The sequence below is a fragment of the Rhizobium sp. TH2 genome (assembly GCF_024707525.1).
Lineage (GTDB): Bacteria > Pseudomonadota > Alphaproteobacteria > Rhizobiales > Rhizobiaceae > Rhizobium_E.
This window is the reverse complement of sequence record NZ_CP062231.1, coordinates 4,832,837-5,055,500: the sequence shown is the minus strand read 5'-3', so window position 1 is coordinate 5,055,500 and position 222,664 is coordinate 4,832,837. Positions and strand designations below refer to the sequence as shown.

230 protein-coding genes, 1 tRNA gene, 1 pseudogene and 1 other annotated feature (2 of these 233 cut by a window edge) are annotated in these 222,664 nt (G+C 60.3%); of the genes and pseudogenes, 114 read left to right on the top strand and 118 right to left on the bottom strand.

Annotated features, from left to right (window positions below):
* Nucleotides 1-107, bottom strand: the start of a protein-coding gene (locus IHQ71_RS24720) for a helix-turn-helix domain-containing protein (RefSeq protein WP_258159053.1). 262 nt of this gene lie to the left of the window's left edge; 107 of the gene's 369 nt are visible here — the first part of the coding sequence; the start codon lies at nt 105-107; the stop codon falls past the left edge of the window.
* A gap of 127 nt (nt 108-234) precedes the next feature.
* Between IHQ71_RS24720 and IHQ71_RS24715 the strand changes: the two genes are divergently transcribed.
* Together IHQ71_RS24715 and IHQ71_RS24710 are read left to right on the top strand one after the other, a co-directional pair.
* Complete coding sequence (locus IHQ71_RS24715; protein WP_374989914.1) at nt 235-1,119, top strand: NAD(P)-dependent oxidoreductase; 885 nt, start codon at nt 235-237, stop codon at nt 1,117-1,119.
* Between the two features lie 76 nt (nt 1,120-1,195).
* Nucleotides 1,196-1,579 carry a hypothetical protein gene (locus IHQ71_RS24710; protein WP_258159051.1) on the top strand — a complete coding sequence of 128 codons (384 nt, stop codon included), beginning with the start codon at nt 1,196-1,198 and terminating at the stop codon, nt 1,577-1,579.
* 411 nt (nt 1,580-1,990) lie between these two features.
* Here the strand turns inward: IHQ71_RS24710 and IHQ71_RS24705 are convergent, their stop codons facing one another.
* The 3 genes from IHQ71_RS24705 to IHQ71_RS24695 all read right to left on the bottom strand — a co-directional run bounded on the left by IHQ71_RS24705 (nt 1,991) and on the right by IHQ71_RS24695 (nt 4,633).
* On the bottom strand, nt 1,991-2,425 hold the full coding sequence (locus IHQ71_RS24705) for a potassium channel family protein (protein ID WP_258159050.1): 435 nt from the start codon (nt 2,423-2,425) through the stop codon (nt 1,991-1,993).
* The gene (locus IHQ71_RS24700; protein ID WP_258159049.1) at nt 2,422-3,522 is read right to left on the bottom strand and encodes an AI-2E family transporter; all 1,101 of its coding nucleotides are present in this window, start codon (nt 3,520-3,522) and stop codon (nt 2,422-2,424) included. Before IHQ71_RS24700 ends, IHQ71_RS24705 begins: the two co-directional genes overlap by 4 nt.
* A 427-nt stretch (nt 3,523-3,949) precedes the next feature.
* The gene (locus IHQ71_RS24695; protein WP_258159048.1) at nt 3,950-4,633 is read right to left on the bottom strand and encodes an alpha/beta fold hydrolase; all 684 of its coding nucleotides are present in this window, start codon (nt 4,631-4,633) and stop codon (nt 3,950-3,952) included.
* Between the two features lie 201 nt (nt 4,634-4,834).
* Here IHQ71_RS24695 and IHQ71_RS24690 point away from each other — a divergent pair, with 201 nt between their 5' ends.
* Nucleotides 4,835-6,499: an acyl-CoA synthetase gene (locus tag IHQ71_RS24690; RefSeq protein ID WP_258162945.1), complete on the top strand. Its 1,665-nt coding sequence runs from the start codon at nt 4,835-4,837 to the stop codon at nt 6,497-6,499.
* On the opposite strand, the gene IHQ71_RS24685 is transcribed toward IHQ71_RS24690, so the two are convergent.
* Nucleotides 6,500-7,498 carry a DUF2125 domain-containing protein gene (locus IHQ71_RS24685; protein ID WP_258159047.1) on the bottom strand — a complete coding sequence of 333 codons (999 nt, stop codon included), beginning with the start codon at nt 7,496-7,498 and terminating at the stop codon, nt 6,500-6,502.
* Nucleotides 7,499-7,533: 35 nt separating this feature from the next.
* Here IHQ71_RS24685 and IHQ71_RS24680 point away from each other — a divergent pair, with 35 nt between their 5' ends.
* Complete coding sequence (locus IHQ71_RS24680; protein WP_258159046.1) at nt 7,534-8,079, top strand: gamma-glutamylcyclotransferase; 546 nt, start codon at nt 7,534-7,536, stop codon at nt 8,077-8,079.
* Here the strand turns inward: IHQ71_RS24680 and IHQ71_RS24675 are convergent.
* From IHQ71_RS24675 to ftsE, 4 genes are all read right to left on the bottom strand, one after another.
* The gene (locus tag IHQ71_RS24675; RefSeq protein WP_258159045.1) at nt 8,067-8,858 is read right to left on the bottom strand and encodes a 1-acyl-sn-glycerol-3-phosphate acyltransferase; all 792 of its coding nucleotides are present in this window, start codon (nt 8,856-8,858) and stop codon (nt 8,067-8,069) included. The two genes, IHQ71_RS24680 and IHQ71_RS24675, sit on opposite strands and share 13 nt — an antisense overlap.
* A 73-nt stretch (nt 8,859-8,931) precedes the next feature.
* Nucleotides 8,932-9,597, bottom strand: a complete 666-nt coding sequence (locus IHQ71_RS24670) for a YdcF family protein (protein ID WP_258159044.1) — start codon at nt 9,595-9,597, stop codon at nt 8,932-8,934.
* Between the two features lie 95 nt (nt 9,598-9,692).
* Nucleotides 9,693-10,694, bottom strand: a complete 1,002-nt coding sequence (locus tag IHQ71_RS24665; RefSeq protein ID WP_258159043.1) for an ABC transporter permease — start codon at nt 10,692-10,694, stop codon at nt 9,693-9,695.
* Nucleotides 10,687-11,346: a cell division ATP-binding protein FtsE gene (gene ftsE, locus IHQ71_RS24660; RefSeq protein ID WP_025556892.1), complete on the bottom strand. Its 660-nt coding sequence runs from the start codon at nt 11,344-11,346 to the stop codon at nt 10,687-10,689. Before ftsE ends, IHQ71_RS24665 begins: the two co-directional genes overlap by 8 nt.
* Before the next feature lie 161 nt (nt 11,347-11,507).
* Here ftsE and IHQ71_RS24655 point away from each other — a divergent pair, with 161 nt between their 5' ends.
* The 3 genes from IHQ71_RS24655 (at nt 11,508) to IHQ71_RS24645 (ending at nt 13,225) form a co-directional block, all read left to right on the top strand.
* Nucleotides 11,508-12,152: a hypothetical protein gene (locus IHQ71_RS24655; protein WP_258159042.1), complete on the top strand. Its 645-nt coding sequence runs from the start codon at nt 11,508-11,510 to the stop codon at nt 12,150-12,152.
* Nucleotides 12,153-12,214: 62 nt separating this feature from the next.
* Nucleotides 12,215-12,757, top strand: coding sequence for a hypoxanthine phosphoribosyltransferase (gene hpt / locus IHQ71_RS24650; protein WP_258159041.1), 543 nt, complete (start codon nt 12,215-12,217; stop codon nt 12,755-12,757).
* Nucleotides 12,758-12,868: 111 nt separating this feature from the next.
* Entirely contained in the window at nt 12,869-13,225 is a 357-nt protein-coding gene (locus IHQ71_RS24645; RefSeq protein WP_258159040.1) for a response regulator, read from the top strand.
* Between the two features lie 247 nt (nt 13,226-13,472).
* On the opposite strand, the gene IHQ71_RS24640 is transcribed toward IHQ71_RS24645, so the two are convergent.
* The 4 genes from IHQ71_RS24640 to argH all read right to left on the bottom strand — a co-directional run bounded on the left by IHQ71_RS24640 (nt 13,473) and on the right by argH (nt 19,387).
* Nucleotides 13,473-16,103, bottom strand: a complete 2,631-nt coding sequence (locus IHQ71_RS24640; RefSeq protein WP_258159039.1) for a TIGR02302 family protein — start codon at nt 16,101-16,103, stop codon at nt 13,473-13,475.
* 118 nt (nt 16,104-16,221) lie between these two features.
* Nucleotides 16,222-17,490: a diaminopimelate decarboxylase gene (lysA, locus tag IHQ71_RS24635; protein ID WP_258159038.1), complete on the bottom strand. Its 1,269-nt coding sequence runs from the start codon at nt 17,488-17,490 to the stop codon at nt 16,222-16,224.
* Between the two features lie 21 nt (nt 17,491-17,511).
* On the bottom strand, nt 17,512-17,691 hold the full coding sequence (locus tag IHQ71_RS24630; RefSeq protein WP_258159037.1) for a lipoprotein: 180 nt from the start codon (nt 17,689-17,691) through the stop codon (nt 17,512-17,514).
* Between the two features lie 295 nt (nt 17,692-17,986).
* On the bottom strand, nt 17,987-19,387 hold the full coding sequence (gene argH, locus IHQ71_RS24625) for an argininosuccinate lyase (RefSeq protein ID WP_258159036.1): 1,401 nt from the start codon (nt 19,385-19,387) through the stop codon (nt 17,987-17,989).
* 28 nt (nt 19,388-19,415) lie between these two features.
* Here argH and IHQ71_RS24620 point away from each other — a divergent pair, with 28 nt between their 5' ends.
* The 9 genes from IHQ71_RS24620 to IHQ71_RS24580 all read left to right on the top strand — a co-directional run bounded on the left by IHQ71_RS24620 (nt 19,416) and on the right by IHQ71_RS24580 (nt 28,244).
* Nucleotides 19,416-20,081 (top strand): TlpA disulfide reductase family protein, encoded by a 666-nt coding sequence (locus IHQ71_RS24620; protein WP_258162944.1) that lies wholly within the window; start codon nt 19,416-19,418, stop codon nt 20,079-20,081.
* 54 nt (nt 20,082-20,135) lie between these two features.
* A complete protein-coding gene (locus IHQ71_RS24615) occupies nt 20,136-20,414 on the top strand; it encodes a type II toxin-antitoxin system ParD family antitoxin (protein WP_258159035.1) in 279 nt (92 codons plus the stop codon).
* Nucleotides 20,415-20,588: 174 nt separating this feature from the next.
* The gene (locus IHQ71_RS24610) at nt 20,589-21,011 is read left to right on the top strand and encodes a hypothetical protein (protein WP_258159034.1); all 423 of its coding nucleotides are present in this window, start codon (nt 20,589-20,591) and stop codon (nt 21,009-21,011) included.
* Nucleotides 21,012-21,020: 9 nt separating this feature from the next.
* A complete protein-coding gene (locus tag IHQ71_RS24605) occupies nt 21,021-21,323 on the top strand; it encodes a hypothetical protein (protein ID WP_258159033.1) in 303 nt (100 codons plus the stop codon).
* 153 nt (nt 21,324-21,476) lie between these two features.
* Entirely contained in the window at nt 21,477-22,751 is a 1,275-nt protein-coding gene (locus tag IHQ71_RS24600; protein ID WP_258159032.1) for an aspartate kinase, read from the top strand.
* Between the two features lie 95 nt (nt 22,752-22,846).
* The gene (gene ptsP / locus IHQ71_RS24595; RefSeq protein ID WP_258162943.1) at nt 22,847-25,114 is read left to right on the top strand and encodes a phosphoenolpyruvate--protein phosphotransferase; all 2,268 of its coding nucleotides are present in this window, start codon (nt 22,847-22,849) and stop codon (nt 25,112-25,114) included.
* A 12-nt stretch (nt 25,115-25,126) separates the two neighbouring features.
* Nucleotides 25,127-26,209: a peptide chain release factor 1 gene (gene prfA / locus IHQ71_RS24590; RefSeq protein WP_258159031.1), complete on the top strand. Its 1,083-nt coding sequence runs from the start codon at nt 25,127-25,129 to the stop codon at nt 26,207-26,209.
* Nucleotides 26,206-27,060: a peptide chain release factor N(5)-glutamine methyltransferase gene (prmC, locus tag IHQ71_RS24585; RefSeq protein ID WP_258159030.1), complete on the top strand. Its 855-nt coding sequence runs from the start codon at nt 26,206-26,208 to the stop codon at nt 27,058-27,060. The genes prfA and prmC overlap by 4 nt, the downstream gene beginning before the upstream one ends.
* A gap of 326 nt (nt 27,061-27,386) precedes the next feature.
* Nucleotides 27,387-28,244, top strand: a complete 858-nt coding sequence (locus tag IHQ71_RS24580; protein ID WP_258159029.1) for a DUF4167 domain-containing protein — start codon at nt 27,387-27,389, stop codon at nt 28,242-28,244.
* Nucleotides 28,245-28,363: 119 nt separating this feature from the next.
* Here the strand turns inward: IHQ71_RS24580 and IHQ71_RS24575 are convergent, their stop codons facing one another.
* Both IHQ71_RS24575 and IHQ71_RS24570 read right to left on the bottom strand, forming a co-directional pair.
* Nucleotides 28,364-28,837: a chemotaxis protein CheW gene (locus IHQ71_RS24575; protein WP_258159028.1), complete on the bottom strand. Its 474-nt coding sequence runs from the start codon at nt 28,835-28,837 to the stop codon at nt 28,364-28,366.
* Between the two features lie 171 nt (nt 28,838-29,008).
* Nucleotides 29,009-29,314 carry a complement resistance protein TraT gene (locus IHQ71_RS24570; protein WP_258159027.1) on the bottom strand — a complete coding sequence of 102 codons (306 nt, stop codon included), beginning with the start codon at nt 29,312-29,314 and terminating at the stop codon, nt 29,009-29,011.
* 313 nt (nt 29,315-29,627) lie between these two features.
* Here IHQ71_RS24570 and IHQ71_RS24565 point away from each other — a divergent pair, with 313 nt between their 5' ends.
* From IHQ71_RS24565 to hemA, 4 genes are all read left to right on the top strand, one after another.
* On the top strand, nt 29,628-30,113 hold the full coding sequence (locus IHQ71_RS24565; protein ID WP_258159026.1) for a (2Fe-2S)-binding protein: 486 nt from the start codon (nt 29,628-29,630) through the stop codon (nt 30,111-30,113).
* A gap of 26 nt (nt 30,114-30,139) precedes the next feature.
* Entirely contained in the window at nt 30,140-32,479 is a 2,340-nt protein-coding gene (locus tag IHQ71_RS24560) for a xanthine dehydrogenase family protein molybdopterin-binding subunit (RefSeq protein ID WP_258159025.1), read from the top strand.
* Nucleotides 32,480-32,489: 10 nt separating this feature from the next.
* The gene (locus IHQ71_RS24555; protein ID WP_258159024.1) at nt 32,490-33,290 is read left to right on the top strand and encodes a xanthine dehydrogenase family protein subunit M; all 801 of its coding nucleotides are present in this window, start codon (nt 32,490-32,492) and stop codon (nt 33,288-33,290) included.
* 196 nt (nt 33,291-33,486) lie between these two features.
* Complete coding sequence (gene hemA, locus IHQ71_RS24550; RefSeq protein ID WP_258162942.1) at nt 33,487-34,701, top strand: 5-aminolevulinate synthase; 1,215 nt, start codon at nt 33,487-33,489, stop codon at nt 34,699-34,701.
* Nucleotides 34,702-34,747: 46 nt separating this feature from the next.
* On the opposite strand, the gene dxr is transcribed toward hemA, so the two are convergent.
* Together dxr and aguB are read right to left on the bottom strand one after the other, a co-directional pair.
* Nucleotides 34,748-35,914 (bottom strand): 1-deoxy-D-xylulose-5-phosphate reductoisomerase, encoded by a 1,167-nt coding sequence (gene dxr / locus IHQ71_RS24545; protein WP_258159023.1) that lies wholly within the window; start codon nt 35,912-35,914, stop codon nt 34,748-34,750.
* Between the two features lie 72 nt (nt 35,915-35,986).
* Nucleotides 35,987-36,856, bottom strand: coding sequence for an N-carbamoylputrescine amidase (aguB, locus tag IHQ71_RS24540; protein ID WP_258159022.1), 870 nt, complete (start codon nt 36,854-36,856; stop codon nt 35,987-35,989).
* A gap of 137 nt (nt 36,857-36,993) precedes the next feature.
* Here aguB and IHQ71_RS24535 point away from each other — a divergent pair, with 137 nt between their 5' ends.
* Complete coding sequence (locus IHQ71_RS24535) at nt 36,994-37,833, top strand: sulfotransferase (RefSeq protein ID WP_258159021.1); 840 nt, start codon at nt 36,994-36,996, stop codon at nt 37,831-37,833.
* A 267-nt stretch (nt 37,834-38,100) separates the two neighbouring features.
* Here the strand turns inward: IHQ71_RS24535 and IHQ71_RS24530 are convergent, their stop codons facing one another.
* From IHQ71_RS24530 to IHQ71_RS24515, 4 genes are all read right to left on the bottom strand, one after another.
* Complete coding sequence (locus IHQ71_RS24530) at nt 38,101-38,430, bottom strand: hypothetical protein (protein WP_258159020.1); 330 nt, start codon at nt 38,428-38,430, stop codon at nt 38,101-38,103.
* Between the two features lie 62 nt (nt 38,431-38,492).
* Nucleotides 38,493-39,374 (bottom strand): lytic transglycosylase domain-containing protein, encoded by an 882-nt coding sequence (locus IHQ71_RS24525; protein ID WP_374990053.1) that lies wholly within the window; start codon nt 39,372-39,374, stop codon nt 38,493-38,495.
* 301 nt (nt 39,375-39,675) lie between these two features.
* Nucleotides 39,676-40,911, bottom strand: coding sequence for a site-specific integrase (locus tag IHQ71_RS24520; RefSeq protein ID WP_258159018.1), 1,236 nt, complete (start codon nt 40,909-40,911; stop codon nt 39,676-39,678).
* Nucleotides 40,908-41,261: an Arc family DNA-binding protein gene (locus tag IHQ71_RS24515; RefSeq protein WP_258159017.1), complete on the bottom strand. Its 354-nt coding sequence runs from the start codon at nt 41,259-41,261 to the stop codon at nt 40,908-40,910. The genes IHQ71_RS24520 and IHQ71_RS24515 overlap by 4 nt, the downstream gene beginning before the upstream one ends.
* Before the next feature lie 109 nt (nt 41,262-41,370).
* Here IHQ71_RS24515 and IHQ71_RS24510 point away from each other — a divergent pair, with 109 nt between their 5' ends.
* The 4 genes from IHQ71_RS24510 to IHQ71_RS24495 all read left to right on the top strand — a co-directional run bounded on the left by IHQ71_RS24510 (nt 41,371) and on the right by IHQ71_RS24495 (nt 43,218).
* Nucleotides 41,371-41,559: a DNA-binding protein gene (locus tag IHQ71_RS24510; protein ID WP_258159016.1), complete on the top strand. Its 189-nt coding sequence runs from the start codon at nt 41,371-41,373 to the stop codon at nt 41,557-41,559.
* Nucleotides 41,556-41,912 carry a hypothetical protein gene (locus IHQ71_RS24505; protein WP_258159015.1) on the top strand — a complete coding sequence of 119 codons (357 nt, stop codon included), beginning with the start codon at nt 41,556-41,558 and terminating at the stop codon, nt 41,910-41,912. The genes IHQ71_RS24510 and IHQ71_RS24505 overlap by 4 nt, the downstream gene beginning before the upstream one ends.
* Nucleotides 41,909-42,091 (top strand): hypothetical protein, encoded by a 183-nt coding sequence (locus IHQ71_RS24500; protein ID WP_258159014.1) that lies wholly within the window; start codon nt 41,909-41,911, stop codon nt 42,089-42,091. Before IHQ71_RS24505 ends, IHQ71_RS24500 begins: the two co-directional genes overlap by 4 nt.
* 95 nt (nt 42,092-42,186) lie before the next feature.
* Nucleotides 42,187-43,218 carry a hypothetical protein gene (locus IHQ71_RS24495; protein ID WP_258159013.1) on the top strand — a complete coding sequence of 344 codons (1,032 nt, stop codon included), beginning with the start codon at nt 42,187-42,189 and terminating at the stop codon, nt 43,216-43,218.
* A gap of 514 nt (nt 43,219-43,732) precedes the next feature.
* On the opposite strand, the gene IHQ71_RS24490 is transcribed toward IHQ71_RS24495, so the two are convergent.
* Nucleotides 43,733-44,074 (bottom strand): hypothetical protein, encoded by a 342-nt coding sequence (locus IHQ71_RS24490; RefSeq protein WP_258159012.1) that lies wholly within the window; start codon nt 44,072-44,074, stop codon nt 43,733-43,735.
* Nucleotides 44,075-44,163: 89 nt separating this feature from the next.
* A complete protein-coding gene (locus tag IHQ71_RS24485; RefSeq protein WP_258159011.1) occupies nt 44,164-45,111 on the bottom strand; it encodes a DUF4238 domain-containing protein in 948 nt (315 codons plus the stop codon).
* A 139-nt stretch (nt 45,112-45,250) separates the two neighbouring features.
* Between IHQ71_RS24485 and IHQ71_RS24480 the strand changes: the two genes are divergently transcribed.
* Entirely contained in the window at nt 45,251-45,727 is a 477-nt protein-coding gene (locus IHQ71_RS24480) for a hypothetical protein (RefSeq protein WP_258159010.1), read from the top strand.
* A gap of 45 nt (nt 45,728-45,772) precedes the next feature.
* Here the strand turns inward: IHQ71_RS24480 and IHQ71_RS24475 are convergent, their stop codons facing one another.
* Both IHQ71_RS24475 and IHQ71_RS24470 read right to left on the bottom strand, forming a co-directional pair.
* On the bottom strand, nt 45,773-46,297 hold the full coding sequence (locus IHQ71_RS24475) for a recombinase family protein (RefSeq protein WP_258162941.1): 525 nt from the start codon (nt 46,295-46,297) through the stop codon (nt 45,773-45,775).
* 154 nt (nt 46,298-46,451) lie between these two features.
* On the bottom strand, nt 46,452-46,913 hold the full coding sequence (locus IHQ71_RS24470; protein WP_258159009.1) for a nuclear transport factor 2 family protein: 462 nt from the start codon (nt 46,911-46,913) through the stop codon (nt 46,452-46,454).
* Between the two features lie 133 nt (nt 46,914-47,046).
* On the opposite strand from IHQ71_RS24470, the pseudogene IHQ71_RS24465 reads away from it, so the two are divergent.
* Nucleotides 47,047-47,216: pseudogene (locus tag IHQ71_RS24465) on the top strand (integrase); the annotation flags it as partial.
* Nucleotides 47,217-47,500: 284 nt separating this feature from the next.
* Nucleotides 47,501-47,725, top strand: coding sequence for a hypothetical protein (locus IHQ71_RS24460; RefSeq protein ID WP_258159008.1), 225 nt, complete (start codon nt 47,501-47,503; stop codon nt 47,723-47,725).
* A 350-nt stretch (nt 47,726-48,075) separates the two neighbouring features.
* On the opposite strand, the gene IHQ71_RS24455 is transcribed toward IHQ71_RS24460, so the two are convergent.
* Together IHQ71_RS24455 and IHQ71_RS24450 are read right to left on the bottom strand one after the other, a co-directional pair.
* The gene (locus tag IHQ71_RS24455; RefSeq protein ID WP_258159007.1) at nt 48,076-48,873 is read right to left on the bottom strand and encodes a DUF4118 domain-containing protein; all 798 of its coding nucleotides are present in this window, start codon (nt 48,871-48,873) and stop codon (nt 48,076-48,078) included.
* A 156-nt stretch (nt 48,874-49,029) separates the two neighbouring features.
* Nucleotides 49,030-50,094, bottom strand: coding sequence for an HAD family hydrolase (locus tag IHQ71_RS24450; RefSeq protein WP_258159006.1), 1,065 nt, complete (start codon nt 50,092-50,094; stop codon nt 49,030-49,032).
* Nucleotides 50,095-50,858: 764 nt separating this feature from the next.
* Here IHQ71_RS24450 and nhaA point away from each other — a divergent pair.
* Both nhaA and IHQ71_RS24440 read left to right on the top strand, forming a co-directional pair.
* Nucleotides 50,859-52,055, top strand: coding sequence for a Na+/H+ antiporter NhaA (gene nhaA, locus IHQ71_RS24445; RefSeq protein WP_258159005.1), 1,197 nt, complete (start codon nt 50,859-50,861; stop codon nt 52,053-52,055).
* Nucleotides 52,056-52,350: 295 nt separating this feature from the next.
* Nucleotides 52,351-52,406 (top strand) — a sequence feature (sul1 is cis-regulatory element that is thought to sense ions involved in sulfur or methionine metabolism; They are found in Alphaproteobacteria).
* 93 nt (nt 52,407-52,499) lie between these two features.
* Nucleotides 52,500-53,969 carry a SulP family inorganic anion transporter gene (locus tag IHQ71_RS24440; protein WP_258162940.1) on the top strand — a complete coding sequence of 490 codons (1,470 nt, stop codon included), beginning with the start codon at nt 52,500-52,502 and terminating at the stop codon, nt 53,967-53,969.
* Between the two features lie 263 nt (nt 53,970-54,232).
* Here the strand turns inward: IHQ71_RS24440 and IHQ71_RS24435 are convergent, their stop codons facing one another.
* From IHQ71_RS24435 to IHQ71_RS24415, 5 genes are all read right to left on the bottom strand, one after another.
* Nucleotides 54,233-55,498, bottom strand: coding sequence for an adenylate/guanylate cyclase domain-containing protein (locus tag IHQ71_RS24435; protein WP_258159004.1), 1,266 nt, complete (start codon nt 55,496-55,498; stop codon nt 54,233-54,235).
* Between the two features lie 389 nt (nt 55,499-55,887).
* Nucleotides 55,888-57,714, bottom strand: coding sequence for a heavy metal translocating P-type ATPase (locus tag IHQ71_RS24430; RefSeq protein WP_258159003.1), 1,827 nt, complete (start codon nt 57,712-57,714; stop codon nt 55,888-55,890).
* Between the two features lie 310 nt (nt 57,715-58,024).
* Nucleotides 58,025-58,312, bottom strand: a complete 288-nt coding sequence (locus tag IHQ71_RS24425; protein WP_258159002.1) for a chaperone modulator CbpM — start codon at nt 58,310-58,312, stop codon at nt 58,025-58,027.
* A 75-nt stretch (nt 58,313-58,387) separates the two neighbouring features.
* Nucleotides 58,388-59,206: a J domain-containing protein gene (locus tag IHQ71_RS24420; RefSeq protein WP_258159001.1), complete on the bottom strand. Its 819-nt coding sequence runs from the start codon at nt 59,204-59,206 to the stop codon at nt 58,388-58,390.
* Nucleotides 59,207-59,449: 243 nt separating this feature from the next.
* On the bottom strand, nt 59,450-62,248 hold the full coding sequence (locus IHQ71_RS24415) for a cation-translocating P-type ATPase (RefSeq protein ID WP_258159000.1): 2,799 nt from the start codon (nt 62,246-62,248) through the stop codon (nt 59,450-59,452).
* A gap of 255 nt (nt 62,249-62,503) precedes the next feature.
* On the opposite strand from IHQ71_RS24415, the gene IHQ71_RS24410 reads away from it, so the two are divergent.
* Together IHQ71_RS24410 and IHQ71_RS24405 are read left to right on the top strand one after the other, a co-directional pair.
* On the top strand, nt 62,504-64,300 hold the full coding sequence (locus tag IHQ71_RS24410) for an acetate/propionate family kinase (protein WP_258158999.1): 1,797 nt from the start codon (nt 62,504-62,506) through the stop codon (nt 64,298-64,300).
* A gap of 240 nt (nt 64,301-64,540) precedes the next feature.
* Nucleotides 64,541-66,940: a phosphoketolase gene (locus IHQ71_RS24405; protein ID WP_258158998.1), complete on the top strand. Its 2,400-nt coding sequence runs from the start codon at nt 64,541-64,543 to the stop codon at nt 66,938-66,940.
* Nucleotides 66,941-67,326: 386 nt separating this feature from the next.
* Here the strand turns inward: IHQ71_RS24405 and IHQ71_RS24400 are convergent, their stop codons facing one another.
* From IHQ71_RS24400 to IHQ71_RS24325, 15 genes are all read right to left on the bottom strand, one after another.
* Complete coding sequence (locus IHQ71_RS24400; protein ID WP_258158997.1) at nt 67,327-67,845, bottom strand: calcium-binding protein; 519 nt, start codon at nt 67,843-67,845, stop codon at nt 67,327-67,329.
* A 597-nt stretch (nt 67,846-68,442) separates the two neighbouring features.
* On the bottom strand, nt 68,443-68,664 hold the full coding sequence (locus IHQ71_RS24395; RefSeq protein WP_258158996.1) for a hypothetical protein: 222 nt from the start codon (nt 68,662-68,664) through the stop codon (nt 68,443-68,445).
* A 715-nt stretch (nt 68,665-69,379) separates the two neighbouring features.
* A complete protein-coding gene (locus IHQ71_RS24390) occupies nt 69,380-70,273 on the bottom strand; it encodes a carbohydrate ABC transporter permease (protein ID WP_258158995.1) in 894 nt (297 codons plus the stop codon).
* A gap of 14 nt (nt 70,274-70,287) precedes the next feature.
* The gene (locus IHQ71_RS24385; RefSeq protein WP_258158994.1) at nt 70,288-71,220 is read right to left on the bottom strand and encodes a carbohydrate ABC transporter permease; all 933 of its coding nucleotides are present in this window, start codon (nt 71,218-71,220) and stop codon (nt 70,288-70,290) included.
* 86 nt (nt 71,221-71,306) lie between these two features.
* Nucleotides 71,307-72,614 carry an ABC transporter substrate-binding protein gene (locus IHQ71_RS24380; protein ID WP_258158993.1) on the bottom strand — a complete coding sequence of 436 codons (1,308 nt, stop codon included), beginning with the start codon at nt 72,612-72,614 and terminating at the stop codon, nt 71,307-71,309.
* Nucleotides 72,615-72,770: 156 nt separating this feature from the next.
* Nucleotides 72,771-73,838: an ABC transporter ATP-binding protein gene (locus tag IHQ71_RS24375; RefSeq protein WP_258158992.1), complete on the bottom strand. Its 1,068-nt coding sequence runs from the start codon at nt 73,836-73,838 to the stop codon at nt 72,771-72,773.
* 196 nt (nt 73,839-74,034) lie between these two features.
* A complete protein-coding gene (locus IHQ71_RS24370) occupies nt 74,035-75,087 on the bottom strand; it encodes a sn-glycerol-3-phosphate import ATP-binding protein UgpC (protein ID WP_258158991.1) in 1,053 nt (350 codons plus the stop codon).
* Nucleotides 75,087-75,935, bottom strand: coding sequence for a sn-glycerol-3-phosphate ABC transporter permease UgpE (gene ugpE, locus IHQ71_RS24365; protein WP_258158990.1), 849 nt, complete (start codon nt 75,933-75,935; stop codon nt 75,087-75,089). The genes IHQ71_RS24370 and ugpE overlap by 1 nt, the downstream gene beginning before the upstream one ends.
* Before the next feature lie 9 nt (nt 75,936-75,944).
* Nucleotides 75,945-76,826: a sn-glycerol-3-phosphate ABC transporter permease UgpA gene (gene ugpA / locus IHQ71_RS24360; RefSeq protein WP_258158989.1), complete on the bottom strand. Its 882-nt coding sequence runs from the start codon at nt 76,824-76,826 to the stop codon at nt 75,945-75,947.
* Between the two features lie 76 nt (nt 76,827-76,902).
* Complete coding sequence (gene ugpB, locus IHQ71_RS24355; RefSeq protein ID WP_258158988.1) at nt 76,903-78,204, bottom strand: sn-glycerol-3-phosphate ABC transporter substrate-binding protein UgpB; 1,302 nt, start codon at nt 78,202-78,204, stop codon at nt 76,903-76,905.
* A 2,035-nt stretch (nt 78,205-80,239) separates the two neighbouring features.
* The gene (locus IHQ71_RS24350; RefSeq protein WP_258158987.1) at nt 80,240-80,503 is read right to left on the bottom strand and encodes a hypothetical protein; all 264 of its coding nucleotides are present in this window, start codon (nt 80,501-80,503) and stop codon (nt 80,240-80,242) included.
* 173 nt (nt 80,504-80,676) lie between these two features.
* Entirely contained in the window at nt 80,677-80,976 is a 300-nt protein-coding gene (locus IHQ71_RS24345) for a hypothetical protein (protein ID WP_258158986.1), read from the bottom strand.
* Nucleotides 80,976-81,221: a hypothetical protein gene (locus IHQ71_RS24340; RefSeq protein WP_258158985.1), complete on the bottom strand. Its 246-nt coding sequence runs from the start codon at nt 81,219-81,221 to the stop codon at nt 80,976-80,978. The genes IHQ71_RS24345 and IHQ71_RS24340 overlap by 1 nt, the downstream gene beginning before the upstream one ends.
* 175 nt (nt 81,222-81,396) lie before the next feature.
* Nucleotides 81,397-81,780 carry a KTSC domain-containing protein gene (locus IHQ71_RS24335; RefSeq protein ID WP_258158984.1) on the bottom strand — a complete coding sequence of 128 codons (384 nt, stop codon included), beginning with the start codon at nt 81,778-81,780 and terminating at the stop codon, nt 81,397-81,399.
* Nucleotides 81,781-82,462: 682 nt separating this feature from the next.
* Nucleotides 82,463-82,678, bottom strand: coding sequence for a hypothetical protein (locus tag IHQ71_RS24325; protein ID WP_258158982.1), 216 nt, complete (start codon nt 82,676-82,678; stop codon nt 82,463-82,465).
* A 237-nt stretch (nt 82,679-82,915) separates the two neighbouring features.
* Here IHQ71_RS24325 and IHQ71_RS24320 point away from each other — a divergent pair, with 237 nt between their 5' ends.
* Complete coding sequence (locus IHQ71_RS24320; RefSeq protein ID WP_258158981.1) at nt 82,916-83,587, top strand: hypothetical protein; 672 nt, start codon at nt 82,916-82,918, stop codon at nt 83,585-83,587.
* Nucleotides 83,588-83,659: 72 nt separating this feature from the next.
* On the opposite strand, the gene IHQ71_RS24315 is transcribed toward IHQ71_RS24320, so the two are convergent.
* The gene (locus tag IHQ71_RS24315) at nt 83,660-83,842 is read right to left on the bottom strand and encodes a hypothetical protein (protein ID WP_258158980.1); all 183 of its coding nucleotides are present in this window, start codon (nt 83,840-83,842) and stop codon (nt 83,660-83,662) included.
* 226 nt (nt 83,843-84,068) lie between these two features.
* Here IHQ71_RS24315 and IHQ71_RS24310 point away from each other — a divergent pair, with 226 nt between their 5' ends.
* From IHQ71_RS24310 to IHQ71_RS24295, 4 genes are all read left to right on the top strand, one after another.
* Nucleotides 84,069-84,398, top strand: a complete 330-nt coding sequence (locus IHQ71_RS24310; protein WP_258158979.1) for a hypothetical protein — start codon at nt 84,069-84,071, stop codon at nt 84,396-84,398.
* Nucleotides 84,399-84,527: 129 nt separating this feature from the next.
* Nucleotides 84,528-85,301 carry a calcium-binding protein gene (locus tag IHQ71_RS24305; protein WP_258158978.1) on the top strand — a complete coding sequence of 258 codons (774 nt, stop codon included), beginning with the start codon at nt 84,528-84,530 and terminating at the stop codon, nt 85,299-85,301.
* 183 nt (nt 85,302-85,484) lie between these two features.
* Nucleotides 85,485-85,838 carry a hypothetical protein gene (locus tag IHQ71_RS24300; protein WP_258158977.1) on the top strand — a complete coding sequence of 118 codons (354 nt, stop codon included), beginning with the start codon at nt 85,485-85,487 and terminating at the stop codon, nt 85,836-85,838.
* A complete protein-coding gene (locus IHQ71_RS24295; RefSeq protein WP_258158976.1) occupies nt 85,835-85,996 on the top strand; it encodes a hypothetical protein in 162 nt (53 codons plus the stop codon). The genes IHQ71_RS24300 and IHQ71_RS24295 overlap by 4 nt, the downstream gene beginning before the upstream one ends.
* 10 nt (nt 85,997-86,006) lie before the next feature.
* On the opposite strand, the gene IHQ71_RS24290 is transcribed toward IHQ71_RS24295, so the two are convergent.
* Together IHQ71_RS24290 and IHQ71_RS24285 are read right to left on the bottom strand one after the other, a co-directional pair.
* Nucleotides 86,007-88,094: an EAL domain-containing protein gene (locus IHQ71_RS24290; RefSeq protein ID WP_258158975.1), complete on the bottom strand. Its 2,088-nt coding sequence runs from the start codon at nt 88,092-88,094 to the stop codon at nt 86,007-86,009.
* 1,482 nt (nt 88,095-89,576) lie between these two features.
* Nucleotides 89,577-89,653 (bottom strand) — tRNA-Arg (locus tag IHQ71_RS24285).
* On the opposite strand from IHQ71_RS24285, the gene IHQ71_RS24280 reads away from it, so the two are divergent.
* Nucleotides 89,626-89,847, top strand: a complete 222-nt coding sequence (locus tag IHQ71_RS24280; RefSeq protein WP_258158974.1) for a hypothetical protein — start codon at nt 89,626-89,628, stop codon at nt 89,845-89,847. The genes IHQ71_RS24285 and IHQ71_RS24280 overlap by 28 nt on opposite strands.
* A gap of 42 nt (nt 89,848-89,889) precedes the next feature.
* Nucleotides 89,890-90,126: a hypothetical protein gene (locus IHQ71_RS24275; RefSeq protein WP_258157604.1), complete on the top strand. Its 237-nt coding sequence runs from the start codon at nt 89,890-89,892 to the stop codon at nt 90,124-90,126.
* Nucleotides 90,127-90,324: 198 nt separating this feature from the next.
* Here the strand turns inward: IHQ71_RS24275 and IHQ71_RS24270 are convergent, their stop codons facing one another.
* From IHQ71_RS24270 to IHQ71_RS24250, 4 genes are all read right to left on the bottom strand, one after another.
* A complete protein-coding gene (locus IHQ71_RS24270; protein WP_258158973.1) occupies nt 90,325-92,145 on the bottom strand; it encodes an ABC-F family ATP-binding cassette domain-containing protein in 1,821 nt (606 codons plus the stop codon).
* Between the two features lie 2 nt (nt 92,146-92,147).
* Entirely contained in the window at nt 92,148-92,792 is a 645-nt protein-coding gene (locus IHQ71_RS24265) for a thiamine diphosphokinase (protein WP_258158972.1), read from the bottom strand.
* Nucleotides 92,793-92,851: 59 nt separating this feature from the next.
* Nucleotides 92,852-93,238, bottom strand: a complete 387-nt coding sequence (locus IHQ71_RS24260) for a DUF2794 domain-containing protein (RefSeq protein ID WP_258158971.1) — start codon at nt 93,236-93,238, stop codon at nt 92,852-92,854.
* A 400-nt stretch (nt 93,239-93,638) separates the two neighbouring features.
* A complete protein-coding gene (locus IHQ71_RS24250) occupies nt 93,639-94,391 on the bottom strand; it encodes a thioredoxin family protein (RefSeq protein ID WP_258158970.1) in 753 nt (250 codons plus the stop codon).
* Nucleotides 94,392-94,700: 309 nt separating this feature from the next.
* Here IHQ71_RS24250 and IHQ71_RS24245 point away from each other — a divergent pair, with 309 nt between their 5' ends.
* Both IHQ71_RS24245 and IHQ71_RS24240 read left to right on the top strand, forming a co-directional pair.
* Nucleotides 94,701-95,156 (top strand): Lrp/AsnC family transcriptional regulator, encoded by a 456-nt coding sequence (locus IHQ71_RS24245; protein WP_258158969.1) that lies wholly within the window; start codon nt 94,701-94,703, stop codon nt 95,154-95,156.
* Between the two features lie 172 nt (nt 95,157-95,328).
* Nucleotides 95,329-96,300: a calcium-binding protein gene (locus IHQ71_RS24240; protein ID WP_258158968.1), complete on the top strand. Its 972-nt coding sequence runs from the start codon at nt 95,329-95,331 to the stop codon at nt 96,298-96,300.
* Here IHQ71_RS24240 and IHQ71_RS24235 read toward each other — a convergent pair whose 3' ends face one another.
* Nucleotides 96,301-97,296 carry an MDR family oxidoreductase gene (locus IHQ71_RS24235; protein WP_258158967.1) on the bottom strand — a complete coding sequence of 332 codons (996 nt, stop codon included), beginning with the start codon at nt 97,294-97,296 and terminating at the stop codon, nt 96,301-96,303.
* Nucleotides 97,297-97,497: 201 nt separating this feature from the next.
* Between IHQ71_RS24235 and ispG the strand changes: the two genes are divergently transcribed.
* Nucleotides 97,498-98,751 (top strand): flavodoxin-dependent (E)-4-hydroxy-3-methylbut-2-enyl-diphosphate synthase, encoded by a 1,254-nt coding sequence (ispG, locus tag IHQ71_RS24230; protein ID WP_258158966.1) that lies wholly within the window; start codon nt 97,498-97,500, stop codon nt 98,749-98,751.
* 38 nt (nt 98,752-98,789) lie between these two features.
* Here ispG and IHQ71_RS24225 read toward each other — a convergent pair whose 3' ends face one another.
* The 3 genes from IHQ71_RS24225 to acnA form a co-directional block, all read right to left on the bottom strand.
* Nucleotides 98,790-99,056, bottom strand: a complete 267-nt coding sequence (locus IHQ71_RS24225) for a hypothetical protein (RefSeq protein ID WP_258158965.1) — start codon at nt 99,054-99,056, stop codon at nt 98,790-98,792.
* 40 nt (nt 99,057-99,096) lie between these two features.
* Nucleotides 99,097-99,735, bottom strand: a complete 639-nt coding sequence (locus tag IHQ71_RS24220; RefSeq protein ID WP_258158964.1) for a LysE family translocator — start codon at nt 99,733-99,735, stop codon at nt 99,097-99,099.
* 316 nt (nt 99,736-100,051) lie between these two features.
* The gene (gene acnA / locus IHQ71_RS24215) at nt 100,052-102,742 is read right to left on the bottom strand and encodes an aconitate hydratase AcnA (protein WP_258158963.1); all 2,691 of its coding nucleotides are present in this window, start codon (nt 102,740-102,742) and stop codon (nt 100,052-100,054) included.
* 269 nt (nt 102,743-103,011) lie between these two features.
* Here acnA and ccmA point away from each other — a divergent pair, with 269 nt between their 5' ends.
* The 8 genes from ccmA to IHQ71_RS24175 all read left to right on the top strand — a co-directional run bounded on the left by ccmA (nt 103,012) and on the right by IHQ71_RS24175 (nt 107,051).
* Nucleotides 103,012-103,656, top strand: coding sequence for a heme ABC exporter ATP-binding protein CcmA (gene ccmA / locus IHQ71_RS24210; protein WP_374989913.1), 645 nt, complete (start codon nt 103,012-103,014; stop codon nt 103,654-103,656).
* Nucleotides 103,653-104,075, top strand: a complete 423-nt coding sequence (locus IHQ71_RS24205; RefSeq protein WP_258158962.1) for a hypothetical protein — start codon at nt 103,653-103,655, stop codon at nt 104,073-104,075. Before ccmA ends, IHQ71_RS24205 begins: the two co-directional genes overlap by 4 nt.
* 24 nt (nt 104,076-104,099) lie before the next feature.
* Nucleotides 104,100-104,759, top strand: a complete 660-nt coding sequence (ccmB, locus tag IHQ71_RS24200) for a heme exporter protein CcmB (protein ID WP_258158961.1) — start codon at nt 104,100-104,102, stop codon at nt 104,757-104,759.
* A 70-nt stretch (nt 104,760-104,829) separates the two neighbouring features.
* Entirely contained in the window at nt 104,830-105,591 is a 762-nt protein-coding gene (locus IHQ71_RS24195; RefSeq protein ID WP_258158960.1) for a heme ABC transporter permease, read from the top strand.
* Nucleotides 105,588-105,767, top strand: a complete 180-nt coding sequence (gene ccmD, locus IHQ71_RS24190; RefSeq protein ID WP_374989912.1) for a heme exporter protein CcmD — start codon at nt 105,588-105,590, stop codon at nt 105,765-105,767. Before IHQ71_RS24195 ends, ccmD begins: the two co-directional genes overlap by 4 nt.
* Nucleotides 105,764-106,366, top strand: a complete 603-nt coding sequence (locus tag IHQ71_RS24185) for a DsbE family thiol:disulfide interchange protein (protein ID WP_258158959.1) — start codon at nt 105,764-105,766, stop codon at nt 106,364-106,366. The genes ccmD and IHQ71_RS24185 overlap by 4 nt, the downstream gene beginning before the upstream one ends.
* Before the next feature lie 73 nt (nt 106,367-106,439).
* Nucleotides 106,440-106,724: a type II toxin-antitoxin system RelE/ParE family toxin gene (locus IHQ71_RS24180; protein ID WP_258158958.1), complete on the top strand. Its 285-nt coding sequence runs from the start codon at nt 106,440-106,442 to the stop codon at nt 106,722-106,724.
* Nucleotides 106,725-106,739: 15 nt separating this feature from the next.
* Entirely contained in the window at nt 106,740-107,051 is a 312-nt protein-coding gene (locus IHQ71_RS24175; protein ID WP_374989911.1) for a HigA family addiction module antitoxin, read from the top strand.
* On the opposite strand, the gene IHQ71_RS24170 is transcribed toward IHQ71_RS24175, so the two are convergent.
* The 7 genes from IHQ71_RS24170 to IHQ71_RS24140 all read right to left on the bottom strand — a co-directional run bounded on the left by IHQ71_RS24170 (nt 107,048) and on the right by IHQ71_RS24140 (nt 113,784).
* Nucleotides 107,048-107,584: a DUF2585 domain-containing protein gene (locus IHQ71_RS24170; RefSeq protein WP_374990052.1), complete on the bottom strand. Its 537-nt coding sequence runs from the start codon at nt 107,582-107,584 to the stop codon at nt 107,048-107,050. The two genes, IHQ71_RS24175 and IHQ71_RS24170, sit on opposite strands and share 4 nt — an antisense overlap.
* A 53-nt stretch (nt 107,585-107,637) precedes the next feature.
* The gene (locus IHQ71_RS24165; protein WP_258158955.1) at nt 107,638-108,300 is read right to left on the bottom strand and encodes a septation protein A; all 663 of its coding nucleotides are present in this window, start codon (nt 108,298-108,300) and stop codon (nt 107,638-107,640) included.
* A gap of 60 nt (nt 108,301-108,360) precedes the next feature.
* Nucleotides 108,361-109,875: a signal recognition particle-docking protein FtsY gene (gene ftsY / locus IHQ71_RS24160; RefSeq protein WP_258158954.1), complete on the bottom strand. Its 1,515-nt coding sequence runs from the start codon at nt 109,873-109,875 to the stop codon at nt 108,361-108,363.
* Nucleotides 109,876-110,011: 136 nt separating this feature from the next.
* Complete coding sequence (gene mtaB / locus IHQ71_RS24155; protein WP_258158953.1) at nt 110,012-111,283, bottom strand: tRNA (N(6)-L-threonylcarbamoyladenosine(37)-C(2))-methylthiotransferase MtaB; 1,272 nt, start codon at nt 111,281-111,283, stop codon at nt 110,012-110,014.
* Entirely contained in the window at nt 111,280-112,170 is an 891-nt protein-coding gene (gene dapF, locus IHQ71_RS24150; RefSeq protein ID WP_258158952.1) for a diaminopimelate epimerase, read from the bottom strand. The genes mtaB and dapF overlap by 4 nt, the downstream gene beginning before the upstream one ends.
* Before the next feature lie 126 nt (nt 112,171-112,296).
* A complete protein-coding gene (locus IHQ71_RS24145) occupies nt 112,297-112,674 on the bottom strand; it encodes a hypothetical protein (RefSeq protein ID WP_258158951.1) in 378 nt (125 codons plus the stop codon).
* A gap of 99 nt (nt 112,675-112,773) precedes the next feature.
* A complete protein-coding gene (locus IHQ71_RS24140; RefSeq protein WP_258158950.1) occupies nt 112,774-113,784 on the bottom strand; it encodes an MBL fold metallo-hydrolase in 1,011 nt (336 codons plus the stop codon).
* A 135-nt stretch (nt 113,785-113,919) separates the two neighbouring features.
* Between IHQ71_RS24140 and IHQ71_RS24135 the strand changes: the two genes are divergently transcribed.
* The 3 genes from IHQ71_RS24135 to IHQ71_RS24125 all read left to right on the top strand — a co-directional run bounded on the left by IHQ71_RS24135 (nt 113,920) and on the right by IHQ71_RS24125 (nt 116,524).
* Nucleotides 113,920-114,690 carry a hypothetical protein gene (locus IHQ71_RS24135; protein ID WP_258158949.1) on the top strand — a complete coding sequence of 257 codons (771 nt, stop codon included), beginning with the start codon at nt 113,920-113,922 and terminating at the stop codon, nt 114,688-114,690.
* Between the two features lie 75 nt (nt 114,691-114,765).
* On the top strand, nt 114,766-115,539 hold the full coding sequence (locus tag IHQ71_RS24130) for a sulfotransferase family 2 domain-containing protein (RefSeq protein ID WP_258158948.1): 774 nt from the start codon (nt 114,766-114,768) through the stop codon (nt 115,537-115,539).
* Nucleotides 115,540-115,822: 283 nt separating this feature from the next.
* Nucleotides 115,823-116,524, top strand: coding sequence for a Crp/Fnr family transcriptional regulator (locus IHQ71_RS24125; protein ID WP_258158947.1), 702 nt, complete (start codon nt 115,823-115,825; stop codon nt 116,522-116,524).
* Between the two features lie 36 nt (nt 116,525-116,560).
* Here the strand turns inward: IHQ71_RS24125 and IHQ71_RS24120 are convergent, their stop codons facing one another.
* Nucleotides 116,561-116,959: a type II toxin-antitoxin system VapC family toxin gene (locus tag IHQ71_RS24120; RefSeq protein WP_258158946.1), complete on the bottom strand. Its 399-nt coding sequence runs from the start codon at nt 116,957-116,959 to the stop codon at nt 116,561-116,563.
* Nucleotides 116,959-117,198, bottom strand: a complete 240-nt coding sequence (locus IHQ71_RS24115) for a type II toxin-antitoxin system VapB family antitoxin (RefSeq protein ID WP_258158945.1) — start codon at nt 117,196-117,198, stop codon at nt 116,959-116,961. The genes IHQ71_RS24120 and IHQ71_RS24115 overlap by 1 nt, the downstream gene beginning before the upstream one ends.
* A 293-nt stretch (nt 117,199-117,491) precedes the next feature.
* Between IHQ71_RS24115 and ffh the strand changes: the two genes are divergently transcribed.
* The 5 genes from ffh to trmD all read left to right on the top strand — a co-directional run bounded on the left by ffh (nt 117,492) and on the right by trmD (nt 121,465).
* Nucleotides 117,492-119,063 carry a signal recognition particle protein gene (gene ffh, locus IHQ71_RS24110; RefSeq protein WP_258158944.1) on the top strand — a complete coding sequence of 524 codons (1,572 nt, stop codon included), beginning with the start codon at nt 117,492-117,494 and terminating at the stop codon, nt 119,061-119,063.
* 14 nt (nt 119,064-119,077) lie between these two features.
* Nucleotides 119,078-119,401 carry a chorismate mutase gene (locus IHQ71_RS24105; protein ID WP_258158943.1) on the top strand — a complete coding sequence of 108 codons (324 nt, stop codon included), beginning with the start codon at nt 119,078-119,080 and terminating at the stop codon, nt 119,399-119,401.
* 63 nt (nt 119,402-119,464) lie between these two features.
* Complete coding sequence (rpsP, locus tag IHQ71_RS24100; RefSeq protein WP_258158942.1) at nt 119,465-119,824, top strand: 30S ribosomal protein S16; 360 nt, start codon at nt 119,465-119,467, stop codon at nt 119,822-119,824.
* Nucleotides 119,825-120,206: 382 nt separating this feature from the next.
* Nucleotides 120,207-120,779, top strand: coding sequence for a ribosome maturation factor RimM (gene rimM / locus IHQ71_RS24095; protein WP_258158941.1), 573 nt, complete (start codon nt 120,207-120,209; stop codon nt 120,777-120,779).
* On the top strand, nt 120,779-121,465 hold the full coding sequence (trmD, locus tag IHQ71_RS24090; protein WP_258158940.1) for a tRNA (guanosine(37)-N1)-methyltransferase TrmD: 687 nt from the start codon (nt 120,779-120,781) through the stop codon (nt 121,463-121,465). Before rimM ends, trmD begins: the two co-directional genes overlap by 1 nt.
* A gap of 21 nt (nt 121,466-121,486) precedes the next feature.
* Here the strand turns inward: trmD and IHQ71_RS24085 are convergent, their stop codons facing one another.
* The 3 genes from IHQ71_RS24085 to IHQ71_RS24075 form a co-directional block, all read right to left on the bottom strand.
* Nucleotides 121,487-121,789, bottom strand: a complete 303-nt coding sequence (locus IHQ71_RS24085; protein ID WP_258158939.1) for a hypothetical protein — start codon at nt 121,787-121,789, stop codon at nt 121,487-121,489.
* A 35-nt stretch (nt 121,790-121,824) separates the two neighbouring features.
* Complete coding sequence (locus tag IHQ71_RS24080; protein ID WP_258158938.1) at nt 121,825-122,571, bottom strand: sulfite exporter TauE/SafE family protein; 747 nt, start codon at nt 122,569-122,571, stop codon at nt 121,825-121,827.
* Between the two features lie 77 nt (nt 122,572-122,648).
* Entirely contained in the window at nt 122,649-124,100 is a 1,452-nt protein-coding gene (locus IHQ71_RS24075) for an NCS1 family nucleobase:cation symporter-1 (protein WP_258158937.1), read from the bottom strand.
* Between the two features lie 328 nt (nt 124,101-124,428).
* Here IHQ71_RS24075 and rplS point away from each other — a divergent pair, with 328 nt between their 5' ends.
* The gene (gene rplS, locus IHQ71_RS24070) at nt 124,429-125,019 is read left to right on the top strand and encodes a 50S ribosomal protein L19 (RefSeq protein WP_258158936.1); all 591 of its coding nucleotides are present in this window, start codon (nt 124,429-124,431) and stop codon (nt 125,017-125,019) included.
* An 81-nt stretch (nt 125,020-125,100) separates the two neighbouring features.
* Nucleotides 125,101-125,796, top strand: a complete 696-nt coding sequence (locus IHQ71_RS24065) for a pentapeptide repeat-containing protein (protein WP_258158935.1) — start codon at nt 125,101-125,103, stop codon at nt 125,794-125,796.
* Between the two features lie 14 nt (nt 125,797-125,810).
* Here the strand turns inward: IHQ71_RS24065 and IHQ71_RS24060 are convergent, their stop codons facing one another.
* Nucleotides 125,811-126,662 carry a GIY-YIG nuclease family protein gene (locus IHQ71_RS24060; protein ID WP_258158934.1) on the bottom strand — a complete coding sequence of 284 codons (852 nt, stop codon included), beginning with the start codon at nt 126,660-126,662 and terminating at the stop codon, nt 125,811-125,813.
* 143 nt (nt 126,663-126,805) lie between these two features.
* The gene (locus IHQ71_RS24055) at nt 126,806-128,584 is read right to left on the bottom strand and encodes an adenylate/guanylate cyclase domain-containing protein (RefSeq protein WP_258158933.1); all 1,779 of its coding nucleotides are present in this window, start codon (nt 128,582-128,584) and stop codon (nt 126,806-126,808) included.
* A 226-nt stretch (nt 128,585-128,810) separates the two neighbouring features.
* On the opposite strand from IHQ71_RS24055, the gene IHQ71_RS24050 reads away from it, so the two are divergent.
* Both IHQ71_RS24050 and IHQ71_RS24045 read left to right on the top strand, forming a co-directional pair.
* The gene (locus IHQ71_RS24050) at nt 128,811-129,524 is read left to right on the top strand and encodes a gamma-glutamylcyclotransferase (protein ID WP_258158932.1); all 714 of its coding nucleotides are present in this window, start codon (nt 128,811-128,813) and stop codon (nt 129,522-129,524) included.
* A gap of 150 nt (nt 129,525-129,674) precedes the next feature.
* On the top strand, nt 129,675-130,721 hold the full coding sequence (locus IHQ71_RS24045) for an NAD(P)-dependent alcohol dehydrogenase (RefSeq protein WP_258158931.1): 1,047 nt from the start codon (nt 129,675-129,677) through the stop codon (nt 130,719-130,721).
* On the opposite strand, the gene IHQ71_RS24040 is transcribed toward IHQ71_RS24045, so the two are convergent.
* Both IHQ71_RS24040 and IHQ71_RS24035 read right to left on the bottom strand, forming a co-directional pair.
* Nucleotides 130,709-131,626, bottom strand: coding sequence for a LysR family transcriptional regulator (locus tag IHQ71_RS24040; RefSeq protein WP_258158930.1), 918 nt, complete (start codon nt 131,624-131,626; stop codon nt 130,709-130,711). The genes IHQ71_RS24045 and IHQ71_RS24040 overlap by 13 nt on opposite strands.
* A 64-nt stretch (nt 131,627-131,690) precedes the next feature.
* Complete coding sequence (locus IHQ71_RS24035; RefSeq protein WP_258158929.1) at nt 131,691-132,152, bottom strand: Lrp/AsnC family transcriptional regulator; 462 nt, start codon at nt 132,150-132,152, stop codon at nt 131,691-131,693.
* A 122-nt stretch (nt 132,153-132,274) separates the two neighbouring features.
* Here IHQ71_RS24035 and IHQ71_RS24030 point away from each other — a divergent pair, with 122 nt between their 5' ends.
* Entirely contained in the window at nt 132,275-133,066 is a 792-nt protein-coding gene (locus IHQ71_RS24030) for a phenylalanine 4-monooxygenase (protein ID WP_258158928.1), read from the top strand.
* A gap of 166 nt (nt 133,067-133,232) precedes the next feature.
* Here IHQ71_RS24030 and IHQ71_RS24025 read toward each other — a convergent pair whose 3' ends face one another.
* Entirely contained in the window at nt 133,233-133,622 is a 390-nt protein-coding gene (locus IHQ71_RS24025; protein WP_258158927.1) for a nuclear transport factor 2 family protein, read from the bottom strand.
* Between IHQ71_RS24025 and IHQ71_RS24020 the strand changes: the two genes are divergently transcribed.
* The gene (locus IHQ71_RS24020; protein ID WP_258158926.1) at nt 133,621-133,929 is read left to right on the top strand and encodes a hypothetical protein; all 309 of its coding nucleotides are present in this window, start codon (nt 133,621-133,623) and stop codon (nt 133,927-133,929) included. The two genes, IHQ71_RS24025 and IHQ71_RS24020, sit on opposite strands and share 2 nt — an antisense overlap.
* 10 nt (nt 133,930-133,939) lie before the next feature.
* On the opposite strand, the gene IHQ71_RS24015 is transcribed toward IHQ71_RS24020, so the two are convergent.
* Complete coding sequence (locus IHQ71_RS24015; RefSeq protein WP_258158925.1) at nt 133,940-134,170, bottom strand: hypothetical protein; 231 nt, start codon at nt 134,168-134,170, stop codon at nt 133,940-133,942.
* Here IHQ71_RS24015 and IHQ71_RS24010 point away from each other — a divergent pair.
* Entirely contained in the window at nt 134,169-134,822 is a 654-nt protein-coding gene (locus tag IHQ71_RS24010; RefSeq protein ID WP_258158924.1) for a hypothetical protein, read from the top strand. The genes IHQ71_RS24015 and IHQ71_RS24010 overlap by 2 nt on opposite strands.
* An 857-nt stretch (nt 134,823-135,679) precedes the next feature.
* On the opposite strand, the gene rpmE is transcribed toward IHQ71_RS24010, so the two are convergent.
* Complete coding sequence (gene rpmE / locus IHQ71_RS24005; protein WP_258158923.1) at nt 135,680-135,901, bottom strand: 50S ribosomal protein L31; 222 nt, start codon at nt 135,899-135,901, stop codon at nt 135,680-135,682.
* Nucleotides 135,902-136,098: 197 nt separating this feature from the next.
* Here rpmE and IHQ71_RS24000 point away from each other — a divergent pair, with 197 nt between their 5' ends.
* On the top strand, nt 136,099-137,895 hold the full coding sequence (locus IHQ71_RS24000; RefSeq protein ID WP_258158922.1) for an ABC transporter transmembrane domain-containing protein: 1,797 nt from the start codon (nt 136,099-136,101) through the stop codon (nt 137,893-137,895).
* Between the two features lie 6 nt (nt 137,896-137,901).
* Here the strand turns inward: IHQ71_RS24000 and IHQ71_RS23995 are convergent, their stop codons facing one another.
* A complete protein-coding gene (locus IHQ71_RS23995) occupies nt 137,902-138,189 on the bottom strand; it encodes a DUF6894 family protein (RefSeq protein WP_258158921.1) in 288 nt (95 codons plus the stop codon).
* Nucleotides 138,190-138,370: 181 nt separating this feature from the next.
* Here IHQ71_RS23995 and IHQ71_RS23990 point away from each other — a divergent pair, with 181 nt between their 5' ends.
* From IHQ71_RS23990 to IHQ71_RS23980, 3 genes are all read left to right on the top strand, one after another.
* On the top strand, nt 138,371-138,640 hold the full coding sequence (locus tag IHQ71_RS23990) for a hypothetical protein (RefSeq protein WP_258158920.1): 270 nt from the start codon (nt 138,371-138,373) through the stop codon (nt 138,638-138,640).
* Nucleotides 138,637-139,089, top strand: coding sequence for a type II toxin-antitoxin system VapC family toxin (locus tag IHQ71_RS23985; protein ID WP_258158919.1), 453 nt, complete (start codon nt 138,637-138,639; stop codon nt 139,087-139,089). Before IHQ71_RS23990 ends, IHQ71_RS23985 begins: the two co-directional genes overlap by 4 nt.
* A 75-nt stretch (nt 139,090-139,164) precedes the next feature.
* Entirely contained in the window at nt 139,165-139,377 is a 213-nt protein-coding gene (locus IHQ71_RS23980) for a hypothetical protein (RefSeq protein ID WP_258158918.1), read from the top strand.
* A gap of 38 nt (nt 139,378-139,415) precedes the next feature.
* Here IHQ71_RS23980 and IHQ71_RS23975 read toward each other — a convergent pair whose 3' ends face one another.
* The 3 genes from IHQ71_RS23975 to IHQ71_RS23965 form a co-directional block, all read right to left on the bottom strand.
* A complete protein-coding gene (locus IHQ71_RS23975; RefSeq protein ID WP_258158917.1) occupies nt 139,416-140,216 on the bottom strand; it encodes an inositol monophosphatase family protein in 801 nt (266 codons plus the stop codon).
* A 118-nt stretch (nt 140,217-140,334) separates the two neighbouring features.
* Nucleotides 140,335-141,480 (bottom strand): tetratricopeptide repeat protein, encoded by a 1,146-nt coding sequence (locus IHQ71_RS23970; protein WP_258158916.1) that lies wholly within the window; start codon nt 141,478-141,480, stop codon nt 140,335-140,337.
* 8 nt (nt 141,481-141,488) lie between these two features.
* Nucleotides 141,489-142,142: a thiamine phosphate synthase gene (locus tag IHQ71_RS23965; RefSeq protein ID WP_258158915.1), complete on the bottom strand. Its 654-nt coding sequence runs from the start codon at nt 142,140-142,142 to the stop codon at nt 141,489-141,491.
* A 116-nt stretch (nt 142,143-142,258) separates the two neighbouring features.
* On the opposite strand from IHQ71_RS23965, the gene IHQ71_RS23960 reads away from it, so the two are divergent.
* Together IHQ71_RS23960 and IHQ71_RS23955 are read left to right on the top strand one after the other, a co-directional pair.
* Nucleotides 142,259-143,032 carry a sulfite exporter TauE/SafE family protein gene (locus IHQ71_RS23960; protein ID WP_258158914.1) on the top strand — a complete coding sequence of 258 codons (774 nt, stop codon included), beginning with the start codon at nt 142,259-142,261 and terminating at the stop codon, nt 143,030-143,032.
* A gap of 85 nt (nt 143,033-143,117) precedes the next feature.
* Nucleotides 143,118-143,375 (top strand): helix-turn-helix transcriptional regulator, encoded by a 258-nt coding sequence (locus IHQ71_RS23955; RefSeq protein WP_258158913.1) that lies wholly within the window; start codon nt 143,118-143,120, stop codon nt 143,373-143,375.
* Nucleotides 143,376-143,501: 126 nt separating this feature from the next.
* On the opposite strand, the gene IHQ71_RS23950 is transcribed toward IHQ71_RS23955, so the two are convergent.
* A complete protein-coding gene (locus IHQ71_RS23950) occupies nt 143,502-143,678 on the bottom strand; it encodes a YdcH family protein (RefSeq protein WP_258158912.1) in 177 nt (58 codons plus the stop codon).
* A 218-nt stretch (nt 143,679-143,896) separates the two neighbouring features.
* Between IHQ71_RS23950 and IHQ71_RS23945 the strand changes: the two genes are divergently transcribed.
* From IHQ71_RS23945 to IHQ71_RS23925, 5 genes are all read left to right on the top strand, one after another.
* Nucleotides 143,897-144,100, top strand: a complete 204-nt coding sequence (locus tag IHQ71_RS23945) for a YdcH family protein (protein WP_258158911.1) — start codon at nt 143,897-143,899, stop codon at nt 144,098-144,100.
* Nucleotides 144,101-144,117: 17 nt separating this feature from the next.
* On the top strand, nt 144,118-144,612 hold the full coding sequence (gene purE / locus IHQ71_RS23940; RefSeq protein WP_258158910.1) for a 5-(carboxyamino)imidazole ribonucleotide mutase: 495 nt from the start codon (nt 144,118-144,120) through the stop codon (nt 144,610-144,612).
* Nucleotides 144,613-144,622: 10 nt separating this feature from the next.
* On the top strand, nt 144,623-145,684 hold the full coding sequence (locus IHQ71_RS23935; RefSeq protein ID WP_258158909.1) for a 5-(carboxyamino)imidazole ribonucleotide synthase: 1,062 nt from the start codon (nt 144,623-144,625) through the stop codon (nt 145,682-145,684).
* A 90-nt stretch (nt 145,685-145,774) separates the two neighbouring features.
* Complete coding sequence (locus IHQ71_RS23930) at nt 145,775-146,572, top strand: transporter substrate-binding domain-containing protein (protein WP_258158908.1); 798 nt, start codon at nt 145,775-145,777, stop codon at nt 146,570-146,572.
* Between the two features lie 16 nt (nt 146,573-146,588).
* A complete protein-coding gene (locus IHQ71_RS23925) occupies nt 146,589-147,413 on the top strand; it encodes an amino acid ABC transporter permease (protein WP_258158907.1) in 825 nt (274 codons plus the stop codon).
* A gap of 188 nt (nt 147,414-147,601) precedes the next feature.
* On the opposite strand, the gene IHQ71_RS23920 is transcribed toward IHQ71_RS23925, so the two are convergent.
* Both IHQ71_RS23920 and fsa read right to left on the bottom strand, forming a co-directional pair.
* A complete protein-coding gene (locus IHQ71_RS23920) occupies nt 147,602-147,838 on the bottom strand; it encodes a hypothetical protein (protein WP_258158906.1) in 237 nt (78 codons plus the stop codon).
* Between the two features lie 209 nt (nt 147,839-148,047).
* The gene (gene fsa, locus IHQ71_RS23915) at nt 148,048-148,701 is read right to left on the bottom strand and encodes a fructose-6-phosphate aldolase (RefSeq protein WP_258158905.1); all 654 of its coding nucleotides are present in this window, start codon (nt 148,699-148,701) and stop codon (nt 148,048-148,050) included.
* A gap of 87 nt (nt 148,702-148,788) precedes the next feature.
* Here fsa and IHQ71_RS23910 point away from each other — a divergent pair, with 87 nt between their 5' ends.
* Nucleotides 148,789-150,996, top strand: a complete 2,208-nt coding sequence (locus tag IHQ71_RS23910) for a primosomal protein N' (protein ID WP_258158904.1) — start codon at nt 148,789-148,791, stop codon at nt 150,994-150,996.
* An 8-nt stretch (nt 150,997-151,004) separates the two neighbouring features.
* On the opposite strand, the gene IHQ71_RS23905 is transcribed toward IHQ71_RS23910, so the two are convergent.
* Nucleotides 151,005-152,309, bottom strand: coding sequence for a sensor domain-containing diguanylate cyclase (locus tag IHQ71_RS23905; RefSeq protein WP_258158903.1), 1,305 nt, complete (start codon nt 152,307-152,309; stop codon nt 151,005-151,007).
* A gap of 183 nt (nt 152,310-152,492) precedes the next feature.
* Between IHQ71_RS23905 and IHQ71_RS23900 the strand changes: the two genes are divergently transcribed.
* The 8 genes from IHQ71_RS23900 (at nt 152,493) to IHQ71_RS23865 (ending at nt 161,450) form a co-directional block, all read left to right on the top strand.
* Nucleotides 152,493-153,305 carry a hypothetical protein gene (locus IHQ71_RS23900; protein ID WP_258158902.1) on the top strand — a complete coding sequence of 271 codons (813 nt, stop codon included), beginning with the start codon at nt 152,493-152,495 and terminating at the stop codon, nt 153,303-153,305.
* A 269-nt stretch (nt 153,306-153,574) separates the two neighbouring features.
* A complete protein-coding gene (locus IHQ71_RS23895; RefSeq protein ID WP_258158901.1) occupies nt 153,575-154,135 on the top strand; it encodes a F0F1 ATP synthase subunit delta in 561 nt (186 codons plus the stop codon).
* Nucleotides 154,135-155,664: a F0F1 ATP synthase subunit alpha gene (gene atpA, locus IHQ71_RS23890; protein WP_258158900.1), complete on the top strand. Its 1,530-nt coding sequence runs from the start codon at nt 154,135-154,137 to the stop codon at nt 155,662-155,664. Before IHQ71_RS23895 ends, atpA begins: the two co-directional genes overlap by 1 nt.
* A 25-nt stretch (nt 155,665-155,689) precedes the next feature.
* The gene (locus tag IHQ71_RS23885; RefSeq protein WP_258158899.1) at nt 155,690-156,571 is read left to right on the top strand and encodes a F0F1 ATP synthase subunit gamma; all 882 of its coding nucleotides are present in this window, start codon (nt 155,690-155,692) and stop codon (nt 156,569-156,571) included.
* Between the two features lie 22 nt (nt 156,572-156,593).
* Nucleotides 156,594-158,063 (top strand): F0F1 ATP synthase subunit beta, encoded by a 1,470-nt coding sequence (gene atpD / locus IHQ71_RS23880; protein WP_258158898.1) that lies wholly within the window; start codon nt 156,594-156,596, stop codon nt 158,061-158,063.
* A 164-nt stretch (nt 158,064-158,227) separates the two neighbouring features.
* Entirely contained in the window at nt 158,228-158,629 is a 402-nt protein-coding gene (locus tag IHQ71_RS23875) for a F0F1 ATP synthase subunit epsilon (protein ID WP_258158897.1), read from the top strand.
* 174 nt (nt 158,630-158,803) lie between these two features.
* Nucleotides 158,804-159,949, top strand: coding sequence for an iron-containing alcohol dehydrogenase (locus IHQ71_RS23870; protein WP_258158896.1), 1,146 nt, complete (start codon nt 158,804-158,806; stop codon nt 159,947-159,949).
* Between the two features lies 1 nt (nt 159,950).
* On the top strand, nt 159,951-161,450 hold the full coding sequence (locus tag IHQ71_RS23865; RefSeq protein WP_258158895.1) for an aldehyde dehydrogenase family protein: 1,500 nt from the start codon (nt 159,951-159,953) through the stop codon (nt 161,448-161,450).
* A gap of 92 nt (nt 161,451-161,542) precedes the next feature.
* Here IHQ71_RS23865 and IHQ71_RS23860 read toward each other — a convergent pair whose 3' ends face one another.
* On the bottom strand, nt 161,543-162,004 hold the full coding sequence (locus IHQ71_RS23860) for a hemolysin-type calcium-binding protein (protein WP_258158894.1): 462 nt from the start codon (nt 162,002-162,004) through the stop codon (nt 161,543-161,545).
* A 361-nt stretch (nt 162,005-162,365) separates the two neighbouring features.
* Here IHQ71_RS23860 and IHQ71_RS23855 point away from each other — a divergent pair, with 361 nt between their 5' ends.
* The 4 genes from IHQ71_RS23855 to IHQ71_RS23840 are packed head-to-tail and all read left to right on the top strand — an operon-like array spanning nt 162,366 to nt 168,793.
* Nucleotides 162,366-164,093: a type I secretion system permease/ATPase gene (locus tag IHQ71_RS23855; protein ID WP_258158893.1), complete on the top strand. Its 1,728-nt coding sequence runs from the start codon at nt 162,366-162,368 to the stop codon at nt 164,091-164,093.
* On the top strand, nt 164,094-165,482 hold the full coding sequence (locus tag IHQ71_RS23850) for an HlyD family type I secretion periplasmic adaptor subunit (RefSeq protein ID WP_258158892.1): 1,389 nt from the start codon (nt 164,094-164,096) through the stop codon (nt 165,480-165,482).
* Nucleotides 165,472-167,559 (top strand): glycosyltransferase family 2 protein, encoded by a 2,088-nt coding sequence (locus IHQ71_RS23845; RefSeq protein ID WP_258158891.1) that lies wholly within the window; start codon nt 165,472-165,474, stop codon nt 167,557-167,559. Before IHQ71_RS23850 ends, IHQ71_RS23845 begins: the two co-directional genes overlap by 11 nt.
* A complete protein-coding gene (locus IHQ71_RS23840; protein WP_258158890.1) occupies nt 167,549-168,793 on the top strand; it encodes a glycosyltransferase in 1,245 nt (414 codons plus the stop codon). The genes IHQ71_RS23845 and IHQ71_RS23840 overlap by 11 nt, the downstream gene beginning before the upstream one ends.
* Here IHQ71_RS23840 and IHQ71_RS23835 read toward each other — a convergent pair.
* The 11 genes from IHQ71_RS23835 to IHQ71_RS23785 form a co-directional block, all read right to left on the bottom strand.
* Nucleotides 168,781-170,010, bottom strand: coding sequence for a glycosyltransferase (locus tag IHQ71_RS23835; protein WP_258158889.1), 1,230 nt, complete (start codon nt 170,008-170,010; stop codon nt 168,781-168,783). The genes IHQ71_RS23840 and IHQ71_RS23835 overlap by 13 nt on opposite strands.
* A complete protein-coding gene (locus tag IHQ71_RS23830) occupies nt 170,010-170,588 on the bottom strand; it encodes a hypothetical protein (protein ID WP_258158888.1) in 579 nt (192 codons plus the stop codon). Before IHQ71_RS23830 ends, IHQ71_RS23835 begins: the two co-directional genes overlap by 1 nt.
* A gap of 15 nt (nt 170,589-170,603) precedes the next feature.
* Nucleotides 170,604-171,407, bottom strand: a complete 804-nt coding sequence (gene xth, locus IHQ71_RS23825; protein WP_258158887.1) for an exodeoxyribonuclease III — start codon at nt 171,405-171,407, stop codon at nt 170,604-170,606.
* Between the two features lie 70 nt (nt 171,408-171,477).
* Complete coding sequence (locus IHQ71_RS23820; RefSeq protein WP_258158886.1) at nt 171,478-172,143, bottom strand: outer membrane lipoprotein carrier protein LolA; 666 nt, start codon at nt 172,141-172,143, stop codon at nt 171,478-171,480.
* A gap of 108 nt (nt 172,144-172,251) precedes the next feature.
* The gene (locus IHQ71_RS23815; protein ID WP_258158885.1) at nt 172,252-174,963 is read right to left on the bottom strand and encodes a DNA translocase FtsK; all 2,712 of its coding nucleotides are present in this window, start codon (nt 174,961-174,963) and stop codon (nt 172,252-172,254) included.
* Nucleotides 174,964-175,104: 141 nt separating this feature from the next.
* Nucleotides 175,105-176,484, bottom strand: a complete 1,380-nt coding sequence (locus tag IHQ71_RS23810; RefSeq protein ID WP_258158884.1) for an FGGY-family carbohydrate kinase — start codon at nt 176,482-176,484, stop codon at nt 175,105-175,107.
* 17 nt (nt 176,485-176,501) lie between these two features.
* Nucleotides 176,502-177,515 (bottom strand): ABC transporter permease, encoded by a 1,014-nt coding sequence (locus IHQ71_RS23805; RefSeq protein WP_258158883.1) that lies wholly within the window; start codon nt 177,513-177,515, stop codon nt 176,502-176,504.
* Nucleotides 177,512-178,492, bottom strand: a complete 981-nt coding sequence (locus IHQ71_RS23800) for an ABC transporter permease (RefSeq protein WP_258158882.1) — start codon at nt 178,490-178,492, stop codon at nt 177,512-177,514. The genes IHQ71_RS23805 and IHQ71_RS23800 overlap by 4 nt, the downstream gene beginning before the upstream one ends.
* Entirely contained in the window at nt 178,489-180,006 is a 1,518-nt protein-coding gene (locus tag IHQ71_RS23795; RefSeq protein ID WP_258158881.1) for a sugar ABC transporter ATP-binding protein, read from the bottom strand. Before IHQ71_RS23795 ends, IHQ71_RS23800 begins: the two co-directional genes overlap by 4 nt.
* Nucleotides 180,007-180,257: 251 nt before the next feature.
* Nucleotides 180,258-181,247 (bottom strand): rhamnose ABC transporter substrate-binding protein, encoded by a 990-nt coding sequence (gene rhaS / locus IHQ71_RS23790; RefSeq protein WP_258158880.1) that lies wholly within the window; start codon nt 181,245-181,247, stop codon nt 180,258-180,260.
* Nucleotides 181,248-181,288: 41 nt separating this feature from the next.
* Nucleotides 181,289-182,098, bottom strand: a complete 810-nt coding sequence (locus tag IHQ71_RS23785) for a DeoR/GlpR family DNA-binding transcription regulator (RefSeq protein WP_258158879.1) — start codon at nt 182,096-182,098, stop codon at nt 181,289-181,291.
* 196 nt (nt 182,099-182,294) lie between these two features.
* On the opposite strand from IHQ71_RS23785, the gene IHQ71_RS23780 reads away from it, so the two are divergent.
* Both IHQ71_RS23780 and rhaI read left to right on the top strand, forming a co-directional pair.
* The gene (locus IHQ71_RS23780) at nt 182,295-184,394 is read left to right on the top strand and encodes a bifunctional rhamnulose-1-phosphate aldolase/short-chain dehydrogenase (RefSeq protein WP_258158878.1); all 2,100 of its coding nucleotides are present in this window, start codon (nt 182,295-182,297) and stop codon (nt 184,392-184,394) included.
* A gap of 216 nt (nt 184,395-184,610) precedes the next feature.
* A complete protein-coding gene (rhaI, locus tag IHQ71_RS23775) occupies nt 184,611-185,900 on the top strand; it encodes an L-rhamnose catabolism isomerase (protein WP_258158877.1) in 1,290 nt (429 codons plus the stop codon).
* Here the strand turns inward: rhaI and IHQ71_RS23770 are convergent.
* A complete protein-coding gene (locus IHQ71_RS23770; RefSeq protein WP_258158876.1) occupies nt 185,880-187,556 on the bottom strand; it encodes a sensor histidine kinase in 1,677 nt (558 codons plus the stop codon). The two genes, rhaI and IHQ71_RS23770, sit on opposite strands and share 21 nt — an antisense overlap.
* Before the next feature lie 243 nt (nt 187,557-187,799).
* Between IHQ71_RS23770 and IHQ71_RS23765 the strand changes: the two genes are divergently transcribed.
* On the top strand, nt 187,800-190,139 hold the full coding sequence (locus tag IHQ71_RS23765) for a glucose/quinate/shikimate family membrane-bound PQQ-dependent dehydrogenase (RefSeq protein WP_374989910.1): 2,340 nt from the start codon (nt 187,800-187,802) through the stop codon (nt 190,137-190,139).
* A gap of 63 nt (nt 190,140-190,202) precedes the next feature.
* Here IHQ71_RS23765 and IHQ71_RS23760 read toward each other — a convergent pair whose 3' ends face one another.
* The 8 genes from IHQ71_RS23760 to IHQ71_RS23725 form a co-directional block, all read right to left on the bottom strand.
* Nucleotides 190,203-191,183 (bottom strand): SDR family oxidoreductase, encoded by a 981-nt coding sequence (locus tag IHQ71_RS23760; RefSeq protein ID WP_258158875.1) that lies wholly within the window; start codon nt 191,181-191,183, stop codon nt 190,203-190,205.
* Nucleotides 191,184-191,259: 76 nt separating this feature from the next.
* Entirely contained in the window at nt 191,260-191,508 is a 249-nt protein-coding gene (locus IHQ71_RS23755) for a hypothetical protein (RefSeq protein WP_258158874.1), read from the bottom strand.
* 67 nt (nt 191,509-191,575) lie between these two features.
* A complete protein-coding gene (locus tag IHQ71_RS23750; RefSeq protein ID WP_258158873.1) occupies nt 191,576-191,818 on the bottom strand; it encodes a DUF982 domain-containing protein in 243 nt (80 codons plus the stop codon).
* Between the two features lie 62 nt (nt 191,819-191,880).
* Nucleotides 191,881-192,144: a hypothetical protein gene (locus tag IHQ71_RS23745; protein WP_258158872.1), complete on the bottom strand. Its 264-nt coding sequence runs from the start codon at nt 192,142-192,144 to the stop codon at nt 191,881-191,883.
* Between the two features lie 122 nt (nt 192,145-192,266).
* Entirely contained in the window at nt 192,267-193,100 is an 834-nt protein-coding gene (locus IHQ71_RS23740) for a transglutaminase family protein (RefSeq protein WP_258158871.1), read from the bottom strand.
* 48 nt (nt 193,101-193,148) lie between these two features.
* Nucleotides 193,149-194,084, bottom strand: a complete 936-nt coding sequence (locus IHQ71_RS23735) for a transglutaminase family protein (RefSeq protein ID WP_258158870.1) — start codon at nt 194,082-194,084, stop codon at nt 193,149-193,151.
* 451 nt (nt 194,085-194,535) lie between these two features.
* Nucleotides 194,536-194,730 (bottom strand): hypothetical protein, encoded by a 195-nt coding sequence (locus IHQ71_RS23730; RefSeq protein WP_258158869.1) that lies wholly within the window; start codon nt 194,728-194,730, stop codon nt 194,536-194,538.
* A 2-nt stretch (nt 194,731-194,732) separates the two neighbouring features.
* Nucleotides 194,733-194,972, bottom strand: coding sequence for a hypothetical protein (locus tag IHQ71_RS23725; RefSeq protein ID WP_258158868.1), 240 nt, complete (start codon nt 194,970-194,972; stop codon nt 194,733-194,735).
* 109 nt (nt 194,973-195,081) lie between these two features.
* Here IHQ71_RS23725 and IHQ71_RS23720 point away from each other — a divergent pair, with 109 nt between their 5' ends.
* On the top strand, nt 195,082-195,873 hold the full coding sequence (locus IHQ71_RS23720) for a Ku protein (RefSeq protein WP_258158867.1): 792 nt from the start codon (nt 195,082-195,084) through the stop codon (nt 195,871-195,873).
* Here IHQ71_RS23720 and ligD read toward each other — a convergent pair whose 3' ends face one another.
* The 3 genes from ligD to IHQ71_RS23705 all read right to left on the bottom strand — a co-directional run bounded on the left by ligD (nt 195,874) and on the right by IHQ71_RS23705 (nt 200,101).
* Entirely contained in the window at nt 195,874-198,408 is a 2,535-nt protein-coding gene (ligD, locus tag IHQ71_RS23715) for a DNA ligase D (protein WP_258158866.1), read from the bottom strand. It abuts the gene before it with no gap.
* A gap of 3 nt (nt 198,409-198,411) precedes the next feature.
* Nucleotides 198,412-199,257 (bottom strand): Ku protein, encoded by an 846-nt coding sequence (locus IHQ71_RS23710; RefSeq protein ID WP_258158865.1) that lies wholly within the window; start codon nt 199,255-199,257, stop codon nt 198,412-198,414.
* A 70-nt stretch (nt 199,258-199,327) separates the two neighbouring features.
* Complete coding sequence (locus IHQ71_RS23705) at nt 199,328-200,101, bottom strand: IclR family transcriptional regulator C-terminal domain-containing protein (protein WP_258158864.1); 774 nt, start codon at nt 200,099-200,101, stop codon at nt 199,328-199,330.
* A 110-nt stretch (nt 200,102-200,211) separates the two neighbouring features.
* Here IHQ71_RS23705 and IHQ71_RS23700 point away from each other — a divergent pair, with 110 nt between their 5' ends.
* From IHQ71_RS23700 to IHQ71_RS23685, 4 genes are all read left to right on the top strand, one after another.
* Nucleotides 200,212-201,072, top strand: coding sequence for a CoA transferase subunit A (locus tag IHQ71_RS23700; protein WP_258158863.1), 861 nt, complete (start codon nt 200,212-200,214; stop codon nt 201,070-201,072).
* Nucleotides 201,069-201,857 (top strand): CoA-transferase subunit beta, encoded by a 789-nt coding sequence (locus IHQ71_RS23695; protein ID WP_258158862.1) that lies wholly within the window; start codon nt 201,069-201,071, stop codon nt 201,855-201,857. The genes IHQ71_RS23700 and IHQ71_RS23695 overlap by 4 nt, the downstream gene beginning before the upstream one ends.
* Nucleotides 201,858-201,952: 95 nt before the next feature.
* Nucleotides 201,953-202,390, top strand: a complete 438-nt coding sequence (locus tag IHQ71_RS23690) for a low affinity iron permease family protein (RefSeq protein ID WP_258158861.1) — start codon at nt 201,953-201,955, stop codon at nt 202,388-202,390.
* Between the two features lies 1 nt (nt 202,391).
* Nucleotides 202,392-203,444 carry a DNA topoisomerase IB gene (locus tag IHQ71_RS23685; RefSeq protein ID WP_258158860.1) on the top strand — a complete coding sequence of 351 codons (1,053 nt, stop codon included), beginning with the start codon at nt 202,392-202,394 and terminating at the stop codon, nt 203,442-203,444.
* Between the two features lie 201 nt (nt 203,445-203,645).
* Here IHQ71_RS23685 and IHQ71_RS23680 read toward each other — a convergent pair whose 3' ends face one another.
* Nucleotides 203,646-204,059 carry a hypothetical protein gene (locus tag IHQ71_RS23680; RefSeq protein ID WP_258158859.1) on the bottom strand — a complete coding sequence of 138 codons (414 nt, stop codon included), beginning with the start codon at nt 204,057-204,059 and terminating at the stop codon, nt 203,646-203,648.
* A gap of 153 nt (nt 204,060-204,212) precedes the next feature.
* Here IHQ71_RS23680 and IHQ71_RS23675 point away from each other — a divergent pair, with 153 nt between their 5' ends.
* Complete coding sequence (locus IHQ71_RS23675; protein ID WP_258158858.1) at nt 204,213-204,494, top strand: BON domain-containing protein; 282 nt, start codon at nt 204,213-204,215, stop codon at nt 204,492-204,494.
* A gap of 76 nt (nt 204,495-204,570) precedes the next feature.
* On the opposite strand, the gene IHQ71_RS23670 is transcribed toward IHQ71_RS23675, so the two are convergent.
* Nucleotides 204,571-205,485 carry a hypothetical protein gene (locus IHQ71_RS23670; RefSeq protein ID WP_258158857.1) on the bottom strand — a complete coding sequence of 305 codons (915 nt, stop codon included), beginning with the start codon at nt 205,483-205,485 and terminating at the stop codon, nt 204,571-204,573.
* Between the two features lie 381 nt (nt 205,486-205,866).
* Between IHQ71_RS23670 and IHQ71_RS23665 the strand changes: the two genes are divergently transcribed.
* A complete protein-coding gene (locus tag IHQ71_RS23665; RefSeq protein WP_258162935.1) occupies nt 205,867-206,268 on the top strand; it encodes a metal-dependent phosphohydrolase in 402 nt (133 codons plus the stop codon).
* Nucleotides 206,269-206,274: 6 nt separating this feature from the next.
* Here the strand turns inward: IHQ71_RS23665 and IHQ71_RS23660 are convergent, their stop codons facing one another.
* From IHQ71_RS23660 to IHQ71_RS23645, 4 genes are all read right to left on the bottom strand, one after another.
* Nucleotides 206,275-206,991: a hypothetical protein gene (locus tag IHQ71_RS23660; RefSeq protein ID WP_258158856.1), complete on the bottom strand. Its 717-nt coding sequence runs from the start codon at nt 206,989-206,991 to the stop codon at nt 206,275-206,277.
* 51 nt (nt 206,992-207,042) lie between these two features.
* Entirely contained in the window at nt 207,043-207,330 is a 288-nt protein-coding gene (locus tag IHQ71_RS23655) for a hypothetical protein (RefSeq protein WP_258158855.1), read from the bottom strand.
* A gap of 134 nt (nt 207,331-207,464) precedes the next feature.
* Nucleotides 207,465-207,968: a ferritin-like domain-containing protein gene (locus IHQ71_RS23650; RefSeq protein ID WP_258158854.1), complete on the bottom strand. Its 504-nt coding sequence runs from the start codon at nt 207,966-207,968 to the stop codon at nt 207,465-207,467.
* A 157-nt stretch (nt 207,969-208,125) separates the two neighbouring features.
* Nucleotides 208,126-209,223: a PRC-barrel domain-containing protein gene (locus IHQ71_RS23645; protein WP_258158853.1), complete on the bottom strand. Its 1,098-nt coding sequence runs from the start codon at nt 209,221-209,223 to the stop codon at nt 208,126-208,128.
* Nucleotides 209,224-209,476: 253 nt separating this feature from the next.
* Between IHQ71_RS23645 and IHQ71_RS23640 the strand changes: the two genes are divergently transcribed.
* On the top strand, nt 209,477-209,722 hold the full coding sequence (locus tag IHQ71_RS23640) for a hypothetical protein (protein ID WP_258158852.1): 246 nt from the start codon (nt 209,477-209,479) through the stop codon (nt 209,720-209,722).
* A 124-nt stretch (nt 209,723-209,846) separates the two neighbouring features.
* On the opposite strand, the gene IHQ71_RS23635 is transcribed toward IHQ71_RS23640, so the two are convergent.
* Entirely contained in the window at nt 209,847-210,110 is a 264-nt protein-coding gene (locus IHQ71_RS23635) for a hypothetical protein (RefSeq protein WP_258158851.1), read from the bottom strand.
* A gap of 121 nt (nt 210,111-210,231) precedes the next feature.
* Here IHQ71_RS23635 and IHQ71_RS23630 point away from each other — a divergent pair, with 121 nt between their 5' ends.
* From IHQ71_RS23630 to IHQ71_RS23590, 9 genes are all read left to right on the top strand, one after another.
* A complete protein-coding gene (locus IHQ71_RS23630; RefSeq protein ID WP_258162934.1) occupies nt 210,232-210,495 on the top strand; it encodes a hypothetical protein in 264 nt (87 codons plus the stop codon).
* 12 nt (nt 210,496-210,507) lie between these two features.
* Complete coding sequence (locus IHQ71_RS23625; protein ID WP_258158850.1) at nt 210,508-210,693, top strand: hypothetical protein; 186 nt, start codon at nt 210,508-210,510, stop codon at nt 210,691-210,693.
* Between the two features lie 11 nt (nt 210,694-210,704).
* A complete protein-coding gene (locus tag IHQ71_RS23620; protein ID WP_258158849.1) occupies nt 210,705-210,920 on the top strand; it encodes a hypothetical protein in 216 nt (71 codons plus the stop codon).
* A 178-nt stretch (nt 210,921-211,098) separates the two neighbouring features.
* Nucleotides 211,099-211,326: a hypothetical protein gene (locus IHQ71_RS23615; protein WP_258158848.1), complete on the top strand. Its 228-nt coding sequence runs from the start codon at nt 211,099-211,101 to the stop codon at nt 211,324-211,326.
* A 218-nt stretch (nt 211,327-211,544) separates the two neighbouring features.
* The gene (locus IHQ71_RS23610; protein WP_258158847.1) at nt 211,545-211,766 is read left to right on the top strand and encodes a hypothetical protein; all 222 of its coding nucleotides are present in this window, start codon (nt 211,545-211,547) and stop codon (nt 211,764-211,766) included.
* A 120-nt stretch (nt 211,767-211,886) separates the two neighbouring features.
* The gene (locus IHQ71_RS23605; protein WP_258162933.1) at nt 211,887-212,144 is read left to right on the top strand and encodes a GlsB/YeaQ/YmgE family stress response membrane protein; all 258 of its coding nucleotides are present in this window, start codon (nt 211,887-211,889) and stop codon (nt 212,142-212,144) included.
* Complete coding sequence (locus tag IHQ71_RS23600) at nt 212,144-212,836, top strand: M15 family metallopeptidase (protein ID WP_258158846.1); 693 nt, start codon at nt 212,144-212,146, stop codon at nt 212,834-212,836. Before IHQ71_RS23605 ends, IHQ71_RS23600 begins: the two co-directional genes overlap by 1 nt.
* A gap of 56 nt (nt 212,837-212,892) precedes the next feature.
* Nucleotides 212,893-213,318, top strand: coding sequence for a metallopeptidase family protein (locus IHQ71_RS23595; protein WP_258158845.1), 426 nt, complete (start codon nt 212,893-212,895; stop codon nt 213,316-213,318).
* Between the two features lie 37 nt (nt 213,319-213,355).
* Nucleotides 213,356-214,135, top strand: a complete 780-nt coding sequence (locus IHQ71_RS23590; RefSeq protein ID WP_258158844.1) for a DUF2066 domain-containing protein — start codon at nt 213,356-213,358, stop codon at nt 214,133-214,135.
* Between the two features lie 70 nt (nt 214,136-214,205).
* Here the strand turns inward: IHQ71_RS23590 and leuD are convergent, their stop codons facing one another.
* On the bottom strand, nt 214,206-214,811 hold the full coding sequence (gene leuD, locus IHQ71_RS23585) for a 3-isopropylmalate dehydratase small subunit (protein WP_258158843.1): 606 nt from the start codon (nt 214,809-214,811) through the stop codon (nt 214,206-214,208).
* 130 nt (nt 214,812-214,941) lie between these two features.
* Between leuD and IHQ71_RS23580 the strand changes: the two genes are divergently transcribed.
* Complete coding sequence (locus tag IHQ71_RS23580; protein WP_258158842.1) at nt 214,942-215,829, top strand: LysR family transcriptional regulator; 888 nt, start codon at nt 214,942-214,944, stop codon at nt 215,827-215,829.
* 412 nt (nt 215,830-216,241) lie between these two features.
* Here the strand turns inward: IHQ71_RS23580 and IHQ71_RS23575 are convergent, their stop codons facing one another.
* Nucleotides 216,242-216,511 carry a type II toxin-antitoxin system Phd/YefM family antitoxin gene (locus IHQ71_RS23575; protein WP_258158841.1) on the bottom strand — a complete coding sequence of 90 codons (270 nt, stop codon included), beginning with the start codon at nt 216,509-216,511 and terminating at the stop codon, nt 216,242-216,244.
* 269 nt (nt 216,512-216,780) lie between these two features.
* Here IHQ71_RS23575 and IHQ71_RS23570 point away from each other — a divergent pair, with 269 nt between their 5' ends.
* The 4 genes from IHQ71_RS23570 to fdhD all read left to right on the top strand — a co-directional run.
* Nucleotides 216,781-217,257, top strand: coding sequence for a formate dehydrogenase subunit gamma (locus tag IHQ71_RS23570; RefSeq protein WP_258158840.1), 477 nt, complete (start codon nt 216,781-216,783; stop codon nt 217,255-217,257).
* On the top strand, nt 217,254-218,810 hold the full coding sequence (locus IHQ71_RS23565) for an NADH-quinone oxidoreductase subunit NuoF (protein WP_258158839.1): 1,557 nt from the start codon (nt 217,254-217,256) through the stop codon (nt 218,808-218,810). The genes IHQ71_RS23570 and IHQ71_RS23565 overlap by 4 nt, the downstream gene beginning before the upstream one ends.
* Nucleotides 218,811-218,814: 4 nt before the next feature.
* Nucleotides 218,815-221,694: a formate dehydrogenase subunit alpha gene (gene fdhF / locus IHQ71_RS23560; protein WP_258158838.1), complete on the top strand. Its 2,880-nt coding sequence runs from the start codon at nt 218,815-218,817 to the stop codon at nt 221,692-221,694.
* A gap of 203 nt (nt 221,695-221,897) precedes the next feature.
* Nucleotides 221,898-222,664, top strand: the 5' portion of a protein-coding gene (fdhD, locus tag IHQ71_RS23555) for a formate dehydrogenase accessory sulfurtransferase FdhD (protein ID WP_258158837.1). It continues 61 nt past the right edge of the window; only the first 767 of its 828 coding nucleotides appear in the window; it begins with the start codon at nt 221,898-221,900; the stop codon falls past the right edge of the window.

Sequence of the window (222,664 nt, the reverse complement as noted above, 5' to 3'; positions counted from 1 at the left end):
CCGAATCGGCGCGACGCCCTTCCAAGCTCGCAGAGGATATCCAGTTTCCATTTGCCTTCAGTCATCCTGACGGCCGTCGCGAAGCCGTTGTCGGTCGATTTGTTCATGGTGCTCTCCTTACCGTCTGGTCACCACTTACGCCCGGGTGCGTATTGTGTGTCGTCCATTTCAGCATATTTCCAAAAGTCACAGCAAACGCGCGCCGTGCCGCACAACTTGATATGGAGAGCTGGAATGAAGCGTTCAATCGCTATTGTGGGAACCGGCCGCATGGGCTCCGCACTCGCCCGGGCCCTGCTTCAAGCGGGCCACCGCACGACGGTCTGGAACAGGACAATACAAAAGGCCGAACCGCTGGCTGCGCTCGGCGCAACCGTTGCTCTCTCCCTGCTGGAGGCGGTAAGCACGGCAGAGATTATCATCGTGAACATAAGCGACTATCGAGCAACGGCAGCAATTCTGCACAACCATGCCATTGCTTCAGCCGTTCGCGGCAAGCTGATCGTGGAACTCACGTCCGGGACGCCGCAAGGCGCACGCGCGGCAGCCAAATGGTGTGTTGAGCACGGAGCCAGCTATCTCGATGGCGCGATCATGGCGACGCCCGATTTCATCGGCACGGATGCGGGGACGATCCTGGTCTCGGGGCCGGTTCAGGCCTTTAAAGCAAACGAAGGCGTGTTCCGTGCCCTGGGCGGCAACGTTCAACACGTCGGGGACGAGCCGGGACGCGCAAACGCGCTTGATAGCGCGCTGCTTGCACTCATGTGGGGCGCTCTGTTTGGAACGCTTCATGCCATCGCCGTGTGCCGGGCCGAAGAGATCGAACTCGGCGACCTGGCGCAGCAGCGGACCGCGACGGCCCCGGTTGTCGAGGGGCTTGTGGCCGATCTCGTCAAGCGGGCAAATGCTGGCCGTTTTGCCAGCGACGACGAGACGCTCTCGTCAATTTCCGCACATTACGGCTCATTCCAGCATCTTCTTGAGCTGATGGAGGCGCGTGACATCGATCGTGCCGTGGTCCAAGGCTACGACGCGATTTTCCAACGGGCGATTGCGGCCGGCCAGCTACATGAGGATTTTGCGGCACTATCGCAATTTCTGGGAGCACCTGCATAACGTTGGGCAAACAAGGAAGGACGCAGCGTATGTTGGTTTCCTGCCCACCGCCAAAGATCTAAATGAGGGAAATAGAATGCCGCTGACGCTTCTCATCGATACATATTGCGCCGCCTGGTCCACGGAGAACGCTGAGCAGCGTCGGGCGCTGCTGCTACCGATCTGGAGCGACGGCGCAACCTACACGGACCCCACGGTCCACGCCACGGGCGTGGAAGAACTGCTTATGCACATCGCAGGAATTCAGAGCAAGTATCCCGGCGCTCGCATCTTGCGCACAAGCGACGTGGATGTTCATCATGGGATCGCACGCTTCGCATGGACGTTCGTCATGCCTGATGGATCATCTTTGCCCGAGGGCTTGGACATAGCATTTCTCGACACTGGACAGGAGCGAATAGCACGCATCATCGGCTTTTTTGGCGCGTTGAAAAGATCTTCCCAGTCTGTGGTCCGATGAGTTCTTTCCGTCATGTCGAATAGTCCGTCTGTCTTGGACCGTCTTGTTCCCGAGCATTTGAGTTCAACGTCTTCTAGAGCCTCTTGCATTGAAATGGAATCGGTTCTGCCGGAGCAGGTTTTCGTCAGGGCAGAGGCGATTGGCGAAGATCGTACCCAGATGTACGGCCGAGCCAATCGCCTCTGAGCCTGGCGGAAAGATGCCCGGCCCACCGGGCGCGCTTCGCGACGCCCGGCGATTCTAATGTCTTGCAGATTTGCTTCAGCAAGTCTGCGGGAGGGTTGGCTGAAGCGGGCCGCCTCTTTGACCGGCCGGCTTGGCCGTATGCTTTGGCTACGACGCGCGCCGGCCGGTCAAACATGCGACTCCGCCTGAGCCAACAGAACCGGTTCCATTTCAATGCAAGAGGCTCTAATCCCGTGCGGCCGCCCATTTCGTGAGCGCTTGCTGCACGATGGCGAAGAAGAGCGCGGTGGTTATGCCGTACATCATCAGGCCATTGGCAGCCTGGAGCGGGGCGAGCAGGCGGACGCGCCCTTCGATCAGCACGTCTCCATAGCCGAGCGATGTGAACGTGACCCCCGAAAAATACACGGCGGTTTCGAAATCCTGGAAAGCACCGAGCAATCCATAAAGCCATGCCCAGAATGCGACCTGCACGACGTTTCCGAGCATCAACACCGACATCAGTGCCGTGAACTGCAGAAACACCGATAGCCACCGTCTTCCGGACGGCGGCTGTTTACGGGTATGCACGAAGTAGCGAATGGCCAGTACCGAGGCCATTGCCTGGAACGCGAGGCACGCGGCCATCGCCGCCAGCCCCACGGCAAGAACGACGATCATGGCTGCGCACCTTCGGCCTGGGAATGGTCAGCGACTGTGTTCGGGTTCAACCATTCAACGAGCAATACATAGGCGACGGCCAGCAGCACGGGGCCGATGAACAGGCCGAGCAGGCCATCCGAGATCATCCCGCCGATGACACCGATCAGTATGACCGGCATCGGTACTTCCAGTCCGCGACCGAGCATGATCGGTTTGAGGATGTTATCGCTGAGCCCGGCAATGACGCTCCATACCGCGAAGATAATCGCGGGCGTGGTCGCCTCGGTTGCAAACACATAGGCGATGACGGGAATGGTGACAAGGAGTGCGGGTATCTGCACGACCGCCACCAGGAACGTGATGAGCGTCAAGGCACCGGCTGCCGGAACGCCCATCACAAACAAGCCGATCCCGATCAGCAGTGTCTGAATTACGGCGACGCCGACAACGCCCGTCGCCACGCCGCGAACCGTCGCAGCCGTCAATGTGGTGAGGTGCGCTCCACGCGCTGCATCATTGGTCACCACCCCCATCAGCTGTCGTGCAAATGCGCTGGCGCCTTCCGCATAGGCAACGATGACGGCGGCAATGCCGATGGAGAGCACCAGGGACAGACCACCGGATGCCAGCCCGGCGGCAAACGACGCCAGCCAAGCGGCAGCTTTACCCAGCATGGGTCCATATTTGGCGAGGGCCGCGGGCATGTTGGTCGAGATGAGCGACCATCCGTCGGCCAGTTTCTCACCGACCACCGGCAGCCCGGAAAGCCATGCGGGCGGCGGCGGAATGGTCAGGCTATGGTCCTGGATACCCGCGACGAGCGCATAGATCGATGCGCCCAGCGAAGTAACCACCATATACATAGGCACCAGCATCAACGCGATACCGATGAGGCCAATGATCGTAGCCGACCAGCTGTTTCCCACCCGCGTGCTGAGCCGCATATGGAGTGGATGAAGTATCACCGCCAGAACGACGGACCAAAGCAGGATGCCGACAAATGGCAGGACAATCCGGCCGCAGGCATAGAGCAGCAAGGCAACGAGCGCAATTTGCAGGGCCGCATGAATGATCGGTGGTCCTGAGTGGGTCGGATTCGGTGCTTCGGTATCCATTCGTGCCCCCCGGCGAGATGATAGGAAACTCTCGAAACTGGTCGTCCCACAAACCGTGAGGCGACCTGGCCGGCAGCTTGACGACATCGCCAAGCTGCCGATGCGGCGGCGAGTATCATCTTAGGCGAAATGCGAATGCGCTAGCCGCTTTTCCAAGTATCAAGTTCACGAAGCGCTAACGCCAGCCGGCCGACAGATGACATGAGCGTTGCCGAAGTGATCTATCGAACAAGGTGTAAGATAGGGCATGCCGCGTGGGATATTATCGATTATTCTTCGTTCATTCGGCTTCCGTTTTCAAAGGAAGCAGGTGCTATCCGCCCATTCCTGAATCTCGTGTGATTTCGTCGTGTAAAGTGCGAATTGTCGAGAGTGCAAGTTTCACTATCGTAGCACGTGCCTCGAACCGTCACAACCATGAAGGCGCCTACGCGGCTTCCACCAGCATCCCCACCAATTCGTCCGGCGCGTCGATCGCCACATCATGGCCGGTTGCGATTTCGCGCACGGTCCAGCCTGGTGCGTTGCGATATTTGCCGGCTGTCTCTCGGAAACCGTCCCAGCCGGTGGCGAGGATGTAGGTTTTCCTAGGGATGCGCTCGTAGGCGCCGGTCAGCCGTATTTTCTGCGTGAATGTGCCGGTCGGCTGTGGCGTGGCTTTCTGGTCCACCCATAGGCGGTCTTCCTCCCTGAGATAATCTCCTGGGCTGCTCGGCGGCGACGCGATCAGTGGCTCGGAGAAATCCCAATAGGGCATGACCTCGGCAAAGCTCGTTCCATCCCCCAGAATGATGGCATCGACGAAGACGATCGCGCTGATGCGGTCGGCGATCCGCTCGGCGACGCCGGTGCCGACGATGCCGCCATAGGAATGGGTTACGAGGGTGATATCGGTGAGATCCTTGAAGAGCACTTCGTTGACGATGTCGTCGATATGCGTGTCGAGCGAGACATCAGGACCGGCGAGGTGCTTTCGCTCGCCGAGGCCGGTGAGCGTCGGCGCATAGGCGCGATGGCCGAGTGCGTGAAGCCGGTCGAGCACGCGCTGCCAGGACCAGCCGCCCGTCCAGGCGCCATGCACGATGACGAAGGTTTTTCTGGTGTCGGTCATATCAGCTTCCTGAACCGGTTAAATATTGCAACTGGTTTGATAATAGCAAACTGATTGCAAAATGCAATCAGTTTTATCGCGTACGGTTCGCTGGAGAATCGCTTCAAAGCAAGTTGAGCTGCCTTGTCATCAAACTGTCTTTTTCATTCCCCAGTGGGGCGAAAAGTGCTATTGCAGCGCAGCAAACCGGAATTCTCCAGCATGTTCCTGCCCAAGCGTGACAATTACGAAGCCCTGATCCGTGATTTCCGCTGGGATATTCCTGAAAAGTTCAACATGGGTCAGGTGGTCGCGGATGTGTGGGCCGAGCGCGAACCGGGCCGGCTGGCGCTCGAACATTACAGCCCCGACGGCGACCACGAGCGGCTGACCTATGGCGAATTGCGGGACCGTTCGAACCGGCTCGCCAATGCGCTGGTTGCGCTCGGCGTCCAGCCGGGCGACCGGGTGGCGCTGCTGCTGCCGCAATCCTTTGCCACTGTTATCGGCCATGTCGCGATCTACAAGTTGGGTGGCATCGCGTTGCCGCTGGCGCTGCTGTTCGGCGCCGATGCGCTGGAATATCGGCTGAAGGATTCCGGCGCCAAAATCGTCGTCACCAATGCCTTCGGCCATTCCAAGCTCGAGGATATCCGCGCCAATCTGCCCGATCTCCAGCATGTCGTGGTCGTGGGCGCGGATATTGCCGGAAGCCTGAATTTCGAGGCGCTGCTTGCCGCCCATGCGCCGGACTTCAATGCGATCGAAAGCTCGAAAGACGACCCGGCGCTGATGATCTACACTTCCGGCACGACGGGTCCGCCGAAGGGCGCGTTGCATGCGCACCGGGTGCTTGCCGGCCATATTCCCGGCGTGCAGATGGCGCAGGAATTCCTGCCGCAGCCGGGTGACAAGTTCTGGACGCCGTCCGACTGGGCCTGGGCCGGTGGGTTGCTCAACTGTTTGCTGCCGTCGCTTGTCATGGGCGTGCCCGTCGTCTCGTCCCTGGCGCAGAAATTCGATCCGGATCTCGCCTTCCGCATCATGGCGGAGACGGGTGTGAGGAACGCCTTCATTCCGCCGACCGCGCTCCGGCTGATGATGCAGGTTGAGCAGCCGTTGAAAAAGTACGATGTCAAGCTGCGCACCATCGGTTCGGCCGGCGAATCGCTGGGCCGCGAGGCCTATGCCTGGGCGAAACGAGCTCTGGGCATCACCGTCAACGAGTTTTACGGCCAGACTGAATGCAACATCGTGCTCGGTTCGATGGCTTCGCTCGGCGTCACCAAATCAGGCGCGATCGGCAAGGTCACCGCTGGTCACATCTTGGCGATCATCGACGGCGAGGGGCGCGAACTGCCGCGCGGTAGCGCCGGCCAGATCGCGGTGCGGCGGCCGGACCCCGTCATGTTTCTCGGCTACTGGAACAATCCAGAGGCGACCGCCAAGAAATTCATCGGCGACTGGATGCTGACCGGCGACCAGGGCGTCATGGATGCCGAGGGCTATGTCGAGTTCTTCGGCCGCGACGACGATGTCATCACCTCGTCCGGCTATCGCATCGGCCCAGCCGAGATCGAGGATTGCCTGATCTCGCATCCGGCGATCCAGCTTGCAGCGGCGGTTGGCAAGCCGGACGCTATCCGGACGGAGATCGTCAAGGCCTATGTCGTGCTGGCCGAGGGCTTCGCGCCGTCCGATAAGCTTGCCAATGAAATCCGGGACTGGGTGAAGCACCGGCTATCGATGCATGAATATCCGCGCGAGGTGGAATTCATCGACGCGCTGCCGATGACCACGACTGGCAAGGTCATCCGGCGCCTGCTCAGGGATCGCGCGGCAACGGAAACGCAGAAGCCTGAAAAGAAGCAGGCCTCCGCGCGCTGATCACAGCGGCGGGATATGCCCCAGCGGAAACATCGAAAGCGTGATCGTGCCTTTGTCGACCACGAGATTGACCGTCACCGTGTCGCCGCCTTTCGCTAAGCCCTTGAACAGTGCCGCCATGCCGGAAATCGTGTTGTCGGCCTTGGGGAAGAGTTTCAGAAGATTGGCTTCCCAGAGACCAAGCTTTTCAAGCCGGGTCTTGAAGGTGCCGGAGATATAGCCCTTTTCGTCGATCTCGAACGGGCCGCTCATCTCGCCGTACAGCCCTTGCGGCGTCGCGATCTTGAAGCTGGTAAGCGTGCCGGTCATGGCTTTCGACAACAAGGGCTTGCCTTCGAGCAATTCGGCCTTGTCCTTCAGCGTCAATTCCGTGCTGGTCGAGAGCATCGGCAGGATCTCGGCACCGGACTTGGTCGCCAGCGCAAAGTCATCCGCCAGCACCGCCACATCCACATCCGCACCATTGCCACGAATGTGGAACTCGCCATGCTTGGCCTTGGCGACGATCGGCTCGACCATGGCGTAGCTGAAGAGATCGAGCGAAAGGTTCTCGCCGGTGTTGGAAAGCGTCTTCAGGCCGGAAAAGCCGAGCGAGAATCCCGATCGCAGCAGCGACCAGTTGGCCGTTATCGCCGTGCCGCCGAGAAGCGAGACATCGGCGGGACCGTCAAGCTCGACGATCGCGCTGCCGGGATTGTAGATATTGGCGACCGCGTGGATCGCCCCGGTCGACAGCATGCCGCCGGTCGCATCGTCCTTTACCGATGTACGGTCGCAGGCAAAGCCGATCCTGAATGGCGTACCGGTTCGGGTCAGGCCGTCGCAGGCGAGTTCCACCGGACCCGGACGGGCGATGAAGTTGCGGACAGTCTCCTCGATTTTGCTTGCAACATAGAACCAGCCGGCCGAATAAAGGGCCACGATGACAGCGACTGAAATGCCGAGCCTGCGAATCTTGCGGGATGCAGGCGAGGGCCCGCGCACAGTGTCCAAAGCCATTCAGTCGTCCTTGATGAGCCAGCGAATTGAAGCCAATGACAGCGGATATGGACGAATTTTGGGTGTTTGGCTACGGCTCGCTGATGTGGAACCCCGGCTTCGATTACGAAGCGCGCGAGATCGTCACCGCGCAGGGTTTCCACAGGGCGCTCTGCATCCATTCCTGGGTCCATCGTGGCACGCGCGAAAATCCGGGGCTCGTGCTGGGGCTCGACCGCGGCGGCTCCTGCAAGGGGGCCGGCTTTCGCGTCGCGCCCGGCAATCGTGATGATGTCATTGCCTATCTGCGCGAACGGGAACTGGTGACCAACGTCTATCTCGAGCGGCGGCTGAAGATAAAGTTCGGCGACGGGCGGACGGCCACCGCGCTCACCTACATTGCCGATCGCAAACACCTGCAATATGCGGCGGGGCTGACGGTGGACGACGCGGCGCGGATCGTGGCGGCATCCGAGGGCAAGTCGGGTCGCAATGCCGATTATGTCGCCAACACCGTCGAGCATCTCAAGCAGCTCGGCATCCGCGACCACTGGATGGAAGCGGTTGCCGAGAAGATGCGGGCGCTTCTTCAGGCGGCCTGAGCGGCCGTCAATTCATCTAGCCGGAGCCTGGCGCTCTCGGGAATCTTGAGATGTGGATTGTTGCGGATCGTCTCGACCAGCAATTCGTCGCTCGCCCGCTCCGTCACCTCGATCAGATGCTTGAAAAACTGGTCCGGCGGCATGCCGGGTTCGATCGGTTGCAAGAACCTCACCTTGAAATGTCCGGGCTGGCGGAGAAAACCGTGGCGCGGCCAGAACAGGCCGGGATGCATGACGACGGGGACGACGGGCACATCGAGATCCTTGTAGAGCCGGGCGATGCCATACTTGTAATCGGGCGGCGCACCGGGCGCCTTGCGGGTACCTTCGGGATAGATGATCAGTTCACGTCCGCGCGCCAGCTCTTCGCGCGCGCGGGCGACCATTTGCGGAATGGCGCGGCTCTTGTCGGCGCGGTTGATCGGGATCATGTCCTGCTTGGCGGCATACCAGCCGAAAAGCGGAATCCAGAGCAATTCGCGCTTGAGGATATAGACCGGGTCATCGAGATACGGGATCAGCGCGAATGTATCAAAGAAGGACTGGTGCTTCGCCGACAGGATGAAGCCTTGATGCGGCAATTGCTCCATTCCCTCGATCTCGAAGCTGATCCCGGCAATGTGCTTTGCCAGCCAGATGTTCGAGCGCGCCCAGTTCTTCGGTATCTTGTAAGCCGTCTTGCGCGGCAGGAGGAAATAGATCGGCGTGAAGATGATCATCTGCACTATGAAACTGAGATAGAAGCAGAGTTGAAAAATGCCCGAGCGCAGATAGGTCATGAACGGCTCTGATGTCCTGAAGAGCGGAAAACGCGCTCTCCTTAGCGCATAGCAACGTCAAGAGAAAGTCGCTCTATATGGAAATGCCGGTCCAGTCGCGGCTGACGACGAGCAGGAACTTCACATATTCGGCCGCGAGCGTCCTGATCAGCAGCGGATTGCGGGTCATCTCGGCAAAGCTGAGATCGGTCGCGACCGGATAGGCGATGAACCGCGTGCCGTGATCGGTCCGCTCGAGCTCGGCGAGGCTGCGCGGCATGTGGTAATTGTTGGTGACGAGGATCACGCTCTTGAAGGCGTTTTCGCGAATCCAGCGCGCCGTCTCCGTGGCGTTGCCCGTCGTGTCGAGTGCGTCATGGCCGATATCGACACAGCAATCGAAAAGATCGCCGGGGCTGCGGGTCAGCAGCCGGATGTGATTTCCCGTGGTTGCCGGGTTGACGCCCGATATCAGCAGCCGTTTGCCGGCGCCCTTGGCGAGAAGCTCGACCGCCTGGTCGATGCGCTGATAGCCGCCCGTCAGCACGACGATGCCATCAGCCTCGGGATCGGCCGGTGGCTGGATCGTCGCGACATGCTGGTAGAAGACGAGAAATCCGCCGGCAAACAGCGCGATCGCGGTGAGGAGGAGAAAGCCGAACAGCCTGAGTATGTGATGTGCAACGCGGACAGCAAGGCGCTGGCGCGGAATAACGCCGTTATTCACATCTTCCCCAAGGCTCGCATCACCGGTCATCATTCAAGATATTCTAGTTTAGATTTGGGGCCTTATATAGGCGCTTCTGGTTGAGTTAGCATGGTCTACTATATTGGCGCTTCAAGCTTTTCACTGGCTTACCCCTGGAACTGATCGAGCCGGCCCGGATCGGACCGGATGTGATCGATCTCGTCGATCGTACGCATCACGGTAAAGCGGGCAGTCACGGTGGTCAGGGCCGCGATGATGACCATGGTCAGGAAGATACCGGCATAACCGGTCCAGTCGATGGTGAAGCTGCCGAACAGCGCTGCGGCCTGGTCTGCCTCGGGCGTCGCGATCCGCTCGCTCTGCCACCATGCGGCGGCGGTGAACATGGCGGCAGCCAGGAAGGCGCCGGCCAATGAGCCCTTGAGACTGACCATGAGGAAATGTTTCTGGAATTCCCTCGCGACGAAGGACGATTCCGCGCCGACGAAGTGCAGCACCTCGACGATGTGCCGGTTGCCGGCCAGCGCGCCGCGCGTGGCGAAGATCACGGTCAGCACCATGGCGAAGAAGACGAGACCGAGCACGCCCGAGCCGATGAACACCGTGGTGCGCGCCATCGACACGAGGCGATCCACCCAGGTGCGATGATCGTCGAGATAGGCCTGCGGAATCTTGCGCTTGAGCTCGGCCCGCATGGCCGTGAAGTCGGGCGGGTTCTGGTCATCGATGGTGATGACGACGAGGCGTGGCACTGGCAGTTCATCGATATCCAGGCCAGCACCCAGCCAGGGCTCCAGCAGACGCGATGTGGCCTGCTTGTCGAGGATCTGGCCGTCGCGGGTGCCGACGAAGGACAGCGCCAGGTCGCGTACCTGAATGAGCGTCTTCTCCATGTCGATCGTGTCATCCGGCTTGATCTGGATGGTGATCTCCCGCGAGATCTGGCTCGCCCACGACGAAGCGGTCGAACGGATCATGCTGACCGCACCGATGGTGAGGCAGGCGAGGAACGACATGATGACGATGACGGCGAGCAGCGCCCGGCCCTGCACGCTCTGCTGCGGCACGATGGAGGCGGTGCGGCGGAGCGTGATCTCCTTGCGCGGCGGGGCTTTATCCTTGTCCTTCTGCGCTGCGGCGTCACTCATGGATGTCGAGCCGCCCTGACGTGAGGATCATCCGGCGGGCTTCGACTTGGTCCATCAAAGTGAGGTCATGCGTGGCGATGACGACGGCGGTGCCGAAACGGTTGAGCTCCTGGAACAGCTTGACGATGCGCTTGGCCATCGGCGGATCGACATTGCCGGTCGGCTCGTCGGCGAGCAGCAGTTCGGGCTGGTCGATCAGCGCGCGGGCGATGGCCGCACGCTGTTTCTCTCCGCCCGAAAGAACCGGCGGCAGCACGTTGATGCGGTCACCCAGCCCCACCCATTTGAGCAATTCGAGCACATCGCTGCGATAGCCCGATTCCTCCTTGCCGCGCACGCGCAGCGGCAGAGCGACGTTCTCATAGGTCGTCATATGGTCGAGCAGGCGGAAATCCTGGAAGACGATGCCGATCCGGCGGCGCAGCATCGGCAGTTCGGATTGCGGGATATCGGACATTTCGCGGCCGAACACCTTGATCAATCCGCGCGTGGGCCGCAGCGACATGAACAGCAACCGGAGCAGGCTGGTCTTGCCCGCGCCCGACGGACCGGTCAGGAACTGGAAGGACTTCTTGGGAATATCGAAAGTCAGATCCTTGAGGATTTCCGGCCCCATCCCGTAACGCAGACCAACATTTTCAAAATGAATCAATGTTTTGTCCCGTACCGAGGAAACTCGAAAGGCATATGGCCATAAGTACCGAAGTCTGTGATTTGCGAAGCATTAACCAAATCAGTTTACTTCTCGTGAACTTCAAGTTCAATGGCCGCAGGCTGGACATTCCCGGAAAGCGGTGCATTACGAGGGAAGCCATGCAGGCAAACCGGAAAAGCGCCAATGGGGCGATCGAGGTCTTCGACGTTCTGCCGCCGGAACCCACTATGCGGCGGTTCACAGCAAATGCAAATCGCCCGATGCAGGTCGAGGATGCCGTGTTCGAGGTGATCACGCACGAGCGCCCCCGACGGGAATTCAACGACAATCCTACTCCGCCCAAACAGGCGCGCCAGTTCGAGTTATCCCGGCTGTTCGCGGTCGCCGGAGTCTTCGTCATCAACAGTCTGGAACATATGCTGTCGCGGCTGTCGCCACAGGCCTTCGTGACGCTGATCACGTCGCTCTTCCTGATCGTCTTCTGGGTGTTTGGCGGCTTCAACGCTCTCGCCGAGGGGCCGGTCAAGCAGCCGCTGAAGCCATTTGCCGTGGAGCGGGTGTTTGTCGATGAGCAGGATGCCAATGGCATGAAACTGCTTGCCGTCAGCGGTGTGCTGGTCAACCGGTCCGGCCGGATTCTCGACGTTCCGGCCCTGTCGGTGACGCGCGAGGGCGGCGAACTGATCGGCACGATTCGGCCGGCTACCGGCAGGATCGAGGCAGGCGCGTCGGTGAATTTCGCCGCGCGATTGAAGCTCACCGGTGGAAAATCCGGCGAGATTTCGATTTTTCCCCAGATGTAATGATTGAATCGCTGGAACCCTGTGCTAACGCTCGGCTTTGCCGTTACCGGAGTTAGCCCATCATGCATGTCATTCGCGGAAAGACCATCGAGCCGCTGTTCACCGCCGAGATGATTGCCAAGCGCAATGACGAACTGGCGACGGAGATTTCCTCAGGCCCGACCAAGGACCTGCTGGTGATCGCGGTGCTCAAGGGCTCGTTCATTTTCGCGGCCGATCTCATCCGGTCGCTGCACCATGTCGGCCTCGCGCCGGAAGTCGAGTTCATCACGCTGTCGAGCTATGGCACCGGCACTGTGTCGCAGGGCGTGCGGATCATCAAGGACATCGACAGCGAGGTGAAGGACCGCGATATCCTGCTGATCGACGACATTCTCGAATCCGGCCGCACGTTGACTTTCGCCCGGGACTTGATGTTTGAACGCGGTGCTCGGCATGTCTCGATCGCCGTGCTGCTCGACAAGCACGACAAGCGCTCGACCTCGCTGGAGGCCGATTATGTCGGCTTCAAATGCCCCGATCACTTCGTCGTCGGCTACGGAATGGACGTCGCTTACGCCTTCCGCGAACTGCCCTTCGTCGGTGTCGTCACCGGCGAAGCGTAAAGATTTGAGCAAGCATAAAGGCAATTCGCCGATCTGACTTCGTGTCGCGTTTACCCTTCGAAAAGGGCCTGGGGTGTTGACTGGGTCCAAAGTTAAAACGGGGTAAAAGAAATGGCACGCATTCTCATCACCGAAGACGAGGACTCGCTTCGCTCCTTCGTGGCCCGGGCTCTCCGCATGGATGGCCACGAAACCGTCGAAGCCGCCGACGGCGCCGAGGGCCTGGAAGCGCTTAGCGGCGGACGGTTCGACCTGCTTTTGTCCGATATCAGAATGCCTGTGATGGACGGCATTGAGCTGACCCACAAGGCTGCGGCTGCTCATCCGGGGCTCAAGATTCTACTGATGACCGGCTATGCCGAGCAGCGCGAGCGGGCGGATGACTTGATGGAGAAGATCATCGACGTGGTGGCCAAGCCGTTTACGCTGCCGGATATCAGGACGGCGGTGGCGAAGGCGCTGGCGTAGGTTTTTTCTTTCGCGACATCGCCGTGTGGGCACCCCCCTCTGCCCTGCCGGGCATCTCCCCCTCAAGGGGGGAGATTGGATGGGGCGCCGTCGCTGCCACAATCAAACGTAGCGCGTGCAGCATCCGACGTTGCTGTAAGGCGAGGTTCGTGCCACTTGCCAATCTCCCCACGAGAGGGGGAGATGGCCGGCAGGCCAGAGGGGGGCGAGCTTGCTGAGAGCGTAGTCCTTAGCAACACCCAACACCTCACCGCAAATCCAGCAACCGCTCCAGATACTCCCGCTCGATCAGGCTTGACGGCCCATTGCCCAGCCGGCGCCTGATCTCCTCGAGAATCTCCCGCGCCCGCTGCACATCGATCTGATCAGGCACCTTGACGCTGTCGTCGAATTCGCTGCCGAGCTGGCCGGTCTTGCGGCCGAGCGGGTCGTTGCCCTGGTTGTTCATCGCGCTACCGGGCAGCGGCATGCCCTGGCCGTCGCGGCCTTCCTGGTCGGCCTGCATCTGCTGGAGCTGCTGCATCATTTCGCCGGCGCCGTCACGCAGCGCCTGCAGGGCGCGGCCCTGGGCGTCGGCCGAACGCTGGCCCTGCGACTTGCCGAGCGCGTCGGATGATTCGCCCATTTCCTCGCCCGCACCCTTGAAGCCCTTCGGCGCCTTCATGCCGAGATCGGCGAGGCCCTGTTCGAGGCCCTTGAGGTCCTTCTGCAACTGTTCCTGCCTCGAACGGAGCTGCTTGAGCGCCTCGCGCAGCTGTTCGGCGGTCATTTCCTTCTGGTCGCCGCCGGGCTGCTGGTCCTGCTTCTGCTGCTCGCCCGGCTGCTGCTGGTTGCCTTCCTGCTGATCCTGCGGCAAGCCTTCTTCGTTCTGATCGGGATCGCCGCGCTGCATGCGATCGCGCAGCGCCTGCTCCATGCGGTGCGTTTCTTCCATCAGCTTCTGCTGGTCCTGCATCAGTTTGCCGAGCTTGTCGATCTGTTCGCGCACCGGATTGTTCTCCTGTCCCGGCTGCTGGCGCGGACGCGCCGTCTGCAGGTTGTTGAGCATGCGCTGCATTTCGCTCAGCAGCTTCTGCGCCTCGTCCTTGTTGCCCGAGCGCGACAGGTTTTCGAGCTGGTTGAGCATGTTCTCGAAATCCTGGCTGCGCATCATCCGCTGCGCCTGCTGGGACATGCGGGAATTGTCCTGGTTCTGCATGCGCTTGGCCATTTCGGAGAGATATTCCTTCATGGCCTGACGCAGTTCGGCCATCAGCTTGGCGATTTCCGCGTCGGGCGCGTCGCGCTTCAGTGCGTCCGAAAGCTTCTCCTGAGCGTCGCGCAGGCGTTTTTCGGCGGTCGAAAGATCGCCGTCCTCGATATAGCGGGCGATGTCCCAGAAATATTTGGCGGCGTCGGTGAGGCCTTCGACGCCCCGCGCCACAACCAGCCGGCTGCGCGCCGATTTTACCAGCAGGAAATTCGTGAGGTTGGGGATCGTCTCGTCGGCACGGAAGGTCGCGGCGTCGTTGAGCTCCAGAGCCCTCGGGATATCATTGACATCGAGCGCGAAGACCTGGCGCTGCTCGGCGACGGAACCCGCCAGCAATTCGGAGAAATAGCGCGCAGGAAGCACGATTTCCTTGGTTTCGCTGCGGCCTTCGAGACCGCCGGCATCCTTGGCGACGAGCGTCAGCCTGACCTTGCGGCCTGAGAGCGGATGCTCCGTCAGGTCGCGGGAGACGGTGGATTTGGCTTGTCTGCCGTCGCTGCCGGGCAGATCGAGCGGAAATTTCGGCGGGTCGAAGAGCGGGATGGCTTTGGGGTCATTGTCGGTGGGCAGGATCTCGGCTCGTGCCTCGGTGACGCCGTAGTCGTCCTTGACCTGGAAGGCGAGTTCGAGCGCGCCGTTCAGCGCACGGCCCGGCTCACGCGCAAAGGAGATCTGTGGCGGCTTGTCGGGGATCAGCGTGAAGGCATATTCCTTCGAGGCGACCGAGACCTTGCCATTGGCGATCAGCTTCACCTTGTAGGTGCGGCTTTCCATCTTCTCGGCGTTGGCCGAGGTGGCGGGCTTCTTCTGGGGTGCTTCGGCCTTCAGATCGACGGCGGGTCCGGTCACCGGCGTGAAGCGCACATCGCCCTTGGCATCCTTGCCTGATATGCGGATGGTAAGTTCGGAGTTGAGCGGCACCTTGAGTTCGCCGGGAGCGGCCTTTTCGAGGTTGCCGCTGAGATAGAGCGGTGCCACGCCCGTATAGGACGGCGGGGTGACCCAGGCATCGATGCGGATATCGGCCACCGGCACGACGGGTTTGGTCAGGCTGAAGGCATCGGTGATGCGGCCGCCATAATTCGAGAACGAGAAACTCCAGGCAACGACCAGCGCCAGGATGAGCGCCGCGCGAAACGCCAGCGGATCGTGCCGGGCGATATCGGGCGACGGCAGACCGGCGTCGATCGACTTGATCTTCTCGGCCATCCGCACCTGGTGCGATTTCCACAGCGCCAGCGAATAGGGGTCCTTCGAAACAGGCGTTTCCGCCTGCACCGAGATGGCCTGGTGGGCGAGGCCGCTGCGATCCTCGAGGCGGCGGTCGGCTTCGGCGACCGTCGGCAACACGAATTTGCGCAGCGGCAGCAACGAGACGATAAAGCCGGCGAAGAAGACGATGCCCACGGCGATCTTGGCCAGATCGGGGATCTGGCGCATCACGCCCATCCAGCTCAGCACGAGGAAGAGCGCGATGACGGAGAGCACCGGCAATGCCGATATCAGGGCACGTTCGAGCACGATCGAGGTCAAGGCAAGCGCCCGCTTGCCTGCGATCAGGCGCCTGAGGCGTGCAATCCTGTAGTCGGGCCTATTATCGGGCGGTGTCGTGACGTCGTCGGCCATGGACTGCCTGTGCTCGAATTTCGAAGCATGCAGGATACCATTGTTTTGGGCAAAGGCGAGGCGAGCCCCGCACTTTCGCTTCACAAGCTGTTGATGGCGAGGTCAGGATTATCCTGACTCACGTAAGCCAGCCGGGCAGGCTGTCGAGGCCGATCAGCGCATCATAATCTTCACGTGCGCGGACGACATGGAATTGGTCATCCTTTACAAGCACTTCCGGGACCAGAAGCCGGGAATTGTAGGTGCCTGCCTGGACAGCACCATAAGCGCCGGCAGAACCGACGGCCAGCAGGTCGCCTGGTTTGGGTTCGGCCATTTCCCTATCGAGTGCGAGATAATCACCGGTTTCGCAGACCGGTCCGACCACATCGGCGCGGATGCGCGGGGCGTTCGCGGCGCCGATTTCGACCGGCATGATCTCGTGCCAGGCCTCGTAGAGCGTCGGGCGGATCAGGTCGTTCATCGCGGCATCGACGATGACAAAGGACTTTTCGCCGCCGTCCTTCACATAAATCACTTCGGTGACCAGAATGCCGGCATTGCCGACGATCAGGCGGCCGGGTTCGGTGATGATCTTGCAATCGAGCGAACGGAGCTGGTTCTTGACGACCTTGGAATAGGCCTCCGGGTTCGGCGGGGGGTCGTTGTCGATCTTGTAGGGAATGCCGAGGCCGCCGCCGATATCGACATGGTCGATGACGTGGCCGTCGGTGCGCAGTGTCTCGACCAGTTCGCGCAGGAGTTTGAAGGCATCGTCGAAGGGCTGCAAATCGGTGATCTGGCTGCCGATATGCATGTCGATGCCGGTGACTTCGATGCCTGGCAAAGTGGCCGCATGCTTGTAGACGCCGCGGGCGCTTTCATAGGAAATGCCGAACTTGTTTTCCTTCTTGCCGGTCGAGATCTTGGCATGCGTGCCGGCATCGACATCGGGGTTGATGCGGAAGGAGACCGGCGCGCGCTTGCCCTTGGCCACGGCGCGGGCGTTCAGCACTTCGAGTTCCGGTTCGCTCTCGACATTGAAGCAATAGATGCCGGCGTCGAGCGCGAAATCCATCTCGCGCGCCTTCTTGCCGACGCCGGAGAACATGATCTTCGAGGTCGGGATGCCGGCGGCCAGTGCGCGGCGCAGTTCGCCCTCGGAGACGACATCGATGCCGGCGCCCGCCTGGCCGAGCGTCTTCAGCACCGCCTGGTTGGAATTGGCCTTCATCGCGTAGCAGACCAGCGAATCGACATCCGAAAACGCTTCCTGGAAGACGCGGATATGGCGCTCCAGTGTGGCGGTCGAATAGAGGTAGAAGGGCGTGCCGACAGCGCGGGCAATATCCGGCACGGGCACGTTTTCGGCGTGGAGCACGCCATTCTTGTAATGGAAATGGTTCAAGGGATTATCCTGTCGGGCAATCTAGAGCAGCGGATCGAGGAAGAACTTGCGGTCCTCTACGGGCTCTTTTTTCGTCTTGTTCACGTTCTGCTCGGCCACCGGCGTGCCGGGTACATCGAGATCGCCTTTGCGGCCGCAACCGGAGAGTATGAGCGTAGCTAGGGCTAGAGCGGCAAGCGGCAAAAACAGCGATCGGGTCATGGCATCCTCGGAAATTCTGGATGTTCTTAGCGAATATTCAGGGGCTTGTGCACCCTGAATCTGTTGAAGTGTGGATGAACGTCGTTGATGGTGGTTGGTTCTCGCCGCGCCTTGGCTTGGTATGCGCTCATCACACTTTCGACGTCATCCTCGGGCTTGTCCCGAGGATCTGGTGACGCTCATCAAGCAATCGGCGATGGTGGGTCTATCTTCCCTCACCAGATCCTCGGGACAAGCCCGAGGATGACGGCGGCGGAGGTTACATGCGCCGCAATTCAACGGCGACGCTATTTTCTCAATTCCGTCCACGCCACCAGGCGATCTGCTTCCTGACCTCATCCGGCGAGGTGCCGCCATAGCTCTTGCGCGAGGCGACGGAGGCTTCGACGGTGACAACATCGTAGACTTTGGATGTGATGCCGGGATGGATAGCTTGCAATGCATCGAGCGGCAGGTCCCATAGATCGCATGCTGTGCTTTCCGCCAGCGCCACGACGCGGCCGGTGACGTGATGGGCTTCACGGAATGGCAGGCCGAGTTCGCGGACCAGCCAGTCGGCGAGGTCGGTGGCGGTTGAATAGCCGGAGCCGGCGGCGGCCTTCATCTTCTCGGTGTTGATCGTCATGTCGGCGACCATGCCGGTCATCGCGGCGATTGCCAGCTCGAGATTTTCGGCGGCGTCGAAGACCTGTTCCTTGTCTTCCTGCATGTCCTTGGAATAGGCGAGCGGCAGGCCTTTCATCACGGTGAGCAGGGCCACGAGCGAGCCGTTGATGCGGCCGGTCTTGGCGCGCACCAGTTCGGCGGCATCCGGGTTCTTCTTCTGCGGCATGATCGAGGAGCCGGTCGAAAACGCGTCCGACAGCCGGATAAAGCCGAACTGCGGCGTGCACCAGATGACGATCTCCTCGGCGAAACGCGAGAGATGGACGGCGCAGATCGCTGCAATCGACAGGAATTCCAGCGCGAAATCGCGATCCGAGACCGTATCGATCGAATTGCGGGTCGGCTCGCGGAAACCGAGCGCCTTGGCCGTCATATGACGATCGATCGGGTAGGGCGTGCCGGCCAGCGCGGCGGCGCCGATCGGGCTTTCGTCGAGATGCTCGATGGCGTGGCGCACGCGCTGGCGATCGCGGCCGAACATTTCGACATAGGCCATGCAATGGTGGCCGAAGGTCACCGGCTGGGCGGTCTGGAGATGGGTGAAGCCCGGCATCACCGTGGCGGCATGTTGTTCCGCCTTGTCGAGGAAGGCGGTGATCAGGCCGGTGAGTGCCGCTTCGGTCCGGCCAAGCTCGGCCTTGACCCACAGGCGGAAATCCAGTGCCACCTGGTCGTTGCGCGAGCGCGCGGTGTGCAGGCGACCGGCAGCAGAGCCGATGATCGCGGCGAGCCGGCTTTCGACATTCATATGGATGTCTTCAAGTTTGCGTGAGAATTCGAAGGCGCCGCTTTCAATCTCGCCTTCGATCTGCTTCAAGCCAGCGACGATCTGGTCGCGGTCCTCGGCCGAAATTATGCCTTGTGCGGCGAGCATCGTGGCGTGGGCGATGGAACCTGCTATGTCCTGGGCATAGAGCTTCTTGTCGAAGCCGATCGAGGCATTGATCTCCTCCATGATCGCGGCGGGACCGGCAGCGAAGCGGCCGCCCCACATCTGGTTGGACGAAGAATTGGAATTGCCGTCGGACATGGCGGGACCTTGAGAAAACGAGTGCATGATGCAGGAAAGAAAACCGGGCTATCTTCCTTCCCTCAAACTGGTGGCGATCGCGGCCGTTCTAGGCGTCGTCGCCGGTGGCTTGGCCGTTTACATGAGAGGGGCGGGTGATGGCAATGGCCCAAGCCAAGCGTCGGTCGATTGCGCGCCGGCTCAGGCCACGATCGCCCGGCTCGATCCGCTCGCTAAGGGCCAGGTCGCGGCCTTCGTGACCGAAAAGCACGGGCGCAATCTCTCGCTGCCGGGCTTCAAGGGGCCGGATGGCAAGGACATGAAACTTGAAGCCTACCAGCCGCGCGTCCAGCTCGTGAACCTCTGGGCCACCTGGTGCGTGCCCTGCCGCGAGGAAATGCCGGCGCTCAATGCGCTGCAAAAGGCGCTCGGCAGCGATAAATTCCAGGTGACCGCCATCAATCTCGATACCGGTGACGATGCCAAGCCGAAAGAATTCCTGACTGAAACCAAGATCGACGCGCTGCCGCTGCGCCACGATGCCACGCTTGCGAGCTTCAACGCGATGAAGAAAGCCGGCATCGCCATCGGCCTGCCGGCGAGCGTGCTGATCGATGGAAAGGGCTGCATGCTGGGTGCAATGAACGCCCCCGCCGCCTGGGACAGCGACGACGCCAAGGCCCTGATCAAGGCGGCGATCGGCGAGGGGGTTTGACGGTCACGTTGCGTATAGCGTGGTTCATGCTAAGCTCGTGACAAGGAGTCTAGGATGTCCGCACTCAAGGAAATGCAGATCACATTGCCGGCCGACCTCGCGACGCGCTTGAAGGATAAAATGGAAAGCGGCCGCTACGCTTCTGAAAGCGAAGTTATCGCGGAAAGCCTCTCGGCGCTCGATGAGAGGGAATCCGAAATCGAAAGCTGGCTGGTGAACGAGGTTGGGCCTGCCCACGATCGCTGGATGGCCGATCCTTCGCGGGCCGTGCCAATCGATGAAGCGTTTGCACGGCTACAGACCCGTATCGACGGCAGCAAAGACCGTCCATGATTTACAAGGTTCATCTTCTGCGGGAGGCCGAGGATGACCTGTTTCAGCTTTATCATTACATCGCCCGGCAATCATCGCACGCGGCCGACAACTCTCTCGAAGCGAATAATTCCCGAATCTCCCCCGTTTCCTTATCGGGCGGTGCGGCAAACCGGCCCGCATACGGGGGCGTGGATGCGGATTTATTTCATCGGAATCTTGGTGGCTTTCCTGGGATTGCTGGCGGCCAATCAGGTCCAGGCCAATGAACTCTGCGGGCTGCGTTCGGACGGCGTCTTCACCGTCGAGCGCTGGAAGGCCCTGCCCGGCAATGATGGGAAGATCGTCTATGCCGTCGGTCTGATCTCCATGGACGACAAGGCGATCACTGAGGTTGGTGGCCGGGTGGAGTTCTTCTCTGGATCGGTCAGGGTCGCGTCGGTGCGGCTCGTGCTCGACAGGCCTGTCCAGCCGAAGGCGCGTTTCGAGCTTCGCCTGAAGCAGGTCGAAGGCGACAGCGAGGGTGGCATGATCGGCGACAACGAGCCTTCCATCACCGCGCTCGCCTGTGTCAGCGATATCGGCTATGCTGATGGCTCCGGCGTGATCATAAACTGAGGGTCTCGCGTGATGCTCAATGCCCAGATCACAACAACGCTGATGAAGGACGGCTCGCGTCACTTCCTGTCGCTGCCGGAATCCTGCTCGTCGAATACGCTACGCACCCATCTCGAAAGCATTCCCGGCATCCGGGTCTGCGACATGACGCAGGGCGGCTTCCAATGGTGGATGTCGTTCCAGTGTCTTGGCTGGCGGTTTTCGATCAACAATCCGTTCGGCGAATTCTGGTTCTTCGTCGAGGACCCCAATTGCCCCGAGGAAATCCTGCGCTGCCTGACCCGCAGGCTTTCGGCGTCACTCAGGGCTTGAGTCGCGGTCGCGGCACTTCGCCTATCCGGACCCATTGAATCTCCATTCTTCTTCCGATAAGAGACCGCCAAATTCCCGCGACGAATGCGTGGGAAAGAGGCTTTAAGCGCGGTGCCCGAGGGGGGCCGCGTCAGGGACCGGAAGCATCAGGGCATGGCACGTATCGTAATGAAGTTCGGCGGGACCTCCGTCGCGGATCTCGACCGCATTCATAACGTTGCCCGCCATGTCAAACGCGAGGTCGAGCTTGGCCATGAAGTGGCCGTCGTCGTATCCGCCATGTCGGGCAAGACCAATGAGCTGGTCGGCTGGGTGCAGGGCATGTCGAAGGCCACCGGCGTCAATACGCCTTTCTATGATTCGCGCGAATATGACGCGATCGTCGCCTCTGGCGAACAGGTGACCTCGGGCCTCTTGGCTATCGCGCTGCAGTCGATGGGCATCAATGCCCGGTCCTGGCAGGGCTGGCAGATTCCGATCCACACCGACAGCACCCATGGCGCCGCCCGCATCATGGAGATCGAGGGTGCCGAGATCGTCCGCCGCATGGGCGAGGGGCAGGTGGCTGTCGTTGCCGGCTTCCAGGGGCTCGGGCCGGACAATCGCATCGCCACGCTCGGACGTGGTGGGTCGGATACGTCCGCGGTCGCGCTTGCCGCCGCGTTGAAGGCCGATCGTTGCGATATCTATACCGATGTCGATGGCGTATACACCACCGACCCGCGCATCGAGCCCAAGGCACGTCGACTCAAGAAGATTGCTTTCGAGGAAATGCTCGAAATGGCGTCCCTCGGCTCCAAGGTGCTGCAGGTCCGTTCGGTCGAACTCGCCATGGTGTTCAAGGTCCGCACCTTCGTGCGCTCGTCCTTCGAGGATCCCGACGCGCCCGGCATGGGCGACCTGTTGAACCCGCCCGGAACGCTGATTTGTGATGAGGAAGAAGTCTTGGAACAGGAAGTCGTAACCGGCATCGCATATGCCAAGGATGAAGCCCAGATCTCGCTGCGTCGCGTCGCCGACCGGCCGGGCGTATCCGCCGCCATCTTCGGTCCGCTCGCCGAAAATCACATCAATGTCGACATGATCGTGCAGAACATCTCCGAAGATGGCTCGCGCACCGACATGACCTTCACCGTCCCGACCGGCGATCTCGACAAGGCGCTGGCCGTTCTCGACAAGGAGAAGGACAAGGTCGGCTTCGACGTGATCCAGAGCGAGTCCGGCCTCGTCAAGGTCTCGGTCATCGGCATCGGCATGCGCAGCCATGCGGGCGTCGCGGCGCAGGCGTTCTCGGCTCTCGCCTCCAAGGGTATCAACATCAAGGCGATCACGACTTCTGAAATCAAGATTTCAATCTTGATCGACGGTGCCTATGGAGAACTGGCGGTTCGCACTTTGCATTCCGCCTACGGACTGGATAAGAAATAAGTATAGCCAGGAGGGCTCGGCGATCAGGTGATGTGATTCGATCTGTGGTGCCGGCTCTCTTCCCTTGAACTCGAGAGCAGGAGAGCGCCCAGGTGATCAGAGACCTAGCAGCCGGTCCGCGAATTCTGCTTCGGCGGCTGAGGGAACTCACGGCCGAGCCGCTCGAGCCGCAGGACCGCCTCGACCGCATCGTGATGCAGATCGCCCGCAACATGGTAGCCGAGGTCTGCTCGGTCTATGTGCTGCGCGCCGATGGCGTTCTCGAACTCTACGCCACCGAAGGCCTGAACAAGGAATCGGTCCACCTTGCCCAGTTGAAGATGGGCGAAGGCCTCGTCGGTACGATCGCCGCATCGGCTCAGCCGCTCAATCTCTCTGACGCGCAAAGCCATCCGGCCTTCGCCTACCTGCCGGAGACGGGTGAAGAACTCTTCCATTCATTCCTCGGCGTGCCGATCCTGCGCGCCGGCCGCTCGCTCGGCGTTCTCGTCGTGCAGAACCGCGCCCAGCGCCATTATTCCGACGATGAGGTCGAGGCGCTTGAGACCGTCTCCATGGTGCTCGCTGAAATGGTTGCGAGCGGCGATCTCAAGAAGCTCACCAAACCCGGTCAGGAACTCGACCTCACGCGCCCGATCACGGTCGATGGCGAGTCCTATGCCGACGGCATCGGGCTCGGCTATGTCGTGCTGCACGATCCGCGCGTGGTCGTCACCAACCTGCTGAACGATGACGTCGATCTTGAGATCAGCAGGCTGTCGGAGGCGCTCGGGTCGCTGCGCATCCAGCTCGACGACATGCTGTCGCGCCGCGAAGTGTCGATGGAGGGCGAGCACCGCGCGGTGCTCGAAGCCTACCGGATGTTCGCCCATGACCGGGGCTGGGTCCGCAAGCTCGAAGAGGCGATCCGCAACGGCCTGACGGCGGAAGCCGCCGTCGAGCGGGTGCAGAGCGAGACGCGCGCCCGGATGATGCGGCTGACCGACCCCTATCTCCGCGAGCGGATGCATGATTTCGACGACCTCGCCAACCGGCTGCTCAGGCAGCTTGCTGGCTTCGGCGCGCATGCGGCGGCGGATGCGTTCCCCAACGATGCGATCGTCATCGCACGAGCGATGGGTGCCGCCGAACTGCTCGATTATCCGCGCGCCAACCTTCGCGGCCTGGTACTGGAAGAGGGCGCCGTCACCAGCCATGTGGTGATCGTCGCCCGCGCCATGGGCATTCCTGTCGTCGGCAACGCCGAGGGAGTCGCGGCTCTCACCGAAAAAGGCGACGCTATCGTCATCGATGGCGAGGACGGCAAAGTGCATCTGCGGCCTGCGCAGGACGTGCAGCGGGCCTATGAGGAAAAAGCGCGTTTCCGAGCCCGCCGCCAGGAACAGTTCCGCGCGCTCCGCTCGGTCGAGCCCGTGACGCGCGACGGACAGCGCATCAGCCTCAACATGAATGCCGGCCTGCTGGTCGACCTGCCGCAGCTCACGGAGGCAGGTGCCGAGGGTATCGGCCTGTTCCGCACCGAGCTGCAATTCATGATCGCCTCGACCATGCCGAAAGGCGAGGAACAGGAAGCCTTCTATCGCAGCGTCATCAAGCAGGCCGCCGGCCGGCCGGTGACGTTCCGGACGCTCGATATCGGGTCCGACAAAGTGGTGCCCTATTTCCAGGCAATCAAGGAAGAGAACCCGGCGCTCGGCTGGCGTGCGATCCGGCTGGCGCTCGATCGGCCGGGGCTGATCCGCACCCAACTCAGGGCGCTTCTCAAGGCCGCCGCCGGGGCGGACCTGCGCGTCATGATCCCGATGGTGACGGAGGTCGAGGAGCTTCGGCTGGCGCGGGCGCTGCTCCAGAAGGAAGTTCAGCACCTCTCGAAATTCGGCCATCCTCTGCCCAAGCGGCTGCAATATGGCGCGATGCTGGAAGTGCCGTCGCTGCTGTGGCAGCTCGACGAGCTGATGATGGAAGCAGACTTCGTGTCCGTTGGATCGAACGACCTCTTCCAGTTCACAATGGCTGTCGATCGCGGCAATGCGCGGGTTGCCGAGCGGTTCGACATTCTCGGCCGGCCGTTCCTCAGGCTGCTGCGCGATATAGTGCGCGCCGGAAAGCGCAACAACACGCCGGTGACGCTGTGCGGTGAGATGGCGGGCAAGCCGCTGTCGGCGATGGCGCTTCTCGGACTGGGCTTCCGCTCCGTCTCCATGTCGCCGGCCTCGATCGGTCCGGTCAAGGCCATGCTGCTCGGTCTGGATGCGACGGCGCTCGCCACCATGATGGACGAGGCGCTCGACAGCACCGCGCCCGGCGTGCCGATGCGCGAAATGCTCAAGCGTTTCGCCGAGACCAACAACATCCCGCTTTAGCAAGAGACATCCGTGGCACAGCTTCCCCTCGAAAAAATGCAGGAGCTTGAGCGCCGTTTCGCGGAAGTCGAAGCGCGCATGTCGGCTGGTCCGGCGGCAGACATCTATGTCAAGCTGGCCGGCGAATATGCGGAGCTGCAGCCGGTCGTCGCCAAGATTTCGAGCTACATGAAGGCTGTCGAGGAACTCGCCGGCTTGCGCAGCCTGCTCGCCGATTCCGGCACCGACAGGGAGATGCGCGAACTCGCGAGCCTGGAACTGCCCGAGATCGAGGAACGAATCGAGGGCTTGGAGAAGGATCTCTTGATCGCGCTGCTGCCCAAGGATGCGGCCGACGAGCGAAGCGCCATCCTGGAGATCCGCGCCGGCACCGGCGGCAACGAGGCGGCACTCTTTGCCGGCGATCTTTTCCGCATGTATGAACGCTATGCGTCCAATCATGGTTGGAAGGTCGAGGTCGTCTCCGAGAGCGAAGGCGAGGCCGGCGGCTACAAGGAAATCATTGCAGAGGTTTCCGGGCGCGGTGTGTTCTCGAAGCTGAAATTCGAATCCGGCGTACATCGCGTGCAGCGCGTGCCGGCCACTGAATCCCAGGGCCGTATCCATACGTCGGCGGCGACCGTGGCAGTGCTGCCGCAGGCCGAGGATATCGACATCGAGATCAAGGCGGAGGATATCCGGATCGACACGATGCGGTCTTCCGGCGCGGGTGGCCAGCACGTCAACACCACCGATTCCGCCGTCCGCATCACCCATCTGCCCACCGGCGTCGTGGTGACCAGTTCCGAGAAGTCACAGCACCAGAATCGCGCCAAGGCGATGCAGGTCCTGCGCTCGCGGCTGTTCGACATGGAACGCCAGAAGCTCGATAGCGCGCGTTCCGCCGACCGCAAGTCGCAGGTCGGTTCCGGCGATCGTTCGGAGCGTATCAGGACCTATAATTTCCCGCAGGGGCGGCTGACCGACCACCGTATCAACCTCACGCTCTATTCGCTCGACCGCATCATCACCGGCGAGATCGACGAGGTAGTGGATGCACTGATCGCGGATTACCAGGCATCCGAACTGGCAAGGCTGGGACAGGTCGAGGGATGACGACCCTCAACGAGATGATGGCGCATATCCGCAACTGCTTCCTGGTGGCGGGTTCGGAGGATCCGATGGCGGAGGCGCGTATCATCGTTGGCGGATTGCTGAGGCTCGAGCGCAGCGATTTCATCACGCGGGGCGAGGAACACCTGGCGCTGGAGGACGAGGCCCGTATCCACGAAGCGGTGGGCCGTCGCACACGCGGCGAGCCACCCTACCGGATTCTCGGAAGCCGACCGTTCTATGGGCTCGAACTGAAGCTTTCCAAGGGCACGCTGGAGCCGCGTCCCGACACCGAGATCCTCGTCGAGACGGTGCTGGATCTGGTGAAGCACAAGCGGCAACAGCCCCTCCAGATTCTCGATCTCGGAACCGGCACCGGCGCGATCTGCCTGGCGCTGCTGGCGGAATTGCCCAATGCCGTCGGCACCGGTGCCGATCTCTCCGCCGACGCCCTGGCGACCGCTTGCGAAAACGCAGCGATCAATGGCCTCGCGGCCCGGTTCACCGCGATCGAGAGCCGCTGGTTCGGCAATATTTCAGGTCGCTATGATGTAATCGTCTCCAATCCTCCCTACATCAGGTCGAGCGTGATCCCGACGCTGGACAGGATGGTGCGTGAGCATGATCCGCTTCTGGCGCTCGATGGTGGCGAGGATGGGCTGGATGCCTATCGCGATATCGCGGCCGGCGCCCGGCCATTTCTCAATGCCGGCGGGATCATTGCTGTGGAAACCGGCTTCGACCAGCGTGAAGACGTTGGCAAAGTCTTTGAGAATGAGGGCTTTTTGCGCCTCAAGGCAGTGAAGGACTATGCCGGGAACGACCGGGTGCAGGCCTTCAGTGCAAAAAACTGACAGTTTCGCCCAAAAGAAGCTATTTTCTCGTGTCACAGCGATAAAAGGGCTTGGAATCACGGACGAAGCGGTCTAGGTTCCAAGCCAAGCACCGGGCGGCATTCCCAGAATTAAGAATTCTATGACGGATTGCCGGGCTTTGGGAGATCTCAAAACAAATTGCCGGTTTTAAACGGTCCTGGTGCGGGACTCTGGATTTTAGGATTAGATTCCGGGATCAGCGGTGTCCGGTGACATGCTTGCCGGGTTCTGGCTTGCCAGAACTTCGAGCGGGTTTGTGTCCGGGGGCCGCGAATGAGAGCCGGAAATTCTCGGGTGAATGATTGATGAGGCCTGGACAACAGAAGCAGCGTGGCCGCGGCCGTAACAACAGCGGTGGCGGAAGCAGTAACAATAATAGCAGTAACAACAATAATCAGCGCAAAGGGCAGAATCCGCTGACCAGAACTTATGACAGTTCCGGTCCAGACGTGAAGATTCGCGGCACCGCGCAGCATATCGCCGAAAAATACATGAATCTGGCCCGTGACGCGACAAGCTCCGGCGACCGCGTCATGGCGGAAAATTACCTCCAGCATGCCGAGCACTATAACCGCATCATCGCGGCGGCTCAGGCGATGTTCCAGGAGCGTTACCAGCGCGACGACCGTCCCGAATACAGCGGTGAGCGCGGCGATCAGGGCGATCAAGGTGATCAGGGTGATCGCGGCGAGATGAACGATCGTGGTGAAATGAACGATCGCGACGAACGTGACGAGGACGACAACAACGAGGGCCAGCAGCCTTCCGAGTCCGGGAACTACAATCGTCAGCCCGACAATCGTGAGCGTCAGAACGACAACCGCAATCGCGACCGCCAGTCGGATAACCGCGATCGCGACCGTCAGTCTGACAGTCGCGACCGGCAGCCCGAGAACAACAATCGGCAGTCCGACAACCGCAATCGCCAGCCGGTCGTCACCGAACAGCCGGTGATCATCGACCAGTCGACGCCGCAGCCGGTGTTCGACGAAACGCCGGCGGAAGTGCAGATCGAGCAGGAAGCCGCGGCCGGTGAACAGCCCGCTACCGGGACCCGCCGCCGCAGCAATGCCGGCCGTCCGCGCCGCACCCCGCGCCAGCCGCGTGGCGAGGCCCCGGCCACCGAGGCACCAGTCGAGCCGGTGGAAGAGCCGGCCGAGTAAATGGGCTTGGTTCATTGGTGAAAACGGATGGCCGCCTCAGGGCGGCCTTTCCATTTGGCCCATAGAAAAAGCGCCGCGCGGGATTTCCCGACGCGGCGCTTTTCGTTCAATCGGATGGATCAGGCCGCCAGCGCTTCCTGGTCCTGGAACATCTTGGCGAGGTTGAGGAAGCAGATCATGCCGCCTTCGCGGGCGATGATGCCGTCCGTATAGCCCTTGTCGAAGGATGTGGTGATTTCCGGCGCCGGCTGCACTTCGGAACCCTTGATCGTCAGGATGTCGGAGACGCGATCGACCAGCATGCCGATGATCATGTTCTTGACTTCGGTGACGACGATGGCGCTGCGCTCGTTGGCGGCGGTCGACGGCATGCCGAGCTTGTAGGCGAGGTCGATGATCGGGATCACGGTGCCGCGCAAGTTCATCACGCCGATCACTTCCTTCGGCGCGTGCGGGATGGGCGTGGACGGCGCCCAGCCGCGGATTTCGCGGATCGTCGTGGTCTTGACGCAGAATTCCTGGTCGTGGAGGCGAAACGCGATGATTTCGAGCGTATCGGATTCGAAGATCGCCGTTGAATTCGGGTTGGTCAACTGAAGTCCCCTCAGCTATCAGCAGGACCGCATTTCGCGTGGTCTGCTCGTGTGTTTCCGGCAAAGTGTAAAGAAGCTTCGTTAATTTCCTTTAAATCGCGGGACCCACCCAGACGCAAAAATCCCGACGCAAGCGCCGGGATTGGTAACAATTCGCTCTCGGTCCCGATATCAGTACCGGACGACAACCTTCGTCCGGGGCGCACGGACGCGTACCACGGCCGGACCGTAATCCGGCGGGCAATCGTCGATGAACTTGCGACCGTATTCGTCCTTGTAATAGCACTGGCCCGGCTGGGAGGCGACCGCGCCGAGAACGCCGCCGATGGCAGCACCAATTGCCGCGCTGCGGACATTGTTGCCGAGCACGCCACCGATCACGGCACCGGTTGCCGCGCCTAGCGTGGCGCCGCGTTCGGTCTGGGTGCAGCCGGCAAGCGTGAGCCCGGCCAGAATGACTGCGACTGCTTTAAACATCAATTTTCAACTCCGTTAGTGTGAACCACCGGATCCTGTCGTGGCCGTGCAATGCAGGCCAGCAGGCGGCAGGGCCGGGGATTCGCGGCCGTGTTGTGCCAATTATGGATGAAAAAGGTTTAAAATGTGAAAGCGCGCTTCAAGCAACCCTGCGGCATGTCAGCGCGACAAATCTCGGGCTTCGGAACGACTGTCTCAGGAATGCGCCAGTTCAACTCCCCAAGCGGGGTGTCGCTTGTAACTCTTCTTGGCAAAACCCCGGATCGGAGTCAGCTTAGGCTTCGGGAATTGCACGGAATAGGGAGGAAAAGGCATGACGAAGGTGTCGATGACGGTCAACGGCCGCAAGCTGAGCGGCGATTGCGATGATCGCACGCTGCTGGTGAATTTCATCCGCGAGAATCTCAATCTCACTGGAACGCATGTCGGCTGCGACACCACCCAGTGTGGCGCCTGCGTGATTCATATGGATGGCCGCTCAGTGAAGAGCTGCACGATCCTCGCGGTCCAGGCGAGCGGCTCCGAACTTACCACGATCGAAGGTCTGGCGCGCGATGGCGAACTGCATCCGGTGCAGGCGGCGTTTCATGAACATCACGGCCTGCAATGCGGCTTCTGCACACCAGGCATGGTGATGGCATCGGTCGACATGATCCGCCGGCATGGCGGTTCACTCGACGAGAAGACCGTCCGCCACGAACTCGAAGGCAATATCTGTCGTTGCACCGGCTACCACAACATCGTCAAGGCGGTGTTGAGCGCGGCGGAGAATATGAGCGCCAAGCAGGCAGCTGAATAGCATCCAATCCCGGGAGGAGACGACAGATGGGCATCGAAGGCATTGGAGCGCGCGTGGCGCGTAAGGAAGACAAGAGATTTCTTACCGGCAAGGGCCGGTACACCGACGACATGACGGTTCCGGGCATGAAATATGCCTTCTTCATTCGCAGTCCCCATGCGCATGCCAGGATCAGGAGCCTTAACATATCCGCCGCGCTCGATATGCCGGGCGTGATCGGCGTGCTGGATGGCAAGCAGATGCAGGCCGATGGCATCGGCAATCTGATCTGCGGCTGGATGATCCATTCCAAGGATGGCTCGCCGATGAATATGGGTCCGTGGCGGCCCTTGGCGGTGGATACGGTGCGTTATGTCGGCGATGCCGTGGCGATCGTGGTCGCCGACAGCATGGAGGAAGCCCGGGATGCGGCGGAGAAGGTCGAGATCGACTATGAACCGCTCGGCGCCGTCACCGAGGCCGTCGATGCCCTGAAGCCCGGCGCGCCGCAGGTGCATGACAATGCTCCCGGCAATCTGATCTTCGACTGGGAGATCGGCGATGGCGGTGCGGCGGATGCAGCGATCGCAAGTGCCGCCCATGTCACCGAAATCAAGATCCACAACAACCGCCTGTCGCCAAATCCTATGGAGCCGCGCGCCGCCCTCGGCATCTATGACGAGGCGGAGGATCACTATACCTGCTACACCACTTCGCAGAACCCGCATGTGGCGCGGCTGGTGATGAGCGCCTTCTACAATGTCGCGCCGGAAAACAAGCTGCGGGTCATCGCACCCGATGTCGGCGGCGGCTTCGGCTCGAAGATCTACATCTATCCGGAAGAGATCACCTGTCTCTGGGCATCCAAGAAAACCGGCGTGCCGGTGAAGTGGACCTCCGACCGCACCGAGGCTTTCCTGACCGATGCGCATGGCCGTGACCATGTCTCGACCGTCAAGATGGCATTCGATTCAAACAACCGCATCACCGCACTCAAGGTCGATACGATCGCCAATCTCGGCGCCTACATGTCGCTCTTCTCCTCGGCGGTGCCTACCTATCTCTACGCGACGCTGCTCTCAGGCCAGTATGCGATCCCGGCCATCCACGCCAATGTGCGCACGGTCTACACCAATACCGTGCCGGTGGACGCCTATCGCGGCGCCGGCCGGCCGGAAGCCACCTACCTTCTCGAACGCACGATGGAGACTGCAGCGCGCGAACTCGGGATATCACCCGCCGAATTGCGCAAGACCAACTTCATCCGGACCTTCTCCTATCAGACGCCTGTGATAATGGCCTATGACGCCGGCGACTACGAAGCCTCGCTCAATGCCGCGATGGCCGCGGCCGATTGGAACGGCTTTGCCGGACGCAAGGCGGCGTCCAAGGCCAATGGCAAGCTGCGCGGCATCGGCATGAGCTGTTACATCGAGGCCTGCGGCATCGCGCCGTCCGCCGCGGTCGGCTCGCTTGGCGCCGGCGTCGGCCTTTGGGAATCGGCTGAGGTGCGGGTCAATGCGGTTGGCACGATCGAGGTGCTGACCGGCTCCCACAGCCACGGCCAGGGCCATGAGACGACTTTTGCTCAGCTCGTGTCCGACCGGTTCGGCGTGCCGATCTCCTCGGTCAACATCGTCCATGGCGACACCGACAAGGTCCAGATGGGCATGGGCACCTATGGCTCGCGCTCCGGCGCAGTCGGCATGTCGGCCATCGTCAAGGCGCTCGACAAGGTCGAGGCCAAGGCCAAGAAGATCGCAGCCCATCTGATGGAGGCCGACGAGGCCGACATCGAGATCAAGGACGGCGAACTGGTGGTCGCGGGCACCGACAAGAAGCTGCCCTGGTTCCAGGTCGCACTCGCCGCCTATACCGCGCACAACCTGCCATCGGGCATGGAGCCGGGGCTGAAGGAGGGCGCTTTCTACGATCCGTCCAACTTCACCTTCCCGGCCGGTTGCTATATCGCGGAGGTCGAGGTCGATCCGGAAACCGGCACGACCGAGATCACGCAGTTCGTCGCGGCGGACGATTTCGGCAATATCATCAACCCGATGATCGTCGAGGGCCAGGTGCATGGCGGCATCGCCCAGGGCATCGGCCAGGCGCTGCTCGAAGGCGTCCGGTACAGCGCGGACGGCCAGCTTCTGACCGCAAGCTACATGGATTATGCCATGCCGCGCGCCGACGACCTGCCATCGTTCAACCTGTCGCATCAGAACACGCCCTGCCCAAGCAATCCGCTCGGCATCAAGGGCTGCGGCGAGGCGGGCGCGATCGGTTCGCCCCCAGCTTTGATCAACGCGATCACCGATGCGATCGGCAACAACACGCTCACCATGCCCGCGACCCCTGAAAAGGTCTGGGCGCTCGTCAACGCCTGAGGAGGAAGCCATGTACAATACGAATTATCATCGCGCTTCATCCGTCGGGGAAGCCACGTCACTATTCAGCCAGTCGGGCGAGGCTAAGTATCTGGCCGGCGGCATGACGCTGATCGCCACCATGAAACAGCGGCTTGCCTCGCCCGCCGATCTCGTCGATATCCGGCATATCGCCGACATCAAGGGCGTCGAGGTCAACGGGTCGCGTATTCGAATCGGTGCGGGCACCACGCATTTCGACGTATCGGCCTCGCAGCCGTTGCGCCAGGCATGCCGGGCGATCACCGAGCTTGCCGGCATGATCGGCGATCCGCATGTCCGGCATATGGGCACGATGGGCGGATCGGTCGCGAACAATGATCCGGCCGCTGATTATCCGGCGGCCGTGCTGGCGCTCAACGCGACGATCCATACCAACAAGCGGACGATCGCGGCCGACGATTTCTTTGCCGGCATGTTCGAAACGGCGCTGGAGGATGGCGAGATCATCACTGCCTTCGAGTTCGAGGCACCCGCCAAAGCCGGATATGAGAAGTTCCGCAACCCGGCCTCACGCTATGCGATGACCGGCGTCTTCGTGGCAAAGAGCGCCAGCGGCGATGTCCGTGTCGCGGTCACCGGGGCTGGTTCCGATGGCGTCTTCCGCCATCATGGAATGGAAGAAGCACTGAAGGCAAACTGGTCGCCGGATGCGGTCGCCTCGCAAAGCGTCGATCCCAGCGACATGCTGTCGGATATTCACGGCTCGTCGGAATATCGCGCCAACCTGGTCAAGGTCATGGCCAAGCGCGCGGTCACTGTTGCCGGTTGATGCGCCAAATCTGGTTGCTTCCGGCCCGTCTTGATCGATATCAAGACGGGCCTTTCTCGTTTAAGATAGCAAAGGTTCCACTACCACCCGAAAAAGTGATGCGCCATACCGCCGCGGAATATCCGAATCCTCATCGCAGGGGTTGACGATTGGAATGATTCAAAACAAAACGGATGGCGAATATCTGGAGCGAATGATGAATTTCGAAGCCTTTTTCAAGGATGCGCTGGACGGCCTGCACGAAGAAGGCCGCTACCGTGTCTTTGCCGATCTCGAGCGTCAGGCAGGCAACTTCCCGAAGGCGACCCGCTACACCGAAAACGGCGAGCAAGAGGTCACCGTCTGGTGTTCCAACGACTATCTCGGCATGGGCCAGCATCCCAAGGTGATCGCGGCCATGAAGCATGCGATCGAGACCTGTGGCGCTGGCGCGGGCGGTACCCGCAACATTTCGGGCACCAACCATTACCATGTGCTGCTTGAGCGCGAGCTCGCCGACCTGCATGGCAAGGAAGCGGCCCTGCTGTTCAATTCCGGCTACATGTCCAACTGGGCGACACTCGGCACGCTCTGTTCGAAGATCCCTGGCGTCATCGTGTTCTCTGACGCCGGGAACCACGCTTCGATGATCGAGGGCATCCGCCATTCGAAATGCGAGCGAGTGATCTTCAAGCATAACGATCTCAACGATCTCTCCGCGAAGCTCGCTGCTGCGGACCCCAAGGCACCGAAGATCATCGCCTTCGAATCCGTCTATTCGATGGATGGCGATATCGCGCCGATCAAGGAAATCTGCGATCTCGCCGACCAGTATGGCGCGATGACCTATCTCGACGAAGTTCACGCCGTCGGCCTCTATGGCCCGCGCGGCGGCGGCATTGCCGAGCGCGACGGCCAGATGCATCGCCTGACGGTGATCGAAGGCACGCTGGGCAAGGCGTTCGGCGTCATGGGCGGCTATATCACGGCGTCCGCCGCACTGGTCGATTTCATCCGCTCTTTCGCCTCGGGTTTCATCTTCACGACTTCGCTGCCGCCGGCAATCGCGGCCGGCGCGCTGGCATCGATCCAGCACCTCAAGATCAGCCCGTTCGAGCGGGCACGGCATCAGGACCGCGTCCGCAAGCTGCGCGCGGCGCTCGATCGGGCCGGCATTCCGCATCTCGACAATCCGAGCCATATCGTGCCCGTGATGGTCAAGGATGCGGCCAAGTGCAAATGGATCTCGGACCTGCTACTGGACAATTGCGGCATCTACGTTCAGCCGATCAATTACCCGACGGTGCCGAAGAAGACCGAGCGCCTCCGCATCACGCCGGCGCCGTATCATTCGGATGCCGATATCGAGCATCTGGTTGGCTCGCTTGCCCAGCTGTGGGCACGTTGCGCGCTGGCCCGCGCCGTGGCGTGACCCTTATCGCTCTCTGACTTCGATGAAGCCGCCTCCGGGCGGCTTTTCATGCGGCGGCGCTTGTACCAATGAGGCCGCTTGCAAGCCTCCGCGCCTCGCCATCGGCGGCGAACACGTCATCCATCGAGGATGCCGACGGTGTGGCGGCCATCCGGTCCATGACCGATTCCGTGATGTCGGCCATTTCAAGGAAGCCGATGCGGCCATCGATGAATGCTTCGAGCGCCACTTCCTTGGCGGCATTGAGCACCGCACCCTGCAATCCGCCGCGCTCCATGGCGAGCCGGGCAAGCCTGAGCGCCGGAAATCTGTCCTCGTCGGGGGCTTCGAAATCGAGCCGCGCGAGCTTGGTGAAATCGAGCCGCTCGACATTGAGTGTGGGCCGCGTCGGGAAGGACAGCGCATAGCCGATCGCGGTGCGCATATCCGGGCAGCCGAGCTGGGCGAGCACCGACCCGTCAGCATAACCGACCATCGAATGGATGACGGATTGCGGATGGACGATGACCTCGATCTGCTCCGGCCGAACGTCGAACAGGTGTTTGGCCTCGATCATCTCCAGCGCCTTGTTGAACATCGAGGCGGAATCGATCGAGATCTTCAGGCCCATCGACCAGTTGGGATGGGCGCGTGCCGTCGCCGCCGTCACATTCGCCATCGCCTCGCGGGTCCAGGTGCGGAACGGGCCGCCCGATGCGGTCAGGATGATCCGCTCCAGCGCGTGGCGATGATGCTCGTTGAGGACCTGGAAGATCGCGTTGTGCTCGCTGTCCACCGGGATCAGCGTGCCGCCGCCATCCTCGACCGCCCGGATGAACAGGTCGCCGGCGGAGACCAGGCACTCCTTGTTGGCGAGCGCGATATTGGCGCCGCGCTTGGCGGCGGCCAGCGTGGGCGCAAGCCCCGCCGTGCCGACGATCGCCGCCATGACCAGCGATGCGTCGCCGTCCGCTGCTTCCGCCAAGCCGCTGCGACCGGCCGCAGCCTCGATGCCGGTGCCGGAAAGCGCCTGCTTGAGATCGTGATACCGGCTTTCATCGGCGGTGACCGCCAGCCGGGCGTGGGTCTGTCGCGCCTGGCTTGCCAGCAGTTCGATATTGCCGTTGCCGGACAGCGCATCGACTACATAGCCCTCACCGAGCTGGCCGATGACGTCGATCGTGCTGACGCCGATCGAACCGGTCGATCCGAGAATGGTGATGCGGTTGGTCATGCCAAGCTTACCGAGCGATTCCTCATGTCCCTCTAACTACAGAGTCTTGAGGATGTGGGCAAGAAAGACCGGTCAGCCGCCATCCAGCGTCAGCAACGGCCCATAGAGTTCCGGCCGCCGGTCGCGGAACAGACCCCAGGCCCGGCGTTGCGCTTCGATGGCATCGAGGTCGAAGGTGGCGGTGAGAATTGTCTCGTCCGTGCGGTTGGCCTCGACCACTTTGGCGCCCGTGGAATCGGCGATGAAGGACGAGCCGTAGAAAGTGATCTCCGTGCCGTGGCGGCCGGGCTCGGCTCCGATCCGGTTGGAGGCAACGAGCGGCACGAGGTTGGAGGCGGCGCTGCCCTGCATGGCGCGCTGCCAATGGCCGGAGGAGTCGATCGAGGCATCCTGCGGCTCGGTGCCGATTGCTGTCGGGTAGAAGAGAATCTCCGCGCCCTTGAGCGCCATGGCGCGGGCGGCTTCGGGAAACCACTGGTCCCAGCAGATGCCGACGCCGATCGTGGCGAATCTGGTCTGCCAGGCGCGGAAGCCGGTATCGCCCGGCGAGAAATAGAACTTTTCCGTATAACCCGGGCCATCGGGAATGTGGCTCTTGCGGTAATTGCCGAGCACCTTGCCGCCGGCATCGACGATCGCCACCGAATTGAAGAAGGCCTTACCCGCCTTCTCGAAATAGCTGACTGGCAGGACCACATCGAGCTCCTCGGCGAGCCGGGCGAAACGTGCGACCAGCGGATTGCCGTCGAACGGATGAGCATGGGTGAAGAACTCGGCATCCTGGTCCTGGCAGAAATAGGGTGTGGCGAAGAGTTCCTGGATGAGGATGATTTTAGCGCCGCGTCCCGCTGCTTCGCGTATCAATGCCTCGGCGCGTTTGAGATTGCCCTCGATATCCCAGCTGCAGGCCATCTGTGTGGCGGCGATTGTCACGTTGCGCATGTCTGGAACCCTTTCGCGTATGGCGCCATGCTACCGGCGATCTGCGGTGAAAATCAACGCCATTTCCAGCGGTTAGACAGCATCCGTAACTGCTGATATCATCATTGTCACTTGATAATGGCAGATAGAGGATCCGCGTGAACCTTCCCGACTTTCTATGTATCGGCGCCCAGAAGGCAGGCACAAGCTGGCTTTACAAGGTGCTGCAGGAACATCCGCAAATCTTCATGCCGCCGATCAAGGAATTGCACTTCTTCGACCGGATCGGAACCGACGATCTGAAGCTGAGACACCGGCATCAACAACTGGCGCGCAAGGCCGTCGCCAGGGAAGAGCGCAAAGGGGACGCCGCCAACCGGAACCTCATCCGCTATCTGGAACGTGTCGTCGCCCACGATAAGGTTTCGCTCGACTGGTACCGGGAGGCGTTCTCCTGGCCGGTGGCGGAGGGGGTGCGCAAGGGCGATATCACGCCCGGCTATCTGGAGATTTCCGAAGCCGAAGTCGTCTATGCCAGGGAACTGCTCGGTGCAGCCAAGCTGATCCTGATCGTCCGCCGTCCGCTCGATCGCGAACTCTCCCAAATCAGGATGCTGGCACAGCGCGACTACGGAACCAAGGTGCCGACGAACGATGGCGAATGGATGCGCCTGTACAGGCGGATGAGGAAGCACGAAGACCGGGGCGCTTACAGCCAGGGCATTCCGCTCTGGCAGTCCCATTTCGGCAAGGAGAACCTGTTGATCCTGCCCTATGGCGAGATGCGGGCCGATCCCCGGGGTTTCCTGGCAAAGATCGAGGATTTCCTCGGCATAGAGCGGCTGGAGACATACCAATACCTGACCGCCGAGGTGCATGCCACGCAGAAGCTGGAAATACCCGAAGGGGTCGTCGCCCGCGCCACACAAAAGACGGCGGCGGAAGACGCCTATCTGAAATCCGCATTGGGCGAGGCGTTTTTCGAGCGGACGCGCTAGAGCGTTTCATTGTTAAATGGAAGCAGTTCTGCCGGAGCAGGTTTTCGTCAGGACCAAGGCGGCGGGCGAGCGTCGTACCCTTAGGTACGACCGAGACCGACGCCACCGGTTATGGCGGAAAGATGCCCGGCCCTTCGGGTTGGCTGAAACGGGCCGGCTGATCGACCGGCCGGCTTGGCCGTAGAGCTGGCTACGACGCGCGCCGGCCGGTCGATCAGCCGACTCCGTTTGAGCCACAGAACTGATTCCATTTAACAATGAAGCGCTCTAGGAACTTGCCGGAAGCTGCATGTCGGAAATCGCCACGTCATAATGCTCGACGCGATCGGTCTTGGTCAGCAGGAACCGGTCGTCATCGGCATAGTATTTCGATTGCTCGTAGTCGTCTCCGGCGAATGCCTTGATGGCGGCGATGTCTAGCCACCAGCTGAGCGTCACGACCTCAGTGACGCCTCGGCCGAGATCGCGCGAGAGGACCTGAAAACCGAGATTGCCGGGTGTCTCGCGATAGGCGCTGGCGCCTGTCGCCATGATGTAATCGATATAGGCTTTCTCATCCTCGCTGCGGATCGTTGCGTGCCAGCGCCTGAGTATCATGGTGGATTTCCTTCGATCGTGCGCCGCCAATGACCCGAGGGCCGGAGGCGGGCCGTTGAAACCTAATTCTTGACCACGGCGCAGGCAACGCCGACCTTTCGGATCGAATCGCAGAGCGCGATGGCCTCCTGCCTTGTCTCCTTGCCGATTCTTGCCTGATATTTCGGCCGCATCCCCGGCTTCACCCGCTTTTGCCGCACGATCAGGGCTTTCTCGCTCCTCAGCGGCTCGGGCAACCTGGCGACGGACTGGGTCATCAGCCGCCGCGCTATGATTGGATTGAAGTTCGCGGCAAGCTGGACAGTCCAGGGCGCCCAGTCGAGGGATTGGACGAGGATCGGCTCGCGAAGATTCCGGCTCACCGCCAACCGGATGCAGGCGCTGACGAAGGATCGCTCCGGGTCCAGCGAATCCGCGGCACTTTTCGGCGGATCGTCCTGCCATGCCTCGACCGGGTTGCCGGTAATGGCAAAAACGTAATCGCGCGTTTCCAGCGGCAGCCGGCCGTTGCGAAGAAAGGAATCAACCCGGTTTTCGCCGGCATTATAGGCAGCCGCAGCAAGCCCGAGATTGCCGAACCGGTCGCGCAATTCACTCAGGTAGCGGGAAGACGCCTCTAGCGCCTGCACCACGTCGAAACTGTTGGCCAGGCCGCGCAGCTTTGCGGTGCCCGGCATGAATTGCGCAATGCCCTCGGCACCCTTGTAGCTGACCGCATCGGCGCGAAAGAGACTCTCGCGCCAGATCAGCCGGGCAAAATATTCGGGCGGCAGGTCGTTTTCCACCGAGAACCGCTTGATGGCGCGGCACAGGTCACGTGGATAGCTTGCGGAACGGATGCAGATTCGGAGGACGCCAGGCTTTGCCGGACGTTCGAAAAGGCACTCCTTTTTGGCGACAACCGGTTGGTCCACGGAGGCTGCAGAGCCGCTGCCTCCCGACATTACGAAGACGAGGCAGCACGTGACGAGCTTTAGCAACGCTTTCACCGGTTACCTCCATCGCGCAACCAGTCCTCTTACTGCCCAGCACCGGAGCAGAATTCGGTCTGCCGCAAAACATGTCGCATGAAGCCGCCGCTGTCATCCGGAAATCTTGGGCAAGCCCGTTGCGACGGGGAGCAATCGGTCACTGATTGGAATGGCGATCCCGACTGGATTCGAACCAGTGACCCCCAGATTAGGAATCTGCTACATTGTCGAGGTTTCGAGCGTTTCAGAGGATCATGTTGCATTCGTGTTGCGCTCACGCCATGAAAGCTAGTTCTGCCGCTGCCATCTCATCGCCGTCGTCTTCTCTAGGGAATAGGTGAGAATAAAGGTCCATAGTGACGGCGATGGTCGAATGCCCCATGCGTTCCTGGACCATTTTCGGAGGTAAACCCAACCCTCCGTCTTCCTTGCGATTGATGCACCACGAGGCGAAGAAATGGCGCAGCGTATGCATGCCAGTATATTTTGCCGCGACGATCGGCCGGCCTTTTGCGTCAATTTCCTCGGTCTCCGAAGAGACGCCGGCTCTGATCCAGGCTGGGTGAAGTCCTCGCCGAAGAATGTTATTCAATTGCTCGACATTACCCTCGCCATTCGGGAAGACGAGATCGAGGACCCGGATCTTCTCGCCACAGGCGTCGACCTTTCCCATATACTTCTTCGGGCAGGAGAGCTTCCACTCCTTTAGTGCATTGACCACCATAGGAGGCGCCGGAACCGAACGCTCACCGGCGAAGGATTTTGGTTTGCCAATATCGTTGAACCGATCTGCACGCTGTTGAACGCGAATTTGTTTCTTATCGAGGTCTATGTCCTGCCATCGGAGACCGCGGAGCTCGGAGGCGCGCAGGCCACAGAATGTCGCCGTAAGGACCAAGGGACGCCAACGGCCGGCTATCGTGGTGACAAGAGCTTTTGCCTCCTCCCTCGTGGGAATGTCGACGCCGATCTTCAGGCGGCCCTTTTGGCGCTTCTCTTGGCGGCTTTCACCGGAGCCGCGGCGTGCCTTCATGTCACGCAACACGTTCCGAGCAACTAAACCGCGCTCTTGCGCGTCGGCGATCAGTGTGCCGAGACTGACGAGCACCTTTTTCACCATAGCAGGTGAGCGGCCGGCACCCCGGAGTTCATCTTCAAAGCCTCGGATCTTCGCGATGGTGAGAGCCGAAAGCTTCGAAGGGCCGACATAAGGCACTATGTGAAGCCGAAGATGACGCTCATAGTCTTCGATCGTGGCGCGTTCCAACCCCTCGGACTTGGCGCTAGCGAGCCATAACTTGCCCGCCGTCTCGATTGTCGAGCTTGCACTGTCCGCAACGTGGACGCCTTCTCGCACCTCCACAGAGGCTGTGGCAGCAAAGGTATCGGCCTCTTTTTTCTTGGCAAAAGTTTTCAGTCTCCGCTTGCCCTTAGTATCGACGTAATCGACTACCCAGGCCGATTTCGCTGCGCCTTTTGCATTCGTCCATTCGCGCTTGCGCACACTCACGATTTAGTCTCCTTCGGGTCCGCGGGTTTCAGCGTTCCGTTAAGGCGATCGGCCCACGCCTCAAGGAACTCTGAAGAAGCCTCATTCCTAAACTCCCTCAAGCGAATTTGCCTAAGATATTCAATGCGTTGTATCAAATCGCGTTGCAGGTCATTGAGTGTGTCGAAGAACACAAACTCATCGTGTCGGTCGACGAGATCTGGGTAAGCTCCTTCCAGTGTGGCTACGATCTCTGCATTCATGCTGCGACCATTGCGCTCCGCAGCGGCCTTGATGCGATCACGCATACCAGTAGGGAACCGCAGAACATACTGGTCCTGCTTCGAGCTCGGATAATCACCACGCGCCATTCTGTACTCACTCCAACACAATCATAGTGACTAACTACTTTTTCCAGTTGACTGCAAGGGAAGTAACTCACTACTATCAAACGATAGTGACTAACTATGAGAGGCAATCATGGAACCGATCGATCCGGCACTCGACCTTGTCTGGGGCTTGGAAGCAATCTCCAAACTTATCGGCCGCAGCGTCCGCCAAACCCATTACATGCTTTCCACGGGTAAGCTGCCTGCGAAGCAGGTGGGCGAGCGTTGGGTGACATCTCGCTCAAAGCTGGTCGCATTCTTTCTGGAAGACGCGGCATGAAACCGTCTCAAGCAGTTTTCCTTGACATGTCGCCTTATGAAGCCGATGGCGGTCGACTGATCGGCAGTGACCCGCGTCAAGTTCCACTAGCCGATATTCGCCTACTGGGACACAAGGAGAGCCCAATCAAAGCCATACGCGCTAAGTGCATTGATTGCTCAGGCGACAATGTTGCGGAAGCGAGGAAGTGCGTTGCCGTGAATTGTGCCCTCTGGCCTTTTCGTATGGGTTCAAACCCGTTCCATAGGTCCAGCACGTCCAGCAAACTGGAGAATCTCGTCATCTCCCGCGAAACGAAATGGCTGGAAGAGGTCGAAACCGGCCTGGACTTTATCGGCGAGGTGTCGCCATGATCGGCATCAACCACCAGGACAATCCTGCCGTCACCGAGGCCGCAATGTGGCTCAGCGAGCACGCGGTATCACCTCGACCAATTATCCCGATCCTTCGAGAAAATTTCAGCCTCTTCGCCGAGGACGGATACGTCGTGTGTGCCGCGACTATACGGATTGACCAGGGGGTTTTCGTCTGACCGGCGCCCAAACTCCGCTGTTTCTTGATTGGGATTATTTGCCCTATTGGTTGGCATTGAACCATGAGTTCGGCGGGACCCGAACAACGGCCGCGATGATCCTGGCGTTGTATATCGCCCAAGGGTGGGTGTCGTACTCCCGCAACGGAAATTTTTACGTCACCACAAATCGATACAAGTCTGAGCTCTATTCGCGAAGGAAGGTCATCCATTCCGCCGACTATCTGGTTGGTCTGGGACTGGCGTATCACGACAAAGCCAAACCTGGCACCCGCGGTTGGCAAAGCGCGCTCAAGGCGACCCCGGGACTGGTGGAACGTACCCGGCTAATCTTGGAGCAAGGCCCCCCTCTAAAGTGCCTGCCTCCTGCCGAGAGCATCATACTTCGCGATAAGGATGGTGACTATCTTGACTATCGAGACAGCGGTGAAACTCGCCTGATGCGCAAGCGACTGGCGGAGTTGAATGAACAAGTTCGCGGTACTTTGTTTACCGGCGTCATTCCTAGCGCCATGGTCCGAATCTTTAACCGTACTTTTGACCGGGGCGGGCGCTTCTATGCGCTCGGAGGGAGTTGGCAGTCGATGCCCAAAGAAGCACGTATGCAAATCACCATCGCAGGTGAACCGGTATCCGAGATCGATTATAAGACGCTGCACCCCGCCATGCTTTATGCTCAGGTTGGCTCGACGCTTCCTGAAGATTGCTATAATATTCAAGGATGGCCGCGCAATCTTGTGAAGGTCGCGCTCCTGATCCTTGTCAACTCCAAAAACAAGCACCAGGCCCGCTACGCTGTCGCTCACCACGAGCACATGCGCCAAATCGCCGAGCGTGGCAGTCAGCCTTCCTTCACCGCCGCTGACCACTTGATGGCTGAACTTCGCGCTCGGCACGGGCCGATATCCCACGCCTTTCATTCCGACAAGGGAGCAGAACTGATGCGGATGGATAGCGATATGGCAGAGGCTATAATGCATATCATGATGATGGCCGGTATCACGGTGCTTCCTGTTCACGATAGTTTTCTAGTCCAAAGATCACATGCTGACCAGCTCGAGCGGACGATGTTTCAGGTAGCTTATGAGGCTGGATTTGAGGCCCTCCGCGTGGAGCCAAAATATTGAACGGCCTCAAACCCTTAACCACGAACGGTCTTACATATGGAGAGAGGTCTGTACTCTTGGGTGTGGGTTTCGCCCCTCTCCTCGGGAGTGTCCGGCTCTTCATGGCTGTTCGAAGGTGATTTGCGCATTTTTTCGGCCAACGGCAGAAAAAATTTTGTCGAAGCGAATGAGGGACGATGGCTAGAGCGGAACACTGTCCGGTGATCGATCGGTTTGAGGCATTCATTAAGAAAGCCGAAGCTGATGGGTTGCGAGAATTCCTCTGATCGCTAGATGTTGCCATCCGATCGCCCAAAGGATGCGAGTATGCCGCGGGCTGAGCCGATCTCCGGCTATGGTGGTCACCCAAGGCAGGACGGCCCTGGCATCAGCCCAGGCGTGGCGAACCATGCTTCGGAGATGGCAACCGAGCGGAAGAAGATATCGACGATCGTGAGAAAGCTGGTTGCCATCCCGTTCTTTCACCGCGGCTCGAAGGGGGCGAGCCCTAGTAAGGACGTTGGCATTGCGGCGATCATGAAGGGTTCCGGCGCACTGTGGGCATAAAGCCCCTCCAGAAGGCGCCGGCCACACCGGAGGTCGTCCATGCGATCTTGGCTCGCATTTCCTCAGACACGCTGATCGCGCTTTGGTACTCCTCGGTTTCGCCGGTGCGTTCCGTCGCTCCCAGCTCGTCTCCGTGACGATGGAGAGCCTGACCTTCAGCGACAAGGGCGTCGACGTGTTCCTCCACCGCTCTAAGAACGACCAGGACGCCGGCGGCAATCAGTGGACCGACGATATCTTTGGAGACGCTCTTCGCGCCGGCTTCATTACCTCGGCGGCCGATAAACAGGAAAAGCCTGTTCCGCATCATGGAAGTGACCAGACATCGGGATCCGCGATCCGTCGAGACCTACCTCAGGCGCGCAAACCCATTCGCGGCTCATGCGGGGGTTGGTTTTCCTAATCATCATCATCATCGTCATCGTCTTGCGTCAAGCGCTCTAAGCCGATCCATGCCCAATCCGGCCCCGGTGCGCTTGAGACCAGAAATTCGTCTGCACCCGCGGCGGTGCGCAAGTTTATCTGCCTGACTGCTTCTGCTGGCGCATCGAAATACTCAATCGGCTTCAATCCTCTCGACATGGGTTGGTCATGACATACCATCAAAGCCATTCTCGGCGAGAGAGGGAGCGTAATCTCGATATCGCGTCCCGCTATACCGGGACTGCCGTAGATTGGATGGATTTTTGATTTTGGATGAGCCTTGGACACGGGATTGTCGGATGTGATGAAAGCGCTGCCCGCTGGCGCGAACATGACGATGCTTCGCATCTGAACCAAAATTGGCAACTCGCTCTGAATCACCGACGGAAGCAGCACTTGGATCGGGTGATCCACCAACAGCTTGACCTGGTCCATCGTCATTGTTCGCGATGATCTACTGCTCACGAGTGGAGCTGGAGCCTTGCGCCGTTCTTCAGGCGCCATCTTTGCGACGCTAGCTTCTAATTCCTCTCCGAGCTTGAGAACTTTTCTCCACTGCTTCCGATGATGATCTCGGAACCGGGGAGTTCGTGCGGACAGCGCGGAAAGGAATGCGAGCAGCTTGGCTCGCCGAACGTCCGGCACTATATTGCGGGGTTCTAGAAACTGCTTTCGAAGTGATGCCAAACCTTGCTCTACTTGCTGCAGGCCGTATTCAATTCGCAAATCTCGCGATCCGTCTGGCATGTTGATGGTGTACATGTCGGTCTCGCGGAAAAGTTTCTCCGGCGACTTCTTGATCGCGTGACCTGTTGTCGCTTCAATCTTCCACACGAACGGAGTTTGGCCGTCCGGCGTGGTGGGGTCACACCAAGCGGAAAGATACGTCTTGGGTATGAAATGCTGCTTCTTGTGCGAAGGCATCGGACCGAACCACCTTGCTATCGATAACCGTCATTTTACCAGCAATGCATGATCATGGAATCCCTTGCTGGCACTAGAGTTGGCATAGATCCCAATTTCCTGTACATAAATCTATCAAATCAATGTCATAGGCACGGCAATGCTCGAAAACCCAAAACACGAGAAGTTCGCCCAAGCCCTTGCTTCGGGCTTATCCGCAAGCGACGCCTACATCAGCGCAGGCTATAAGGCTAACAGAGGCAATGCTGCACGGATGAATGCAAATGAATACATCGTGAGGCGCGTTAAAGAACTTCAAAATGCAGTCATCAAACAGACGGCTGATATCATTTCATTCAACGCTGCAGATATGTTCAGCCAACTGATCGGTGACATTGAGGATGCTAAGAGGGCAGGGGATCATCGAGCGGCGATCGATGGTCGCAAGTTCTTGCTCAAGTGCTTTGGGTACGAGGATAGCCCTACGCTCACACATGAGCATGTTCGTGGCCAGAAGCTTATCGAGGGAAAAGATCTCGGCAGAGCGCAGATCACCGAGCAAAAGGCTGCCAAGGAATCAGCACTGTCCGCAGTTCTCAGGGCGCAAAAAAACCGAAGACAATATCTCGACAATTGATCGAATGCAGGTGAAGAGGCCTGCCCTGTCCGGTGACATCTGGCACTAGATCGACGCGACATCCATCGCGCGACGACGGGCTTGGGGAAAGTAGCTATAAAACGTCGGCCTGCTCACCCCCATCCGCTTTGCGATATCACCGACAGAGATCGTGCCTGCGGCTAGGAGCGCGCGTGCGGCGTCCAGGTCCTCGGCAGATAGCTTCTGAGGACGACCGCCTTTGCGACCACGGGCGAGGGCGGCCTTCAGGCCTTCCATCGTTCTTTCGCGGTTGAGATCTAAAAAGTATTCCGCCATGGCACCATGCATCTGGAGCGCAAACCGGCCATGGGCTGTCTCGCTGTCGAAGTGCTCAGTGATGCTTTGAAATTTGACGCCGTCCTGTCTGAGGGTGTCAATGGTCCGCATCATCTCGACCAGGGATCGTCCAAGCCGGTCCAGCTTCCAGACAACGAGCACATCTTCCGGTCTGAGGAAGGCGAGAGCAGCCTCCAGCGAAGGACGCTTCGTGCCGGCCTTACCTGACTTCTTCTCTTCGAAAATCTTCTCGCAACCGGCCTTTGCGGCGATGAACGACGAACTCGGCCGGCGCTATGGTTTGCCCTCGTTGCCTTTAAGTTTACGATACCCCTTCACCAACAATTACCGTGACAACGCACGTGGCGTCGATGTCACGACGCGGCGCGAGGTGGGCCAGAATCTGCACTCTGGCCCAACGCAGCGCTTACTTCAGGTCGCCCGAAAAAGAGTTGCCGCTGGCAGTCGTTGCAGGCACGGCCTGCATCACATCCCAGTGCTCTGCAATCATGCCGTCTTGGACGCGGAAGATGTCGATAACCGCCATGTCGCCCTGGCCAAAATTTGACGTCGAATAAAGCCAGACCAAGTCTCCATCAGCTGCGGTCCTTAGATACGTCAACGTGGTTTTCGGGCCTTTCTCAATGCCGATGTCAGTCAGGAATTTTTTCAATCCTGCGCGGCCAGGTGGGGCCATCGGGTTGTGCTGGATGTAATCCTCGCGGAAGTATTTCTCGAGCGCCGTCATGTCATGGTCGCCAAATAGTGTCTGATAGGCAGTGGTGACGAGTTGCAGGTTTGCGGCCTCTGTCGCTTCGTCGGCCAAGGCGGGCAGGGTCGATAATGCGGTGGCAACAGCTACGGCGCTTGCGAAAAGTCTGAGTTTCATTTGGTTCTCCGGTTAGTAGTGAAGGTGTTTGTAGGCTTGCGTGGGTCAAAGGTGCGCCCTGACAGCCGCCCGGCACGGGACAGTTTAGTCACTAGATTCTTATCGCCGAATAGCGGCGGGCGAACAACGTGTTTATGGAATTCATTTGATGCAGCGAACGAAGGCTGCGTTGATCTAAAGAAGACGGGCAACCTGCGCGCCGTCCAAATCCTTCTCGGACACACGAAACTGGAAAGCACAGTTCGCTACCTCGGTATAGAAATCGACGACGCGCTGCGGATCGCCGAGCAGATCGAGCTCTGAGAACGCGGCCGTCGGCGAAAGCCGGTGGTCGCCGTCGCGCCATGAGCAGTCAAGACGCCCCGAAAAGACCACTCATAGTTCAGCCAATCAAGTGGCAATGGCCACACGCCGCCGAACTTAGTGTGGATACCCCTTGTGTTGGCTGATGCTCAACCGAGGGGGTCCTAGTTTCAGAGATCAAAAATGGCACGCGAATACCAGCAGAACAAATCTCTGGCGGCACAGGCGGCATGGCCATTGCTCGTTCTCACGGCTGTGCTGCAGGCAGGTTCGGGTCTGCCGTCATGCTGGCCGTCCGCCATGATCTTCGCGGCACCACGCTTGCAGTCGCCGGCAGCATCATGCTGGGCTGGCTTTCGGCGCTGCCGTCCGTCGTTGAGCAAGGATTCGATTTTCCAGGCGATGGCAAAGTTGCACCGGCCATCTTCGTGATGTCCCCTTCTTGCGATCGCAGCTGCAACGCTTGCATGGCGCAACGTCTATCCGATCGCGGCCGCCCTCATCGCTAGCGCGCTGACGTTCGTCGGCAACTTGTTCGTCATCGCCTTCGGCGGCATCATCGCGATGTATGGCTTCGCAGCCAAGGTTCGAGGTCGAACTCGGTCGCAACTGTGGATGTCGGCCCGTCTGCGGTTACGCCGCGTATTGAAACACAGGAATTGCGATGGTGGAGGAAAACACGGATGTGTCTTCGGACACGCAAAGCGATCACGAATGGCGCTGGTCGCGCCAAGGCGTGGAGCAGCGCATAGTGGCTATGTCTCCAGCCGATGCGCTTCTCACGGTCGAGCTGTTCAACGGCAGGCATGTCAGAGATGTCTCGCAACATCTGGATGCCGGCGCATGCCTATCTGGCCTGTCACCCAGCGAGGCCGACGATATTCGGGGAAGAGTAGCGGCGCTTCGACAAAGCGCCACGGGCTGGGGGGAGAAGTACTGGGCAGAGCATCTGCGCGAGGCTCGCACTGGAATCAAGGATAGCGGCCATGACGAGGCGATATTGAAAGAGATGGCTGCTGCTCATCCGGGTTTCAGCGTCGAATTCCGCCACCTGGGGCTGAATGCCGCCGACCGCCTTTATGGCGGCGATCCCACCCCCATCCATGACCATTGCGACCGCAGGGACCTGGAAGACCGATGCAAGGGTGCGAGCGGTGATGACGACGGCCGAGTTCTTATCGCGCGCGACCGAGATTTCACGGCCGTAGCGCTGCAGTGACGTCAATTGTCTCCGAAGGACGGCCACCTCAGCGGTCCGGCGTCGTGCGGTGAACGCGACGGTGCTCACGATGATGCCGACAAGGAAAAGCAAGGCAATCGCCCATACGTTGGACGGGTCGTCTACCATGAGCGTGTAACGCGGCTCGGTGAAGAAGAAGTTATAGGAGAGAGCGCCAAGGACTGCGGAGCACAAGGAAGCTCCCAAGCTGAAATAAACCGCCGCAACGATGACCGGGACAACGAAGACCAGGGACGAATTGGGAATCGCGATGCCGCTGTCTAGGCCGATCGCCACGAGCGTTGCCACCGCCGTCATCGCGACCGAGACCACATAGCCTACGGCGGTGCGGGCTCCCGCCCGCGAAGCCATTGTGCGGGGTTCACTCGCCACAGGCAGGAAGTCGTCGGGCTCGGTTTTCAAGTTCAGATCGGACATCTCTGTCTCCCTGAGTTGTGATTGACCATAGGAGTAGCAGTGGCCCGATGCCGGGTTTCAAGTCGACCCACGGAGATTTGACTGCCATCACGAGGCTCCTTTGCCGCCATGGCTCTCGTCTCGCGAAACAGACTCAGGGTTCTTGTGCACGCCATGCTATTTGCTTTTTGGAACGCGGCGCGATGAGGTCGTCGCTTCTACGCGATAGACAAGTCCAGGTTCGACGATCCACTCGCCATCCGTGAGCGCCGAGACGTCATACCGTCCGCGCAGCTCTCTGGGCGCGACCCCGACGAAGCGGTATCTGTCTCCATACTCGCTCACGGCGATGTCGCGGATCGGTCGACCGTTCAAAGTTCCGATGACGGGGCCTTCCAGCTTGACCCCGGTGAGAATGAAGTACTCGACAGGTACCCTCGGGCTCTGGGGACCCGCCAAGGTGAGAGCGGCGGTCTCCACCTTCGGAAACGGCGACGCCACGTCTTCTAACGGTGAATTCAACTGCGCGAGCGCTTTGGAGGCCATCGAAGCGAGCAGGCGTTCTGGTGCGAACCCGGCAAACTCACCGCCGCACTCTTCCGAATGCTTATGGTTCCAAAAGGAATGCCGAACAAGCAACCCCGTGCCGCCACCAATTAAGAAATCCGGCGGCGGAAGTACTGAAGACGGCAGCAAACGCTGTAGCTCGTCGGTCGTTCGCGCACTGTGAAAAAGCAAGAGAGGACGGTGCCCGCGCTCCCACATCATCCAAGTATCAAGAAGGACACTCTCCGCCTCGCGATTGTGAAGAAGATTCTGGTCCAGATCACAGACCACGAGTTTGGGCGTTGTCGCGTTTCTCATGGCATCCTCTTTGTGTCGGCGACACACTCTTGCCGCCATCAATTTGTCGCAATGCCCCAACGGCAAAGCGCTAAATTCATCTTCAAGTCGCTCCGAATCTGAAACTAATTTCTCACTTTTGCCGAAATGTGTCAATTTATCGCTAGCAAATTGAGAGACGTTAACATTTTTTTGCGTGGAATTGATTGAGGCTAAATAAGGGCAACTTTTTGTTTTTTTTGCGTCATTCGGGATTGTGCGTCGCAGCATCACGATGCCGTGATACCGACGCTCGGGGGTGGCAGGCTTTCTGGCCACGCGACGGCGACACCAAAGAAAAGAGGTGTTTCTCTCGTAAGAGCGGTGGGCGGCCCGCACCTTGACGGCAACGCTCGGCATCGATTTCGAGTAATCCCACACATGAGGGGACAACTCTACAGAACCTAATGAGTATTAATCTTTTGCTTGTAGAAGCTGATTGGGCTCATAATTTTGGGAGAGGCGCATGCCCTGGTGGGTGGCATTACTTCTTGCGATCAGTGGCATATTGGGCGGAGCACCTTTCTGGTATGCGCGCAAACTCGCGCGCGAGGACGGGAGGCCGTCTGACATGCCGATCGTGTTTGGTGGAAGCTCAAACCTTTTCGTGGTGCCACGTGTCCTAAAGGAGCACTCCAAGCGAGGAGATCGTTGGGCCGGAAAGGCGTTGCTAATGTTTTGGGTGGGGTCCGCGATCCCGCCCGTTCTCATTTGCGGTCTCGGCATTCACGACGTCTGGTCTCGCTGAGTCGGGCACGGACGTTGGCCAGTCTTCTTCGAGAAACCGACTGAAGACACAGAATAGTTGTTGTCAGGCCATGGCTTCCGGCTTCTCGGCATAGGCCCAGGGCAACATGCTATCGATTTGGCTGTTGGTGATTTTTACGCCTAGATGCAGTCTGAGGCTGCTGGCACCATTGCTTTCCGGCTGAATGATCGATGCATGAGATGGCCTTTCAAACCCTGGTTCGTTGCGTTGGCGGCGGGTGGTGAGGCTTCGTCGTCGCAATATTGCGTTTCGGGATTGAGGTCCTTAGAATTGGCACTGCGTGTGCTGCGTGCGCTGCGGGTAATCCCGAAATCGACGGAGACTTCGATCAACCTCTCGCAAGGAGCGCGAATCCATGTCTTCGCCCGCATCCAAAGGCCGCATCCCGTCTACCCTCCGCAGTTTCCTCGACAACGAGGCTTCGAGTGGCCTCATCCTTATGGCCGTCGCGGCGCTGGCGCTTGTCACCGCCAACTCGCCGCTCGCTGCGACCTACTTCCATGCCCTCCATGTCTACATAGGACCTCTCAGTGTTCTCCACTGGGTCAACGACGCTCTGATGGCGCTGTTCTTTCTTCTCGTAGGACTTGAGATCAAGCGCGAGATGCTGGACGGCCAATTGTCGTCGTGGCCGCGTCGGATTCTGCCGGGCGGCGCGGCTCTCGGGGGAATGGTCGCTCCTGCGCTCGTCTATGCCTGGTTCAACGGCGGGAACCCGGCCACCGCCCATGGCTGGGCAATCCCGGCCGCGACCGACATCGCCTTCGCCCTCGGCGTTCTTTCGCTTCTCGGTCCAAGGGTTCCGGTGACCCTCAAGGTCTTTCTGACGGCGCTCGCGATCATCGACGACCTCGGGGCGGTTGTCATCATCGCCTTCTTCTATACGGGCGGTCTAAATCTGCTCGCGTTGGGTGGAGCGGCCGTTGTCGTCGTCCTGCTCATTGTTCTAAATCGGATGCGCGTGAACCATCTCGTCCCATATCTCGGGCTGGGACTGGTCCTGTGGATTTTAGTCTTCATGTCGGGCGTGCACGCGACGATTGCGGGCGTCCTACTCGCTCTGACCTTCCCCATCAAGATCACGCCCGGAACGCCTGAGGCCTCCGAGGCGGACTCTCCTTTGCACAGGTTGGAGCATCTACTTCACAAGCCCGTTTCGTTCCTCGTGGTTCCGATCTTCGGGTTCGCGAATGCCGGACTTTCTTTCTCCGGTGTTGGGTTGGCCGCGATGCTCGAACCCGTCACGCTCGGCGTCGGGCTCGGTCTCTTCGTCGGCAAGATCGTCGGCGTGCTCGGGTCGGTCTGGCTGATGGTCCGCGCGGGTATTGCCGATCTTCCCGGCTCCGCCAGTTGGAGACAGATGACGGGAGTTGCTCTTCTTTGCGGAATTGGCTTCACCATGAGCCTTTTCGTGGCGCTGCTCGCGTTCCACGATCCGGCCGCGCAAGACGAAGCGAAGCTTGGCATCATACTCGGCTCGACGGTCGCGGCGCTGGCAGGATGCTTCGTGTTGATGGGAAGCGAACGGCGGCCGCGCGCCGAGGTATCGTAACGGCTAGAGGAGGAGCGTCACAACGAGGCCGACAATAACCGCTGCGATGAAGAACGCGAGCACTGCGGCCAGGGTCGGGTCCATGAAGCGTTTACGAGTTTTCATTGACTGCATTCAACATAAATTCGGCTCGATTCCAATCCTTCCTAGATGGAGGGATTTGAACGCGGTGACGCCGTTGCGGTATAATGGAGACGGCTGCTGGCGCGGTGACTTCGCGTCGGGCCGAGAGCGCGTACAGTGTGCTAGTTCTTGTTGCGTCACAATACCATCTCGGCTAGAGGGCTTTCATCCACAAGGACCCGGTGAAACTCCGGGTGGCTCTTCTGGCCGCCGATCCGCCAGACAACACAGCAACGCAACCAATATTGCTCTCCAGGACCGAGTTCCGCTCGGCTCGTTGCATCAACTGTGAAAAATCATCAATGCGAACTTTTTCAACCTATCGTCAAAGAGTGGTTCTCCAACATCCGTGGCGACGTCCTTTCCGGGATCGTCGTCGCGCTCGCCCTCATTCCGGAGGCGATCGGCTTCTCCGTGATCGCGGGCGTGGACCCCAAGGTCGGCCTCTACGCCTCCTTCGCGATCGCTTGCGTCGCGGCCTTCGTCGGCGGCAGGCCGGGCATGATCTCCGCCGCCACGGCCGCGACCGCCGTCGTCATGATCTCGCTGGTCAAGGAACACGGCCTCCAATATCTCTTTGCCGCCACGATCCTGATGGGGGTCATCCAGATCGTCGCGGGATGGCTCAGGCTCGGCCGAGTCATGCGCTTCGTGTCCCGGTCCGTCATAACGGGCTTCGTCAACGCGCTCGCGATCCTCATCTTCATGGCGCAGTTGCCTGAGTTGATCGGTGTGCCGACCCTGACCTATTTCATGATCGCGGGTGGCCTCGCCATCATCTATCTTTTCCCCTACGTGACGAAGGCGATCCCTTCGCCGCTGGTCGCCATCGCCGTGCTCACCGCGCTTGCATGGTGGACGGGTATGGACCTCCGCACCGTCGGCGATCTCGGCGAACTTCCTTCCACGCTTCCCTTCCTCATGCTCCCGCAGGTGCCTCTGACCTGGGAGACGCTGCAGATCATCTTCCCCTATTCCGTCACGCTTGCGGCCGTCGGCCTGCTCGAGTCCTTGCTGACGGCGCAGATCGTCGACGACATGACCGACACGCCGAGCAACAAGAGCCAGGAATGCGTTGGTCAGGGCGCGGGCAACATCGCCTCGGCCCTTATCGGCGGCATGGGCGGCTGCGCCATGATCGGCCAGTCCGTGATCAACGTGACATCCGGCGGCCGAGGTCGTCTCTCGACGTTTGTCGCGGGCGCTTTCCTGCTGTTCTTGATCGTCGCCCTCAATGATCTCGTCCGGATCATCCCGATGGCCGCGCTCGTCGCCGTCATGATCATGGTGTCGATCGGCACTTTCTCCTGGCGCTCGATCCTCGACCTCCGGCGCAACCCGCTTCCGTCGTCTGTGGTCATGCTGGCGACTGTTGTCACCGTCGTCGCGACCCACGACCTCGCCAAGGGCGTCATCGTCGGCGTGCTGCTGTCGGGCATCTTTTTCGCGGGCAAGGTGGCGAAGTTGTTCAAAGTCTCGCGCCTGGAGAACTCGCCGAACGCCACAGTGACCTATGTCGTCGAAGGTCAGATTTTCTTCGCCTCCGCCGAGAGTTTCATCCACGCTTTCGACTTCGCGGAAACGGCGAAGAAGGTCGTCATCGATGTCAGCGCCGCGCATCTCTGGGACATCACCGCCGTTGGAGCTCTGGACAAGGCTATCCTCAAGTACCGCAAGTCAGGCATCGACGTTGAAGTGCTCGGTTTCAACGAGGCCAGCGCCGACATGGTCGACAGGTTCGCCCTGCATGACAAGGACGAGCGGCTGGCTGCGAGCTCGTCGGTCCACTAATCAAGGAGCGAGGGTCGGCCGTTGTCGATGACCCTCGTGACCGTCTATTGCGACGGCGGCTTTGGGCCAAAGGCGGAAGTCGTGTCGCCTTTGCGCCCTCGTATCGGTCATAGACTCCCGCCAAGCGACGTCTCGAAAGCGGACAATGCAGTGGAACGTGCGAGGCGGCATGTGTGCGCCAATAACGGTCATTGGCGCAGCACTCCCGAGCAACACGCTCGAATTCGCGGCCGACAGGCTTCCGCGGTGCTTGCCCCGGATATTCAGTGCATGGACCAGAGGACTGACGTGCCGGCGAGCGCGCTCTTCAGACGCTCGTTGGCTTCCACACCGTCCAGGTCCGCCGAATATTCCGGTTTCAGGCGGTCGAGGAAATACATCGTCATTTTGCCCCGGTTTTTAACCTCGAGGGCACCCCGCGCCGTGCAATCGAAATATGGCTTCACCTGTTGATACGTGCTTTCGGAAATGTTGACGTGGTCGGCTTCGTCGGTGCTCTCCATTCGCGATGCAATATTCACCGCGTCGCCCCAGACATCGTAGGTGAACTTCTTCTTTCCCACGACGCCGGACATCATGCTGCCGCTGTGCAGGCCGACGCGCAGGTGCCAGGGTCGCTCGCCGAGCGCGGCCCAGCGCTGGTTCGAGCGCATCACGAACTGCTTGATTGCGAGAGCCGCAAGGCAGCTACGGACAGCATGGTCCTTTTGGCCCGGCATCAGACCGCCGGCGCACATATAGGAGTCGCCGATGGTCTTGAGTTTTTCCAGCCCATGCCGCGCGACAATGCTGTCGAATTCCGAGAAGTACATATCGAGGTCATCGACCAGTTCCCGCGGGGAGAGTTCAGCCGCGGATCGGGTGAAGTCGACGAAGTCGGTGAACAAAATCGTCGCGGAAGGATGGTGGCGAGGTTCAACCGAGCCCTTCTCGGTCAATTCCGCGGCTATGTTGCGGGGCAGGATGTTGAGGAGCAGATCGTCGGAGCGTTGCTTCTCGGCGGCCAGATCCTGCTGCGAGCGCATAAGCTCGGCGATCTTCAGACGCAGTTCGAGCTGGGCGGTGGTCTGGCGCGCAATGCGCCGGATGCATTCGGCCGTCTCGAAGGCGAGCTCGCGCGGCGTGACATCCATGAGGCAGAGCGTTCCCAGCGCCCGGCCGCCAGAATCGATCAGCGGCATGCCAGCGTAAAAGCGGATGAAGGGTTCGGTTGCGATGAAGGGCATTTCCCTGAAACGCTCGTCGGCGATCGTGTTGGGAACGACCAGCAAGTCGCTGCGGCAGACGGCATGGCTGCAGCAGACGCCGGCGCGGGGGACCTCCTCGATATCCGGAGGAACGCCGTGACGGGATTTCAGCCAGATCTTGGTGTCGCCGACGATGTTGACCATCGCAATCGGTACATTGGCGATCGACGCAGCGAGATCGGTAAGGTCGTCGAAGCCGGGTTCGGGGGCCGTGCCGTATACGTGGTAGGCCTGCACCGCGGCCAAGCGCTCGACTTCGTTTTCGGGTACGGGAAAGTCCATGCCGGCGCTCCTCCCATCGCACGAAGGCCAAAATGCCGCGACCGCTCGGGACGGTTCTGCTCCGGCCCCTCCAGATTTGAGACCTGATGTTTTTGCGGGCCTTGCCTGCTCAACCGTTCCGACCGCTCCTCCGCAGTCGGCTACCACCTGAAACATACTCCAACTTCCCCGCTTGAGCAACGGAACGGGCACGCTGCATCCGCCAACCCTTCAGCCATACCGCCTGAAGTAGAAACAGCGGTCGTCGGTGTCGCCTTTGCGCCTTCATCTCGGTCATAGAGTCCACAGGGCCGGCGGCTCGAAGGCAGACAATGCCACGGACTGCGACTCGGCATGTTCGCGCTAAAAGCGGACTTGTCCCGAGCCGACAACACGTTACTTAGCCTTGCCTATCTCAGTGCTCGCAAAGCATTAAGAATAACCGCCACATCGATGACCTCCTGAAACAGTGCTCCCTGAACTGGCGGCAGGTAGCCAAACGCGGCGGCAGCCATCGCCCCCAGCGAAAGCCCCAGACCCGCGACAACGCTCTGGAATGCGATCATGCGGCTGCGGCGGGCGATCGCCATTGCCTCGGCGAGTGGGCCCAGTTCATCGATAAGTAAAACAACGCCTGCGACCTCCGATGACGAGGCGGTACCGTGAGCACCCATGGCGACACCAACATCGGCTGCTGCAAGGGCCGGAGCATCGTTAACCCCATCGCCAACCATCATTACCGGACCGTCGTGTTCGGCGCTGACTGCTGCAACCTTTGCATCCGGCGAGAGGTCGCCCAGAATAAGATCGACACCTAGCAACGCGCCGGCGTCTTGTGCAATATCTAGCCGGTCACCCGAGGCGAGCACAATTCTGGAAACACCGGACTGGCGCAACTCCCTGATGACCGCGCCGGCATCCTTGCGAACGCGGTCTGCCAAAACAATAACGCCCGCTAGTTTGCCATCGACCGACACCGCAACGGTCATTGAAGAAGGCCGGACCCCCGCCATGAGGTTGCGGGGATCATTGCCTGTGCAGCGCTCGTGAACAAAACTGTTTCCGCCGACGACGATCCGTCTGCCTTCGACGGTCCCCTCAATTCCAGTGCCGGGTACCTCAGCCACGTCTAGCGGCGCAGTTAACGAAAGACCGCGAGCGGCCGCCTCGCGGATCAGTGCGGTCGCGACGACATGTCCGGAGGCCTGATCGAGACTGGCGGCCAGCCTCAGTGTTTCAGCCTCCGAGCCGATCACGGTGACTTTGATATCGGTGACTTCAGCCTGTCCATGTGTGAGCGTTCCCGTCTTGTCGAGGATGACCGTACGCACCTTGGCAAGCGTTTCGAGTACAGCACCGCCCTTGATGAGGACGCCGATACTGGCCGTGCGTGACACGCCCGCGATTAGCGCGACGGGAACTGCAAGAATAAGCGGACAGGGAGTGGCGGAAACCAGGACAGCAAGGACACGACTGGTATCTTTGGTCAACAGCCAGGTCGCTGCCGCAATTGCGATCGTCAGAGCCAGAAATCCAAGGGCATACCGATCAGCCATTCGGACCATCGGAGCCTTGCTGGCCTGTGCTGATTCCACCAGCCGAACGATGCCCGCGTAAGTGCTTTCCGCAGCGGGTCGGCTGGCAATCAGGTCGAAAGGTGGTCCTGCGGATGTGGAGCCGCTGAGCGCCTCCTCGCCTTTGCGAAGGTTGCGCGGCAGGGACTCTCCTGTCAGGGCGGAGAGATTGAGAACTGCGACATCACTCACGATGCGGCCGTCAACGGGCAGCACTTCACCCTGTCGGATCAGCAGTCGGTCCGCAGGCTTTACAGACGCGATTGGGACTTCCCTTAGTGTCACTCCATCGTAGAGCATAGTCGTGTGGGCAACGCGGCCCATCAAAGCAGTCATTTCACGTCGCGCCTTGCCTTGCGCAAAAGTCTCCAACAATTGGCCACTGGCATACATCATGGCGACAACATTGCCTGCCAGCGGTTCGCCGAATGCCAGTGCTGCCGACATCGACAGCGCGGCGATGACATCAAGACCGACGTCGCCTTTCCGAAGCGAATTGACTATTTGGAAGAAGAGACTGATAAGAATTGGCGCTGTGGCAACTGACCAGGCGATGTCCGCAGAGAACGGATCTACTATCCACCAGAGTACGCCCCCCGCCACCAGTCCAGCGCCAGCGATGGTCGCAAGCACATTTGCATAGCGTGTTTTGAAAAAATTCATATCGCATCAACCTAAGTTTCTTGTCGCAGCCACATGTGCCGCATGCACCATGCGCTTGTGCGGCTGCGAAACAAACCGCAACCTCGGGCAACATGGATTGGAAGCGCGACAGATATTGAAAAGGCTTGCCTAGGCTCAACACAGTGTTCGGCATAGGCAATCACCGTATGGCACGGTCGGCTTTGATTTCGCCCCAGAGATCGTGGAACGGCAGGTCTGCAAAAGCTGCCTGCTCCATCTTAATACGTGTTAGTCTCACCCTGGCGGCGAGGGTTGGAGTTGGTCGGAAACTACCTATGAGATCGAACGATCACTCAAGTTGCTCGTCTTCCACCAGGCGCAACGGCAGCGCATGTGGCATCAGCATGCTGAGCATCGAGCGCAAGCCATGCACCTGATCGACCAGATTCAGGATGGCGCCGACGCCCTCATCGTTCACCCCGAGCCGTTGCGTCAGATCAACAATGAGCGCCGCGCGGGCGAGATCGATTTCTGAAAACTCCAGGTCCGCGAGAAGGCGGTTGGGCAACAGCCATTCCTCACCGATCCAGATCTCCAACGTGCCCTGATCGATTTGCGCGCGTTGGATGAAGTCCAACCTATTTATGATCATGACAGCATGTCCTTGCGGGGATTATAGTCGGGGCCGCTGTCCCATTGGGCGAAGAAAGCCTCAAGTTCCGCGTTGGGCGTGTTCGGCCAGTTGGTCGCCGTGGCCGCCTTGGCGGGGGCCCTTGCCCTTGAGCCGCATGACCGAACCGCTGTTCGATCCCTTTGGCACCACCAGCATCACGTCACCAGACGGAGTCGGGACCTTCAGCCGACCGCCCAGCATGGCTTCGGCAATCGTCACCGGCACGGTGATATGGATATCATCACCGTTGCGTACGAAAAAACGATGCGGATTAATGGAAATCTCCACTAACCCGTCGCCCGCGCCACCTTGTCCGGGAGATGCTTCTCCCTTACCCTTGAGCCGCAAGATCTTATCAGCCTGAATGCCAGGCGGGATTGTCAGGTCGAGCGATCCTCCATCGGGCAGGGAAATTCGTTTCTTTCCGCCATTGACCGCTTCGAGGAAATCGATGGTGAGCTTGTAACTGATGTCGCTGCCGCGCGCGGGGCGAGATCGGCGCTGGCCCTGACCAAACATGTTGGCAAAAATGTCTTCGGCGCCCGCAAAGTCAGAAAACCCCGAATTGTTTTGGTAGGGATTGCCGGTCGATGCGCTGGCGGCATAGTCCTTGTAATACGGTCGGGGCGGCGGCTCTGCACCGGACGCATCGATCTCGCCTTTATCAAAACGCGAGCGTTTGATCGGATCGGAGATAATTTCATTGGCCGCCGAGAGCTCCTTGAAGCGTTCCTCAGCCTGCTTATTTCCCGGGTTGAGATCGGGATGCAATGTCTTGGCAAGGCGACGGTATGCTTTGCGGATATCGTCATCAGACGCCGTCGACAGCACACCGAGGGTTTCATAGGGACTCTTCATCAGCATCTCCCCCGCGCTAAGGATGTCTGGTCAGCGCCCTCGTTGAACAGGACACGCAACTTAACGCTCAGGAGCGCGACTGTATAGGTTCGGAACCTACCCAGACCAAGGCATTTTCGGGTGCATATGAATTGAATGTTTCAGACCTAATCCTGTGCCTGCTCGCTCCCCGTTGTCCGATTATTTCATAACCTAAAGCCTGCGCGGCGGCTGAGGGTGCATACGAGATATGTGTCCTTTGCCTCAGCGCCGTAGCACCCATTTGCGGATCTCGCCGAACCCAAGGACGCTACTGCCCATGGCTATGCAGACGAGCCACTGTTCAAGCGGCATGGGTACTGTTCCGAACGCCACGTTCAGCGGTGCGAAGTTGACGACCGCTACCTGGAGCAAGAATGACACTCCAATGGCTGCCCACAACCACCGATTTGTGAACTTATGGTGGAAAGCGCTTGTCGTCTCAGAACGTGCGTTGAAGCAGTTGAATAGTTGAGCAAGAACAAGAACGGTGAACCCGGCAGTGCGTGCCTGATCAAGACTTTGCGTGCCTTCAATGAGCCCCCCCGGCAGGTAAAGATCGATAGTGAGGAGCGTCGTCAGCGCCATTACAAGGCCGATTGCGATCACTCCTTGCCACATGCGCGCGTCGATGGCGCGCTCGTTCGCCTTGCGAGGCGGACGCGCCATCACATCGTCGGTTTCAGGATCGATGCCCATTGCGAGCGCGGGACCAGAGTCGGTGATCAGATTGATCCAGAGGATTTGGGTCGCCAGCAAAGGCAGCACCAGCTCGCCGCCGCCGCCGCCGCCACCCAGCCCGATCACGCCAGCCCCGACGACGCCAAGGAACACTGTCAGAACCTCGCCCATGTTGGACGACAGCAGATAGCGGAGGAACTTGCGGATATTGTCGAAGATGGCGCGCCCTTCGCGTACCGCCTCGACAATGGTGGCGAAATTGTCATCGGCCAGGATCATCTTGGCCGCCTCCTTGGTGACCTCCGTGCCGGTGATCCCCATGGCGACGCCAATGTCTGCTGCCTTCAAAGCGGGAGCGTCGTTGACGCCGTCCCCCGTCATGGCCACTACGCTACCGTCGGCTTGCAAGGCATCAACAATGCGCAACTTATGTACGGGCGCCACGCGTGCATAGACCGAGGTCGTCCGTACCGCAGCCGCGAAACCAGCATCGTCCATCGCGTCCAGTTCGGCCCCAGTTAACGCCTTCGTCCCGTTTTCGACGATACCGAGCAGAGCCGCGATCCGCGCCGCAGTGCGTGGATGATCGCCAGTGATCATTATGACCCGGATGCCGGCGCGATGAGCAGCCAAAATCGCGACCGCCGCTTCTTCGCGCGGCGGGTCGATAATGCCCACAGTGCCCACGAAAATCAGGTCGTGCTCCAGCGCCTCGCTGGCTTGCGGGTCTTCGTCGGCTCCCAGGGGCCGATAGGCGACCGCCAAAGTCCGCAACGCCTCGTCCGACAGTCGCTCCACATCGGCATGCGCGCGTGCACGCTGCGCCTCATCGAACTGAGCAACGTCCATGCCTATTCGGATGCGATTGCAGTGCTGCATCAACACGTCGGGCGCGCCCTTGGAGATGAGGATACGTTCGCCGCCATGCTCGTGGTCGAGCTCGATGGTCGACATCATCTTTCGGTCGGAACTGAAGGGGATCTCACCGATGCGTTCGAAGCGTCTCTGGCGTCGGTCCCCCACGCCCAGCTTGCGCTCCGCCACGAGAAATGCGGCTTCCGTTGGATCGCCCTGTATCTCCCAGGCTCCGTCTTCCGCCAGCCGCAGGGCGGCGTTGCCGGCCAGGCTGCCTCCGCTCAGTACGACGATCTGCTCGGCGCGAAGCGCTCCTTCGGGCGCTGGGCCTCCCTCGATCTCCAGGTGGCCTAGCGGCGCATAGCCAACGCCCGTCACGCGGCTGCCGCCCGACGCAGTCATGATTCGCTCGATCGTCATCTCGGACCGAGTGAGCGTGCCGGTCTTGTCAGAGCAGATGACGGAGGCCGAACCGAGGGTCTCCACCGACGAGAGCGTCTTGACGATTGCATTGCGGTTGGCCATGCGCTGGACTCCAAGCGCCAGTACGAGAGACAGGATTGCCGGAAGACCTTCCGGCACGGCTGCCACTGCCAGCGATACGCCCAGCAAAAGCACGGTGATGACATCGGAAGGGCTTTGTATATCGGATATCACCAGCACCGTGGCGACCACGATGACGGCGATGACGACGACGGCAATGCCGAGCGTGCGTCCAATCAGCGCCACTTCCTTCTGCAGTGGTGTCGGCTGCTCCACCGCGGCGTCGAGCATCGTGGCGATAGCGCCCATCTCGGTCTGCATGCCAGTAGCGGTGATGACGGCGCGACCGGTCCCCTGAACGATCGCTGTGCCCTTGAAAACCATGCAGAAACGATCGGCGAGCGGACCGGGATCATTCAGGGCGGCGGCGTCTTTTAAAACGGCCTCGCTTTCCCCGGTAAGCGATGCTTCCTGCACGCGAAGGCTCGCAGCGAGCAGAAGCCGGCCGTCGGCGCCAACGGAGTCGCCTTCCTCCAGCAGCAGGACGTCGCCCGGGACCAACTCTGCGCTCGGGATGCGCCTTCGTTCCCCGTCGCGCAGCACTGAAGAGGTCACGGCCGTCATCCGCGCCAGCGCGGCAACGGCGTGTGCGGCCCTTGCTTCTTGCACGAATCCGAGAACGGCATTTGCCACGACGACCATGGCGATGACAATCGCATCTACCGGCAAACCTTCGCGGCCTTCGATGAGCCACGCCACAACGGCGACAACGATCGCGCCGAGCAGCAGATAAACGAGCGGGTCCCGAAATTGTGCAAGCACGTGTCGCCAGGCGGGCATCGGCGATACCGCCCGTAGTTCATTGGGACCAAATTCAGCTAGGAGCCTTGCTGCCTCCAATCCGCTCAGGCCGTTCTCGGCATTGCTGCCCAACTCTCGCGCTACAGTTTCGCCTGACAGGAGCGAGTAATCATCAAGTGAAGGAGACCGACCGTGTTCGTTCAAGAGACTACCCTTCCCCGCGCGCTTATCACGCCTTGCTCGGTAATCACTGTAGACAACAAAGTCGCCTAGGGCTCCTCATTCCTCGCGTAGATTGAACACGGCAGTTTCATTCAGGTGTGCTATGGGTTTGCTTCCAGCCGACGGTCAACCATCACACCCTGAGGTGACGAAGGGAATCAGCGATCACGACCATGCGGGGTCGGAGATCGGCGCCCCTTCGACATTGCGGAGCCGAGCTGGTTCGAAAGGCGCGTTGTGAAAATACTTGTGTTGAATTGCGGCAGTTCCAGCTTGAAGGTCGGCGTTTTCGAAATTACGGAAAAGGCGACCGAGATATTCAAAGCGGGTTACGAGAAATTTGAGGCCGGGCGCTGTTCTTACAAGATTACCAAGGACGGTGCGATCGAAACCGGGGAAGCGCCGTTTGGTGACATTGCCGCCGCCCTGGTTGCGCTCCCGCGAATTCTTGATGGCCATGGAGTTGCCCAACTGGAAGCGGTCGGCCATCGGATCGTTCATGGGGGCGAAAACTTCCGAACGACGGCTGTTCTCGACGAAGCTACCGTTGTGGCGATCGAGGCGCTGACGCCTCTGGCGCCGCTACACAATCCCGCAAATCTTCTGGCTGTGCGCATTGCAAAGCAAGTCTGGCCGAACCTGCCTCAGGTCGCTGTCTTCGATACTGCATTCCATAGCACCAATCCACCTCGCGCTACGACTTACGCCGTACCAAAAGCTTGGCGCGATGCTGGTCTGCGGCGCTTTGGATTTCACGGCACGTCGCACAAGTATGTGGCTATCCGTGCCGCTGAGGAGATTGACGTGCCGCTGCGCGATCTCCAGATAGTTAGCGTGCATCTTGGCAACGGGGCCAGTGTCTGCGCGGTCAACCGTGGAGAGAGCATAGACACGTCGATGGGGATGACACCGCTCGAGGGATTGGTAATGGGAACGCGTTCCGGCGATGTCGATCCGGGCCTGTTTGGATTCCTGTCGCGGCAGCATGCGCTGTCGATTGTGGATGTTGAGGAAGCGCTTTATTCCGAAAGCGGGCTCAAGGGACTCACGGGTTCATCCGACATGCGAGACGTCGAAGATCGTGCCAGTGGAGGTGACGCTGATGCCCAGCTCGCCATCGAATTGTTCGCCTATCGCGCCCGAAAATATATTGGAGCCTATGCGGCGGCCATGGGTGGCCTCGATGCTGTCGTCTTTACCGGAGGCATCGGGGAGAACTCGCCGTCAATGCGCCGGCGCATCTGCGATGGACTGGAGTTCATGGGTCTGCGACTCGACCACGACCGCAACCAGTGTGTCGAACTAGCCAACCACGCTGCCCCGCAGATCCAGGCCTATGGTGCCAGAGTGCGGGTGATCGTCACCGAGACTGCCGAGCAGTTGATGATCGCCCAGGAAACGGCCGCCGCATTGGCACCGAAGGCAACGGTGCCCGAACCGATCCCCGTCGCGGTATCGGCCCGGCACGTTCACCTGTCCCGACCAGCTACCGAGGCCTTGTTCGGAGCTGGATACCAACTGACGCCCGCCATTCCGCTTCGCCAGCCTGGCCAATGGGCCGCGAGCGAGCGCGTCACGCTGGAGGGACCGAAAGGTCGCCTGGAGCGCGTCGCCATCCTCGGCCCCGAGCGTCCCCGGACGCAGATCGAAATTTCGAGAACGGACGGGTTTGCGCTCGGCATTGATGCGCCCGTTCGCGACAGTGGCAAGCTGGACGGTACGCCAACGGTTCGCCTCATTGGACCTTTCGGGAGCCTCAATGCCGACGGACTGATTGTGGCCGCGCGTCATATCCATACCAACCCGGATGATGCCGGACGCCTGGGCCTCGTGGACGGCATGCTCGTGGACGTTTACATCGGCGACGAGGAGCGCGGGCTGGTGTTCGGCAAGACGCTAATCCGTGTCGGCGCCGACTCCGTAACCGAGATGCATATCGATACTGACGAGGCAAACGCCGCCGATATCCGCGTTAGCGGTGAAGGATCGCTCGTTCCCGGTCTTCGTGCCGTCGCCGTGGCGAACAGAGATTAGCGGATCTATTGCAGGTCGCTGCTCCGTGCCGAAACGACTGGCGCGCCGGCGACGCTCGCCGGCTAGGCCACCACTGGCCGCAAGTCTCATGTCTGTCGCTTCGGCATTCGTCACGGCCGGATGGACCCAAGGACCGCTTGATGCGTTAGCTTCGATAGAGACGCCAAGAACGGTGCTTCGACTTCGCGGCCGAATCCGCCCCACCACGCAAATTTTCAGGTCTGCGAACCAGGAGTCAATATGAGCGATCCCCTGAGTGCATCTGTTGCACCTGCTCGTCTTTCGCAGCGCGAATTGCATGACATCGACGCGCACTGGCGGGCGGCAAATTATCTGACGATCGGCCAGATATACCTGATGGACAACCCATTGTTGCGCGAACCGCTTCGGATCGAGCATGTTAAACCAAGGCTCCTGGGCCATTGGGGTACATCGCCGGGCCTGAGTTTCATTTACGCACATCTGAACCGGATTATCCGGGCCCGTGATGAGAACGTCATCTACGTCTGTGGGCCTGGCCATGGCGGCCCGGCAATGGTCGCCAACACCTATCTCGAAGGCACGTATAGCGAGCTCTATCCAGACATCACGCTCGACGAAGGGGGAATGCGGAAACTGTTCCGGCAGTTTTCGTTTCCGGGCGGGATACCGAGCCATGCAGCACCCGATGTGCCCGGATCCATCCATGAGGGTGGCGAACTTGGCTATGCACTTTCACATGCCTTTGGCGCGGCTTTTGACAATCCGGATCTCATCGTCGCCTGCGTGGTCGGCGATGGAGAAGCGGAAACCGGGCCGCTGGCGGCCGCCTGGCATTCGAACAAGTTCCTGAACCCCGCACGCGATGGCGCCGTTCTGCCGATCCTGCATTTGAATGGCTACAAGATCGCCAATCCGACAATCCTGGCGCGCATCCCCGAGGACGAACTGCGGGCGCTGTTCATCGGCTACGGCTACGAGCCGCTCTTTGTCGAGGGGCACGATCCTGCGCTGATGCACGAGCGAATGGCAGTTGTGCTCGATCAGGCCATGGACAAAATTCATGACATTCGGACTGCCGCGCGGGGCGGTTCGGAACAGTCCTCCCGTCTCAAATGGCCGATGATCGTTTTGCGCAGCCCAAAGGGCTGGACCGGCCCGAAAGAGGTCGATGGCCTAAAGACTGAAGGGTTCTGGCGGTCGCATCAGGTCCCGCTTTCAGGGATTGCGAAAGATCCGGAGCATCTCAGGCTTTTGGAGGAATGGCTGAGAAGCTACCGGCCGGAAGAGCTCTTTGACGCAGCAGGCGCTCCTTTTGCATCAATCCGGGAAACGGCGCCGCAGGGACGGCGCCGGATGAGCGCCAACCCCCATACCAATGGTGGTCTTTTGCGCAAATCCCTCAATCTCCCCGGATTGCAGGATCATGCATTGGTAACCGGGCAACCAGGGTCTATGAAAGCCGAATCCACAAAAGCGATGGGCGTCTTCCTGCGCGCCGTGATGGAACTTAACGACGCAGCCAAGAACTTCCGCATTGTCGGTCCCGACGAGACGGCGTCCAACCGACTGCAGGATGTCTTTCAGGTGACAGAACGCGCGTGGATGGAGACGATCCTTCCGGAGGACGTTCATCTTGGGCGTGACGGCAGAGTCCTGGAAATCCTGTCCGAGCACACCTGCCAGGGTTGGCTGGAAGGCTACCTTCTGACCGGCCGACATGGACTGTTTTCCTGTTACGAGGCGTTCATTCACATCGTCGATTCGATGTTCAACCAGCATGCCAAGTGGCTGGATGCGTGCCAGGATATTCCGTGGCGGAGGCCCATCTCGTCGCTGAATTATCTGCTGTCGAGCCATGTCTGGCATCAGGAGCACAATGGTTTCAGCCACCAAGATCCGGGCTTCATCGATGTCGCGCTTAACAAAAAAGCTGACATCGTACGCGTCTACCTGCCGCCAGATGCGAACACACTGCTCTGCGTGACCGACCACGTCCTGCGCACCTGGAATCGCATCAACATCATCGTCGCGGGCAAGCCACCGTCATGGCAGTGGCTGTCCATGGACAAGGCGATCGTTCATTGCCGGGCAGGGATAGGCGTTTGGGACTGGGCTTCGACCAGGAATGGAAGCGAACCCGACGTCGTATTGGCGTGTGCCGGCGACGTTCCCACGCTGGAAACGCTGGCTGCGGTGCAGATCCTAAAGGAGCTTGCTCCGGATTTGTCCATCCGGGTCATCAACGTCGTGGATTTGATGACACTCCAGCCAAAGGAGCATCATCCGCATGGCCTCTCTGACAGGGAGTTCGACGCGCTCTTTACGACCGACAGGCCGGTCATCTTCGCCTACCACGGCTATCCTTGGACGATTCACCGCCTTACCTATCGCAGATCCAATCACGACAACATCCATGTGCGCGGCTACAACGAAGAAGGTACAACGACGACGCCATTCGACATGACCGTCCTGAACGGTCTCGACCGCTATCACATCGTGCATAGTGTTCTTGATTGGGTGCCGGAACTGAAGAGCGTCTGCGTTGGTCTGAAGCAGGTAATGGACGGCAAGCTGCTTGAGCACCGGGCGTACATTCGCGCGCACGGCCAGGACATGCCGGAGATCCGCGATTGGCAGTGGGTGGATGAGCGCATATGACGCCTAGCTAAAGCGCGCCAAGGCAGGATGATCGCATTTAACATTCGCCCGAGGCGGACAGGTTTGGACCGCCGGGAGGCGCAAAGAGCAGGCAGTCGGGCAATAAGTTCAAACGTGTCGTCGCAATGAGAACGCAGCAGAAGAACGACTGGCCCCGGGGTTGGATTCCGATCAAGGCGTGAGCGTGTGCGACCCCGTCGCCGCCACGCCATAAGCTACCGACCGCTTTTCGACAATGCTGCCGACAAGCGGACAGACCGTTTGCGGCCCCAAATCGGTCATTTGTTCTCTGCCGCCACCACGCTCGCGAACAAGAAAGCCGGGTTTGTAACCCCGGCTTATGTCGCAAAAATAGAAAGGTCACGATGTCCATTCTAAGGTGAGCGTTAGCCCTCAAACATAAATAGTTCGGCGCTGAGTTCGCTCTTCTTGACGCCCTCCAGGATCAGCACGTCGCCGAACTTGAAGTCGATGCGGACATCCTTGCCGTCCTGCTTGGCGTACTTCATGATGTCGTCGAAGCTGTCAATAGGCTGCATAAGGTTCATAATCTGGATATCGTCCATGTCTTCGCCGGACGTATTGATATCGGTGATGATATCCACGTCACTGCCTGGAGCGTACTTACCGCCGCCAGCCACGAAGATAAACGCGTCAGTTTCGGTGCCCCCACTAAGGACATCGTTACCGGCGCCACCATTGATAATGTCGAAACCTTCGCCACCCCAAATCCTGTCGTTGCCATCCCCGCCCAATATGCCGTCGTTGCCGAGGCCGCCCCACAGCTTATCGTTTCCGCCCATACCGCTGATGGTGTCGTGGCCCCCGAGCCCATCATAGGCATTGCTTTTCTTGGAGCCGGTGTATGAATCCGACTCTTCTGTACCCAATTTCTTCTTTGCCATGCGGTATTCCTCCATTAATGATCTTTGACCAGTAAACGGGAATGCCGAATACTACAAGTACGTGCTGAAACACTTCGATTTTCTCCGCTTGACTTAAAAGGACAGTGCCGTGCCCGAATACCGCAAAGTGAAGAAGCCAGCTGAGCTAATCGGCTCGCAACTCTCCAAGGAGGAAGAGGCTCTCATTGATGCCGACGGTAACGAGGCCGCGATCGGCACGGACCTCATCAACACCAAGCATGCCGGCCAGCTTGACTTATGGTATCAGCATGAACGAACGGTGGTCCGCGCTTCCCGCGACGGTAAGACAGTCGACGCGTGGTCGATGAAGGACTACATCACCCGCACGATTGCAGGACGTGGTATCTCGCCGCGGTCAATGGCTGAGCAACGCGCCAGCGCCCGAGAGCGCGGCTTTGACAGCAACTGGCAGAAGGAACGCGGCGTCCTCCTCGCCCAGCCCTGGATGGTTTCGTGGACGGTTGCGCCTTCCTGGTCGACGAGGCCGATGAACCGTCTTTGTTCGGGCGTCCATAGGAGATTGGCGCGCCGGATCGCACACCCTCGCGTCGCCATGACGCGAGGGTGCTCTATAAATCAGTCGACGTTAATCGACCCCTTGATGGTCACATCAGCATCGTTGTCCTCGCGGACGATGACCTTCTTCTTTTTGATGACGACGTCAGGGTCCTGTTTTTCCTTGATGACAATGCTGTTGGTGGGTTCCGGGTCGGTCTGCCGGATGATCACGTCGTCGGCATAGGCGAGCGTGGCGGTGGCGAAAGTGGCTGCAAACACAAGTGCGAGGGTCTTGGTCATCGCGGGTCTCCTTGTTTTCACGATGCGATGACAACGCGGCATTGTGGTAACTGTTCCAACGCTTCCCAACACCGGTTACAACCCTCCGAGCGTGCGTTTAGGTGTCTGTGGCCCGGGTCTTCGCCACTTCCTCAAAGAGCACATGCACGATAGTAGGTAGGGTTCGGAAAGAAGGCCTGACGCACCTCAGTCGAGGCGAGGCGATTGGTCTTCTTGGAACCCGAGCCAACGAACCTCCGTTATCGTGGCAAGGAGATTTGCCATGAACGTCTCTGATGCCGACTCGAAATCACCGAAGACTACGTGACCAGGAAATATTGCGTCAGTCATCAACACGCCAAGAGGCTTCTTAGGCAATACGGCCGTGATAAAGCCGAAATCGACATACTGCTGGGAGCCAAAGGACGAACATCCGGACATCGGCGTCAGGACGTCCGGCGGACCGCCTCCGAGGTGTCATTCGGTTAGGGTTCTCAGGAAGCTGTCGTGCGTTCACTTGAACTTATTTCTCTGCGATGAGGAAATATCTGGAGCTTTGGAAGCGTTTGTCCCAGAGTTGCAGCCTCCTCGTTAGTATTCGCAAAATCTGATCCTGTTTTCGAACAGCCCGTATTCGACCGCACATGGATATGCCCAAGAGGCCACGCGAAAACGTTGCGCCCAAAGAGCCCCAGTCGCGATGAGTTTCTTCGCGGCCAGTTGAGTGCTTGAAATTTTACTCTTTCACAGCACCTGTCATCGACGACACGTAATAATCGACGAAGAAGGAATACAAGATAACGACCGGGAGCGAGCCGAAAAGAGCCCCCGCCATCAGTGATCCCCATTCGAAAACGTCGCCGCGCACCAGTTCGGTCAGCACGCCGACCGGAACGGTCTTGTTCTCGGAGGACTGGATGAAGGTGAGGGCATAGATGAACTCGTTCCAGGAAAGCGTGAAGGCGAAGATCCCCGCCGAGATAAGCCCGGGAATGGCGAGCGGCAGGATGATCTTGATGAGAATCTGCCAGCGCGATGCGCCATCCACCAGCGCGCTTTCCTCGAGTTCGAAGGGGATCGAACGGAAGTAACCCATCAGCAGCCATGTGCAGAACGGAATGAGAAAGGTCGGATAGGTGAAGATCAGCGCCATCCTGGAATCGTAGATGCCGAACTTGAAGACAATGAAGGCGAGGGGAATGAACAGGATCGATGGCGGCACGAGATAGGCGAGGAAGATCAGCAACCCCGTCGTGCGGGCGCCGGAAAACCGGACACGCTCGATGGCATAGGCGGCAAAGACCGAAGCCGCGAGTGACAGGACGGTCGATCCGACCGCAACCAGGACCGTGTTCCACAGCCAACCTGGATAGGAAGTCTCGAACAACAGGTACTTGATGTGGTCGAGCGTCGGGCCGACCACCCAGAACGGGCTGTAGTTCTCATAGTCCGTCAACTGCGAGTTCGGCTTCACGGCAGTGATGGCCATCCAGTAGAAGGGAAACAGCAATACGAAGACGAATATCGCCATGGGGATGTAGAGCAGCACCACGCGGCGGGGCAGGCTGTTGAGATAGCTCATTCCCTCCACATTGTCGGTGAGAACGCTGTCCTGTTGGATCTTGGCCATTTCTCTACTCCGCATCAATCCTGGCCGCCCTGTTGCCATTTACGGCGTTGCAGGCCGAAGAAGCTGAACATGATGGCTGCGAGCAGGAACGGGATCATGGCGACCGCGATCGCGGCACCTTCCCCCAACTGGCCGCCCGGTATGCCGCGCTGGAAGGACAGCGTCGCCATCAGATGTGTGGCATTGACCGGTCCGCCCTTGGTCAGCACGTAGATGAGCTGGAAATCGGTGAAGGTGAACAGAACCGAGAAGGTCATGACCACCGCAATGATCGGCGTCAGCATCGGCAGCGTCACATAACGGAACCGCTGCCAGCTGGTGGCGCCATCCAGCGAGGCTGCTTCCTGGAGTGATGCGGGGATCGTCTGCAGCCCCGCCAGCAGCGAGATCGCCACGAACGGAATGCCGCGCCAGACATTGGCGGCGATGACCGATGCGCGCGCGTTTTCCGGATCGCCGAGGAAATTGATCGGGCTGTCGATAATGCCAAGCTTGATCAGGGACCATGACAGAATCGAGAACTGCGCATCATAGATCCACCAGAAGGCGAGCGCCGAAAGTACGGTAGGCACGACCCAGGGCAAAAGCACGATCGCGCGGAAGAAGGATTTGAACGGCAGGTTCTCGTTCAAGAGAAGCGCCAGCCAGAGACCCAGCACGAATTTCAGGATCGAGGCGACAAAGGTATAGAGCAAGGTGTTGAAGACCGAGAGCCAGAACACCTTATCCCGCGCGAGGAAGACGTAGTTCTCAAGCCCGATGAATATGCCATCGCGGCCAATGCGCGTGTCCGTGAAGCCCAGCCATACGCCGAGTCCGAGCGGATAGGTCAGAAAGCAGACGAGAAAAACCGCAGCCGGCAACATGAACATGAAGCCGAGCGCATTGTTGTTCTGCATCATGCGGGCCATCGCCGATGGCGGCTTGCGCGGTTGGGCAGTCGGCATGAAGATGATACTCCGGCTGGTCGGGGCGGTTCATGCATCGGCGACCGCAGCCGCCGATGCATCTGTCCCAAGAGGAGGTCTGGCGCTCAGACGCGATAATAGCGATTGGCGCGGCGTTCCGCTTCGATCGCGGCGTCTTCGGGGCTCGCCTGGCCAGTGACGGCACTGGCGAACATATCGACCAGCACGTAATCGGCCATCACTCCTGCCGAGGCATAGCCAAGAGGGCCGGCGTAGCCGTTGGGTCGAAGCGTCGACGAGGCCTGGGCATAGGGCGCGTGAATCGGATCGGAAGTCCAGATCGGGTTGTTGGCGAAGGCCTTCAGCGGCTGGCAGCAATAGGCGCTGGAGCCCTGGATCCAGGCGTTCATCTGATCGGCTTCCATCATGAATTTAACGTATGCCTTCGCGGCTTCGGGATACTTGGTATGGCTGAAGAGAAGCAGCGAACTGGTCTGGTGTAATTCCACGCTCTCGCCGACCGGACCGATGGGGAAGTTGGTGGTGCGAAGATCCTTCGAGAGTTCGGCGAGTGCCGGGTCCTTTTTCGACGCATAGTAGAGCGAGACGCCGTTCGCCGTCAGCGACACCTGGCCGGCCAGGAATGCGCGGTTGTTGTTGATGTCCTGCCAGCTTTCCGTACCGGGAATGAAGGTATCATAGAGTTGCTTGGCATAATTGATGGCCGCGATCGTCTCCGGGCTGTTGATAGAAACCTTGCCGCTCTCGTCGACCATCTTGCCGCCATGGCTCCAGAGCAGCCAATGTGCATAGTTGTTGCCGTCGCCCACGGCCTTGCCGTGCGGGAAGCCGGCGGGCGTGCCCTTGGCCTTCATCGCCTTGCAGAGTTCGAGGAAGCCGGCGGTATCTTTGGGGAATTCGCTGAAGCCGGCTGCCTTCACGTGACTGTCGCGGTAGCAGATGGCGTTGCCGATCGCGGTGAGCGGCATGGCGATGAATTTGTCGCCCTTGGACGCATAGCCCTTCACTCCGTCATACCAGCCGCCATACTTGCCGCCGAGATAGTTGGCGAGTTCCGTCATGTCCACGAGCTTGTCGGGATACTGATGGGCATCGTCGAACCAACACATGACCATGTCAGGCCCCGATCCGACATTGGCCGCCACCGCCGCCTTCGGACGTATGTCCTCCCAGCTTTCCTTGTCGACGCGCACCTGCACACCGGTTGCGTCGGTGAACTTTTTAGTGTTGGCGAGCCAGGCGTCTTCGTCGCCCTTGACGAAGGGGGTCCAGCGCAGAAGTCGCAGGCTCGCGCCTTCCTCTGGCTTGTAGGCCGGCTCGGCGGCCTGGGCGAAGGACGGGCGGACGCCAAATCCGGTCAAACCCGCGACAGCGGCAGATGCTGCAAGAAATTCACGTCTCTTGATGGTCATTGTGACTCCTCCTGGTCATGTCGGGAATTCGTCGATCCGACATCCGCCTCCCGTTTTGCGGATGTGGCTGCAACGGGTTCCGGCGGTGCCGGAACGCCAATTCCTGGACCGGGCAGGAGGGCTCCTCTTCCCTCATTGCCCGGGTGCGAGGCGATATCAGTCCACCAGCCTGCTTCTGGTCTCGACGTCGAACAGATGCACATGATCGGCATCGATCGCGACATTGATGGTTTCGCCCGGCTTGGCCGCCACGCGTTCGCGGAACACGCAACTCACGTCCTCGCCGCCCAGCCGCACGATCATCTGCGTCTCGTAGCCAGTGGGTTCCGTCACCACGACTTCGACCGGTATTCCGTTCGGGTCGAGAGAAATGAATTCCGGTCGCAGGCCATAGACGAGTTCGCGGCCGGTGGCCGAGGCGGCGGCACGCCCGACGGGCAGGGTGGAGCCGTTCGACGCGATGAAGCTCTGAGGATTGGCCGGATCCAGGCGGCCCTTGATCATGCTCATCGCCGGAGAGCCAATGAAGCCCGCGACGAAGAGATTGACCGGATTGTCGTAGAGATCGAGCGGCGTTCCGATCTGTTCGACCAGGCCGTCATGCATGACGACGATCTTGTCGGCCATGGTCATGGCTTCGATCTGGTCGTGGGTCACGTAGACGGTGGTCGTCTTCAGCCGATGGTGCAGCCCCTTGATCTCGGCGCGCATGGCGACGCGAAGCTTGGCATCGAGGTTCGACAGCGGTTCGTCGAACAGAAACACCTGTGGATCGCGCACGATCGCACGGCCCATGGCTACGCGCTGGCGCTGGCCGCCTGAGAGCTGGCGCGGATAGCGGTCCAGAAGCTTGGTCAGGCCGAGGATCTCGGCGGCGGGCGTGACCCGCTTCTCGATCTCGGCCTTGGATGTGCCGCTCAGCATGAGCGAGAAACCCATATTGTCGGCGACCGTCATGTGCGGGTAGAGCGCATAGTTCTGGAACACCATGGCGATGTCCCGATCCTTGGGCGGAAAATTATTGACGACCTCCCCGCCGATCCGGATTTCGCCGGCCGAGATGTTCTCCAGTCCCGCCAGCATGCGAAGCAAGGTGGATTTGCCGCAGCCGGAGGGGCCGACGAGAATGACGAACTCGCCGTCCTCGATCTCGATGTTCACGCCCTTGATGACGGGAAATGCCCCGAAGGACTTCCTTACATCGACAAATTCAACTCCCGCCATTCAAGCTCCTCCCGAACTCCGACTTCATAGGTTTGCGTTTTCTGCAAGCTTACCGAGTATTCGCATCCTCCCCCGATTCGGACGGCCGACGGCATGGCAGGCCATGATAGCGCTACCATGGCAAGAAGAGCATCGACCGTCAACTATGATCACCCATCTCCCATCGTCTACTTTAGTGACGGAGTGACGGCCGGCCTCACGAGGAAATCTTTCGGCCATGCTCGTCGAAAAAATGAAAACTGCTCGTCCCTGCGTGTACGGCAATGACATCGTCCATCTCGATCCTGGATCGGCCCGGCACGCGAAAAACAAGCGGGGCGCCGTCTTGGAACAGGCTATGGACGTAACTTTCCGCACCGACCAACTCCACTGCGGCGACCGTCACCTGCGCATGAAAGCCCTCATTCGTTGCACTGGAAAGTTCGATTGGAGCGATGTCTTCAGGCCGAATGCCCAGCGTAGCCGCCCCGCCGGGAAGCGCGTTTTTGCGGATCAATGTCCAGCTTTTGTCTGTGTTGAGGCCGAGCAAGTTCATTGACGGGGAGCCGATGAACGTCGCCACAAATGTCGTGGCGGGATTTTCATAGAGATCGATCGGCGTGCCGACCTGTTCGATCAATCCGCCGTTCAGGACGACCAGTTTGTCAGCGAGCGTCATGGCTTCCATCTGGTCGTGGGTGACATAGACGCTCGTCGTGGCGAGCGATCTCTGCAGGCGCTTGATTTCCACCCGCATCTGGACACGGAGTTTGGCGTCGAGATTGGACAGTGGCTCATCGAATAGAAACGCGGCAGGTTCGCGGACGATAGCGCGCCCCATTGCCACGCGCTGGCGCTGCCCGCCCGAGAGTTGGCGTGGCTTGCGATCCAGAAACGCTTCGATCTCCAGTGCCGTCGCCGCCTTGGCAATGCGCGCTTCGATCTCCGGCTTAGGCATATTGCGGTTCTTGAGCCCGTAAGCCAGGTTCTGGCGGACGGTCATGTGGGGATAAAGGGCATAGTTCTGGAACACCATGGCGATATCGCGATCCGATGGCTCCAGCTCGTTGACGACCCGGTCGCCGATAGAGATCTCGCCACCGGTGATGCTTTCAAGGCCCGCTATCATGCGCAGCAGCGTCGATTTTCCGCAGCCGGACGGGCCGACCAGAACCACCAGTTCTCCATCGGCGATATCGAGTGAAACGCCCTTGATCGCTTCCACGGAACCATAGCGCTTGCGCACGTCATTGAGGACAATCCTGGCCATTACTTCTCCGTCTCCACAAGACCTTTGACAAACCAGCGCTGCATGAGAACGACGACGACGATCGGGGGAATGATGGCGAGGATCGCGGTGACCATCACGTAGTTCCAGGGCGTCGAGGCATCCGTGAAATCGACCATCCTGCGAAGACCGATGATGATGGTGTTCATCTTGGCGTCGTTGGTCACCAGAAGCGGCCAAAGATACTGCGTCCAACCGTAGATGAAGAGGATGACGAACAGCGCGGCGATGTTGGTGCTCGACAGCGGAAGGAGGATATCGCGCATGAACCGGAAGGGTCCGGCATTGTCGATGCGGGCTGCCTCCACGAGTTCTCCCGGTATCGTCAGGAAAAACTGTCGGAACAGGAATGTCGCGGTCGCCGATGCCATCAGCGGCAGTGTCAGGCCCGCATAGGTATCGATCAGCCCGAGGTCGACGATCACCTTGTAGGTCGGCAGGATGCGAACCTCGACCGGCAGCATCAGTGTGACGAAGATCATCCAGAAGAACAGCATGCGGAACGGAAACCGGAAGAACACGATCGCGAAGGCTGAGAGAAATGAAATGATGATCTTGCCTGCCGCAATGGCGAGGGCGACGACGAAGGAATTGAACAGGAGCCGCTCGAGGCTGACGCCGACAACCCGCTCCACACCGCCGGATATGGCCTCGCCGTAGTTCTCGATCATGTGGCCGCCGGGCAGGAGCGGCATGGGCGGGCGGATGATTTCCGCCGATGTCATCGTCGAGGCGATCAACGTATAATAGATAGGGAAGGCGACGATGATGATCCCGAGGATCAGCACGAGGTGGCCGATGAGATTGGCGATTGGGCGTTTCTCGATCATTTCCGCGCCTCAACCATAGTGCACCCGCTTTTCGACGAAGCGGAACTGGAAGGCCGTCAGCGCGATCACGATGACCATCAGGATCACAGACTGCGCGGCCGACGAACCCAGGTTGAGATTGACGAAACCATCGTTGTAGACCTTGTACACGAGGGTCTCTGTCGCCTTAGCGGGACCGCCGCCCGTCACCGAATGGATGATGCCGAACGTGTCGAAAAACGCATAAACCGTGTTGACGACCAGCAGGAAGAAGGTCGTTGGCGCGAGAAGCGGGAAGACGATCGTCCAGAAGCGCCTTGTACTGCGTGCTCCATCGATGGCCGCGGCTTCGATCAGCGATTTCGGGATCGCCTGCAGGCCCGCGACGAAGAACAGGAAGTTATAGCTGATCTGCTTCCAGGCGGCCGCGACGACGACCAGCGCCATGGCCTGGTTGCCGTTCAGCACCGGATCCCACGCGAAACCGCTTCGACGCAGCATAAAGGCAAGTGTGCCCATGGATGGGTTGAACATGAACAGCCACAGCATGCCGGCGACTGCGGGCGCCACGGCATAGGGCCAGATCAGCAGCGTGCGATAGAAGGTCTGCCCGCGTATCACCTTGTCTGCGGCGGTTGCCAGCAGAAGCGCCACACCCATCGAAACGAGGGCCGTCAGCAGGCTGAAGACGACCGTCACCTTCAGTGAATTGACGTAGGCAGGATCCGCCAGCACGGAGGTGAAGTTTGCCAACCCGACAAAGCCGCTTTTCATCCCAAACGGATCCTCGCGCAACGTCGATTGGAACAACGCCTGGCTGGCTGGCCAGAAGAAGAAGATGATCGTCAATATGATCTGCGGCGCGACAAGCAGATAGGGCAGGACCTTGTTGGGGAAGGCGACGTTTTGCACGGCATGCTCCTGAAGCGACTGGCAAAGATGCCGCCCACGTCACGATTGAGGCGGGCGGCAAGCGTGCTGATGTCGATCAGTTGCCGACGGCTGCGGCGATGGCCGCATTGCCGCGCTCGACCGCCTTGTGCAGGGCCGCCTTGGCGTCCTGCTGGCCGTTGAGCATTGCTTCGAATTCCTCGTTCATGATGTCGCGCACCTGCGGCAGGTTGACGAGCCGAACACCCTTGGAATTCTCCGTGGGTGCCTTGCCCATCATCTGCAGTATCGGCGTCTCGCAACCGGGATTCTTGTCGTAGAAGCCCGATTTCTTGGTTTCCTCATAGGCCGCGTTCGTCACCGGCATGTATCCGGATACCTGATGTAGGCGAGCCTGGATCGATGTCTGCGACAGGAAGCCGAAGAACTTCGCGACACCTTTGTATTCCTCGTCGCTCTTGCCCGCGAATACCCAGAGACTTGCACCGCCGGGAATCGTGTTCTGTGGCCCATGACCTTCGTAGTAGGGAAGCTGACCAATGCCGTATTTGATGCCCGACTTGATGATATCGCCCAACCCGCCCGAGGACTCCGTGAGGATGCCGCATTCGCCGGAAAGGAAGAGCTGCTTGGCCTCCGATGTGCGTCCGCCATACCGGAACGTGCCGTCCTTGGCGAGGTCCGCGATAGACTGGAAATGCTGGACGAAAAGCGGCCCGTTGAACTTGAGCTCTACGTCGTTGCCGCCAAGGCCGTTTTCATTGGTGCCATAGGAAACGTTATTCCAGGCGGCGAAATTTTCGGTCTGAATCCAGGTCAGCCAGGTCGAGGTGAGACCGCAGGTAGCTGCCCCGCTCGTCTTGATTTTCTTGGCTGCGTCGAACACTTCCGGCCAAGTCTTCGGCGGGTTGTCAGCATCGAGCCCGGCCTTCGCAAATATGTCCTTGTTGTAATAGAGGATCGGCGAGGACGAATTGTAGGGGAATGAAAGCATGGTGCCGTCAGGCTTGGAATAATAGGCCGCGATCCCGGCCAGGTATTGCGACTTATCAAACTTGGCGCCGCCCTTTTCGAGCACCTCGGCGACAGGAACGATCGCCCCTTCGGCACCCATCATGACGCCGCTACCTGCATCAAACACCTGGATGATGGCCGGCGGCTGCTTGGCTCTGAAGGCTGCAATGCCTGCATTCAGCGTTTCTGGATAGGTACCTTTGAAAACAGGAACGATCTTGTAGTCGCTTTGACTGTCGTTGAACTCCTTAGTGAGTTGATCAATCACCTCGTTGTTTGCTCCAGTCATGGCGTGCCACCACTGAATTTCTGTTGCTGCATACAATGTTGTGGGTATAACGAACGAAAGGCCGGCGATGGACGCGGCCAAGAATGCTCTCAACATAAATTCCTCCCTGAATACGGTCACAACCGCACTAAACGTACTCATCAACTGAAGGTTCCGGCCGAAGCGTTCAATTTGGCTTCAACGGTTCAATCAACACGCTAAACGGTTTTCCTTAGACTATTATTGGGGAACCGAAGCCGGTATCACACTGCCCGTTCCGCCAACTCGCAAAGGGATTCAGTTCGCGATTGGTCTAGGGGCTATTGTCGTTTGAATACGGCGATAATAGCTCTGCATTGATCGTCAGCAAGGTCGGCGGCTAACTTTGCGCAGGTGACCACTGAACGAGCACTCGCAGCCTAAAAAAATCGCGGCTTCGTCAAGAGCACCAAAGGTTCGCGTTCCCTTCCGCCACTCTGGCAGCAGACGGTCTGCTCACGGCCCCAAAGCGGCCATTCGGTACTGCGGCGCTCGGCCAGATGTTTCTCATTAGCTGTTTTGGATATGCTGATAACCCGGCCCTGACCCACGAGCATAGCCGGCCAAAGACCCTCCTTGGGTGTTCATTGCCACCAACAGGCACCGCATAAAAGAGATAACCAACTGATCTTATTGCACAACGATGGGCCGCTGGTTTTTCATCCCCCCGTGTGTCCACCCAAATGCCCGCCGATGCCATCGTTTTCGATGAAGAAGTCGCAGGTGCCCGACGGCGACATGGCAATGCGCCGTCGGGAGATGGGAGTGGGTCCCCTGGCTTTCGCCACACCACGCCCGCCAAAGCGGAATAGCCTATTCCCAGAATCGGGAAGAGTTGGCAATTACATAATCTTGGGAGTGGGCTCTCAACCCGCCTCCACGCCGCGAAGTTCGCGTACGGGAATAGTCCGCATCTGGTGGCGTTGGAGTACGCTGTTTTCGCACGTCGCCAGGCCGCGCTCGGGGTCGATGGCTAGGACTTTTCAATTGACGTTGGTGACAAGCTGGCCGGGCCGAAATCAGGCATCAAAGCTCCATAAAATGGGCCGGTCGGCGAGCCGCATGCGACTCAGGGTAGTGCCGGCCGGTGAGTTGTTTTGAAGTGATTTGGTCGTGTGTGCAACTTCTCAATATTCTGCTGGCCTAAAATATTGGGTGGCTAAGCACAATGAAAACCGGCCACGCGGAGTTCTCTCACGGCGAAACTTTGGTACGTGTTGTGATACGGATTATCGAATACTTGCTCATACCTTTGTCTAGGTCTTTCTTGGAGGCAGAGGCGACCGGACCCCCGGCGACTGTCGGCATTTGGGGACACGAAAAGTTACCATGGTGCGAGCCCGGTTCCCGATAAGATGCAGCATCTCACCTCAGTGCGCAATGTCGGTTATGGTACAATAGCCATCAGCGAGAAATGCGTCTGGAACGATCAGTGCCGAACCCGCGTTCAAGCGCCGTCCAAACCTTTGACTTGCCCGGCTGCTTCGGTGGTCGGGCCTCTTTTTTACCTTGACTTGTACGGGAGCGCACAGTTCGTAATGGCCCATACACGCCGTGAAACTTTACTCAACTAGAAAAGTTTACGGCTCTGAGGAGCATGTTCATGCCGCGATGCACGAAGCTCTTCACAGTGCCCTTCAAGTCAGTTCTAAAGCTTGACTAGCCTCCTGGCTCGCGCATCCCGGCGGATCAAAGGTTCTGGTCAGAACTTTTCGTCCACGGTCGAGTACGGTCACCTGGGCCGGTCTGCCGCTCCGGCAAACGTTCTCTGCAAAGTGGAGAGCAACTTTCTCCGCAACTTCCCGCGTCGAAAAAAAACAGACCAGACGCTGATTGCGACGAAACTCCCAGGTGCTACCTGAGCCTGTGCATTCGAATTTTATCATGATCGTGAACTCCGATTGAAAGACGAACTTCCAAAGAGAGGCGACTGAGCGACCTCGGGGAGAACCTGCCCCACACGAATTTGCACATCTCCCTAAGCATTCTCTAATGTTCGCATTCAACGTGGCTGATCCATCCAGCTGGAAGCGGGCAGATAATGCAAATGGCCCCGCCGCAGTGCAAACTAACGCAGCAACACAAGAGAACCGGCAACTCTGGAGAGGGGAATTTATCTGGCTAGCGATGCGAACCGAGTTCGAGCGCGGCGCTCCAAGATATGGTCACGCTCTTCCGGTGTCAGGACCAAGCTGATCAAGTCGGGCGCGTCATTGCCGCCGACCTGCCGCGCTGTGCGAGGCTCAAGCCCTTCTGTCTCGTGGGCGATTTCCATCATCTCAGCGACTTTGGCGTCAAGAGCGTCCGCGCCGTGGGGAAATAACCCTGCGGCTATGGCCTCGTCATATGACATCGCGTCCTCGTTGATGTTGGTCATGTGCTTTTACCTTTCGTGTGTGGGTTATGCGCCGAGCGGGGTCGCTGATCAGCGGATTTTGCAAGCTCGCAAGTATGAGCGCCATTCAAGTTGACACCAAGGCAGGGTGGCCTCACTGCGCGCTGATCTCAACGCGCCGGACCAAGGCTCAGGCAAAAGAAGTGGCGCGATTATCAGCGCGTTTCCGTGCGGGCTTTCATCCGGTCCCAATATTCCTCAGCCGCTTTTGCCGCCTCGGCTGCCGTCGGCGCGTATCCCGCGTTTGGCATGATCGGTGAGCCACGGAACGTGGGGGGATAGCTCCCAGACCAGCGCCACTGACCTTTTTTCACGCTCTCTCGGTCAAGTCTAATTCTGCCGGCATTCATGTCGCCATCGAATGCGCAATAGTCCTCAAACGGCTTTCCATCGATGTCGTTTTCATCCGGCCATGTTCGGCGCCAGCGATATTTTTTGGTCCAAGTGTCCGACATTAGAACAACATACTGTCTGAATTTGGCACTTCTTCCGGCGCATCCGGGTCGTCGGCGGGGTCGGGGTCTTCGCCAGCAATTACTGACTGGTTCTTCACCACCGCTTGAAGTGCATCCATCGCTTCGGCCGTGCTGTAGCCCGCGTCATTTGCTTCGGCAAGCAATTCAGACACGCGGTCATCTAACGCGGCGTGCAATTCGGTCTTTCTATCTGGGTCATCGAGCGCGCGGCGGGCGAGTTTCATTTAAGCGACCTCACTGTTGCTCTGGCGGTTGCCTATCGCTCAAATCGGGTGTCTGGGCATTCGTACCGGGTGAACCACCATTTAGCGGCTGGACCGTCTTAACGGTCCCTCGCGTCGTGTGCGTTTCGTCATGGATGATAAGCGATCATGCGCGTTCCCCCGTAATCGACATGCTTCAAAGCTCGAGCACAACCTTGTCGCGGCACCCGAACTTACCCCCGGTCGAGCTATGTTTGATCCGAGCGTTGTAGAATTTACTGAGTTTGCCGACGGTGCCGGCGTCAATCTCGCAGTAATGATACCAGGTCGCCTTCAGCAGGATCAGCATGTATTGGTGCTCAGCGTTATAACAGACGCGATTGACGAGGGTGCTGATGGTGCCCTGGCATTCGAATTTGGCCAAATCGACGGGACCGCGATATTTCACATCCACCGTTTCAGCGTGAGCCGTAGAGGTTCGCACTGCGAAAATCCCGACCATCGCAGCAAAGAATATCACCGCAAATAGTCTAACTGTGCGTGCGCGATTTGTGCGCCTACCATCGGAGTCGTATGTCATTGGCTGCTCTCCCCTTGCCACTCAAAAAACGGCAGGCAGCGGGCAGAGTCAAGTGACTTGGTTGTTATGTACCACGAATGAGTATCGGTGATCGTAATCCGTTCGGGTCCTTGTAGGGATAATGCTCCCAGCACCACCAGTCCGTCATCTTGGCGCCGCCCTGGTATCGATCGAAGCCGAACCCGCCCCACTTAGCGCACCGTAGGCATCGCACTTTTCATCCTAACCAATTGTTTAGGCTTAAATCGCGCCGCGCGGTCGTAGCCTTCGTGGTGCTTGTTCGAAGCCGTCTAATCCTGTAATTTAGAAAGATGGAAGAGACAAAATCAAGCGTTCCGCCTAGAGCTCATCGGAACCGCGTCCTAAAAGGTGCAACTATCATTACGGGCGTTTCGAATTCCGAAATACCTTGCAGCGTTCGTAATATGAACAAGGACGGCGCGGAGCTCAAAGTAAGCAGCAGCGCGTTGGTACCGGAACGATTTTTACTTTACGTGCCCGTTGACGGTATAGCCTACACCTGTGAACTCCGGTGGAGGTCTGGGGAGCGTGCAGGAGTGAAATTGCACGGAAAGGCTCCAAAACCGCGCTGGCATTACGGCTGACTAAAAAGGCGAGGGCGAATAAGCCCAGCAGTCTGCAATGATTTTTATTAGCACGCCGAGTAAAGCGTAGAGCGCTTTCATTCCATCTCCGGGAGTCTGCCGTTCTGAAAAAGCACCTCAGGCGGCCCATACTCGCCGATGCTGGGATCGGCGGTCCGTTGCCAGGCAACGACGCCTGCATGCTTGCTGGCGATCGACTGAGCTTCTCGTTTCGCCCGGGCCGCATCGTTGAACTCGCGTGGATCGAATGCAGGTATTAGGTTGCCTTCGTCGTCCTCGTCGAACGCGGCCATCACAATGAGTTTGCCAAGTGGTTGGTTGATGATGTGTCCTGTTCTCGGTTTGATCTCAAACTGACACAGCGTGCGCCGGAGTCAAGTGGCAACAATCATTCCGCGAAAACGGTACTAGAAACGACGGCCGTATTGTTTCACCGCCATCGGTCGCTCGATCTGTTCGTGGCGTGAGCGTGAAACAAAACATCGATAATCGATCATATCAAACCACACAACCAGCAGCGGGTAAGCGACATGGCCAAGAAATCAATCATTCAAGTCTTTCAGATCGATGACGTGCTCGACACGAGTTCAGTTGAAATGCTGTCGGCAACATCCAAGAAGGTCGTGTGCGTTGGCGGCAGCAACACGGTCGTAATTGTCGAAGGTAAGGGTCTAGAGGTTAGTGCTGGCATGATCGTTCAGGGAACGATTACTGGTCTAGTCGTACAATCGATCGACGGTGACAAGCAGATTGATATCTCAAAGACTTCCATCAATGCCGCCGTGATGTCGGCCACAGACATGGCCGACTTCCTGTCTCAAACCGTCGCCCGTATCCAGTTTGAGAACAATAAGTACATCGACTCGAACGCGGGGAACTCTGTGCTCGGCAGCGTCGGAAATGACCTTTTGCTTGGGCGTGGTGGAGACGATACGATACAGGGCTCGTTTGGCAAGGACATCCTGGTTGGCGGCGCCGGCGAGGATACCTTTGTTTTCGATTTAGGCATGGGGAAAGATACGATCCGCGATTTTGACGCGGACAACAGTGACGGCGCCCAGGACTTTCTTGATGCCGTTTTCGCCGATGCAACGATCACAAAGTCTGGCAAAAACACCTTGCTCGACTTCGGCGATGGTGATGCATTTCTGCTGATAGGGATAAAGCCAGGCGAGATCGACGCATCCGACTTCGTGGTTTAAGCGACGGAAAAGGCATACTATTAGTTTTCCGGCCGCCTCATCCATGTCGTTCCACCGTGGGCAAACGTCCCATTAGATTTGTGCACTGACGTTTTCATATCTTGCGCACGCCTGCTCAAGTTTTTGCTTAGCGGCTTCAACGTCGGCCGCAGGCGCCTTTTTCATACAGAGGTGGTCCCACGTGCGCAGCGCCTTTTGGTACTCTTCGTGAACCCGGTTCCACTCGTCAAAAAGCGGATGTTTCTCAGCAACCATGCTCACCCCCGGTGCGACCACAGAATTCCGACTCTGTTAGGCAGAGCGGCGTAAGCTATTGCCCTTTAACATGGGCGCATAATTTAAGTCATACCGCAACATCCACGACTCGTCACCCTTTCGGGCGTTCCCCACGGAACACTTCCGTGTCCGTCCCTGTTGTAGCGTCCGTCGCACGGTGGCAATCAAGCCATTCCCGCAAGGGTGGAACTTGGAGAAAAACACTATGCCTACTCAGAAAAATGATCTCGATACAACCTGGCTCGTCAATACGGACAACGACACCTGGACACTGACCAAAGGTGCCACCATCACGACTAATGCAGAACCCGGCGTGTTCGTCGATAACGACTTCACCGGCAATACCATCAGGCTCCTCGGCGATGTGGTGACGACGGGCTTTGCTCAGGTGGCAGTGCAAATTCAAGGCGACAACAACAAGCTGCGCATCGGACCAGATTCTTTTATTGACGGGTCGGCCGTTAATGTCGGCGTGGATGTCAACGGCCTGGGCACAACGGTCACAAACGAAGGTGTGATCAAAGGCATCAACTGAGCTGTGTCCGGCTATATCGGGACAACCCTCAACAACAGCGGCAGGATCGATGGCGGCTGGTCGGTCTATTCCCAGTTCGATGACTTCACCGTCAACAACAGCGGCAAGATCATTGGTGGAGACTATGGGGTGCGCGCCGAGGGCGACAACGCTGCCATCACGAACATGAAAGGCGGTACGATCAACGCTGAAACAGCAGTCGCCTTCTTCGATGCCGAGGATGGTACGCTGACCAATGCTGGCAAGATTGTTGGCGACATCTCTGGTGGTACCGGCGAGACGTCGATCGTCAACAAAGGCCTGATCGTTGGCGACATCTCGCTTGGAGACGGTGTGGACCGGATCGACACCCGTAAGGGCACGATCGACGGTCAGATCGACGGTGGCGATGGCGGGGATACCTTCCTCGTGGGCAGCAAGTCCATCAACATCGTCGAACTGGATACTGGTCTTGGAATGGACAATGTCCGATCGACCGTAAGCTTTACGCTCGCCGATAACCTCGAAACACTAACACTGCTCGGCAAGAAGGACATTGATGCGACTGGAAACAGCGGCGGCAACTCGCTACGCGGCAATTCAGGCGACAACGTCCTTCGGGGCTTGCACGGCGATGACACTCTCGACGGCGGCAAAGGAAACGACATCCTCATCGGCGGCACCGGCGAAGACGTGTTCGAGTTTGATCTGAAAACCGACCACGACGTCGTCAAGGGCTTCGAGAATGGCCTGGATCTGATCTCTTCGGACTTCATCTCCAATGAAGATGAATTCAACGATATGGTTGCAAATCATCTAAAGGTGCAGGGCGATGACCTCCTGATTAAGTATGGCGATGACACGCTGCTGATCAAGAACATGGAAAAGGCCGATCTTGATTGGGGCGACTTTATCAGTATCTGACCCTCAACACTCGACGAATTGGTCTGGGCTCCAAAGGAGCCCAGACGTATACAGCGGTCCGAACCTCCATTTACCCCGCCCGGAACGCTGAATGGGCAGTCGAGCACGATCAGTTTCACTCGGCAGGATCAACCGGCTCGCCCAATACTTCGTGGTAGATCTCTGTCACAAGGATTATGGCCGATGGCACTCGCCGCCGCGCTGCCTGCCATGGCGACAGCCGAGACTTCCCCTAGCGGAGAATTATTGGAGCTGATGGAGCGCCATCGCGTCACGCTCGGAATCTGTCAGGCGCTCGTAAACAAAGCCGATAGCGTGCACGAGGACTATGATCCGTCATGCCTCGATGCGTTCAACGCGGCCGAAAATGAAGAGGATGCGCTGTTGCTGGCGATTGCCGGCTTCCCTGCGAATTGCCAAGCGGATCATGTCGCCAAGGCGCGTTATCTGCTCGCGCGCTCGGATGCCGGAGGGTATTGGGTCAATCCGGAACTGTATGGCGCGTTGCTCGCATCATTGGCCGGAGAAAACGATTGAAGACAAACCTATTCGCTCGTGCCGCCGCTGCCGTCCTAGTGGCGGCGGTAGCTATGCCGGTTCGTGCGATCGATGTTTGCAGTGGCGGCAATCGAGCCGCCCGCAAGGTCACTTGCATCTATGACGGCGACACAGGCTGGCAGCATGGTCTAGAGTGACGGCTGCCCCTTATGCGGCGGCTTCCTTGGCGAAATAGCGCAAGGCGAGTTCTTCCTCCGTCGTAGGTTTGCCGTAGAGGTATCCCTGGAGCTCGTCGCAGCCGCAAAGCTTCACGACAGCGGCCTGGCTTTCCGTTTCAATTCCCTCGGCGGTCGCGGGAATATTTAAAGCGTTCGCCAATGCGATAGTAGCTTGCAATACTGCGCCACCATTGCCCTCCGTTTCGGCAGCAACGACCAGCGAGCGATCAACTTTCATTCGATCAAATCCGAATTCCCGAAGTGCGCCAATGCTTGCGTAGCCACAGCCAAAATCATCGAGCGCTATCTTCACCCCATGGGTTTTCAACATTTGAAACGCACGTTTCACCTGCACGGTATTCGAGATGAGAATACCCTCGGTAACTTCCAACGTAAGCCGATTTGGTTCGAAGCCATAGCGACGCAGCGTCCCAATCAGCTCATCGACGAACAGCGGGTTCCTGAACTGCAAAGGTGATGCGTTCACTGAAAGGCCGACTTCTAACCAGGGGGATGCTGCCTTTACTGCAAGTTCGAGGATCTGCATGCCCAGCAGATCAATGAGACCGCATTTCTCAGCCGCTGCGATGAACACGTCAGGAGCAACACGCCCTCTAGCTGGACTGACCCACCTCGCCAGAGCTTCGACCCCGCACATCGTGCCGCTCTTGGCATCGATCAGCGGCTGAAACGCCACGCTGAATTCCCTTTTCGATATTGCCGCACGGATATCCTGTTCCAAATCTGCAGCTTCTCTCGCGGCAGCGTCCAAGCCAGGTTCGAACGTCACCGATATGCCGCGTCCCAGCTCTTTTGCACGATAGAGCGCCAAGTCCGATCTGCGGAACAACTCCTCACGCTCTATTTGCGAGTTAGTGGTCGAGGCCGCCCCGACGCTACCGCCAATCTCCATCTGCCGTCCGTCGATATCGAAGGGCTGATCAAAGAGATTTAAAATGTTTGAGGAAATTGTTTCCAACGATTGCTGAGACGAACTCTGAGACAGAATTGCGAATTCATCGCCGCCGAGCCGTGCCGCAATCACATTTCGGGGCAGGAAATCCACAATCCTTCGCGCGACGGCAATGATCAACTGATCGCCCACCGCGTGGCCCCACGCGTCATTCACGCCCTTGAAGCCGTCCAGGTCGATCAAGTGCAGATCAATTTCGGAGGGTTTAGCTTCGTTCAAATGGGCGATCGACAGATCGATCTGTTCCAACAAGCCAGCCCGATTGTGGAGCCCGGTCAACGAGTCGTGGGTGGCATCGTAATGAGAGCGTCTTTCTTCACGCCGGACGTTTCTCACTGCGAGAAGTGCCGCTGCACAGATTGCTGAAAGCAGAACAAACAGCACCAGCGCCGCCGCAAAGGCTTTCGGCTTGACGGAGATGAAGCTGCGAGTGCCGGGCTCTTGTGCGGGCCACGTCAACTGGCCGACCAATCGCCCGCCAATGTCGGTCAACCTTGCATGCAGATGGCCGGGCCTGTCTTCGAACGATAAACCACTGATACTGAAGTTCTTGGCCATCTCCGCAATCACCTCTGGACCGAAATGCTTGGCGAAAACCAGGACCTTGAATTTTGCCCGATCTGCTTCGGGATTGTCCTCGTACGGCTGAATTGCGGAGGCGCCGATGAGAGCCAACCCCTTTGTGGTTTGGATGAACGCGACTGGCAACCTCTCTCGTTTAGGGTCTGGAGCACGTGCCGCTTTCAACAGTGCCTTGAAGGAGGAGCCGAAGAACAGGTCGGTATCCTTGATCGGTATGCCGTTGTGAAAGCCGATGAGCGCGGTCCCATCAGGCGCCACCACTACGGCGGTGTCATAGAGGGGGTAGTTCTCAGTGGTCACGCCCCAATTTTCTGTCGCCCAGGCCACAGCGTCGGGTTCATTCATTTTTGCGTACGCGTCATCCCAATAGGCATTATCCCTCACGGTGGCGCCAAGCTGCTTCTTCACCGCCTGAATCGCGCTTCTCGTCGCCGAAACAGATCGAGCGTCATCGATATTGTTCGATGTCTCTTTCATCGAGGTCATTGCGTCATTGATGAGAAACACGCCGAGGCCGATCATTGATGCGATCAGGAGACAGGCGACGGCGATGACTATTAGCCGTTTGCGGGTGGAATAACTGTATTTCGATCGAACCATGATGCACCAAAACGGAGATGCCGATCATCGGAACCAGTCGGCATCATGCCCGCGTCAGCGCTGGTAGACGCACAGTAGCGGGTCAAGCGATAAAGAAATACTAACTCACGCAGCGAGCGGCGTGCCGGCTTACCTTGTGCGGTTTCGCATGGTGTAATGTCGATTCGCCGGAGTTTCCAGATTTCGAGGAAGGGCTTGCGCAGCCGTGGCCTAACGTGGGCAACATCTGGTGTGAAGAATAAGCGCGGTCTAGTCGCTTTCAAGTTCAAACTTGTCGAGGTGATACTCAATCGCATCTAGGACGGTCATCATCTTATGCAAGTCGGGCTGGTCACCCTCATTTGTGTCGGCAATTATATCTGACAGGCAATCCTCCAGAACCGCTATGAGTCTTGGTATGCGCTGGTTCCCTGGAAACGCTCCTCGCAATGACGCGGACAAGAGGTGGCAGTAGCCCCAGCTTTTTGAAACCAAGGTCTCCGGCTGCTGGACCGATGCCCGCAGCTTCCGCACGAAATAGTCTATTTGCACCAGAGCTCCAGTCGGAGACACTCGAAGGTTCAACGAGATCGGTGTCTGCTCAATGTAAGCCTATTGCCTGCTGTATAGTTCCAGGCACCTCCATTGGTCCGATCCGGCGCCAATTTAGTACCGCAGCCATCAGACTTAGAGAGTTTTGGTTCTGCGACTAGCTTCGCGCTTTCGGTCACGTTCCATGCCGTATCGGCTCCCGATAAGCGTGCCGATCGCCGCAAGAAGAAACGGCATCAGAAATCCGCTAACGCCCAAAGCGCTTCCAAGCGCAGCGATACCCACGCCGCCTAACAGCAGGCCAGAAATACATCCTAGGCAAGCACCGAAAACAGCCCATGCAGTCTCACTTGGCCGGGCCTTTGCATATCGACCGATCCTTGCGGCGCCGCTTTTCATTTGATCTTTCATGCATCGACCCTCCATGGGATTACCGGCCAACCGACTTGAAGCACGAACTTCTAGGTGGATAATTAGGGGGATAGAACAGATAACTAAATTGCAAAAGTCCTTGTAAAGCAATACGTTACAGTTTTATAATGGTGCCCCATGCCGGAGCGGTAATGCAAATAAATGTCGCTTCGATTGCGTCCTTTCGAAGAGCTGCGACATCGCCAACGGGGCTACCCAATGCCTGAATGCCGCCAAGGCTGTTTTGGGAACTGCAGTAAGTCAGCAATTTTGTCCAAATGTTCTCAGCGGTCTCCGCCAACTGGGTCGGTCTTTGCTTTCTCAGTTAGTCCGCCCATGTTGCATTTCATGTCGCATGGATTCGCCGCGCCCATGTGGAAACCATTGGAAATCTCGGGAACTCGTTGCAACATTCACGCAACATAAAGGGTCGAGAATCACCCTTTAAGTAGTTGATTTCGTTGGCGATCCCGACTGGATTCGAACCAGTGACCCCCAGATTAGGAATCTGGTGCTCTATCCTGCTGAGCTACGGGACCATCCACGCCACTCAATACAAAAGAAGCAGCGCTTCGCCAAGGGGCTTGAGCGAAATGGCGTCGATTTGCGTCGTGCGCTTCATATTTCGTTGAATTTTCAGCCCTGTTCCCGCGGAAACAGCGGCGAGCATGGGGATGTGGGAAAACAACATCAACGGATGAGCAAAGACATCCACAAAGAACTGAAGAACTGAACGGCACTTCAACCCAACACGAACCCCCAGAGGACAAACATCATGAAAAAGTTCATCATCGCAGCCTCCGCCGCCCTCGTCGCCACCGTCTCGTTTGCCGCCACCGCAGAAGCCGGCTGGAAGCATCGCCATCATCACCATGGCTGGAAGCGCCATCATTGGGGCGTGGTCGTCGTATCCCCCCGTTACGACTATGACGACTATTGCTTCGTCAAGAAGATCAAGCGCTACGACGACTGGGGCAATGTCTACATCAAGAAGGTTCGCATCTGCGATTGATCTGATGACCTGATCGACTGACCACCAGTGCCCGAGGTTCTCCTCCCGCCCAGGCACCACCCCCAAGGACCGCCCGACCCCCTGCAACACGGCGGCCCGATGCCAGACGATCAAGAACGTTGACAATACTGATCCCCTCCCTACGGCAAGCCCGGTGTCCTCCAGCACCGGGTTTGTCGTTTCAGGTGGGTTAGCGCTTCAGCCCTCGAGTTCCTCGCGGAGCATTTCGAGTTCCAGCCACTCTTCTTCCATGCGGGCGATCTCGGCGCGCGCGGCTTCCGTCAGTTTGGCGGCCCTGGCGAACCCATCCGGGTCTTTTGTGAAGAAAGCCGGGTCGGCCATTCTTGCTTCGAGTTTGGCGACTTCCGCGTGTCTCTCCGCCATCTTCTTCGGCAGGCTCTCGATGGCGAATTTCTGCTTGTAGGAGAGCTTGGCCTTCCCCTTGGACGGCTCGTCCGACGACACAGCCGAAGCGGCAGGGCGCTTGTCGCGCTCTTCCCGCTTCCGCTCGGCCTGCGCGTCGCGGCGCTGGGCAAGCATGTCGGTATAGCCGCCGGCATATTCGATCCAGCGGCCATCCGGATTTTCCGGATCGGCCGGTGCGATCGTCGAGGTGACGGTGCGGTCGAGGAAGTCGCGATCGTGGCTGACCAGGATCGCGGTGCCGGCATAGCTGGACACGATTTCCTGCAAGAGATCGAGCGTCTCGATGTCGAGATCGTTGGTCGGTTCGTCGAGGATCAGCAGGTTGGACGGACGCGCAAGATTGCGCGCCAGGATCAGCCGCGCGCGCTCTCCGCCCGAGAGATTGCGGATCGGGGTGCGAGCCTGTTCGGGCTGGAACAGAAAATCCTTCATATAGCCGGTGACATGCTTGGCGACGCCATTGACCAGCAGGTTGTCGCCCCGTCCGTCGGTCAGGTAATGGGCGAGCGTTTCCTCGAGATCGAGATCCTCGCGCTTCTGGTCGAGCGTTGCCATTTCGAGATTGGTGCCGAGCTTCACCGTGCCCGAATCAGGTTCGAGTTGGCCGGTCAGCATCTTGAGTAGCGTCGTCTTGCCGGCGCCGTTCGGGCCGACGAGGCCGATCCGGTCGCCGCGATGGACCCGGAGCGAGAAGGGCGACACAATCACCCGGTCGCCATAGGACTTGGTGATCTTCTCGGCCTCGATCACCAGCTTGCCGGAATCGCGGGCCTCCGCCACCGTCGCCCGGGCGGAACCGAGCGCGCCGCGATGCGAGCGGTGCTCCTGGCGCAAATCCTGCAACTGGCCGAGACGGCGCATATTGCGCTTGCGGCGCGCGGTGACGCCATAGCGCAGCCAGTGTTCCTCGCGTTCGATCTGCTTGCCGAGCTTGTGCTGTTCGAGCTCTTCTTCCTCCAGCACCTTGTCGCGCCAGGCCTCGAAATGGCCGAAACCGCGATCGAGACGCCGCGACGTGCCGCGATCAAGCCAGACCGTCGCCGTCGATACTTTCTCCAGGAAACGCCGGTCGTGCGAGATCAGGATCAACGCGCTCCTGGTCTTCTGGAGTTCGCCTTCCAGCCATTCGATGGTCGGCAGGTCGAGATGGTTGGTCGGCTCGTCGAGCAACAGGATATCCGGCTCCGGCGCCATGACCTTGGCAAGGGCCGCCCGCCGCATCTCGCCGCCGGACAGGCTGGAAGGATGCTCATGGCCGGTCAGCCCGAGATGCTCGAGCAGGTAGGTGACCCGATAGGGATCGTCGGACGGTCCCAGCCCAGCCGCGGCATAGGCCTCGACGGTGTCAAAACCCTCGAAATCAGGCGCCTGGTTGAGATAGCGGACCGTCGCCGAGGGATGGCGGAACACCTCGCCGCTCTGCGGTTCGGCAAGCCCCGCCGCGATCTTCATCAGCGTCGATTTGCCTGAACCGTTGCGGCCGACAAGGCAGATTCGCTCGCCGGGTTCCAGCTGCAGGCTGGCGCCCGAAAGCAGCGGCGTGCCGCCGAAATTCAGATGGATGTCGTCGAGTTTCAGGATCGGCGGTGCCAATATCATACTCCGGAAAAATCATGCGGGCGCGCCAGGACCAGCGCGCGACCGGCGCGGAGGCTGAACGAGACAGCGCCTTCCGCGACATTGGAAATGGTGCGCGACGAGCCGAAAGGCAAATGGAAATCATCGAGCGGATAGCGCGCATTGCGGATCGTCAGGCCATCGAGCGCGTCGAGACCGAGCACGGAAAACAGGCTGGCCTTGGGTAGGTCGAGCAGCATCGATCCCGGCCAGAACGGATAGCCTTCCTCGTCGCCCGATGTCAGCAGCACTTCTATGCCGGCAGCGGACAGCGCCATGGCCTGCACGAGATGCGCCCAGGCGTGATCGGCCCGCTCGCCGCCCAGCGCGCCGACAAGCACGGCGCGGGTTGCGCCGCGTTCGAGCGCGGTCTGCACCGCAAGTTCGCCATCGGTCAGCGATTTCTCCGAGGGATATTCGAGCCGTGGTACTTCGGCATATTCGACAGCGAGTTCCTCCGTCGAGGAATCAAAATCGCCGACCCAGAGTTCGGGCAGCAATCCCAGGGCTCCCGCGTGCCTGATACCGCTATCGGCGGCGATCGTGCGCACGCCTTCGAGCTGCGTCAAAAGCCGAGGATTGACCGAAACCGGCCCGCCGAGAAGGATTGCGAATGTCGTCATGCCCGCGCTTTACGCGACGGCTGCCTGAAGGTCAATTTGGGAGGGTTGGAAGAAGTGGTTCAGTCCTGGAGCTTCTGGACCTTGTCGAAGAATTTCATGACCTGGGCGAGGTCGTGGCCGCGCTTGAGAATGCGGCCCTGGGTGTTGACGACGGAGAAGGCACCTTGTTTTGCAGCGAATTTGGGATTCTTCTCGATCTGGTAGGCCGGCAGGTCACCCGACCGCTTGAAGACGGAAAACACCGCCTTCTCCTTGAAATGATCGATGGCGTAGTCGCGCCATTCGCTCTCTCCGACCATGCGGCCATAGACCCGGAGAATCTGATTGAGTTCAAGGCGGTGGAACGTCACCGGCATCGGGTCGCGGGCGTCGCGGTATTCCCTCAGGTCGATGACGATCCGGCCTCTGCGTTCGGCCGATCCTGTGTGCTCGCCGTGATCCGACATTTGACCCCATTCGCGCAATCTGCCCGTCACCCGCGCAACGCAGGATGACGAATTGGTGACAGTTTGCCTGAAGAAGACCGAATTGCAAGATTGTTTTGCAGGAGCCGCTATCGAAAATGCAAGCAGGCTTAGATCGTTTCATTGTTAAATGGAAGCATTCTGCCGGAGCAGGTTTTCGTCAGGGCAGAGGCGATTGGCGAAGGGCATACCCCGATGTACGCCCGAGCCGATCGCCTCTGCCCTGGCGGAAAGATGCCCGGCCCCTTCGGGGTTGGCCGATACGGGCCGCCTATTCGTTCGGTCGCCTTGGCCGTAAAACTGGGCTACGACCCGCGCCGACCGAACGAATATCCGACTCCGTCTCGGCCAACAGAATGATTCCATTTAACAATGAAGCGATCTAGAGCGAAGCAGCGCCCAATATACGGCCGGGATTGCCGTTGGCATCATGCGATTGCAGGAGAATCGCGCAGCCGTCGAACCCGCGCTTGGCGAGAAGTGCGGCCGGCAGTTTGATGGTCAGGGCCTTGCCGTCCCACATGCCGACCGTCTCGAGCTTGGTCACGGCATTGCGGTAGGTGATCTTCTTGCCTTCGTTCTCGCCGGTCTTGATTTCGACCACCGTGTGCTTCTTGTAATAGGCGATGATCACGTCGGCATTGCCCGCGCCGTCGCCGATACTGATCGTCATTTCGGCGGGTGACAGGCTGGCGGTGACCGGCACGCTCAGGCGCTCGCCGCCGTTGTCGAGGCTTGCAAGCCGTGCCCTTATCTTGCCGGCGTCGGACACTTTCGCGTCGTGCAGGCCGTTGAGAATAATCTGTGGCGTGAATACATTGCGAATCCCAAGCGTCTTGGCATAACCATATTGACGCTCGGTATTCTCCTTGGCGCTGAGCGTATCTTCCCAGCCGAGATAGTTCCAATAGTCTACGTGGTAGGTGATCGTGACGACATCATCGCTTTCCGCAAGCGCCTCGATGGCCCGATCCGCCTTGGGACAGTTGGAACAACCTTGCGATGTAAAGAGTTCTACAATACCGACAGGCGCGGAACGGCTGATCTCCTCGGCGGATACGGTCCCCAAAACAAGGGTCGTCGCTGCCAATGCCGGCAGCACGATCGATATGAAAAGGGTTACGATGCGCAACATTTCCCGCTTTCTCGCCAGACAGATGCACGTGCCCAGCCCTGGTCCTCCCGCTGCATCCGGCTTGCTTATAGAACAAACAGACCTCACACATAAATCAAAATAGATTGATTGTGGCTGACGTCAGGTCACGAAAACTTGTCCTCGTGCCGGAAAACGGAATGCAGGATGGCGGCGTCCAGTGGTTGACAGAGTTCAGGAGTGCCTACAGGTTTTCGGTCGTGTGTACAAACTTGACCAATATCAGTCTTTCGGCCCGGCCGCTTTGCCATTAAGGTCCGCAGAAACGATTTGCTAATTCGGGATGATGTCATGAGCATATTAGACGAAACTGATCGCAGTCTTCTGGCTTTGCTTCAAAAAAACGACAGACTATCGCTCGCCGAAATCGGGCAGGAGTTGAAGCTCGCGCCCTCGACCGTCAACGACCGGATCAAGCGGCTGATACGCAACGAGATCATTTCGGGCTTCCATGCAGCGGTCAATCCGGAGAAGGTCGGGCTCGACCTGCTCGCCTTCGTCTTCGTCGGCTGGAACGAACCGGAGGTGGAGGCGGCGTTTCTCAAGAAGGTCGCCGCCAGCGGCGCGGTGCTTGAATGCCATCACGTAACGGGCGCCTGGAACTACCTGCTCAAGGTCCGACTGAAAAACACGCGCGAGCTTGAGCGGTTCCTGGCACAGGAGCTCAAGGGTATCGAAGGCCTGATGCGCACCGAAACCCTGATCGTGCTCTCCTCCGCCAAGGAAGTCTCCATGCTCGAAGTTTGAGCCCGACAAATTTTTTTCGAAAAAATGCATAGCCCGCCGAATAATCCGAATAGCCCGCCCGTCTTGTCTTTAGCCACCATTCCATCGCACCTGTTCCCCGCGTAACCGCGCCTCTCGGCCGATGCTGCGATAACACCTCCATTGAAACAGTATCCCACCGATGGAGAGGGACATGGCTAGGATCATCAGAGGTACGAATGGAAACGACCGGATCGACCAGAACGGTCGCCCGTCGCTCGAAATTCAGGCATTTGGCGGCAACGACACTGTGGTGCTCGACCGCGACGACGACCTCGGCGGCGACAATTTCGTCGATGCCGGCAGCGGCAAGGACACTGTCTTCAATGCCTTCGAAGGCGGCAACCAAATCACACTCGGCAAAGGTAGCGACACCTATATCGGTACCGGCTTCTCTTCGCTGGGGGGCTTCGACATCGTCGAAGGTCGCGGCGGCAACGACCAGTTCTTCCTCACCACGCTGAAAAGCGCCTATCTTGGCGGCGGCGGCAAGGACATTTTCAACAGCGAAGGCTGGGAGAACGGCTTCGACGGTGGCGCCGGCAGCGACACGATCTCCTACCAGTTCCGCCATGAAAGCACCGTCATTGGCGACACCGGCGTGATCATCGATCTCGCCGCGGGCCTTGTGCAGACCGGTGCATCGCGCACCGAGCAGATCATCTCGATCGAGAACGCCGTCGGCTCCAGAAATGCCGACATCATTGGCGGCACCGACGATGACAATACGCTGATGGGTCTGGCCGGCACCGACACTATCTTCGGCTTTGGCGGAGATGACGTGATCGTCGGCGGCGCCGGTTTTGACGCCATGCTCGGAGATGCCGGAAGCGATGTCTTCGTGTTCCAGGCCGTGACTGACAGCCTCGCCGGCCTCAATGACAAGATCGGCGATTTCACCCGCGCCGACGGCGACCTGATCGACCTCTCCGCCATAGACGCTGTCACTGGCGGCGGCGATCAGGCCTTCACCTTCCAGGGCATCGCCTCGTTCACGGGCCAGGCCGGTCAGTTGCGCTTCGCAAGCGGCGTGCTCAGCGCCGACGTCAACGGCGACCGCCAAGCCGATTTCGCGGTCAACGTCACTGGTCTGACCTCAATGACCGCAACCGACTTCGTGCTCTGATCAACGGTTCGGATCGACCACGACACGCCCCTTCACTCCGCCCTCGATGATCTTCTTCCCGAGGGCGGGCATGTCTTGAAGACCGTGTTCGGAGATCATCCTCTCGAGTTTATCCATCGGGAGATCGCTGACGAGGCGGTTCCATGCCTCAAGACGCGGCTGGTAGGGTTTCATCACAGAGTCGATGCCGAGCAGGTTGACCCCGCGCAGCAGGAACGGAATGACGGTGAAGGACGGGACAGCCGCCCCGCCCGCAAGCCCGATCGAGGCGACCGCGCCATTATACTTCATCTGCTTCAGGACGCGCCCCAGCATCTCGCCACCCACGGCATCCACCGCTGCCGCCCAACGCTCGGATTCGAGCGGCTTGCTGCTGGCTTCCGCCAATTCAGTCCGGGCGACAATTGTTTCAGCGCCGAGCTCTTTAAGATAGTCCGCAGCCTCGGCCCGTCCGGTGACGGCCGCGACTCGGTATCCGAGCTTCGCCAGGATGGCGACGGCGACCGAGCCGACGCCACCGGCCGCACCCGTCACCAGAACCTCGCCCTTATCTGGTGTCAGCCCCGCCTTTTCCAGCGCGATGACCGCCAGCATGGATGTAAGACCTGCGGTGCCAATGGCCATGGCGTTGCGCGTCGAGATCGCCTCCGGCAGCTTCACCAGCCAATCGGCATTGACCCTCGCGCGGGAGGCATAGCCGCCCCAACGCAACTCGCCGACGCGCCAGCCGGTCAGCACCACGCGGTCGCCGGGCCGGTAGAGCGGATCGGAGGACTCTTCCACCACGCCGGAAAAATCCACGCCCGGCACATGTGGATAGGTGCGGACCAGCCCGCCCTGGCCGTGCATGCAGAGCCCGTCCTTGTAGTTCAGCGTTGAATATTCGACCCGAACCGTGACATTGCCCTCAGGCAGCCGGTCGTCATCGAGCTCCTGCACGGATTGTGTGATCGTGCCGTCGTCGGCCTTCTCCACCAACAGCGCCCTGAACGTCATGTCAGCCTCCCGTCATCTCTGTTGGGCAGGAGCATAGGCATCGGCGGCGCGCGCCGCAACCGGACGGTCACGACCGAACTGCGCGAAAATAGCGCGGACCTGCGCCGTCTTCGGTAAACTGATCGTCATCAATTTGCCGCAGGATTGACTTTCACCTCTGCCCTTGCCACTTGAAGCCTGTCAGACACTAGAGATTTTCCGATGTCCGCCTTTGCCGAATTCGCCCCCAAGCCGCGCCGTGCCTCCATCGCCGTCGATGTCGGCGGCGTGATCGTCGGCGGCGGCGCGCCCGTTGTCGTGCAATCGATGACCAATACCGACACCGCCGATATCGACGGCACGGTCAAGCAGGTTGCCGAACTCTTCAAGGCGGGTTCGGAGATCGTGCGCATCACCGTCGATCGCGACGAGAGCGCGGCGGCCGTGCCGAAGATCCGCGAACGCCTGCTCCGCCTCGGCATGGATGTGCCACTGATCGGCGATTTTCACTATATCGGCCATAAACTGCTCGCCGACCATCCGGCCTGCGCCGAGGCGCTCGCGAAATACCGCATCAATCCCGGCAATGTCGGCTTCAGGGACAAGAAGGACAAGCAGTTCGCCGATATCGTCGAAATGGCGATCCGCTACGACAAGCCGGTCCGCATCGGCGTCAACTGGGGTTCGCTCGACCAGGAACTTCTGACCAGCCTGATGGACAAGAACGCCGCTGAGGGTTCGCCGATGTCGGCCCGCGACGTGACGCGCGAGGCGATCGTCCAGTCGGCGCTGCTGTCGGCCGAGCTCGCCGAGGACATCGGCCTGCCGCGCAACCGCATTATCCTGTCGGCCAAGGTCTCCAACGTGCAAGACCTGATCGCCTGCTATTCAGCCCTCTCCCAGCGCTCCAACCACGCGCTCCACCTCGGCCTCACCGAGGCGGGCATGGGCTCGAAGGGCATCGTCGCCTCGTCAGCCGCCATGGGCTACGTGCTGCAACAGGGCATCGGCGACACGATCCGCGTTTCGCTGACGCCCGAGCCGAACGGCGACCGCACAAAGGAAGTCATCGTGGCGCAGGAACTCCTGCAGGTCATGGGTTTCCGCCAGTTCCTCCCCGTCGTCGCCGCCTGTCCCGGCTGCGGCCGCACCACCTCGACCGTCTTCCAGGAGCTCGCCCAGAACATCGAGCGCGACCTGCGCAAGAACATGCCGATCTGGCGCGAAAAATATCCCGGCGTCGAGGCTCTCAACGTCGCCGTCATGGGCTGCATCGTCAACGGCCCGGGCGAGTCCAAGCACGCCGATATCGGCATCTCGCTCCCCGGCACGGGCGAAACCCCGGCCGCGCCTGTTTTCATCGACGGCAAGAAGGCGCTGACGCTGCGCGGCCCGAAAATCGCCGAGGATTTCGAGGCACTGGTGGTGGATTACATCGAGAAGCGGTTTGGGCAGAAGACGGAAGCGGCGGAGTAGTTTTAGGAAGCCTTACAGAAGGGTAACCTCGATACGAGTTAACCCACCAGCCTCACAAAATGATCTCGTATCCGTGTGAGAATCGAATCCGGACACACCGGGTCCTTGACGAAGAACCAGAATTCCCCCAGCTGATCGTTGATGCTGAACTCGTGTCCTTCGAACCGGAAGTCGATCCACGATTCGGGGATCGTGTCGAGGAAATCGACCAGCTCGGCACGCGGCAACATCTTCAAATGCTCGACCGCAGCATCAGGATAGACCGACTGCGGTAGCTCAAGAAACAGCCGGCTTCCGTCGGCCATTCTCCGGTTTATGATCGGGGAAGCCTCGGCCAACGAACGCTCAAATCCTCGCCGTCAGCAGCTTCACCCCCGCCGCCGCAAAAAACACCCCCACGAAGGCATCGATATACCGCCGCGCATGGGTATAGCCCCGCCGCACCGGGCCGGTCGAAAACAGGATCGCGAGCCCGATGAAAGTCGTCGAGCCGATCACTAGGCACCCCGCTATGAAGACCGCGAAGATCGAGGCCGGCGCACCGGGCGGCAGGCCGAGCGACAGCAGCGCGAGCCAGGAGAGAATGGCCTTCGGGTTGGTCAGGTGCAGCATCAACCCCTTGAAATAGAGTTGCCGGCGCGTCAGCTCCTTGTTGGCGAGAGCCGCGAGATGCACTTCGTCAGCCGTCATCGCCGAGCGGAACGATTTCCAGGCGAGCCACAGCAGATATAGTCCGCCGATGATCTTGAGTATCGTCAGCAGGCCGGCATAGGCGGTCAGGATCGCCGCCAGCCCGGCCGATGTCAGGCACGCCCAGATGAACGAACCGGTATAGACGCCAAGCGCCAGTGACACACCCGCCGCGCGGCCCGAGGTCATCGACGTCGCCGCCAGCGCCAGCGTCGCCGGGCCAGGGCTGACCACCGCGATGAAATAGGCCGTCCAGGCGACGGCGAGATAGGGCAGGTATTCATGGATCGGCATGGCGGCCTCGCGAGAATGCATCGCTGGAAGATAGCCGAAGCTTTCATAAGGAAAAGCGATATTTGTTGAACCGCGCATCAAGCCCGGTGATGATTGAGCAGCAGTCGCTAGCCGAGGCCCACTCACCCGCGACGTCATGCTCGGCCTTGTGCCGAGCATCTGGTGAGCGTGCTATTCGCGGCAAGGTAACCGTCCATCTCTTACTCACCAAATCCTAGGGACAAGCCCTAGGATGACGGCGGAGAGGGTTGCGCGGCCCATGAAAAAGCCGCCGGAATCGCTCCCGGCGGCCTGGTTTTGTTTGGACCTGAGCCGCTTACGCAGCCAGATCCCGCAGCACCTGCTGCAAAATCCCGCCATTGTGGAAGTAGTCGATCTCATCCAGCGTATCGATGCGGCAGATGATCGGGATGTCCCTCACCGTGCCATCGCCATAGGTGACGTGCGCGACCGTCTTCTGGCGCGGCTTGATCGTGGCCAGGCCCTCGATCGTCACCACTTCGTCGCCCTTGAGATTGAGCGACTGCCAGCTCGAACCATCCTCGAAGACGAAGGGCACGACGCCCATGCCGACGAGGTTGGAGCGGTGGATGCGCTCGAAGGATTGGGCGATCACGGCGCGGACGCCGAGCAGGTTGGTGCCCTTGGCCGCCCAGTCGCGCGACGAGCCGTTGCCGTATTCGACGCCGGCGAAGATCACCAGCGGCACGCCTTCTTCCTTGTACATCATCGCCGCGTCGTAGATCGACATCTCCTCCTTCGAGGGATAGTGGATCGTGAAGCCGCCTTCCTTGCCGTTCGGGCCGAGCATATGGTTGCGGATGCGGATATTGGCGAAGGTGCCGCGCATCATCACTTCATGATTGCCACGGCGCGTGCCGTACTGGTTGAAGTCGGCCACCGAGACGCCGTGATTGATCAGGTAGCTGCCGGCCGGTGAGGCCGCCTTGATCGAACCGGCCGGAGAAATGTGGTCGGTGGTGATCTTGTCGCCGAAGAGGCCCAGCACGCGCGCGCCCTTGATGTCCGTGACGCCGATCGCCGCCTGCTTCATGCCGACGAAATACGGCGGGTTCTGCACATAGGTCGAATTATCGTCCCAGGCGTAGGTCTTGCCTTCGGGGATCTTGACTTCCTGCCAGTTGATATCGCCCTTGAACACATCGGCATATTTCGACGCGTAGAGTTCGCGCGTCACATATTTCATGATAAATTCCTGGATCTCCTTGGAGGAGGGCCAGATATCCTTGAGGAACACAGGGTTGCCCTGCTGGTCGTTGCCGATCGGCTCCTCGGTCAGGTCGATCTGCACCGAACCGGCGAGAGCATAAGCGACCACCAGCGGCGGCGAGGCGAGGTAATTCGCCTGCACGTCGGGCGAGACGCGGCCCTCAAAGTTGCGGTTGCCCGAGAGCACGCCGGCGGCGATCAGGCCCTTGTCGTTGATCGTCTTGGAGATCGGCGCCGGCAGCGGTCCGGAATTGCCGATGCAGGTCGTACAGCCGAAGCCGACCAGGTTAAAGCCGAGCTTGTCGAGATCATCTTGCAGGCCCGACCGGCCGAGATATTCGGCGACGACCTGGCTTCCCGGTGCCAGCGAAGTCTTGACCCAGGGCTTGGATTTCAGGCCCTTGGCGACCGCATTGCGGGCGAGCAGGCCAGCCGCGATCAGCACCGAGGGGTTGGACGTATTTGTGCAGGAGGTGATGGCGGCAATCGCCACATCGCCATGGCCCAGGTCGTAATCGGTGCCTTCGACCGGATAGCGCACTTTCAGCTGGCCGGGCTTCTTGTAGTCGGTTTCGAGGGCGGCTTCGAAGCCCGAGGCAATGCCTTCGAGCGGGATGCGGCCTTCGGGGCGCTTGGGGCCGGCCATCGAGGGCACGACGCTGCCGAGATCGAGTTCCAGCGTATCGGTGAAGACGATGTCGGCGCCTTCCGAATCGCGCCACATGCCCTGCAGCTTGGAATAGTCCTCGACGAGCTTGATCCGGTCGGTCTCGCGGCCGGACATCGTGAGGTAGTTGATGGTCTCGCCATCGACCGGGAAGAAGCCGCATGTGGCGCCATATTCCGGACCCATATTGCCGATCGTCGCACGGTCGGCGAGCGACATCGAATCAAGCCCGGGGCCGAAGAATTCGACGAATTTAGAAACCACGCCCTTCTTGCGCAGCATCTGCACGACGGTGAGCACGACGTCGGTGGCGGTGACGCCTTCCTTGGCCGCACCCGTCAGCTTGAAGCCGATGACTTCGGGCAGCAGCATGGAAACCGGTTGGCCGAGCATGGCCGCTTCAGCTTCGATGCCGCCGACGCCCCAACCGAGCACGCCGAGGCCGTTGATCATGGTCGTGTGCGAATCGGTGCCGACGCAAGTGTCGGGATAGGCGGTCGTCTCGCCGTCCTCGTCCCGCGTCCAGACAGTCTGGCCGAGATATTCGAGATTGACCTGATGACAGATGCCGGTGCCGGGGGGCACGACGCGGAAATTCTCGAATGCCTGCTGGCCCCATTTCAGGAAGCGGTAGCGCTCGCCATTGCGCTCGTATTCAAGCTCGACATTGCGGGCGAGCGCGGTCGGCGTGCCGAACTCATCGACGATGACGGAATGGTCGATGACGAGATCGACGGGCACCAGCGGGTTGATCTTTTCCGGGTCGCCGCCGAGCGAGACCATGGCATCGCGCATCGCGGCGAGGTCGACGACGGCGGGTACGCCGGTGAAATCCTGCATCAGCACGCGGGCGGGGCGATAGGCGATTTCATATTCGGTCAGGCCGCGATTGGTCAGCCATGCGGCGACCGCCTCGATGTCTTCCTTGGTGACCGAACGGCCATCCTCGTTGCGGAGCAGGTTTTCGAGCAGCACCTTCATCGAGAAGGGGAGTTTTGAAATGCCGGCGAGGCCGTTCGCCTCAGCCTTGGGAAGGCTGTAATAAACAAATTCCTTGCCGTTCACGGTGAGCGTGCTGCGGCAATTAAAACTGTCGTGGGATTTTGACATGAAATGAACCCGTTTCGTCTGATCAGCTTTGAACTGACGTGCGAACGCCCGGCGCCATCAGGCGCTTGTTGGGATGCGGGTGCAGCCATTTCCGCTGTCCGCACGTAGAATTGCCCCCGCAATTCCAAGTTCGGCGCTAGGATGATAATCACACCGGCTGCTGGCGTGGTTGCTGTTGATATAGATAATTTCTCAACAAGGTGCCATACAAACTTGGGACCAAACGATAATTTTTTTGCGTTGCGGCGTGAGCCGGGTCGGAGGCGGATTTGACTGTATTGACGGTGAGCGATCTCGCGGCACGACGCGGCGAAGACCTCATCTTTTCCGGCATCTCGTTTTCGCTTCAAGCGGGTGAGGCGCTTATCGTGACCGGGCGGAATGGTTCGGGCAAATCGACACTGATCCGGGTGATCGCCGGTCTCCTTTCGCACGAAAGGGGAGAGGTTTCGATTTCCGTGGCAGGCGTCCAAGTGCCGCGCGCCGCCGAGGCCTGCCATTATCTCGGCCATCGCAATGCGATGAAGCGCGAGATGACGGTCGAGGAGAACCTCGTGTTCTGGAAGCGCTTCATGGGCGACTTCTCCGGCGGCGCTGGAGTGGAACCCGAGCAGGCCGCCGTGCAACTGGGCCTCGCCGAACTCCTGCATCTCCCCTTCGGCTACCTCTCCGCCGGCCAGCAGCGCCGCATGGCTATGGCGAAGCTGCTGTGCGCCTGGCGGCCAGTCTGGCTGCTCGATGAACCGACAGCGGCGGTCGATGTGCAGTCGGAGGAATTGTTCGCGGGGCTGATGTGGGGGCATTTGGCGAGGGGCGGGATCATCATTGCCGCGACGCATCAGGAATTGGGGCTGGAGAACGCGCAGAGGCTGGAGATGAAGGGGTTTGAGTATCACGGAGAGCTTGCGTCGTGAAATTTGACATTCGCAGCTACGAGGGGGTTGGGCCTATTCGGCTCGGCATGACGCCAAGCGAAGTTCGAGCCGCACTGGGCATGGAGTTTGAGAACTTCAGGCGAAGCGGGACGGAAACCTATCCGTGTGACTACTACACAGGCCTCCAATGTTTCGTCTACTACGACGATATACATGGGCTGGTGGAAGCAGTCGAGTTTGCGGAACCTGCACAGCCAACGCTGAACGGATTGAACCTGCTGGGCTTGCCTTTTGCCGACATGATTACGCGAATACGTGAGCTTGACGCAGATGTCGCGGTCGAGAATGACGGCTTCACTTCACTTCCGCTGGGGATTGGCGGATATGCGCCCAATCAAGATGAACCTGAACTGCCCTCAGAGAGCATCATAGTTTTCGTGCGTGGCTATTATGATTGAAGCAACTCGCCGGGGCACCCAATCATGACCGCCCTCTTCCTCCGCGACATCAAGCTCGGCATCCGCGCTGGCGGCGGCATGCTGACGGGCATCCTGTTCTTCATGATCATCGTCACCGTGATCCCCTTCGGCGTCGGCCCCGATCTCAACCTGCTCTCCCGCATCGGCCCCGCCATCCTGTGGATCGGCGCGCTGCTCGCTTCGCTCCTCGGCCTCGACCGCCTGTTCCAAGCCGAGCGTGACGATGGTTCGCTCGACCTCTTGATGATGCAGGAAACGCCGCTGACGCTCATCGTCTTCGTTAAATGCCTGGCGCATTGGGTCGCGGGCGTGCTGCCGCTGGTCATCGCGGCACCGCTGCTCAGCCTGTTCATGAACATGAACGAGATCTCGATCGGTGCGCTGGTGCTGACCCTGCTCGCCGGTTCACCTGCGATCACCTTCATCGGTGCCGCAGGTGCAGCGGTCGCCGTGTCGCTGCCGCGCGGCGGGCTGATCGTCTCGATCCTCGTCCTGCCGTTGACAATCCCGGTGCTGATCTTCGGCGTCTCGGCTGTCTATGCCGCTGTGGAAGACCCGGCCCCATTCCTGCCGCCATTCCTCGCTCTTCTGGCGCTCAGCCTGTTCTTCGCCGTGATCGGACCTTTTGCCGCAAGCCTGGCGCTGCGCGCATCGTCGGAATGACCGAATTGTGAGCGGCGCGCCTGACCCAGATCAATTGCGAGCCGCTGGTAAACAGGCTATGGAAGCGCCGATGACAGAAACCACTGCAACCCAATCCAAGCTCACCTCGCTCGCCAACCCGACGCGATTTATCGCGATTGCGAGCGCCATCCTGCCGTGGCTGGCGGGCGTGACGGCGATCCTGTTCGCCATCGGCATCTATCTCAGCTTCGCCACCGAGGGCGACTACCAGCAGGGCGAAACGGTCCGCATCATGTATATCCATGTGCCCTCGGCCTGGCTGTCGATGATGTGCTACACTGTCATGGCGATCGCCGCGCTCGGCACGCTGGTCTGGCGCCATCCGCTTGCGGATGTCGCGGCGAAATCGGCAGCCCCGTTGGGCGCCGCCTTTACCTTCCTCGCGCTGGTCACCGGCTCGCTGTGGGGCAAGCCGATGTGGGGCACATGGTGGGTGTGGGATGCGCGGCTGACCTCGGTCTTCGTGTTGTTCCTGATGTATCTCGGCCTGATCGCCTTCAACCGCGCCATGGACGATCCCGGCCGCGCCGCCCGCGTCAGCGCCATCATGATCCTCGTCGGCTTCGTCAATATTCCGATCATCAAATTCTCGGTGGAATGGTGGAACACGCTCCACCAGCCGGCTAGCGTCATGCGGCTGGATGGCCCGAGCATCGATCCGGAATTTCTCAAGCCTTTGCTGGTCATGGCGATCGCGTTTACGTTGCTGTTCTTCACGCTGCACCTGATGGCGATCCGCAGCGAGATCTGGCGGCGCCGGATTTCGGTCATGCGGCGGCATGCGGCGCGTGCGGCGCAGGCAGGCCAATGATGCCGATCGACCACAGTTTCTACGTCTACTCCGCCTGGAGTATCGCGATTGTCGTTCTCATCGCGATCACCGGTTACACGTGGCTCGAAAGCCTGCGGCTGAGACGAGAACTCAAGCGGCTTGAGGCGCAAGGCATCCGCCGCCGTTCGGTCGAACAGTCCGGAGAGCGCACGTGACGGATGCCACGCCGACGCCGCCCAGGAAATCCCGCCGCCTGATCATCGCCTTCCTGCCGCTGGCGATTTTTGGCGCTCTGGTCGCCGTGTTTCTCTTCCAGCTGATGTCGGGCAAGAACAATTCCGTTATTCCCTCCGCCCTCATCGGCAAACCCGCGCCAGTTCTGGCGCTCGCACCGCTCGAAGGCGCCATCCGCGCCGGCCAGTCCGTGCCGGCGCTCGATACGGCAGCCGTCAAGGGCAAGCTGACGCTCGTCAATGTCTGGGCCTCCTGGTGCATACCCTGCCGGCAGGAGCACCCGATCATCCTCGGTCTCTCGCAAGACCCGCGCATCAATGTCGTCGGTATCAATTACAAGGACAGGAACGACAACGCGCTCGCCTTCCTCGGCGAACTCGGCAACCCTTTTCGCGCCATCGGCGTCGATCCCAAGGGGACGGCGGCAATCGACTGGGGCGTCTACGGCATCCCGGAATCCTTCCTGGTCAGCCCGGAAGGCGTTATCCTCTACAAGCATGTCGGGCCATTCACGGATGACAGCGTGAAGAACCAGCTGCTGCCGAAGATCGAGGAAGCGCTGGACGCGGCGAAGAGTTAGTATCAGTCGTCGATACGTTGCCGTTGACTTCTTTATAGTATCTCTTTATGATACCATCAATCAGGAAAGAACGATGATCCGGTCCTATAGGAGTTCGGTTACCGAAGCAGTCGCAAGAGGCCGAGCATCAAAAGGATTTCCTGCTGATATTATGAAATCGGCGCAACGAAAGCTGACCATGCTTAACTTGGCAGCTCGTATCGAGGATTTGTTGTCTCCTCCCGGCAATCGGCTTGAAGCCTTGAAAGGCAACAGAAAGGGACAGCATTCAATCCGCATCAACGATCAGTGGCGCATATGCTTCATCTGGTCGGATGGTGGCGCGGATCAAGTTGAGATCGTGGACTATCATGATTGATCGGAAGGAATGACCATGAAACTTGGCGACATGTTGCCCCCTATTCATCCCGGCGAAATCTTGCGCGAGGAGTATCTCATCCCGCTCGAAATGACTCCCTACGCACTGGCCAAGAAGCTCCACGTTCCACGTACTCGAGTCGAACGGATTGTCGCAGAGAAAATCGGCGTTAGCGCCGATACCGCGCTTCGCCTTGGTAAGTTCTTCAAGACGACACCGGAGTTCTGGCTCAACATGCAACACAGCTACGATCTGAAAATCGCGACGGCCGCTATCAAAGATCAATTGGCGAGCATCCCCGAAATAGAGCAACTCGAAGCCGCCTAACCCGCGCCCTGCCACGCCTTGATCGCATCCAACGGCCAGACCAGCATGATGACGTTCAGCGTGAGATTGTCGCGGATGATGTAGCCGGTGTAGAGTTCCGCCGCGATGGCCAGAAGAACTGTCACCCACACCGGCAGGCGCCAGGCGAGGAGGAAGCCGAGCGCCATGAAGACCGTATCCATCGCCGAATTGAGGATCGAATCGCCGTAGTAGTCGAGCGCGATCGTGGCCGTGCGGTAGCGGTCGATGATGATGGGTGAATTTTCCAGGATCTCCCACGCAGCCTCGATCAGTGCTGCGAATCCAAGCCTGAGCGCGACCGGCCGGTTGCGAAACAGCAGCCAGCCCAGGCCGTAGAAGAGGAAGCCGTGGATGATATGGCTTGGCGTATACCAGTCACTGATATGCTGGGAATTGCCCGGCGTGTTGACGCCGCCTTCCCAGAGCTTCACATAGCCGCATTCGCAGATCCAGAGGCGGCTCATATAGCGTTCGAGCGCGATCTGGACCGCCAGGACGATCAGAAACACCACAAAAGCCGCCCAGAGGCCGCGATTGTCCTCCGGCTGGGGAACGGCAGTCGCCGTCACTCCTCGACCTCGACGGAATGTTTCATGATCAGCGGCATCTGGCTGAGCGTGAACAGGAAGGTTACCGGCATCACCACCCATATCTTGGAACTGATCCACATGGAATTGGCCAGCTTGTCGTCGGGCATGTAGTACCAGTTGAAGCCGCGCCACAGAACTTCGTTCAGCACTGCGAGAAACAGGAAGAACAGGCCCCAACGCAGCGTCAGCTTGTTCCAGCCCTCATCATCGAGCTGGAAGGCCGAATTGAATACGTAGCCGAGCAGCGAGCGACCAAAAAAGAGACCGCCGAGCAGGATCACGCCGAAAAGCGTGTTGATGATGGTCGGCTTCATCTTCACGAAAAGATCGTTCTGCAGCCAGATCGAGAGCGCGCCGAAACCGAGCACGACCACCCCGGAGATCAGCGGCATCAGCGGCAGCTTGCCGACCACGAGCTTGGAGACTACAAGAGACAGCACGGTCGCCGCCATGAACAAGCCAGTGGCGATGAAGATGTCGGAGCCGAGCGCTTTCAACGCGGGAAACCATATCGCGAGCTTTTCGCCATAGAGATTGGCGAAGAAGAAGACCGCGAGCGGACCAAGCTCGAGCACAAGCTTCAGCCCGACATTCTCCTTGTGCGCGGGCACAGTTGTCTCTTCGGTGTTCTCGGCCATCTTGTCTTCCATGGTTTTCCAAGGTTTCCGATTAGTCCCAACGGGGACGAATGGGAAGGATTATTTGTTCTGGATTCCGGCGATCGCCTCGGCGAAATCCTTGGCATTGAACGGCTCGAGATCGTCCACGCCTTCGCCGACGCCGATGAAACAGACAGGCAGCTTGTGCTTGGCGGAGATCGCGACGAGGATGCCGCCGCGCGCCGTGCCGTCGAGCTTGGTCATGATCAACCCCGAGACGCCCGCGACATTGCGGAAAATCTCGACCTGGTTGAGTGCATTCTGGCCGGTCGTCGCATCGAGCGTCTGAAGCACGGTATGCGGCGCATCCGGATCGAGCCGGCCCAGCACGCGGACGATCTTTTCGAGCTCCGCCATCAGCTCGGTCTTGTTCTGCAGCCGCCCGGCGGTGTCTATGATCAGCACGTCGTGGCCGGATTGCTTGGCCTTCTCATAGGCCTCGTAAGCAAGCCCCGCGGCATCGGCGCCCAGCTTGGTGGAGACAATGTCGGCACCGGTGCGCTCGGCCCAGATGTGCAACTGCTCGATCGCCGCGGCGCGGAATGTATCGCCCGCCGCCAGCATCACCTTCAACCCGCCGCGCGAGAGTTTTGCCGCCAGCTTGCCGATCGTCGTCGTCTTGCCGGTGCCGTTGACGCCGACGACGAGGATGACATGCGGCTTGTGATTGAGATCGAGTTCCAGCGGCCTGGCGACCGGCGCCAGCACCTTGGTGATCTCCGCCGCCATGATTTTCGAGACGTCCTCGCCGCTCACGTCCTTGCCATAGCGCTCGGAGGCCAGCGCATCTGTGATGCGGAGCGCGGTCTCGACGCCGAGATCGGCCTGGATCAGCAGATCCTCGAGCTCCTGCAGCGTGTCGTCATCCAGCTTGCGCTTGGTGAACAGCGATGTGATCTGTGATGTCAGCTGCGCCGAGGTGCGCGACAGGCCCTGGCGCAGGCGCTCGATCCAGGTCAGGCGGCGCTCGGGCTCGACGGGCAGGGATTCAGCACGCTCGGAGGCGGAAGCGAAACCCTGTGGCAGGACCGGCGGAGTGCGAGGCTCTTCGATCGGTGCGGTTTCGGGCTCTGGTGTTGGTTCTGGTTTCGGCGCAACGTCTTCGGCAGGCTCCTGGATTTCCGGCTCGGCGATTTCCAGAACCGGTTCTGCGGCGAAAGCCGCTTCGATCGGCGTCTCGGGTTCGGCGGCAATCTCCGGCTCGGCTTCGGCAAGTTCTTCCGTTACAGCCTCCGCTGCCGGGGCCTCTTCCTCGATCGCTTCCTGAAACTCGGCGACCGACTCGGCCTGGGCCTCGAGTTCCGCTTCGATCTCGTCGCTTTCCTCCTCGACGGGAAGAGGCGCGATTTCCGGCTCTTCCGGCCGCAGGACGTGGCTTGTCTCGGAGGCGATGCGGGTCAGCTCATCCGAGATCTCGGGCACCGTGGTGGAATGAACTGGCACATCCTCAGGTGCAACGACGGGCTCGATCGACTGAGCCTGCTCCACGGCTTCAGGCGCGGGTTTTTCATCCCTGCCGAAGGAGAAGATTTTCTTGATGAAGCCTAACGCCATGCGATGTTCTTTCCGGGCAGCATTTTTGCGAAGAGCGTGCGGCCGCACCCCCCTCTGTCATTTCGTGACATCTCCCCCCTTGAGGGGGAGATGCCCGGCAGGGCAGAGGGGGGTGAACTCGAACGCCACGCCATCCTCATGCCGCCTCCCGAACCGCCTCGGCAATCAGGTGCTTGCCGTTATGCCCGCTAATCCTGACATCCACCAGCGATCTTGGCGGCAGGCCCAGGCCGTCGACGACAGTGAAATTCTCGGTATGCGCCATGCCGGTATTCTCCACCAGCATGCGCTGCACCGTACCCACCATGCCGGCGAGATGTGCAAGATGCAATCGGCCGCCAGTTTCACGCAGCCGTGCCGCGCGTGCCTTCACCAATCCACGATCCAGCTGCGGCATTCGCGCGGCGGGCGTGCCCTGTCGTGGCGAGAAGGGAAACACGTGCAGCCTGGCAATGCCACATTCCTCGGCCAGAAGCAGCGAATTCGCGAACATCTCGTCGGTCTCGGTCGGGAAACCGGCAATGATGTCGGCACCGAAACTCATCTCGGGACGCAGCGATCTGGCGCGCTCCACGAACTCGATTGCGTCCTCACGGCTGTGCCGCCGCTTCATCCGCTTGAGGATCATGTTGTCGCCATGCTGGAGCGAGAGATGCAGATGCGGCATGAAACGCGGCTCATCGGAGATCAGATCCCAGAGATGATCATCTGCCTCGACGCTGTCGATGGAGGACAACCTTAGCCGGCTAATCTCCGGCACATGCTTGAGGATTGACTTGGCCAGCACGCCGAGCGACGGCATGCCCGGCAGGTCCGCGCCATAGCTCGTGGCATCGACGCCGGTCAACACGATCTCGGAATAGCCGTTTTCGGCCAGCATCCGCGCCTGATCCACCACCGCGCCCATCGGCACCGAGCGCGAATTGCCGCGTCCATAGGGGATGATGCAGAAGGTACAGCGATGGTCGCAGCCGTTCTGCACCTGGATGAAGGCGCGCACATGCCCGTCGATCAGCTTCACCATCTGCGGCGCGGTCTCGGTCACGCTCATGATGTCGTTGACGCGGAGCTTTTCGCTGGCGGCAATGCCGAAATCCGGCAGTGCACGATAGCTCGCCGCCTTCAGCTTCTCCTCGTTGCCGAGCACGGCATCGACCTCGGGCATTTCCGCGAAGGCAGCGCCCTCGGTCTGCGCGGCGCAGCCGGTGACGATGATGCGGCTTTCCGGGTTTTCCCGGCGTGCGCGTCGGATCGCCTGCCGCGCCTGGCGCACGGCTTCAGCAGTCACTGCGCAGGTGTTGAAGACCAGCGCATTGTTGAGCCCGGCCTTGCCCGCTTCCGCCTTGATGATTTCGGATTCGTAGGTGTTGAGTCGGCAGCCGAAGGTGATGACGTCGACGCCACTCACTGCGCAGCCGCCTCTTGGCGTTCTCGGACATAGCCGCCGGTCGCCGGATCGAGCTGGCCGGACCATTCCCATTCGGCCGGGCCGGTCATGACGACATGGTCGTCTTCGCGCCAGTCGATGAACAGCGGGCCGCCGCTCGGCATGTTGATCTTGACCTGGCGGCCGGTGCGACGTGTGCGGGCGGCGGAAACCGCGGCGGCACAGGCGGCCGAACCACAGGCGAGCGTCAGCCCGGCGCCGCGCTCCCAGGTCCTGAGGTCGAGCTCGCTGTCCGAGCGGATGCGGGCAATCGAGATATTGGCGCGCTCGGGAAAGATCGGATGGTTTTCAAGCAGCGGGCCGATGCGATCGAGATCGTAGTCCCAGACATCCTTCTCGACCCAGAAGATCGCATGCGGATTGCCCATCGAGGCAGCCGATGGCGAATGGAGGATCGGATTGTCGATCGGCCCTATCTGCAATTCGATGCGACGCGTATCGGCGAACTCCTCGGCGAGCGGGATCTTGTCCCAGGCGAATTCCGGATTGCCCATGTCCACCGAGATCGAGCCGTCGTCATGCTCCTCGGCATTGAGAATGCCGGCAATGGTCTGGAAGGTAAAGGCCTTGCGCCCGGTCTCGGCGGCCAGCGCCTGCACTACGCAGCGCGTGCCGTTGCCACAGGCTTGGGCAAAGCTGCCATCGGAATTGATGATATCGATCCAGGCATCGGTGCCTTGCGCCTTGGGATCGTAGACGGCCATGATCTGGTCGAAATGGGTCTCGGAATTGCCCGCGAGTGCAATTGCGGCAGCCGGCGTGACCTTGTCCTTACGAGCGCGCATGTCGACGACCAGGATCTTGTTGCCAAGCCCGTTCATCTTCGCGAATTGCGCATCCATCGTCATGGTCAGGTCATTCCTAGAGATTTCCGGCTGTATATGGGCCAAATGCGGTGAAATTGCCAGTGGGATTGTCCCAGCGGGATGAAAGGACAAGGCGCCAATCTTTGAAGGGAACCGAAGTTCCAACGATTAATGCATGTGCTGGCGCCTCTGCCAAATGACTTGAGAAATCGAATTATAATCCATCTCCTCCAGCCTCTTCACTACCATTTGGGTGTCGGTCGCCGAAGAGAGAAGTGCTTTCACCAGCTTGAGACGCGTTTCCCGGCAAAGCGGGATCGCCTTCCTCGCAAGTTCCAGATTTTCTCCCTCATCGGCGGCGAAGCGTTCACCGATTTCCTTGATGCATCTAGCGTGCGCATGCGCCTCAGGATACTCTGAAATCGGTTTCTCCGCGTGCGCCTCAATCGGAGCAACCAGCAGTGAGAACAGCGAATAGAGAATGGTCGCTCTAAGACCCGATTTCGCTAACTTTGAAACGGCTTTGATGATCGGGAGGCTGGGCATCGAATCTGGGCTCAACTTGAGTTCGTCCGAAGGCTCGCATGGACGTCTGGGCTTTGCAACTGTTCCGTTTCCTCCTCGGGTTGCATGAAGTCGGCTGGCTCAAGCGGGCACATCCACCGCTTCCCCCGACCTCAACGCCCGAAATCGCTGCACCCCAATCCCCGCATTCCCCAGCGCCTCGGCCAGTGCGGCGACCGGCTCCTCCACCGCCTCGTTGGTCAGCTGAAACGTCCCCCAGTGATGCCCCACCGCCTGCGCGATGTTCGCCAGCCGCACCCCCTCCACCGCCTCTTCCGGGTTCTGATGTTGCCCCTTCATGAACCAGCGGGGCTCATAGGCACCGATCGGCAGGATACCCAGCCGGAAGCCGCCATGCTTCTCCGCCGCCGCGCGATAGTTGATGCCGTCGTGAAAGCCCGTGTCGCCGATGTGATAGATCTTACTGTCAGGCGTCTCGATGACGAAGGCGGCCCACAGCGCCATGCGGCGGTCGCGAGAACCCCGCGCCGACCAATGATGGCAGGGCTCGGTATGCACGGTCACGCCATTGCGGAATTCCGTCCGATCGCCCCAATCGGTCACCGTGATATCCGCATCCTGCACCGCGCGGCGGATGATCGTATCGTTGCCCAGCGGCGTGATGATGGGCGCCTTGAACCTTGTTTGCAGCATCCTGAGCGAGGCGAGGTCGAGATGGTCGTAATGATTGTGCGTGACGAGGATCAGGTCGATCGAAGGCAGGTCGGCCAAGGCGATGCCCGGCGGGTTGTGCCGCTTCGGCCCCAGGAACGAGAACGGGCTGGTGCGCTCGGAGAAGACCGGATCGGTCAGGATATTCAGCCCGGCGGTCTGGATCAGCAGGCTCGCATGCCCGATCATGGTGACCCGCAGCCCCGCACCTTCGATCCGCTCCACCGGCCTGTTTCCGGCGAAGGCGCTCGGAAAGCTCTTCGGCCAGAGCGCCGGCTTCTCGCCGCCCCATTTCCATCTGATGAGATCGCGCAGCGTGCCGGGTGGAATTCCGCCGGGATTGAAGAATCGGGTGCCGTTGAAATGGTCCGATTTCGGTCCCTGGTAATAGGGATTGGTCGGCTGGCGAGATTTCGGCATGTGGTTTTCCGGTTGCTGTCTCATGGACATAGCGCGGTGGGCCACCTTTGCAAGACCCGGCGAATTGCGCGCGGGCGCCAGCAATGCTAGGGCCAGCAAGAATAATTGGCGCCGGACCACCCAAGCGGAACTCAGATGATAGAGTACAAGAACTTCATTTACCTCGACGTCTACAAGACCGGCAGCACGCATATCAATTTCCTGCTCAAGAAGATCTCGACCGAAAAGCCGGTGCGGGTGAAGCGCCATGCGCCGCTCACCAAGGGCCGGCCGTTTACGTGGAAGGGTGGCAAGCTGGTGTTTGCCACGGTCCGCAATCCGTGGGACTGGTATGTCTCGATGTGGGCCTATGGGCACACTGTGGAAAACCCGCTCTACGAGCACATCAAGCAGGGCTTCGGCCAGGAAAAACTCAACGAACTCTATGAGATGGACAATCCGAAGGTCGCGTTTCCCAAGTGGCTGAAATGCATGCACGACCCGGCGTTTCTCGCCCAGGCGCTGAAGGGCCATCGCCTGCCGACTTCGGGCCTGATGGGCTTCATGGGCTTCTACACCTACCGCTTCATGCGGGTGACGATGCCCTATCCGGAAGTGTTCCTGCGCAAGCCCTTCATCAATTCGCTGGATGGCGCCGTGGCGGCGCAAAAACGCTGGGCGATGTATGACGTGTTGATGAAGTCGGAAACGCTCGACCAGGAATTTGCCGACTTCGCGGCCAAGAACGGCCAGCAGCTCGGCTTTACCGATCGCGCCGTCGATGTCATCAACAAGCAGGCCGACAAGCACAAGAACGTCTCCAAGCGCACGCTCGAGACTTATCGCGATTATTACACCGATGAACTGCGCGATCTCGTTGCCACGCGCGATCGCTTTTTCATCGATCTGTTCGGCTACACGTTCTGAGCCAACTCACCCAAATTGACCATCCGCCGTTTCCGGCATAAAGAGCCGCCCGACGCGTTACGGAACCATCCGCCCATGATCGAATACGAGAAGTTCATCTATCTGGACGTCTACAAGACGGGCAGCACCTATATCGCCGCGCTCCTGAGAAAGCTCATGGCGGACAAGCCGATCCGCGTCACCCGGCATGCGCCGGTCACCAAGGGCCGTCCATTCTTCTGGAAGCAGGGCAAGTATGCCTTCGCTACCGTCCGCAATCCGTGGGACTGGTATGTCTCGATGTGGGCCTATTCGATCAAGCAACCCAACGTGCTGTTCTTCCGCGATGTCCGCAAGGTGCTCGGCCCCGAGAAAGCCAAGAAACTGTTCGACAACGAGAACCCCAAGGAAAGCTTCGCCACCTGGTTGCGGGCGCTTTCCGATCCGAAATTCCTCAACGAGGTGATGATCGGCCATCCCTATTCCAAGACGTCGCTCAACAAGTTCCTCGGCTTCTATTCCTACCGCTTCATGCGGGTCACCACGCCGCATCCGATCCTCGCCATGGGTTGGTGGAACATTCGCAACATGAACCAGGCGATCAAGCACCAGAAGCGCTGGGCGCTCTATGACAAGGTGTTCAAGTCGGAGACGCTGACCGAGGACTTCTCCAACTTCGTGCTGGCGAACCACGAGCGGTTCGGCATGAAGCCGAATGCGGAAAAAATCCTCAGGAAGAATGCGCCGACGCCGAAGAACACGTCGAACCGCACGCTCTCGACCTATCGCGACTATTATACCGACGAGCTCCGCGAACTCGTAGCGTCACGCGACCGGCTGGTGATCGAACTGTTCGACTACGAGTTCTGAAATTCCCGCCGCCTGAATCACAAGACCCCCGGGATGGGGGTTCCCGAGGGTCTTGTGTCTGGTCTGGAACGTCATGCCGGCTGGAGGTCCGGTTGTTTTGCTCCAGTTGAGCGCTGTGTTTCTGTTCGTGGCTTTATTCTTTGCATCATTTCGCCCCTCGCGCTGTTACATTTGCTACACGTCAGGAATCGCTGATCGGCAAACCTGACGCGGTATCGGCTTGTTGCCAGCAACCGGAATGCCGTAGTGTAAGTCACGAGCGGGACAATTCGGTGGGGGAACCATGTCGGAAATCAACAAGAGCCTGGCATTCTGGCGGTCGTTCCCGATCTTCGAGGATCTCCCCAAGGAACTGATCGCCGAGGCCGCCGAACTGGCGCAGTTTCGCCGCTGGCGCGCGGGCGCCGTCATCTTCCAGCGCGGCGACGAAGGCAATTACATGATCCTGCTCACCAAGGGCCGGATCAAGGTGTCGCTATTCACCATGCAGGGCAAGGAACTGTCGCTGCGCCATTTCGAGCCCGGCTCGCTTGTCGGCGAGATGTCGGTGCTCGATGGAGAGCCGCGTTCGGCCGATGCCGTGTCGCTGATCGCAAGCGAGGGATATGTGCTGGGCAAGCAGGAATTCCGGGCCTTCATGATGCGCAATCCGGAAGCCGCCGACGCCGTCGTGAGTTTCCTGTGCCAGCGGTTGCGCGAGACGAACCAGCAGCTCGAGACGATCGCGCTCTATAATCTCGACGCCCGCGTTGCGCGCTTCCTTCTCGCGGCGCTGCGCCAGGTCCATGGCGACGACCTGCCGGAAGAAGCGCGGTTGGAACTCGTGCTGAGCCAGGTCGAGTTCGGCGCCATCCTCGGCGCCTCGCGGCCGCGGATCAACAGGGCGATCCTGGAACTCGAGGAAGCCGGCGCCATCAAGCGCCACGGCAACATCATCGATTGCAGGATCCCGCGTCTGCTCAAGTTCGCCGATCCCGTCGATTGAGCCGGGGGCAGCAGATTTTCCGGCGTGGTCTGGCGATCAGGCGATATCGAGGTCCGTGTGGACAAAGTCGCGACCCTTGAAGAGAATCGGTGCGTTGTGCTCCCGCGCGCAGGCATAGGACAGGCAGTCGCCGAAATTGAGTTGCGCAGGATGACCACGCCCCTTGCCGTATCGGGTAAAGGCCCGCACCGCCTCCACGCCAGTGGAATCCTCTATAGCGATCACTCGGATGGACGACGTGCGAACGAAATCGTTGAAGATTGCATCCGCATCTTCAGGATTTATCCCGACAATCCTCGTGAGATTCATGACGCATTCGAGGCGAACGTGAGAGCCGGTGAATCTATCCGTGCCGGCCTTTATCGCGGAGATATATCGCGCCGCGTCATCTTCGGTGGCAAGGATGGCGATGATTGCCGAAGTGTCGATAAACATCAGTTATCCCAGAGGTCGTCTCTGGAATCGACATAATTCCTGTCGGGCGGATGCTTGGCCATGCTCCGGACTCGATCCTGCAGAGTCTTGATCTTTTCTTGAAAGGTCGGCTCTTCGCTCGCCCTCGATATCTCATTCTCGAGCGCCTGCCTGATCGCTGCCGTGATCGTCGGCGCTCCGGTCTTCTGCATCAGGTCCTGGGCCAGGGTTCGAACCCGCTCGTCTCGAATGCTCAACATTGGAGTATCTCCTTCGCATAAATGTATATACAAACATGCCTGATCTGTCCATACAAAGCAGATGATCAAGCCGGGCCGCTTGACTTTCCTGGCCCGTTGCGGTTAAAGCCCGCCCATCTGCCCGTCGATATATGTGACAGCAGCCGACCGGGACGTCGCAAGACCATGATCCCGGAGGTCAACACCCGACAGCGCGTTGCGCCCTCGGGTGCTTTTCGGCTTTGTCTCTTGTTTCGAATTGGCCCGATACCGATGTTCCGGAAAAGTGATTTCCGGACAGAAGGATTGATGGAATGTTTGAGAGCCTTCAGGAACGCCTAGGCGCGATATTGAACGGACTGACCGGGCGCGGTGCGCTGTCGGAGGCGGATGTCTCGGCGGCACTGCGCGAGATTCGCCGTGCGCTGCTCGAAGCCGACGTGGCGCTCGAAGTCGTCCGCTCCTTCACCGATCGGGTGCGCGAAAAGGCCGTCGGCGCGGAAATCGTGAAATCGATCAAGCCCGGCCAGATGGTCGTCAAGATCGTCCATGACGAACTCATCGAGATGCTCGGTTCGGAGAGTTCGACCGTCGATCTCAATGCGCCGGCTCCCGTCGTCATCATGATGGTCGGCCTGCAGGGCTCGGGCAAGACCACCACATCGGGCAAGATCGCGCTTCGCCTCACCAGCCGCGACCGCAAGAAGGTCCTGATGGCCTCGCTCGACACGCGCCGTCCGGCCGCGCAGGAGCAGCTTCGCCAGTTGGGCGTCCAGACGGGCGTCGATACGCTCCCGATCATACAAGGCCAGTCGCCCGTCGATATCGCGGCCCGCGCCGTGCAGGCGGCCAAGCTCGGCGGCCATGATGTCGTCATCCTCGACACCGCCGGCCGCACCCATATCGACGAGCCGCTGATGATGGAGATGGCGGAGATCAAGCGGAAGTCCAATCCGCATGAAATCCTGCTTGTCGCCGATGCGCTGACCGGCCAGGACGCTGTCAACCTCGCCCGCAATTTCGACGAGCGCGTCGGCATTACCGGCCTCGTGCTGACCCGCATGGATGGCGATGGCCGTGGCGGCGCGGCGCTCTCGATGCGCGCGGTGACCGGCAAGCCGGTCAAGCTGATCGGCGCCGGCGAGAAGATGACGGAACTCGAGGAGTTCCATCCCCGCCGCATCGCCGACCGTATTCTCGGCATGGGCGACATCGTCAGCCTCGTCGAGAAGGCCGCCGAAACCATCGACGCCGAAAAAGCGGCGGCCATGGCCCAGAAGATGGCCAAGGGCAAGTTCGACCTCGGCGACCTCGCCGAACAGCTCAAGCAGATGCAGAACATGGGCGGCATGGGCGGCATCATGGGCATGATGCCCGGCATGTCGGGCATGAAGGACAAGCTGGCCGGCGCCGGTTTCGACGACAAGGCGATCAAGCGCCAGATCGCCATCATCTCCTCGATGACCAAGGCCGAGCGCGCCAATCCCGATATCCTCAAGCATTCGCGCAAGAAGCGCATCGCCGCCGGCTCCGGCACCGATGCCGCCGAAATCAACAAGGTGCTCAAGATGCACCGTGGCATGGCCGACATGATGAAGGCCATGGGCGGCGGCAAGGGCGGCGGCATGATGAAGCAGATGATGGGCGGCCTCGCCAACAAGATGGGTCTCGGCGGTCTTGGCGGCGGCATGGGTGGAATGGGCGGCATGCCCGATCTCTCCAAGATGGACCCCAAGCAGCTCGAAGCGCTCGCCAAACAGGCTGAAGCCAGCGGCTTCAGGCCAGGCGGCGGAATGCCCGGTCTCGGTGGCGGCCTGCCGGGTCTTGGCGGCCCGAAGCTTCCGGGCCTCGGTGGCGGCTTCCCCGGCCTTCCCAGGAAGAAGTGAGGACGAAGGATTTCATGACCGATCCTGAAATCAAGAACCAGCTATCCGGCTATCGCCAGTCGATCGACAATATCGATGCGGCGCTGGTCCACATGCTCGCCGAGCGCTTCCGCTGCACCAAGGCGGTCGGCGTTCTAAAGGCGACCCACAATCTGCCGCCGGCCGATCCGGCGCGCGAGGAATACCAGATCGATCGTCTCCGGCAGCTTGCCAGGGATGCCGATCTGGATCCTGATTTTGCCGAGAAGTTCCTGAACTTCATCATCACGGAAGTGATCCGGCATCATGAGGCGATCGCCGCCGATATCGGTGGCGCACACGAGAATACCGCCGCCTGAGGGCAGCGGCCGGAATACCAAGACAACCGAAAACACAGAAACTAAAGACCTAAGGAGAATACAATGTCCCTGAAAATTCGTCTCGCCCGTGGCGGTTCCAAGAAGCGTCCGTATTACACCGTCGTCGTTGCCGACGCCCGTTCGCCGCGTGATGGCCGCTTCATCGAGAAGCTCGGCTCGTGGAACCCGATGCTCGGCAAGGACGACGCCAACCGCGTCGTGATCAATGGCGAGCGCATCCAGCATTGGATCGCTGCCGGCGCCCAGCCGACCGACCGCGTCCTGCGCTTCATGGACGAAGCCGGCCTTGCCAAGCGCGAAGCCCGCTCCAACCCGGAAAAGGCGAAGCCCGGCAAGAAGGCTGAAGAGCGCGCCAAGGAAAAGGCAGCCAAGGTTGAAGAAGCAGCCGCTGCTGCTGAATAATCCTGTTGCCCTTGTGGTAATGGAAGCCCTCGCGCGACCAACGTGCGAGGGCTTTTCTTTCAGAGCGCTTCAGGGCTAAATGGAAACATTCTGCCGGAGCAGGTTTTCGCCAGGACCAAGGCGATGGCCGAGCGTCGTACCCTTGGGTACGGCCGAGGACATCGCCGCAGGTCATGGCGGAAAGATGCCCGGCCCTTCGGGTTGGCTGAAGCGGGCCGCCTCTTTGACCGGCCGGCTTGGCCGTATGCTTTGGCTACGACGCGCGCCGGCCGGTCAAACATGCGACTCCGCTTGAGCCAACAGAATTGTTTCCATTTAACCCTGAAACGCTCTATGCCCGGCAAATTGTAAAAGGGCATTCTGGAAACCGAGAGAAGAACAAATGTCCAAAGGCCCGGCTACACCCGGCACACTCGTCCTGATGGCCACGATCGGCGGGGCGCAAGGCCTGCGCGGCGAAGTGCGCGTCAAATCCTATACCGGCGATCCGATGGCGATCGGCGAATACGGCACGCTCTACAATATCGAGGGCTCGCCCTTCGAAGTGCTCGATATCCGTCCGCATAAGAACATGGCCGTCATCCGCTTCCGGGGCGTCAACGACCGCAACGCCGCCGAGGCGCTCAACGGCACCGATCTCTATGTCGATCGCGATGCGCTCGACGACGAGGAGCTCGACGAGGACGAGTTCTTCTATGCCGATCTCGAAGGCCTTGATGTGCTCGATGCCGAAGGCAACAATTGGGGCACGATATCGGCGATCTTCGATTTCGGCGCCGGCGATATCCTTGAACTGACCAAGAAGGGAAGCCGGTCGCAGCTCATTCCCTTCACCGAAGCTGCGGTGCTGGAGATCGATTTCGAAGGCGGCTCGATCCTCATCGATCCCATCGCAGCGGGCCTGATCAGCGAAGACGATCCCGACGACGATAATCCGGACAGGGGCAAGGGTTGATGCCGTTCCACGCCACGGTCCTGACTCTCTATCCCGAGATGTTTCCGGGCTTTCTCGGCGAATCGCTCTCCGGCAAGGCGCTTGCCCGCGGCGATTGGCAGCTCGATACCGTGCAGATCCGCGACTTCGCGACCAGCAAGCATCGCAATGTCGATGATACGCCGGCCGGGGGTGGCGCCGGCATGGTGCTGCGGGCGGATGTGCTGGCAGGAGCGATCGATTCCGTCGGCATCGACGAACGTCCGCGCCTGCTGATGAGCCCGCGCGGGCGGACACTCGACCAAGCGCGCGTGCGCGAACTCGCCGCCAGCAACGGCGTCGTCATCGTCTGCGGCCGCTTCGAGGGCGTCGACCAGCGGGTGATCGATTCGCGCGGGCTCGAGGAGGTTTCCATCGGCGATTACATCCTCTCGGGCGGCGAACCAGCGGCCCAGATTCTGCTCGACGCGATCATCCGCATCCTGCCCGGCGTGATGGGCAACCCGGAATCCGGCACGCATGAGAGCTTCGAGAACGGCCTGCTCGAACATCCGCATTACACGCGGCCGCAGGTCTTCGAGGGGATGGAAATCCCCGGCGTGCTGACCTCGGGCAACCACGCCGCGATCGAGAAATGGCGCCATGAGGAAGCTGTGAAGCTGACCTCGGAACGGCGGCCGGATTTGGTGGCTACTATCACCAAATGAAGTCTCCGCCGGCCGAGGCCCTCAATCTTCCTCGAGCTTAATCACGAAGCGCCCTTCGATCATCGTGATGAGGGAATGTGGGCCGTGATATTTGACATGGTAGGCCGCTTGCTTTTTGCACTCCTGATCGTGTTTGATCATGTGCTCGCAAAGCCGACGCCAGCCTTGATGTGACAACGCGATCTTCTGGGCCGTGAAGATATCGACTGCAGACTCGGCTCCTACAGCGGACTCGGCCCTTACGCGTTTGATGAGTTCTGGCCAAGTCGCATTCTGCTTGAACATCTCATCGATCAAGGTTGCCAAATCGCCTTTGATCGCCATGGGGGTGCACCTCTCCTGAGTGATGGTGGGCACCCTCAACCCGTCACGAAATAATAGACCGACAGCCCCAGCCCGGCCGCGACCACGATCCAGCACAACACCGTCTGCGGCACGCGCTTGGCGACCGCGATGCCGGCATAGCCGCCGAGCGCGCAGCCGGGCACCATGACCGCGGCGTGATACCAGGCCACCGCGCCGGCCGTCGAGAAGACAACGATCGCCACCGCCGCGATGACGATGGCGAGAAAGTTCTTCAGCGCATTGAGCCGGTGATAGTCGCCACCCGTCGCGATTCCGAGCGAGGCGAGCATCATGATGCCCATGCCGGCGCCGAAGAAGCCGCCATAGAAGGACGTCGCCGCCTGGGTGACGATGCCGAGCGTGTTGGCGGCATGACGCTCGCCGGTATTCTTCGGCTTCAGCCAAGGTCCGGCGGCGAAGACCACCGTCGCGGCCAGAAGCAGCCAGGGCACCATGGCCTTGAATGTGTTGTCGGACAGCCAGACCAGATAGAGCGCGCCGCCCGTCGAACCGACAATCGAGATCAGGCCGAGGATCAGCGCCTCTTTCCAGATCTTCGAGAGATCCTTGAAATAGGCCAGCGTCGAGGTGATGTAGCCGGGAAACTGCACGATCGAGGACGTCGCGTTCGCCATGATCGGCGGCACGCCCGCCAGCGTCAGCACGCCGAAGGTCAGGAACGTGCCGCCGCCGGCAATGGCATTGACCGCGCCCGAGAAGAAGGCGGCGACGAACATCAGGGCGATCATGGCAGGGGTCATGTGGCGGGTTCCGGCAGGTGTTGCCCCTGCATAGACGGCAAGAGGCGCCCGGTGCAAGCCGGGCGCCACCCATTATCTCACACCTGCACCGCACTCGGTCGCCGCGCGCTCATCCGGAGCATGTAGTAGACCGCGCCGCCGATCGCCACGCCGAAGAACCAGCCATAGGTTCCCCACCACGAGGGCAGGTATGTGGTAAACGTCGGCAGGATCGACGAGAACAGCGCGCCGATGGCAAACGCGATGAAGGCGTTCGTGTGCCAGCCGCCCTGGAAGCGGAACTCGCCGTCCTCCTTGTAGAGCGCGTTGACATCCAGCACGCCCCGCCGGATCAGGTAGTAATCCACCATCATCACGCCGAAGATCGGACCCATTGTCGAGCCGATGAAGTTGACGAACTGCGCCGCACCCGTCTCCCACGGCGCGAAGGGATAGAGGATCAGCGCGATGATCGCCGCGATATAGCCGCCCCGCTTGAAGCTGATATGCTTCGGGAAGACATTCGAGAAATCGAAGGCCGGCGAGACGAAATTCGCCACGACATTGATCCCGAGGGTCGCCACCGCGAAGGTGAGGGCCGCGAGCAGCGCCAGGAACCAGCTGTCGAATCTTGCCGAGATCTGGTCGGGATGCAGCAGCACCTCGCCATAGACAGTGAAGGCCGCCGTTGTGGTCACGCCCGCCACCAGGCAGAAGGCGAGCAGGTTGATCGGCAGGCCCCAGAGATTGCCTTTTCTCAGCGCCTTCTCGTCTTTCGCGTAGCGCGAGAAATCGCAGAAGTTGAGGTAGAGTGCGGCGAAATAGGTGATCCATGTCGCCGCCACCGCAGCCAGTGCGGCAAACGATCCCGGTTCGCCTGGCACGCCGGCGTCCTTGGTCTTCTCAAGCAGCACGTCGCGCGGAATTTCGGCTCCGAAGGAGAAGGTGCCGGATTTCACCACGAGGTAAATGGCAAGGATCAGCATCATGATCCACACCGCAGGACCCGCCCAATCCTGGAACTTGCGCACCGTCTCCATGCCGCGCTGGATGATTAGCAGTTGCAGCGCCCAGACCACGACGAAGCAGATGAATTCGAGCGTCGAATGGCCGAGGAAATGGCTGGTCTGGTGGAAATCGAGCATCGCCGGGCTGCGGATCAGCAGCGCCACGATCGCGCCCGAGGCCGCCGCCGTCTGCGCGCCATACCAGAAGCAGGCGACGATGGCGCGCACGATCGCCGGCACGTTCGCCCCGAACGTACCGAAGGAAGCGCGCGCCAAAACCGGAAACGGCACGCCGGTCCTGACGCCGGCATTGCCGACCAGGCTCATCAGCACGAAGATGACCAGCGAGCCCACGCCGATCGCGATGACGAAATTGATGAAGCTGCCGCAGAGCAGAAACAGGCTCGCGGCGAGATAGTAGCCCCAGAGCGAATGCACATCCGAGGTCCAGACGTTGAAAATGCTGAAAGCGCCCCACTTCCGCTCTTCAGCCGGTGCGAGATCTTCGTTATAGAGATTTGGTGACGGATTCTCGACTGCCATGATAACCCCCAGTCGCTGCCCCGGATCAATATCGATCCGCCGTCCAATCTGCGCTGCGTCGGGGAATATGACAATTGTGCAGTCATATTGTTCACAGTCTAAATTCTGGACAAAGGCCGGAAACCGTCGGGCTTGCGGCCATTTTTTTGACTGGAGGGGGTGACAGTGCGGGAAAACTCGTGTATTTGCGCGCCCGGAATGGGATTTTCCCGACCAACCAGCAAACGAATGACAGACGCATTCGCCCGGCCTTCCAAGGCAATACCCGAGGCATGGCCAAAGGTATATTTCAGGCGCTCTGGCTGTTGAACCACAAATGAGGTTGTCAATGAACATCATCCAGCAGCTGGAAGCCGAACAGGCCGCCAAGATTGCCGCCAAGCGCACGCTTCCCGATTTCTCCCCCGGCGACACCGTCAAGGTCAACGTCCGCGTCGTCGAAGGTTCGCGCACCCGCGTGCAGGCCTATGAAGGCGTCTGCATCGCCCGCTCCGGCGCCGGCCTGAACGAAAGCTTCACCGTCCGCAAGATCTCCTATGGCGAAGGCGTCGAGCGCGTATTCCCGGTCTATTCTCCGCTGGTCGAAGGCGTCGAGATCGTCCGTCGCGGCAAGGTCCGTCGCGCCAAGCTTTACTACCTGCGCGATCTGCGCGGCAAAAAGGCCCGTATCTTCGAAAACACCAATGTCCGCGCCCGCAAGCTGAACGACGGCGAACGCCAGGTCATGCTGGCCGAGAAGGCCCGTCTCGAAGCCGAGAAGGTCGCAGCAGCCCAGGCTCTCGCAGCCGAGAAGGCCGCACAGGAAGCCGCCGCCGCCGCCGAGAAGGTCGCCGCTGAAAAGGCTGCCGCCGCCGAAGCCGCTGCTGCCGAGGCCGCCGCTGCCGAAGCTGCTTCCGCCGAAGCCAAGACCGAAGAATAAGACTTCCCCTCTTTACCGGGGGACAGTAAAGGCGGCATCGCAGGATGCCGCCTTTTTCATTTTGGCGATTTGAGGGATGATATGAGCGAGCACGAGACGTCTCCGGCAACTGTCATCGAAGATCGCTCGCTCGACCGCGCCGAGATCGAGACCCTTGCAGGCTCCAAACCCATCATGCTGCGCCGTTGCGATCTCGACGAAGCCGATCTCGCAGGCCTGACACTCAGCATGTGGGCGTTCGACACCTGCAGTCTCAAGCGCACCAGGCTCGTGGGCGCCAAACTCGATGAGACCCGCTGGACCGGATGCCGTGGCGCATTCGCCGATTTCACCGGCGCCAACCTGACCGAAGCGACAATCGACGCCAGCGATTTCAACAACGGCAGCTTTCGCGGCGCGACCCTGACCGGGGCTACCTTCAAGCGCTGCAAGCTCACCGGCGCCAATCTCCGGGAAACGAAATCCTTGAACGCGACATTCGAGGAAACCCTGCTCGGCAGCGCCCAGATGCCGGGCTTCTCGTTCCGGAAAGCGCGGCTCAGGAAGCTCGACTTCGAACTCGCCGACCTCACGAAATGCGATTTCCGCGATGCCGTGTTCGAGGATTGCATCCTGCGGGACGCCAGCCTCGTAGATTGCCGCTTCGAGGGTGCCGACCTGCGCGGCGCCGATCTCGGCGGTATCAGGCTGCTCAATGCCAAAGAGTTCAAGGGCGCCACGATCTCGCGCGCCCAGGCCGGGCAATTGCTGGAAGAACTCGGGTTGAAGGTGCGGTGACAACGGAACCTTTTTTATTTTTGAACAAGCACCATCTGATGAGGATCGACGATTCTGGCGCTTACGGTGTCGCCGTATTTGAAGTGCTTTTGGAACCAATCTGCAATAACGCGGTTCGAACCGACGATTCTCACGGCGCCGCCTAGATTGGCGGTGCGATCAATTCGCGATTTAATGACCTGTCCTCCAATGCCAAGTAGGACTGTGATCTGATCGCCGTCCCCTCCCAGATACTTGCTGGCGCCCACGCCGGGATTGATTATCCCTTGATAATAGTAGGCTTTGCCGAGTTTGATTTCGAATGCGTAGTTCCGGTCTGTAGATCGTGTCCCTGACTGCGGCGAATCAGGTTTTACAGCGATATCGCGCGCAGCGACGGTCGGAACCGGTTCGGCCAATTCCCTCTCTGCTTCCTCTGAAAGTACTCGACCTTTCTCGGCGCCATTCCACGGCGGCTTGAAAGCGTCGATCAACGAATCTTCCAATCCTGCAGCTATGTTGAGGTGGAAGCTGCCGTATTTAAGCTGGGCAGTTGTCCGGAAGATAAGAATACGGATCTCTTCGTTCCGAGCAAGACCTTCCTGAATGCACTTATTGCACCTAACGTTGGTACGTTGAGTGACGCCTGGTCGGCAATATCCCATCAACCGCTGCCTGACTGACCTTGCGGTCTTGCCGATGTACAGAACACGGGCCTGCGAAACAAAAGCGTAGAGAGCCTGCGGCTCATCCAGCACGGCTCCCTTCCCAAAGTCAGAAAGCTCTTTAACGCAATAGCTCAGCACTCCTGGAACGGCTCCGGATTGCCAGTGACCGATCTCGCGAAAGCCAAGTTCCGTCAACGTGTGAACGTCAAGCGCCGTCATCGTTCTCCCTCCCGTTCAGGAGAGCATGGCGCATGTCGGCCTCTCACTCAAGGTTTCGTGTGGCGCAGGCAACTTCATAACTCAACCCTCGCGTAGGCGTCGAGCGATGCAATTTGGGCGGAGTGAAAAGGGGGAACGATTTTCTACTGTGCCGCCACGCTGCTCACCGCCGGCGCCCCGTCATCCGCACCCGCCTTGATCAGCCCTTCACGCACATGCTCCACATCGGACTCCCGGGCGAAGTGCAGGGTGGTGAGGAAGGCATCGACACCGAAGTCCGGAGCGAGTGCCCGCACCTTCCTCATATGCGCGCCAGCGGCAATCTCGTCGCCGAGCCAGCCATGGCAGGCCGCCACGAAAGCGTGCTGCACCTGGTCCATCGAGGACAAGTGCATGAATGCCTCGATCGCTTCGCCGTATTGCCGTGCCGCGAAGTGCGCCTTGCCGAGATGGCTCCAGAAACGCTCGGGATGATGCGGGTTGAGCCGCATCGCCTTGCGGATCCACTCAGTGCCCTCTTCCGGTCGCCCGAGCCAGGTCAAGAGTTCGCCCTGCTGCACCACGACGAGATCGTAATTCGGATTGAGCGCCAATCCGCGCTCCTGGTGATGGCGTGCCGTGGCCAGGTCGTTGTTGTTGATATTGATGGCGGCGAGTATGCGGTGCACGTCGGCATCATTGTCGTCGAGTGCCAGCGCCTTGTCGACCTCGCCGAGGGCCAGATTCCAAAGCGCGTCCCTGTCCTCGCACCAGCCATTTACCCAGGCCTGTCCGAAAATGCAGGCCCGCCAGGCGTGGGCATGCGCGTAGTTGGGATCGAGGGTCACCGCCCGCTCGATCAGTTCCTGGGCCTGCTTGTTGTCCGCCTCGGTGCTTCTGTGGTGCAGCACCTTGGCGGTCAGCGCGCATTCATAGGCCGCCATGTTAGCGGGCTTGGTTCGGGCAAGCTGGTCGCGCTGGGCGGCCTCGACGCGTCCGGGAAGCGTCGCCGCGATCGCCGCCGTCACCTCGTCCTGGATGGCGAAGACATCGTCCAGCTTGCGGTCGTATTTGTCGGCCCAGATATGGGCATCGCTGACGGCGTCGATGAGCTGCACCGTCACGCGCACCCGGTCGCCGATCTTGCGGACGCTGCCTTCCACGAGATACTGGGCGCCGAGCTTCTCGGCCACTTCGCGCACGTTGACCGGCTGGTTCTTGTAGACGAAGCTGGAATTGCGCGAGATGACGAAGAGCTCGTGGCGGCGGGACAGTTCGGTGATGATGTCCTCGGTCATGCCGTCGGCGAAGAATTCCTGCTCGGGATCGCCGCTCATATTGTCGAAGGGCAGCACGACGATCGATGGCTTGGAGACGGCGCGCGTGGTGTCCGCTTCCTGCGGCGGTGATGCCACATCCGGCATCGGCCCGTCGAGCGCCACCCTGTAGAGATGCACGGGACGGCTGATGTTCTTCAGCATCTTCTCGCCGAGGTCCTCGAAGGCAACTTCGAGACGACCTCCGATCTGCGTCGCCACAGCCGCCGTGACGCAGATGCCACCCACGTCGGCGAGCTGCTCGGCGCGCGCGGCAATGTTGACGCCATCGCCGAAAATGTCGCCGTCGTCGAAAATGATATCGCCGAGATTGATGCCGATCCTGAATTCGATCCGGCTGTCGGCGGGCACGTCCGCATTGCGCCGCTTCATGCGCTGCTGCACTTCCACGGCGCATTTGACGGCGTCGGTGACGCTCTGGAATTCGACCAGCATGCCGTCGCCCGTCGTCTTGATGATCCGGCCGTCGTTCTTGACGATCGCCGGATCGATCAGCTCCATGCGATGGGTCCTCAGCCGCGCCAGCGTCCCCGCTTCGTCGCCTTCCATCAACCGGCTATAGCCGACCATGTCGGCTGCCAGGACTGCGGCCAGTCTCTGTTTCATCGGCTTGCCACAACGATACGCTCCCCGGAGCCCGGGGATACCAACGGTCGGGCATTCTAGCGCAGAGTGGCGCAAACGCCTATCTGAATCAGCATCGAGAGATCAAGTTGAACGCCGGCGCTCGGGAGAAAGGAACCGTCGCGGCGTTGATTTCCCGGCATAACGAATTGACGTCCTCCGCAAGACCCCCGATGATCCGACTTCATTCGCACGGATCAGATCCCCGATGCCCCACCCGCGTAAAATGTCCCTCACCCCGGACCTGGTTGCCCTTTGCTTTCGCAAGGTGGAAAATCTCGGTTATGGCAATGACTGGATACCGCTCACCGAGGCCGAGCAGGACGCCATCGCGCAGCGCCTGTTCGCGGAATGCGGCGAAGAGCCCTTGTGGGTGTTCGCCTATGGCTCGTTGATCTGGAAGCCGACCTTCGAGCATGTGGAAGACCGGCGGGCAACGGCGATCGGCTGGCACCGGTCCTTCTGCATGGAACTGACGGCCTGGCGCGGAACGCCCGGGCAACCCGGCCTGATGATGGCACTGGACCGAGGCGGCCGCTGCGACGGCGTCGCCTTCCGCCTGCCCGACGACACCCGCCTGGATGACCTCATCAAGATGGTGCGCAGGGAGATCATCTTCCAGGAAGACCTTGACATGGTGCGCTGGGTCCATGTGCGGACCGAGGCGGGCAAGGTGCGCGCGCTGGTCTTCTGGGCCGGTCCGAAGCACGGCGACGGCATTTCGCTGAAGCTGCCGCTGGAACGGGTGGCCTTTGTGCTGGCACGGGCCTGCGGCTATGCCGGTTCCTGCGCGGAATATCTCTACAACACCGTTTCGCATCTCGAGGCGCTCGGGATCAGGGATCGCAACCTCTGGCGCCTGCAACAGCTTGTCGCCGAAGAGATCGTCCAGGCCTATGGCACACCGCCAAAGGCTGCTTGAGCGCATCTCCGCCGATTGCTGAGCTGCGCTCACAAGCGCATCCCGCGACGCGCCGCTAATCCCTGCATCCCCGAGCGACTATATCCGCCCCGGTGCGCCACCAGCCGCGCGCCACGGATTTCCAACCGCCTTAGCCATGGGGATGAGCCATTGAAAACCTCCGCATATGCCGCAACCGATGCCAACACGCCGTTGCAACCCTTCTCCTTCGAGCGCCGCGAATTGCGCGCCGATGATGTCGCAATCGATATCCTCTATTGTGGCGTCTGCCATACCGACCTGCACATGGCCCGCAACGACTGGGGTTTCTCGGTCTATCCGCTGGTTCCCGGCCATGAAATCGTCGGCCGGGTCTCGGCCATCGGCAGCGCCGTCTCGCGCTTCAAGGCCGGCGACGCCGTCGCCATCGGCACCATCGTCGATAGCTGCATGCAGTGCGACCAGTGCCGTCGCAACGAGGAGCAGATGTGCCGCAAGGGCGTCACCATCACCTACAACGGCCAGGACCGGGTGACCGGCGAGATCACCCATGGCGGCTATGCCGACCACATCATTGCCCGCGAGGACTTTGTCCTGCGTGTACCCGATGGCCTCGACCTCGCGCGTGCCGCGCCGCTGCTCTGCGCCGGCATCACCACCTATTCGCCGCTGCGGACCTGGAATGTCGGCCCTGGCAGCAATGTCGGCGTGATCGGCCTCGGCGGGCTCGGTCATCTGGCGGTCAAGTTCGCGTCGGCGCTCGGCGCCCATGTCACGGTGATCACCCGCTCCGAGGGCAAGGTGGACACCGCGCACGAACTCGGCGCCAACGCCGTGCTGCTCTCGACCTCCGAGGAGCAGATGGCAGCCTCGGCCTTCGCCTTCGATGTCATCATCGACACCGTTCCCTACGAGCACGATCTCGGCCCCTATATTAATCTTCTCGATGTCGATGGCACGTTGGTCATCGCCGGATCGCTGGTCGATACGCCGAAATTCAACAACCTGCCCCTGATCAGCGGCCGCCGCAGGATTGCCGGCACGCCGAGCGGCGGCATCAGGCAGACGCAGGAGATGCTTGATTTCTGCGCCCGCAAGAACATCCTGCCTGAGTGCGAGATGATCGCCATGGCCGATATCGCCACGGCCTTCGACCGGCTCGAACGCGGCGACGTGCGCTACCGTTTCGTGATCGACATGGCCCTTCAGGCCGCCTGAGCCTCGATCCTGCGCAGGTTCGCGCGCAACGCCTCGATGAACACGGAAAGCGCCGGCGGCATCTGCCGCCGGCTGGGATAATAGATGTAATAGCCGGCAAACGGCTTGCAGTAGTCCTGCAGCACCCGCACCAGCCGTCCGCTCGCGAGGTGCTCCGCGACGATATCCTCGAACGTATAGACCAGGCCCATGCCCGCAAGCGCGGCCGACAGCATCATCTCGCCATCGTTGAGGACTAGGCTGCCGCTCACCCTGACCTCCACCTCGCGGCCGTCCTCCTCGAACTCCCATGCATAGGACGCGCCCGCCGTTCCGAGATGATAATTGACGCAGTCGTGGTCGGTGAGATCCTTCAATGTCAGCGGCTTCGGGCGTTGCGCGAAATAGGATGGCGCCGCGACCACCGCCGCGCATATATCCGGTCCGATCCGGACGCTGATCATGTCCTTGTCGATCCGCTCGCCGAAGCGGATGCCGGCATCGAAGCGCGACGCCACGACATCATCGAGACGGTCGTCGACGATCAGTTCGACCCTGACATCCGGATAATCACGACGAAAATCCGGCAGGATCGGCGTCAGCAGCGAGGTCGCCGCATGCTTGCCCGCCGTTATTCGCAGGGTGCCTGAGGGCTTCTCGCGCAACTCTCCAAGCGTTTGCAGCCCGCGATTGATGTCCTCGAAGGCTGGCCTGAGCGTCAGCAACAGCCGTTCGCCCGCTTCGGTCGTCGCCACGCTGCGGGTCGTGCGTGATAGCAGCCTGACGCCCAGCCGCTCCTCCAAGTGCCGCATCATATGGCTGAGCCCCGACGACGAAATGCCCAGCCGGGCCGCCGCGCGGGTAAAGCTGCGCTCCTCCGCGACAATCACGAAGGCTGCGAGGTCGTCGAAATCGTGTCGCTTCATTGCTGACCGGCCATCATGAATAGATGGAGATTGCGCGAATTCCCTCCTATTTATGTATCGCCCGCTAGATCGGCAACTCCGTCGAGAATTTGAGTTCCCTGAGCACGAAGCTCGACACGACCGTGCGGACATGCGGGTTGCGCATCAGGTAGCGCGTCATGAAGGCGTCGTAGCTCTCCACATCCGTCGCGCGGATCTTGAGCATGTAGTCGAATGTGCCCGACAGCGCGTAGCATTCCATGATCTCCGGCCGTTCCGCGACCACCGCGGCGAAGGACGCCACCGCCTCCTCGTGGTGGTCATCCAGCGTCACATGCGCAATCACGCAGAGCTTGAGATCGAGCTTTCGCGGGTCGAGCAGCGTCACGCGCTTGCGGATGACGCCGTCGGCTTCCATCTCCTGGATCTTGCGCCAGGCCGAACTCTGCGACATCCCGGCCCGCTCCGCGAGTTCCGCCAGCGACAGGCTGGCATCGCCCTGGACGAGTTGCAGCAGCTTCCGATCAGCAATCCCAGTTTCTTTCATGATTATCGCCGTACTTGAGATAATTTCCCACCATCATGCCGAAATCCAGCACGAAAGAAAAGAAAATCCGCTCGATGTGGCGCATAATTGCCAGAAATTTGCACTATGCGCGAGGATCCCCCATGCCCAAGGAAAGCAGCTACACCGCCAAACTGCCCGGCCCAGATGGCTACTATGCCTATGCGCCCGAGGAAGACGCGATCTGGGGCGAACTCTACGCGCGCCAGATGAAGCTCCTGGCTGGCATGGCGGCGGAGGAATATCTCGATGGCGTCAAGACGCTCGGCCTGAGGCCCGACAAGGTGCCCCAGCTTCTCGATGTCGATCGGCGCCTCAATGAGACCACCGGCTTCGGCGTCGAAGGCGTGCCGGCGCTCATCCCGCCCTCGCGCTTCTATGAGCTCTTGTCGCAGGGCAAGTTCCCGCTCGCGACCTTCCTGCGCCGCCGCGAACATATCGATTACATCGAGGAGCCGGACCTCTTCCACGAGGTCTTCGGCCACTGCCCGCTGCTGACCAACCAGAGCTATGCCAATTTCGTCCGGCGTTTCGGCGAGGCGGCCGTGAAGCTCGGCAAGGGTTATTCCTGGCACCTGTTCCGGATCTTCTGGTTCACGGTCGAATTCGGCCTGATCAATACGCGTGAGGGCCGCCGCTGTTTCGGCGCCGGCATCGTCTCGTCGCCGAGCGAAGCCAAGGCCGCCATGTCGGGCACGGAATGCGAATTCCGCCCGTTCGATCTGATGAGCGTGTTGAGAACCCCCTACCGCATCGATATCGTCCAGCCGATCTATTATGTCATCGACAGTTTCGCCGACCTCGAGACAATCGTCGAGCAGGATATCGGCGTCATGATCGACAAGGCGAAAGCACTCGGCGATTTCGCCCCCGCCTTCGAAGCCAAGGCGTCTTGATGCGCTGAGTATGGTGTGACGAAGCGAGCCGCTCGCTCCCTCTTCTCCCCTTGGGGAGAAGGTGGCCGAAGGCCGGATGAGGGGTTTTCACAGGTTAAAACCCCTCATCGCCTCGCATACGCTCGGCACTTCTCCCCAAGGGGAGAAGAGGAGTCAGCGGTCGGCTTTAATTCAGCACAGTCTCGCTATGCGCATGGCATTCCCAGCCGTTTGATCCGCGGATCCACACCGAACTGTCGGCCGCCCGCATCTTCTTAGGCTTGCCGTCCATCGTCACATTCTGGCTCACGGTATAGGCAATCAGCGCGACATCGGGCGACGGCGTCGAGACTTCCACATCATCGAAGGCATAGGATTCGAGCGTCCACTTGCCCTCTTCGGTCATCTCCCGCATCTTGTCCTTCCCGATCCGCATCACGCCCTGGGCGCCGGTGACGAGCGCGGATTTGCCGGAAAGCTTGGCCGTCTTCTTTCCGTCCTTCGATTTCATCGCATCCCAATAGGATTTCTCGAGCGCCACGATCTCGTCCGTGGTCGGCATAGCATGAACATTCATGACATTCCTCCTGTGGTTGTTGGATAGAGGGGTGGAACGTTCGTCGTCCGGGGAGGTTCCCGGCGGCGGGGAACGTGCTCACGGGTGGCGCGGGCTTCGACACATTCGTCTGCACGGCGACGGACGACAACACGATCCTGGATTTCGACGCCGCGCTGGCATCGGCAAACAGGATTTCATCGACATCAATGGCACGGCCTTCGCTATCGAAAGGTCGGGCAGAAATGCGCTCGTCACAGTCGCGGGCGACGAGATTTTGCTGATCGGCATCAAGCCGAAGGATATCGATGCCGGTGATTTTATTTGAGGGTAGCGGCTTACGAGGCGTGAAACGGCGGTGTTTCGTAAGAAACGGTGATCTTTCCTGCATGCAAAGCACAAATCAGGAACACGTCGGCTATACACTTACGAATTCTTCGCATTGGGCTCACGCCTTCTGACTCTCCCCAGGCTTCGGATTGGGAGGGGTTTTCATCAAGCGGAGCGCTGAGGATGCGCCGCAAGATATTGTCGCCTTTGTTTTCCATTTGTTGTAGGTGTTCACTCATGCGCGACTCTATTGATTACTTTGATTCGGCTTTTCCGATCCCTCTAACGGATGACGACCTAAAAGCGATCGGAGAAATTTGCGCAATTCAAGGTCAGATTGAATATCTCATGCAAGTATCTCTTTCCCGAGCAACTGCTCTTGGTATGGAGACTTCGCAATTGATCTTAGGTTCCACGAACTTAACAGCAAATGCTGAAATTTGGTTGAACCTACTCTATCACTACCGTCATGTGCTACCTAGCCTCTCCCTGCCGTGGGCAGAACATTTTTTCGAGGAGCTTTGTGATTTTATACGCGGCAGAAATGACCTGCTGCATGCCGTGTACGGATACAATACCACCTTGAATCTCAACGACGGGACACAGCGTCAAATCTTTACACTAAATCACTTTGAGCACGACGATATTGACCAAACGGCCGTAGCAATGAGAGTCAAAAACAGCGTGGCAAGCCCTACTGCGAAAATCTCGGAAATGCGCAATAAAGCCGCTCGTCTATCTCTTATAATAGCTACACATCTTCTCGGTTCCGATTGCAAGATGACGCAGACATCGCAAGATAGGCTCGGCTCACCACCTCCGCCTCGTTCTAAGTCGGCAAGACTGCGTTTGGACAAAGCGCATGCCCAGCCTCCATCGCCTCCGGAATAGATCGTTCCGGTTTTCGAGTTGCAACCAGTCACGCTTATAAAACGCGAGTTTGATCTCAGCACTTCAAACAGAATATGGGAAAATATTCCTCGTCCATCTTCCCAAATCCCCAAACCCATGCCATAATCCCTCCCGTTCCGCATCGGCTACACCTTGAGGCGTCAGGGCGAGGCGGGACCGGTGACCTTCATGGAGAAGCGACGTAAGTCTCCATGCGGGGCGTCCGCGAGAAGGGCCAGTCCTCTGGGGACGGCGGCCGAAAGGCCGAGTTTCGCCCCGGACGTGCGCTGTAGCGCGCACATGATCGTTCCCAAAGGCTCCTCAAAGGCTGCGGGACAACGGGGGCAGTGCTGGCGAGTTCGGGGATGGAGACACCGTTTGACGGGGCACGGCAACGTGTCTTAACGGCCGCGAAAGCGGCCATATAACTCGGCACGGAGACGTGCCCCGGCCGATCCCTCATGCCAGTGCAAGAGGATCGGGGATGTGCATGGTCAAACCACGGGGCGGAACGGCTCGCGTGAACGTGGAGGTATGCTTTGAGACGGAAAGCAGAGTTTGCGGCGTTTCACCCCTCACCAACTTCGGCCAAGGGTTCGCGATGCTCACCCGGCCTTCGTATCCTCTCCCACAGGGGGAGAGGTAGGGTGCCACGCCCTCAACTTTCGCATGAAGCAGGGCGGTGCCACGAGTTTACCTCTCCCCTTGTGGGAGAGGATAGCAAGCCCGCGAGAGGCGAAGCCGATCGCTGGGTGCGCTTGGTGAGGGGTGAAATTCCGGCAAACACCCAACATTGCGCCCAACAAAAAAGCCCAGCTTGCGCCGGGCTCATTGACATTCCAATCGCACCTGAAAGATCAGATCGAAAGGCCGCCGAAGCGCTTGTTGAACTTGGAAACGCGGCCGCCGCGGTCCATGAGCTGCTGGTTGCCGCCGGTCCAGGCCGGATGCGACTTGGAATCGATGTCGAGGTTCATGGTCTGACCTTCGGTGCCCCAGGTCGAACGGGTCTGGTATTCGGTGCCATCGGTCATGACCACTTTGATCATGTGATAGTCGGGATGAATTTTCTCTCTCATGACAATGTCCTGCCAGGTACAGTGGTCTTTTGCCGCAATGGCTTGCGGCGCCGGAGCCAAACGAATAAATGAAGCCGCAGTCACTCACGAGACCACGGCTTCGTTTGATGGCGAGGCCTATACATGATGGAATTCGAGATAACAAGGGCTGGCGCGCCAGAATCGGCTGCGGAACCAGCAAAAATGGAGTGTAACCGGTGGCTGAAGAGACAATCGCGAAACCGGAGAGAACACTCAAGCCGCTCACGCATCTCTTCCCCTATATCCTGCGCTACAAGGCGCTGGCCGGGGGCGCGCTCGCCTTCCTGCTGCTGGCCGCCGTCACCACGCTGATCCTGCCGACCGCCGTGCGGCGGATGATCGACCATGGCTTCACCCATTCAGATGTCAACTTCATCAATACCTATTTCGGCATGCTGATGGGGCTGGCCGTGGTGCTGGCGGCCGCCTCTGCCCTGCGCTATTTTTTCGTCATCACACTCGGCGAGCGGATCGTCGCCGATCTCCGCCGCGATGTCTTCTCACATATCACCTCGCTGTCGCCTGATTTCTTCGACGTCAACCAGACCGGCGAGATCGTCTCGCGGCTGACTGCCGACACGGTGCAGATCAAGTCCGCCGTCGGTGCTTCCGCTTCGCTCGCGCTGCGCAATTCCATCCTCTGTCTCGGGGCGATGGGCATGATGATCTATACCAGCCCGAAACTCTCCGCGCTGGTGCTGCTCGCCATCCCGCTCATCGTCTTCCCGTTGGTCGGCTTCGGCCGCTCCGTCCGCAAGCGGGCGCGCGAGGCGCAGGACAAGCTCGCCAAGGCCTCGGCCTATGCCTCGGAAGCCATCGGCGCCATCCGCACCGTGCAGGCGTTCAACAATACCGGCCAGGCCAATGACCGCTTCGCCGAAGCCGCCGAGAATGCCTTCCAGGCGGCGCGCGCCTCGACGCGCCAGCGCGCCTGGCTCACCGGCTTTGCCATCACCATGGTGTTCGGCAGCGTCGTGGCGGTGCTGTGGTTCGGCGCGCAGGGCGTGCTGGCCGGCACCATCACGGCGGGCACACTCAGCCAGTTCCTGATCTACTCCATCATCTCGGCGGGTTCGCTCGCTGCCCTCTCCGAGGTCTGGAGCGAACTCAGCCAGGCCTCGGGCGCCGCCGGTCGGCTGATCGAGTTGCTCAACGAGAAGCCCGGCATCGCGGCCCCCGAACATCCGCTGGCGCTGCCCAAGCCGCCGGTCGGCAAGGTCGAGTTCGATCAGGTGCGCTTTGCCTATCCGACGCGTCCGGGTGCATCGGCGCTCGATGGCCTCAACCTCACGGTCAATCCCGGTGAGCGGGTGGCGATCGTCGGCTCCTCCGGCGCCGGCAAGAGCACGATCTTCTCGCTGATCCTGCGCTACTACGATCCCGATTCCGGCCGCGTGCTGATCGACGGCGACGATATCAGGCAGGCCGATCCCGCCGATCTCCGCGCCCGCATCGCCATCGTGCCGCAGGACGTGACGATCTTCGCCGCTTCGATCCACGAGAATATCGCCTTCGGCGCGCCGGGCGCGGCCCGTGCCGAGGTGGAGGCAGCGGCGCGGGCGGCCCATGCCGAGGAGTTCATCCTCAGGCTCGACCAGGGCTATGACACGGAAGTCGGCGAACGCGGCATCATGCTCTCCGGCGGCCAGCGCCAGCGCATTGCCATTGCCCGCGCGATCCTGAGAAACTCGCCGATCCTGCTGCTCGACGAAGCAACCTCCGCGCTCGACGCCGAAAGCGAGACACTGGTGCAGACCGCACTCGATGCGCTGATGCAGGATCGCACGACCATCGTCATCGCCCACAGGCTCGCCACCGTGCTGAAGGCCGACCGCATTCTCGTGATGGATCAGGGGCAGGTGGTCGAGGAAGGCACGCATCAGAGCCTGGTCGACAAGGGCGGCATCTATGCCCGCCTCGCCAGCCTGCAATTCGGCATCGACACGGGCCGCCATCTGCGTCTGGCGAAATAGACCGGCTCAGCCGGCCATCGCCATCTGCCGCGCGCGATCCCGCTCGACAATCGCCCTCAGCCGCGATTGCTGCGACGTCTGCGAGAGACAGGCGCGCGGCACGACGATCGACAGCAACCGGCCGCGATCATCACGCACATTGACGCGCACCGCTTCAAGCTTGCCGCACCGCGCCAGCCGGTTCGCCACCGTGCCCGCATAGAACACCGCCGAACCATCATCGTAATGGCTGGTGCCCTCGTCGTCGGTCAGCGTTTCGCCATCCCAGCAAATATCGAAATAGTAATGCTGCATCTTGGGCCCCGAGCCACCAGCGCCCGTCCAGCGCGATCATGGGACCAATAGAGCCACACCGCATCAGAACCGGCGCTGAACCGGCCGTTCACCCGGCGTTCAGCTTCGCTGGGTCAGAGGCGCGCACAATTGTGCATAAATATTGTGTATGATAATGTGTCCTCCGCTGTGGAGATCCAACATGCAGGAATATCGCGAACGTGCTGCTTTCACCCTCTCCCGCTCTATCAAGGACGAGTTGGAAGACCGGATTGCGCCCAGCAAACGCTCGAAATTCGTCGAACAGGCCATCGCTGATGCGCTTCTGAGGGATGCGAAGCAGAGAGCGCTCGACTCCCTGCGCGATATGAAGACCTATGATGCCGGCGGACGTGACAGCGTCGAGGTGTTGCGGCAGATACGGCGTGAGCGGGCTGATTACGTCGCTTCGCGGCATCGCGCGGCAAAATGATCGTCGTTCCCGACGCGTCCGTTTTCAACAAGCTGTTTCTCGATGAGCCCGATCGGCAGCACGCGGTTGCGCTTTTCGAGCATTGCAGCGAAGCGGAAATCGATCTCGTGGCACCCGATATCCTGCGATACGAGGTCATGTCGGTAGCCATGCGGTTCGGCATCCCATTCGCGTTCGTATATCACATCTTGGACATCCAGCGATCGGCAGGCCTTCGCCTCCTAGAGCCGTCTCTGAAGGTCCTTCAGCGCGCGGAGACGATCGCAACCAGCGGACACGAAAAGTCCGGCTATCCCGATCTGCATGACAGCATTTACCACGCGCTGGCCTTGGAACTGAACGGCATTTTCGTCACGGCCGACCATCGCCATTTCGCGAAAGCCAAGGCTTTCGGGGCAATGACGTTGCTTGAGGATTGGCGAGACGCCCTCGGCCTCACGCAAAGGTGACTGGCTTTTTCGCCGGTTTGGCCGTCAAATTCCGCCCGGCTCCGGCCCGGAAATCGAATCATGAGGAGAACAGCGATGAAGACGACAGTTTTGACTGCGGCCTTGCTTGCCGCCTTCGCCATGCCCGCCTTCGCCGAAGACGCGATCAAGACGGACGATGCCGCCAGAATGACCAAGGTCGATCCCGTGACGACGAACTCGACGACGGTTCAGTCGGATATGGAAAAAGCCGCAAAGGACGGCTATTCGGGCTGCATGCGCCGCAAGACGATGGCGCAGATGATGTAGGCGCGGGGCGCCTACTCTTTCAAAGATCTTGAATCGGTTCAGGCCTTCGGGATCGGCCGGTTCGCCACGTCGATCAGCGCCTTGTGGATGTGCTCGTTGCCGGCGATAACAGAGCCGCCTTCGAGGAAATCGGTCTCGCCATTCATGCCCGATATGAAGCCACCGGCCTCGCGGATCAGGATAATGCCGGCTGCGATATCCCAGGGCGAAAGACCTTCCTGCCAGAAGCCGTCGAGACGCCCCGCCGCGACATAGGCGAGGTCGATCGCGGCGGCACCCATGCTGCGGATACCCGCCGCATCACCCATGACATGGCGAAGCTGGACCAGGAAACGGCCGTGCTGGCCGCCGCCCAGATGCGGCACGCCGCAGCCGATCACGCAATCGGAAAGTTTCTTGCGGGCGGAGACGCGCAGGCGGCGATCGTTAACGAAGGCGCCGCCGCCCTTCTCGGCCGTGTAGAGGTCGTCCGTCGCGGGATTGTAGATCACGCCGGCAACAATCTCGCCCGAGCGCTCCAACGCGATCGAGGTACCGAACAGCGGGATGCCATGCAGGAAGTTGGTCGTGCCGTCGAGCGGATCGACGATCCAGCGATGCGCGCCGTCGGTGCCCTTGATCTCTTCACTCTCCTCGCCGAGGAAACCATAGGTCGGGCGGGCCTTGAGAAGCTCTTCCTTGACGATCCGCTCGGCGCGGCGATCAGCCTGGGTGACGTAGTTGCCCGGACCTTTGAGCGAGACCTGGAGATTCTGGACCTCGCCGAAATCGCGGCTCAGTGACTTGCCGGCCTTGAGCGCGGCCTGGACCATCACATTGAGAAGGGCGGAGCGGGCCATGGGTGTTCCTTCAAATTGAAGCGGCCCCGCAAGGGGCCGAGAAAATTGCCGGGCCTGTGGCCCGTGATTGGCGCCTCAAGACCACAAACGCCGCGATTTTTCAAGTTTTTTCGCGGCTTCAGCTTTTCTGGGCGAGGAAATCGTCGGCGCGGTCGATCCCTTCCTTCTGCGTGGTCTCGTCGATCCCGAGGAAAAAGTCCTCGAGTTCGAGGTCAGCGAGACCGGCCTTGCGCGAGATGACATACCATTTCGTCGCCTCGACGGGATCGGGCCTTGTGCCAATCGCATTGATATAGAGCTTGGCCAGCTTGTTCTGCGCCACGACGTGACCGCGATTGGCGGCGATCGACATCCAGCGGAATCCTTCCTCCAAATTCCGTTCGCCGCCGATGCCGTTGATCAGCCAGACGGCCATGTCGTATTGAGCGGTATCGAACCCGGCAAGTGCCGCCTTGAGCAGCCAGGACCGCGCTTCCATGCGCTTTTCGCGCGGCAGGTCCATCTGCCAGTAGAGCTGCGAGACAGCATATTGGGCATCCGGCACGCCTTGGGCCGCCGCTTTTTCGTAATAGGGAAGGGCCTTCTTGAGACCGGGTTCGCCCGGTTCCGCCGCCACCATGATCTGGGCGATATTGAACTGTGCCTCGCGGCTACCGCCCTCGGCGGCCTTGCGCATCATCGCGTCGGCCGCCTTGCGGTCCTGCTTCACGACTTTGCCTTCGAGCAGCATCAGGGCATATTTGTACTGCGCATTGGGGTCGCCCGCCTTGGCCGCCTGATCGTACCAGAACACCGCGTCCGACGGATTGCGGCGCACGCCGAGGCCGTTGTTCAGCAATTCCGCGACCAGTGTCTGCGACGCAGCATCGCCGAGCTGCGCCTTGGGCAGCGCGATGTTGAGTGCCGAGAGGTAGAGACCGCGCTGGAAAGCGCCATAAGCGTCATCAAGCTTGCCGGTGAATGTCTTTTCCGGCGGCAGGTCCGGCAGGCCTTTGCCCATGCGTTCGAGCAGCGTGAGCCCCTCGGAAGGCTGTTCCTGCTTGTTGATGTTTTCAGGTGACGAGAAGATGATCTGTTCGGTGGTCAGCCCGGCCGGCGGCAGGCGCTCACCCTTCTGGAGCTTGCCGCTCTCAATGTCGCCATCGAGCTTCTTGCGGGCGATCTCGGATGCCGATGGCGTGTTCTCGGCATGCAGCACAGGCGCCGCCGCCATTACGATGACGCCGCCCAAGATAGCCGAAATCCAACCCCTGACCCTCTGCATGGTCTCTCTTATACCCCCAAGCGTGGCGCTTTTTGGTCAAGAATCGCGTTTGCTTCCTGAACGATCGCGGCGGCGCGGCCGGGCTCGGCAAATACCGCCAGGCGAAGGGCTGCGAATTCCGCGCCCGTTTCGGCGATATCAAGCACCGAAGCCGGGTCCGTGCCGCCCATGACGATGCAGGGAATCTCGATCAGCGACGCCCACCATTCGCCGAGCGCCAGGTTTTTCGGATGCGCCTCCGGCTTGATGTCGCCGTCGAGCTTGCCGAAGAAGATGTAATCCGGGCCCAGCTCGCCGATCTCCAGGGCGCGATGGCGCTCCTGGGCGTTGCCGCCGCCGACGATGAGTTTCGGTGTGAATTTCTCGATCGCCTCGCCGAGCTTCTCGACGCCGCCCGCTATGTGCAATCCATCCGCCTTGGCACGGCCAGCGGTCCGGCTGTCGCCTGATATCAATGCCGCCGCACCCGCCTGCTGCACCACCGGCACCAGCTTTTCGGCGAGCTTCTGGAAGGCCGTGTCGTCCAGCCCGTATTGCGGGATGATGACCGAGGCGACGTCGCCGCCCTTCAGAGCATCGGCCATGATGCGCGCCGCTTCATCCGGCTCCGCGATCTCGGGCGCGATCAGAACCAGGCGGCAGCGGGCTTCAATTGTTGACATCATGCAATCCCATCGATTCCTTGCTTTCCCGACCCACTGATCGGTTATAGGGTCAAGCTCCCACCGCTGGCTCATTCCCTCCAATCCGATAGACCGTGCCGCTACAAGGATCAACCATGGATTCGACCTTCTATATCGTCGCCGTCATTGCCGTGCTCCTTGTCGGCTTCGGCAAGGGTGGCATGGGCGATGCGCTCGGCCTTATGGGCGTGCCGATCCTGACCTTCGTGATGCCGGCCGTGCAGGCAGCGGCGATCCTGCTGCCGATCCTTGTCGTGATGGATATCATCGCGCTCTGGAGCTGGCGCGCGCACTGGAACAAACAAACGCTGCTCATCCTGTTGCCCGGCGCGCTGATCGGGCTCGCGATCGGCTGGATGACATTTGCCATCGTGCCCGACTATGTCATGCGTCTGCTGATCGGCGTGGTGGCGCTCAGCTTCACCGGCCGCTTCTTCTATAACCGCTACCTTGCGGGAAATGCCGTCCAGCCGCCGCGTGAGAATACCCCTGTCCGGGCGACGATCTGGAGCACGCTTTCGGGCTATGGCAGCTTCATTGCGCATGCCGGCGGCGCGCCGTTCCAGGTCTATGCGCTGCCGCTCAGGCTTTCGCCGAAGGATTATACCGGCACCGCCGTGCGTTTCTTCGCGATCATCAATGCCCTGAAACTCGGGCCTTACTACATGATCGGCGCCCTGAGCGTCGGCAATCTCAAGATGTCGGCCATGCTTATTCCGGTCGCGCTCGTCGCCACCACGGCAGGCGCCTTTTGCGTCAAGCGCATGAGGCCCGATGTCTTCTATCCCCTGATGTATTTCATGTGCGCGCTTGCCGGCCTCAAACTCGCCTGGGACGGGATATCCGAACTCGCAGGCCTGCTTGGCTGAGAGCGACTTGATGCAATGCGAAATTTTTTAAGTGCAATGCACAAATAGACTTGTCCTCACCTGGGCTCTGTCATAGCGTTCACCCATGAGTGTTGACCCTTTTGCCGCGATCTCAGATCCCAACCGCCGGTTCCTGCTCGAGGAACTCCGGCGGTCGCCGAAGACCGTCAACGAACTTGCCGCCATGTTGCCCGTCTCGCGGCCTGCGGTTTCGCAACACCTCAAGGCGCTTCTCGACAATCATCTGGTTACGGTGGAGAATCAGGGGACGCGGCGTCTATACGCGATCAATCCGCAGGGCTTTCAGAAAATCGGCTTCTGGCTCGATCAGTTCTGGGTCTGAGAGCCGCCGTTTCAATCACTCTTGAGTAGAGTAGCCGCTGAACGGCCCGCGCCCGTCGATCTCTATACGTTTCCTGGCGGAGGCGGTGTCCAGCGGCTCATTACTGGAAACTAGGGTTGAGTGGGATTAATGCCTTGTCTGGCCACGCAGACGCTCGATCTGGTCCTTGACCTTCAGCTTCTGTCTTTTCAGTTCCGCGATCTCTGTGTCGGCGGTTGAGGGGTGGAGCATTGCGGAGTGGAGCTCTTGTTCTAATGCTCCATGCTTTTTTTCAAGCGTCTCGATATGAGCCTCAATGGTCATACTTCATTCCTTCCCATATTGCCCACATCCGACCATCCACCCGTCGGATGTTTCAGGCTAGAACCGGCGGAGTGTGCCACGTAAATTAGCAAATGTCGAAGGAGAAAACTTCGAAAAGGAAAACTTCCCGTAAACCGCTATTGTGTGATAGGAGCAGATCGATGCTCGTGTGGAGATTGGGGAAATCTCCACGCCAGGAGATACGGGGACTTGACGGAATGCCAGACCAGGACCAGGCAGAACTCAGATTGTCGGCAGCGAGGTTGCGACAGGAACATGAGGATTACGACACTGCCATCAATGCGATGATCGCCACAGGTTGCGACGCGCTACGGATCCAGCGGATGAAGAAGAAGAAGCTTGCGATCAAGGACAGATTGGTCCAGATCGAAGACCAGATCGTTCCCGATATCATCGCCTGACGAAAGGCTTGGCTCGCATGCGTTTTTCGAAGCCTCCGGTCGCCATTATCATGGGTAGCCAGTCCGACTGGGAGACGATGAAGAATGCCGCCGATACGCTCGATGCCCTTGAAATTGCTTACGAAGCGCGGATCATCTCGGCGCATCGTACGCCCGACCGGCTGGTGAATTTCGCCAAATCCGCGCGCGACGAAGGCTTCCAGGTGATCATCGCCGGTGCGGGTGGCGCCGCCCACCTGCCGGGCATGGCGGCTGCCATGACCCCGCTTCCGGTGTTCGGGGTTCCGGTCCAGTCCAAGGCGCTTTCCGGCCAGGACAGCCTGCTCTCCATCGTCCAGATGCCAGCCGGAATTCCGGTTGGAACCCTCGCCATCGGCCGTGCCGGGGCGATCAATGCGGCCCTTCTTGCCGCCGCCGTCCTGGCGCTCGGCGATGACGAACTGGCCGATCGGCTCGACACCTGGCGCGAGGAGCAAAGCGCCTCCGTGGCCGAATATCCCGTCGACAAATAGGCCTGACACAATGACAATCAAGACCATAGGCATCATCGGCGGCGGGCAACTCGGCCGCATGCTGGCGATGGCCGCGAGCCGCCTCAACTTCCGCACGGTGATCCTCGAACCGCAGGCCGATTCGCCGGCGGCGCAGCTCGCTAACGAGCAGATCGTCGGTGCCTATGACGACCGTGCGTCGCTGGAAAAACTCGCCTCCCTCAGCGATGTGATCACCTACGAATTCGAAAACGTGCCGGTCGAATCCGCACGCTTTCTCGAAGGCCTGAAGCCGGTTTATCCGCCGTCGAAGGCGCTGGAAGTGGCGCAGGACCGGCTGGTCGAAAAGAGTTTCCTCAATCAATGCGGCATTCCGACCGCGGGCTTCCGCGCCGTCGATAGCCAGGCCGATCTCGATGCGGCGCTCGCCGCATTCGGCGGCACCGGCGTGCTCAAGACACGGCGCATGGGCTATGACGGCAAGGGCCAGATCGTGTTTCGTGCCGGCGACAGCTCAGCGGGCGCCTATGACAAGCTCGGCGGCGTGCCGCTGATCCTCGAAAGCTTCATTGCCTTCGAGCGCGAGATCTCGATCATTGCCGCGCGCGCGATCAACGGTCATATCGAATGCTATGACGCTGCCGAAAACGTCCACCGAAACGGCATCCTGCATACCTCGACCCTTCCGGCCGAGGTCTGGGAGGGTACGACGGCCGATGCCCGCTCCGCCGCCATCAAGCTTCTCGACGCACTCAATTATGTCGGCGTGGTCGGCATCGAGTTCTTCGTCGGCGCCGATAATTCATTGATCGCCAACGAGATCGCGCCGCGCGTGCACAATTCCGGCCACTGGACGGAAGCAGCCTGCGTGATCTCGCAGTTCGAGCAGCATATCCGCGCCGTCGCCGGCCTGCCGCTCGGCGATCCCGCCCGCCACAGCGACTGCATCATGCAGAACCTGATCGGCGACGACATCAACGATGTCCGGCAATGGGCATCGGAGAAGGACGTCTTCATCCATCTCTACGGCAAGACCGAGCCGCGCCCCGGCCGCAAGATGGGCCATATCACCCGGCTCACCGGGCGGGTTTGATCACTTGACGCGTCTGATGACTTGGGCACTTGCCAAGAGCCGGATTTTCATGTGAATTCCTGCCGCCACAATTTTACCGGAGCCACACCAATGACCTCGCGCCGCCAGTTCCTGATCGGTCTTACCGTTGCCGCCCTCATGCCGCTTGCAGCCCATGCGGCTGGTCTGCCGGATCTCGGCGGCAAGAAGGTCGTCGTCGTGACCGAAAATGCCTATCCGCCGCTGCAGTTCATCGACCCCAAGACCAGCAAGCAGATCGGCTGGGAATATGACGCGGTGAACGAGATCGCCAAGCGTTTGAATTTCAAGGTCGAATACCAGAACACGTCCTGGGACGCGATGATCCAGGCCGTCTCCGACAACCAGTACAACATGGGCATGACCGGCATCACCATCAACGACGAGCGCAAGGCGAAGGTCGATTTCTCCGATCCCTATATGCGCTCCGAACAGTTCATGCTGGTCCGCGCCGACGAGAAGCGCTTCACCGACGCCGCTGGTTTCAAGACGCTGAATGACGGCCTGGTCGGTGCCCAGCCCGGCACGACACCGTTCTACACCGCCGTCTACAGCGTGCTCGACGGCAATGAGCAGAACCCCCGCATCAAGCTGTTCGAGACATTCGGTGCGACGGTACAGGCGCTCAAGGCCGGCGACGTCGATGTCGTGCTGACCGACGGCACCGCCGGCAAGGGCTATGTCGATGCCTCGGGCGGCGCGCTGAAGCTGACCGGCGGGCCACTCGGCACCGAGGATTTCGGCTTCATCTTCCCCAAGGGCTCGGATCTCGTGGCTCCCGTCAATGCGGCCATCGCCGCGCTGAAGGCGGATGGCACGATCGACGCGCTGAACAAGAAGTGGTTCCTCGACTACAAGATGGGTCAATAGCCGGGCCGCCGTCCATATGGCGGCTCCCAATCCAACGCCGAATTCCGGAGAGGGCGACTTTCCTTATTGGCTTGTTGCCCTTGTTGTTCTGGGTGCCGCGATCGGCGTCGCCGTCGTCGTCAGCGATCTCTACACCCAGGTTTTCGTGACGGTGTCCAAAGGCCTCGGCATCACAGTGCTGGTGACGTTGATCGCGTTCACGCTGGCAACCTGCGTCGGCCTCGCCATCGCGCTGCTCGGCCTATCCGACCTTAAGGCGCTCAGGCAGTTCTCACGCTTCTATATCGAGCTGATCCGAGGCATTCCGGTGCTGGTGCTGCTCTTCTACATTGCCTTCGTCGGGGCGCCGGGCTTCGTCCAGGCATGGAATTTTTTGATCTCGCCGCTGGTCAATGCCGGCCTTGTGGAACCGCTTCTGGTGCGTGAAGTGTCGCTGATGTGGCGAGCGATCATCGCGCTGACCATCGCCTATTCCGCCTTCATCGCCGAGATTTTTCGCGCCGGCATCCAGTCGGTGGATAAAGGTCAGATCGAGGCATCCAAGGCGCTTGGTCTCTCACGCTTCCAGCGCTTCCGTTTCATCGTCTTTCCGCAGGCGCTGAAGGTGATCTTCCCGCCGCTCTCCAATGATTTCGTGGCGATGGTCAAGGATTCGTCGTTGGTCTCGGTGCTCGGCGTCGCCGACATCACCCAGATGGCCAAGGTCTATGCCGCCGGCTCCTTCCGTTTCTTCGAGACCTATTCGATCGTCGCCTACATCTACCTCGTCGTCACCATCGGCCTGTCGCTGGTGCTCAGGCAGATCGAACGGCGCATGCGCGAGGCGCAGCCGGGGCGATAAAACGACAAACCCGGTGCTGGAGGACACCGGGCTTGGCGTAGGGAGGGGATCAGTGGTCACGTCTTGATCGTCCGACTTCGGGCCGCCTTGTTGCAGGGGGTCGGGCGGCCCTTGGGTTGCGGTGCCTGGGCGGGAGGAGAACCTCAGGCACTGGTCAGTCGATCAGGTTTGGCGATCAGGCCGGACGATCAATCGCAGATGCGGACCTTCTTGATGTAGACATTGCCCCAATCGTCGTAGCGCTTGATCTTCTTGACGAAGCAATAGTCGTCATAATCGTATCGGGGGGAGATGACGACCACGCCCCAATGATGGCGCTTCCAGCCATGGTGATGATGGCGATGCTTCCAGCCGGCTTCGGCGGTGGCGGCAAACGAGACGGTGGCGACGAGGGCGGCGGAGGCTGCGATGATGAACTTTTTCATGGGTTTGTCCTCAGGGGTTCGTATTGGGTTGAAGTGCTGGTGCAGTCTTCTTCGTTTCTTTGTGGATGATCTCTCTCATCCGTTGATGATGTTTTCCCACATCCCCATGCTCGCCGCTGTTTCCGTGGGAACAGGCGCTGCAAATTCAGCGCAAAGAAAAAGCCCGGCGATGGCCGGGCTTAGAAAATCATCGAACTTGAAGTCTTGGATCAGCCGATCTTCTGGCCGGTCTTGGCCCAGTCGGCGAGGAAGGTTTCGAGGCCCTTGTCGGTCAGCGGGTGCTTGACCAGTGCCTTCAGCGTCGCCGGCGGCACGGTCACGACGTCGGCGCCGATCAGGGCGGCATCGCGGACGTGATTGATGGTGCGGATCGAAGCTGCGAGGATTTCGGTCTCGTAGCCGTAATTGTCGTAGATCTGGCGGATTTCGCGGATCAGGTCCATACCGTCGATGCCGATGTCATCGAGGCGTCCGACGAAAGGCGAGATGAAGGTCGCGCCGGCCTTGGCGGCGAGCAGTGCCTGGACGGCCGAGAAGCAGAGCGTGACATTGGTCTTGTGGCCTTCGGACGACAAAGCCTTGCAGGCCTTGAGGCCGTCGAAGGTGAGCGGCACCTTGATGCAGATGTTCGGTGCGATCTTCGAAAGCACCGCCGCTTCCTTCATGATCTCGGAATATTCGGTGGCGGTCACTTCCGCCGAAACCGGACCCTCGACGATGTCGCAGATTTCCTTGGTGACTTCAGCGATATTGCGGCCCGACTTCAGGATCAGCGACGGATTGGTCGTGACGCCGTCCAGCATCCCCAAGTCGTTGAGTTCCTTGATTTCCTTGATTTCGGCTGTATCGACGAAGAATTTCATGTCCATTCACTCCCTATCAATCGCAGAGTCCACTTTTTGTTCTCTTTGCGGTTTTCCCCAGCCAAAAGCAAGTGCTACTCATGGCCCATGGGAAAAGATTCGTTCGATCTGTTCGGGACGCCGGAACGGCCGCGCGCGGTGCCTGTGATGGTGCCGCTGCCGGTGCCCAAGCCCTATACCTATATGGTGCCGGAGGGCATGCATGTCGAGCCTGGCGCGATCGTTCAGGTGCCGCTTGGACCGCGTCAGGTTTTCGGCGTGGTTTGGAATGAGGAGGCTGGTGACGCTGTCGATCCGAAGAAGCTGAAATCGATCACGGCGGCCTTCGAATGCCCGCCGCTGGGCGCCGACATGCGGACGTTTCTCGACTGGATGGCGTCCTACACGCTCTCGCCGCCGGGGCTGGTGGCGCGTATGGCGCTGCGCGCGCCCGCCGCCTTCGATCCGGAGCCGATGGTCGAAGGCCTGAGGCTGACGGACATGCGGCCCGAACGGCTGACGCCTGCCCGGACACGGGTGCTGGCGCTCGCCGAGGAGGTGCCGGTCTGGACGCGGCTGGGGCTGGCCCATGCGGCCGGCGTCTCCGTATCGGTCGTGGATGGACTGATCGCGCAAGGCGTGTTCGAGACGGTGTTCATGTCGCCACCACCGGTCACCGCGCCGCCCGATCCGGATTATGCGGCGCCGGCGCTCGAGAGCGACCAGCAGGCTGCTGCGGATGAACTGATTTCGGCGGTGAAGAAAGGCGGCTTCGGCGTCTCGCTGATCGATGGCGTCACGGGTTCGGGAAAGACGGAAGTCTATTTCGAGGCGATCGCCGAGACGCTGCGGCAGGGCAGGCAGGTGCTGATCCTGCTGCCAGAAATCGCGCTGACGCCGGCCTTTCTCGAACGCTTCCAGGATCGCTTCGGCGCCAAGCCGGCGGAATGGCATTCCGACCTTTCGCCGCGGATGCGCGAGAAGGTCTGGCGGCAGGCTGCCGAGGGTCAGGTTCGGGTTGTCGCCGGGGCGCGCTCGGCGCTGTTCCTGCCGTTCGAGGATCTCGGACTTGTCATCGTCGATGAAGAGCACGATCCCGCCTACAAACAGGAAGACCGCGTCTTCTATAATGCGCGCGACATGGCCGTGGTGCGCGGCCGGATCAGCGATTTTCCGGTCGTATTGGTATCGGCGACGCCATCCGTCGAAAGCCGGGTCAATGCCGATCAGGGCCGTTATACCTATCTGCATCTCGCAAGCCGGTTCGGTGGCGCGACGATGCCGGACCTGCATCTCGTTGACATGCGGCGCTTTCCGCCCGCGCGCGGCGGCTTCCTGTCGCCTGTGATGATCAAGGGGATCGCGCAGACCGTGGAGCGCGGCGAGCAGGCGCTGCTGTTTCTCAACCGCCGCGGCTATGCGCCGCTGACGCTTTGCCGGGTCTGCGGTCATCGCTTCCAGTGCCCGAATTGTTCGGCCTGGCTGGTGGAGCATCGATTCCGTGGACAGCTTCAGTGCCATCATTGCGGCCATCAGGAAAAGTCCCCGGATGCGTGCCCGGAATGCGGCACGCTCGATCATCTCGCGTCCTGCGGGCCGGGCGTGGAGCGGATCGCAGAGGAGGTCGAGAAGCATTTTCCCGACCAGCGGATCATCGTGCTGTCGTCGGATATCGTGATGGGTGTCAAGCGGCTGAGGCTGGAGCTTGAGGCGATCGCCAAGGGCGAGGCCGATATCGTCATCGGCACGCAGCTGGTCGCCAAGGGGCACAATTTCCCCAACATGACACTGGTGGGTATCGTCGATGCCGATCTGGGCTTGGCCAATGGCGATCCGCGCGCCGCCGAGCGGACATTCCAGCTGCTGTCGCAGGTCACGGGCCGCGCCGGGCGGTTCGGGCTGAAAAGCCGGGGGTTGATCCAGACCTATCAGCCTGCCCATCCGGTGATGCAGGCGATCGTATCGGGTGATCCGGAAGCCTTCTACGAACGCGAGATCGTGGAGCGCGAGAAGGCGCTGATGCCGCCCTTCGGCCGGCTCGCCTCGATCATTGTCTCGGCCGACAGCCGTGCCGATGCCGAGGGGCATGCACGCGGACTGCGGCAGGCGGCGCCGCAGGTGTCGGGCATATCAGTGCTCGGCCCGGCCGAGGCGCCGCTGGCGCTGGTGCGCGGCCGCCACCGGTTCCGGCTGCTGGTACATGGCAAGCGCGGGGCGGATATGCAGGCCTTCGTGCGGACGATGATCGGCAATGGCCCGAAGGAGCGCGGCGGCATTCAAGTGCAGCTCGATATCGATCCGCAGAGTTTTCTCTAGGAGGCAGTTTACGACTGTTTGTCGTGGACGACGCGGTTGCGGCCCGACTGCTTGGCACGATAGAGCGCCCGGTCGGCACGCGAGAGCGCGCTTTCGATGCTTTCCGCGCTTTCGAGCGCTGCGATGCCGATGCTGGTCGTGACCGAGAGGAAACCAGCGGCCGTTTCGAATGGATGCGCGGCGATCGATGCTCTTATACTCTCGGCAATCGCGGCACAGTCGTTGTCTTTATCGACGAGAACGGCGAATTCCTCGCCGCCGAGGCGGGCGAGCAGGCATGACGGCGGCAGGCAGCGTCCGATGCGCTGCACGAACAATTGCAGCACCTGGTCGCCCGCACCATGGCCGAAGCGGTCGTTGATCCGTTTGAACCGGTCGATGTCGATCATCAGGAGGGCGAGCCCCTCGGCGCCACCACTGGCAAGCGTCCGCGACGCTCGTTCGAAGAAGCTGCGCCGGTTCAGCGCCGCGGTCAGTTCGTCGGTCTCGGCGAGCTTCTTCAACTCGCTGGCATAGGCGCGCTCGCGGGTGAAATCGAGATACATATTGACGTGGAACTTGCCGATCGTGCGGTGACGGAACTGAATCGTGCGTTTCGTGCCATCCTTGTGCGTGATGTCGAGGTCGAAGGGCGTCATTTCGCGATTTTCCGCGCGCGCCGCGGCGATCTCGGTCTCCCAGCGGCCGCGCGCATAGGCGCGATATTCGGGATCGGGATAGGCGAGCCGCCACCAGTCCTCCGGGGTCGCGAGATCGCGCGTCGTCCAGCCGAACAGATCCAGGCAGGCGGAATTGGCGAACTGGATGTCGTCGTCGAGATCGGCGATTTCGAGGCCGAAGGGCATCCAGTTCAACAGTCCCAGCAGGTTTTCCTGCCAGCCGGCCAGCGTCACAGCCCCGGCGGGCGGCGCTTCGACAAAGGTGAACAGCCGCAGAAGCTCACCATCGACATCCAGCCGGCTCACCCGGACGACAAGCAGCCGCTCCGCGCCATCGATGCTGGCACGAAGCAGGAATGGCTCACTGGGAAAGCCGTTGATCGATCGGTTCCAGACCCGGCTGACCAGCGTCTCGGCCTCGCGTCCGACGAGACGGTGCAGGGGCAGGCTGGCAAAATCGTCGATATCGTGTCCGAAGAGTTGGGCGGCGGCGGCGTTGCCGGAGCGGGCGCGGAGTTCTCCGTCGGCAACGAGTACCATCGGCACGCCGACGCAATTCATCCAGAACCTGACATGCTCCGATGTCAACCGGACGCCCTGCTCGTGGACGTCGGGGGTCACCTTCAATTCGGCTGTGCTGCGCTGGATGGTCATCAAAGCCCTGGAATTGGCAATCGGCTGGCGGCATTGGGATTTCAATCTATCCAAACGGCATAACCAAAGGGTATAAGCGCAAACCAAATTCACTGAATTTCATTGGAATGGTTAAAACCGTCATTCCCTCGCTTTCCGGCCTGTGCAATAGATCTGGAAACCCACGGGGATTTGAGGGGATCCATGGAACTCGCATTGCCGGCATTTCCGTCCGAGCCGTGGCCGCAGGCTGCGTTTCTCGCCGTTGTTATCTTGATCATCGCTGGCCTCGCAATGCTGATCTTTCCCGGTACGAGCGGCCGGCTGCTTGGGCTCGAGAGCCGCGAGACGCGGCCGGGCGGTATTGGCGAGGTGCGTGCGGCAGGCGGATTCCTCGGCGGATTTGCGGCGGCGGCGCTGATGTTCTTCGACCAGCCGGTGCTGGTGACCGCGCTCGGTGTGGCGGTCGGCGTCGCGGCCTTTGCCCGCATTATCTCGCTGATGTCGGACACATCGGCGAGCCTGCTCAATTTCCTGCTGCTGATCGTCCAAGTGATCTTTGCCGTCGTCATGCTCACCTTCTTCTTCGATGTGATCACGCCTGAGATGGTACTGGCCATCCCGACCGAGGGCATGGCGCGGTTTGTCTTCTTTACCTTTGCGGCGGCGGCCGTGATCGGCTTCCTTGTTCTGTTTGCCCCGCGCATCGCCATGAGCGTGGCCGGGCTGTGGGTAACGCCCGAACGGCCGGGTGGCATTGCCTCGATCCGCTCCACCGGCGGGTTCCTGCTGGGACTGGGGCTGTTCGGCATGGCGATAGCGGGGCTCTGGGAGAGCGGCTTCGTCATCTTTCTGATGCTGTGCTTCGGCTTTGCGGCGGCGCTGGTCCTGTCGGTAGTCGGAAGGATCGTGGCCCTGGTGCTCAACCGTGGAAATCTCGTGTTCGGCGTGATTGCGCTGGCCATCCAGGCTGCCGCAGCGGTGGTGGTCATTCTCTATGTTTCGAGCGCGATGTGATCGTGCCTCCGGGCGCCTTCGGGGAATAATATTCTCCGCCGGGAATCATATGGTTGCTGGATTGGCAAATAAATGCGCAACAGCGGTAACATTCGGTAATATCCTGTGTTGCGAGTCAAAATCACCTATGCTAGATGGCTTGCGAGTTTTCGGGGTATATGGGCCAAAAGGCCTGTGAAGACCCGAAAAAATAAAACAATTTCAAGGTTTTAATGATTGCGGTTGCGCCGCAGCAATGAAAACCGCAGGGAATGAGGGAAACTCAGCGAGTGGCAGATTCATCGCAATCCGTTTCCGGCGTGGCCGAGCGCTACGCCTCATCACTTTTCACGCTCGCCCTCGAAGAAGGCGCGGTTCAGGAAGTGGCCACCGCGCTCGACAATTTCCAGGCCATGATCGACGGCTCCACCGACCTGCAGCGGCTCATCAAGAGCCCGGTCTTCTCGGCCGACGAACAGCTCAAGGCAGTCGATGCCATTCTCGCCAAGGCCGGCGTTACGGGTCTTGCCGCAAACTTCATCAAGGTCACCGCCTCCAACCGCCGCCTGTTCGCCGTACCCGGCATGATCAAGGCGTTCCGGGAGATCCACGCGCGTCATCGCGGCGAGATTTCGGCTGACGTGACCACCGCGCATGCGCTGACCGCGGCGCAGGAAACCGAATTGAAGGCGGCGCTCAAGGGCGTCACCGGAAAAGACGTGACGATCAATGTCGCTGTCGATCCCACCATTCTTGGTGGCCTGATCGTCAAGCTCGGCTCGCGCCAGATCGACACGTCGCTTCGCACCAAGTTGTCTACACTTAAGCTTTCACTGAAAGAGGTCGGCTGATGGATATCCGCGCCGCGGAAATTTCCGCAATTCTCAAGGACCAGATCAAGAATTTCGGCAAAGAGGCTGAAGTCACCGAAGTTGGCCAGGTTCTTTCGGTCGGCGACGGTATCGCCCGCGTATACGGCCTCGACAATGTCCAGGCGGGTGAAATGGTCGAATTCCCCGGCGGCATCCGTGGCATGGCGCTGAACCTCGAAGCCGACAATGTCGGTGTCGTGCTCTTCGGTAACGACCGCGACATCAAGGAAGGCGACACCGTCAAGCGGACCGGCGCCATCGTGGACGTGCCGGTTGGTCCTGAACTGCTTGGCCGCGTGGTCGATGCGCTCGGTAACCCGATCGACGGCAAGGGCCCGATCAATGCCAAGCAGCGTTCGCGCGTCGATATCAAGGCTCCCGGCATCATTCCGCGCAAGTCGGTGCATGAGCCGATGTCGACCGGCCTCAAGGCCATCGACGCCTTGATCCCGGTCGGCCGCGGCCAGCGCGAGCTCGTCATCGGCGACCGCCAGACCGGCAAGACCGCGATCATTCTCGATACGATCCTCAACCAGAAGGCCATTCATGACAATGGTCCCGAGGCCGAGAAGCTCTATTGCGTCTACGTCGCCATCGGCCAGAAGCGTTCGACTGTCGCACAGTTCGTCAAGGTGCTCGAAGAGCGCGGGGCGCTGCAATATTCGATCATCGTTGCCGCGACCGCCTCGGACCCGGCTCCGATGCAGTATCTCGCACCGTTCGCCGGCTGCGCCATGGGCGAATATTTCCGTGACAATGGCAAGCATGCCCTGATCGGCTACGACGACCTTTCCAAGCAGGCCGTTTCCTACCGCCAGATGTCGCTGCTGCTGCGCCGCCCGCCGGGCCGCGAAGCCTATCCGGGCGACGTTTTCTACCTGCATTCGCGCCTCCTCGAGCGCGCTGCGAAGCTCAATGAAGAGAACGGCGCCGGCTCTCTGACCGCTCTTCCCGTCATCGAGACCCAGGGCAACGACGTGTCGGCCTTCATTCCGACCAACGTGATCTCGATCACCGACGGCCAGATCTTCCTCGAAACCGATCTGTTCTACCAGGGCATCCGTCCGGCCGTTAACGTCGGTCTGTCGGTGTCGCGCGTCGGTTCCGCCGCGCAGATCAAGGCGATGAAGCAGGTTGCCGGCTCGATCAAGGGTGAGCTTGCCCAGTATCGTGAAATGGCCGCCTTCGCACAGTTCGGCTCGGACCTCGATGCCTCAACCCAGCGCCTGCTGAACCGTGGTGCGCGCCTGACCGAACTCCTGAAGCAGCCGCAGTTCTCGCCGCTCAAGACCGAAGAACAGGTCGCGGTGATCTTCGCCGGCGTCAATGGCTACCTCGACAAGATCGCCGTCAACCAGGTCGGCAAGTTCGAACAGGGCCTGCTTTCCTACTTCCGGAACGACGGCAAGGCGATCCTTGAGACGATCCGCACGGAAAAGCAGATCTCGGACGACACCCGCGCCAAGCTCAAGTCCGCGATGGACAGCTTCGCCAAGACCTTCGCCTGATAGGCAGAGTAAGGACGGATAACGGATGCCTTCACTCAAGGATCTGAAAAACCGCATCGCCTCGGTCAAGGCGACGCAGAAGATCACCAAGGCGATGAAAATGGTCGCCGCGGCGAAGCTTCGGCGTGCCCAGGAAGCTGCGGAGGCGGCACGGCCCTATTCGCAGCGGATGGGCGCGGTTCTGGCCAATATCGCACAGGCTGAAGGCGGCGGCGCCGATGCGCCGGCGCTGATGACCGGTACCGGCCGCGATGACGTTCACCTGATCATTGTCGCGACCGCGGAGCGCGGCCTTTGCGGCGGCTTCAACTCGCAGATCGCTCGCACGGCCCGCGACCATATCCGCAAGCTTCTCGCCGAGGGCAAGAAGGTCAAGATCATCTGCGTCGGCAAGAAGGGCTTCGACATCCTTCGCCGTGAATTTGCCAGCCTGATCATCGAGCGCGTCGACCTGCGCGAAGTCAAGAAGATCGGCTATGTGAACGCAGAAGCGATCGGCCGCAAGGTGACCGCGCTGTTCGAAAACGGCGAGTTCGATGTCGCGACGCTGTTCTATTCGGAGTTCAAGTCGGTTATCTCGCAGATCCCGACCGCACTCCAGCTGATCCCGGCAAGCGCGCCTTCCGTGACGGCCGCCGACACCGGCGCATCTGCCGTCTACGACTACGAGCCGGATCCGGGCGCCATCCTCGGCGATCTCATTCCGCGCAACATCACCGTGCAGATTTTCCGGGCCTTGCTCGAGAATGTCGCCGGCGAGATGGGCGCCAAGATGAGCGCGATGGACAACGCCACGCGCAATGCCGGTGAGATGATCAACAAGCTGACGCTCAGCTACAATCGCCAGCGTCAGGCCCAGATCACCAAGGAACTGATCGAAATTATTTCGGGCGCCGAAGCGCTCTAAGAGTTAGGAAAGAGGATATATCATGGCTCGCGCAGCTACGAAGAAATCCGCTGTGGAAACCACTGCAGCAGCAGGCTCCGTCGGCAAGGTGACCCAGGTCATCGGCGCTGTCGTGGACGTATCGTTTGCCGGTGGCGATCTGCCGGCGATCTTGAACGCTCTCGAAACCCAGAACCAGGGCAACCGCCTGGTTCTCGAAGTCGCTCAGCATCTCGGCGAGAACACCGTTCGCACGATCGCCATGGACTCGACCGAAGGTCTCGTTCGCGGCCAGGTCGTCACAGACACCGGTGCTCCGATCATGGTTCCGGTCGGCGCCGAAACGCTCGGCCGCATCATGAACGTCATCGGCGAGCCGGTTGACGAAGCCGGTCCGCTGGTCACGCCCTACAAGCGCGGCATCCACCAGGACGCTCCGTCCTATGTCGAGCAGTCCACCGAAGCACAGATCCTCGTCACCGGCATCAAGGTCGTCGACCTGCTGGCACCTTACGCCAAGGGCGGCAAGATCGGCCTGTTCGGCGGCGCCGGCGTCGGCAAGACGGTTCTGATCATGGAACTGATCAACAACGTCGCGAAAGCGCACGGCGGTTACTCGGTATTCGCCGGCGTCGGCGAACGTACCCGCGAAGGCAACGACCTCTATCACGAAATGATCGAGTCGGGCGTCAACAAGCTAGGCGGCGGCGAAGGCTCCAAGGCAGCCCTCGTTTATGGCCAGATGAACGAACCGCCGGGTGCCCGCGCCCGCGTCGCTCTGACCGGCCTGACCGTCGCCGAAGACTTCCGCGACAAGGGTCAGGACGTGCTGTTCTTCGTCGACAACATCTTCCGCTTCACCCAGGCGGGTTCGGAAGTGTCGGCTCTGCTCGGCCGTATTCCTTCGGCCGTGGGCTATCAGCCTACGCTCGCCACCGACATGGGCACCATGCAGGAGCGCATCACGACCACCACCAAGGGTTCGATCACCTCGGTGCAGGCGATCTACGTCCCCGCCGACGACTTGACCGACCCTGCGCCGGCAACCTCGTTCGCCCACTTGGATGCAACGACGGTTCTGTCGCGTTCGATTGCGGAAAAGGGCATCTACCCGGCCGTGGATCCGCTCGACTCGACCTCGCGCATGCTCGACCCGATGGTTGTCGGCGAGGAGCATTACGAAGTGTCGCGCCGGGTGCAGACGACCCTGCAGCGCTACAAGTCGCTGCAGGACATCATCGCCATCCTCGGCATGGACGAACTCTCCGAAGAGGACAAGATCGCCGTTGCCCGCGCCCGCAAGATCGAGCGTTTCCTCAGCCAGCCGTTCTTCGTCGCCGAAGTGTTCACCGGTTCGCCGGGCAAGCTGGTTGCGCTCGAAGACACGATCAAGGGCTTCAAGGGTCTCGTGAACGGCGACTACGACCACCTGCCGGAAGCTGCCTTCTACATGGTCGGCACGATCGAAGAAGCGGTCGAGAAGGCCAAGAAGCTGGCTGCCGAAGCCGCTTGATGATGCCAGGGGCGCAGCTATGCTGCGCTCCCGAGGGCGCGGAGACTTGCCGCGCCGACCGCCTTTCAAAGCGCATAGCGCTTTGACTTCTTGTTTTGAGCATGTCGTTATCGCAAAACCGCTTCACACTTTTGCGCGACATGCTGCAGAGAAAGTGAATTCGAATGGCTGAAAGCTTCAATTTCGAACTCGTATCGCCCGAGCAACTGCTGCTCTCGGCCAAGGTCACGGAAATCGTGCTTCCGGGTTCGGAAGGCGAAATGACCGTCATGGCCAATCACTCGCCTGTAATGACCACGATCCGTCCCGGCGTCGTGACCGTGAAGCAGGAAGGCGGCGAGACGCAGAAGTTCGTGGTGTTCGGCGGCTTTGCCGACATCCTGCCGACAAGCTGCACGCTGCTGGCCGAATCCGCGCTTCCCGTTGCGGAATTCCGCAAAGACGCGCTGGCAAAGCGTATCGAGCTGGCGAAGGCCGATCTCGAGATCGTGCACAGCGACGAGGGCAAGACGCGCGCGGCGCAGCTGGTTTCGGACCTCGAAAGCCTGGCTTCCGTCGCCGCCTGAGCGATCTGATCCGACCTGATCTATGCGAGCCCTCGGCAATGCCGGGGGCTTTGCTTTTTGCCCCTTCAAACCTAGATTTTATGTCGCATTTGACTGTCTGAAATGGCGCGCGAACGCGATAGTTTCGCGGGTGAGATGATCCGGGCTGCGGGTCGTTCGCTCCCGGAGACATTAATGCAATTTTCGCTTTCCGCCATTCCGGACATCAAGTTCGGAGCCGATGAAATCAACAATCTCGCCAGCCACGCCAAGAACCTCGGCGATATCAGGAAAGCCGCCATCGTCATGGATGGCTTCCTCGCCAGCAGCGGACTTGGCGCCAGGGTGACCAGCGCGCTGAACGATGCCGGCATCGAGGCTGTGATCTATTCGGGTTTCGCGGGCGAGCCCAAGCTCCAGCATGTCAAGGATGCGAGCCAGGTAGCAGCCGGGGCGGATCTGGTGATCGGCATCGGTGGCGGCTCGGCACTGGATATCGCCAAGATCGTCGCCTGCACGGCGGCTTCCGGCGAAGATGCCATGCATTATGCACTCGCCGCCAATCCGCTGCCGAAGAAGCCGCTCAAGAAGATCGCCATCCCGACTACCGCCGGCACCGGTTCCGAGACCTCGGCGACCAACATTTTCGCCGGGCCCGAGGGCAAGAAGCTCTGGATCTGGGGTGCGGAGAGCAAGGCCGATCTGGTGATTCTCGATCCGGCGCTTACCGTGTCCCTGCCGCCGAACCTCACGGCATGGTGCGGGATGGACGCCTTCATCCATGCCTTCGAGGCCTCGACCAACCGCAATGCGCATCCGGGCGGCAAGGTGTTCGGCCATGAGGCCATGCGGCTGATCGCCGCCAACCTGCCGACTGTGGTGAACGATCCCGGCAATGTCGAGGCGCGGGGCAAGGTTCTGCTCGGCTCCTGCTATGGTGGCGTGGCGATCGACAATTGCGGTACCGCGATCGCGCACAATATTTCCCATGCGATGGCCGGGCTTGCGCCGATCCATCATGGTCTGGCGACCGCGCTCGGTTTCGAAGTGTCGATGCCCTGGCTTGCCGAGGCCGATACCGCCGACCTGAACGAAGCCGCCAGGGTGCTCGGCCTGAAGAGTGCATCGGAAATACCTGTATTCGTTAGCCGGCTTATGGATGCCTGTGGCATCAAGCGCGCGATCCCAGCGGCGTTCGATAAATGCACCACCGCCGATCTCGCGGGCGAGATGAAGGCACCAGAGAACCAGCCGATGCGGCGCTCGACGATCCGTGACGTCTCCGACTCCGACCTCGATACATTCGCCCAAGCGATCATGACAATGCAAAGGGAAGGCTGAGATGACCGGTCAATATACGCGCGAATACTGGCAGTCTGCGCTCGACGCGACCACGCTCAACGGCCGGATGTTCATCAACGGCGGGTTCGAGGACGCGGCCGACGGCACGACCTTCGTCCGCATCCGCCCGATGGACGGCAAGCCGGGCGGCACATTTGCGCGCGGCAAGGTGACGGATGTGGATCGGGCGGTGGCAGCGGCACGTGCCGCTTTCGAATCGGGCGTTTGGCAGCGAAAGGATCCGGCCGAGAAGAAGCGCATCCTGCTGAAATGGGCCGATCTCATCCGGGAAAACCGCGAGGAACTGGCGCTGCTCGAAACGATCGATGTGGGCAAGCCGGTGATGGCGTCGCTCAATGTCGACGTGGCGCTCGCCGCCAATTGCATCCAGTATTATGCCGAGCTTTGCGACAAGCTCTATGACGAGGTCGCGCCGACCGGACCCAATGACCGGGCTATCGTGCGCAAGGTGCCGCTCGGTGTCATCGGCGCCATCACGCCGTGGAACTATCCCTTGATCATCGACAGCTGGAAGCTCGGCCCGGCGCTCGCAGCAGGAAATTCGGTGGTGTTGAAACCCGCCGAGCAATCGTCACTGTCGGCGATCCGCATCGCCGAACTGGCAAGCCAGGCCGGCCTGCCGGATGGCGTGCTGAACGTCGTCACGGGTTATGGCGAAGAGGCGGGGCAGGCGCTGGCGCGGCACATGGATGTCGACATGATCGCGTTCACCGGCTCGACCGAAGTCGGCAAGCTGATCATGGGTTATGCGGCGCAGAGCAATCTGAAGCGCGTGGCACTGGAACTCGGCGGCAAGTCGCCTATCGTCGTCTTTGCCGACGCTGATCTTGACGCTGCCGCGTCCGCTGCGGCCTGGGGCTGCTTCTACAATGCCGGCGAGACCTGCCATGCATCGACACGGCTGCTCGCTGAGCGGGGAATCATGGATCAACTGGTCAGGAAGATCGAAGAGGTAACGGCGCGCGAGATCACGCTCGGCCATCCCTTTGAGCCATCGGCGCAGATCGGAGCGCTGATCGAGGACGCGCATCTTGAAAAGGTGCTCGGGATGATCGAGGCCGGCGAAAAGGAAGGCTCGAAACGTGCCTTCGGCGCGGAGCACGTCATGGCCGAGACGGGTGGTTCCTATATGTCGCCCGGCGTCTTTGTCGCCAAGTCCAACAGTGACTCACTGGCACGCAATGAAATCTTCGGACCTGTGTTGACGGCCATCGCCTTCGACGGTGAAGAAGAGGCGCTGAAGCTCGCCAATGACACGAACTATGGGTTGGCTGGAGCGGTGTTCACGTCCGACATGGGTAAGGCGCATCGTGTGTCCGAAGGCATTCACGCCGGCACGGTGTGGATCAATACCTATGATATTTCGAGCCTTGCTACGCCGTTCGGCGGCTTCAAGCAGTCGGGCTTCGGTCGCGACCGTTCGGTGCATGCCATCGACAAGTACTGCGACTACAAGACGATCTGGCAACGCTATGCCTGAGAGCAAAGGGCGGCCTCGCTCGCCTGCTTGCTCCGGAAAACAGCAACAAAAAAGGGCGCCACCGGCGCCCTTTTCCTTGAACCTGATAAGGATCAAATGATCTGAATGTGATCTTCGGGATTGGCCTTGAAGTCGGCCTTCGAGACATCCTTGAGGACGATCTTGTTGCCGCCGCCGAGATTGATCTCGACGTCGCCGTTCTTGAACTTGCTCTGCTTGATGACGTCGGCAACATTCTTGATGGTCTTCGATTTGGTGATCTGGAGAAGATCGTTCTCCACATCGAAATCGGTGATCACATCCTTGCCGGACTTGGCACCGAAGTTAAACGTGTCGGCACCTTCGCCGCCCGACAGATAATCATTGCCGGTGCCGCCGCCGAGCAGGTCGTCGCCGTCGCCGCCGTACAACCAATCATTGCCGCTCTGGCCGGCGAGCTGATCGTCGCCATCGTTGCCCAAGAGCAAATCGTTGCCCTGAAGGCCCTGGATTTCATCGTCACTTCCGGTGCCTTCCAGAACGTCAAAGCCCGCAGTTCCAGTTATCGTTGCCATGTTTTTTCCTTTCCCACTCTACGAATCAGACGAGTCTAGCGTATTACCCGGCGTTCTCGCATAGCCTGCCATATTTTGCAAATGACAATATCTGTAATCGGGACGGTAAGGGTCCCTTAACATATATTCGTCACGAACTTTTGGTTAACGAAGCCACCGGTTGTGTGCTGGAATACACCGCTTTTCTCCTTTGTGAAAGAGCTAAGGTGATCCGAAGGCGATATGGGCGGTATTTTTCCGGGCATGAATGCAGCTTTTTGCGGTCGCGAAATATGCAAGGTGACGCACCGGCGGTTCCGTCTGGCAAACGCGATGCTTTGACTGTATAAGACGATGAAATTGCCAATGAGAATGGGTTGTGATGCGGCCAGAACCAGTTGCGCTTCTCCAGTCCGCGCGGAAGATGTTCCTGCGCGGCTTCATCTATGCCGGGGCGGTGAGCTTCTTCCTCAATTTCTCGATGCTCATCGGCGCAATCTTCATGATCCAGGTCTATGATCGTGTCCTGCCGGCCCAGAGTTACGACACGCTCTATGGCCTGATGATCATCGGCGGGTTGGGCATCCTGATCTACGGCCTGCTCGATTTCGTCCGCAACTGGACCTACACGATCATGGCGCATGGATTCGCACAAAAGTTGAATCTGCCCGCGCTTCAGGCCGGTGTCATACGCTCGATCGAGGGTGGCGTGCATGAGGGTGGTTCGGTCATCAAGGATATTGCCGAGCTTCGCGCCTTTATTTCCAGCCATTCGATTTCGGTTCCTCTCGACGCGTTCTGGTCGATCGTCTTTCTTGCCGCGCTCTATTTGATCCACCCGGTTTATGCCGCGGTCGCGGTTGGCTTCATCCTGGTGATGATCGCACTCAACTTCGTGACCGACGTCTTGACGCGTCCGGCGATCCGGGCCGCGAACGAAGCGCAGGCCCGGCACGTTCAGGAGGTGGCGAATTCGCTTCGCCACGCCGAGGCGATCGAGGCCATGGGCATGTTGCCGGCGCTCGTGCGCACCTGGCGCCGCTCGCAAGCAGAGATGCTGGAGTTCTCCAAGACCGCCGACGTACGTTCGCGAGTGGTGCTGGCGATATCCAGGTCATTGCAGAAGAGCCTGCAAATGGTCATCATTGCGACCGGTGCATTTCTGGTGCTCAATCACTCGGTTACGACAAGCGTGCTGTTTGCCGGCATGGTTCTCACCAGTCAGGCCGTCTCGCCGTTCGGACATATGATCGAAAGCTGGCGCCATTGGGTCGAAGCCTTTCATGCCTGGGGCAGGATCAAGAAGCTGATAGAGACGGAAGGATCGGCGCGGCAGAGCATGCCGGCGCCTGTCGCGGATGGCGATCTCTCCGTCGAGAACCTGGTCTACCTGCCCGAGGGTCGCAACATTCCCGTCCTGCGTGGCATAAACTTCAGCCTCAGCCCCGGCGAAGTGCTGGGCATTGCGGGACCGTCCGGCGCCGGCAAGTCCACGCTGGCGCGGTGCCTGACCGGGATCATCAAGCCCACCGTTGGCGGTGTGTTTCTGGATGGTCATTCGACCTATCTGTGGGAGCGCGGTTCCTTCGGCAAGGCGGTCGGCTATCTGCCGCAGAACCTCTCGATCATCGACGGAACGATCCGGCAGACGATCGCGCGGATGCAGGACAGCGATCCGCGCGATGTCATCCGTGCGGCGCAGGCGGCAGGCATTCATGAGTTGATCGGACGGCTTCCGCACGGCTACGACACGCCGATCGCCGAAGGCATGCACATGCTTTCCGGCGGCCAGATGCAACGGCTCGCGCTGGCCCGCGCGCTCTATGGCGACCCGAAACTGATTATCCTGGACGAGCCGAATTCCAATCTCGACAACAATGGCGAGCAGGCGCTTATCGCGGCGGTCCGGCAGGCCCGCGCGCGTGGTGCGATCATCATCATGATCGCGCATCGTCCTTCGGTGATGGCCGTGGCGGACAAGATGATGATCCTCGAACATGGAGCGATCAAGCAATTCGGACCGCGCACCGAAGTCATCGAGATGATCGAGCCACGCTCGCAAGACCGGCAAAAGCGGATTCGCGCGGTCACCGGAAACGGAGCGCAATAAATGGCCGAACAGGTAACGCTTTCGCCCGCCGAGTATCGCTATTCCGCCCCTGACAAGGCGGCGCTCAGCGAATGGGAAGACGTGTTGAAGGAAGAGCAGAGCAACCAGGTGACGTTGCTCGGGCCTATCCTGCTCGGCCTGTCGATCCTCGTCCTGGGCATCGGCGGCTTCATGGCTTGGGCAGCCTCAACTGAAATGGCCTCTGCTTCGGTCGCGTCCGGCCGGGTTATTGTCGAGAGCAATACCAAGACCGTGTCTCATCTGGAAGGTGGCACGCTGAAGCAGCTCCTGGTTCAGGACGGCGACAAGGTGCAGGCCGGCGCCCTGCTGGCCACGCTGGACGTCACCCGCAGCCAGTCGTCGCTCACGCAACTCCGCCATCTCTATTTTGCTGCCCAGGCGAGACAGGCCCGTCTGGTCGCCGAACGTGACGGGAAAAAGACCTATGACTTCGACGCAAAGACGCCTGATGGGGTGGATGCGTCGGTTGCGGATGGCGTGCTCGCGACCGAGAAGCGCCTGTTCACCGAGCGCACAAGCCTCTACCGCGACCAGATCGCCGCCGACGAGTCTGGTATCGCACAGCTGGCAAGCCAGCGGGTCGCGATCGAGGCGCGCAAGAAGTCCAATATCGAGCAAGCCGCTGTGGTGCGCCGAGATTATGAAACGTATGTTGATCTTCAAAAGAGGAAGCTGATCACCAACGCCATGCTGAACGACAAGAAACTCCAACTTGTCGAACTCGAGACCCGGATTGCCGAAACGGAAGCTGCGCTCGCGGAAAACAGCCAGCGGAAAACCCAGCTCGCGCTGTCGCTCACCAACCGGCGAAACGAGTATCTCCGTGATGTCTCCCAGAACCTGCAGCAGGCCCAGGCCGAGATCTCCAGCGTCCGGCAGCAGATCATCTCGGCCGAGGATGTCGTCGCCAAAGCCGCGATCCGGGCGCCGCTCGATGGCACCGTTGCCAATATCAAGATCCGTACGCCGGGCTCCGCCGTCATCGCCGGTCAGGCTGTGCTCGACATCGTGCCTGCCAACCAGCCGATGGTGATCGAGGGCCGTGCGCGGGCCATAGACATCGACCAGATCCGCCTTGGCCAGCAGACGGAAATCAGACTGAGTTCCTTCGGCGCCGCCGAACTACGACCGCTCATCGGCCATGTGACATATATTGCGCCTGACAGCATTGTGAATGAACAGACCGGCGAGGTGACTTTCGCGTTCCGCGCGAAGATCGACCCGGCGGAACTGAAGAGCCAGCCGAATCTGTTCCTCTATCCGGGCATGTCGGCCGAGGTCTATATCGTGACGGGCGACAGGACGGCACTCGCCTATCTGGCAGAGCCGATCAGGAAGAGCTTCTACAGGGCATTCCGTGAGCAGTGACAGTGCGCGCAGCCCGGTTGCCGGGGTGTTCTGGCTGATCGGCGAACGCGTGCTGCTCCTTTGGGGGCAAGGCGCCGATGGGGCATTCCAGCACGCCAAACAGCTCGATTTCCGCGTCGGCAATATATCCGTCACGGCCTTCCAGATGGCGCCTGATTTCAATGTCTTGACGCTTGTTGGCAGCCGGCGGCAGGTCTCTGCTCTGGAAGAGTTCGCCTCCGCCGCGGGCCTTTCGGTCGGGGATCAGGCGTCATTGATCGCTGCGGTCTTCGGCACCGTAGCGCCGATGTTCCGGCTGCTGGACGACGAACGGTTCAAGGCGCTGACCGCGCTCTTCTTTGCAACGCCCGGCCTGGCCAAGGGGCACGCGCATGTCGATGCCGTGTCCGGCATCAATACAGCGATCGTCACCGTGCCGGCCCGTGCGCGGATTGCGGAGGGTGACATCATCGTATCGCAGGGCGAAACGCTCGGCATTGGCAGAGTGCGGTCGGTCGCGGGTTTTCTGGCGCGCGACAACGATGGTCAGCGGCTGGCGGCGATCGACTTCTCCACGCCACCGGTCGAAGGTCCTTCGCTCGCCGTTACGGCGCGTGGCCTCGCTCTTCTGGACCTCGTCGTCGAGCGCCACGAAGATATCGGGGCATTCCGCAAGCTGCACGCTTCGTCTTCTCCCGATCGCGTCAGCCTGCTCCACTCCGCAGACGATGATGCTGCCATGGAACTCGACGTCCTGACGCGCCGGAACGCCGGTTCGGCATCAATCTCGGAGCCGGTGCTCGGTTTGCGGTTTCACATTTCGGCTTTCGCCTCCATGCCGCACGGGCTTTTCGTCGCGGGCTGGTTCCATGATCCGGATGGTCTCGTCGAGACGATGACGGCGATCGATCACAGCCTCGCCGATGCAACCGTTTCCGATCGATGGATGCTGCATTCCGGACAGACCGGCGCCAAGGACGCGCGCGTCCAGGTGACCGGCTTCGCAGCTTTCCTGCCGCGCCGCGAGGAAGAGCGTGCACCTTCCTCCGTACGGTTTCGTGTTGGCCTCGCCAATGGCGAAAATCATTTCGTCGACGCTCCACGATCGGCCCAAGATCTTCTCAGCCAGCGCAAGACGATCCTCAACGCCGTCGCCGGCCATGCCTTCGATCTCGATGTGCTGCGGAATATCTACCAGCCCGCGCTGGCGCCGTTGCAGCACGCGCTCAACAGCCGGCAATTCGTTCGCGAGACGTTTGAATACGGGCCAAAATCCTCGCGGAAAATCTCTGTCGTCATCCCGCTCTACAGGGAAACCGGCTTCATCCGGTCGCAGCTCATCGCTTTCGACGTCGATCCCTTTGTCCGTGCCTCGTGCGAGATCGTCTATGTGATCGATGATCCGCTTATCGCGCTGCGGGTCAGGAACACCCTGAGCGGATCGGTCCATGTTCATCGGCTGGATATCAAGCTGGTCGTGCTGGGACGAAACGGCGGCTATGCGCTCGCCAACAATTTCGGCGTCGATGCCGCGGATGGCGAGACGATCGTACTGATGAACTCGGACGTCATTCCGGAGGGTAATGGTTGGCTGGAGCCGCTGGTGGACAGGCTGGCAACGCTTCCCGCCCGTTCCGTGATCGGTCCGAAGCTGATCTATGCCGACGAAAGCCTGCAACATGCCGGCATGTATTTCTTCAGGCTCGAGACCAGTCACTGGCAGAACATGCATTATTTCAAGGGCTACGGTCGCGCGCTGCCAGCGGCCGACAAGGAGCGGGAGGTGCCGGCGGTAACCGGAGCCCTGATGATCCTGCGAAAGGCCGACTATCTCGCTGCCGACGGGTTCACATCCGATTATGTCGTCGGTGATTATGAGGACAGCGACCTTTGCCTGAAGCTCAGGGCAATGGGCGGCACATGCCTCTACATGCCTGATGTGGCGCTCTTCCATTTCGAGCGGCAATCGATGCAGGACAGCACCGTCGAGCGGGATCTCGGCTCGACGATCTATAACCGGGCGCTGCATACCGACCGCTGGAACGACACGATCGAGGTCCTGATGGCACGGTTCGACGAGGTCGACGATGCCATCTAGCAAGCGCATATTGCAGATCGCGCATAGCCATCCCCGGTTTCATCCCGGCGGCACGGAACTGACCGCACTGGCGCTGCATCGCGAGGCGCTCGAGCAGGGGCTCGACAGCTGGTATCTCGGCGCGCTCGATGGCACCCAGATCACGCCCAACCAAGGCACGATGATGATCGCGCTGACGCCTGATCAACGCGAGTCGGCGCTGTTCGTCAACAACTTCATCCGCTTCAAGCTCGAGCAGCAGGAGCATCATGGCCTCCTCCGGGAGTTCGCCGAATATCTGAAGTTCGTCCGGCCGGATGTGGTGCATATCCATCACGTGCTGAACTTCGGGCTGGAGGCGCTGCATGTGCTGCGGAACGTGTTGCCCGAGGCGAAAATCATCCTCAGCATCCATGATTTCTATCTGATCTGCGCCAATAACGGACAGCTCTACAAGCACGACAAAAAGCAGCGCTGTCCCGGGCCGACGATGGACCAGTGTTTGAAATGCTTTCCCAACCGCAACGCCAATGATTTCGCCATGCGGGCGCTGGATATCCGCAACGCGCTTTCGCTCTGCGACAATCTCGTCTCGCCATCCTATTTCCTGAAGGACAAGCTCGACCGGTATCTTGGCGTGCCGATGGAAATCAGCGTCGTCGAGAATGGCTATCTCGGCAGCGATCCCGCGATCGCCGATCTGCCGGTGCCGCGTGCGAACGGCGGTCCGGTGTTCGGATATTTCGGCAATATCTCGGCCGTGAAGGGCCTCGCCGACCTGCTCGACGCCGCTGACCTGCTGATCGAAAGCGGCAAGGCGGAATTCAGCATCCATGTTCATGGCGCCCAGCTCTTCGAGGACAAGTTTCTCGCAGACCGGATGGAAGCCGCGAAACTGACGCTTGGCCGGAAGATCACTTTCTTCGGCGGCTACCAGTCCGACGAACTTGTGTCACTCCTGGCGAACGTCGATTGCATGGTCTTCCCGTCGGTCTGGTGGGAGAATGCGCCGCTGGTGGTCTATGAGGCGCTTCATGCCGGCCGCCAGGTGATCGCATATCCGCATGGCGGCGCGCCCGAGATACTTGAGCGCTATGGCGCGGGCATCATTGCGGAGCGATCGGACCCGGCCGCGCTTGCCGAGGCGATGGCAAAAGTCATCGACAACCTGTCGCTGACCGAGATTTCCCTGAACCGACCGATCCCTTTACGAAGCGACCTTCTCGCCGCCTATGGCAAGTTCTATTTCGGCTGAGCCAGCACGCGGGCGAGCAGTGCGTCGTGCCGGGCCAGGGCGAAGTCCGCTGCCCAGCGCTCTTCGATCGTGCGGCGGGCATTCGCGCGCATCGCTTCGATTTCAGGTCCGCCGTTCAACGCCTCTTCGATACGGGCGGCAATGCCTTGCGGGTCGAAGAAGTTCGCAAGCAGGCCGTTCTCCCGATCACGGATGAATTCGCGCACCGGCGCGGTATCGGAACCGATCACCGCGCAGCCGGTCGCCATGGATTCCAGCATCGACCATGAGAGTACGAACGGCACAGTCAGATAGACATGCGCGGACGAGATGCGCAGCACGTCGCGGTAATTCGCGTAATCAAGCTTGCCGAGGAAATGCGTGCGTGAGGGATCGATCGCGACCGATTTCAAGACCTCGTGGAAGTGATCTTCGGTGCCATGCCCGGCACCGTAATACACCATCCGGTCGCCGAGGATCAGTGCCTCCACCAAGGGGTCGCGCGCCTGAAGTGACGCAAGCGCCTCCATGAATGGCTCGAAGCCGCGGAAAGGATCGGCGCCCCGCGCAACATAGGTTACGACGCGGTCGCAGCGGGTTACCTTTCGCCCATCGGGAAGGGCGAAGGAGGCCGCCGGCTCGGGCGAGAAGAATTCCATATTCACGCCATCGGGCGCCACTTCGATTGACGGGCGGATGGAGGCGGGGAACTGCGACTTCTGGAATTCCGTCGGTGCGATCAGCAGATCGCCGGCCGCAAGATCGCCGAGGATCGGCAGGTTCATCAGGCTGGTTGCGATGCGGATGCCGATGGGCCGTGGGGCCGGGTTGAGAAATTGGGTGCTTTCGGCTGTGTTGTTGTAGAACCACTCGCAGTATTTGATGAATTTCGCCTCGGGAAAGGCATCGTGCAGATAGGCGGCGCTTCCCCAACCCGTATGCGAATAGACGACATCCGGCACCCAGCCTTCCTGCCTGAGCGTATCGGCCTTGCGCGCGAGGCTCACAGCCTCGCGGATGAACCGCTCGGTGCCCGCAAGTGCCCGCTTTTCGTCGCGCTCCGGCGGAATCTCCTCGCCGTATTCGATCAGCCGGATGCCGTCGACCGGGTCGCTCGACCGCCCATCGCGAAGCCCGCGATGAAATGCGATCACATCATGCTTGCCTTCGTCCAGGAAGTGCTTCGCCAGCCTTGCGAACTGGCCTGGGAAATATTGATGGACGAAAGCGATCCGCATCAGAAAATGCCGAGAAAGCGCTTCCTGCGCTTCTTCTTTTCAACGACAAGCTGGCGCATCATCTCGTCGATCCTGACAAAGAAGACCTCGGCCGATTCCATGCGATTTTCGAGCCTGATGAGACGCTGCGCCAGATCATCGGGCAGATCGGGCATCTCGGCATGGTCGCTGGTAGGTCCCCGCTCTTCCATTCTCTCTTTGATGCCATCCATCTCCTGCTTGAGAAGGATGAGCGCGCTGTCGTAACGCTTGGTGAATGAGTTGAAGAGGGCGTCCAGCGTACGATCGTCATTGGTCGCGATTGGAAGCGCGATCTCGCCATGCTTCTGTGATTGCGCGATGACCATCAGTCCGTTGACCGATGTGATGTTCGAGGGCAGTTCGATTCTGAAGGCATGGTCGCCGGCGCCGATGCCTGATTTCGGCAGATCGGGCCTCAGAATGTTCGCGATACCGGTCGCCACGATCTGGGTCCCGAAATTCACACGGATAATCACATGTTCGCCGGGGGCCTCCTTATTGAAGGCCCAGCCGGTCAGGTGGGAGTTCGCGAAGTTATCGACGCGGCCAGTCAGCATTCGGAATTCCTCATGTCACAGGTCGAAGCGGGCGATCACCGGAACATGGTCCGATGGTTTCTCCCAGCCTCGCGCTTCCCTTAATATCTCGATTTCCTGGAGTTGTGGCCCGAGATCGGGCGACGACCAGATGTGGTCGAGCCTGCGGCCCTTGTTCGCGGCCACCCAGTCGGCGGAGCGGTAACTCCACCATGTGTAGAGCTTCGCCGGTTCGGGCGTGTATTGCCGCATCAGGTCCAGCCAGTTGCCGCGTGCAATGACCTCTTTCATTCCGTCGGTCTCGACAGGCGTGTGGCTGACGATCTTGAGCAACTGCTTGTGCGACCAGACGTCATGTTCAAACGGGGCAATATTGAGATCTCCGACGAGGATCGAGGAGACGCCTGCTTCCGCTTCGGAATGAAGCCCCTTCATCTCCTCGATATAATCGAGCTTGTGGGCAAACTTCGGATTGATCTTGGGATCGGGCTCATCGCCGCCGGCGGGCACGTAGAAATTATGCAGCCGGATCGTCCTGGTACCGGCGCGGAATTTCACCGAGACATGCCGGGCATGGCCGACACTGCCATGGTCGCGGCGGTCGTGTTCCTCGAGCGGCAGGCGGGAGACGATGGCCACACCATGGTAACCCTTCTGGCCGTGGATCGCCTGGTGCAGATAACCGCGATCGTTGAACGGCGCGATCGGGAACTGGTCGTTCTCGCACTTGGTTTCCTGCAGGCAGAGAATATCGGGCTGCTTTTCATCCAGGAACTTCTCGACGATCGGCATGCGGAGCCGCACCGAGTTGATGTTCCAGGTGGCAATCGTCAGCGGCATGCAGGCAGTCTCCGGGCACGTGAATCGCGCCGGACACTAGAATCTTTCATTGCTAAATGGAATGCGGCAATCAGCGGCCGTTGCCGCCCATGTTGTGTACTTCGTCATAGGGAATGCGGAATACCGCCTTATCGAAGGTGATGCCCGTCTGGGTATTGAAAATCATCACCGACGTGTCCTTGCCCTGGTTGTCAGTGATCGTCCACTGCCGCAGGTCGTAGCTCTTGGGGTCGAACATCATGGTGATCGTAGAATCGGCGAAGATAGACCTGTCGCCGAGCTTGATGGTGATCAGGTCGGCCTCTTCCTTGACGTCGCGGACCATCTTGCCCTTGAGGTCGATCCGTTCGTCGAGGAGAAGGGCGAGTGGCGTCTTGGACAGCGGATAGATATCCCATGTCTTGAGCTTGCTGTTGCCGATCACCACCGATTTACCGTCGGCGATCACCCGCATGGGAGACGGCTTTTCGTAATTGAAGCGGACCTTGCCGGGCCGTTCGAGGAAGAACTTGCCGGCCGTCTGTTCGCCGCGCGGGCCGAACTGCACGAATTCTCCCTGCATGGTTTTGACCGAGGAAAAGTGATCGGCGATCTTCTGGGCGATTTCGTTGTTGGCGGCCTGGGCGACCGAGAGGGGTAGCATCGCGAGAAGTGTGAAAGCAGCGGCGCCCGTGACGAGATTGCGTCGCGTAAGGCCAGCCTTTGCCATCATGTTCTTCATCTCGAATCCATCCATTCCAGTCTCCTTTTCCGCTCCTATCTGGAGAGAAAGTACGGCGCCTTCAAGGCGCGCGTTTCGTCGCAGGCTGCTTGAAACCAGTAACGCAGAAGCCTTGCCCGGAGTTCACCGGGCGAGGATGTCCTCTTCCGTCGGCACCAGGATCTCGCGCTTGCCGGCATGGTTGGCCGGGCCGACGAGACCTTCCTTCTCCATGCGCTCGATGATCGAGGCGGCGCGGTTATAGCCGATGCCGAGACGGCGCTGGATGTAGGAAGTCGAAGCCTTGCCGTCCTTCAATACCACGGCGACCGCCTGATCATAAGGATCATCGGAATCGGCCAGATTGCCGATGCTTCCGGATGCGCCGTCGTAGCCGCCGCCTTCACTATCCTCGTCATCATCAGCAGTGATCGCGTCGAGGTATTGCGGCGAGCCCTGACTCTTGAGGAAGGCCACCACTTCCTCAACTTCAAGGTCCGAGACGAAGGGGCCGTGAACGCGCTGGATACGTCCGCCGCCTGCCATATAAAGCATGTCGCCCATGCCGAGCAGTTGCTCTGCGCCCTGTTCGCCGAGAATGGTGCGGCTGTCGATCTTGGAGGTGACCTGGAAGGAGATACGGGTCGGGAAATTCGCTTTGATCGTGCCGGTGATGACGTCGACGGACGGACGCTGCGTCGCCATGATCACATGGATGCCGGCGGCACGGGCCATCTGGGCCAAGCGCTGGACCGCACCTTCGATATCCTTGCCGGCGGTCATCATCAGGTCGGCCATTTCATCGATGATGACGACGATATAGGGGATCGGCGCGAGATCGAATTCCTCGGTCTCGTAGATCGCCTCACCGGTGTGACGGTCAAAACCGGTCTGTACGGTGCGGGTGATCTGCTCGCCCTTTTCCACCGCCTTCTGGACGCGCTCGTTGAAGCCGTCGATGTTGCGGACGCCGATCTTCGACATCTTCTTGTAGCGATCTTCCATCTCGCGGACGGTCCATTTGAGCGCGACGACGGCCTTCTTCGGGTCGGTGACAACAGGAGACAACAGATGCGGGATGCCGTCATAGACCGAGAGTTCGAGCATCTTAGGGTCGATCATGATCAGGCGGCACTGTTCCGGCGTCATCCGGTAGACGAGCGACAGGATCATCGTGTTGATGGCGACGGATTTGCCCGAACCGGTGGTTCCGGCGACCAGCAGATGCGGCATCTTGGCGAGGTCGACGACGACGGGTTCGCCGCCGATAGTCTTGCCGAGCGCTACCGCGAGCTTGCACTTGGACTGGTCGAAATCGCGTGAGCCGATCATCTCGCGGAAGAACACCATTTCGCGGATCTTGTTGGGCAGTTCGATGCCGATCGCATTGCGGCCGGGAACGACCGCGACGCGGGCGGCAATGGCGCTCATCGAGCGGGCGATATCGTCGGCGAGGCCGATGACGCGGGACGACTTGATGCCGGGAGCGGGTTCGAGTTCATAAAGGGTCACGACCGGGCCGGGGCGGACATGGATGATGTTGCCCTTGACGCCGAAATCCTCCAGCACGCCTTCGAGGATACGGGCGTTCTGCTGCAGCGCCTCGTTGGACAGCGACGCATCGCGGGCGATGGCCTTGGGTTCGGTGAGAAGTTCGATCGGCGGCAGGTCGAAGCCATCGTTCTTCTGGTTGGCGCGATGCTGTACGCCCGACTGCGCGCGGGTGGCCTGCGGCGCCGGCTGCGGAGCAGCGGCACGGGCCGGCATCGGCACCTTGCGGGGCGAGCGGATTTCCGGAGTCATGCCCCAGTCCGCGCCATCGTCTTGGTCGTCATCGGCAAGGATGCCTAACGGGCGGTCGAGATCGAAGGGCGGTTCGTCATCCTCGTCACCCATCTGGGGTGCCGAGACGATACGACGCGCCGACGAGGCGGAATTCCGCGTTTCGCCGAACATCGAGGGTTCGATACGGCCGCGATTTGCAGGAACGGGTACGACACCGCGGTCGTCCTCGTGCATCAGGCCGAATTCTTCATTGTTCAGATCATAAGGTTCGTCGAAGCTGCGCTTCACGGGCTTTCGGGCCGGCATTCCCGTCAGGCGGCGAAGGCGGGCCTGGGCGGAGTAGAGCGCGTGGGCGGCAAAGCCCTGGATATAGGCGAAAGGCGATTCGCGCTCTTCGTCCTCGTCGTCGTCCTGCGCGACCGCCTGCTGCGTCTGCGGCTTGACGATCTTGACCGGCATCGAGGGTGCGTTTGCCCTTTCGATGCGCTCGGGCTCGGATGTGACAATCAGGTTGGCGGAAAAGGCGAGCAGGCCGATTGCCGGCGTCGCGCAAATCGTGCCGATCACCATCGCGGCGATGCCTTCGGGATAGGAGCCGATGAAGAGCGCCGGGAACTTCAGAATGAGATCGCCGAATACGCCGCCGAGGCCATTGGGGATCGGCCAGGTGACCGGTGGCTTGAAGCAGGAGAGCGCGGCGGATGCCAGCACCGAGCCACCGAACCATGCACCCGCGCGCGGCCCGACGCGGTGGACCTGGACATTGAGCACCATCATCAGCGCCCATGCGAAGACCGGCAGCAGCGCCAGCACCGCGCCGAGACCGAAGAACTGCATCATCAAGTCGGTGAAATATGAGCCGGCCGAACCGAGTATGTTGGTCGGTTCGCGTGAGGTGGCGTTGGAGTAACTCGGATCGAGCACGTTCCATGTCGACAGTGCCGCGACGGCCAGCCCGAGCACGGTCAGCAGCGATATGCCGCCGATCGCCTTGGCCTGGCGCCAGAGAAATGAAGTCACAGTGAAGCGAACAGATCGGCTGTCATAATCGGCCGGAATGCTTCTTGCCATGGGTCGGTCACTCGCAATCGTAGAAGGCGCGCAAGGACATGCGCAATATTAGATGCTGCGAGAGTAGCCGGGGACGGTTAATCGACGCTTAACCATGCGGCGCAGGACACTGTTAATCCCGCTGAATTCGAGATTTTGGCGTCAGCTATCAGCCAAGGTGCGCCATTCCGAGACGTAGGCTGCCAATCTCGGGTCGGGTGACAGGGAGGCCTTGCGGCTGCCGGACTGGATTTTGGCGTCGCGGCCGACCGCCAGCAGGGCGGTGCCGGCGGCTGTGCCTGTAATGCCCGAGCCGCCGGTCATGATATCGCGGCCGGTCATCACGTTGAGTGCTTCGAGATAGGTCGTGTTGCGGGCAAGCGGGCCTTCGACGATGACGGGACCATCGGCGCCGATCAGTTCCAGCGAGACCGCGGTCATCATGCCGATATAGAGCGACACGGCATAGAGATAGGCGCCGGGTGACAGCGAGGAGGGATCGCCATTCCAGCTCGACTTGCGACCAGTGTAAGGGCCAGAATCATCCGGGAAGGCCGGCAGCAGCATGACGCCTTGGTCGAGCACGGCGTCGCGGTCCGCAGTCGTGATTTCCGCAGTGCCATCCGCCTTCAGTATGGAAAAGGCGCGGCCGCCCATGAAGCGGGCCGACGGCACCGGGTCGCCGAAGGCGTTGACATTGACCAGGGTGTCGCGCTCCTCTGACAATGTGACCTGCTTGCCGCCGACGGAGAAGCAGATCACCCAGGTGCCGGTTGAGACGACCGAGAAGGGCGGATGATCGGCCTTGAGATGGGTGAGCAGCGAGGCGTTGGAATCATGGATGCCGCTGAAGACCGGCGTCGTGGGGGATAGTCCGGTCTCTTCCGCCAGCTCGGGCTTGAGATTGCCGAGCACATCGAAGACGCTGCCGATCGGCGGCATCAGCCTGCGCCAGTCCATCGTGTCCACAAGCGAGGAATATTCGCGGCGGAAGGGGTTCCAGAGATCGGTATGGGCGCCGATCGACGTTGGCTCGGTGGCGCGCACGCCGGTCAGCCGCATCGACCAATATTGCGGGTAGGGGATGATCGAGGTGGCGCGGGCGAATTCGGCTGGAAAAGTCCGGGCTTGCCAGAAAAGCTGTGCGCCGACATTCAGTCCGGCTGACAGCATCGGCGAGCCGGTTTCCGAGAATGGCGGACGGATGGCCTGGTATTCGTCGCGCAGTGATTCCGGGCCGTCGAATTCGTAGTCGAGAACGGGCAGCGCAAGATTGCCATCGGCATCCACCAGCGTGATCGAGGCGCCATGCGCGGTGATCGCAATCGCGTCGATGGTGGTCTGCCGGTTGATATCGCCGAGTGCGCCGAGGATGAAGGTCCACAGGCCCTCGATATCGTAATGCGGATAGGGGCCGGCGCGGATCACCCGGTTCTCGATCGATCGCACATGGCTTTCGCGACCTTCCGCGAGATCGAACAGCGCGACCTTGCCATTGGTCTTGCCGATATCGATCACGGCAACATTGCGGATATCTGGCATGGCCCCTCCCGGCGTCATCAATGCGCTTGCGCCTTGCGGCGCTGGCCGATCCTACCGGCAATCACCGGGACCGCAATGACTAGGATGAGGAGGAGGCCGATGAAGATCGACATGACGATGCCGGGTACGTTGAGCAGGCCAAAACCGAATGTGACCAGCCCCATGATGATGGCGGCCAGAACGATGCCGGGGATGGTGCCGGAGCCGCCATTGATGTTGATGCCGGCGAGCACGACCATGGTCACCGCTTCCAGTTCCAGGCCGGTGGCAATCGAGGGACGCGTCGAGCCTAGGCGCGAGGTGAGACAGACGGCGGCGATGCCGCTCATCAGGCCGGTCAGCAGGAAGAGGATGAATTTGACCCGCGCGACTTTCACGCCGGAGAAGAGGGCCGCCACGGGATTGTTGCCGATCGCATAGGTCACGCGGCCGAAACTGGTGCGGTGAAGCAGGATATAGAACAGCACCGCCATGACTGCGAAAAGCGCCAGCTCGAACGAGAACACCCACCAGACATAGCCCTGGCCGAAATAGGAGAAGCCGTCGGGATATTCGGTATAGGCCTTGTCGCCCAGGATGATGTAGGCGAGGCCACGGAACAGGCTCATCGTGCCGATGGTGACGACGATGGACGGCAGGCCTAGCCCGGTGACCAGCCAGCCATTGATGGCGCCGCAGACGAGGCCGGTGCCCATGCCCACCAACACCAGTTCGGGGGCGCCTGCACCGTGGCTCGCCGCCATGCCCATCATGGTCGAGGATATCGCGATGATCGAGGCAACCGAGAGGTCGATCTCGCCCGATATGATCACTAGCGCCAGTGCCAGCGCCACCAGCGCTTTTTCCGTGAAGTTGAACGTGGCGTCGGAGAGGTTCCACGGATCGAGGAAATAGGGCGAGGCGAAGGAGTTGATGGTGAAGATCACCACCATGACCACGACGAGAAGAGTCTCCCAGCTCTTGAACACACGCTCGGGCAGGCCCTTGAGGCGATCCGGGATATTGCGGGGCGTCGGATTTGCGATGCTCATGCTGCTGCCTCCGCGCGTCTGAGGATGACGCGGCCCTTCTTGCGCTCGGCCCGCGCATTGAAGGCGACCGCGATGATGATGACGGTGCCCGATATGGCGAGCTGCCAGAAGGGCGACACGTTGATGACAGGCAGCGCGTTCTTGATGACGCCGAGGAAGAGAGCGCCGAGCACTGCGCCGGGCACCGAGCCGATGCCGCCGGCGATCGAGACGCCGCCGATGACGCAGGCCGCCACGACGTCAAGCTCGAAGCCGAGCGCGATATCGACATAGGCCACAGCGTAACGCGACACCCAGAGGTAGCCGGCGAGGCCCGAAAGCGCGCCCGAGATCATGAAGGCCCTGAAGCTGGCGCGGCCGGGATTGATACCGGCATAGACGGCGGCGTTGGCATTGCCGCCGACCGCGAAGAAGGAACGGCCGAGCGCGGTGCGACCGATCACCACGAACATGATTGCGATCGCGGCGATCGAGAGCCAGCTCAGCACCGGCATGCCGAGAAACGCGTCGCGCGGGAAGGCCTTGAAGCTGGCCGACATCTGGTGGGCGTTGACCCATTTGCCGTCGGTGAGCAGGAAGATCGAACCACGAAAAATGGTCATCGTGCCGAGCGTTACGACAATCGGCGGCATGGCGAGCTTCCAGACCAGCAGGCCGTTGATCGAACCCAAGGCAGCCCCAAGCGCGACCGCCGCCAGGATCAGCAGCGGCACCGGCACGCCGGGAAAGGCGATGTTGAGCATGGCAGAGACCATGCCGCACAGCGCGAGGTTGGCGGCCATCGAGAGGTCGATGCACTTGGTGAGGATCACGCCCATCTGGCCGAGCGCCAGAATGATCAGGATCGACGTGTCGTGATAGACATTGCCAAGGCTCGGCAGCGACAGGAATTGCGGCACGCGGAGCGAAATCATCAGGATCAGAGCAACGATGGCCGCGAGCAGCTGCAGTTCGCGACATTTGAGCAAGGCGTTCATGCTGCTTCTCCGATGCCGGCGGCGGCGCGCACGAGTTTTTCGGCGGTGAGGCCATCGCGCGGGAATTCGCCGACAATGCGGCCTTCGCGCATGACGATGACACGGTCCGCCATGCCGAGGATTTCGGGGATTTCCGAGGAGACCATGATGACCGAAAGGCCTTGCGCCGCGAGTTCGCCCATGAATTCGTGGACCGCGGCCTTGGAGCCGATGTCGATGCCCTTGGTCGGCTCGTCGAGAATGATGACCTTCGGCTTGGTAGCGAGCCACTTGGCGATCACCACCTTCTGCTGGTTGCCGCCCGAGAGCGTGCCGACATCCTGGTCGAGCGAGGCGGCGCGAAGATCGAGGCGGGATGTATATTCGCGCGCCAGCCGGAATTCTTCGGCCAGCCGCAGGAAGCCATTCCGCGAGGTGCGATGGATCGAGGGAAGCGTGACGTTCTGGAAAATAGGCAGGCCGATGACGGCGCCCTGGCGGCCGCGTTCCTCGGGCACATAGACGATGCCCTTGGCGACCGCTTCACTGGGGGAACGGATCACGGCGATTTCGCCATCGATCTTGATCGCGCCCTTCGATGGCTTGGTGATGCCGAAGAGCGCTTGCATGAATTCGGATCGGCCGGCGCCGACGAGGCCGTAGAAGCCGAGGATCTCGCCGCGGCGAAGCTCGAAGCCGATCGAGTCGAACTCGGTCGGATGGCTGTAGCCGGTCACGGTCAGCACCGGCGGGCCGATCTCGACATGCTTCTTGGGGAAGACCAGCCCGATATCGCGGCCGACCATCAGGCGGACGAGGTCGTCCTCATTGGTGTCGCGGATCAGGCCTTCACCGACCATCTGGCCGTCGCGGAACACGGTGTAGCGATCGGCGATGCGGAAGATCTCGTCGAACTTGTGGCTGATGAAGAGGATCGCCTTGCCCTGTGCCCGGAGGCGATCAACGAGATCATAGAGTTCGGCGATTTCCTTGTGCGAGAGGGCGGCGGTCGGCTCGTCCATGATCACGACCTGTGCATCGACCGAGAGCGCGCGGGCGATCGCCACCATGTGGCGCGAGGCGATGGCAAGGTCGCGCAGCCGCGTCTTCGGGTCGATCCTGGCGCCGGCCTTTTCGAGCAGGTCGCGGGCGCCGTCATACATGGCGTTCCAGTCGATCAGGCCGAAACGGCCGCGCGGCTGGTGGCCGATGAAGATGTTTTCAGCGACCGAGAGTTCGTCGAACAGCACCGTTTCCTGATGAATGGCGGTGATGCCTGCTTTCAGCGCGGCATGCGCGGAATGGAATGTCGTTGGTTGGCCCGAAAGCGAGATCTCGCCTTCCTCGGGCTGGTAGATGCCGGTGAGGACCTTGACCAGCGTCGATTTTCCCGCGCCGTTCTCGCCGACGAGCGCGGTGACTTCGCCGGGATAGAGCGCGAGCGATACGCCGCTGAGGGCTTTCACGCCGGGAAAGGATTTGGAGATCCCTGTGAGCGTGATCGTGGGGGCGGCTGAAGTGGTCATCGCGTCCATGAGTTTTCGTACTGGTTTCACCCCCCTCTGTCCTGCCGGACATCTCCCCCACAAGGAGGGAGAGTGACTCGCGGGACCGCCTCGCTCCACATCTCCCCCCGGTTGCTGAGCAACGGACGTTTGATAGTGGCGGCAAGAGCGCTCCATCCATTCTCCCCACCTGTGGGGGAGATGCCCGGCAGGGCAGAGGGGGGTGTTTTTGGAATGAAAAGGCGGCCCGGTATTCAAGCCGGGCCACCACCAGTCATCAATCAGAAGATCTTGGCGAATTCCTCGACGTTCTTGGCGTCATAGACGAACGGGTCGGACATCGCGCCTTCCAGGTTGTCGTCGAGCTTCAGTGAGCCCATGCGGCCCATCTTGATCTCTGCACCCGGCTTGACTTCGGCGCCGTTGATCAGGGAGTAGGACAGCATCGCGGCGGAATAACCGAGGTCGATCGGGTTCCAGATCGCGAAGGACTTGGAGGAGCCGGCCTTCACGTGGCCCGCCATTTCCGAGGGAAGGCCAAGGCCGGTGACGTTGATCTGGCCGACCTTGCCGCCGTCTTCGACAGCCTGCGCGGCGGCCACGATGCCGACCGAGGTCGGTGCGATGATCGCCTTGAGGTTCGGGTACTTCTGGATCAACCCTTGCGTTTCGCGATAGGACTTGTCGGCGAGGTCGTCACCATAGACGGTGGCGACGACATTGATGCCCTTGTAGTTCGGCAGGACCTTGTTCATCTCGGCGATCCAGGTGTTCTGGTTGGTCGCCGTCGCGGAAGCCGAAAGCACGGCCACGTCGCCGCCCTCGGGCAGGTTGTCGGCGGCGAGCTTGATGATCATGTTGCCGATCAGCGGGTTGGACGAGGGGTTGAGATGCAGCATGCGGCCGTCCTTGGCGACGCCCGAATCCCACGAGATGACCTTGATGCCGCGATCCATCGCCTTCTTCAGCGCCGGAACCAGTGCATCGGCATCATTGGCCGAAACAGCAATCGCATCGACCTTCTGGGCGATCAGCGAATTGATGACTTCGATCTGGCCTTCCGCCGTCGTCGTGGTTGGGCCGGTATAGATGATCTCGACATCGCCGAGTTCCTTGGCTGCTTCCTGAGCGCCCTTGTTGGCGGCGTCGAAGAAGCCGATGCCGAGCGCCTTGACGACCAGCGCGATCTTCTTGGTTTCCGCATGTGCCACGCCCGACATGAGCGCGGTGGTGATTGCGGCAGTCACGAGCAGTTTCTTCAGAATTCCCATGATTTCCTCCCTGGGGTTTGACTTGCCTCCGGCTTCCCTCCTCAGGATATGGCCGAAGATTTCTCGATTGCAGTTTCTTGCCCGCCGGCGACGATCAGCTTCACGCCGGCGCTTTCGAGCATCGCGGCATGCCTGTCCTCGATGCCGGAATCGGTGATGACAGTGGTGATCCGCTTCAATCCGCACAGGATGAGGCTGGACCGCTTGCTGAACTTGGATGAATCGACCAGCACGATCAGGTCGTCGGCCTGGTCGATGAGCTTCTGCTCCGCCTGGATCAGCAGCGGATCGGTCTCCATCAGGCCGAGTGGCCCGAGACCTTGAGCGCCCATGAACATGCGGTGCGCATAGAAATTGCGCGTCACGTCATTGTCGAAGGGCGAGAGGATGACGCTTTGCTCGCGATAGATTACGCCACCCGAGACCATGACCGTGTTCTTGGAATGCTTGACCAGATGCTCGGCAATCGGGAACGAATTGGTGAACACCTGCATGCGGCGGTTGACCAGGAAATGCACCATCTGGAACGTGGTCGTGCCGCCATTGATGATGATCGCGTCGCCATCCTCGCAAAGCGCCACGGCCTCGCGGGCGATCTGCTGCTTCTGGCGGGAATTGACATTTTCGCTGACCGAGAATGGCCGGCCGGCAAGGCCGACGAACTGCGGTGGGTGAAGCGCCTCGGCGCCACCGCGCACCCGGCGGAGCTTTTTCTGCACGTGAAGCGCCGCGATATCGCGCCGGATCGTCGCTTCCGAACTGTCGGTCAATTCCACCAGTTCGGGCACGGTCACGACAGGCTTTTCCTGTACCGCTGATACGATGATCCTGTGGCGTTCTTTCTCGTGCATAGTCCCTCCCATGCTTTTCATGCTTCCATCATTTCCGCGCAGTGTCAATCATGTTTGATCATATTATTTCATTGTGCGCTGCAATATGACGGAATTTGATCGTTTGTGATTGACAACGTCTCGGCTTCCGTGTGATTTGAGCACGAAACATTTCACCGTGCCGAAGGTGCGGGCAAGCTTCCGGGAGGAGACCGATATGAGCGCAGAGAGCGGCGGCGCGCGCCTCGAAAACTTGTGGGACAAGGCGAAAGCGGACGCGATGAGCGAGCCGGAGCGCCTGATCTATCGTTCCAACCTGCTCGGCTCCGACAAGCGCATCACCAATTATGGCGGCGGCAATACTTCGGCCAAGGTGATGGAAAAGGATCCGCTCAGCGGCGAGCAGGTCGAAGTGTTGTGGGTTAAGGGTTCGGGCGGCGATGTCGGCACGATCAAGCGCGACGGCTTCGCGACGCTCTACATGAGCAAGCTGAACGCGCTGAAGAACATCTATCGCGGCGTCGAATTCGAAGACGAGATGGTGGATTACCTCACCCACTGCACCTTCAATCTCAATCCGCGCGCTGCCTCCATCGATACGCCGCTGCATGCCTATGTGCCGCGCGTTCATGTCGATCATATGCATCCCGATGCGATCATCGCGATTGCCGCGTCGAAGAACTCCAAGGAATTGACGCGGGATATCTTCGGCGGCGAGATCGGCTGGCTGCCATGGAAGCGGCCCGGCTTCGAGCTTGGCCTGTGGCTGTCGAAATATTGCGCCGAGAACCCCACGGCGCGCGGCGTGGTGTTGGAGAGCCATGGCCTGTTCACCTGGGGCGATACGGCCGAGGAGAGTTATCTCACCACGATCGAGATTATCAACAAGGCGATCGCCTGGTTCGAGGGTAAGATCACCGGATCGGTCTTTGGTGGTGCGAAGTACACGCCGCTGCAAGAGGATCAGCGCCGCGAAATCGCCGGCCGGCTGATGCCTGTCATCCGTGGCATGATCTCGGCGTCGGAATCCAAGGCAGGTCATTTCGATGACAGCGCGGCGGTGCTGGAATTCGTTTCGTCCAACAATCTCGATACGCTCGCAGCACTCGGCACCTCCTGTCCGGACCATTTCCTGCGCACCAAGATCAGGCCGCTGGTCGTCGATTTCGATCCCTCAAATCCGGATATCGAAAAGACGCTTGCCGGGCTTGAAGCGGCGGTCGCCGAATATCGTGAGGGTTACAAGGCCTATTACGAACGCTGCAAGCGGTCGAATTCGCCAGTGATCCGCGATCCCAATGCGGTGGTGTATCTCGTCCCCGGCGTCGGCATGATCACATTTGCCAAGGATAAGGCTACGGCGCGCATCTCGGGCGAGTTTTACGTCAACGCGATCAATGTCATGCGAGGCTCATCCTCGGTCTCGACCTATATGGGCCTGCCGGAACAGGAAGCCTTCGACATCGAATACTGGCTCCTCGAGGAAGCGAAGCTCCAGCGCATGCCCAAGCCGAAGACGCTGGCCGGCAAGATTGCGTTGATCACCGGCGGTGCCGGCGGTATCGGCCGCGCGACGGCGGAGCGCTTCCTGCGCGAGGGCGCCTGCGTTGTGCTCGCCGATATCGATCAAGTGGCACTCGATGCGGCGGTGGCGGATTTTTCCAAGCGCTATGGCACCGATCAGGTCCGGCCCGTGCTGATCAACGTCACGAGCGAGGAGGAAGTCATCGACGGCTTTGCTCATGCGGTGACGGAATATGGGGGTCTCGATATCCTCGTCTCCAATGCCGGACTTGCCTCCTCCGCGCCTGTGTCGGAGACGACGCTGGCGCTGTGGGACAAGAATATGGACATCCTGGCCAAGGGCTATTTCCTGGTCTCGCGCGAAGCATTCCGGGTGTTCGAAACGCAGAAGATCGGCGGCAATATCGTCTTCGTCGCCTCCAAGAACGGTTTGGCTGCCTCTCCCAATGCGGCGGCCTATTGCACCGGCAAGGCGGCCGAAATCCATCTTGCACGATGTCTGGCACTCGAGGGCGCGGAGAAGGGTATCCGCGTCAACACGGTCAATCCAGATGCGGTGTTGCGCGGCTCCAAGATCTGGACAGGGGAGTGGAAGGAACAGCGGGCAGCGGCCTACAAGATGTCTACGGACGATCTCGAGGAACACTATCGCGCGCGTTCAATGCTGAAGCTCTCGGTGTTTCCCGAGGATATCGCCGAGGGGATTTATTTCTTTGCTTCACCGGCCTCGGCGAAGTCGACGGGCAATATTCTGAATGTCGATGCGGGGAATGCGCAGGCGTTTACGCGGTAGGCGACGGGTTGCCATGTCGGCGTGTGAACCCCTCATCCGGCCTTCGGCCACCTTCTCCCCAAGGGGAGAAGCGGGAGTTTGGGTTCGCGCACGGTGACACACGTGAGCGGCGTGCATTGGGGCGCCCATCTCTTCTCCCCTTGGGGAGAAGGTGGCCCGAAGGGCCGGATGAGGGGGTTCCCGCTGCGCGCATTGAAGGAAATTGGGAGGAATAACATGACCATGATTTCCAAGAGCGTCGTCGATGCGTCGAACGACAAGGCGCTCGCGGCGCTGAAATCCGACTATGCCCATCTCGGTGAGGTGCTATCCCGTCGCGGCGTCGATATCGACTGGATCAAGAACAAGGTCGCGGCCTATGGCGTGGCAGTGCCTTCATGGGGTGTCGGCACCGGTGGCACGCGGTTCGCGCGTTTCCCTGGACAGGGTGAGCCGCGGCATATCTTCGACAAGATGGAGGATTGCGCGGTCATCCAGGAACTGACGCGCGCGACGCCGACCGTGTCGCTGCATATTCCGTGGGACAAGGTCGCCGATATCAGCGAACTCAAGCAGAAGGGCGACGATCTCGGCCTCGGCTTCGATGCGATGAACTCCAACACCTTTCAGGACCAGCCGCAGCAGCGGCTTTCCTACAAATACGGTTCGCTCTCTCATGCCGACCGGGCGACGCGCCAGCAGGCGGTGGACCACAATATCGAGTGCATCGAGATCGGCCAGCAGCTCGGCTCCAAGGCGCTGACGGTGTGGATCGGTGATGGCTCGAATTTCCCCGGCCAGAGCAATTTCACCCGCGCCTTCGAGCGCTATCTCGATGCGATGAAATCGGTCTACACGCATCTGCCCGACGATTGGCGGATATTCTCCGAGCACAAGATGTACGAGCCGGCCTTCTATTCGACCGTCGTGCAGGATTGGGGCAGCAATTACCTTGTTGCCACCGAGCTTGGCCCCAAGGCCTATTGCCTTGTCGACCTCGGCCACCATGCGCCGAACGTCAATATCGAGATGATCGTCGCCCGCCTGATCCAGTTCAAGAAACTCGGTGGCTTCCATTTCAACGATTCGAAATATGGCGACGACGACCTCGATACGGGTTCGATCGATCCCTACCGCCTGTTCCTCGTCTTCAACGAGCTGGCGGATGCGGAGCTTTCCAATGTCGAGGGCTTCAATCCGGCACATATGCTCGACCAGTCGCACAACGTCACCGATCCGATCGAGAGCCTGATGACTTCTGCGATGGAAGTCTGCCGCGCCTATGCGCAGGCGCTGATCGTCGATCGCAAGGCACTCGGCGAATATCAGGAGGGCGGCGACGCTTTGCTGGCTTACGAAACGCTGAAGCGGGCGTTCCGGACCGATGTCGAGCCGATCCTCGCCATGGCGCGGCTGGAGCAGGGCGGCGCGATCAATCCGGTCGCGGCCTATCGCACCTCCGGCTATCGCAAAAAAGTGGGTGACGAACGTCCGGCGGTCACCGGATCAGGCGGCGGCATCGTCTGACACGACTTCGTGCTTTTCCGGGCAGGCCGGCTTGAAACGAAGCGTGAAATGCAGGCCCTCCGGCCGGTAGTCGAATTTGACGTCCGGCTGGTACTCGGGCGGGAAAGCGCGGGTGATCACCTTGGTGCCGAAGCCTTCTTTCTCGGGCATCGAGACGGCAGGCCCGCCGTGCTCGCGCCATTCCAGTGATACCCCATTGTCATCGTTCGCCCAAGAGATGTTCACGTAGCCGGCGAAATTGCTGAGTGCACCATATTTCGCCGCATTGGTCGCGAGTTCATGGATGACCAGGGTGAGCGCGACCACGGCCTGCGGCGGCAGCGAGATATCGGGCCCCTCGACCTTGAAGTGGTCGTCGTTGGCATCGTGATGGGGGCTGATCGCGCGCGCCACGACATCGTGGATATCGCCACTTTCCCAATCCTCGGCCAACAGCGTGTCATAGGCGCCCGCCAGGGCGCGGACCCTGAGCGAATAGGTCTCGAGTGCTTCCTGCGGCACGATCCGGCCGAATGTCTGGCGTGCGATGGCCTGGACCACGGAAAGCGTGTTCTTGACGCGGTGTGAGAGTTCGCGGGTGAGGAAGCTGCGTGCGCCTTCCGCGTCCTCGGCGCGCAGCCGCCTGCGATTGAGTTCGTCGAGAAGATTGTCCACCGAGGCGCCGACCTGGCCCACCTCGCCCTGACGCCCGTGCATGCCGGTCCGCGCGGTGATGTCGCCGCCGGCCCAGCGTTCGAGGACCGAGACAACTTTCTGGATCGGCCTGAGTATGAAACGGTTGCCCACGAAAACGGCCGCAAATGCCGATGCGATGCCGCCGATGGCAATCAGCATGATGGCGGTCCATGTCGCCCGGTTGATTCCCTCGAAGACCGTGTCCTTGGCAACGCCCGCTGAGATATAAAGCGGCGTCTCGTTGGTGGGAGGCTGATATCCGACAATTCTCACCACGCCATCCCGGCTCATGACCTCCCTTGTGCCGGGTGTCTTCGCATCGAGAAGGTACATGTATGCGTCGCCCATCTTCGAGCCGACAATGCCTGGCCGCGCCGGCGTCCGCACCAGGATCGTCCCCTGGCGATCGACGATCGCCACGATGCCGCTCTTTGGCGTGCCGCGCTCCTGGATCCGATCCTGCAGCCACTGCAGCTTGATGCCTGTGAGCATGACACCCTTGAGCACGCCCTTATGCCAGAGCGGACGCGCCACCGGCAGGACCTCGATGCCCGACCGGCGGCCCTTCGTGAAGCCGCCGATCGCGAAGGTGTTGTTCCTGATGGCGTCCTTGAAGAAATCCCGATCGGATATATCCGACCCAAGCGGGTTCGGCAGGCTGTCGCAGACGATCCTGCCGTTGACGTCGGCAACCGCAATATTGCCGAGGGATGGAACCTGTAGCGCAATCTCGTTGAGGGCATCGTGGCAGGCCTGAGCTTCCACTTCGGCGACGCTCGGGATGACCGAACTCGCAATCAGCACGCTCCTTGTACCCTCGAGAATCCGGTCGATTTCGGAGGCGACCTGTTGGGAGGTCTGAAGCATCTGCAGACGCACCTCCGCGTCGCGTTGCTGGCGATACCAGAATTCGTTATAGGCAAGCATGCCTATCGCCGGTATCAGCGCGGTGAGGGCCACCGCAAACAGCCGCTTATTCATTTCGCCCCGATCCCCATCCACGCGGATATCAGCATTCCCACGCGGTCGCTGCAAGCAGCGGATGCCAATCTTCCGTTGATGAATCACAGCTTGTGATTCATCAACGGAAGATTCCCCTGAGAGAATCACGCTATCATAGCAGCGATCGGTTGACACGCTGTACGATTGTGCGGAACTGTGCGCCCAATCAGCATGTTACAGCGAAATATCCCTGTTCGTTCCAGAATCCAGCGGGTGCTTCAAATGATACTTCTCACGATTACCTGGCTCGTCTTCGCCCTGATCGGCCTCGCTCTGGCCGGCGGTGGTGGTTACCTCGTCATGCTCGGCGGCAGTCCCTATTATCTGATCGCCGGCCTCGGCTTTCTGCTGACAGCCGTGCTGCTGGCCATGCGACGGCCCTTGGCATTGATCGTCTACGGCCTTGTCATCCTGCTGTCGCTCGTATGGGCGGTGTGGGAGATCGGTTTCGACTGGTGGCAACTCGGTCCGCGCGGCGGCGTCATCGTCCTTCTCGGCATCTGGCTGCTGCTTCCAAGGGTCAGGCGTCCGCTGGGGCCGATGGACTCGGTTGATCAGCGACGTGGTGCTGCTGCCTGGCCAGTTGCGGTGCCGGTGCTTGTTGCAATTGTCGTCGCGGGCTACGCGATGTTTCAGGATCCGCACGATCTCTCGGGCGAGTTGCCGGATGCGGCCACGAAAACTGCCGCCGTATCGGCCGTGCCTGATGGAGAATGGCATCAGTATGGGCGGACCCCGCTCGGCCAGCGCTGGTCGCCGCTCGACCAGATCACGCCGGCCAATGTCACTGGGCTCAAGGAGGTATGGCGGTTCCAGACGGGCGACGTCAAGCTGAAGGACGATGTCGGCGAGACGACCTATCAGGTCACGCCGCTCAAGATCGGCAACCGGTTGTTTCTCTGCACGCCGCATAATTGGGCCTTCGCGCTCGATGCGACGACGGGCAAGCAGATCTGGAAATACGATTCCAATGCCGGCATGAACCCGGATCGCCAGCACCAAACCTGCCGGGGCGTCACCTACTACAAGGACCCCGCCGCTGCGGCGGGCGCGGCCTGTGCCGAGCGCGTCTATCTGCCGACATCGGATGCCCGGCTGATCGCACTCGACGCTGATAAGGGCACCGTCTGCGAAAGCTTTGCCGACAAGGGCATGCTGCATCTCGAAACGGGCATGCTGCACAAGCCGGCGGGCTATTACTACTCGACGTCGCCGCCAGTCATCGTGGCCGGCAAGATCATCATCGGCGGGGCGGTCAACGACAATTATTCCACCACGGAACAGTCGGGAGTCATCCGCGCGTTCGATGTCCATACCGGCGCGCTGATCTGGAACTGGGATTCGGGCAATCCGGCGAAGACCACACCCATTGGGCCGGACGAGCATTATGTCACCAATTCGCCCAACAGCTGGTCGGTGTTCTCGGTCGACGAGGCGCTCGGCCTTGTCTATATTCCGCTTGGTAACCAGGTGCCGGACCAGATCGGCATCGGCCGCAGCGAAAATGTCGAGAAATATTCGTCCTCCATCGTGGCGCTCGACATCAATACCGGACAGGACCGCTGGGTACGGCAGACCGTGCATCACGACCTTTGGGACATGGACGTGCCGGCGCAGCCCGCGCTGCTCGACCTGACCAAGGCCGATGGGGCCACCGTGCCGGCGCTGGTCGGCGCGACCAAGCAGGGCGATATCTATGTGCTGGACCGGCGCACCGGCGAGCCGATCATTCCGGTCAAGGAAGTCCCTGCTCCCGGAGGTGCCGTCGAGGGTGATTTCACGGCAAAGACCCAGCCGGTCTCCGACCTCACCTTCATGCCGAGGCCGCTGGAGGAAAGGGACATGTGGGGCGTCACCATGTTCGACCAGCTCATGTGCCGTATCGATTTCCACAAGCTCAAATACGAAGGCCGCTACACGCCGCCGTCGCTCCAGGGCACTCTGGTCTATCCCGGCAATTTCGGCACCTTCAACTGGGGCTCGATCGCGGTCGATCCCGAGCGGCAGGTGATGTTCGGCATGCCAACCTATCTCGCCTTCACCTCGCGCCTGGTGCCGCGTGCCGACGTTCCGCCCAAGGGTCAGGACGAGAAGGGATCGGAGCAAGGTCTCAACCGCAATGATGGCGCGCCCTACGGCGTCTATATGGGACCTTTCCTCGGGCCATTGAAGATTCCCTGCCAGGCGCCGCCATGGGGTTATGTCGCGGCGGCGGATCTCAAGACCGGCAAGATCGCTTACAAGCATGTCAACGGCACGGTCCAGGACATGACGCCATTGCCGCTGCCGTTCAAGGTCGGGGTGCCGGGTATTGGCGGTCCGATCATCACGCGGGGCGGCGTGGCATTCCTGGGTGCAGCGGTGGACGATTATCTCCGTGCTTATGACCTGAAGACGGGGCGGGAACTCTGGCGCGGCCGGCTTCCCGCCGGCGGCCAGTCCACACCGATGACCTATCTCGATGCCGATAACCGGCAGATCGTGCTGATTGTGGCGGGCGGGCATGGATCGGTCGGAACCAAGCCGGGCGACTATGTCATCGCCTATGCGCTGCCGAAATAACCAGACACGAAGACGCCGGCGGGGTTGCCGCCGGCGTTTTTCATTCAGCGATTGTTCGCCGGCTTAGTAACCGCCGACAACAGGCAGGATTTCGCCGGTAATGTAGCTCGACATCTGTTCGGAGGCGAGGAAGACGTAGGCCGGTGCCAGTTCTTCGGGCTGGGCGGGTCGCTTCATGGGAACCTTCGAGCCGAATTCCGCGACCATATCGGCTTCCTTGTCCGATGGGTTGAGCGGCGTCCAGACCGGGCCAGGCGCGACGCAATTGACCCGGATGCCGCGCGGCACGAGGCTCGCGCCGAGTGACCGGGTAAAGGCGTGGATGCCGCCCTTGGTCATCGAATAGTCGAGCAGTTCCTTCGAGCCGTCGATGCCGGTCACGGAGCCGGTATTGATGATCGCAGATCCGTTCTTCAGATGCGGGATCACAGCCTGCGCCATCAGAAAATAGCCGTAGAGATTGGTCTTCAGCGTCAGGTCGAAATGCTCGAGCGAGAGAGTCTCGATGCCCTTGGCATGGACCTGGAACGCGGCATTGTTGACCAGGATGTCGATCTTGCCGAATGCCTTGAGCGTTGCATCCACGGCATCCCTGCAATAGGCGGGGTCGCTGACGTCGCCCTTGCTGACCAGGCATTTGCGGCCTTCCGCCTCGACCGCGGCCTTGGTGTCGCGGGCATCCTGATCCTCGTCGATATGGCAGATCACCACATCGGCACCCTCGCGGGCGAACAGGATCGCCACGGCGCGGCCGATGCCGGAATCGCCGCCGGTGATGATCGCGACCTTGTCCTTCAGCTTCTCCGAACCCTTGTAGAAGGGCGCATCGAACATCGGCCGTGGATCGAGCGCACGCTCTTTGCCTGGCTTGGGCTGGTGCTGTTTGGGGAAGGGCGGTTCGGGATATTTCCGCGCGCCGGCCTGCATCGCGCCGCCGGATTTCTCGTTGTTCTGTTCGTCCGCCTTTTTCACCCCGCGCTGGATATCGCGCTGCTTTGCGGTCACCGCGTCGGTGTCGGGGCGGGCTTTTCGTTGTTGTGCCATGGCTGGAGTCCTCTCTTGGAATACGAGAGGACTTAACCGGGTTCAGGTGGAATTGTTCCGGTGCGGTATCGCGCGCTCAGCGGGCCTTGCTGCGCGTGCGGGCGGCTTCGAGCAGTCGGCGGATTTCGTCAGCGGCATGGGTTTCCGAGGCGAACGCCTTGCTTGGCACGATGCCGGGATCCTCCTCGCCATCCATGAACTGGGTGTCGCGGTGCAGTTCTTCGAAAATGTCGGCGTAGCGCTCGTCATGGACCAGCGCCGTCAGGAGTGTGATCAGCACTTCGCGGTGCGCGTTGAGGCGTGCTTCCATTTCATGTGGGTTCATGTTCCGCCTCATGGAAAACATTCAGGCGAGACCCGTGTGATCCCGCCTGAAATGGGTAAGGCAAAAGCTAGTGGACCGCAACCGCCGCTTCGATCGAGGCCGAGATGAAAATCTCGCGGGCCGCTTCGGCGGACGTCATGCGCTCAAGTGCTGCGCGGCAGACGGACCGAGCGGCTTCATAGTGGCGGCCCTGGCGGGCTGGCCATTCCCGATTGAGAAGATCGAGGGCGGCGACCGGCCCTTCGACATTGCGCTGCATGCCATATGGCATCTTGATACGAACGGGTTTGCTCCAGGGGATGTCTCGCATGGCGTTCCTTTCTCAAAACACTACGGAACGCCTATGATGCGAGTTTGTTCCGAGGAGACCGGTCAGTTACGGTCGTTCCTGCGGACATTCTCGTCGCGAATATCCATGATTGGAGCCCGCCACCAATAGTGGGTTTCATCGTAAATACCTGATTCACGCGCCCACCAGCGATCCTCGTGGATATCGTAGGCGCTCATGCCGTAGCGCGACGACATGCGTTCGATCAGCACGTCGCATTCCGCCGGCGTCTCGAAGATTTCAGGCAGGATTTCTTCCTCGACAACGTTGCCCGAGAGATCCACAAGCTTGTACTTTATCAGGAACATCGCAACCCCCGAAGCAATGCAATATCGGGAGCTTTCACCAATTCGCCGGGAAATGCAACGTCTGCGATTGATTTTTTGCGACAGGTGCGGTGTCGCGGATAAATTTTCGCTAATATTCCGGTTCAGCCATGCGCGAGTTCCGCCTCGCCATGCGGCACTTCTTCGGTCACGACTTCGAAGGTCTTCAATATGGTCGGGCCGAAGTTCGTGGAGAGTGCCACATCGGTGGCGTCGCGTCCGGTCGCCATCAGGATGCGGCCGATGCGGGGCGTGTTGTGGCGGGCGTCGAGCGTATGCCAGTGGCCGCTGAGATAGACTTCGAACCAGGCGGAAAAGTCCATCGGTGCCGGGTCTCTCGGCACGCCGATATCACCGAGATAGCCAGTGCAGTAGCGGGCGGGAATGTTCATGCAGCGGCAGAGCGTGATCGCCAGATGCGCAAAATCGCGGCAGACTCCGGTCTTGTCGGTATAGCCGCCATGCGCCGTGCGAAGCAGATCAGCCTTCTGGTAATCGAAGGCGATATGATCGTGCACGAAATCGACGATCGCCTTGACGCGCGGCCACCCCGGTTCCGTGCCGCCGAACTGCGCCCAGGCAAAATCGCTGAGCTTCTCGGTGTCGCAGTAGCGGCTGCCGAGAAGGAAGACCAGCACGTCGTCGGGGAGATCCTGGATCGGGTGCTCCATCGCGCCCTCGGGCACGGGATCCGGCTGGCCCGAATCGTAGATCTCGAATTCGGTGGTGATTTCGAGCAGCCCGGGCGGCGCCACAATGCGGCTGCAGGCATTGCCGAAGCCATCGGTATAGTTCCACGCCTCTATCGGCGGCGAGAAATTCAGAACCTGCTCCGTCAGGAGGTCGATCCGGCGCGAGGGATGAATGTTGAGCACGAGCATCATCGGCGTCGGCTGAACACATTCATAGCCGAGCTTGAAACCGGCGCGTATCTTCATGGATTTTTTTCCGTGCGTTGGTCGGGGCGGCGTGGCCGCGTCGCTTTTCTAACTCGCGAGACCGCCGGCAAGTTCCATGCTGCGCGCGCCGTTCACCCTGCCTTCATCAGGCTCCTCGCGGACCACATTCACCTGCACCGACATGTCGAGATAGTCGTGCGCCGAGCCATCATAGCTGCCGGAAAGCGGGATTGCCTGGCGCGGATCGCGCGCCACGGCGACGCGGATCAGGTCGCGGCTGCCGACGATGCCATTGGTCGGATCGAACTCCACCCAGCCTGCGCCGGGCAGGTAGATCTGGCACCAGGCGTGGGTCGAACCGCCGCCGAGCGTTATCGAGCCATCCCGGGCGGGCACGAAGATATAACCGGAGACAAAACGTGTCGCCATGCCGAGCGAACGGGCAGCCTCCATCATCAGCAGTGCAAAATCGCGGCAGGTGCCGCTGCGCAATTCCAGCGTCTCGATGGGCAACTGCGTGCCACGCCCCTGGCGCCGCTGATAGGCAAAGCTCTCGCGGACGGAATAGCACATGGTCATCAGCAGATGACCGGTATCGGTGGGGTGGCCGACCTTGACAAACTGTTTTGCCCAGTGGCCGACGTGATCGGCGGCATCGGGATACTGCCGCACGATCAGCCGCTCCAGATCCGGCGTCTCAAGCGGATCATAAATGAAGGGATAATGCAGCGCCTGGTCATCGATCTTGAGATCGAGCGGAATGTCGGGCGTGTGCTCGAGCCTTATATTGGTCTCGATCCTGAGTTCGGTCGCCGGCTTGTCGAAGGTCACGTTGGCAACGCAGTTGCCGAAGACATCGTGTACCCATCTGACGTCAGCCGGCTCCGGCGTGGTGATCAGGCTGGAGGTCAGCAGGCGCTGGTCGTAGCTGTCGCGCGGACGGAACATCAGCCGGTGCTCGCCGAAATGCACCTTCCGGCGATAGCTATAGGTGGTGAGGTGCCGCACGGCGAAGATGGTCATCGTTTCAAGCAGTCGATCATTGACGGGTCCGGGTGCTTTTAGAGCCTCTTGCATTGAAATGGAACCGGTTCTGTTGGCTCAAGCGGAGTCGCTTGTTGACCGGTGGGCCACGCGTCGTAGCCAAAGCATACGGCCAAGCCGGCCGGTCAAAGAGGCGGCCCGCTTCAGCCAACCCTCCCGCAGACTTGCTGAAGCAAATCTGCAAGACATTAGAATCGCCGGGCGTCGCGAAGCGCGCCCGGTGGGCCGGGCATCTTTCCGCCAGGCTCAGAGGCGATTGGCTCGGCCGTACATCTGGGTACGATCTTCGCCAATCGCCTCTGCCCTGACGAAAACCTGCTCCGGCAGAACCGATTCCATTTCAATGCAAGAGGCTCTAACCCTGCCGATGGCGATGTTCAATCACTGCCGCGGTCAAATGCGCCGCCTTGCCACAGTCAAATGACTGACATCAGCCTTCGACCGGCTCGTTCTGTGCGCCGCCGCCCTCGGCTCCGGGTTCCCTGGGTTTCTGGTTGGCGTTGGTGTCAGGAGTAATTGTATCGACGCGCCGGATCTCGGGATCGCTGTCGATCAGGTCGGCGTCTGGATTGCTCACGGCGGCCTCGTTGCGATCCTCCGCCTCGGGATATTTGCGTGGCGGCATGGCTAATGCTCCTTTCGACCGGAATGATCGAGGGCCAGCACGCGTTCGAGGGCCGCGACATCCTCGGCGACGGCGACCGGCACAGGATCTCCGGCCAATGCCTGCAGGACCTGCTTGGAAATCGTGCCGCTCGCGATCACCCATTCCAATGCCTCACGGGTCTCCCGCTCGGCCTTGAGTTGGGCATAGAGCGCTGCGATCAGCCTGTCCTTGGGATCTGGTCTGGTAATGTCATGTGGCACGGCCGGCTCCTCTTCCTTTGGCTAACCCGCGCCGGCCAAGCTTGTTCCAGCAGCGGAACAAAAGCCCGGGTCTGGAGGTTTTCATTGTCGAATTCACCGGGATATTGGCATGGCACCGCGCAGCTATTGGAAAGGCTATCTCAAGCTCTCGCTCGTGACCTGCCCGGTGGCGATGATGCCGGCGATCAGCGAGTCCGAAAAAGTCCGCTTCCACACCATCAACCGCAAGACGGGTAATCGCGTTGTCAGCCGCTATGTCGATAGCGTCACGCGCAAGCCCGTCGATGAGGACGACGAGGCACGGGGCTATCCGCGCGGCGAGGACGATTACGTCATTCTCGAGGAAGACGAGATCGAGGCGGTGGCACTGGAGAGCACCCGCACGATCGATATCGATGTGTTCGTGCCGAGGGATTCGATCGAGTGGCTGTGGTACGATACCCCACATTACCTTGTGCCCGACGACAAAGTTGGGGAGGAGGCTTTCGCCGTCATCCGCGAGGCAATGACCGACAACGGCGTGGTCGGCATCTCCCGGCTCGTCATGTATCGCCGCGAACGCGCCGTGATGCTGGAACCGCGCGACCAGGGGATCATCCTCTGGACGCTGCGCTACGGCGACGAGGTGCGGGACACCGGCGATTACTTCGACGGACTGAAAGGCGGCAAGCCGGAATCCGCACAACTCACCCTGATGAAGAAATTCATCAAGACCCGGACGAAGAAGTGGGACAAATCGATCGCCGACGATCCGGTGCAGGACAAGCTCCTCGACATCATCGCCGCCAAGAAGAAGGGCCGCAAGGCACGTCCCGTCAAGGCCAAGGCGGAGGAGGCCAAGCCCAGCAATGTGATCAACATCATGGATGCGCTGAAGGCGAGTTTGGCCAAGAAGAAGTGATTACTTCTTTTTCGCCGACGCCTTCGGCAATACCTTCGCCGCACCCCGGAAATTCTCCCAAGGGTCCTTCTTCAACGATGCCAGCCGTTGCGGGGCGTTCAGCACCGTGAAATAGTTCGGGCCGATTCCTTCATTCAATTCCTCCCAATCGAGCGGCATCGACACCGGCGCACCCTTGCGTGCCCTTGTCGAGTAGGCTGCGACAGCGGTGTTGTTGCGGCCGTTGCGCAGGTAATCGATCAGGATCTTGCCGGTTCGCTTCGACTTGGTGATGGTGGAGACATATTTGTCCGGTTCATCGACAGCCATCGCGTCGGCGATGCCCTTGGTGAAGGCTTTCACGTCATCCCATCCTGCCGATGGCTTGAGCGGCGTCACCACATGCAAGCCCTTGCCGCCAGATGTTTTCACGAAAGCCGCGAGCCCGACATCCTCAAGGCGCTGCTTCACGTCGCGGGCCGCCTCGATCACGCGTGTCCAAGGCACGTCGTCGCCGGGGTCTAGGTCCATGATGATGGTGTCGGGTTTTTCGAGATCCTTGGTGGTCGAACCCCAGGGATGGATTTCCAGCACGGCGGACTGGACGAGGCTCAGCAGCCCGTCGAGATCGTTTATGACGATGATCTTCTCGTCCGGCGGGTCGGTCGGGTCCTGGAACAGGCCGATCTCCTTGTTCATGCCGCGCCAGGCGTGCTTCTGGAAGAACGATTGGCCTTCGATCCCCTCGGGGCTGCGCAGCAGCGCCAGCGGCCGGCCGCTGATGAAGGGCGCGATCTTCGGCCAAACCTCGGCGTAATAGTCGGCCAGACCTTCCTTGGTCACGCCTGCGTCGGGCCAGTAGATCCGGTCCGGGTGAGTGAGCTTGACCTTGCGGGCCTGGGGTTTCTCGACCTTCTGGCCGGGTCCGGATTCGCGGGTTACGTCCTTCGCCAATTTGTCCTCCCTGAGGCCGCGGAAAGCAGCATGCCTGAGATTGCCGTCGGCTGTCCATGCCCGGAACTCGACTTCCGCGACGACCTTCGGCTCGACGAACCTGACGCCTCTTCGAGCCTCCGCCTCCAGTGCCTCTGCAAACGGGCTCTTGTCGATGCGCAGGCGTTCGAGCTGCTTGAAGAGATCGCCGGCGAGCTTGGCGGAATAGCCGGTGCCCACGCGGCCGACATGCACCAGCTTACGCCCGTCGTACACACCCATCACCAGCGAGCCGATCGCGTTCCGCATCGCCGTCGAGGGCACGTAGCCCGCGATCACGAATTCCTGTTTGGAAGAGCATTTCGACTTCAGCCAGTCCTTGCCGCGGCCGGGCCGATAGGGCGCATCGCCGAGCTTCGAGACGATGCCTTCCAGCGACAACCGACAGGCATGCTCAAGCACCAGCCCGCCGTGTTCGTCGAAATGCTCGCTGAAGCGGATCAGGCCGCCCTCGGGGATCAGCTTCCGCAGCAGCGCTTTGCGTTCGAGCAGTGACGATGGCGTCAAGTCGGCGCCATCGAGATGGAGCAGGTCGAAAGCATAGAAGACGAAGCGATCGGTGCGGTCATCGCTGAGATCGGCCTGCAGGGCGGAGAAATCCGAACTGCCGGCGTCGGTTTCGACAACCAGTTCGCCATCGATCATCGCCTTGCCGGCCGGCAGATTGGTGAAGGCTTCGGATACTGATTTGCCGAAGCGCTTGGTCCAGTCGAGGCCGCTGCGGGTCAAGAGCTTGACCCGTCCAGCCTCGATCCGCGCGATCAGGCGGTAGCCGTCGAATTTCACCTCATGAATCCAGCGCTTGCCGATCGGCGGCTTGGCTGAAAGCGTCGCCAGCTGTGGTTCCAGGAAGTCGGGAGGCGCGCTCTTTTTTGCCTTCTTGATTTTCAACGGATCGATGTCCGTCGGCGGTGCAGCTTTCGCCTTGGCCTTCGCGGGAGCTTTTGTCTTGCTCTGCTTGATGCGTCCTGTCTTCGACGACCAACCCGGCGCTTCGCCTTCGAGTTCCTCGATCTCGCGGCCGGTAATCACTGATTCCGGCATTTCCTCTAGAATATCGGGCGCGCCTTCGGGACGGGCCACATCATCTTCCGCCTTGATCAGCAGCCAGTTCTCGCGCTTCTCGCGTGGCTTGCCATGCATGCGGATCAGGTGCCAGCGGCCATCCAGCTTCTCGCCTTCGAGTTCGAATTCGAGATGGCCCTTCTTGTAGCCACGTTCGGGATCGCCGACGGGGGTCCACGTGCCGCGATCCCAGACGATCACCGAGCCGCCGCCATATTCGCCCTTGGGGATGTTGCCTTCGAAGCCGCCATATTCGAGCGGGTGATCCTCGACATGGACCGCGAGCCGCTTCTCGCCGGCAATGAGGCTCGGGCCACGGGTGACGGCCCAGCTTTTCAGCACGCCGTCCATTTCCAGGCGGAAATCGTAGTGTAGCCGCGTCGCGGCATGTTTCTGGATCACAAAGCTGTTGCCGGCTTTCGCGCGTGCCTTGGCGCCACCTTTCGGCTCGGCTGTGCGAGTGAAGTCGCGCTTGGCGTGGTAGGTTTCGAGGGCCACGGATCAGCCCGCCTTCCGCATGGGCTGCGATTTGGCGCCGGATTTAGCGGTGCGCTTGGCGGGGGGCGCTTTGCCTCCACCGCTCGCGCTTCGGCGCAGCGCTTCCAAGAGGTCGGCGGGCTTGGTTTCCTTGATCGGCTTGGGCTTCCTGATCTTGCGGCCTTCGATCTTGGCCTTCACCAGTTCGGCGAGCGCCGCGTCATATCGGTCGTTGAATTCCGAGGGATCGAACTTGCCCATCTTGGTGTCGATGATGTGGCTCGCGAGTTCCAGCATTTCCGGCTCGAGCTTGAGCTTCGGCATGTCCTTGAAAGCGTCTGCTGCCGGCCGGACCTCGTATTCGTAATTGAGGGTGGAGGCGATCAGGCCCTCGCCATGCGGCCGGATGAGCAGGGTACGCACGCGGCGGAAGAGGACGGTCTGCGCGATGGCGGCCACTTTGTTCGCCGTCAGGCCCTCGCGGATGAGAGCGTAGACTTCCTTCGACTGCTTGTCGGCCGGGGCGAGGTAATAGGGCTTGTCGAAGAAGACGTCGTCGATGTCGCTGCAGTTCACGAAATCGCCGATCTCCAGCATCCGGTCGCTCTCGGGCACCGCGGCCGCGACTTCCTCGGGTTCGAGCGTCACATAATCGCCACCGGAGACTTCATAGCCCTTGATCTGCTCGTCGCGCTCGACGGGCTTGCCGGTCTCGCTATCGACGAATTCGCGATTCAGCCGGTTTCCCGTTTGTCGGTTGACCATGTGGAAGGAGACGCGATCGGAGGTCGAGGCGGCGGTATAGAGCGCTACCGCGCAGTTCAGTTCGCCGAGCTTGAGATAGCCCTTCCAGTTTGCCCTTGGTGCCACGATCCTGCTCCTCGGCCCCGGACTCAAAGCGGGCCTCGGAAACAATGAATTCAGGCGCCGGATGGTTCCGTCACTGGACGACGAAGTAATCTTCTATCGACGTCGCGGCTTTCCGCAGATGTGGCAGGATTTCCCGCTTCATCTCGGCGGGCGTGAAACGGGAAGACTGCGTGGAGATGTTGATCGCCGCAACGATTCTTCGCGTGCGGTCGCGGATTGGTACCGCGATCGATCTCAGCCCGATCTCCAGTTCCTCGTCGATTACCGCAAAGCCCTGCTGTGCCACGAGGCCGATCTCGTTCTCCAGTTCCGCCAGGCCGGTGATGCTTTTCGGAGTGTGCCCGACAATACGCGCCGATTTGAGAAACGCGCGCAGTTCCGGCGTGGGCAAGTCCGAAAGCAGCACCCGACCCATGGAGGTACACCAGGCCGGCAGCCGCGTGCCGACGTGAAGAGCGACGCTGAGGATATGCCGGCCCGGCACGCGAGCGACATAGACGATGTCCTCGCCGGACAGCACGGCGGCGGAACTCGATTCGTTGAACCGATGGGCCACGTCGCGCAGGAACGGCTCGGCATAGGTCCAGAGCGAGGAGCCCTGCAGCCAGACGCGCGCCAGCGAAAGCAGGCGCGGTGAGAGCGTGAAGCGGCGGCCATCCTGGACGGCAAATTCGCTATCGACCAATGTGAGCAGGAAGCGGCGGGCGGCGGCGCGCGTCATGTCCGCTTTTGCCGCCATCTCCGTCAGCGTCAGGCCTGCAGGGTGCGCGGCTAGAATTTCCAGCACCATCAGGCCTTTGCCGAGCGAGCCGACATTGTCGCGGGACAGAGCTTCCCTGGTCATGCTGTGATCTCCCTGCGCGAAGGATTGACATTTCGCGATTCTCGACAAATAGTATTGCATATAAAACATATGTTCGCAATGCGAACTTTTTGCGTCGGAGGATATACCCAGTGGCAAAGTTCCTACCGCTGAAGCAGGCGGTCGCCGAGAACCTGCATGATGGCGATATGGTCGCCTTCGAGGGCTTCACCCACCTCATACCGACTGCCGCCGCGCATGAGGCGATCCGCCAGGGTTTTCGTGACCTGACGCTGGTGCGCATGACGCCGGACCTGATCTACGACCAGATGATCGGCATGGGCATGGCGAAAAAAGTGATCTTCTCCTACGCCGGCAATCCGGGCGTCGGCCTGCTGCGGCGGCTGCGCGATGCGGTGGAAAACAGCTGGCCACATGCGATCGAGATCGAGGAACACAGCCACGCGGCGATGGCGAATGCATACGAGGCGGGTGCTGCAGGCCTGCCCTGCGCGATCTTCCGGGGCTATCGCGGAGCGGGACTGGCCGATGTCAATCCGAACATCCGGAGCGTCGTCTGCCCGTTTACTGGCGAGGTGCTGGCCGCCGTTCCCTCGGTGCGGCCCGATGTGACTTTCATCCATGCGCAGAAGGCGAACAAAAAGGGCGACGTGCTGGTCGAGGGCATTGTCGGCATCCAGAAGGAGGCGGTGCTGGCCGCCAAGCGCGCGGTGGTGACCGTCGAGGAAGTCGTCGAGGATTTCGAGGGCCTGCATCCCAATGTCACAGTGCTGCCGTCATGGACGGTGACCGCGATTTCCGTCGTGCCTGGCGGTTCGCACCCCTCCTACACACATGGCTATTTCGACCGTGACAATGCCGCCTATCTCGAATGGGACGAGATCGCTGCCGACCGCGACCGGTTCGTTGAATGGATGCGGAAGAATGTCATGGAATCGACACCGGAGGATTCCGAACGACGCGTGGCACATCTGAGGAGGGCAAGATCATGAGCGAAGCGACCTACACCTCCAACGAAATGATGACGATCGCTGCTGCACGGGCGCTCTCCAATGACGATGTCTGCTTCGTCGGCATCGGCGCGCCGTCGGCCGCCTGCAACGTGGCGCGGCTGACGCATGCGCCGGATATCACGCTGATCTACGAGAGTGGCACGATCGGCACCAAGCCGGATGTCCTGCCGCTGTCGATCGGCGATGGAGAGCTTTGCGATACTGCCGTGACCACGGTCGCGGTGCCCGAGATGTTCCGCTACTGGCTGCAGGGAGGGCGGATCACTATCGGCTTCCTCGGTGCGGCCCAGCTCGATCGGTTCGGCAATATCAACACCACCGTGATCGGCGATTACGATCACCCCAAGACGCGCCTCCCGGGCGGTGGCGGCGCGCCGGAGATCGCCACCTCATCCGGTGAGATCTATATCACCATGGTCCAGTCGCGCCGTGGCATGGTCGATAAGATCGATTTTTTCACGTCGTTCGGCCATGGCGACGGCGGCGATCACCGCCAGCGGCTCGGCATCGAGACCAAGGGTCCGACGCTGCTGATCACCGACCTTGCGATCTGGAAGCCCGATCCCGAGAGCAAGGAGTTCACGGTGGTCTCCATGCATCCCGGCGTCACGCGCGACAAGGTGCAGGAGACGTGCGGCTGGCCAGCGAAATTCGCGGACGCGCTGGAAGAGACGCCCCCGCCGACGGAACTGGAACTCACGACGCTCCGCGACCTCAAGGCCCGCACGGATGCCGCGCACAAGGGTTCCAAGCCTCCGGCTTAGTCCGCTATCGCACATATTGGAACCGCCAACGGGGAGCGCGCGTTTATTGGCGCGCACCTCTTGTAGCTGGGATGCGCTGATTACGGAGTATCCCTATGAATGCCGCCTTCTCCAAGTTTTCCAATGCTGTGTCGCATGCCACGGGCACCCCCATTGCCTTCGTCATCGCGCTGGCGGTGGTTTGCAGCTGGGCCGCATCGGGACCGTTGTTTGGCTTTTCGGAGGTTTGGCAGCTGGTGATCAACACCGGCACGACCATCGTCACCTTCCTGATGATCTTCGTGTTGCAGAACTCGCAGAACCGCGACGGCAAGGCGTTGCAGGCCAAGCTCGACGAGCTGATCCTGACCAGCAAGGGTGCGCAGAACAAGTTCATCGGCATCGAGAAGCTCGATGAGGAGGAGCTTCGCGAATTGCGCAAGCTGATCGATGAGAAGGCCTGCGAGGAGCAGGACGACGGCGAAGAGCTGAATTCGAATCTCGAGAAAACTCGCAGCAAGCTTGCCAGCTCCCAAGCCGACGCGGCGGCATGAGATGGCAATCGCGGCGGTAGAGAGCGGCATTGCCGAACCTGTCGATGTGCCCGAAGGGCTGGTCTACGTCGCCAATCTCGATAACGGCATCAGGCGAACCCGCACCGTGGATGGCTTTGCCTATCACGCCGCCAATGGCAAGCGTATCACCAATGAGAAGGAGTTGGGGCGGATCGCTTCGCTAGCTATCCCGCCGGCCTATGAAGACGTGCGCATCTCTCCCGATCCGAATTCGCACCTTCAGGCCACCGGACACGATGCGCGGGGCCGCAAGCAATATCGCTATCACCCAGCTTGGTCGGACCATCGCGGCGAGACCAAGTTCGCCCTGTTGCCGGGTTTTGCGGCGGCGCTGCCGCTTATAAGGGAGAAGGTCGACGCGGATCTGAAGCGGCGGAAGCTCGATCAGGATCGGGCGCTGGCAACGGTCGTCTGGCTGCTCGACAATCTCTTCATCCGCGTCGGCAACGAGACCTATGCGCAGGCGAACGGTTCCTATGGGTTGACCACGTTGCGCAACCGGCATGTGAAATTCGAAGGATCGGAGATCCGTTTCCGGTTCAAGGGCAAGTCGGGCAAGCAATGGCAGCTCGGCTATCGCGACCGGCGCATCGCCAATGCGATCCGCAAGCTGCAGGAATTGCCCGGCCAGCAACTGTTTCAATATCTCGATGAGGAAGGCCTGCCGCACGCGGTGCGGTCGCAGGATGTGAACGCCTATATCCGGGATGCGTCGGGCGATAATTTCTCGTCGCGGCAATTCCGGACCTGGGGTGCTACAAGGCTCGCGGCGACTGCCCTGAGCGCCATGATACCGGAGACATCGCAGCGCGGTCTCAAGCGGCAGATCAACTTGGTCATCGACTCAATCGCCGACCGGCTGATGAACACCCGCGCCGTCTGCCGCTCGTCCTATATCCATCCAAAAGTCTTCGAGGATTTCGAGAGCGGCACGCTTTCGGAACTCTCAAAAATCCGGCTGTCATCGAATGCGAACGCTGGGCTGTGGATGGATGACGATGAGCGCCGTGTATTGAAATGGCTTCAGTCGTAGCCTTCGTTATCTCCGTCACAAGAAAAGGCTCGCCGAATTCGAAGGGCCTTCGTGTGCCATAGAGCGCTTCATTGTTAAATGGAAGCAGTTCTGCCGGGCATCTTTCCGCCAGGCCCTGCGGCGCCGGCCTCGGCCGTACCTCAGGGTACGACGCTCGCCCGCCGCCTTGGTTAACAATGAAACGCTCTGGGGGTTGGTGGTTTAGTTCGGCGCCGGGGGCTTGTGGCAGCCCGACACCGTGGAAATCGTGATCGAGACGGGGTCGCTGGCCGGGAAGGACTCATAAAGCCCTTCGTCCAGCTGCTCCTCCATCATAGCGAGGTCGCCGGTCGCGCGTGCGCTGCGCAGGCCGGCAGGACCATCCTGATCGAGATGGTCGAAATCGCCGTTGCTTTGAGCCTCATACTCGGAAGCATAGTCGAGACCGCCTTCGATTGCGGCAGCTTCGATCAACAGTTCCCTGGCTTTCTCCACCGCGTTTACGCGGTTGAGCATGTTGTCTGCATCCTGGCGCAACTGGACCGAGATGATCTCGCCGGCATTGCCGACGAATTCCACCGTGAAGCCCAATTTGCCGCCCAGTTCCGGGTGGACCAGTGTTTCAAAGCTCTGCATGACCTTACTCCTGGTTTGGCACACGACACTAAACGCCCTGTTCCGAACCGTTGTTCCGGTTTTGCGATCTCAATCGGCGGAACATTTGGATCCGAGAGCTCGTTATTCCAAAGCGCCGAGGATATTCTTGGACGATCTCAAGGAGATAGAGCAATGGTCTTCAAGCCCCAGACTTTTCACGATGTGCCGCCACAGGCGGAAATCGACAATCCCACACAAGCCGGGCTCGAAGCACGCGTTGCCGAAGCGCTCGCCCGCGCCGGGGCCGCTGATTCGAGCCAGGTGGAAGTGACCGTGGAAGGGTCGGTCGTGATTTTGACAGGGACGGTAGGAACCTCGCCGGAAATCGGAACCGTCGCCGAGGTCGCCGCCAGAGTTCCCGGCGTCGCGTCGGTAGACAATCGCGTTCAAGCGCTGAGGGCGGGTCTCCACTGAAACCAGGTCCCATTCAATAAAAGTGGCCCGGCACTTTCAAAGTGCCAGGCCATTTCCGTTAGTGCTATTCCGTGTCTTACGAACGGAGATAGACGTCCTCGTCATCGTCGCGCTGGCGGCCACCCAGGGCTGCCGAAACGCAGGCGATGAAGGCGCCGATCAGCATCGACAGGGCGGCGAGAAGCGAGGTGGTCGCTGCAGCCTTGCGCGCCGTGTCGGCCGCTTCCTGGGCCGCGACCTTGGCGTCTTCTATCTGCTTCAGCACCGTATCGACACGTGCCTTCGCATCGGCTTCGTTCAGACCGGTGCGTGCCGCGATGATCTGCTCGACATAGGTCCTGTCCTCGGCCGACATTTCACCGGCAGCCGCACTGCGCATCAGGATACGCGACAGTTCGGTTGCCGCTGCTTCACTCGAGCCCGGCGCCGTCGTCGCGGTCGCCGTGGCAGCGATGCGCGGGTCGGATGGGCGCAGAAGCGCGTCGGTGAAGTAGGACGTCGACAGATCCGGCCCAGCGTTGGACGCAGCCGTCACCGCTGCGGCACTGGTAGTGCCGACGATGTTGGATGCAGCCTGCGTCGCGCCGCTGACGATCGACGAAACGGTCGAACTCAGAAGTGCCACGACCACGACCGTTGCCAGTGCCCAGGCGAGCAGGCCGTGCGACGTATCGCGGAAGAAGACCTCATCGGTATGAACGCCGACCCACTTGGTGCGGAGCCGCCCGGTGAGGTAACCGCCGATGCCGGAGGATACCCATTGAACGATCACCAGCCAGATGGCGGCATAGATGCTAAAGGTCGTCGCTGAGGTGCTTTCGCCGGACCATGGCGATACCATTGTCAGGCCGAGCCCGGCGCCAATCAGCATGAGGATCAGCGTGACGACGGTCGCAACGAAGGCACCAGCGATGACCGGTGCCCAGCTTACCGCGGATGACGACGACTCTACCGGTGCGTCGACCACGATCGGAGATGTTGGAATTGCCATGTCGATCTCCTAGAACAAAAGTGCGAGAATGATGATGATCGGAATCGGCACTCCGAGCAGCCAAAGTAATGCACCGCGACCCATGGTATCCTCCATTTTTCTGAGACTGCAGAAGTCTCCAAGATGTTACCTCCGGGATTCCCGAGGCTGGACATAAAACTTCCGAGGTTACCGCTTTGTTCCTGATCTCAAACGATTTTTCGGATCGAGCCCCATATTTTTCGACGTGCTGCTATGACGCAGACGCAGGGAACGCGGGGTGCACGCAAAGCGTTAATGCGCTAATAATGTACTGGTGAACGGAGGGCAGGAGACGTGATCGCAATGACAGCTGTGGCAACCGAAAATGCGATGAATTCCTTGTCGCAGGACCAGATTTTCATGCGTGCGGTGCGCATCGCCACCAATGCCCATCGAGGCCAGACCGGCAAGGACGGCAGGCCCTATATCGAACATTGCGAACGCGTGGCCATGCGGGTCGAACCGGCGCTAAGGCCGATCGCCTATCTTCACGACGTCATCGAAAAATCCGAGGGCTGGACCTTCGAACGGCTCAGGCTCGACGCCTTTCCGGAGGAGGTCATTGGTGCGGTGGATGCGCTTACGAGGCGATCCGGGGAGGAGGATGAAGCTTTCGTCCGTCGTGCGGCCGCCAATCCATTGGCCTTGCCGGTGAAGAAGGCCGACCTTGAGGATAACCTGCAGAGCGCGCTGCGCAGTGGGGAAGATGCCGAGAAGTATCGCCGCGACCTCGAAATCCTCCAGGACGAATCTCAAGCCTGATCCCGTTCAATGGAGAAAGCGCTGCTTCGTCTTGTCATCATCGGCGGCGAGCAGTGACAAAAGCCATTCCTCTATCGTGACATTGAGCGTCCGATTGGCCACGGCCGAAATGGCTCGCTCGAGCGTATCCTCAACCAGCCGGTCGGCGTCTTCAGGGTTCTCGACCAGCGTCCTGGCTTGCCGGCGCAAGGTGGGAAGTGCCGCTTCGATACTGTCGCGGAAGCTGCCACTGCCCGTATTGCTCAGCCTTTCGGCCGCAACAACAAGGCCCTGTCTGAGCTGCCGCCAGCCGGCCGGCTTGACAATCCTCGGCACGCCGATGAAACGGTCGGGGATGGCCACGCTGCGATAGCCGGTGAAGAAGACGAAGGGCACGCCCGCGTCAGTCAGGGCATCGGCCAGATCGAACGTATTGGTATGCTCAACCTTCACGTCAAGAATGGCGCCGCCGAGCTCGGCCGTGTGGCGCAGCAGGTCCAGAGCGTCGGCGATGGATAGAGCCGGCCCGATCACGTGTCCGCCGTCCTCGATGATCTGATATGCCAGGTCAGCCGCAATCAAATATTCGTCCTCGACGATCAGGATGGGCTTGTCGGTGACCGACATCCGGCGCCGAAGCCGGATCGGAACGACCATGCGTCGAGCGGCGGCGTCGGTGGGTTTCCGGGAGGAGCCCTCGACGGTTTCGGGAAGCGGCATCTCTGGGGCTGTGAGCGTTTGCATATTGGGCAAATGCGCCGCAATCACCTTTGTTCCAGTTGTAGAACAACTGCTTCAACTCACTGGTTCAGGCGCTGGCCAATAGGCATCTGATTGAAAATCTTCGGGAATCGGCTGCAGAACCGAGAGCGCTTCGGCCACGTAATTGACCTGGAGCGCGAAATGCCGGATGGCATCCGGTATCATGGCGCCCGTTGCCAAGGCCTTGGCCCTGTAGCGGGTATAGCCGGATGCGTTGATCCGGCGTTGCGCCTCCTGGCGAACATCGTCACGGCAGGGCCACCGTCTGGCTGCCTCGGCGGCAAAACCGCCTACCACGCGAAATCGAACATGCTGCATCATGAGCACCTCTCCGAGCTGCTCAAACAATGAGCAAGCAACCTTGCTCGGGGCTTTCGCGTGTATACAAAGCGGGGGAGGCGTTTGCCTCCCCCGCTTTAAAGCAGCATAGTGTCTCGCGATCCGGCGGCCGGTGGTCAGGCAGCCTTCTTGCCTGCCGCTGCGTTGACCGCTGTTTCGGCGAGCTTGGAAAGCGTCTCGTCCGTCAGGGTTTCTTCCTTGAGCGTGGCATCGAGCAGCGGTACCGCATCCTTGTAGCCAAGCTGCTTAGCCCAGGCCTTCAGCGTGCCGTAGCGGGCGATTTCATAGTGCTCGACGGCCTGGGCGGAGGAGATGAGACCGGCATCGAGAGCCTGCGTGCCCTTGAATTCCTCCATAATTTCCTCGCCTTCGGCGATGATGCCCTGGATCGCTTCGCAGGTCTTGCCCTGCGCCCGCTTGCCGATAATCTCGAAAACCTGCTGCAGGCGCTCGACTTGGCCCTCGGTCTGTTCCTTGTGCTTTTCGAAGCCTGCCTTGAGCTGGGGCGATTGCGCCGCCCGGGCCATTTTCGGAAGCGCCTTCAGAATCTGCCGTTCGGCGTAATAGATATCCTTCAGCGTGTCATAGAAGAGGTCGGCAAGCGTCATTTCCTTGGCCATGTCTGGATCCTTTCATGGAACGGGAACGGGTTGGATTGAACGGGGTGAAACCCGGTGCTTGACGAAAGGTTCCCCGGCCAAATCCTGTGTGCGGAACTGTTCAAAACACGAAAAAGGGGTCCGCGAACGGACCCCTTTCCAACCGGTGAGAACCAGATCAGCCCTTGAATTCGGGCTGGGCCTTAAGGTTGGCCTGGTTGGCGTCGATGTATACGCGGAAATCGTCGCCCTTGGCATTCTTGACGATGTTCAGCTCGTCCATGGTCACGGCGATCTGACGTTCGCCAATGCCCAGGAAGCCGCCGACATCGAGGACGACGCGATCGACCTGGCCGTTGTTGTCGAGAATGATGCGGTTGATTTCGCCGACATCCTCATCCTTCGGGCCATAGACGCGGGCGCCGGTCAGCTTGTCGGCGGTGATCTCGTTCGCCTGAGCCGCCAGGTAGCCCTCACGGGTGATTTCCGGGCGGGTCAGCCGCGCGCGGTTCTCGTCAGACATTGCCTGCGTCGAGTTGCCGGTGGTGGTCGAAGCCGTAGTGGTGGTGTCCGTCGTCGCTGCATTGTCGTCCATCGCGGTCGTCGCGTCGGCCGGCTTCTTGGCCGTCGTATCAGCCGCGGTGGTTGTCGTATCCGTCTTCGCCGCACTCGTGTCCGCAGCCGTGGTTGTATCAACTGGCTTGACAGCGGTGTCGGCCGTTGCGGTAGTGGTATCCGCCGGCTTTGCCGCGGTTGCGTCAGCCGTGGTATCGGCCGGAGCGGTCATCGTGGTATCGGTCGCGGTGGCGTTCGGATCGACCGGCGTCGCCGCATCCTTCGCAGCCGTCTGCTGGGCAGCCTTTTCATCGGCCGAAACGAAGGCAGGGGCTGCTGCGAGCGCATCCTTGTTGGTGTTCACGACAAGGAAGAAGTCATCGGCGCCTTCGCCGTTCTTTACAAACTTGACGTCGGTCATGGGGACGGCCACGGCCTTTTCGCCCATGCCCAGGAAACCGCCGACGCCTAGGACCACGGCATTAATCTTGCCCGAGCGGTCGAGGATCACTTCGTTGATCTCGCCGACATCATCCCAGTCTTTTTCAGCGCCGGGCTGCACGCTGTCGGCCGGCATCGTGTCGGCTGCGTAGATGCGCTGGCCGATGAATTGCGACGCGTTGATATCGGTGGGCTGGCTCGTGTAGTTGCCCATCTCGGCATAGGCGGCGCCGCCGGACAGGATCATGACGAGCGCAGTCGTTGCTAGAATCCGTTTCATCTCAGTTCTCCTCGTTAGAAAGCAGGCCGGACATCGACTGGCCCGGTTGCCCTCAAAACGGGTGATGAATCGATTGGTTCCATCATTTCAGGATGCCTTTGGCTGCCGATGGCGGTGATTTTCCGCGCCCGACCGGCACTGTTCCTGGGGAGACAGCAGAGCGAAAGCGCATGTGGGATAACGGGTATCAACGGACGACAGAAAGCGTCCGCAAGCATGACGGGACAGACAACGCAACCTTAGGAGAACGACCATGAAGAAGTTCATCATTGGCGCGGCAGCTGCCCTCATCGCAACTGTTTCGCTCTCGGCAACTGCTGAAGCTGGCCACAAGTGGAAGCATCACGGCCATCACCATGGCCATCATCACGGCCACCACTACAAGTACTGGGCCGGCGGCTATCACCATGGCGGTGACTACTGCTTCGTCAAGAAGATCAAGCGCTTCGATGACTGGGGCAACATGTACGTCAAGCGGGTGCGCGTCTGCGCCTGGTAATTGACGAGCTGGGCCATCCGCCTGCACGGGTGGCCCAGCTGGAAGCGCCTGACCTCCCCTTCATGAAGCCCGGTTCCACATGGAGCCGGGTTTCGTGATTCGGGGCCGGCTTGGTTGGAAGATATCAGTGACGGGAAACGAATTTCGAGAACCTGCTGGTTCCACCGTCCTGCGTTTTGTCCTGATAGAGGAAAGCAAGATCGTTCTCGTCGAAGATCTTGAAGAACTCGTCCCATTCGATGTCTTCCAGGTTTTCCTCCGGCGTGCCGAAGTCGATTCTCAATATGCCGTCGTCTCCGCTTGCCTTGACGCGTGCCGGATGGCCGTCGCGGGCTTCGATCCAGGTCCGGATCTTCTTGTGGCTGGTCGTGGTGTGAGAGGTGCTCATCTGATCCTCCTTGAGCCCAAATACTTCCTTCAAACCAGCCGCTACGCGAATGGTTCCCGGGAACCATCCCCGTCGCCGAATGTTGGTCAGGCGATGCAACATGCAGGACAAGGAGACCGAAATGGCGAATGCCAGCAAGAATCACGTCGGCGAAGGCAGCCGGGGCAAGAAATCGGGCGCCGGCGCGATGACCCATATGGACCTCGACAAGATCGGCGCGAACGACGTCCTTTCCAATCGCGACAAGGCCCAGCACTCCCGGGAGCGCGGCCTCGATGGCAAGGCCATCAAGTCCGAACAATATCAGGATCATGCCGCCAACCGTGTGGTGCCGGTCGAGAAACTAGACGCGTCGCGCCGCGACGCCGGATTGCTGAAGAACTGAGGAGAAACCGACATGACCACCAAAGCACCCCCAATTCCGCGCGACAATCTCAGCGACAAGGGTCCCGGCGAGGATGCGCATTTCAATGCCGCCGCGAACCAGAAGGTGAAGCCCGGCGTGACCGACCCGTCCAAGCAGGGCCAGCAGGGCAATACCAAGATCAACCTGACGCCGCAGCTTTCAACGCAGGACCGCTAAGGAGACCCACAATGTCCACCTCTACCAAGACACCAGCGAGCATCCGGCAGGGCGGCCCCGGCGCCTCGCATGAAAACGCCAAGGCGCCGCTGGAAATCAAGAAGCCGCCGGCGCAATCCGACGCCAAGTCAAAGAGCAGCATTTCCGGCGGCGGCGGTGAGCGCGATAGCCACCACACGCGTGATCCGGAGAAGAAGGGAGGCGAGACACGGCCTGCGCGCCACTGATCGCCCGACATCTGAATTCAGCACTCCCGGAGTTCCTTCCGGGAGGGCCATTATCTATTTAAATGTTTGATTTTAAACAAATTATGCTTCTCATGGAACCCAAACAGTTTTCGGGAATTTGACCATCAACTTGATGCCCTAAGGCAGCAGGCAGCGGGCCAAACCAGATGAGGCTGATATGAAAACGCTTGCCATTCTTCTGATGTCCGCCGTTCCGGCGATGGCATCCGTTCCCCAAGACGCCGTCGAAAACGACATGCAGATGGTGCCGCAGGCCGTTGCGATGAAGAAAGATCCGGCGGCAAACGCAACATGCGGGAAGGCACAGGAAATAATCATCGTCGTGCGCGACGAAAATGGATCGGTCGTGGCCATCGGCAAGGCGATGGTCGCACCGGCTTGCTGAATCGAAGCACTGCCGCACGCGCCATGATTGCCGTGCGGCAGGCGGAATCGCCATCATCTTCTCCGAAGATCGAGCGCGACCATATGCTCGGCAATCTCCGGCCGGCGGACCTCGTGAACGCGGGTTCGCGACCGCCCACGTTCAGCAAATCGCGTGCATGAACGGAACAAACATGTCCAGCAACGGTTTTGCGCCGTCAAGGAGATACAAGCCGGATCATGAGCGAACAACAGGGCAGGCACTGGGCAGTCGGCGAAACCGTCCGCCTCAAAGACGACGACAGGCTGATGACCATCGTGAAGAGCCATGATGACGGCTCGGTCTCCGTCGCATGGTTCGAACAGCGCAAGATGCATCTCGAACGGGTGCCGGCGGCTGATGTGCTGGCCGTCGAAAACGAGGTTCTGCCGCCCGGGCGTGGGGTAGAAGAACGGCGCTGAGTGGTAGAAAGCAGCGCCGATTTGACTGGCGAACTTTTCATTTATCCCTATTAATGATTGCGGGCGTGAGCGGCAAAAGGCCGGTCCCGCCCGTCGCATGTCAATGGGGATTGGATCATGATGGGCATTGAAAGCATTCTTGTATTTCTGATCGTCGGCGCCATCGCCGGCTGGCTGGCAGGCATCGTCGTCAAGGGGTATGGCTTCGGTCTTCTCGGCAATATCGTCGTCGGTATCGTGGGCGCCCTCATCGCGGGCTTTCTGCTTCCGCGGCTCGGTTTCGGCGTTGGCGGCGGGTTCCTGTGGGCCATCCTGCATGCCACGATCGGCGCGGTGATCCTGCTCATCCTGCTCAGGATCGTGCGCACCGGCACCTGATGCCAATGATGTGCCGCGCGCTCGCCTTTGCGTGCGGCCTCATGCTCGCGGTGCAGGCCGTTACAGTGCAAGCGGCGGAATTGCCGTCCGGCTTCGTCTATCTCTCCGATGTCGATGCCGCGATCGTGCAGGACATGCGCTATGCAGGGCCGGATAATTTTACCCACGCGCCTGCGCCCGGCTACAATGCCGCTGAATGCATCCTGACGATGAAGGCGGCGAAGGTGCTGGCTCAGGTCCAGAAGGATTTGCGGAGCAGCAGGCTCGGCCTGAAAGTCTGGGATTGCTACAGGCCGGTCAAGGCCGTGGATAGCTTCGTGGCATGGGCCGGCAAAGGCGCTGATTTCGACAAGATCCATTACCCACGCGTATCGCGCGACCGGCTGATCGCCGAGGGCTATATCGGCAAGCGTTCGGGCCATTCGGCGGGCTCCACGATTGATCTCACGCTGGTATCCCTGGATGGCTCCGAGATCGACATGGGCACCGGTTTCGATTTCTTCGACCCGCTGGCGCATACCAACAGTGCGGGTGTTTCCAGGATCGCAAAGGCAAATCGCAAGCTGTTGGTCGAGGCGATGCAGCGGCGCGGTTTCAAGAATTATGCCCGTGAATGGTGGCACTTCAGCCTCGACCGGCAGCCCTTTGCCGGCCGCCGATTCGATTTCGACATCCTGCCGAGAGGCAAATGAGTTCGCCCTCGCAAAATTGCGGCGATGACTCTATATAGGGCGCAACAGGAGCGTTCATGGCGAGTATCGACCAGACAGATGATTGGCGGGACAGGTTTTCCCCGTCATTGGAAGCAATCGAGCAATTGGCGCGCGAGGCCTATGGTCAGTTGCCGGAGGATTTTCGCGCGCTGTGCCAGGACCTCATCATCGAGATCTCCGACTTCCCTTCGGACGACGTGTTCGAGGATATGGCGCTCGAAACGCCATTCGATCTCCTCGGCCTGTTCGAGGGCAGGGGCGTCACCGAACGCTTCTCCGTGGAGAATGGCGAACTGCCGAACCGCATTTCGCTCTATCGCCGGCCGATACTCGACTATTGGTCGGAGAACGAGGAAACGCTGGGCGACATCATCACCCATGTGCTGATCCACGAAATCGGCCACCATTTCGGCCTTTCCGACGACGATATCGAGGCGATCGAAGCCGGCGCAGAGGCCTGATCGCCTGCGTTGAACGGTTGTTGCCTTGGGAGGGGACATGACCTTTGTGCGCTTTGCCGGCGCAGTTCTGCTATTGATCAGCCTGCTGGCAAGCCGGGTGCCCGCAGCAGAGCCCGACGATCTCTATTCATCCCAGGCCATCGTGACCGGCCAGGGCGAAAAGAACCGGCAACCCGGCTTTCGAGATTGCCTCGATCGGGTCCTGGTCAAGGTTTCCGGCGATCAACGCCTGCCTCGACTTTCACAAGCTGACGCGCTTCGAGCGAGGGCGGGCGACTTTGTAGCATCCTTTTCCTATCGCGACCGGCTGGCGGGTAAGCCGATTCATGACGAACAGGGAACATATGACCGACCGCACGACCTGACCTGCCGCTATGATCGCAAGACCATCGATGATCTGTTGGCCACTTTCGGCAGCCGCCCTTGGCTGGCGGAGCGGCCGACCTTCCTGATCGTTCTCGATGTCAAAAGGGGTGGGCAGGCATTCCGGGTCACGGCGGACGACATGCGCGACCTTGCCATGCGGGAGTCCTTCGCACTCGGCGCGGCTCCGCTGGCACTGAAGGTGACGTTTCCTGCCGCTGCGGATGCGGCATCACTGGACGCAGGCGCGTTGGAACCTTCGGACGGCGTCCTTCCCCTGTCAGGCAGCCTCGTCTGGAGTGATGCCGATCTCGGCTGGGTCGCCACCTGGCGGCTCAAGCACGATGGCGAAACCTATCGATGGGTCGTACGTGGCGTCAATTTTGACGAGGCGTTCCGCGTCGCCATGCGTGGTGCCGCACAAATCCTGTCCGGCAATGGGGCGCCGCAGTGAACCCATTTGCATAAGCAAAAGGCGCGGAGCCCTGCGGTCCCGCGCCTTTCAAAAAACCATCCAGAACCGCTCAGGCCCAGGGGCGTGAATTGGCTGTCTTCTTTTCGTAGGTGTCGATTTCGTCCGCCTTGGCCAGCGTCAGGCCGATATCATCGAGGCCGTTGAGCAGGCAATGCTTCTTGAAGGCGTCGATGTCGAACTTGATCGTGCCGCCGTCGGGGCCACGGATTTCCTGGGCTTCGAGATCGACGGACAGCGTGGCGTTGGAGCCGCGGCTGGCATCGTCCATCAGCTTTTCCAGGTCATCGGGCGAGACCACGATCGGCAGGATGCCATTCTTGAAACAGTTATTGTAGAAAATGTCGGCGAAGCTGGTGGAGATCACGCAGCGGATGCCGAAATCGAGCAGTGCCCAGGGCGCATGTTCGCGCGATGAGCCGCAGCCGAAATTGTCGCCGGCGACGAGGATCTGCGACTTGCGGTAAGCCGGCTTGTTGAGCACGAAGTCTGGGTTTTCCGAACCATCGTCCTTGTAGCGCGCCTCGGCGAACAGGCCGGTGCCGAGGCCGGTGCGCTTGATGGTCTTGAGATAATCCTTCGGGATGATCATGTCCGTGTCGATATTGATGACCGGATAGGGTGCCGCGATGCCTGTCAGCGTTGTGAACTTGTCCATGATCTGTCCTTTCGGAGCTCCTTGTTCTTTCCGAGGCGGCCTCTAACGCAAATCGGCCAAAAATTGAAGGGGATTCTTGTATTCATGATGTAATGCGGTTCAATGCTGCTTCCAAGTTCCGGGTGATGCGATGATCGACAAGCTGCAATTCTTCCTCGCGCTCGCCCGCGAGCAGCATTTCGGCCGGGCCGCCGAGGAATGCGGCATCACCCAGCCGACGCTTTCGGCAGCGATCCGCGCGCTCGAAAACGAGCTCGGCGTAATGCTGGTCAATCGCGGCTCGCGCTACCAGGGCCTGACGCCTGAGGGTCAGCGGGTGCTGGAATGGGCACGCCGCATCGTCGGCGATGCCAGGACGATGAAGGAGGAGATGCGCGCCGCGCACAAGGGCCTCTCAGGTCACCTACGCATCACCGCGATCCCCACCGCGCTGTCGCTGGTGCCCCGGTTGAGCGCGCCGTTTCAGGAGAAGCACCCGGATGTGACCTTCTCGATCCAGTCGGCGACCTCTCTGCATATCATGAGCCAGCTCGACAATCTCGAGACCGATATCGGCATCACCTATCTCGACAATGAGCCGCTCGGGCGAGTGGTCACGGTGCCTCTGATAGAAGAACGCTATTATCTGGTCACTTCGAAATCGGCACCGCTGGCGGACCGTGCCTCGGTGACCTGGAAAGAGGTGAGCGAACTGCCGCTCTGCCTGCTGACTCCTGATATGCAGAACCGCCGCATTATCAACAAGCACATGGCTGAGGCCGGCGTGAGCGTATCGCCCCGACTCGAATCCAATTCGATGATCGTGCTGTTCACCCATGTCCTGACCGGCAAATGGGCCTCGATCATGCCGCTCGATGCGGCGCGGTCGTTCGGGTTTGCATCGGAGATCGCCGTCGTACCGCTTACCGCGCCGGAGACCAGCCATTCCGTCGGGATCATTGCGCTGGAGCGCGAGCCGAACACACCGCTGGTGTCAGCGATGCTGAATATGGCGCGGGAGGTGCGTGGAAGGGGCTAAGTGCGTTTCGTGATAACGCGTTTCCGCACGGCTAGGAAGCGCGAGCGTAGATGACGAAAGAAGCCGGGAGGCAGAATGCCATAGACTGGACTTCCGGTTCGTCCGACCGGCGCCAGGTCATAGCCCGGCCAGACGAAGGCATTTATCTCGTTTACGACGATCCATGAGGGGTCGGCATCTAGGCCAAGATGAGCCTTCACGGATTTGGGAATTTCCACTGCATCACTTGGTGCTTGCGGCTGAGTATGGGTAATAGGCAGGAGATAAGTTCGGATTCCGGTTTCGACTTGGCCTGTCGCCACTACGATGGCGCAAGGCCTGTCTTTAGCACCGTCTTCTTTGCCTCGTGCATCCTCCGACGACCAGAGAAATGAATAGCGGACGACCATGCCGGGAACAGGTGTCGGCCAACTCATTCCTCGGGCTTCCAGTCTTTGATGAGTTCGTCGAGGTAACCGTATTCGGCCGGTACTTCGGCCTTGGAGATGAGTTCGATGTCCTCGTCGGAGAGATCTTCGATGCGAAGTGCGCGACGATAGCTTTCCCTCAAACGACCATATTCCTCGCTGGAAATCAGTACGAGTCTGTCCCGTCCGTTTCTGGTAATAGTCACGGCCTCCTGGAGCGCCTTGTCGGCGAGTGTGCCATAGTTCTTGATGAACTCTGCCGATGAGACTTTCATAGTCGTACTCCTCGAAAGTTTCGCATGTTTCGAATAATACCAGTTTTTCGGCAAACGACAATCTGCCGTCTTTGATAGAAATTTTCTATCAAGCAACGAACCTCCGTTATTGACGTTGGAAGCTCCAATTGCGATCATCACCCAACGCATCGCCGACAGAGTTCCGGTTTTGCCATCAAAATTTCCCGGAAATGTGCTAGACTGAAGGCGTGGTGGCGATTGCCGCATGCCTTAACGACTGCTTTCGTGGCGGATGGGTGGAGGCCAGTATGAATGTCCATGTGAAGGACGATGTGAGCGCACGGACGCTCGAAATCGTCAATGAACTCAAGTCGCTGGAAGGGCCGCTGCTGCCGATCCTGCATGCGGTTCAGGAAGATTTCGGCTATGTGCCGGAGGCCGCCCTGCCGCTGATCGCCCGCGAGCTCAATCTCTCCCGCGCCGAGGTCCATGGCGTCGTTACCTTCTATCACGAATTTCGTAGCCATCCCGCCGGCCAGCATGTGGTGCGTATCTGTCGCGCCGAGGCCTGCCAGTCGATGGGCGGCCGCGATATTGCCGAACATGCCTGCAAGGTGCTCGATCTCGATTGGCACGGCACGACGCCGGATGGTCGGGTGACGCTCGAACCGGTTTACTGTCTCGGGCTCTGTTCCACCGCTCCCTCGGCGCAGATCGATGGGGAGCTTCACGGGCGCCTCGACCGCGAGACGCTTTCAGCCCTCATCAAGGAGGTGCGCCTGTGACTGTTCGCATTTTCATCCCGCGTGATTCCGCAGCCCTCGCCGTCGGCGCCGAGAGGGTCGTCAAGGCGTTCCAGGCCGAGATCTCCGCACGCGGCCTCGACGCGACAATCGTCCGCAATGGATCGCGTGGGCTTCATTGGCTCGAAGTGCTGGTCGAGGTTGAGACGCCGGCCGGCCGCGTCGCCTATGGTCCGGTTGCCGCCAAGGATGTTGCTGGTCTGCTCGATGCCGGCCTGCTCGAAGGCAAGGATCATCCGCTCTGCCATGGACTGACAGAAGAAATCAGCTGGCTGAAGAATCAGACGCGGCTGACATTCTCCCGCTGCGGCATCACCGATCCGCTGTCGCTAGATGACCACAAGTCGCTCGGCGGTCTTGTGGGCCTCGAACGCGCGCTTGGTATGACCGGCGCCGATGTCGTCAAGGAAGTCACCGATTCCGGCCTGCGCGGCCGTGGTGGTGCGGGCTTCCCGACCGGCATCAAGTGGAAGACGGTTCATGATGCGGCCGGCCCGCAGAAATACATCGTCTGCAATGCCGACGAGGGCGACAGTGCCACCTTCGCCGACCGGATGATCATGGAAGGCGACCCCTTCGTGTTGATAGAAGGCATGGCGATCGCGGGCATCGCGGTTGGCGCAAACAAGGGTTATGTCTATCTCCGCTCGGAGTATCCGAACGCCATCCTGATCATGAACGAGGCGGTGGAAGTCGCTCGCCGCGAGGGCGTGCTGGGGGCTTCGGTGCTCGGTTCGGGCAAGGCCTTCGACATGGAGATCCGCTCCGGTGCCGGCGCCTATGTCTGCGGCGAAGAGACCTCGCTGCTCAACTCGCTCGAAGGCAAGCGCGGCGTCGTGCGCGCCAAGCCGCCACTACCCGCGCTTGAAGGCTTCCTCGGCAAGCCCACAGTCGTCAACAACGTGATCTCGCTCGCCTCCGTGCCTGTGATCATGGAAAAGGGCGCGCAACACTACAAGGATTTCGGCATGGGCCGCTCGCGCGGCACGATCCCGATCCAGATCGCCGGCAACGTCAAGCATTCCGGCCTCTATGAAGTCGCGTTCGGCCTTACCCTCGGCGAAATCGTCAACGACATCGGTGGCGGCACCCGTACGGGCCGCCCGGTCAAGGCCGTACAGGTCGGTGGGCCGCTCGGGGCTTACTTCCCCGTGTCGCTGTTCGACACGCCGTTCGACTACGAAGCGTTCGCGGCTAAGGACGGCCTGATCGGTCATGCCGGCATCACGGTGTTCGACGACACCGCCGACATGCTGGCGCAGGCGCGCTTCGCCTTCGAATTCTGCGCCGTGGAATCCTGTGGCAAGTGCACGCCCTGCCGCATCGGTTCCGTCCGCGGTGTCGAAACCATCGACAAGATTTCGCAGGGCATCGAGCCGGAGAAGAACCTCGCTCTGGTCGCGGACCTCTCGAACACGATGAAATTCGGTTCGCTTTGCGCGCTGGGCGGCTTCACGCCCTATCCCGTCATGAGCGCCATCAATCATTTCCCGGATGACTTCCGTCCGGCAGCCACCCTTCAGGCAGCGGAGTAATATCATGGGCCTTATTCACGAAATCGACTACGGCACGCCCGCTTCGAAATCCGAAAAGATGGTGACGCTGACAATCGACGGCCGCGAGATCACGGTCCCCGAAGGCACATCGATCATGCGCGCCTCGATGGATGCCGGCATCGAGATACCGAAACTCTGCGCCACCGACATGATGGATGCCTTTGGCTCCTGCCGCCTCTGTCTCATCGAGATCGAAGGCCGCAATGGTACGCCTGCCTCCTGCACGACGCCGGTCGCGCCAGGAATCCAGGTTCATACCCAGACCTCGCGGCTCAAGGACATCCGCAAGGGCGTGATGGAGCTCTATATTTCCGATCATCCGCTCGACTGCCTGACCTGCGCCGCCAACGGCGATTGCGAATTGCAGGACATGGCTGGTGCGGTCGGCCTGCGCGATGTGCGCTATGGCTATGAAGGAGAGAACCACGTCACGGCACGCAACGATGGTGCGCTGAACCTTAACTGGATGCCGAAGGACGAGTCGAACCCGTATTTCACCTATGATCCGTCGAAGTGCATCGTCTGCTCGCGCTGCGTCCGCGCCTGCGAGGAGGTGCAGGGCACATTCGCGCTGACGATTTCGGGCCGCGGCTTCGGCAGCCGGGTCGCTGCGGGCATAAGCGAGGATTTCCTCTCCTCCGAATGCGTCTCCTGCGGCGCCTGCGTGCAAGCCTGCCCCACCGCGACGCTGACCGAGAAGACCGTCATCGAGATCGGCCAGCCGGAACATTCCGAAGTTACCACCTGCGCTTATTGCGGCGTCGGCTGCTCCTTCAAGGCGGAAATGCGCGGCGAGGAACTCGTCCGCATGGTGCCGTGGAAGGATGGCAAGGCCAATCGCGGCCATTCCTGCGTCAAGGGCCGTTTTGCCTGGGGCTATGCCACCCACAAGGACCGCATCCTCAACCCGATGATCCGCGAGAAGATTTCCGATCCCTGGCGCGAAGTGAGCTGGGAAGAGGCGCTGACATACACCGCCAACGAATTCCGCCGCATCCAGTACCAGTATGGCAAGGATTCGATCGGCGGCATCACCTCGTCGCGGTGCACCAATGAGGAAACCTATCTGGTGCAGAAGTTGGTCCGGGCCGGCTTCCGCAATAACAATGTCGATACCTGCGCCCGCGTCTGCCATTCGCCCACCGGCTATGGCCTCGGCCAGACCTTCGGCACCTCGGCGGGCACGCAGGATTTCGACTCTGTCGAGGATACGGATGTCGTCATCGTCATCGGCGCCAATCCGACCGAAGGCCATCCGGTTTTCGCCTCGCGGCTCAAGAAGCGTTTGCGCCAGGGCGCCAAGCTGATCGTCATCGATCCGCGGAAGACCGAAATCGTCTCGACCGCGCATGTGAAGGCGGATTACCACCTTCCGCTGATGCCGGGCACCAACGTGGCCGTCGTCACGGCGCTGGCGCATGTGATCGTCACCGAAGGCCTCTATGACGAAGCCTTCATCCGCGAGCGCTGCGACTGGTCGGAATTTTCCGATTGGGCCGAATTCGTTTCCGAAGAACGCCACAGCCCCGAAGCGATCCAGATGTATACGAAGGTCGATCCGGAACTGATCCGCGGTGCGGCCCGTCTGTTTGCCCGCGGCGGCAATGGTGCCATCTATTATGGCCTCGGCGTGACAGAACACAGCCAGGGCTCGACCACGGTCATCGCAATCGCCAACCTCGCCATGGCGACCGGCAATATCGGCCGTCGTGGTGTCGGCGTGAACCCGCTGCGCGGCCAGAACAATGTCCAGGGCTCCTGCGACATGGGCTCCTTCCCGCACGAACTGCCGGGCTATCGCCATATCTCCGATGATGCGACCCGCGCGATCTTCGAGAAGATGTGGGGCGTTACGCTTGAGAACGAGCCGGGCCTGCGCATTCCCAACATGCTGGATGCGGCCGTCGATGGCACGTTCAAGGGCATCTACATCCAGGGCGAGGATATTCTCCAGTCCGACCCGGATACCAAGCATGTCTCGGCCGGTCTCGCCGCGATGGAATGCGTCGTCGTGCAGGATCTGTTCCTCAACGAAACGGCGAACTACGCCCACGTCTTCCTGCCGGGTTCGACCTTCCTCGAGAAGGACGGCACGTTCACCAATGCCGAGCGCCGCATCAACCGCGTCCGCAAGGTCATGACGCCGAAGAACGGCTATGCCGACTGGGAAGTGACGCAGAACCTCGCCAATGCCATGGGCCTGAACTGGACCTACACGCATCCGTCCGAAATCATGGACGAGATCGCGGCGACGACGCCGGCCTTCGCGCTTGTCTCTTACGACTATCTCGAAAAGATGGGCTCGGTTCAGTGGCCGTGCAACGAGAAGTTCCCCGAGGGTTCGCCGATCATGCATGTCAACGGTTTCGTGCGCGGCAAGGGCAAGTTCATCCGCACCGAATATGTCGCGACCGACGAGAAGACCGGCCCGCGCTTCCCGTTGCTGCTCACCACCGGCCGCGTGCTCAGCCAGTACAATGTCGGCGCGCAGACACGGCGCACTGAAAACGGCGCCTGGCATGCAGAGGACCGGCTGGAAATCCATCCGCACGACGCGGAGCAGCGTGGCGTCCGCGATGGCGACTGGGTGCGGCTGCAGAGCCGTGCCGGTGAGACGTCGCTCCGCGCTCTGATCACCGAGAAGGTGGCGACCGGCGTGGTCTATACGACCTTCCACCATCCCGACACGCAGGCCAATGTCATCACCACCGACTTCTCGGACTGGGCGACCAATTGCCCGGAATACAAGGTGACGGCGGTGCAGATCTCGCCCTCCAACGGCCCGTCGCGCTGGCAGGAGGAGTATGACGAACTCAGCCGTCGTTCGCGCCGGATTGTGGGCAAGCTGGAAGCTGCGGAGTAAGGATTTGAGCGTGAGCGTGGCATACCCCCCTCTGCCCTGCCGGGCATCTCCCCCTCAAGGAGGGAGATTGGCTGGGGGTTCTAGCCTCGCTTCAAATTTTCGTCGGATGCTGAGCAACGGTTGGTCGAGATGGCCGGCAAGCGTGCTCCAAGTAATCTCCCCCCTTGAGGGGGAGATGTCCGGCAGGACAGAGGGGGGTGCCAATGGCTGAAACGCCCACCTCCCACCGCGTCCCCGAAACCATCTTCCGCAATGCCGTGCTCTCCAACGGCCATCGCACGGTGGCCGAAGAATCCGCCATCGCGCTCTCCTATGGCGGCTCGACCGAAGCCGTGATGATGGCGACGCCCGCCGATCTCGAGGACTTCGCCGTCGGTTTCTCGCTGTCCGAAGGTATTATCGAGAGCTTGGACGAGGTGATCGGTGTTGAGGTCGAATCCGCCTCCGGCGGCATAGATCTGCAGATCAGCGTCAAGGATGATGTCGATCGCGCGCTCCGCGTCCGTCGCCGGGCCAAGGCCGGGCCGGTAGGCTGCGGATTGTGCGGCGTGGAATCGATCGAGGAGGCGCTAAAGCCTGCCGCGGATGTTTCAGGGATCGCGCTGCAATTGACCGCCGGCAATATATCCGATGCGATGGCGGCTCTCTCCGCCAACCAGCCGCTCAATGCCGAGACCCGTGCCGTTCATGCGGCGGGCTTTTATATTCCCGGACGCGGCATGGTCGCCGTGCGTGAGGATGTCGGCCGGCACAATGCGCTCGACAAGCTGATCGGGCATCTGGCGCGTAATGGAATTTCTGGCTCCGATGGCGCCGTGATCATGACCTCGCGGCTTTCGGTCGAACTGATTCAGAAGACCGCCAAGCTCGGCAGCGGTATGCTGATCGGCATATCGGCGCCGACGGCGCTGGCGATCGACATGGCGACGCGTGCCGGCATGACGCTGGTGGCCCTGGCACGTGGCGAGGA

What these genes read in the sequence shown, in the direction of transcription:
- IHQ71_RS24715 (WP_374989914.1), top strand. Translation starts at nt 235, where the DNA reads ATGAAGCGTTCAATCGCTATTGTGGGAACCGGCCGCATGGGCTCCGCA.
- IHQ71_RS24710 (WP_258159051.1), top strand. Translation starts at nt 1,196, where the DNA reads ATGCCGCTGACGCTTCTCATCGATACATATTGCGCCGCCTGGTCCACG.
- IHQ71_RS24705 (WP_258159050.1), bottom strand. Translation starts at nt 2,425, where the DNA reads ATGATCGTCGTTCTTGCCGTGGGGCTGGCGGCGATGGCCGCGTGCCTC.
- IHQ71_RS24700 (WP_258159049.1), bottom strand. Translation starts at nt 3,522, where the DNA reads ATGGATACCGAAGCACCGAATCCGACCCACTCAGGACCACCGATCATT.
- IHQ71_RS24695 (WP_258159048.1), bottom strand. Translation starts at nt 4,633, where the DNA reads ATGACCGACACCAGAAAAACCTTCGTCATCGTGCATGGCGCCTGGACG.
- IHQ71_RS24690 (WP_258162945.1), top strand. Translation starts at nt 4,835, where the DNA reads ATGTTCCTGCCCAAGCGTGACAATTACGAAGCCCTGATCCGTGATTTC.
- IHQ71_RS24685 (WP_258159047.1), bottom strand. Translation starts at nt 7,498, where the DNA reads ATGGCTTTGGACACTGTGCGCGGGCCCTCGCCTGCATCCCGCAAGATT.
- IHQ71_RS24680 (WP_258159046.1), top strand. Translation starts at nt 7,534, where the DNA reads ATGACAGCGGATATGGACGAATTTTGGGTGTTTGGCTACGGCTCGCTG.
- IHQ71_RS24675 (WP_258159045.1), bottom strand. Translation starts at nt 8,858, where the DNA reads ATGACCTATCTGCGCTCGGGCATTTTTCAACTCTGCTTCTATCTCAGT.
- IHQ71_RS24670 (WP_258159044.1), bottom strand. Translation starts at nt 9,597, where the DNA reads ATGATGACCGGTGATGCGAGCCTTGGGGAAGATGTGAATAACGGCGTT.
- IHQ71_RS24665 (WP_258159043.1), bottom strand. Translation starts at nt 10,694, where the DNA reads ATGAGTGACGCCGCAGCGCAGAAGGACAAGGATAAAGCCCCGCCGCGC.
- IHQ71_RS24655 (WP_258159042.1), top strand. Translation starts at nt 11,508, where the DNA reads ATGCAGGCAAACCGGAAAAGCGCCAATGGGGCGATCGAGGTCTTCGAC.
- hpt (WP_258159041.1), top strand. Translation starts at nt 12,215, where the DNA reads ATGCATGTCATTCGCGGAAAGACCATCGAGCCGCTGTTCACCGCCGAG.
- IHQ71_RS24645 (WP_258159040.1), top strand. Translation starts at nt 12,869, where the DNA reads ATGGCACGCATTCTCATCACCGAAGACGAGGACTCGCTTCGCTCCTTC.
- IHQ71_RS24640 (WP_258159039.1), bottom strand. Translation starts at nt 16,103, where the DNA reads ATGGCCGACGACGTCACGACACCGCCCGATAATAGGCCCGACTACAGG.
- IHQ71_RS24630 (WP_258159037.1), bottom strand. Translation starts at nt 17,691, where the DNA reads ATGACCCGATCGCTGTTTTTGCCGCTTGCCGCTCTAGCCCTAGCTACG.
- argH (WP_258159036.1), bottom strand. Translation starts at nt 19,387, where the DNA reads ATGTCCGACGGCAATTCCAATTCTTCGTCCAACCAGATGTGGGGCGGC.
- IHQ71_RS24620 (WP_258162944.1), top strand. Translation starts at nt 19,416, where the DNA reads ATGCAGGAAAGAAAACCGGGCTATCTTCCTTCCCTCAAACTGGTGGCG.
- IHQ71_RS24615 (WP_258159035.1), top strand. Translation starts at nt 20,136, where the DNA reads ATGTCCGCACTCAAGGAAATGCAGATCACATTGCCGGCCGACCTCGCG.
- IHQ71_RS24610 (WP_258159034.1), top strand. Translation starts at nt 20,589, where the DNA reads ATGCGGATTTATTTCATCGGAATCTTGGTGGCTTTCCTGGGATTGCTG.
- IHQ71_RS24600 (WP_258159032.1), top strand. Translation starts at nt 21,477, where the DNA reads ATGGCACGTATCGTAATGAAGTTCGGCGGGACCTCCGTCGCGGATCTC.
- prmC (WP_258159030.1), top strand. Translation starts at nt 26,206, where the DNA reads ATGACGACCCTCAACGAGATGATGGCGCATATCCGCAACTGCTTCCTG.
- IHQ71_RS24580 (WP_258159029.1), top strand. Translation starts at nt 27,387, where the DNA reads ATGAGGCCTGGACAACAGAAGCAGCGTGGCCGCGGCCGTAACAACAGC.
- IHQ71_RS24570 (WP_258159027.1), bottom strand. Translation starts at nt 29,314, where the DNA reads ATGTTTAAAGCAGTCGCAGTCATTCTGGCCGGGCTCACGCTTGCCGGC.
- IHQ71_RS24565 (WP_258159026.1), top strand. Translation starts at nt 29,628, where the DNA reads ATGACGAAGGTGTCGATGACGGTCAACGGCCGCAAGCTGAGCGGCGAT.
- IHQ71_RS24560 (WP_258159025.1), top strand. Translation starts at nt 30,140, where the DNA reads ATGGGCATCGAAGGCATTGGAGCGCGCGTGGCGCGTAAGGAAGACAAG.
- IHQ71_RS24555 (WP_258159024.1), top strand. Translation starts at nt 32,490, where the DNA reads ATGTACAATACGAATTATCATCGCGCTTCATCCGTCGGGGAAGCCACG.
- hemA (WP_258162942.1), top strand. Translation starts at nt 33,487, where the DNA reads ATGAATTTCGAAGCCTTTTTCAAGGATGCGCTGGACGGCCTGCACGAA.
- dxr (WP_258159023.1), bottom strand. Translation starts at nt 35,914, where the DNA reads ATGACCAACCGCATCACCATTCTCGGATCGACCGGTTCGATCGGCGTC.
- aguB (WP_258159022.1), bottom strand. Translation starts at nt 36,856, where the DNA reads ATGCGCAACGTGACAATCGCCGCCACACAGATGGCCTGCAGCTGGGAT.
- IHQ71_RS24530 (WP_258159020.1), bottom strand. Translation starts at nt 38,430, where the DNA reads ATGATACTCAGGCGCTGGCACGCAACGATCCGCAGCGAGGATGAGAAA.
- IHQ71_RS24525 (WP_374990053.1), bottom strand. Translation starts at nt 39,374, where the DNA reads ATGTCGGGAGGCAGCGGCTCTGCAGCCTCCGTGGACCAACCGGTTGTC.
- IHQ71_RS24515 (WP_258159017.1), bottom strand. Translation starts at nt 41,261, where the DNA reads ATGGCGCGTGGTGATTATCCGAGCTCGAAGCAGGACCAGTATGTTCTG.
- IHQ71_RS24510 (WP_258159016.1), top strand. Translation starts at nt 41,371, where the DNA reads ATGGAACCGATCGATCCGGCACTCGACCTTGTCTGGGGCTTGGAAGCA.
- IHQ71_RS24505 (WP_258159015.1), top strand. Translation starts at nt 41,556, where the DNA reads ATGAAACCGTCTCAAGCAGTTTTCCTTGACATGTCGCCTTATGAAGCC.
- IHQ71_RS24500 (WP_258159014.1), top strand. Translation starts at nt 41,909, where the DNA reads ATGATCGGCATCAACCACCAGGACAATCCTGCCGTCACCGAGGCCGCA.
- IHQ71_RS24495 (WP_258159013.1), top strand. Translation starts at nt 42,187, where the DNA reads ATGATCCTGGCGTTGTATATCGCCCAAGGGTGGGTGTCGTACTCCCGC.
- IHQ71_RS24490 (WP_258159012.1), bottom strand. Translation starts at nt 44,074, where the DNA reads ATGATGCGGAACAGGCTTTTCCTGTTTATCGGCCGCCGAGGTAATGAA.
- IHQ71_RS24485 (WP_258159011.1), bottom strand. Translation starts at nt 45,111, where the DNA reads ATGCCTTCGCACAAGAAGCAGCATTTCATACCCAAGACGTATCTTTCC.
- IHQ71_RS24480 (WP_258159010.1), top strand. Translation starts at nt 45,251, where the DNA reads ATGCTCGAAAACCCAAAACACGAGAAGTTCGCCCAAGCCCTTGCTTCG.
- IHQ71_RS24470 (WP_258159009.1), bottom strand. Translation starts at nt 46,913, where the DNA reads ATGAAACTCAGACTTTTCGCAAGCGCCGTAGCTGTTGCCACCGCATTA.
- IHQ71_RS24460 (WP_258159008.1), top strand. Translation starts at nt 47,501, where the DNA reads ATGCTGGCCGTCCGCCATGATCTTCGCGGCACCACGCTTGCAGTCGCC.
- IHQ71_RS24455 (WP_258159007.1), bottom strand. Translation starts at nt 48,873, where the DNA reads ATGTCCGATCTGAACTTGAAAACCGAGCCCGACGACTTCCTGCCTGTG.
- IHQ71_RS24450 (WP_258159006.1), bottom strand. Translation starts at nt 50,094, where the DNA reads ATGCCGAGCGTTGCCGTCAAGGTGCGGGCCGCCCACCGCTCTTACGAG.
- nhaA (WP_258159005.1), top strand. Translation starts at nt 50,859, where the DNA reads ATGTCTTCGCCCGCATCCAAAGGCCGCATCCCGTCTACCCTCCGCAGT.
- IHQ71_RS24435 (WP_258159004.1), bottom strand. Translation starts at nt 55,498, where the DNA reads ATGGACTTTCCCGTACCCGAAAACGAAGTCGAGCGCTTGGCCGCGGTG.
- IHQ71_RS24430 (WP_258159003.1), bottom strand. Translation starts at nt 57,714, where the DNA reads ATGAATTTTTTCAAAACACGCTATGCAAATGTGCTTGCGACCATCGCT.
- IHQ71_RS24420 (WP_258159001.1), bottom strand. Translation starts at nt 59,206, where the DNA reads ATGAAGAGTCCCTATGAAACCCTCGGTGTGCTGTCGACGGCGTCTGAT.
- IHQ71_RS24405 (WP_258158998.1), top strand. Translation starts at nt 64,541, where the DNA reads ATGAGCGATCCCCTGAGTGCATCTGTTGCACCTGCTCGTCTTTCGCAG.
- IHQ71_RS24400 (WP_258158997.1), bottom strand. Translation starts at nt 67,845, where the DNA reads ATGGCAAAGAAGAAATTGGGTACAGAAGAGTCGGATTCATACACCGGC.
- IHQ71_RS24395 (WP_258158996.1), bottom strand. Translation starts at nt 68,664, where the DNA reads ATGACCAAGACCCTCGCACTTGTGTTTGCAGCCACTTTCGCCACCGCC.
- IHQ71_RS24390 (WP_258158995.1), bottom strand. Translation starts at nt 70,273, where the DNA reads ATGGCCAAGATCCAACAGGACAGCGTTCTCACCGACAATGTGGAGGGA.
- IHQ71_RS24385 (WP_258158994.1), bottom strand. Translation starts at nt 71,220, where the DNA reads ATGCCGACTGCCCAACCGCGCAAGCCGCCATCGGCGATGGCCCGCATG.
- IHQ71_RS24380 (WP_258158993.1), bottom strand. Translation starts at nt 72,614, where the DNA reads ATGACCATCAAGAGACGTGAATTTCTTGCAGCATCTGCCGCTGTCGCG.
- IHQ71_RS24375 (WP_258158992.1), bottom strand. Translation starts at nt 73,838, where the DNA reads ATGGCGGGAGTTGAATTTGTCGATGTAAGGAAGTCCTTCGGGGCATTT.
- IHQ71_RS24370 (WP_258158991.1), bottom strand. Translation starts at nt 75,087, where the DNA reads ATGGCCAGGATTGTCCTCAATGACGTGCGCAAGCGCTATGGTTCCGTG.
- ugpE (WP_258158990.1), bottom strand. Translation starts at nt 75,935, where the DNA reads ATGATCGAGAAACGCCCAATCGCCAATCTCATCGGCCACCTCGTGCTG.
- ugpB (WP_258158988.1), bottom strand. Translation starts at nt 78,204, where the DNA reads ATGTTGAGAGCATTCTTGGCCGCGTCCATCGCCGGCCTTTCGTTCGTT.
- IHQ71_RS24350 (WP_258158987.1), bottom strand. Translation starts at nt 80,503, where the DNA reads ATGACCAACATCAACGAGGACGCGATGTCATATGACGAGGCCATAGCC.
- IHQ71_RS24345 (WP_258158986.1), bottom strand. Translation starts at nt 80,976, where the DNA reads ATGTCGGACACTTGGACCAAAAAATATCGCTGGCGCCGAACATGGCCG.
- IHQ71_RS24340 (WP_258158985.1), bottom strand. Translation starts at nt 81,221, where the DNA reads ATGAAACTCGCCCGCCGCGCGCTCGATGACCCAGATAGAAAGACCGAA.
- IHQ71_RS24335 (WP_258158984.1), bottom strand. Translation starts at nt 81,780, where the DNA reads ATGACATACGACTCCGATGGTAGGCGCACAAATCGCGCACGCACAGTT.
- IHQ71_RS24325 (WP_258158982.1), bottom strand. Translation starts at nt 82,678, where the DNA reads ATGGCCGCGTTCGACGAGGACGACGAAGGCAACCTAATACCTGCATTC.
- IHQ71_RS24320 (WP_258158981.1), top strand. Translation starts at nt 82,916, where the DNA reads ATGGCCAAGAAATCAATCATTCAAGTCTTTCAGATCGATGACGTGCTC.
- IHQ71_RS24315 (WP_258158980.1), bottom strand. Translation starts at nt 83,842, where the DNA reads ATGGTTGCTGAGAAACATCCGCTTTTTGACGAGTGGAACCGGGTTCAC.
- IHQ71_RS24310 (WP_258158979.1), top strand. Translation starts at nt 84,069, where the DNA reads ATGCCTACTCAGAAAAATGATCTCGATACAACCTGGCTCGTCAATACG.
- IHQ71_RS24300 (WP_258158977.1), top strand. Translation starts at nt 85,485, where the DNA reads ATGGCACTCGCCGCCGCGCTGCCTGCCATGGCGACAGCCGAGACTTCC.
- IHQ71_RS24290 (WP_258158975.1), bottom strand. Translation starts at nt 88,094, where the DNA reads ATGATCGGCCTCGGCGTGTTTCTCATCAATGACGCAATGACCTCGATG.
- IHQ71_RS24275 (WP_258157604.1), top strand. Translation starts at nt 89,890, where the DNA reads ATGAAAAAGTTCATCATCGCAGCCTCCGCCGCCCTCGTCGCCACCGTC.
- IHQ71_RS24265 (WP_258158972.1), bottom strand. Translation starts at nt 92,792, where the DNA reads ATGACGACATTCGCAATCCTTCTCGGCGGGCCGGTTTCGGTCAATCCT.
- IHQ71_RS24260 (WP_258158971.1), bottom strand. Translation starts at nt 93,238, where the DNA reads ATGTCGGATCACGGCGAGCACACAGGATCGGCCGAACGCAGAGGCCGG.
- IHQ71_RS24250 (WP_258158970.1), bottom strand. Translation starts at nt 94,391, where the DNA reads ATGTTGCGCATCGTAACCCTTTTCATATCGATCGTGCTGCCGGCATTG.
- IHQ71_RS24245 (WP_258158969.1), top strand. Translation starts at nt 94,701, where the DNA reads ATGAGCATATTAGACGAAACTGATCGCAGTCTTCTGGCTTTGCTTCAA.
- IHQ71_RS24240 (WP_258158968.1), top strand. Translation starts at nt 95,329, where the DNA reads ATGGCTAGGATCATCAGAGGTACGAATGGAAACGACCGGATCGACCAG.
- IHQ71_RS24235 (WP_258158967.1), bottom strand. Translation starts at nt 97,296, where the DNA reads ATGACGTTCAGGGCGCTGTTGGTGGAGAAGGCCGACGACGGCACGATC.
- ispG (WP_258158966.1), top strand. Translation starts at nt 97,498, where the DNA reads ATGTCCGCCTTTGCCGAATTCGCCCCCAAGCCGCGCCGTGCCTCCATC.
- IHQ71_RS24225 (WP_258158965.1), bottom strand. Translation starts at nt 99,056, where the DNA reads ATGGCCGACGGAAGCCGGCTGTTTCTTGAGCTACCGCAGTCGGTCTAT.
- IHQ71_RS24220 (WP_258158964.1), bottom strand. Translation starts at nt 99,735, where the DNA reads ATGCCGATCCATGAATACCTGCCCTATCTCGCCGTCGCCTGGACGGCC.
- acnA (WP_258158963.1), bottom strand. Translation starts at nt 102,742, where the DNA reads ATGTCAAAATCCCACGACAGTTTTAATTGCCGCAGCACGCTCACCGTG.
- ccmB (WP_258158961.1), top strand. Translation starts at nt 104,100, where the DNA reads ATGACCGCCCTCTTCCTCCGCGACATCAAGCTCGGCATCCGCGCTGGC.
- IHQ71_RS24195 (WP_258158960.1), top strand. Translation starts at nt 104,830, where the DNA reads ATGACAGAAACCACTGCAACCCAATCCAAGCTCACCTCGCTCGCCAAC.
- ccmD (WP_374989912.1), top strand. Translation starts at nt 105,588, where the DNA reads ATGATGCCGATCGACCACAGTTTCTACGTCTACTCCGCCTGGAGTATC.
- IHQ71_RS24180 (WP_258158958.1), top strand. Translation starts at nt 106,440, where the DNA reads ATGATCCGGTCCTATAGGAGTTCGGTTACCGAAGCAGTCGCAAGAGGC.
- IHQ71_RS24175 (WP_374989911.1), top strand. Translation starts at nt 106,740, where the DNA reads ATGAAACTTGGCGACATGTTGCCCCCTATTCATCCCGGCGAAATCTTG.
- IHQ71_RS24165 (WP_258158955.1), bottom strand. Translation starts at nt 108,300, where the DNA reads ATGGCCGAGAACACCGAAGAGACAACTGTGCCCGCGCACAAGGAGAAT.
- ftsY (WP_258158954.1), bottom strand. Translation starts at nt 109,875, where the DNA reads ATGGCGTTAGGCTTCATCAAGAAAATCTTCTCCTTCGGCAGGGATGAA.
- dapF (WP_258158952.1), bottom strand. Translation starts at nt 112,170, where the DNA reads ATGACGATGGATGCGCAATTCGCGAAGATGAACGGGCTTGGCAACAAG.
- IHQ71_RS24145 (WP_258158951.1), bottom strand. Translation starts at nt 112,674, where the DNA reads ATGCCCAGCCTCCCGATCATCAAAGCCGTTTCAAAGTTAGCGAAATCG.
- IHQ71_RS24140 (WP_258158950.1), bottom strand. Translation starts at nt 113,784, where the DNA reads ATGCCGAAATCTCGCCAGCCGACCAATCCCTATTACCAGGGACCGAAA.
- IHQ71_RS24135 (WP_258158949.1), top strand. Translation starts at nt 113,920, where the DNA reads ATGATAGAGTACAAGAACTTCATTTACCTCGACGTCTACAAGACCGGC.
- IHQ71_RS24130 (WP_258158948.1), top strand. Translation starts at nt 114,766, where the DNA reads ATGATCGAATACGAGAAGTTCATCTATCTGGACGTCTACAAGACGGGC.
- IHQ71_RS24125 (WP_258158947.1), top strand. Translation starts at nt 115,823, where the DNA reads ATGTCGGAAATCAACAAGAGCCTGGCATTCTGGCGGTCGTTCCCGATC.
- IHQ71_RS24120 (WP_258158946.1), bottom strand. Translation starts at nt 116,959, where the DNA reads ATGTTTATCGACACTTCGGCAATCATCGCCATCCTTGCCACCGAAGAT.
- IHQ71_RS24115 (WP_258158945.1), bottom strand. Translation starts at nt 117,198, where the DNA reads ATGTTGAGCATTCGAGACGAGCGGGTTCGAACCCTGGCCCAGGACCTG.
- ffh (WP_258158944.1), top strand. Translation starts at nt 117,492, where the DNA reads ATGTTTGAGAGCCTTCAGGAACGCCTAGGCGCGATATTGAACGGACTG.
- IHQ71_RS24105 (WP_258158943.1), top strand. Translation starts at nt 119,078, where the DNA reads ATGACCGATCCTGAAATCAAGAACCAGCTATCCGGCTATCGCCAGTCG.
- rpsP (WP_258158942.1), top strand. Translation starts at nt 119,465, where the DNA reads ATGTCCCTGAAAATTCGTCTCGCCCGTGGCGGTTCCAAGAAGCGTCCG.
- rimM (WP_258158941.1), top strand. Translation starts at nt 120,207, where the DNA reads ATGTCCAAAGGCCCGGCTACACCCGGCACACTCGTCCTGATGGCCACG.
- trmD (WP_258158940.1), top strand. Translation starts at nt 120,779, where the DNA reads ATGCCGTTCCACGCCACGGTCCTGACTCTCTATCCCGAGATGTTTCCG.
- IHQ71_RS24085 (WP_258158939.1), bottom strand. Translation starts at nt 121,789, where the DNA reads ATGGCGATCAAAGGCGATTTGGCAACCTTGATCGATGAGATGTTCAAG.
- IHQ71_RS24080 (WP_258158938.1), bottom strand. Translation starts at nt 122,571, where the DNA reads ATGACCCCTGCCATGATCGCCCTGATGTTCGTCGCCGCCTTCTTCTCG.
- IHQ71_RS24075 (WP_258158937.1), bottom strand. Translation starts at nt 124,100, where the DNA reads ATGGCAGTCGAGAATCCGTCACCAAATCTCTATAACGAAGATCTCGCA.
- rplS (WP_258158936.1), top strand. Translation starts at nt 124,429, where the DNA reads ATGAACATCATCCAGCAGCTGGAAGCCGAACAGGCCGCCAAGATTGCC.
- IHQ71_RS24065 (WP_258158935.1), top strand. Translation starts at nt 125,101, where the DNA reads ATGAGCGAGCACGAGACGTCTCCGGCAACTGTCATCGAAGATCGCTCG.
- IHQ71_RS24060 (WP_258158934.1), bottom strand. Translation starts at nt 126,662, where the DNA reads ATGACGGCGCTTGACGTTCACACGTTGACGGAACTTGGCTTTCGCGAG.
- IHQ71_RS24055 (WP_258158933.1), bottom strand. Translation starts at nt 128,584, where the DNA reads ATGAAACAGAGACTGGCCGCAGTCCTGGCAGCCGACATGGTCGGCTAT.
- IHQ71_RS24050 (WP_258158932.1), top strand. Translation starts at nt 128,811, where the DNA reads ATGCCCCACCCGCGTAAAATGTCCCTCACCCCGGACCTGGTTGCCCTT.
- IHQ71_RS24040 (WP_258158930.1), bottom strand. Translation starts at nt 131,626, where the DNA reads ATGAAGCGACACGATTTCGACGACCTCGCAGCCTTCGTGATTGTCGCG.
- IHQ71_RS24035 (WP_258158929.1), bottom strand. Translation starts at nt 132,152, where the DNA reads ATGAAAGAAACTGGGATTGCTGATCGGAAGCTGCTGCAACTCGTCCAG.
- IHQ71_RS24030 (WP_258158928.1), top strand. Translation starts at nt 132,275, where the DNA reads ATGCCCAAGGAAAGCAGCTACACCGCCAAACTGCCCGGCCCAGATGGC.
- IHQ71_RS24020 (WP_258158926.1), top strand. Translation starts at nt 133,621, where the DNA reads ATGACATTCCTCCTGTGGTTGTTGGATAGAGGGGTGGAACGTTCGTCG.
- IHQ71_RS24025 (WP_258158927.1), bottom strand. Translation starts at nt 133,622, where the DNA reads ATGAATGTTCATGCTATGCCGACCACGGACGAGATCGTGGCGCTCGAG.
- IHQ71_RS24010 (WP_258158924.1), top strand. Translation starts at nt 134,169, where the DNA reads ATGCGCGACTCTATTGATTACTTTGATTCGGCTTTTCCGATCCCTCTA.
- IHQ71_RS24015 (WP_258158925.1), bottom strand. Translation starts at nt 134,170, where the DNA reads ATGAGTGAACACCTACAACAAATGGAAAACAAAGGCGACAATATCTTG.
- rpmE (WP_258158923.1), bottom strand. Translation starts at nt 135,901, where the DNA reads ATGAGAGAGAAAATTCATCCCGACTATCACATGATCAAAGTGGTCATG.
- IHQ71_RS23995 (WP_258158921.1), bottom strand. Translation starts at nt 138,189, where the DNA reads ATGCAGCATTACTATTTCGATATTTGCTGGGATGGCGAAACGCTGACC.
- IHQ71_RS23990 (WP_258158920.1), top strand. Translation starts at nt 138,371, where the DNA reads ATGCAGGAATATCGCGAACGTGCTGCTTTCACCCTCTCCCGCTCTATC.
- IHQ71_RS23985 (WP_258158919.1), top strand. Translation starts at nt 138,637, where the DNA reads ATGATCGTCGTTCCCGACGCGTCCGTTTTCAACAAGCTGTTTCTCGAT.
- IHQ71_RS23980 (WP_258158918.1), top strand. Translation starts at nt 139,165, where the DNA reads ATGAAGACGACAGTTTTGACTGCGGCCTTGCTTGCCGCCTTCGCCATG.
- IHQ71_RS23975 (WP_258158917.1), bottom strand. Translation starts at nt 140,216, where the DNA reads ATGGCCCGCTCCGCCCTTCTCAATGTGATGGTCCAGGCCGCGCTCAAG.
- IHQ71_RS23970 (WP_258158916.1), bottom strand. Translation starts at nt 141,480, where the DNA reads ATGCAGAGGGTCAGGGGTTGGATTTCGGCTATCTTGGGCGGCGTCATC.
- IHQ71_RS23965 (WP_258158915.1), bottom strand. Translation starts at nt 142,142, where the DNA reads ATGTCAACAATTGAAGCCCGCTGCCGCCTGGTTCTGATCGCGCCCGAG.
- IHQ71_RS23960 (WP_258158914.1), top strand. Translation starts at nt 142,259, where the DNA reads ATGGATTCGACCTTCTATATCGTCGCCGTCATTGCCGTGCTCCTTGTC.
- IHQ71_RS23955 (WP_258158913.1), top strand. Translation starts at nt 143,118, where the DNA reads ATGAGTGTTGACCCTTTTGCCGCGATCTCAGATCCCAACCGCCGGTTC.
- IHQ71_RS23950 (WP_258158912.1), bottom strand. Translation starts at nt 143,678, where the DNA reads ATGACCATTGAGGCTCATATCGAGACGCTTGAAAAAAAGCATGGAGCA.
- IHQ71_RS23945 (WP_258158911.1), top strand. Translation starts at nt 143,897, where the DNA reads ATGCCAGACCAGGACCAGGCAGAACTCAGATTGTCGGCAGCGAGGTTG.
- purE (WP_258158910.1), top strand. Translation starts at nt 144,118, where the DNA reads ATGCGTTTTTCGAAGCCTCCGGTCGCCATTATCATGGGTAGCCAGTCC.
- IHQ71_RS23935 (WP_258158909.1), top strand. Translation starts at nt 144,623, where the DNA reads ATGACAATCAAGACCATAGGCATCATCGGCGGCGGGCAACTCGGCCGC.
- IHQ71_RS23930 (WP_258158908.1), top strand. Translation starts at nt 145,775, where the DNA reads ATGACCTCGCGCCGCCAGTTCCTGATCGGTCTTACCGTTGCCGCCCTC.
- IHQ71_RS23925 (WP_258158907.1), top strand. Translation starts at nt 146,589, where the DNA reads ATGGCGGCTCCCAATCCAACGCCGAATTCCGGAGAGGGCGACTTTCCT.
- IHQ71_RS23920 (WP_258158906.1), bottom strand. Translation starts at nt 147,838, where the DNA reads ATGAAAAAGTTCATCATCGCAGCCTCCGCCGCCCTCGTCGCCACCGTC.
- fsa (WP_258158905.1), bottom strand. Translation starts at nt 148,701, where the DNA reads ATGAAATTCTTCGTCGATACAGCCGAAATCAAGGAAATCAAGGAACTC.
- IHQ71_RS23910 (WP_258158904.1), top strand. Translation starts at nt 148,789, where the DNA reads ATGGGAAAAGATTCGTTCGATCTGTTCGGGACGCCGGAACGGCCGCGC.
- IHQ71_RS23905 (WP_258158903.1), bottom strand. Translation starts at nt 152,309, where the DNA reads ATGACCATCCAGCGCAGCACAGCCGAATTGAAGGTGACCCCCGACGTC.
- IHQ71_RS23900 (WP_258158902.1), top strand. Translation starts at nt 152,493, where the DNA reads ATGGAACTCGCATTGCCGGCATTTCCGTCCGAGCCGTGGCCGCAGGCT.
- atpA (WP_258158900.1), top strand. Translation starts at nt 154,135, where the DNA reads ATGGATATCCGCGCCGCGGAAATTTCCGCAATTCTCAAGGACCAGATC.
- IHQ71_RS23885 (WP_258158899.1), top strand. Translation starts at nt 155,690, where the DNA reads ATGCCTTCACTCAAGGATCTGAAAAACCGCATCGCCTCGGTCAAGGCG.
- atpD (WP_258158898.1), top strand. Translation starts at nt 156,594, where the DNA reads ATGGCTCGCGCAGCTACGAAGAAATCCGCTGTGGAAACCACTGCAGCA.
- IHQ71_RS23875 (WP_258158897.1), top strand. Translation starts at nt 158,228, where the DNA reads ATGGCTGAAAGCTTCAATTTCGAACTCGTATCGCCCGAGCAACTGCTG.
- IHQ71_RS23870 (WP_258158896.1), top strand. Translation starts at nt 158,804, where the DNA reads ATGCAATTTTCGCTTTCCGCCATTCCGGACATCAAGTTCGGAGCCGAT.
- IHQ71_RS23865 (WP_258158895.1), top strand. Translation starts at nt 159,951, where the DNA reads ATGACCGGTCAATATACGCGCGAATACTGGCAGTCTGCGCTCGACGCG.
- IHQ71_RS23860 (WP_258158894.1), bottom strand. Translation starts at nt 162,004, where the DNA reads ATGGCAACGATAACTGGAACTGCGGGCTTTGACGTTCTGGAAGGCACC.
- IHQ71_RS23855 (WP_258158893.1), top strand. Translation starts at nt 162,366, where the DNA reads ATGCGGCCAGAACCAGTTGCGCTTCTCCAGTCCGCGCGGAAGATGTTC.
- IHQ71_RS23850 (WP_258158892.1), top strand. Translation starts at nt 164,094, where the DNA reads ATGGCCGAACAGGTAACGCTTTCGCCCGCCGAGTATCGCTATTCCGCC.
- IHQ71_RS23840 (WP_258158890.1), top strand. Translation starts at nt 167,549, where the DNA reads ATGCCATCTAGCAAGCGCATATTGCAGATCGCGCATAGCCATCCCCGG.
- IHQ71_RS23835 (WP_258158889.1), bottom strand. Translation starts at nt 170,010, where the DNA reads ATGCGGATCGCTTTCGTCCATCAATATTTCCCAGGCCAGTTCGCAAGG.
- IHQ71_RS23830 (WP_258158888.1), bottom strand. Translation starts at nt 170,588, where the DNA reads ATGCTGACTGGCCGCGTCGATAACTTCGCGAACTCCCACCTGACCGGC.
- xth (WP_258158887.1), bottom strand. Translation starts at nt 171,407, where the DNA reads ATGCCGCTGACGATTGCCACCTGGAACATCAACTCGGTGCGGCTCCGC.
- IHQ71_RS23820 (WP_258158886.1), bottom strand. Translation starts at nt 172,143, where the DNA reads ATGGATGGATTCGAGATGAAGAACATGATGGCAAAGGCTGGCCTTACG.
- IHQ71_RS23815 (WP_258158885.1), bottom strand. Translation starts at nt 174,963, where the DNA reads ATGGCAAGAAGCATTCCGGCCGATTATGACAGCCGATCTGTTCGCTTC.
- IHQ71_RS23810 (WP_258158884.1), bottom strand. Translation starts at nt 176,484, where the DNA reads ATGCCAGATATCCGCAATGTTGCCGTGATCGATATCGGCAAGACCAAT.
- IHQ71_RS23805 (WP_258158883.1), bottom strand. Translation starts at nt 177,515, where the DNA reads ATGAGCATCGCAAATCCGACGCCCCGCAATATCCCGGATCGCCTCAAG.
- IHQ71_RS23800 (WP_258158882.1), bottom strand. Translation starts at nt 178,492, where the DNA reads ATGAACGCCTTGCTCAAATGTCGCGAACTGCAGCTGCTCGCGGCCATC.
- IHQ71_RS23795 (WP_258158881.1), bottom strand. Translation starts at nt 180,006, where the DNA reads ATGGACGCGATGACCACTTCAGCCGCCCCCACGATCACGCTCACAGGG.
- rhaS (WP_258158880.1), bottom strand. Translation starts at nt 181,247, where the DNA reads ATGGGAATTCTGAAGAAACTGCTCGTGACTGCCGCAATCACCACCGCG.
- IHQ71_RS23785 (WP_258158879.1), bottom strand. Translation starts at nt 182,098, where the DNA reads ATGCACGAGAAAGAACGCCACAGGATCATCGTATCAGCGGTACAGGAA.
- IHQ71_RS23780 (WP_258158878.1), top strand. Translation starts at nt 182,295, where the DNA reads ATGAGCGCAGAGAGCGGCGGCGCGCGCCTCGAAAACTTGTGGGACAAG.
- rhaI (WP_258158877.1), top strand. Translation starts at nt 184,611, where the DNA reads ATGACCATGATTTCCAAGAGCGTCGTCGATGCGTCGAACGACAAGGCG.
- IHQ71_RS23770 (WP_258158876.1), bottom strand. Translation starts at nt 187,556, where the DNA reads ATGAATAAGCGGCTGTTTGCGGTGGCCCTCACCGCGCTGATACCGGCG.
- IHQ71_RS23765 (WP_374989910.1), top strand. Translation starts at nt 187,800, where the DNA reads ATGATACTTCTCACGATTACCTGGCTCGTCTTCGCCCTGATCGGCCTC.
- IHQ71_RS23760 (WP_258158875.1), bottom strand. Translation starts at nt 191,183, where the DNA reads ATGGCACAACAACGAAAAGCCCGCCCCGACACCGACGCGGTGACCGCA.
- IHQ71_RS23755 (WP_258158874.1), bottom strand. Translation starts at nt 191,508, where the DNA reads ATGAACCCACATGAAATGGAAGCACGCCTCAACGCGCACCGCGAAGTG.
- IHQ71_RS23750 (WP_258158873.1), bottom strand. Translation starts at nt 191,818, where the DNA reads ATGCGAGACATCCCCTGGAGCAAACCCGTTCGTATCAAGATGCCATAT.
- IHQ71_RS23745 (WP_258158872.1), bottom strand. Translation starts at nt 192,144, where the DNA reads ATGTTCCTGATAAAGTACAAGCTTGTGGATCTCTCGGGCAACGTTGTC.
- IHQ71_RS23740 (WP_258158871.1), bottom strand. Translation starts at nt 193,100, where the DNA reads ATGAAGATACGCGCCGGTTTCAAGCTCGGCTATGAATGTGTTCAGCCG.
- IHQ71_RS23735 (WP_258158870.1), bottom strand. Translation starts at nt 194,084, where the DNA reads ATGACCATCTTCGCCGTGCGGCACCTCACCACCTATAGCTATCGCCGG.
- IHQ71_RS23730 (WP_258158869.1), bottom strand. Translation starts at nt 194,730, where the DNA reads ATGCCGCCACGCAAATATCCCGAGGCGGAGGATCGCAACGAGGCCGCC.
- IHQ71_RS23720 (WP_258158867.1), top strand. Translation starts at nt 195,082, where the DNA reads ATGGCACCGCGCAGCTATTGGAAAGGCTATCTCAAGCTCTCGCTCGTG.
- IHQ71_RS23705 (WP_258158864.1), bottom strand. Translation starts at nt 200,101, where the DNA reads ATGACCAGGGAAGCTCTGTCCCGCGACAATGTCGGCTCGCTCGGCAAA.
- IHQ71_RS23695 (WP_258158862.1), top strand. Translation starts at nt 201,069, where the DNA reads ATGAGCGAAGCGACCTACACCTCCAACGAAATGATGACGATCGCTGCT.
- IHQ71_RS23690 (WP_258158861.1), top strand. Translation starts at nt 201,953, where the DNA reads ATGAATGCCGCCTTCTCCAAGTTTTCCAATGCTGTGTCGCATGCCACG.
- IHQ71_RS23685 (WP_258158860.1), top strand. Translation starts at nt 202,392, where the DNA reads ATGGCAATCGCGGCGGTAGAGAGCGGCATTGCCGAACCTGTCGATGTG.
- IHQ71_RS23680 (WP_258158859.1), bottom strand. Translation starts at nt 204,059, where the DNA reads ATGCAGAGCTTTGAAACACTGGTCCACCCGGAACTGGGCGGCAAATTG.
- IHQ71_RS23675 (WP_258158858.1), top strand. Translation starts at nt 204,213, where the DNA reads ATGGTCTTCAAGCCCCAGACTTTTCACGATGTGCCGCCACAGGCGGAA.
- IHQ71_RS23670 (WP_258158857.1), bottom strand. Translation starts at nt 205,485, where the DNA reads ATGGCAATTCCAACATCTCCGATCGTGGTCGACGCACCGGTAGAGTCG.
- IHQ71_RS23665 (WP_258162935.1), top strand. Translation starts at nt 205,867, where the DNA reads ATGCGTGCGGTGCGCATCGCCACCAATGCCCATCGAGGCCAGACCGGC.
- IHQ71_RS23660 (WP_258158856.1), bottom strand. Translation starts at nt 206,991, where the DNA reads ATGCAAACGCTCACAGCCCCAGAGATGCCGCTTCCCGAAACCGTCGAG.
- IHQ71_RS23655 (WP_258158855.1), bottom strand. Translation starts at nt 207,330, where the DNA reads ATGATGCAGCATGTTCGATTTCGCGTGGTAGGCGGTTTTGCCGCCGAG.
- IHQ71_RS23650 (WP_258158854.1), bottom strand. Translation starts at nt 207,968, where the DNA reads ATGGCCAAGGAAATGACGCTTGCCGACCTCTTCTATGACACGCTGAAG.
- IHQ71_RS23645 (WP_258158853.1), bottom strand. Translation starts at nt 209,223, where the DNA reads ATGAAACGGATTCTAGCAACGACTGCGCTCGTCATGATCCTGTCCGGC.
- IHQ71_RS23640 (WP_258158852.1), top strand. Translation starts at nt 209,477, where the DNA reads ATGAAGAAGTTCATCATTGGCGCGGCAGCTGCCCTCATCGCAACTGTT.
- IHQ71_RS23635 (WP_258158851.1), bottom strand. Translation starts at nt 210,110, where the DNA reads ATGAGCACCTCTCACACCACGACCAGCCACAAGAAGATCCGGACCTGG.
- IHQ71_RS23630 (WP_258162934.1), top strand. Translation starts at nt 210,232, where the DNA reads ATGGCGAATGCCAGCAAGAATCACGTCGGCGAAGGCAGCCGGGGCAAG.
- IHQ71_RS23625 (WP_258158850.1), top strand. Translation starts at nt 210,508, where the DNA reads ATGACCACCAAAGCACCCCCAATTCCGCGCGACAATCTCAGCGACAAG.
- IHQ71_RS23620 (WP_258158849.1), top strand. Translation starts at nt 210,705, where the DNA reads ATGTCCACCTCTACCAAGACACCAGCGAGCATCCGGCAGGGCGGCCCC.
- IHQ71_RS23615 (WP_258158848.1), top strand. Translation starts at nt 211,099, where the DNA reads ATGAAAACGCTTGCCATTCTTCTGATGTCCGCCGTTCCGGCGATGGCA.
- IHQ71_RS23610 (WP_258158847.1), top strand. Translation starts at nt 211,545, where the DNA reads ATGAGCGAACAACAGGGCAGGCACTGGGCAGTCGGCGAAACCGTCCGC.
- IHQ71_RS23605 (WP_258162933.1), top strand. Translation starts at nt 211,887, where the DNA reads ATGGGCATTGAAAGCATTCTTGTATTTCTGATCGTCGGCGCCATCGCC.
- IHQ71_RS23600 (WP_258158846.1), top strand. Translation starts at nt 212,144, where the DNA reads ATGCCAATGATGTGCCGCGCGCTCGCCTTTGCGTGCGGCCTCATGCTC.
- IHQ71_RS23595 (WP_258158845.1), top strand. Translation starts at nt 212,893, where the DNA reads ATGGCGAGTATCGACCAGACAGATGATTGGCGGGACAGGTTTTCCCCG.
- IHQ71_RS23590 (WP_258158844.1), top strand. Translation starts at nt 213,356, where the DNA reads ATGACCTTTGTGCGCTTTGCCGGCGCAGTTCTGCTATTGATCAGCCTG.
- leuD (WP_258158843.1), bottom strand. Translation starts at nt 214,811, where the DNA reads ATGGACAAGTTCACAACGCTGACAGGCATCGCGGCACCCTATCCGGTC.
- IHQ71_RS23580 (WP_258158842.1), top strand. Translation starts at nt 214,942, where the DNA reads ATGATCGACAAGCTGCAATTCTTCCTCGCGCTCGCCCGCGAGCAGCAT.
- IHQ71_RS23575 (WP_258158841.1), bottom strand. Translation starts at nt 216,511, where the DNA reads ATGAAAGTCTCATCGGCAGAGTTCATCAAGAACTATGGCACACTCGCC.
- IHQ71_RS23570 (WP_258158840.1), top strand. Translation starts at nt 216,781, where the DNA reads ATGAATGTCCATGTGAAGGACGATGTGAGCGCACGGACGCTCGAAATC.
- fdhF (WP_258158838.1), top strand. Translation starts at nt 218,815, where the DNA reads ATGGGCCTTATTCACGAAATCGACTACGGCACGCCCGCTTCGAAATCC.